203 protein-coding genes, 6 tRNA genes, 3 rRNA genes, 8 pseudogenes and 1 riboswitch (2 of these 221 running past the window's edge) are annotated in these 226086 nt (G+C 58.4%); of the genes and pseudogenes, 122 read left to right on the forward strand and 98 right to left on the reverse strand.

Annotated elements, in window-relative coordinates:
* The 8 genes from gcvP to arcD (ACNYC6_RS19835) all read right to left on the reverse strand — a co-directional run.
* Nucleotides 1-1354: the beginning of an aminomethyl-transferring glycine dehydrogenase gene (gene gcvP, locus ACNYC6_RS19800; protein WP_419708798.1), read on the reverse strand. Its footprint begins 1499 nt before the window's first position; 1354 of the gene's 2853 nt are visible here — the first part of the coding sequence; it begins with the start codon at nucleotides 1352-1354; the stop codon falls past the left edge of the window.
* An 11-nt stretch (nucleotides 1355-1365) separates the two neighbouring features.
* On the reverse strand, nucleotides 1366-1749 hold the full coding sequence (gcvH, locus tag ACNYC6_RS19805; protein ID WP_150703051.1) for a glycine cleavage system protein GcvH: 384 nt from the start codon (nucleotides 1747-1749) through the stop codon (nucleotides 1366-1368).
* 428 nt (nucleotides 1750-2177) lie between these two features.
* On the reverse strand, nucleotides 2178-3686 hold the full coding sequence (locus tag ACNYC6_RS19810; RefSeq protein ID WP_419708799.1) for a sigma-54-dependent transcriptional regulator: 1509 nt from the start codon (nucleotides 3684-3686) through the stop codon (nucleotides 2178-2180).
* Nucleotides 3687-3886: 200 nt separating this feature from the next.
* The gene (locus ACNYC6_RS19815) at nucleotides 3887-4249 is read right to left on the reverse strand and encodes a DUF5064 family protein (protein ID WP_419708800.1); all 363 of its coding nucleotides are present in this window, start codon (nucleotides 4247-4249) and stop codon (nucleotides 3887-3889) included.
* A gap of 12 nt (nucleotides 4250-4261) precedes the next feature.
* The gene (arcC, locus tag ACNYC6_RS19820) at nucleotides 4262-5191 is read right to left on the reverse strand and encodes a carbamate kinase (protein WP_419708801.1); all 930 of its coding nucleotides are present in this window, start codon (nucleotides 5189-5191) and stop codon (nucleotides 4262-4264) included.
* 152 nt (nucleotides 5192-5343) lie between these two features.
* Nucleotides 5344-6354 carry an ornithine carbamoyltransferase gene (locus ACNYC6_RS19825; protein ID WP_338582610.1) on the reverse strand — a complete coding sequence of 337 codons (1011 nt, stop codon included), beginning with the start codon at nucleotides 6352-6354 and terminating at the stop codon, nucleotides 5344-5346.
* Between the two features lie 69 nt (nucleotides 6355-6423).
* Entirely contained in the window at nucleotides 6424-7680 is a 1257-nt protein-coding gene (gene arcA, locus ACNYC6_RS19830) for an arginine deiminase (RefSeq protein WP_419708802.1), read from the reverse strand.
* 33 nt (nucleotides 7681-7713) lie between these two features.
* Complete coding sequence (arcD, locus tag ACNYC6_RS19835) at nucleotides 7714-9141, reverse strand: arginine-ornithine antiporter (RefSeq protein ID WP_419708803.1); 1428 nt, start codon at nucleotides 9139-9141, stop codon at nucleotides 7714-7716.
* A 426-nt stretch (nucleotides 9142-9567) separates the two neighbouring features.
* Between arcD (ACNYC6_RS19835) and arcD (ACNYC6_RS19840) the strand changes: the two genes are divergently transcribed.
* Together arcD (ACNYC6_RS19840) and ACNYC6_RS19845 are read left to right on the forward strand one after the other, a co-directional pair.
* Nucleotides 9568-10995, forward strand: a complete 1428-nt coding sequence (gene arcD / locus ACNYC6_RS19840; protein ID WP_419708804.1) for an arginine-ornithine antiporter — start codon at nucleotides 9568-9570, stop codon at nucleotides 10993-10995.
* On the forward strand, nucleotides 10992-11855 hold the full coding sequence (locus ACNYC6_RS19845) for a DNA-3-methyladenine glycosylase family protein (RefSeq protein WP_419708805.1): 864 nt from the start codon (nucleotides 10992-10994) through the stop codon (nucleotides 11853-11855). The genes arcD (ACNYC6_RS19840) and ACNYC6_RS19845 overlap by 4 nt, the downstream gene beginning before the upstream one ends.
* Nucleotides 11856-11946: 91 nt before the next feature.
* On the opposite strand, the gene ACNYC6_RS19850 is transcribed toward ACNYC6_RS19845, so the two are convergent.
* The 10 genes and pseudogenes from ACNYC6_RS19850 to gap form a co-directional block, all read right to left on the reverse strand.
* Nucleotides 11947-13296, reverse strand: a complete 1350-nt coding sequence (locus ACNYC6_RS19850) for a CoA transferase (protein WP_419708806.1) — start codon at nucleotides 13294-13296, stop codon at nucleotides 11947-11949.
* Between the two features lie 83 nt (nucleotides 13297-13379).
* Nucleotides 13380-14135, reverse strand: coding sequence for a methyl-accepting chemotaxis protein (locus tag ACNYC6_RS19855; protein ID WP_419712988.1), 756 nt, complete (start codon nucleotides 14133-14135; stop codon nucleotides 13380-13382).
* Nucleotides 14136-14285: 150 nt separating this feature from the next.
* Nucleotides 14286-15584 (reverse strand): annotated as a pseudogene (locus tag ACNYC6_RS19860) (chemotaxis protein); the annotation flags it as partial.
* Nucleotides 15585-15719: 135 nt separating this feature from the next.
* Complete coding sequence (locus ACNYC6_RS19865) at nucleotides 15720-16109, reverse strand: YbaN family protein (protein WP_419708807.1); 390 nt, start codon at nucleotides 16107-16109, stop codon at nucleotides 15720-15722.
* A 150-nt stretch (nucleotides 16110-16259) separates the two neighbouring features.
* Nucleotides 16260-16868 carry a biliverdin-producing heme oxygenase gene (locus ACNYC6_RS19870; protein ID WP_419708808.1) on the reverse strand — a complete coding sequence of 203 codons (609 nt, stop codon included), beginning with the start codon at nucleotides 16866-16868 and terminating at the stop codon, nucleotides 16260-16262.
* 115 nt (nucleotides 16869-16983) lie between these two features.
* A complete protein-coding gene (locus ACNYC6_RS19875) occupies nucleotides 16984-19572 on the reverse strand; it encodes a TonB-dependent receptor (RefSeq protein ID WP_419708809.1) in 2589 nt (862 codons plus the stop codon).
* A 122-nt stretch (nucleotides 19573-19694) separates the two neighbouring features.
* Entirely contained in the window at nucleotides 19695-20660 is a 966-nt protein-coding gene (locus ACNYC6_RS19880; RefSeq protein WP_419708810.1) for a FecR family protein, read from the reverse strand.
* 103 nt (nucleotides 20661-20763) lie between these two features.
* A complete protein-coding gene (locus ACNYC6_RS19885; protein WP_419708811.1) occupies nucleotides 20764-21282 on the reverse strand; it encodes an RNA polymerase sigma factor in 519 nt (172 codons plus the stop codon).
* A gap of 77 nt (nucleotides 21283-21359) precedes the next feature.
* Nucleotides 21360-21824, reverse strand: coding sequence for a methylglyoxal synthase (locus ACNYC6_RS19890; RefSeq protein ID WP_419708812.1), 465 nt, complete (start codon nucleotides 21822-21824; stop codon nucleotides 21360-21362).
* A gap of 17 nt (nucleotides 21825-21841) precedes the next feature.
* Nucleotides 21842-22843, reverse strand: a complete 1002-nt coding sequence (gene gap, locus ACNYC6_RS19895) for a type I glyceraldehyde-3-phosphate dehydrogenase (protein WP_419708813.1) — start codon at nucleotides 22841-22843, stop codon at nucleotides 21842-21844.
* Nucleotides 22844-23063: 220 nt separating this feature from the next.
* Here gap and edd point away from each other — a divergent pair, with 220 nt between their 5' ends.
* From edd to ACNYC6_RS19950, 11 genes are all read left to right on the forward strand, one after another.
* On the forward strand, nucleotides 23064-24890 hold the full coding sequence (gene edd, locus ACNYC6_RS19900) for a phosphogluconate dehydratase (RefSeq protein WP_419708814.1): 1827 nt from the start codon (nucleotides 23064-23066) through the stop codon (nucleotides 24888-24890).
* Nucleotides 24887-25846 (forward strand): glucokinase, encoded by a 960-nt coding sequence (locus ACNYC6_RS19905; RefSeq protein WP_419708815.1) that lies wholly within the window; start codon nucleotides 24887-24889, stop codon nucleotides 25844-25846. The genes edd and ACNYC6_RS19905 overlap by 4 nt, the downstream gene beginning before the upstream one ends.
* A gap of 114 nt (nucleotides 25847-25960) precedes the next feature.
* Entirely contained in the window at nucleotides 25961-26692 is a 732-nt protein-coding gene (locus tag ACNYC6_RS19910) for a response regulator (protein ID WP_419708816.1), read from the forward strand.
* A gap of 31 nt (nucleotides 26693-26723) precedes the next feature.
* On the forward strand, nucleotides 26724-28151 hold the full coding sequence (locus ACNYC6_RS19915) for an ATP-binding protein (RefSeq protein ID WP_419712989.1): 1428 nt from the start codon (nucleotides 26724-26726) through the stop codon (nucleotides 28149-28151).
* Nucleotides 28152-28375: 224 nt separating this feature from the next.
* The gene (locus tag ACNYC6_RS19920; RefSeq protein ID WP_419708817.1) at nucleotides 28376-29635 is read left to right on the forward strand and encodes an AGE family epimerase/isomerase; all 1260 of its coding nucleotides are present in this window, start codon (nucleotides 28376-28378) and stop codon (nucleotides 29633-29635) included.
* A gap of 117 nt (nucleotides 29636-29752) precedes the next feature.
* Complete coding sequence (locus ACNYC6_RS19925) at nucleotides 29753-31045, forward strand: ABC transporter substrate-binding protein (RefSeq protein ID WP_419708818.1); 1293 nt, start codon at nucleotides 29753-29755, stop codon at nucleotides 31043-31045.
* A gap of 144 nt (nucleotides 31046-31189) precedes the next feature.
* Nucleotides 31190-32098: a sugar ABC transporter permease gene (locus ACNYC6_RS19930; RefSeq protein WP_338582590.1), complete on the forward strand. Its 909-nt coding sequence runs from the start codon at nucleotides 31190-31192 to the stop codon at nucleotides 32096-32098.
* Nucleotides 32091-32936 carry a carbohydrate ABC transporter permease gene (locus ACNYC6_RS19935; RefSeq protein WP_419708819.1) on the forward strand — a complete coding sequence of 282 codons (846 nt, stop codon included), beginning with the start codon at nucleotides 32091-32093 and terminating at the stop codon, nucleotides 32934-32936. The genes ACNYC6_RS19930 and ACNYC6_RS19935 overlap by 8 nt, the downstream gene beginning before the upstream one ends.
* Before the next feature lie 2 nt (nucleotides 32937-32938).
* The gene (locus ACNYC6_RS19940; RefSeq protein ID WP_419708820.1) at nucleotides 32939-34099 is read left to right on the forward strand and encodes an ABC transporter ATP-binding protein; all 1161 of its coding nucleotides are present in this window, start codon (nucleotides 32939-32941) and stop codon (nucleotides 34097-34099) included.
* A 132-nt stretch (nucleotides 34100-34231) separates the two neighbouring features.
* The gene (locus ACNYC6_RS19945) at nucleotides 34232-35578 is read left to right on the forward strand and encodes a carbohydrate porin (RefSeq protein ID WP_419708821.1); all 1347 of its coding nucleotides are present in this window, start codon (nucleotides 34232-34234) and stop codon (nucleotides 35576-35578) included.
* 115 nt (nucleotides 35579-35693) lie between these two features.
* The gene (locus tag ACNYC6_RS19950; RefSeq protein WP_419708822.1) at nucleotides 35694-36548 is read left to right on the forward strand and encodes a D-hexose-6-phosphate mutarotase; all 855 of its coding nucleotides are present in this window, start codon (nucleotides 35694-35696) and stop codon (nucleotides 36546-36548) included.
* 144 nt (nucleotides 36549-36692) lie between these two features.
* Here ACNYC6_RS19950 and ACNYC6_RS19955 read toward each other — a convergent pair whose 3' ends face one another.
* Nucleotides 36693-37553 (reverse strand): MurR/RpiR family transcriptional regulator, encoded by an 861-nt coding sequence (locus ACNYC6_RS19955; RefSeq protein ID WP_173668879.1) that lies wholly within the window; start codon nucleotides 37551-37553, stop codon nucleotides 36693-36695.
* Nucleotides 37554-37781: 228 nt separating this feature from the next.
* Here ACNYC6_RS19955 and zwf point away from each other — a divergent pair, with 228 nt between their 5' ends.
* The 4 genes from zwf (at nucleotide 37782) to ACNYC6_RS19975 (ending at nucleotide 41639) form a co-directional block, all read left to right on the forward strand.
* A complete protein-coding gene (zwf, locus tag ACNYC6_RS19960) occupies nucleotides 37782-39251 on the forward strand; it encodes a glucose-6-phosphate dehydrogenase (RefSeq protein WP_419708823.1) in 1470 nt (489 codons plus the stop codon).
* A complete protein-coding gene (gene pgl, locus ACNYC6_RS19965; RefSeq protein WP_419708824.1) occupies nucleotides 39238-39951 on the forward strand; it encodes a 6-phosphogluconolactonase in 714 nt (237 codons plus the stop codon). Before zwf ends, pgl begins: the two co-directional genes overlap by 14 nt.
* A gap of 17 nt (nucleotides 39952-39968) precedes the next feature.
* Entirely contained in the window at nucleotides 39969-40634 is a 666-nt protein-coding gene (locus ACNYC6_RS19970) for a bifunctional 4-hydroxy-2-oxoglutarate aldolase/2-dehydro-3-deoxy-phosphogluconate aldolase (RefSeq protein WP_034150098.1), read from the forward strand.
* A 288-nt stretch (nucleotides 40635-40922) separates the two neighbouring features.
* Nucleotides 40923-41639: an intradiol ring-cleavage dioxygenase gene (locus tag ACNYC6_RS19975; RefSeq protein WP_419708825.1), complete on the forward strand. Its 717-nt coding sequence runs from the start codon at nucleotides 40923-40925 to the stop codon at nucleotides 41637-41639.
* A gap of 2 nt (nucleotides 41640-41641) precedes the next feature.
* Here ACNYC6_RS19975 and ACNYC6_RS19980 read toward each other — a convergent pair whose 3' ends face one another.
* Entirely contained in the window at nucleotides 41642-42823 is a 1182-nt protein-coding gene (locus tag ACNYC6_RS19980; protein ID WP_419708826.1) for an aminotransferase class V-fold PLP-dependent enzyme, read from the reverse strand.
* 32 nt (nucleotides 42824-42855) lie between these two features.
* Complete coding sequence (locus ACNYC6_RS19985) at nucleotides 42856-43092, reverse strand: DUF3820 family protein (protein ID WP_003213031.1); 237 nt, start codon at nucleotides 43090-43092, stop codon at nucleotides 42856-42858.
* A gap of 203 nt (nucleotides 43093-43295) precedes the next feature.
* Between ACNYC6_RS19985 and ACNYC6_RS19990 the strand changes: the two genes are divergently transcribed.
* Complete coding sequence (locus tag ACNYC6_RS19990; RefSeq protein ID WP_338582579.1) at nucleotides 43296-43763, forward strand: PA2169 family four-helix-bundle protein; 468 nt, start codon at nucleotides 43296-43298, stop codon at nucleotides 43761-43763.
* Nucleotides 43764-43881: 118 nt separating this feature from the next.
* Here ACNYC6_RS19990 and ACNYC6_RS19995 read toward each other — a convergent pair whose 3' ends face one another.
* Both ACNYC6_RS19995 and ACNYC6_RS20000 read right to left on the reverse strand, forming a co-directional pair.
* Nucleotides 43882-44352: a MaoC family dehydratase gene (locus ACNYC6_RS19995; RefSeq protein WP_419708827.1), complete on the reverse strand. Its 471-nt coding sequence runs from the start codon at nucleotides 44350-44352 to the stop codon at nucleotides 43882-43884.
* Between the two features lie 41 nt (nucleotides 44353-44393).
* Nucleotides 44394-45338 (reverse strand): alpha/beta hydrolase, encoded by a 945-nt coding sequence (locus ACNYC6_RS20000; RefSeq protein ID WP_419708828.1) that lies wholly within the window; start codon nucleotides 45336-45338, stop codon nucleotides 44394-44396.
* A 224-nt stretch (nucleotides 45339-45562) separates the two neighbouring features.
* Between ACNYC6_RS20000 and fadD2 the strand changes: the two genes are divergently transcribed.
* Together fadD2 and fadD1 are read left to right on the forward strand one after the other, a co-directional pair.
* Nucleotides 45563-47251, forward strand: coding sequence for a long-chain-fatty-acid--CoA ligase FadD2 (gene fadD2, locus ACNYC6_RS20005; RefSeq protein ID WP_419708829.1), 1689 nt, complete (start codon nucleotides 45563-45565; stop codon nucleotides 47249-47251).
* Between the two features lie 357 nt (nucleotides 47252-47608).
* The gene (gene fadD1 / locus ACNYC6_RS20010) at nucleotides 47609-49309 is read left to right on the forward strand and encodes a long-chain-fatty-acid--CoA ligase FadD1 (RefSeq protein ID WP_419708830.1); all 1701 of its coding nucleotides are present in this window, start codon (nucleotides 47609-47611) and stop codon (nucleotides 49307-49309) included.
* Nucleotides 49310-49514: 205 nt separating this feature from the next.
* Here fadD1 and ACNYC6_RS20015 read toward each other — a convergent pair whose 3' ends face one another.
* Nucleotides 49515-49892 carry a hypothetical protein gene (locus ACNYC6_RS20015; protein ID WP_007990351.1) on the reverse strand — a complete coding sequence of 126 codons (378 nt, stop codon included), beginning with the start codon at nucleotides 49890-49892 and terminating at the stop codon, nucleotides 49515-49517.
* 203 nt (nucleotides 49893-50095) lie between these two features.
* Between ACNYC6_RS20015 and ACNYC6_RS20020 the strand changes: the two genes are divergently transcribed.
* The 3 genes from ACNYC6_RS20020 (at nucleotide 50096) to def (ending at nucleotide 51966) form a co-directional block, all read left to right on the forward strand.
* Nucleotides 50096-50287, forward strand: a complete 192-nt coding sequence (locus tag ACNYC6_RS20020; protein WP_419708831.1) for a CsbD family protein — start codon at nucleotides 50096-50098, stop codon at nucleotides 50285-50287.
* A 177-nt stretch (nucleotides 50288-50464) separates the two neighbouring features.
* The gene (locus ACNYC6_RS20025; RefSeq protein ID WP_419708832.1) at nucleotides 50465-51424 is read left to right on the forward strand and encodes a YihY/virulence factor BrkB family protein; all 960 of its coding nucleotides are present in this window, start codon (nucleotides 50465-50467) and stop codon (nucleotides 51422-51424) included.
* 2 nt (nucleotides 51425-51426) lie between these two features.
* On the forward strand, nucleotides 51427-51966 hold the full coding sequence (gene def / locus ACNYC6_RS20030; protein WP_419708833.1) for a peptide deformylase: 540 nt from the start codon (nucleotides 51427-51429) through the stop codon (nucleotides 51964-51966).
* A 45-nt stretch (nucleotides 51967-52011) separates the two neighbouring features.
* On the opposite strand, the gene ACNYC6_RS20035 is transcribed toward def, so the two are convergent.
* Nucleotides 52012-52422, reverse strand: a complete 411-nt coding sequence (locus tag ACNYC6_RS20035) for a GNAT family N-acetyltransferase (RefSeq protein WP_419708834.1) — start codon at nucleotides 52420-52422, stop codon at nucleotides 52012-52014.
* Between the two features lie 475 nt (nucleotides 52423-52897).
* On the opposite strand from ACNYC6_RS20035, the pseudogene ACNYC6_RS20040 reads away from it, so the two are divergent.
* The 3 pseudogenes from ACNYC6_RS20040 to ACNYC6_RS20050 all read left to right on the forward strand — a co-directional run.
* Nucleotides 52898-53206, forward strand: a pseudogene (locus ACNYC6_RS20040) (fatty acid desaturase); the annotation flags it as partial.
* Nucleotides 53207-53800: 594 nt separating this feature from the next.
* Nucleotides 53801-54469 (forward strand): annotated as a pseudogene (locus ACNYC6_RS20045) (PAS domain-containing protein); the annotation flags it as partial.
* Between the two features lie 129 nt (nucleotides 54470-54598).
* Nucleotides 54599-55015: pseudogene (locus ACNYC6_RS20050) on the forward strand (methyl-accepting chemotaxis protein); the annotation flags it as partial.
* Between the two features lie 47 nt (nucleotides 55016-55062).
* On the opposite strand, the gene ACNYC6_RS20055 reads toward ACNYC6_RS20050, so the two are convergent.
* The 3 genes from ACNYC6_RS20055 to ACNYC6_RS20065 all read right to left on the reverse strand — a co-directional run bounded on the left by ACNYC6_RS20055 (nucleotide 55063) and on the right by ACNYC6_RS20065 (nucleotide 57546).
* Nucleotides 55063-55626 (reverse strand): hypothetical protein, encoded by a 564-nt coding sequence (locus ACNYC6_RS20055; RefSeq protein ID WP_419708835.1) that lies wholly within the window; start codon nucleotides 55624-55626, stop codon nucleotides 55063-55065.
* Between the two features lie 170 nt (nucleotides 55627-55796).
* Nucleotides 55797-56432, reverse strand: coding sequence for a glutathione S-transferase family protein (locus ACNYC6_RS20060; protein WP_419708836.1), 636 nt, complete (start codon nucleotides 56430-56432; stop codon nucleotides 55797-55799).
* An 82-nt stretch (nucleotides 56433-56514) separates the two neighbouring features.
* The gene (locus ACNYC6_RS20065; protein WP_419708837.1) at nucleotides 56515-57546 is read right to left on the reverse strand and encodes a LacI family DNA-binding transcriptional regulator; all 1032 of its coding nucleotides are present in this window, start codon (nucleotides 57544-57546) and stop codon (nucleotides 56515-56517) included.
* 215 nt (nucleotides 57547-57761) lie between these two features.
* On the opposite strand from ACNYC6_RS20065, the gene ACNYC6_RS20070 reads away from it, so the two are divergent.
* Both ACNYC6_RS20070 and ACNYC6_RS20075 read left to right on the forward strand, forming a co-directional pair.
* On the forward strand, nucleotides 57762-58295 hold the full coding sequence (locus ACNYC6_RS20070; RefSeq protein ID WP_419708838.1) for a gluconokinase: 534 nt from the start codon (nucleotides 57762-57764) through the stop codon (nucleotides 58293-58295).
* Nucleotides 58296-58376: 81 nt separating this feature from the next.
* A complete protein-coding gene (locus ACNYC6_RS20075) occupies nucleotides 58377-59729 on the forward strand; it encodes a GntP family permease (protein ID WP_419708839.1) in 1353 nt (450 codons plus the stop codon).
* A gap of 233 nt (nucleotides 59730-59962) precedes the next feature.
* Here the strand turns inward: ACNYC6_RS20075 and alaC are convergent, their stop codons facing one another.
* The gene (gene alaC / locus ACNYC6_RS20080; protein WP_419708840.1) at nucleotides 59963-61180 is read right to left on the reverse strand and encodes an alanine transaminase; all 1218 of its coding nucleotides are present in this window, start codon (nucleotides 61178-61180) and stop codon (nucleotides 59963-59965) included.
* A 139-nt stretch (nucleotides 61181-61319) separates the two neighbouring features.
* Between alaC and ACNYC6_RS20085 the strand changes: the two genes are divergently transcribed.
* From ACNYC6_RS20085 to ACNYC6_RS20095, 3 genes are all read left to right on the forward strand, one after another.
* Nucleotides 61320-61982 (forward strand): LysE family translocator, encoded by a 663-nt coding sequence (locus ACNYC6_RS20085; RefSeq protein WP_419708841.1) that lies wholly within the window; start codon nucleotides 61320-61322, stop codon nucleotides 61980-61982.
* A gap of 67 nt (nucleotides 61983-62049) precedes the next feature.
* Nucleotides 62050-62535, forward strand: coding sequence for a GyrI-like domain-containing protein (locus ACNYC6_RS20090; RefSeq protein WP_419708842.1), 486 nt, complete (start codon nucleotides 62050-62052; stop codon nucleotides 62533-62535).
* Nucleotides 62536-62633: 98 nt separating this feature from the next.
* On the forward strand, nucleotides 62634-63122 hold the full coding sequence (locus ACNYC6_RS20095; protein ID WP_419708843.1) for a GNAT family N-acetyltransferase: 489 nt from the start codon (nucleotides 62634-62636) through the stop codon (nucleotides 63120-63122).
* A gap of 68 nt (nucleotides 63123-63190) precedes the next feature.
* Here the strand turns inward: ACNYC6_RS20095 and ACNYC6_RS20100 are convergent, their stop codons facing one another.
* Nucleotides 63191-63676 (reverse strand): GNAT family N-acetyltransferase, encoded by a 486-nt coding sequence (locus ACNYC6_RS20100; protein WP_419708844.1) that lies wholly within the window; start codon nucleotides 63674-63676, stop codon nucleotides 63191-63193.
* Nucleotides 63677-63817: 141 nt separating this feature from the next.
* Here ACNYC6_RS20100 and ACNYC6_RS20105 point away from each other — a divergent pair, with 141 nt between their 5' ends.
* The 3 genes from ACNYC6_RS20105 (at nucleotide 63818) to ACNYC6_RS20115 (ending at nucleotide 65899) form a co-directional block, all read left to right on the forward strand.
* On the forward strand, nucleotides 63818-64243 hold the full coding sequence (locus tag ACNYC6_RS20105; protein ID WP_419708845.1) for a YybH family protein: 426 nt from the start codon (nucleotides 63818-63820) through the stop codon (nucleotides 64241-64243).
* A 72-nt stretch (nucleotides 64244-64315) separates the two neighbouring features.
* Entirely contained in the window at nucleotides 64316-64660 is a 345-nt protein-coding gene (locus tag ACNYC6_RS20110; protein ID WP_075945375.1) for a YciI family protein, read from the forward strand.
* A gap of 3 nt (nucleotides 64661-64663) precedes the next feature.
* Complete coding sequence (locus ACNYC6_RS20115) at nucleotides 64664-65899, forward strand: RNA polymerase sigma factor (RefSeq protein ID WP_419712990.1); 1236 nt, start codon at nucleotides 64664-64666, stop codon at nucleotides 65897-65899.
* Nucleotides 65900-66008: 109 nt separating this feature from the next.
* On the opposite strand, the gene ACNYC6_RS20120 is transcribed toward ACNYC6_RS20115, so the two are convergent.
* The gene (locus ACNYC6_RS20120; RefSeq protein ID WP_419708846.1) at nucleotides 66009-66863 is read right to left on the reverse strand and encodes a LysR family transcriptional regulator; all 855 of its coding nucleotides are present in this window, start codon (nucleotides 66861-66863) and stop codon (nucleotides 66009-66011) included.
* 89 nt (nucleotides 66864-66952) lie between these two features.
* Here ACNYC6_RS20120 and ACNYC6_RS20125 point away from each other — a divergent pair, with 89 nt between their 5' ends.
* A complete protein-coding gene (locus tag ACNYC6_RS20125) occupies nucleotides 66953-67390 on the forward strand; it encodes a multidrug/biocide efflux PACE transporter (protein ID WP_419708847.1) in 438 nt (145 codons plus the stop codon).
* Between the two features lie 102 nt (nucleotides 67391-67492).
* Here ACNYC6_RS20125 and ACNYC6_RS20130 read toward each other — a convergent pair whose 3' ends face one another.
* Together ACNYC6_RS20130 and ACNYC6_RS20135 are read right to left on the reverse strand one after the other, a co-directional pair.
* The gene (locus ACNYC6_RS20130) at nucleotides 67493-69106 is read right to left on the reverse strand and encodes an inorganic phosphate transporter (protein WP_419708848.1); all 1614 of its coding nucleotides are present in this window, start codon (nucleotides 69104-69106) and stop codon (nucleotides 67493-67495) included.
* A 174-nt stretch (nucleotides 69107-69280) separates the two neighbouring features.
* Complete coding sequence (locus tag ACNYC6_RS20135; protein WP_419708849.1) at nucleotides 69281-70303, reverse strand: transporter; 1023 nt, start codon at nucleotides 70301-70303, stop codon at nucleotides 69281-69283.
* A gap of 191 nt (nucleotides 70304-70494) precedes the next feature.
* Between ACNYC6_RS20135 and ACNYC6_RS20140 the strand changes: the two are divergent.
* Both ACNYC6_RS20140 and ACNYC6_RS20145 read left to right on the forward strand, forming a co-directional pair.
* Nucleotides 70495-70716: pseudogene (locus ACNYC6_RS20140) on the forward strand (methyl-accepting chemotaxis protein); the annotation flags it as partial.
* A 211-nt stretch (nucleotides 70717-70927) separates the two neighbouring features.
* A complete protein-coding gene (locus tag ACNYC6_RS20145; protein WP_419708850.1) occupies nucleotides 70928-71365 on the forward strand; it encodes a hypothetical protein in 438 nt (145 codons plus the stop codon).
* Nucleotides 71366-71428: 63 nt separating this feature from the next.
* Here ACNYC6_RS20145 and ACNYC6_RS20150 read toward each other — a convergent pair whose 3' ends face one another.
* Nucleotides 71429-71737 carry a PepSY domain-containing protein gene (locus ACNYC6_RS20150; protein WP_419708851.1) on the reverse strand — a complete coding sequence of 103 codons (309 nt, stop codon included), beginning with the start codon at nucleotides 71735-71737 and terminating at the stop codon, nucleotides 71429-71431.
* Between the two features lie 133 nt (nucleotides 71738-71870).
* A complete protein-coding gene (locus tag ACNYC6_RS20155; protein ID WP_419708852.1) occupies nucleotides 71871-72998 on the reverse strand; it encodes a glycerophosphodiester phosphodiesterase in 1128 nt (375 codons plus the stop codon).
* A 219-nt stretch (nucleotides 72999-73217) separates the two neighbouring features.
* Between ACNYC6_RS20155 and ACNYC6_RS20160 the strand changes: the two genes are divergently transcribed.
* Nucleotides 73218-73544, forward strand: a complete 327-nt coding sequence (locus tag ACNYC6_RS20160) for a DUF2025 family protein (RefSeq protein ID WP_419708853.1) — start codon at nucleotides 73218-73220, stop codon at nucleotides 73542-73544.
* A gap of 120 nt (nucleotides 73545-73664) precedes the next feature.
* On the opposite strand, the gene ACNYC6_RS20165 is transcribed toward ACNYC6_RS20160, so the two are convergent.
* The 3 genes from ACNYC6_RS20165 to ACNYC6_RS20175 all read right to left on the reverse strand — a co-directional run bounded on the left by ACNYC6_RS20165 (nucleotide 73665) and on the right by ACNYC6_RS20175 (nucleotide 75714).
* Entirely contained in the window at nucleotides 73665-74387 is a 723-nt protein-coding gene (locus ACNYC6_RS20165; RefSeq protein WP_419708854.1) for a CTP synthase, read from the reverse strand.
* Nucleotides 74388-74443: 56 nt separating this feature from the next.
* Nucleotides 74444-74977, reverse strand: coding sequence for a DUF1003 domain-containing protein (locus ACNYC6_RS20170; RefSeq protein WP_419708855.1), 534 nt, complete (start codon nucleotides 74975-74977; stop codon nucleotides 74444-74446).
* A gap of 125 nt (nucleotides 74978-75102) precedes the next feature.
* Complete coding sequence (locus ACNYC6_RS20175; protein ID WP_419708856.1) at nucleotides 75103-75714, reverse strand: TetR/AcrR family transcriptional regulator; 612 nt, start codon at nucleotides 75712-75714, stop codon at nucleotides 75103-75105.
* A gap of 212 nt (nucleotides 75715-75926) precedes the next feature.
* Between ACNYC6_RS20175 and ACNYC6_RS20180 the strand changes: the two genes are divergently transcribed.
* On the forward strand, nucleotides 75927-76985 hold the full coding sequence (locus tag ACNYC6_RS20180) for an MBL fold metallo-hydrolase (RefSeq protein WP_419708857.1): 1059 nt from the start codon (nucleotides 75927-75929) through the stop codon (nucleotides 76983-76985).
* 47 nt (nucleotides 76986-77032) lie between these two features.
* On the opposite strand, the gene ACNYC6_RS20185 is transcribed toward ACNYC6_RS20180, so the two are convergent.
* The 8 genes and pseudogenes from ACNYC6_RS20185 to ACNYC6_RS20220 form a co-directional block, all read right to left on the reverse strand.
* The gene (locus ACNYC6_RS20185; protein WP_419708858.1) at nucleotides 77033-77350 is read right to left on the reverse strand and encodes an XRE family transcriptional regulator; all 318 of its coding nucleotides are present in this window, start codon (nucleotides 77348-77350) and stop codon (nucleotides 77033-77035) included.
* A gap of 119 nt (nucleotides 77351-77469) precedes the next feature.
* Nucleotides 77470-78441, reverse strand: a complete 972-nt coding sequence (locus tag ACNYC6_RS20190) for a hypothetical protein (RefSeq protein ID WP_419708859.1) — start codon at nucleotides 78439-78441, stop codon at nucleotides 77470-77472.
* 128 nt (nucleotides 78442-78569) lie between these two features.
* Nucleotides 78570-78824, reverse strand: coding sequence for a colicin E3-like toxin immunity protein (locus ACNYC6_RS20195; RefSeq protein ID WP_419708860.1), 255 nt, complete (start codon nucleotides 78822-78824; stop codon nucleotides 78570-78572).
* Nucleotides 78825-78831: 7 nt separating this feature from the next.
* Nucleotides 78832-79524: pseudogene (locus ACNYC6_RS20200) on the reverse strand (colicin E3/pyocin S6 family cytotoxin); the annotation flags it as partial.
* Between the two features lie 260 nt (nucleotides 79525-79784).
* Nucleotides 79785-80966: a colicin E3/pyocin S6 family cytotoxin gene (locus ACNYC6_RS20205; RefSeq protein WP_419708861.1), complete on the reverse strand. Its 1182-nt coding sequence runs from the start codon at nucleotides 80964-80966 to the stop codon at nucleotides 79785-79787.
* Between the two features lie 176 nt (nucleotides 80967-81142).
* Nucleotides 81143-81856 (reverse strand): HNH endonuclease, encoded by a 714-nt coding sequence (locus ACNYC6_RS20210; RefSeq protein WP_419708862.1) that lies wholly within the window; start codon nucleotides 81854-81856, stop codon nucleotides 81143-81145.
* 360 nt (nucleotides 81857-82216) lie between these two features.
* Nucleotides 82217-83464 (reverse strand): ribonucleotide-diphosphate reductase subunit beta, encoded by a 1248-nt coding sequence (locus tag ACNYC6_RS20215; RefSeq protein ID WP_007978181.1) that lies wholly within the window; start codon nucleotides 83462-83464, stop codon nucleotides 82217-82219.
* Between the two features lie 540 nt (nucleotides 83465-84004).
* Nucleotides 84005-84268 (reverse strand): DUF2790 domain-containing protein, encoded by a 264-nt coding sequence (locus ACNYC6_RS20220; protein WP_419708863.1) that lies wholly within the window; start codon nucleotides 84266-84268, stop codon nucleotides 84005-84007.
* A gap of 475 nt (nucleotides 84269-84743) precedes the next feature.
* Here ACNYC6_RS20220 and acs point away from each other — a divergent pair, with 475 nt between their 5' ends.
* From acs to argR, 7 genes are all read left to right on the forward strand, one after another.
* Nucleotides 84744-86699 carry an acetate--CoA ligase gene (acs, locus tag ACNYC6_RS20225; protein ID WP_419708864.1) on the forward strand — a complete coding sequence of 652 codons (1956 nt, stop codon included), beginning with the start codon at nucleotides 84744-84746 and terminating at the stop codon, nucleotides 86697-86699.
* 704 nt (nucleotides 86700-87403) lie between these two features.
* Nucleotides 87404-88180, forward strand: coding sequence for an ABC transporter substrate-binding protein (locus ACNYC6_RS20230; protein ID WP_419708865.1), 777 nt, complete (start codon nucleotides 87404-87406; stop codon nucleotides 88178-88180).
* A 91-nt stretch (nucleotides 88181-88271) separates the two neighbouring features.
* Nucleotides 88272-88961, forward strand: a complete 690-nt coding sequence (locus tag ACNYC6_RS20235; protein ID WP_416126069.1) for an ABC transporter permease — start codon at nucleotides 88272-88274, stop codon at nucleotides 88959-88961.
* The gene (locus ACNYC6_RS20240) at nucleotides 88958-89656 is read left to right on the forward strand and encodes an ABC transporter permease (RefSeq protein WP_419708866.1); all 699 of its coding nucleotides are present in this window, start codon (nucleotides 88958-88960) and stop codon (nucleotides 89654-89656) included. Before ACNYC6_RS20235 ends, ACNYC6_RS20240 begins: the two co-directional genes overlap by 4 nt.
* Nucleotide 89657: 1 nt before the next feature.
* Nucleotides 89658-90770 carry a M14 family metallopeptidase gene (locus tag ACNYC6_RS20245; protein ID WP_419708867.1) on the forward strand — a complete coding sequence of 371 codons (1113 nt, stop codon included), beginning with the start codon at nucleotides 89658-89660 and terminating at the stop codon, nucleotides 90768-90770.
* 27 nt (nucleotides 90771-90797) lie between these two features.
* Nucleotides 90798-91562 (forward strand): ABC transporter ATP-binding protein, encoded by a 765-nt coding sequence (locus ACNYC6_RS20250; RefSeq protein ID WP_338582527.1) that lies wholly within the window; start codon nucleotides 90798-90800, stop codon nucleotides 91560-91562.
* Between the two features lie 113 nt (nucleotides 91563-91675).
* A complete protein-coding gene (gene argR / locus ACNYC6_RS20255; RefSeq protein ID WP_419708868.1) occupies nucleotides 91676-92656 on the forward strand; it encodes a transcriptional regulator ArgR in 981 nt (326 codons plus the stop codon).
* A gap of 6 nt (nucleotides 92657-92662) precedes the next feature.
* Here the strand turns inward: argR and ACNYC6_RS20260 are convergent, their stop codons facing one another.
* A complete protein-coding gene (locus tag ACNYC6_RS20260) occupies nucleotides 92663-97690 on the reverse strand; it encodes a dermonecrotic toxin domain-containing protein (RefSeq protein ID WP_419708869.1) in 5028 nt (1675 codons plus the stop codon).
* 313 nt (nucleotides 97691-98003) lie between these two features.
* Here ACNYC6_RS20260 and ACNYC6_RS20265 point away from each other — a divergent pair, with 313 nt between their 5' ends.
* From ACNYC6_RS20265 to astE, 7 genes are all read left to right on the forward strand, one after another.
* Entirely contained in the window at nucleotides 98004-99224 is a 1221-nt protein-coding gene (locus ACNYC6_RS20265; protein ID WP_419708870.1) for an aspartate aminotransferase family protein, read from the forward strand.
* Between the two features lie 226 nt (nucleotides 99225-99450).
* The gene (gene aruF / locus ACNYC6_RS20270) at nucleotides 99451-100470 is read left to right on the forward strand and encodes an arginine/ornithine succinyltransferase subunit alpha (protein ID WP_419708871.1); all 1020 of its coding nucleotides are present in this window, start codon (nucleotides 99451-99453) and stop codon (nucleotides 100468-100470) included.
* 79 nt (nucleotides 100471-100549) lie between these two features.
* On the forward strand, nucleotides 100550-101575 hold the full coding sequence (astA, locus tag ACNYC6_RS20275; RefSeq protein ID WP_419708872.1) for an arginine N-succinyltransferase: 1026 nt from the start codon (nucleotides 100550-100552) through the stop codon (nucleotides 101573-101575).
* Complete coding sequence (gene astD / locus ACNYC6_RS20280; RefSeq protein ID WP_419712991.1) at nucleotides 101572-103041, forward strand: succinylglutamate-semialdehyde dehydrogenase; 1470 nt, start codon at nucleotides 101572-101574, stop codon at nucleotides 103039-103041. Before astA ends, astD begins: the two co-directional genes overlap by 4 nt.
* Nucleotides 103042-103204: 163 nt before the next feature.
* Nucleotides 103205-104551 carry an N-succinylarginine dihydrolase gene (astB, locus tag ACNYC6_RS20285; RefSeq protein WP_419708873.1) on the forward strand — a complete coding sequence of 449 codons (1347 nt, stop codon included), beginning with the start codon at nucleotides 103205-103207 and terminating at the stop codon, nucleotides 104549-104551.
* A 61-nt stretch (nucleotides 104552-104612) separates the two neighbouring features.
* Nucleotides 104613-104903: a hypothetical protein gene (locus tag ACNYC6_RS20290; RefSeq protein WP_018926388.1), complete on the forward strand. Its 291-nt coding sequence runs from the start codon at nucleotides 104613-104615 to the stop codon at nucleotides 104901-104903.
* A 12-nt stretch (nucleotides 104904-104915) separates the two neighbouring features.
* Nucleotides 104916-105926 (forward strand): succinylglutamate desuccinylase, encoded by a 1011-nt coding sequence (gene astE, locus ACNYC6_RS20295; protein ID WP_419708874.1) that lies wholly within the window; start codon nucleotides 104916-104918, stop codon nucleotides 105924-105926.
* A gap of 50 nt (nucleotides 105927-105976) precedes the next feature.
* Here astE and ACNYC6_RS20300 read toward each other — a convergent pair whose 3' ends face one another.
* A complete protein-coding gene (locus ACNYC6_RS20300) occupies nucleotides 105977-106486 on the reverse strand; it encodes a 6,7-dimethyl-8-ribityllumazine synthase (protein WP_419708875.1) in 510 nt (169 codons plus the stop codon).
* Nucleotides 106487-106589: 103 nt separating this feature from the next.
* A riboswitch (FMN riboswitch) is annotated at nucleotides 106590-106760 on the reverse strand.
* A 199-nt stretch (nucleotides 106761-106959) separates the two neighbouring features.
* On the opposite strand from ACNYC6_RS20300, the gene ltaE reads away from it, so the two are divergent.
* From ltaE to ACNYC6_RS20335, 7 genes are all read left to right on the forward strand, one after another.
* The gene (gene ltaE, locus ACNYC6_RS20305) at nucleotides 106960-107964 is read left to right on the forward strand and encodes a low-specificity L-threonine aldolase (protein ID WP_419708876.1); all 1005 of its coding nucleotides are present in this window, start codon (nucleotides 106960-106962) and stop codon (nucleotides 107962-107964) included.
* A gap of 146 nt (nucleotides 107965-108110) precedes the next feature.
* A complete protein-coding gene (gene alaS, locus ACNYC6_RS20310; RefSeq protein WP_419708877.1) occupies nucleotides 108111-110729 on the forward strand; it encodes an alanine--tRNA ligase in 2619 nt (872 codons plus the stop codon).
* Between the two features lie 91 nt (nucleotides 110730-110820).
* Nucleotides 110821-112062, forward strand: coding sequence for an aspartate kinase (locus tag ACNYC6_RS20315; RefSeq protein ID WP_419708878.1), 1242 nt, complete (start codon nucleotides 110821-110823; stop codon nucleotides 112060-112062).
* A gap of 187 nt (nucleotides 112063-112249) precedes the next feature.
* Nucleotides 112250-112438, forward strand: coding sequence for a carbon storage regulator CsrA (gene csrA / locus ACNYC6_RS20320; RefSeq protein ID WP_002554426.1), 189 nt, complete (start codon nucleotides 112250-112252; stop codon nucleotides 112436-112438).
* 62 nt (nucleotides 112439-112500) lie between these two features.
* Nucleotides 112501-112591, forward strand: a tRNA-Ser gene (locus tag ACNYC6_RS20325).
* Nucleotides 112592-112698: 107 nt separating this feature from the next.
* Nucleotides 112699-112775 (forward strand) — tRNA-Arg (locus ACNYC6_RS20330).
* A gap of 72 nt (nucleotides 112776-112847) precedes the next feature.
* Nucleotides 112848-112924, forward strand: a tRNA-Arg gene (locus tag ACNYC6_RS20335).
* Nucleotides 112925-112943: 19 nt separating this feature from the next.
* Here the strand turns inward: ACNYC6_RS20335 and ACNYC6_RS20340 are convergent.
* Entirely contained in the window at nucleotides 112944-113462 is a 519-nt protein-coding gene (locus ACNYC6_RS20340) for a cell envelope protein SmpA (protein ID WP_419708879.1), read from the reverse strand.
* Between the two features lie 320 nt (nucleotides 113463-113782).
* On the opposite strand from ACNYC6_RS20340, the gene mgtE reads away from it, so the two are divergent.
* A complete protein-coding gene (gene mgtE, locus ACNYC6_RS20345; RefSeq protein WP_416126056.1) occupies nucleotides 113783-115225 on the forward strand; it encodes a magnesium transporter in 1443 nt (480 codons plus the stop codon).
* 101 nt (nucleotides 115226-115326) lie between these two features.
* Here the strand turns inward: mgtE and ACNYC6_RS20350 are convergent, their stop codons facing one another.
* Entirely contained in the window at nucleotides 115327-115653 is a 327-nt protein-coding gene (locus tag ACNYC6_RS20350; protein ID WP_003178899.1) for an Arc family DNA-binding protein, read from the reverse strand.
* A gap of 567 nt (nucleotides 115654-116220) precedes the next feature.
* On the opposite strand from ACNYC6_RS20350, the gene ACNYC6_RS20355 reads away from it, so the two are divergent.
* Both ACNYC6_RS20355 and ACNYC6_RS20360 read left to right on the forward strand, forming a co-directional pair.
* Nucleotides 116221-116297, forward strand: a tRNA-Arg gene (locus ACNYC6_RS20355).
* Between the two features lie 125 nt (nucleotides 116298-116422).
* Nucleotides 116423-117208: a hypothetical protein gene (locus ACNYC6_RS20360; protein ID WP_419708880.1), complete on the forward strand. Its 786-nt coding sequence runs from the start codon at nucleotides 116423-116425 to the stop codon at nucleotides 117206-117208.
* Here ACNYC6_RS20360 and ACNYC6_RS20365 read toward each other — a convergent pair.
* Nucleotides 117205-117534 (reverse strand): annotated as a pseudogene (locus ACNYC6_RS20365) (serine recombinase); the annotation flags it as partial. The gene ACNYC6_RS20360 and the pseudogene ACNYC6_RS20365 sit on opposite strands and share 4 nt — an antisense overlap.
* 1314 nt (nucleotides 117535-118848) lie before the next feature.
* Between ACNYC6_RS20365 and ACNYC6_RS20370 the strand changes: the two are divergent.
* The 4 genes and pseudogenes from ACNYC6_RS20370 to ACNYC6_RS20385 all read left to right on the forward strand — a co-directional run.
* Nucleotides 118849-119382, forward strand: a pseudogene (locus tag ACNYC6_RS20370) (hypothetical protein); the annotation flags it as partial.
* Nucleotides 119383-119470: 88 nt separating this feature from the next.
* Complete coding sequence (locus ACNYC6_RS20375; protein ID WP_419708881.1) at nucleotides 119471-120619, forward strand: DUF262 domain-containing protein; 1149 nt, start codon at nucleotides 119471-119473, stop codon at nucleotides 120617-120619.
* Nucleotides 120620-120621: 2 nt separating this feature from the next.
* Nucleotides 120622-121239 carry a hypothetical protein gene (locus ACNYC6_RS20380; protein WP_419708882.1) on the forward strand — a complete coding sequence of 206 codons (618 nt, stop codon included), beginning with the start codon at nucleotides 120622-120624 and terminating at the stop codon, nucleotides 121237-121239.
* A 288-nt stretch (nucleotides 121240-121527) separates the two neighbouring features.
* Entirely contained in the window at nucleotides 121528-122568 is a 1041-nt protein-coding gene (locus tag ACNYC6_RS20385) for a DUF4238 domain-containing protein (RefSeq protein ID WP_419708883.1), read from the forward strand.
* 325 nt (nucleotides 122569-122893) lie between these two features.
* Here the strand turns inward: ACNYC6_RS20385 and ACNYC6_RS20390 are convergent, their stop codons facing one another.
* The gene (locus ACNYC6_RS20390; RefSeq protein ID WP_419708884.1) at nucleotides 122894-124015 is read right to left on the reverse strand and encodes a hypothetical protein; all 1122 of its coding nucleotides are present in this window, start codon (nucleotides 124013-124015) and stop codon (nucleotides 122894-122896) included.
* A gap of 263 nt (nucleotides 124016-124278) precedes the next feature.
* Between ACNYC6_RS20390 and ACNYC6_RS20395 the strand changes: the two genes are divergently transcribed.
* The gene (locus tag ACNYC6_RS20395; protein ID WP_419708885.1) at nucleotides 124279-124869 is read left to right on the forward strand and encodes a hypothetical protein; all 591 of its coding nucleotides are present in this window, start codon (nucleotides 124279-124281) and stop codon (nucleotides 124867-124869) included.
* Nucleotides 124870-125211: 342 nt separating this feature from the next.
* On the opposite strand, the gene ACNYC6_RS20400 is transcribed toward ACNYC6_RS20395, so the two are convergent.
* The 7 genes from ACNYC6_RS20400 to ACNYC6_RS20430 all read right to left on the reverse strand — a co-directional run bounded on the left by ACNYC6_RS20400 (nucleotide 125212) and on the right by ACNYC6_RS20430 (nucleotide 131362).
* A complete protein-coding gene (locus ACNYC6_RS20400) occupies nucleotides 125212-125856 on the reverse strand; it encodes a hypothetical protein (RefSeq protein WP_419708886.1) in 645 nt (214 codons plus the stop codon).
* Between the two features lie 271 nt (nucleotides 125857-126127).
* A complete protein-coding gene (locus ACNYC6_RS20405) occupies nucleotides 126128-126313 on the reverse strand; it encodes a hypothetical protein (protein WP_419708887.1) in 186 nt (61 codons plus the stop codon).
* 64 nt (nucleotides 126314-126377) lie between these two features.
* Nucleotides 126378-127220, reverse strand: a complete 843-nt coding sequence (locus ACNYC6_RS20410; RefSeq protein ID WP_419708888.1) for a chromosome segregation protein SMC — start codon at nucleotides 127218-127220, stop codon at nucleotides 126378-126380.
* A gap of 93 nt (nucleotides 127221-127313) precedes the next feature.
* Nucleotides 127314-130220, reverse strand: coding sequence for a DUF927 domain-containing protein (locus ACNYC6_RS20415; protein WP_419708889.1), 2907 nt, complete (start codon nucleotides 130218-130220; stop codon nucleotides 127314-127316).
* Entirely contained in the window at nucleotides 130217-130489 is a 273-nt protein-coding gene (locus tag ACNYC6_RS20420; protein ID WP_419708890.1) for a DUF3077 domain-containing protein, read from the reverse strand. The genes ACNYC6_RS20415 and ACNYC6_RS20420 overlap by 4 nt, the downstream gene beginning before the upstream one ends.
* Complete coding sequence (locus ACNYC6_RS20425; RefSeq protein WP_419708891.1) at nucleotides 130486-130776, reverse strand: hypothetical protein; 291 nt, start codon at nucleotides 130774-130776, stop codon at nucleotides 130486-130488. The genes ACNYC6_RS20420 and ACNYC6_RS20425 overlap by 4 nt, the downstream gene beginning before the upstream one ends.
* Before the next feature lie 385 nt (nucleotides 130777-131161).
* A complete protein-coding gene (locus ACNYC6_RS20430) occupies nucleotides 131162-131362 on the reverse strand; it encodes a helix-turn-helix domain-containing protein (RefSeq protein WP_172791477.1) in 201 nt (66 codons plus the stop codon).
* 116 nt (nucleotides 131363-131478) lie between these two features.
* On the opposite strand from ACNYC6_RS20430, the gene ACNYC6_RS20435 reads away from it, so the two are divergent.
* Nucleotides 131479-132018, forward strand: coding sequence for a hypothetical protein (locus tag ACNYC6_RS20435; RefSeq protein WP_419708892.1), 540 nt, complete (start codon nucleotides 131479-131481; stop codon nucleotides 132016-132018).
* On the opposite strand, the gene ACNYC6_RS20440 is transcribed toward ACNYC6_RS20435, so the two are convergent.
* Nucleotides 132011-133222 carry a phage integrase gene (locus tag ACNYC6_RS20440; RefSeq protein ID WP_419708893.1) on the reverse strand — a complete coding sequence of 404 codons (1212 nt, stop codon included), beginning with the start codon at nucleotides 133220-133222 and terminating at the stop codon, nucleotides 132011-132013. The two genes, ACNYC6_RS20435 and ACNYC6_RS20440, sit on opposite strands and share 8 nt — an antisense overlap.
* Nucleotides 133223-134034: 812 nt before the next feature.
* Between ACNYC6_RS20440 and ACNYC6_RS20445 the strand changes: the two genes are divergently transcribed.
* The 9 genes from ACNYC6_RS20445 to ACNYC6_RS20485 all read left to right on the forward strand — a co-directional run bounded on the left by ACNYC6_RS20445 (nucleotide 134035) and on the right by ACNYC6_RS20485 (nucleotide 144770).
* Nucleotides 134035-135571: ribosomal RNA gene (locus ACNYC6_RS20445) — 16S ribosomal RNA — on the forward strand.
* 80 nt (nucleotides 135572-135651) lie between these two features.
* A tRNA-Ile gene (locus tag ACNYC6_RS20450) sits at nucleotides 135652-135728 on the forward strand.
* Nucleotides 135729-135758: 30 nt separating this feature from the next.
* Nucleotides 135759-135834, forward strand: a tRNA-Ala gene (locus ACNYC6_RS20455).
* A gap of 246 nt (nucleotides 135835-136080) precedes the next feature.
* A 23S ribosomal RNA gene (locus tag ACNYC6_RS20460) occupies nucleotides 136081-138972 on the forward strand.
* A gap of 167 nt (nucleotides 138973-139139) precedes the next feature.
* A 5S ribosomal RNA gene (gene rrf / locus ACNYC6_RS20465) occupies nucleotides 139140-139255 on the forward strand.
* Together the 16S, 23S and 5S rRNA genes with 2 tRNA genes alongside form the textbook arrangement of a ribosomal RNA operon.
* A gap of 333 nt (nucleotides 139256-139588) precedes the next feature.
* Nucleotides 139589-141193 (forward strand): response regulator, encoded by a 1605-nt coding sequence (locus ACNYC6_RS20470; RefSeq protein ID WP_419708894.1) that lies wholly within the window; start codon nucleotides 139589-139591, stop codon nucleotides 141191-141193.
* Nucleotides 141190-141882, forward strand: coding sequence for a sensor histidine kinase (locus tag ACNYC6_RS20475; RefSeq protein ID WP_419708895.1), 693 nt, complete (start codon nucleotides 141190-141192; stop codon nucleotides 141880-141882). Before ACNYC6_RS20470 ends, ACNYC6_RS20475 begins: the two co-directional genes overlap by 4 nt.
* 212 nt (nucleotides 141883-142094) lie before the next feature.
* On the forward strand, nucleotides 142095-143336 hold the full coding sequence (locus ACNYC6_RS20480; protein ID WP_419712992.1) for a glutamine synthetase family protein: 1242 nt from the start codon (nucleotides 142095-142097) through the stop codon (nucleotides 143334-143336).
* A gap of 69 nt (nucleotides 143337-143405) precedes the next feature.
* On the forward strand, nucleotides 143406-144770 hold the full coding sequence (locus ACNYC6_RS20485) for an MFS transporter (protein WP_338582513.1): 1365 nt from the start codon (nucleotides 143406-143408) through the stop codon (nucleotides 144768-144770).
* Between the two features lie 66 nt (nucleotides 144771-144836).
* On the opposite strand, the gene ACNYC6_RS20490 is transcribed toward ACNYC6_RS20485, so the two are convergent.
* The 4 genes from ACNYC6_RS20490 to flgA all read right to left on the reverse strand — a co-directional run bounded on the left by ACNYC6_RS20490 (nucleotide 144837) and on the right by flgA (nucleotide 147440).
* The gene (locus ACNYC6_RS20490) at nucleotides 144837-145583 is read right to left on the reverse strand and encodes a flagellar brake protein (RefSeq protein ID WP_419708896.1); all 747 of its coding nucleotides are present in this window, start codon (nucleotides 145581-145583) and stop codon (nucleotides 144837-144839) included.
* Between the two features lie 92 nt (nucleotides 145584-145675).
* Nucleotides 145676-146143 (reverse strand): flagella synthesis protein FlgN, encoded by a 468-nt coding sequence (locus ACNYC6_RS20495; RefSeq protein ID WP_419708897.1) that lies wholly within the window; start codon nucleotides 146141-146143, stop codon nucleotides 145676-145678.
* A 49-nt stretch (nucleotides 146144-146192) separates the two neighbouring features.
* On the reverse strand, nucleotides 146193-146519 hold the full coding sequence (gene flgM / locus ACNYC6_RS20500) for a flagellar biosynthesis anti-sigma factor FlgM (RefSeq protein ID WP_419708898.1): 327 nt from the start codon (nucleotides 146517-146519) through the stop codon (nucleotides 146193-146195).
* A gap of 159 nt (nucleotides 146520-146678) precedes the next feature.
* Complete coding sequence (gene flgA / locus ACNYC6_RS20505; RefSeq protein WP_419708899.1) at nucleotides 146679-147440, reverse strand: flagellar basal body P-ring formation chaperone FlgA; 762 nt, start codon at nucleotides 147438-147440, stop codon at nucleotides 146679-146681.
* An 83-nt stretch (nucleotides 147441-147523) separates the two neighbouring features.
* Between flgA and ACNYC6_RS20510 the strand changes: the two genes are divergently transcribed.
* The 6 genes from ACNYC6_RS20510 to flgE all read left to right on the forward strand — a co-directional run bounded on the left by ACNYC6_RS20510 (nucleotide 147524) and on the right by flgE (nucleotide 152619).
* Nucleotides 147524-148456: a chemotaxis protein CheV gene (locus ACNYC6_RS20510; protein WP_419708900.1), complete on the forward strand. Its 933-nt coding sequence runs from the start codon at nucleotides 147524-147526 to the stop codon at nucleotides 148454-148456.
* A gap of 46 nt (nucleotides 148457-148502) precedes the next feature.
* Nucleotides 148503-149330, forward strand: a complete 828-nt coding sequence (gene cheR / locus ACNYC6_RS20515; RefSeq protein ID WP_095195801.1) for a protein-glutamate O-methyltransferase CheR — start codon at nucleotides 148503-148505, stop codon at nucleotides 149328-149330.
* Between the two features lie 360 nt (nucleotides 149331-149690).
* Nucleotides 149691-150098, forward strand: coding sequence for a flagellar basal body rod protein FlgB (gene flgB / locus ACNYC6_RS20520; RefSeq protein ID WP_056853151.1), 408 nt, complete (start codon nucleotides 149691-149693; stop codon nucleotides 150096-150098).
* A 3-nt stretch (nucleotides 150099-150101) separates the two neighbouring features.
* On the forward strand, nucleotides 150102-150545 hold the full coding sequence (gene flgC / locus ACNYC6_RS20525; protein ID WP_007937507.1) for a flagellar basal body rod protein FlgC: 444 nt from the start codon (nucleotides 150102-150104) through the stop codon (nucleotides 150543-150545).
* A 15-nt stretch (nucleotides 150546-150560) separates the two neighbouring features.
* Nucleotides 150561-151283 carry a flagellar hook assembly protein FlgD gene (gene flgD, locus ACNYC6_RS20530; RefSeq protein WP_419708901.1) on the forward strand — a complete coding sequence of 241 codons (723 nt, stop codon included), beginning with the start codon at nucleotides 150561-150563 and terminating at the stop codon, nucleotides 151281-151283.
* Between the two features lie 31 nt (nucleotides 151284-151314).
* The gene (gene flgE / locus ACNYC6_RS20535; protein ID WP_419708902.1) at nucleotides 151315-152619 is read left to right on the forward strand and encodes a flagellar hook protein FlgE; all 1305 of its coding nucleotides are present in this window, start codon (nucleotides 151315-151317) and stop codon (nucleotides 152617-152619) included.
* Nucleotides 152620-152784: 165 nt separating this feature from the next.
* On the opposite strand, the gene ACNYC6_RS20540 is transcribed toward flgE, so the two are convergent.
* Nucleotides 152785-155679 carry a ribonucleoside-diphosphate reductase subunit alpha gene (locus ACNYC6_RS20540; protein WP_419708903.1) on the reverse strand — a complete coding sequence of 965 codons (2895 nt, stop codon included), beginning with the start codon at nucleotides 155677-155679 and terminating at the stop codon, nucleotides 152785-152787.
* A 738-nt stretch (nucleotides 155680-156417) separates the two neighbouring features.
* Here ACNYC6_RS20540 and ACNYC6_RS20545 point away from each other — a divergent pair.
* Entirely contained in the window at nucleotides 156418-157140 is a 723-nt protein-coding gene (locus ACNYC6_RS20545) for a response regulator (protein ID WP_419708904.1), read from the forward strand.
* A complete protein-coding gene (locus tag ACNYC6_RS20550) occupies nucleotides 157137-158747 on the forward strand; it encodes an ATP-binding protein (protein ID WP_419708905.1) in 1611 nt (536 codons plus the stop codon). The genes ACNYC6_RS20545 and ACNYC6_RS20550 overlap by 4 nt, the downstream gene beginning before the upstream one ends.
* A 111-nt stretch (nucleotides 158748-158858) precedes the next feature.
* On the opposite strand, the gene ACNYC6_RS20555 is transcribed toward ACNYC6_RS20550, so the two are convergent.
* Nucleotides 158859-159584: a 4'-phosphopantetheinyl transferase family protein gene (locus ACNYC6_RS20555; RefSeq protein WP_419708906.1), complete on the reverse strand. Its 726-nt coding sequence runs from the start codon at nucleotides 159582-159584 to the stop codon at nucleotides 158859-158861.
* A gap of 93 nt (nucleotides 159585-159677) precedes the next feature.
* Nucleotides 159678-160469 carry a dienelactone hydrolase family protein gene (locus ACNYC6_RS20560; protein ID WP_419708907.1) on the reverse strand — a complete coding sequence of 264 codons (792 nt, stop codon included), beginning with the start codon at nucleotides 160467-160469 and terminating at the stop codon, nucleotides 159678-159680.
* Between the two features lie 146 nt (nucleotides 160470-160615).
* Here ACNYC6_RS20560 and ACNYC6_RS20565 point away from each other — a divergent pair, with 146 nt between their 5' ends.
* From ACNYC6_RS20565 to ACNYC6_RS20575, 3 genes are all read left to right on the forward strand, one after another.
* Complete coding sequence (locus ACNYC6_RS20565) at nucleotides 160616-161215, forward strand: hypothetical protein (RefSeq protein ID WP_419708908.1); 600 nt, start codon at nucleotides 160616-160618, stop codon at nucleotides 161213-161215.
* 150 nt (nucleotides 161216-161365) lie between these two features.
* Nucleotides 161366-162043, forward strand: a complete 678-nt coding sequence (locus ACNYC6_RS20570) for a response regulator (RefSeq protein ID WP_419708909.1) — start codon at nucleotides 161366-161368, stop codon at nucleotides 162041-162043.
* On the forward strand, nucleotides 162040-163386 hold the full coding sequence (locus ACNYC6_RS20575) for an ATP-binding protein (protein WP_419708910.1): 1347 nt from the start codon (nucleotides 162040-162042) through the stop codon (nucleotides 163384-163386). Before ACNYC6_RS20570 ends, ACNYC6_RS20575 begins: the two co-directional genes overlap by 4 nt.
* A 17-nt stretch (nucleotides 163387-163403) precedes the next feature.
* Here the strand turns inward: ACNYC6_RS20575 and ACNYC6_RS20580 are convergent, their stop codons facing one another.
* Nucleotides 163404-164402 carry an AraC family transcriptional regulator gene (locus ACNYC6_RS20580; RefSeq protein WP_419708911.1) on the reverse strand — a complete coding sequence of 333 codons (999 nt, stop codon included), beginning with the start codon at nucleotides 164400-164402 and terminating at the stop codon, nucleotides 163404-163406.
* A 339-nt stretch (nucleotides 164403-164741) separates the two neighbouring features.
* On the opposite strand from ACNYC6_RS20580, the gene ACNYC6_RS20585 reads away from it, so the two are divergent.
* Nucleotides 164742-166076, forward strand: coding sequence for a dicarboxylate/amino acid:cation symporter (locus ACNYC6_RS20585; protein WP_419708912.1), 1335 nt, complete (start codon nucleotides 164742-164744; stop codon nucleotides 166074-166076).
* 143 nt (nucleotides 166077-166219) lie between these two features.
* Nucleotides 166220-167401: a CaiB/BaiF CoA transferase family protein gene (locus tag ACNYC6_RS20590; protein WP_419708913.1), complete on the forward strand. Its 1182-nt coding sequence runs from the start codon at nucleotides 166220-166222 to the stop codon at nucleotides 167399-167401.
* A gap of 113 nt (nucleotides 167402-167514) precedes the next feature.
* Here the strand turns inward: ACNYC6_RS20590 and ACNYC6_RS20595 are convergent, their stop codons facing one another.
* Together ACNYC6_RS20595 and ACNYC6_RS20600 are read right to left on the reverse strand one after the other, a co-directional pair.
* The gene (locus ACNYC6_RS20595) at nucleotides 167515-168009 is read right to left on the reverse strand and encodes a SprT family zinc-dependent metalloprotease (protein ID WP_008074985.1); all 495 of its coding nucleotides are present in this window, start codon (nucleotides 168007-168009) and stop codon (nucleotides 167515-167517) included.
* A gap of 154 nt (nucleotides 168010-168163) precedes the next feature.
* A complete protein-coding gene (locus tag ACNYC6_RS20600; RefSeq protein WP_419708914.1) occupies nucleotides 168164-168766 on the reverse strand; it encodes a Yip1 family protein in 603 nt (200 codons plus the stop codon).
* Between the two features lie 270 nt (nucleotides 168767-169036).
* Between ACNYC6_RS20600 and ttcA the strand changes: the two genes are divergently transcribed.
* Together ttcA and ACNYC6_RS20610 are read left to right on the forward strand one after the other, a co-directional pair.
* Nucleotides 169037-169861: a tRNA 2-thiocytidine(32) synthetase TtcA gene (ttcA, locus tag ACNYC6_RS20605; protein ID WP_075948844.1), complete on the forward strand. Its 825-nt coding sequence runs from the start codon at nucleotides 169037-169039 to the stop codon at nucleotides 169859-169861.
* Nucleotides 169862-169990: 129 nt separating this feature from the next.
* Complete coding sequence (locus ACNYC6_RS20610; protein ID WP_419708915.1) at nucleotides 169991-170665, forward strand: DNA-3-methyladenine glycosylase I; 675 nt, start codon at nucleotides 169991-169993, stop codon at nucleotides 170663-170665.
* 100 nt (nucleotides 170666-170765) lie between these two features.
* On the opposite strand, the gene ACNYC6_RS20615 is transcribed toward ACNYC6_RS20610, so the two are convergent.
* Genes ACNYC6_RS20615 through arsC form a run of 3 tightly spaced genes read right to left on the reverse strand, consistent with a single transcriptional unit; the run spans nucleotide 170766 to nucleotide 172140 of the window.
* A complete protein-coding gene (locus ACNYC6_RS20615) occupies nucleotides 170766-171191 on the reverse strand; it encodes a DUF2069 domain-containing protein (RefSeq protein WP_419708916.1) in 426 nt (141 codons plus the stop codon).
* A 2-nt stretch (nucleotides 171192-171193) separates the two neighbouring features.
* A complete protein-coding gene (gene wrbA, locus ACNYC6_RS20620; protein ID WP_008054817.1) occupies nucleotides 171194-171790 on the reverse strand; it encodes an NAD(P)H:quinone oxidoreductase in 597 nt (198 codons plus the stop codon).
* Complete coding sequence (gene arsC / locus ACNYC6_RS20625) at nucleotides 171787-172140, reverse strand: arsenate reductase (glutaredoxin) (RefSeq protein ID WP_419708917.1); 354 nt, start codon at nucleotides 172138-172140, stop codon at nucleotides 171787-171789. The genes wrbA and arsC overlap by 4 nt, the downstream gene beginning before the upstream one ends.
* Nucleotides 172141-172254: 114 nt before the next feature.
* Here arsC and ACNYC6_RS20630 point away from each other — a divergent pair, with 114 nt between their 5' ends.
* Entirely contained in the window at nucleotides 172255-172722 is a 468-nt protein-coding gene (locus ACNYC6_RS20630; protein WP_419708918.1) for a TlpA disulfide reductase family protein, read from the forward strand.
* 73 nt (nucleotides 172723-172795) lie between these two features.
* On the opposite strand, the gene ACNYC6_RS20635 is transcribed toward ACNYC6_RS20630, so the two are convergent.
* The 4 genes from ACNYC6_RS20635 to ACNYC6_RS20650 all read right to left on the reverse strand — a co-directional run bounded on the left by ACNYC6_RS20635 (nucleotide 172796) and on the right by ACNYC6_RS20650 (nucleotide 177774).
* Nucleotides 172796-173200, reverse strand: coding sequence for an META domain-containing protein (locus ACNYC6_RS20635; RefSeq protein WP_338582487.1), 405 nt, complete (start codon nucleotides 173198-173200; stop codon nucleotides 172796-172798).
* On the reverse strand, nucleotides 173200-173634 hold the full coding sequence (locus ACNYC6_RS20640; protein ID WP_007988765.1) for a hypothetical protein: 435 nt from the start codon (nucleotides 173632-173634) through the stop codon (nucleotides 173200-173202). Before ACNYC6_RS20640 ends, ACNYC6_RS20635 begins: the two co-directional genes overlap by 1 nt.
* Nucleotides 173635-173970: 336 nt before the next feature.
* Nucleotides 173971-174960: a 2-hydroxyacid dehydrogenase gene (locus ACNYC6_RS20645; RefSeq protein ID WP_419708919.1), complete on the reverse strand. Its 990-nt coding sequence runs from the start codon at nucleotides 174958-174960 to the stop codon at nucleotides 173971-173973.
* Between the two features lie 60 nt (nucleotides 174961-175020).
* Nucleotides 175021-177774 (reverse strand): response regulator, encoded by a 2754-nt coding sequence (locus ACNYC6_RS20650; RefSeq protein WP_419708920.1) that lies wholly within the window; start codon nucleotides 177772-177774, stop codon nucleotides 175021-175023.
* Nucleotides 177775-177989: 215 nt separating this feature from the next.
* Between ACNYC6_RS20650 and ACNYC6_RS20655 the strand changes: the two genes are divergently transcribed.
* From ACNYC6_RS20655 to ACNYC6_RS20690, 8 genes are all read left to right on the forward strand, one after another.
* Nucleotides 177990-178709 (forward strand): response regulator transcription factor, encoded by a 720-nt coding sequence (locus tag ACNYC6_RS20655; RefSeq protein WP_419708921.1) that lies wholly within the window; start codon nucleotides 177990-177992, stop codon nucleotides 178707-178709.
* Nucleotides 178699-180120, forward strand: coding sequence for a histidine kinase sensor domain-containing protein (locus tag ACNYC6_RS20660; protein WP_419708922.1), 1422 nt, complete (start codon nucleotides 178699-178701; stop codon nucleotides 180118-180120). Before ACNYC6_RS20655 ends, ACNYC6_RS20660 begins: the two co-directional genes overlap by 11 nt.
* A 148-nt stretch (nucleotides 180121-180268) precedes the next feature.
* Nucleotides 180269-181171: a cysteine synthase CysM gene (cysM, locus tag ACNYC6_RS20665; protein WP_419708923.1), complete on the forward strand. Its 903-nt coding sequence runs from the start codon at nucleotides 180269-180271 to the stop codon at nucleotides 181169-181171.
* On the forward strand, nucleotides 181171-182523 hold the full coding sequence (gene rlmD / locus ACNYC6_RS20670) for a 23S rRNA (uracil(1939)-C(5))-methyltransferase RlmD (protein ID WP_419708924.1): 1353 nt from the start codon (nucleotides 181171-181173) through the stop codon (nucleotides 182521-182523). The genes cysM and rlmD overlap by 1 nt, the downstream gene beginning before the upstream one ends.
* Nucleotides 182524-182644: 121 nt before the next feature.
* Nucleotides 182645-184888, forward strand: coding sequence for a GTP diphosphokinase (gene relA / locus ACNYC6_RS20675; RefSeq protein ID WP_419708925.1), 2244 nt, complete (start codon nucleotides 182645-182647; stop codon nucleotides 184886-184888).
* 125 nt (nucleotides 184889-185013) lie between these two features.
* The gene (mazG, locus tag ACNYC6_RS20680) at nucleotides 185014-185847 is read left to right on the forward strand and encodes a nucleoside triphosphate pyrophosphohydrolase (RefSeq protein WP_419708926.1); all 834 of its coding nucleotides are present in this window, start codon (nucleotides 185014-185016) and stop codon (nucleotides 185845-185847) included.
* 28 nt (nucleotides 185848-185875) lie between these two features.
* Complete coding sequence (locus ACNYC6_RS20685; RefSeq protein ID WP_419708927.1) at nucleotides 185876-186418, forward strand: DUF2058 domain-containing protein; 543 nt, start codon at nucleotides 185876-185878, stop codon at nucleotides 186416-186418.
* A gap of 176 nt (nucleotides 186419-186594) precedes the next feature.
* Entirely contained in the window at nucleotides 186595-187542 is a 948-nt protein-coding gene (locus ACNYC6_RS20690; protein ID WP_419708928.1) for a hypothetical protein, read from the forward strand.
* Between the two features lie 59 nt (nucleotides 187543-187601).
* Here ACNYC6_RS20690 and ACNYC6_RS20695 read toward each other — a convergent pair whose 3' ends face one another.
* From ACNYC6_RS20695 to ACNYC6_RS20720, 6 genes are all read right to left on the reverse strand, one after another.
* Nucleotides 187602-187790, reverse strand: a complete 189-nt coding sequence (locus ACNYC6_RS20695; protein ID WP_419708929.1) for a hypothetical protein — start codon at nucleotides 187788-187790, stop codon at nucleotides 187602-187604.
* A 318-nt stretch (nucleotides 187791-188108) separates the two neighbouring features.
* A complete protein-coding gene (gene fabB, locus ACNYC6_RS20700; RefSeq protein ID WP_015096439.1) occupies nucleotides 188109-189329 on the reverse strand; it encodes a beta-ketoacyl-ACP synthase I in 1221 nt (406 codons plus the stop codon).
* 11 nt (nucleotides 189330-189340) lie between these two features.
* On the reverse strand, nucleotides 189341-189856 hold the full coding sequence (fabA, locus tag ACNYC6_RS20705; RefSeq protein WP_003179264.1) for a 3-hydroxyacyl-[acyl-carrier-protein] dehydratase FabA: 516 nt from the start codon (nucleotides 189854-189856) through the stop codon (nucleotides 189341-189343).
* 247 nt (nucleotides 189857-190103) lie between these two features.
* Nucleotides 190104-192005 carry an ATP-binding protein gene (locus ACNYC6_RS20710; RefSeq protein ID WP_419708930.1) on the reverse strand — a complete coding sequence of 634 codons (1902 nt, stop codon included), beginning with the start codon at nucleotides 192003-192005 and terminating at the stop codon, nucleotides 190104-190106.
* Complete coding sequence (locus tag ACNYC6_RS20715) at nucleotides 192002-192934, reverse strand: ABC transporter substrate-binding protein (RefSeq protein ID WP_419708931.1); 933 nt, start codon at nucleotides 192932-192934, stop codon at nucleotides 192002-192004. The genes ACNYC6_RS20710 and ACNYC6_RS20715 overlap by 4 nt, the downstream gene beginning before the upstream one ends.
* A 1-nt stretch (nucleotide 192935) precedes the next feature.
* The gene (locus ACNYC6_RS20720) at nucleotides 192936-195059 is read right to left on the reverse strand and encodes a TonB-dependent receptor plug domain-containing protein (protein WP_419708932.1); all 2124 of its coding nucleotides are present in this window, start codon (nucleotides 195057-195059) and stop codon (nucleotides 192936-192938) included.
* A gap of 195 nt (nucleotides 195060-195254) precedes the next feature.
* Here ACNYC6_RS20720 and ACNYC6_RS20725 point away from each other — a divergent pair, with 195 nt between their 5' ends.
* The 10 genes from ACNYC6_RS20725 (at nucleotide 195255) to ACNYC6_RS20770 (ending at nucleotide 203772) form a co-directional block, all read left to right on the forward strand.
* A complete protein-coding gene (locus tag ACNYC6_RS20725; protein ID WP_419708933.1) occupies nucleotides 195255-196280 on the forward strand; it encodes an NAD(P)H-dependent glycerol-3-phosphate dehydrogenase in 1026 nt (341 codons plus the stop codon).
* 30 nt (nucleotides 196281-196310) lie between these two features.
* Nucleotides 196311-196658, forward strand: coding sequence for a DUF4389 domain-containing protein (locus ACNYC6_RS20730; protein ID WP_419708934.1), 348 nt, complete (start codon nucleotides 196311-196313; stop codon nucleotides 196656-196658).
* Complete coding sequence (sixA, locus tag ACNYC6_RS20735) at nucleotides 196655-197110, forward strand: phosphohistidine phosphatase SixA (RefSeq protein WP_419708935.1); 456 nt, start codon at nucleotides 196655-196657, stop codon at nucleotides 197108-197110. The genes ACNYC6_RS20730 and sixA overlap by 4 nt, the downstream gene beginning before the upstream one ends.
* A 115-nt stretch (nucleotides 197111-197225) precedes the next feature.
* Nucleotides 197226-198881, forward strand: a complete 1656-nt coding sequence (locus tag ACNYC6_RS20740; RefSeq protein ID WP_419708936.1) for an AMP-binding protein — start codon at nucleotides 197226-197228, stop codon at nucleotides 198879-198881.
* A gap of 32 nt (nucleotides 198882-198913) precedes the next feature.
* On the forward strand, nucleotides 198914-199357 hold the full coding sequence (locus ACNYC6_RS20745; protein ID WP_419708937.1) for a hotdog fold thioesterase: 444 nt from the start codon (nucleotides 198914-198916) through the stop codon (nucleotides 199355-199357).
* A 113-nt stretch (nucleotides 199358-199470) separates the two neighbouring features.
* On the forward strand, nucleotides 199471-200274 hold the full coding sequence (locus tag ACNYC6_RS20750; RefSeq protein ID WP_419708938.1) for an alpha/beta fold hydrolase: 804 nt from the start codon (nucleotides 199471-199473) through the stop codon (nucleotides 200272-200274).
* Complete coding sequence (locus tag ACNYC6_RS20755; protein WP_419708939.1) at nucleotides 200271-201125, forward strand: alpha/beta hydrolase; 855 nt, start codon at nucleotides 200271-200273, stop codon at nucleotides 201123-201125. The genes ACNYC6_RS20750 and ACNYC6_RS20755 overlap by 4 nt, the downstream gene beginning before the upstream one ends.
* Nucleotides 201126-201175: 50 nt before the next feature.
* On the forward strand, nucleotides 201176-201835 hold the full coding sequence (locus ACNYC6_RS20760) for a glutathione S-transferase family protein (RefSeq protein ID WP_419708940.1): 660 nt from the start codon (nucleotides 201176-201178) through the stop codon (nucleotides 201833-201835).
* 8 nt (nucleotides 201836-201843) lie between these two features.
* Nucleotides 201844-202650: a DUF4892 domain-containing protein gene (locus ACNYC6_RS20765; protein WP_419708941.1), complete on the forward strand. Its 807-nt coding sequence runs from the start codon at nucleotides 201844-201846 to the stop codon at nucleotides 202648-202650.
* 69 nt (nucleotides 202651-202719) lie between these two features.
* Nucleotides 202720-203772, forward strand: coding sequence for an AI-2E family transporter (locus ACNYC6_RS20770; RefSeq protein ID WP_419708942.1), 1053 nt, complete (start codon nucleotides 202720-202722; stop codon nucleotides 203770-203772).
* A 138-nt stretch (nucleotides 203773-203910) separates the two neighbouring features.
* Here the strand turns inward: ACNYC6_RS20770 and ACNYC6_RS20775 are convergent, their stop codons facing one another.
* The gene (locus tag ACNYC6_RS20775; protein WP_419708943.1) at nucleotides 203911-205227 is read right to left on the reverse strand and encodes a putative porin; all 1317 of its coding nucleotides are present in this window, start codon (nucleotides 205225-205227) and stop codon (nucleotides 203911-203913) included.
* A 282-nt stretch (nucleotides 205228-205509) separates the two neighbouring features.
* On the opposite strand from ACNYC6_RS20775, the gene ACNYC6_RS20780 reads away from it, so the two are divergent.
* A complete protein-coding gene (locus ACNYC6_RS20780) occupies nucleotides 205510-206634 on the forward strand; it encodes a GNAT family N-acetyltransferase (RefSeq protein ID WP_419708944.1) in 1125 nt (374 codons plus the stop codon).
* Nucleotides 206635-206649: 15 nt separating this feature from the next.
* Here ACNYC6_RS20780 and ACNYC6_RS20785 read toward each other — a convergent pair whose 3' ends face one another.
* The 4 genes from ACNYC6_RS20785 to ACNYC6_RS20800 form a co-directional block, all read right to left on the reverse strand.
* Nucleotides 206650-208482, reverse strand: coding sequence for an ABC transporter ATP-binding protein (locus ACNYC6_RS20785; RefSeq protein WP_419708945.1), 1833 nt, complete (start codon nucleotides 208480-208482; stop codon nucleotides 206650-206652).
* A 93-nt stretch (nucleotides 208483-208575) separates the two neighbouring features.
* A complete protein-coding gene (locus ACNYC6_RS20790) occupies nucleotides 208576-209133 on the reverse strand; it encodes a peptidylprolyl isomerase (protein WP_419708946.1) in 558 nt (185 codons plus the stop codon).
* 3 nt (nucleotides 209134-209136) lie between these two features.
* Entirely contained in the window at nucleotides 209137-209940 is an 804-nt protein-coding gene (locus tag ACNYC6_RS20795) for an alpha/beta fold hydrolase (protein WP_419708947.1), read from the reverse strand.
* A gap of 14 nt (nucleotides 209941-209954) precedes the next feature.
* A complete protein-coding gene (locus tag ACNYC6_RS20800; protein WP_416129744.1) occupies nucleotides 209955-210878 on the reverse strand; it encodes a LysR family transcriptional regulator in 924 nt (307 codons plus the stop codon).
* A 50-nt stretch (nucleotides 210879-210928) separates the two neighbouring features.
* Here ACNYC6_RS20800 and ACNYC6_RS20805 point away from each other — a divergent pair, with 50 nt between their 5' ends.
* From ACNYC6_RS20805 to ACNYC6_RS20815, 3 genes are all read left to right on the forward strand, one after another.
* Entirely contained in the window at nucleotides 210929-211258 is a 330-nt protein-coding gene (locus ACNYC6_RS20805) for a 3-phosphoglycerate kinase (protein ID WP_419708948.1), read from the forward strand.
* A gap of 149 nt (nucleotides 211259-211407) precedes the next feature.
* A complete protein-coding gene (locus ACNYC6_RS20810) occupies nucleotides 211408-212007 on the forward strand; it encodes an FMN-dependent NADH-azoreductase (protein WP_419708949.1) in 600 nt (199 codons plus the stop codon).
* A 335-nt stretch (nucleotides 212008-212342) separates the two neighbouring features.
* Nucleotides 212343-213209: a carboxylate/amino acid/amine transporter gene (locus ACNYC6_RS20815; protein ID WP_419708950.1), complete on the forward strand. Its 867-nt coding sequence runs from the start codon at nucleotides 212343-212345 to the stop codon at nucleotides 213207-213209.
* Nucleotides 213210-213255: 46 nt separating this feature from the next.
* On the opposite strand, the gene ACNYC6_RS20820 is transcribed toward ACNYC6_RS20815, so the two are convergent.
* On the reverse strand, nucleotides 213256-214554 hold the full coding sequence (locus tag ACNYC6_RS20820) for a mechanosensitive ion channel family protein (protein WP_419708951.1): 1299 nt from the start codon (nucleotides 214552-214554) through the stop codon (nucleotides 213256-213258).
* Between the two features lie 191 nt (nucleotides 214555-214745).
* Between ACNYC6_RS20820 and ACNYC6_RS20825 the strand changes: the two genes are divergently transcribed.
* Nucleotides 214746-216086, forward strand: a complete 1341-nt coding sequence (locus tag ACNYC6_RS20825; RefSeq protein WP_419708952.1) for a DEAD/DEAH box helicase — start codon at nucleotides 214746-214748, stop codon at nucleotides 216084-216086.
* A 63-nt stretch (nucleotides 216087-216149) separates the two neighbouring features.
* Here ACNYC6_RS20825 and ACNYC6_RS20830 read toward each other — a convergent pair whose 3' ends face one another.
* Nucleotides 216150-216425, reverse strand: coding sequence for a hypothetical protein (locus ACNYC6_RS20830; RefSeq protein WP_419708953.1), 276 nt, complete (start codon nucleotides 216423-216425; stop codon nucleotides 216150-216152).
* 75 nt (nucleotides 216426-216500) lie between these two features.
* The gene (locus ACNYC6_RS20835) at nucleotides 216501-217235 is read right to left on the reverse strand and encodes a DUF899 domain-containing protein (RefSeq protein WP_419708954.1); all 735 of its coding nucleotides are present in this window, start codon (nucleotides 217233-217235) and stop codon (nucleotides 216501-216503) included.
* Between the two features lie 173 nt (nucleotides 217236-217408).
* On the opposite strand from ACNYC6_RS20835, the gene ACNYC6_RS20840 reads away from it, so the two are divergent.
* Nucleotides 217409-217798, forward strand: coding sequence for a transcriptional regulator (locus ACNYC6_RS20840; RefSeq protein ID WP_419708955.1), 390 nt, complete (start codon nucleotides 217409-217411; stop codon nucleotides 217796-217798).
* 61 nt (nucleotides 217799-217859) lie between these two features.
* Here ACNYC6_RS20840 and ACNYC6_RS20845 read toward each other — a convergent pair whose 3' ends face one another.
* The 3 genes from ACNYC6_RS20845 to ACNYC6_RS20855 all read right to left on the reverse strand — a co-directional run bounded on the left by ACNYC6_RS20845 (nucleotide 217860) and on the right by ACNYC6_RS20855 (nucleotide 219926).
* On the reverse strand, nucleotides 217860-218729 hold the full coding sequence (locus ACNYC6_RS20845) for a DUF6279 family lipoprotein (protein ID WP_419708956.1): 870 nt from the start codon (nucleotides 218727-218729) through the stop codon (nucleotides 217860-217862).
* A gap of 77 nt (nucleotides 218730-218806) precedes the next feature.
* Nucleotides 218807-219529, reverse strand: coding sequence for a TorF family putative porin (locus ACNYC6_RS20850; protein WP_419708957.1), 723 nt, complete (start codon nucleotides 219527-219529; stop codon nucleotides 218807-218809).
* A gap of 208 nt (nucleotides 219530-219737) precedes the next feature.
* The gene (locus ACNYC6_RS20855; RefSeq protein WP_015096330.1) at nucleotides 219738-219926 is read right to left on the reverse strand and encodes a hypothetical protein; all 189 of its coding nucleotides are present in this window, start codon (nucleotides 219924-219926) and stop codon (nucleotides 219738-219740) included.
* A gap of 349 nt (nucleotides 219927-220275) precedes the next feature.
* Here ACNYC6_RS20855 and ACNYC6_RS20860 point away from each other — a divergent pair, with 349 nt between their 5' ends.
* Nucleotides 220276-221112 (forward strand): S1 RNA-binding domain-containing protein, encoded by an 837-nt coding sequence (locus ACNYC6_RS20860; protein WP_419708958.1) that lies wholly within the window; start codon nucleotides 220276-220278, stop codon nucleotides 221110-221112.
* Between the two features lie 91 nt (nucleotides 221113-221203).
* Complete coding sequence (locus ACNYC6_RS20865) at nucleotides 221204-222136, forward strand: DMT family transporter (protein ID WP_419708959.1); 933 nt, start codon at nucleotides 221204-221206, stop codon at nucleotides 222134-222136.
* Here ACNYC6_RS20865 and ACNYC6_RS20870 read toward each other — a convergent pair.
* Nucleotides 222081-223262: an MFS transporter gene (locus tag ACNYC6_RS20870; RefSeq protein WP_419708960.1), complete on the reverse strand. Its 1182-nt coding sequence runs from the start codon at nucleotides 223260-223262 to the stop codon at nucleotides 222081-222083. The two genes, ACNYC6_RS20865 and ACNYC6_RS20870, sit on opposite strands and share 56 nt — an antisense overlap.
* Nucleotides 223263-223365: 103 nt before the next feature.
* On the opposite strand from ACNYC6_RS20870, the gene ptrR reads away from it, so the two are divergent.
* Both ptrR and ACNYC6_RS20880 read left to right on the forward strand, forming a co-directional pair.
* Nucleotides 223366-224259 (forward strand): putrescine utilization regulator PtrR, encoded by an 894-nt coding sequence (ptrR, locus tag ACNYC6_RS20875; protein WP_419708961.1) that lies wholly within the window; start codon nucleotides 223366-223368, stop codon nucleotides 224257-224259.
* 139 nt (nucleotides 224260-224398) lie between these two features.
* Nucleotides 224399-224527, forward strand: coding sequence for a PA1414 family protein (locus ACNYC6_RS20880; RefSeq protein WP_007914492.1), 129 nt, complete (start codon nucleotides 224399-224401; stop codon nucleotides 224525-224527).
* A gap of 190 nt (nucleotides 224528-224717) precedes the next feature.
* Here the strand turns inward: ACNYC6_RS20880 and ACNYC6_RS20885 are convergent, their stop codons facing one another.
* The 3 genes from ACNYC6_RS20885 to ACNYC6_RS20895 all read right to left on the reverse strand — a co-directional run.
* Nucleotides 224718-224969 (reverse strand): acyl carrier protein, encoded by a 252-nt coding sequence (locus ACNYC6_RS20885; protein ID WP_419708962.1) that lies wholly within the window; start codon nucleotides 224967-224969, stop codon nucleotides 224718-224720.
* Nucleotides 224970-225024: 55 nt separating this feature from the next.
* Nucleotides 225025-225750: an MBL fold metallo-hydrolase gene (locus tag ACNYC6_RS20890; RefSeq protein ID WP_419708963.1), complete on the reverse strand. Its 726-nt coding sequence runs from the start codon at nucleotides 225748-225750 to the stop codon at nucleotides 225025-225027.
* Nucleotides 225751-225835: 85 nt separating this feature from the next.
* Nucleotides 225836-226086, reverse strand: partial view of a sodium:solute symporter gene (locus tag ACNYC6_RS20895; protein WP_419708964.1) — the end only. It continues 1129 nt past the right edge of the window; 251 of the gene's 1380 nt are visible here — the last part of the coding sequence; its start codon lies off the right edge, out of view — the gene reads right to left on this strand; its stop codon occupies nucleotides 225836-225838.

Consider the following 226086-nt stretch of genomic DNA (forward strand, 5'->3'; position numbering starts at 1 on the left):
CCAGCGCTGCGAAGTCCGGCAGGGTCTTGCCATTGGACAGCAGGGCCCACAGGGTTTCTATGTCGGCCTGGGTGCTGGTTTCGTCGAGGGACAGGCCCAGACGCTCAGCGTCCACGACGCGCAGGTTGATCTGCTGGGCGCGTGCCTGGTCGTGCAGTTTGGCGGTGTCGGCACCGGTGGCCACGGTCAGGGTGTCGAAGAAGTTTTCCTGTTCGACGTTCAGGCCCAGAGCGGTCAAGCCCTTGGCGAGGATCGCGGTCAGGTGATGCACGCGGTTGGCAATCTGCGTCAGGCCTTTAGGGCCGTGGTACACGGCGTACATGCTGGCGATGTTGGCCAGCAATACCTGCGCGGTGCAGATGTTGGACGTGGCTTTCTCGCGGCGGATGTGTTGCTCGCGGGTCTGCATGGCCAGGCGCAGGGCCGGCTTGCCGAAACGGTCCACGGAAACGCCGACCAGACGGCCCGGCATGTCACGCTTGAACGCATCCTTGGTGGAGAAGTAAGCGGCGTGCGGGCCACCGAAGCCCAGCGGCACACCGAAGCGTTGTGCACTGCCGATGGCCACGTCGGCACCGAACTCGCCCGGCGGGGTCAGCACGGTCAGGGCCAGCAGGTCGGCGGCCACGGCGACCAACGCGTTGGCAGCGTGGAAGCGCTCGGTCAGTTCGCGGTAGTCGAACACGTCACCGTTGCTGGCCGGGTATTGCAGCAGGGCGCCGAAGAACGGCGTCACATCGCTCAATTCGCGTTCGTCGCCCACAACAACGTCAATGCCCAAAGGCTCGGCACGGGTGCGCAGTACGTCGAGGGTCTGCGGGTGGCAGTGCACGGAAGCGAAGAACTGGTGGCTGCCTTTGTTCTTGCTCAGGCGTTTGCAGAAGGTCATGGCTTCGGCAGCGGCGGTGGCTTCGTCCAGCAGCGAGGCGTTGGCGATCGGCAGGCCGGTGAGGTCGCTGATCAGGGTCTGGAAGTTCAGCAGCGCTTCGAGACGGCCCTGGGAAATTTCTGGCTGGTACGGGGTGTAAGCGGTGTACCAGGCCGGGTTTTCCAGCAGGTTGCGCAGGATCGGCGACGGCGTGTGGGTGCCGTAGTAACCCTGGCCGATGAAGGTCTTGAACAGCTGGTTCTTGCCGGCGATGGACTTGATCAATGCCAGGGCGTCGGCTTCGCTCAGGCCGTCTTCCAGGCCCAGTACGCTGGTGCCCTTGATGCTGTCCGGAATCACGCTGGCGCTCAGGGCTTCCAGGGAATCGAAGCCGAGGCTGTTGAGCATGGCTTGCTCGTCACCGGCGCGCGGGCCGATGTGACGGGCGATGAATTCGTTGGCAGTGGTCAAATTGATTTGAGTCATGTCAGTGCTCCTCAGGCTTCGGCTTGGGCTTTGATCAGGCGGTCGTAGGCGTCTTGATCCAGCAGTTGGCCGACAGCGGCAGCGTCGGCAGGCTGGAAGCGGAAGAACCAGCCTTCGCCCAGCGGATCTTCGTTGACCAGTTCAGGGCTGCTGTCCAGTGCAGGGTTCACTTCCAGCACTTCGCCGTCGAGCGGCATGTACACGCCGCTGGCGGCTTTTACCGATTCCACGGTGGCGGCTTCGGCGCCTTTGTCGTAGGACTGCAGCTCTGGCAGTTGTACGAAAACCACGTCGCCCAAGGCGTTCTGTGCGAAAGCGGTGATGCCGACTGTAACGCTGCCGTCAGCTTCGGTGCGCAGCCATTCGTGATCTTCAGTAAAACGCAACTCGCTCATGGAAACTCCTAAGGGGGCCAGACTCGTCTGGTGGACGCGATTGAATGCTTGGGCAATGCCCTGGTTATGACGGATTACTTAGCAATATCGCGGCCAATGTTGTTTTTACTATATAAATCAATGAGTTGGGTGGCTGTGGAGAGCGCAGGAATTTGATGGGTGTAGCGAAATCGATACGGCGGGTGGCAGGGATAAAAGCTGAGGTGGATCAAAGCCTTGTGCAGCCGTGATCGGAGAGAGGTGTATCGATATCGTTCCGCTGTAGCGCTTTCAGTACAGGTGGAGGTCGTTTTTGGAGCGGAATTTTCGGCTCAGACTCAAAACCTGTGGGAGCCAGCCTGCTGGCGATTGCGGTGTGACAGGCAGCAAGAATGTCGACTGATAGGCCCCCATCGCCAGTAGGCCGGCTCCCACAGGTCTATTTTGTGTCAGGCCTTGCCGGGGATTCCGTACTTGCGCAACCGATGGGCAATTGCCGTGTGTGAGGTTTGCAGGCGGCTCGCCAGTTGGCGGGTCGAGGGGTAGCTGACGTAGAGTTTTTCCAGCAGGGTTTTCTCGAACTCGTCCATGGCTTGCTCCAGGCTGTCGACGTCGTGATCGCTCTGGCGCGCCACCGAGGTGCCGGCGATGTCGAGGTCGCCGATGTCCACCAGGCTGCTTTCGCAGATGGCGGCGGCGCGGAAGATCACGTTTTGCAATTGACGCACATTGCCCGGCCAGCGGTTGCCCAGCAGGGCCGGATAAGTGCCCGGTGCCAGACGACAGACCGGTCGCTGGATCTGCGCGCAGGCTTGCTGCATGAAGTAGCGGGCCAGCAGCAGGATGTCCTGGCCGCGTTCGCGCAGCGGCGGCACTTCGACGTTGAGTACGTTGAGGCGATAGAACAGGTCCTCACGGAACTGACCCTCGCTGACCATTTTTTCCAGGTCGCGGTGGGTCGCACTGAGAATCCGCACGTTGACCTTCACCTCGCGATCACCGCCCACGCGACGGAAGCTGCCGTCGTTGAGAAAGCGCAGCAACTTGGCCTGCAAGTACGGCGACATCTCGCCGATTTCGTCAAGAAACACCGTGCCTTGGTTGGCCAGTTCCATCAGCCCCGGTTTGCCACCGCGTTGTGCGCCGGTGAAGGCGCCAGGGGCGTAGCCGAACAGTTCGCTTTCGGCGAGGTTCTCCGGCAATGCCGCACAGTTCAGCGCTAGAAACGGTGAATTGTGCCGCGCGCTGATGGCGTGGCAAGCCCGGGCAACCAGTTCCTTGCCGGTGCCGGTTTCGCCCTGGATCAACAGCGGTGCATCGAGGGCCGCCACCCGTTGCGCACGAACCTTGAGCGTGCGGATCACCGGCGACTCGCCGAGCAGCGCATCGAATCCTTCGGCGTGATCGTGATGCAGTGCCGACAGGCGTTCACCGATACGGTTTGGTTGATAGAGCGTGAGCAGGGCGCCGGCGTCGGTGATCGGCGTGGCGTCCAGCAACAAGGTCTGGCCGTTGACCGTGATTTCCCGCAACGGCAAGCGAAAGCCGTGTTCGAGCAAGGCATCGAGCAACGCCGGGTCGGCAAACAGCTCGGCGATACTTTCGCCGGCCGGTTCGCGACCGTACAGGGCGATCAATGCCGGGTTGGCCAGCAACACCTTGCCATCACTGTCCAGCGCCAGCACCGGGTCGGTCATGGCCGCGAGCAACGCATCAAGCTGCAAGTGCCGGCGCTGGCCGGGAAGAATGTCGACCACCGTCACCGCCTGCACACCGCGCACGCTGAACAGCGCATCACGCAGCTCTTCGAGGACTTCCGGGCTCAGGGTCGGGGCGTCGATATAGACGTTGGGCGGGACCATTTCCACCGCATCCAGATTGAGATTGCGCCCACCGAGCAGGGCCAGGACTTCCTGGGTAATGCCGACGCGGTCGATGAAGCTGACGTGGATACGCATGGGGCGCTTTCGGGTTCTGGATTGCGGAGGGTGGCAAGTATGCCTTGGGGCGGGCGAATGGTGAAATGTTGCACGGACTTCAATGGCGCCAAGTTCCCCTGTAGGAGCGAGCCTGCTCGCGATGGCGTCCTGTCAGGCAACATCGACCGTGACTGATACACCGCTATCGCGAGCAGGCTCGCGCCTACTGAGGGAAGGTATTATTCAAAGTGTTCGAGGTTTACCGGGTCGCCCGATTTCATATTCAACTGTTTTCGGATGTCTTCAAACATCAAGTCGTAATGCTTGTGGACCGAGCCGATCTGGCTGTGTGACTTCGGAATCCCATACTTCTCGGCGATTTTCGTCACATTGCTGGCGAAGTTGTAGGCCTCCTCTTTGGGCAGGAAGAAGGGCTCGGACATGTCCTTGCCCTGAATGCTGCCATGCAAGGTGAACTGGATGCCTTTTTCACCTTTGTCATTCTTGCTGACTTCATAGTCGAGGTGCACGTTGTAGCTGACATCATCCGGGGTCAGCGCATGACGTTCGATGTGCAAGTGACCTGGCTCAAACTGTGCCATAGACGTCTCTCCTTACGAGTAAGTAATGCCCGGAGTCGCCGTGCTGATGCGGGTGCCCGCCTTGCCCTGGACGATCGCTTCGATGTCCGCGAGCGAGCCGATCACCGCGACTTTTCCAGTATGGCGCGCAAACTCGCAGGCCGCCTGCACCTTCGGTCCCATGGAGCCGGCGGCGAAGCCGAGTTTTTCCATTTCGTCGGGGTGCGCCTGGGCGATGGATTTCTGCGTGGGTTTGCCGAAGTCGATGAACGCGGCGTTGACGTCGGTGGCGATCACCAGCAGATCGGCTTCAAGTTGTTCGGCCAGCAGCGCCGAACACAGGTCCTTGTCGATGACTGCCTCGACACCTTCCAGCTTGCCGGGCGCGGTGTACATGGTCGGAATGCCGCCGCCACCGGCGCAGATCACGATGCTGCTTTTTTCCAGCAGCCACTTGATCGGGCGGATTTCGAAGATGCGTTTCGGTTTGGGGCTGGCGACCACGCGACGGTATTTGTCGCCGTCCGGGGCGATGGCCCAACCTTTTTCGGCAGCGAGTTTTTCCGCCTCGGCCTTGGTGTACACCGGGCCGATGGGTTTGGTGGGGTTCTGAAACGCCGGGTCCTTGGCATCGACTTCGACCTGGGTCAGCAGGGTCGCGAACGGCACTTCGAAGTCCAGCAGGTTGCCCAGTTCCTGTTCGATGATGTAGCCGATCATGCCTTCGGTTTCGGCGCCGAGTACGTCCAGCGGATAAGGCGAAACCGAGGTGTACGCCGCTGCTTGCAGCGACAGCAGGCCGACTTGCGGGCCATTGCCGTGGGCGATGACCAGTTGGTTACCGGGATGGATCTTGGCGATCTGTTCGGTGGCGATCCGGATGTTGGCGCGCTGGTTGTCAGCGGTCATCGGTTCACCCCGGCGAAGCAGGGCGTTACCACCCAGAGCTACGACGATACGCATGGTGCATGTCCTTCTAAACAGAGGAAAGGCAAACGACTCGGTCAATTGTAGGCGTGAGCCTGGTCGCGATTGCGCAGCATCAGTCCACACTTATGTTGAACGTCAGGCCGCTATCGCGAACAGGCTCGCTCCTACATTGACCGGCGCGGGTCTTACAAGTCAGCCAGCGTCGACACCAGAATCGCCTTGATGGTGTGCATGCGGTTTTCCGCTTGCTCGAAGGCGATGCAGGCCGGCGACTCGAAGACGTCATCGGTCACTTCGATGCCGTTCTTCAGGTGCGGGTACTGCTCGGCAATCTGCTTACCGACCTTGGTGTCGCTGTTGTGGAAGGCCGGCAGGCAGTGCATGAACTTGGTGCGCGGGTTGCCGGTGGCTTTCATCAGCTCGGCGTTGACTTGATACGGCAGCAATTGCTGGATGCGTTCGGCCCAGGCTTCCACCGGTTCGCCCATGGAAACCCAAACGTCGGTGTGGATGAAGTCCACGCCTTTGACGGCGGCTTTCGGGTCTTCGGTGAGGGTGATGCGGGCACCGCTGTCTTCAGCGTATTGTTTGCAGCGGCCGACCAGATCATCCGCTGGCCACAGCGCTTTCGGCGCGCAGATGCGCACGTCCATACCGAGCTTGGCGCCGATCAGCAGCAGTGAATTGCCCATGTTGTTGCGGGCATCACCGAGGTAGGCGTAGCTGATTTCGTGGATCGGTTTGTCGGCGTGCTCGCGCATGGTCAGCACGTCGGCGATCATTTGCGTCGGGTGATATTCATCGGTCAAACCGTTGAACACCGGTACGCCGGCAAACTTGGCCAGTTCCTCGACGATTTCCTGTTTGAAGCCCCGATACTCGATCGCGTCGTACATGCGCCCCAATACGCGGGCGGTGTCCTTCATGCTTTCCTTGTGGCCGATTTGCGACGAATTGGGATCGATGTAGGTGACGTTGGCACCTTGGTCATAGGCCGCGACTTCGAACGCACAGCGGGTGCGGGTCGAGGTTTTTTCGAAGATCAGCGCGATGTTGTTGCCTTTGAGGTGTTGCTGTTCGGTGCCGGTGTATTTGGCGCGCTTGAGGTCGCGCGACAGGTCGAGCAAATAGCGTAATTCGCGAGGGGTGTGGTGTTCCAGGCTCAGCAGATTGCGGTTATGGATATTGAACGCCATTTTGGATCTCCTAAGGTGTCGGTTATCCCTTCGGCCCGCACTGGGTAAGTGCGGGCCGAAGCTAATAGGTTAGTAGTCGATCGGATCGCGGATGATCGGGCAGGTCATGCAGTGGCCGCCGCCGCGCCCGCGTCCGAGTTCGCCGGCGCTGATGGTGATGACTTCCACCCCGGCCTTGCGTAGCAACGTGTTGGTGTAGGTATTGCGGTCGTAGCCGATGACCACCCCTGGCTCCACGGCGACCACGTTGTTGCCGTCGTCCCATTGCTCGCGCTCGGCGGCGAAGCTGTTGCCGCCGGTTTCGACGACGCGCAGCGCCTTGAGGTTGAGGGCCTGGGCCACGGTGTCGAGGAAGTTGGTTTCCTCGCGTCGGATGTCGATACCGCCCGGTTTGCTTTCATCGGGGCGCAGGGTGAAGGCGACGATCTGGTTCACCACTTCCGGGAAGATCGTCACGACATCGCGGTCGCAGAAGCTGAACACGGTGTCCAGGTGCATCGCTGCACGGGATTTCGGCAGGCCCGCGACGATGACTTTTTCCACCGCTTTGTTCTTGAACAGGTTAACTGCCAGCTGGCCGATGGCCTGGCGGGACGAACGTTCGCCCATGCCGATCAACACCACGCCGTTGCCGATCGGCATCACGTCACCGCCCTCCAGGGTGGAGTTGCCGTGGTCCTTGTCCGGGTCGCCGTACCAGATCTGGAAGTCGGCGTTGGTGAATTCGGGGTGGAATTTGTAGATGGCAGTGGTCAGCAGGGTTTCCTGACGGCGTGCCGGCCAGTACATCGGGTTGAGTGTTACGCCACCGTAGATCCAGCAGGTGGTGTCGCGGGTGAATTGAGTGTTGGGCAGCGGCGGCAGGATGAAGCTGGTTTTGCCGAGGAAGTCGCGGAACATCTCGATGGCCTTGCCGCCGAAACTGCTCGGCAGGTCGTCGCCGGAAACGCCGCCAATGAGGAACTCGGCGATATGCCGTGGTTCCAGGCTGCGCAGCCACGAGCTTGTTTCATTGATCAGGCCGAGGCCAACCGAGTCGGCCGTGATTTTGCGCTCCAGGATCCAGTCGAGCGCTTCGGGGATGGCGACGATGTCGGTCAGCAGGTTGTGCATTTCCAGCACGTCGACGTTGCGTTCGCGCATCTTGGTGACGAAATCGAAATGGTCGCGCTTGGCCTGGGCCACCCACAGCACGTCATCAAACAGCAGTTCGTCGCAGTTGTTCGGGGTCAGCCGCTGATGGGCCAGGCCGGGGGAGCAAACCATGACTTTGCGCAGTTTGCCGGCTTCGGAATGGACGCCGTACTTAACTTTTTCCGTGGTCATTTCAGTGATCCTCCAGGTGACAAAACGATCGAATTACAGGGTCAGGAAACCGTCATAGAGACCGTAGGCCGCCACTAGCGCACCCACGACCACCCCAGCGAAAATCAGCTTCTCGACGTTGGTGAAAACCGGTTTGTTGATTTCCATCTTGGCCTTGGCGAACAGGATGGCGCCGGGGGCGTAGAGCAGGGCGGAGAGCAGCAGGTATTTGGTGCCGCCGGCATACAACAGCCAGATCGCGTAGATCAGGGCGATGGCGCCGATGATGAGATCCTTCTGCCGTTCACCCGGCGCGGCTTCGTAGCTTTCGCCGCGTACCGCCAATAGCAGGGCGTAGGCCGCCGACCACAGGTAAGGCACCAGAATCATCGAGGTGGCGAGGTAGATCAGCGACAGATAGGTGCTAGCCGAAAACAGCGTGATGATCAGGAATATCTGCACCATGGCATTGGTCAGCCAGAGCGCATTGACCGGCACCTGGTTGGCGTTTTCCTTGCGCAGGAAGGCTGGCATGGTGTGGTCCTTGGCGGCGGCGAACATAATCTCCGCGCACAGCAGCACCCACGATAACAGCGCGCCGAGCAGCGAGATTACCAGGCCGACACTGATCAGTACCGCCCCCCATTTACCCACCACATGTTCCAGCACGGCGGCCATCGACGGGTTCTGCAGCTTGGCCAGTTCCGGTTGGGTCAGGATGCCCAGCGACAGCACGTTCACCAGCACCAGAATGAGCAGCACGGAGACAAAACCGATCACCGTGGCTTTACCCACATCACTGCGTTTTTCCGCACGGGCCGAGAAAATGCTCGCGCCTTCGATGCCGATGAACACCCACACGGTGACCAGCATCATGTTGCGTACCTGGTTCATCACGCTGCCCAGGTCGGGGTTTTTCGTGCCCCAGATGTCGGCGGTGAAGATGTCCAGTTTGAAGGCGAACACGGCAATCAGGATGAACAGCACCAGCGGCACAATCTTCGCCACGGTGGTCACCAGGTTGATGAACGCGGCTTCCTTGATCCCGCGCAGCACCAGCATGTGCACGGCCCAGAGCAGCACGGACGCACCGATCACCGCCGCCACCGTGTTGCCTTCACCGAAAATCGGGAAGAAGTAACCCAGGGTGCTGAACAGCAACACGAAGTAACCGACGTTGCCCAGCCACGCGCTGATCCAGTAACCCCAGGCAGAAGAAAAACCCATGTAGTCGCCGAAACCGGCCTTGGCGTAGGCGTAAACCCCGCCATCGAGGTCGGGTTTGCGGTTGGCGAGGGTCTGGAAGACAAAAGCGAGGGTGAGCATACCGACGGCGGTGATGGCCCAGCCAATCAGAATGGCGCCGACGTCAGCACTGGCGGCCATGTTCTGCGGCAAAGAAAAAATCCCTCCACCGATCATCGAGCCGACTACCAGGGCAACCAATGCGCCGAGTCGAAGTTTTCCGGGGGCTTCAGACATTGCATGACTCCATTGCAGGTGAAGAGGGTTCACAGCGTAGTTCTGTTTACAACTCAATCAGCTGACTTGGATCAGTGCATGCCCACCTTCAAAAAACGGTTTGCGGGCTGTTTGCAGGCGCCAGTCGAATTCCTGAAAGGCCCGTCCTAGAGGCTTTCTGTTTTAATTCTGGAACGGATCGTATTGCTTGGACTTATGACGCTAGTTCGTTTTCCTTGATACGCAAATTTTCAAGGTGGCTTTTCAGTAAGCAATTGTTTTATGAATGTGCGTCTATAAAGCTATTGATTATATGAAGGGCCAGGAATTATCGAGCGTTTATAAAGGGCCATAAATTGGCGTTAACGAATAAACGTAATTACGCTTTACCCATTTAGTTAATCCGTAATAAGTCCCGATATTTGCCAAGCCATTGGAGGCGCAACCATGTCGCAAACCCCACACAAGCTTCGCCTGAGCGCGCTAATCGCGCTGGTCGTGGGTTCGATGATTGGCGGCGGGATTTTTTCCCTGCCGCAGAACATGGCGGCCCAGGCCGATGCCGGTGCGATTTTGATCGGCTGGGCGATCACGGCCGTGGGGATGCTGACCCTGGCTTTCGTGTTCCAGACCCTGGCTAATCGCAAACCGGAACTCGACTCGGGGGTGTACGCCTACGCCAAGGCCGGCTTCGGCGATTACATGGGGTTTTCCTCGGCGTGGGGTTACTGGATCAGCGCGTGGCTGGGCAACGTCGGTTACTTCGTGCTGCTGTTCAGCACCTTGGGTTTTTTCTTTCCGGTGTTTGGCGAGGGCAATACGCCAGTCGCCATTGCCTGTGCGTCGGTGTTGTTGTGGACGGTGCATTTCGTGGTGATGCGCGGGATCAAGGAGGCGGCGTTCATCAATCTGCTGACCACCGTGGCCAAGGTGGTGCCGCTGCTCATGTTCATCGTGATCGCTGCGGTGGCGTTCCAGGCCGACGTGTTTACCCGTGACATCTGGGGGCGCAGCAACCCGAGTTTCGGCAGCGTGATGGATCAGGTGCGCAACATGATGCTGGTCACGGTGTTTGTGTTCATCGGCATCGAGGGCGCCAGTGTTTATTCGGCGCGAGCAGAGAAACGTTCGGACGTCGGCCGGGCCACGGTGATCGGTTTTCTCGGGGTGCTGGCGCTGCTGGTGCTGGTCAATGTGTTGTCGCTGGGGATCATGAGCCAACCGGAACTGGCCACCTTGCAGAACCCGTCGCTGGCGTCGGTGCTGGAGCATATCGTCGGACCCTGGGGCGCGCTGCTGATCAGCGTCGGCCTGGCGATTTCACTGTTGGGCGCCTTGCTCTCGTGGGCGTTGCTGTGTGCCGAAATCCTCTTTGCCACGGCCAAGGACAAAACCATGCCGGCGTTCCTGACCAAGGAAAACGCCAACCACGTGCCAATCAACGCGTTGTGGATGACCAACGTGATGATTCAGCTTTTCCTGCTGATCATCCTGTTCGCCGCCAGCACCTACACCAGCCTGATCTACCTCGCGTCGTCGATGATTCTGGTGCCGTACCTGTGGTCGGCGGCTTACGCGGTGTTGTTGAGCGGACGCGGTGAAACCTATGAACACGCGTCCGCAGAACGGACCAAGGATCTGCTGATCGGTGGCGTTGCCCTGAGCTATGCCGTGTGGTTGTTGTACGCCGGCGGCCTGAAGTATCTGCTGCTTTCGGCGCTGTTGTACGCGCCGGGCGTGATCCTGTTTGCCAAGGCCCGGCATGAACAGGGCAAGCCTGTCTTCACCACCATCGAAAAAGGCATCTTTACCTGTGTTCTCAGTGGTGCCGGGTTAGCGGCTTATGGGCTGTACAGCGGATTGCTCAGTCTGTGAGGTTGTTGCTCGCGTTTGAACCACCCTACGACTGGCCGGCGATGCTGGGGTTTTTATCGGCACGGGCGATTGTTGGACTGGAAACAGTGGCTGACGGTGTTTACTCGCGCAGCATTGGCCTGAACGGCGCAAGGGGCGCCTTGTCGATCCAGCCTGCGACAACGGACTCACTGGAATTGACACTCGACTTTCCTGATCCGACGGCCGTGCCCGAGATCGTCGCGCGGGTACGGCGGATGTTCGATCTGGATGCCGGACTGGCCACGATCCATCGTCATTTGGCGGTTGATCCATTGCTCGCTCGCTTGATCGATGCGCGTCCGGGGCTGCGCGTGCCGGGGACGTGGGACGGACTGGAGCTGGCGATTCGTGCCGTGTTGGGGCAGCAGATTACCGTCGGTGCGGCGATCAAACTGGCGGGGAAATTGGTGGCGCAGTATGGCGTCCCTTTGGCTTCGCCACGGGAGGGCCTGACCCATGTATTCCCTGAGGCCGCTGTTCTTGCGGTGGCGGATCTGGCCACGCTGGGGATGCCGAAAAGCCGTGGGCGAACCCTGTCTGGCGTGGCTCAAGCGCTGCTGGATGATCCGTTGTTGTTCGAACCTCGACGTGAGGGTGGCGTGGCGCGGTTGCTCGCGTTGCACGGGATTGGTGACTGGACGGCGCAGTACATTGCCTTGCGACAGTTGCGGGATATGGACGGGTTTCCGAACGGGGACGTGGGGTTGATCAATGCGTTGGCGGCGCTGGAGGGTGGGCCGGTGACGGCGAAGCAGATGTTGATGCGGGCTGAAGCTTGGCGGCCGTATCGTGGGTATGCGGCGCAGTTATTGTGGACATCACTGAGTCGACAGGATTGATCCGCTTTTTGTGTTGCCTGTGCCAGCTCACTCCTGCAGGTTGTGCGCGATTCCTGTGGGAGTGAGCCGGCTCGCGATTGCTATTTTCCAATCACCACCACTGCGCGCGATGAGAACCCAACTCGGAGGCCGCAAGCGCCCACTGCACCGGCGTCCCGGTGATCTTTAGCGGTACGCGCAAGCGATGCGCCGGCCCCCACGGTGTTTGCTCAACCAGCATTCCCTGATCGTGTTCATCCTCCGCCCGCAATAACTCATCACTGCCGCGACCCTGCTCAATCAACAACTTCGCCGTACGCGCCAACGATAATCGTGCCGATCCACCCTGGCCGCTGCTCAAGCGTTCTGCCAACAACCTGATCGCACTGGCCGCCATCAAGTATCCGGTGGCGTGGTCGAGCGCTTGCACCGGTAACGGCGTCGGTTTGTCCGTGTGTTTGCACTGCATGCCGGCGTCAGCAATACCACTGCTCATCTGCACCAGGCTGTCGAAGCCGCGACGGTTTTGCCACGGGCCGTTCCAGCCGTAGGCATTGAGGCAAACGTCGATCAGGCCGGGGGCCAGTCGTTGTCGTTCACTGACTCCGTAACCCAATCGCTCCAAGGCATCGGCGCGGTAACCATGAAGCACGATGTCGGCGTCCTTGAGCAGGCTGTCGAACAGTGCGCGGTCGGCCTTTTCGTGCAGGTCCAGGCGCGCGCAGCGTTTGCCCAGGGTCATTTCCGGCACCACACCCGGTTCGTTCCAGGTGGGCGGGTCGATGCGTAAAACGTCGGCGCCAAGTCCGGCGAGAAAACGGCTGGCGACGGGGCCAGCGAGCACACGGGTCAAATCCAGCACCTTGATCCCGGCCAGCGGTTGCGCGACCGAACCTTGCCACAGCGTGCCGTTATGGCTGCCGTGATGACCGAATTGAATCAGCGGTTCGGCATTGACTGCCCGACCTTGCGGATGTGCCTGCCACTGTTCCCAAGTGCGCATTTCGGCGGCACAACCACCGGCATCGACCACGGCTTGCTCAAGATCGCTCTTGGCCCATTGCGCGACTTTGCTGGCCATCGCGGCACGGTCGGCGCAGGCGCCAAGCACGGATTCAGCGGCGGCACGGTGATGAGGGGCGTTGGTGTGCAGGCGGATCCAGCCATCCCTGGCGGCGTAGTCACCGGCGACCGGGTCCCACAGCGGCGGCACGTTCCAGCCCACCGGGCGGATCGAACTGGAGAACCAGAACGAGGCCAGGCGTCGATCGACTTCAAGGGTGGGCAAGCGCCCTGTTTGTTGATTCAACAATTCGCCGACGGCCTGACCGGCAGCGGCAATGCTGGCGCACGCAAGGTCCGTGACGGCAAACGCCGAGGGCAGGGCACCCGTGGCGGTAAACGGGATTGGCGAGTGTGGCAAGCCGAGTGCGGCTTGAATGGACGTGAGTAAATCAGTCATCGAAGGCCCTCCGGAGCGAGAGGGCAGCATAGATCATAAGAACAAAAGATCGCAGCCTGCGGCAGGCTGCGATCTTTTAAACGCTACACGCGGAACTGGTCCATCAGTTTCATCTGCTGGGTCGTCAGGGAGTTGAGCTGGCTGCTGATCTGCGCCGACTCAGTGGCCTGGCCCGTCAGCGTTTCGGTGACGGTACGAATCGCCGAGACATTGCGGTTGACCTCTTCGGCCACGGCGCTTTGCTGTTCGGCGGCACTGGCGATTTGCAGGTTCATGTCGCTGATCACGGTGACCGCGTCGCTGATTTTGCTCAAGGCCTGGACCGCTTGCTGGATCTGCCCGGCGTTGCTGTGGGCCTGGGTCTGGCTCGAATGCATGGTCGCGACCACGCCGCGAGTGCCGCTCTGGATGCGTTCGATCACTTGGCGAATTTCTTCCACCGAATCCTGAGTGCGTTTGGCCAGGTTGCGCACTTCATCGGCCACCACCGCAAACCCACGACCGCTTTCACCGGCGCGAGCGGCCTCGATCGCTGCGTTGAGCGCCAGCAGGTTGGTTTGTTCAGCGATGCTGCGGATCACTTCCAGCACCGAACCGATCTGCTCGCTGTTCACCGCGAGAGCCTCAACTTCAGTCACGGCCTTGCTGACTTCGTCGGCCAGTTGATTGATGTCGCGGGTGCTGCGCTCAATGATCTGCATGCCATCGCGCGCCGATTGGTCGGCGCCTTTCGCCGCGCTGGCCGCGTTCGATGCGCTGTTGGCGACGTCGTGGGCGGTGGCGCTCATTTCGTTGGACGCGGTGGCGACCTGGTCGATTTCGCGGAACTGCACTTGCATGCCTTCACTGGTCTGGCGGGCGATTTCCGAAGACTGGTCAGCGGTGCCGCGTGCGTCGGTGATGCTTTGCTTGATCTGCGCAATGGTCGGTTGCAGCTTGTCGAGGAAACGGTTGAACCAGCTGACCAGTTCGCCCAATTCATCTTTCTTGCTGTAGTGCAGGCGTTGGGTCAGGTCGCCGTCGCCGCTGGCAATCGCCTTGAGCATGTCGGCCACGCTGTTGATCGGCCGGGTCACACCCGAAGCGGTGAGCCAGATCAGCAGCAAACCGATCAGGCCGGCAATGATTGCCACGACCACCGCTTTGATCGTGCCGCTTTGCTGGGCGTCATCGAGCACCGCTTGCAGCTTGACCGAGTCCGCCAGCAACACTTGCTTGGGCAAGTCGATCACCACGCCCCAAGCCTTGGAATCGGCAATCGGACTGACCGGGTACACCGCACGAATCAAGTCGCCCTGTTGCAGAATCTTCGGTGCGCCACTGCCGAGCAGTTGCAGGACGTCCTTGCCGTCGGCGCCCAGTGTGTCGCCGATGTTCTTGCCGACTTTGCTGGCGTCGACGCTGTAGGCGGCCACCACGCCAGTGCCGGAGACAATCAGCATGTGCCCGGCGCTGTTGAACAGTTCACGCTGGGAGTCGACCGCCGTCGCTTGCAGTGCGTCGAGGGCAATGTCGACGCCGACCACGCCGATGGACTTGCCATCCACCAGCAGTGGTACGGAAATGGTGGTCATCAACACTTCCTTGCCGCCGACCGTATCGGCGTACGGGTCGAGCAAGCAGGTGCGCTTGCTGTCCCGGGGGCAGGTGTACCAGATGTTGTAAGGCGTACCGCTCAAGTTCAGCGTGGTTTTGGTCATGTCCTCTTCGACCATGATCGTGTTGAGTGCTTCACCCCCGGCACGGCTCCAGTAGGTGGCGAAACGACCGCTTTCGTTGGACTGGCGGGCGGCGTCATTGGCGAACTCGCTGTCCTTGCCGTCCAGGCCATTGGGTTCGAAGGCCAGCCAGATGCCCAGCACTTTGCTGTTGCGCTCGAAGGCGGTTTTCAAACTCAGGTTCAACTCTTCACGCAATGCGCCGGCCTCAAGCGAACGCTTGGCGGCCATGTTGCGCATGTCCTTGATCTGATCCGCCAGGGCGGTCACCACCGTCAAGGTTTCACCAAATGTCTTCTGTACTCGCACCGCTTGCTCGGCAGCTTTGGCCTGGAGCAGGTTCTGCACTCTGTCGGTGAGCATTCTGCTGCTGGAATCGCCCACCAGCTCATCGTTCTGATTGGTCTGGTAGAAGTTCATGCCCACGATCAACATGACCACGCCTAACAGGCACAGACCGGAGAGCAGGACGATTTTCAGGCGGATGGACAGTGAGTCGAACATAGGGCGAGCTCGCGAATGGATGATGGGTTGGCTGTGAGCCGCTGTGGCTCCACTCGCCAAATCCATTTAGCGCCATTCAATGCACATCGGCGTGGGGGCCAGATTGCATGAGGGGCATGCCGACGAACGGTAATGGTTGAACGTTTGCGCGGGAAAATGTGCCGAAAAGTGGATTAAAAACGGGAAAAAACACGGTAAGAATTACGGATGTTGCGGCAGTGATTCCGGTCGAGACCAGATCCACACGTTACCCAGACTCATCCCGACAATCGCCAGATAAATCGGCCAGCCATGGTCGAGCATCACCAGCATGAGACCTGCACATAACAGCATGCTGACCGTCGCGCTGATTTTTGCCCGGCGCGCGATGATCTTGCCGTTGCGCCAGTTGTTGAGGATGGGGCCGAACAGTCGATGGTTTTCCAGCCAGGCACTCAAGCGTGGCGAACTTTTGGTGGCGGCCCAGGCGGCCAGCAGAATGAATTCGGTGGTCGGCAGGCCGGGAATGACAATGGCAATCAGGCCGATGCCGAGGCTGATGTAGGCCAGCAGGCCGAAGAGAAGGCGGGCGAGTTTTGAAGAGGCGGGCATGGGCTTGGGCGGTGAGAGAGGATCTGCAGACTTGCTTGAATCCTGGTAGAAGTGAGCCTGCTCGCGACAGCGGTCTTGCAGTCGACATCCCTTTTGAATGTCAGTCCGTCATCGCGAGCAGGCTCGCTCCTGCAGGGGGGCGGGGTTGAATCAGGCCGGTTCGGCAGCTGTCGAGTAAGCCTGCTCCAGCAACACCGTAAACCGGTTGAACGCATCGATCGCGCCCTTATCCAGCTCGGCTTCTTCCTCTGCGCTGAGTTCCAGCTCGTCGAGGGTCTTGACGAAGTTTTTCCAGCCTTGCGCACGACCACCGGCCGGTTCGCCGAGGTGGCGGGCACCGAAGGTTTCGCTCAGGCCCAGGCCTACGGCGCGCTTGATCAGAAACGCGGCGCCGAGCTTGGAACCCTCGGAGACGAAGAGCCAGCCCAGTGCTTCGGCCTTGCTCGGGTTGTTCACCGCACCGGCGACCGCTGCCGGTACTTCGGTGTCCAGGTCTGCCAGGTCAGCCTTGGCCGCTTCGGCACGGCAGCGAGCGGGCAGGTCCGGGACGATGGCGGTCAGTTCGGCATCGTTGTACAGCGCCACCAGTTCCGACTGGAACAGGTACTGCGCCACCACGAAACGGGCGAAGTTGGCCTGGGTTTCAAACGGCGCGTGAGCTTTGACCAGCGCATCGAGTTTGGTGTGGGGCTCGTTGGTGATCTGATTCAAGCGTTGTGAACGCAGGCTTGGGCGTTGAGCGGTGTCCTGAGTAGTCATGAGAGATCCTTGGGGGAAAAAGAGGCGCTTGGTAACGAGACGAATAAGCACAGGCCTGACAGTAAAAAAACCTCACTGCGCAGCGATGGAAAACCGCCCAGTGAGGTGAGTCAGGTCAGATATCCCAGATCAGGTTGACCGCGAAATTACGGCCCGGTTGAGTCAGGCGATCGAGGTTGGCCGGCTGCGTTACCGAGGCTTCGCCGACGTTGTCGTAGCCGCGCACGTCATCCCACAGCCAGTACTTCTTGTCGGTCAGGTTGTAGATACCGCCGCTGACGGTCACGTCGTTGGTGACCTTGTAATACGCACTCAGGTCCAGAATGCCGAAGCCCGGGGTCTTGAACTGGCTGCTGACGCCGTCCGGCGACTTGAAGTTGCTGTCGTCGACGCGATCCTTGCGCTTGACCACGGTCCAGCTGAGCAGGCCGCCGTAGTTGTCCTGGTCGTAACCGAGGCCGAACACGCCGGTTAGCGGGTTGACGCTGTTGATCGGCTCGCCATTGTCGTTGTTGCGACCGTAGGCGTAAGCCACCGAGCCCTGGGTATAGAGACCCTGTGGTGCGCCAAAGGCGTCGAGGTTCAGGCGGCCCTTGATCTCTGCACCCTTGATGGTGGCGTGCTTGATGTTGGCGCTCTGGAAGGTCGGTTCGTCATAGCCTGGGGTGACGGCGTCTTCGTTGATGAAGTCGCGGTACTTGTTGTAGAACACTGCCACATCGAACGAGCCCTGCTCGAAGTTACCGCGCAGACCGGTCTCGTAGCCTTGGCTTTTTTCCGGTTCCAGGTCCGGATTCGGTTCCACACGGTAGCCGGCAACTGTGTTGTCGAAACGCCCGTACAGTGCCTTCGCGGTCGGGGTGCGGAAGCCTTCGGCGTACTGGCCGTACCAGGTGTAATGGTCGTTGAAGGCATAGGTCAGGCCGAATTTTGGCGAGACTTTGTGCCAGGTCTTGTTGTCGTCGCTGACGGTACCGCGACCGTCAGCCGAAACGGTGTTGAGGAATTCCTGGGTGATGTCCGGCTTAAGCTCGGTGTAGTCGTAGCGCACACCCGGCAGGAAGGTCCAGTTGTTCCAGCTGATCTGATCCTGGGCGAACACGCTATAGGTGTTGATGGTCGGGTCCGGGAAGTCGCTGGACTTTTTCAGCACATCGGCAGCGCTGGTGGCGCCGATGGCGGTGCAGCCGCGACCGATTGTCAGGCACGTACCGTTGCCGCTGCGCGAGCCGGTGACTTTCTGTTGCTTGAGGGTGGTGCCGTAAGTCAGCAGGTGCTCGGTGTCGGCGATGCTGAAGCTTTTATCCAGTTGTGCGTCGAAGACCCACTGCTTTTCTTCGTAGAGCGTGTCGCGGGTACGCAGCACCTTGCGGGTGATCGGGAAGTAGACCTCGTCGGTGCTCTGGTCGGTCTTGGCGATCTGGTGGTTCAGGCTCCACTTGACGTTGTCCACTAACAGGCTGTCGAGGGCGAAGCTGTGTTCCAGGCCAAAGCGTTCACGGGTAATGGTGTCGTTACCGGTGCGCGACTGGTACATGCCGCCGGGCAGAACGCTGTTGGGAATGGTCGGCGCGCCGGCAAAGTAAGGACCGCCGTAGGCGCTTTTCTGATCGGTGTCACGATCGTCCTTGTACTTCTCGTAGGTCAGGCCCAGGCGTGCGTCGTCCTTGTAGTTCCAGCCGATCTTGGCCAGCACGTTGGTGGCGCGCACGTCTTCCGGGTTGGCGGCGGTGCGGGTCAGGCCGGTGCTGTTGTTGCTGCCGTAGGATTCGGTTTCATGACCATCGCGCTGGCTGTAGTGCAACAGGCCGTCGAACTGATCGGCGCGACCGGCCACGGTGGCGGACTTGAGCCAGCTCTCGTCAGCGGAGCTGTAACCGGTCTTCAGGCGTGCCCCGACGTCCTGACCAGGCTTGATGATGTCGTCCGGGTCGAGGGTGAAGTAGCTGACCGCGCCGCCGATGGCGTTGCTGCCATACAGCACCGACGCCGGACCACGGAGGATTTCGACGCGTTTGATGATTTCCGGGTCGACGTAGTTGCGCTGGGTCTTGGCGTAAGGACCGTTGAAGAAACCGTTGGGGATTTCCACGCCATCGATCTGCGTCAGGACCCGGTTACCGTCGATGCCGCGGATGTTGTAGCCGCTGATCCCGCCGCGCGTACCGGCACCGCCCACCGAAACGCCCGGCTCGTAGCGCACCAGGTCCTTGATGGTGTTGACGTTGTTGCGGTCCAGCTCATCGCGAGTGTGGACGGTGACGGTGCTGGGTACGCTGTTCACGTCCTGCTCGTTTCGCGTGGCACTGATGGTTACCTGTTGCAGGTTCAGGGTGCCGGCGGAGGTGCGGCGTTCGAGCACGATGTTGTTGTTGCCCAGTTTGCGGTAGCTCAGGTTGGTCCCCACCAACAGGCGATCCAGGGCTTTTTCCGGCGGCAACGAGCCGCGCACGCCCGGCGACGCCACGCCTTCAGCCAGCTCTGCCGGCAAGCCCACCTGCCAGCCTGTCACGGCGGTAAAGGCGTTGAGCGCCGAGACCAGCGGTTGCGGCGAGATGGCGAACGAGTAATCGCCCATGTTGCGGCTAGGCTGCTCGGCGCTGGCGGCCATGACTGGCGCAGTGCCGGCCATCAGGATGGCGGCGGTCAGCAGCGACAGCACGCGGGACGGTGAAGAGGACTGGCGGGTAAGGCGAGAGGACATCGATAGCGCTCCGTGTCGCACGAATCTTTATAGGTGCTGATTGGCATGGTGAGATGCGAATCAATTGCATTGGCTATAACGAGACGTACGGGGAATGACTATCGAGTAAAAATAATTCTCATTCAGTTCAAAATCACCAGCGCGGGTAATTCCTTCAGCTGTGCCGAGGTGATGTGGGCCAGGGAACGGACCACGTCCAGTGGCTGGTCTAGACGGTAATTACCGGTGACGGCGACATTGGCCAACTGTTCGTTGTTGTTGATGATCCAGCCCGGATAGTAGCGACGCAGCTCTGCGAGCACTTGGCTCAGCGGGCAGTTTTCGAACACCAGTCGACCCTGGACCCAGGCCAGGTCGGTGGCGGCATCGAGTTTGGCCGGGCGATCGAAACCGTTGGGGCCGATGCGGATGCTTTCCCCGGCGGTCAGGCGAATCCGCGCGTCGTCTCGGGTGGCGCGCAGGTCGACATCGCCGCGCTGCACGCGAACCTGCGTCACGCCGTCGAGGTAACGCACGGCAAAAGCCGTATCGCGAACGCTGGCGGTCACCAGACCGGCATCGAGTTCCAGCGGTTGGCCGCGATGGGGTTGCACCTCGAAAAACGCCTCGCCCTGATACAGCCGGGCCACGCGCTTTTGATCGTTGATGGTGCTGGAAAACGCCGAGTTGGTGTTGAGCAGGACTTTCGAGCCGTCCTCCAGTTGCAGGCGCTGGCGTTCACCGACCACGGTCAGGTGATCGGCCTGAAGACGCATGGGCAGATTGCTGAAGCTGAACAGACCGAGGATCAGCACGGCGGCAGTGGCCAAGGGTTTCCAGTGCGGACGCAGGCGCGACAGTACGGTGACTTTGGCCGGTCGTGCAGCGAGGCTTTGCGCGCATTGGGTGACTTGCGGACCGTTCCAGATCGCCTGCGCCTGGGCGAACGCAGCGGCATGCACCGGGTCGGCCGCGAGCCATGCGTGGAACTGACGAGTCTGTTCTTCGCTCGGGCTGTCCAGCACGATCAGCCAGTCCAAAGCCTGGTCCATCGCGTCTGCAGTGGCCTGCGCCGGTGAGGGCGAAGGGGAGCGGTGGGTGTCCGTCACGGTGTTTCCTCGGCAGTGTCTGTGCACGGCTGTTTTTTTTAGTGAAGCGCAAAAGAGGGCCAAGGGTAGCCCTGATGAATAAAACCGTCGAGCAGCGGGCGACTCAGTGGCCGTTTGCGCGTTCGGCAACGCCAATGCAGATGGTCATGATCAGTTTCAGCTCCTTCTGCACCGTGCTGAGCGACACGCCGAGTTTTTCGGCGATCTCCAGATAGCTGTGACCGTGCAGTCGGCTGAGGATGAAAATCTGCTGTTGGCGGGCGCTGAGTTGACTGAGACGCACGTTCAGACGCTCGAGCAATTGTTCGGCATGGGCGGCGTCCTCGGCACTGCTGGCGGGGGCGGCGACGCTTTCCACCACGTCCGGCGGCACGTCGTCGACCATGGTGCGCGAATGGATGCGTCGCGCACGCAAATGGTCCAGCGCCAGGTTGCGGGCGGTCTGGAAAACAAAGGGTTCAAGGTGATCGATGGCCCGCTCGCTGAGCGCACGGGTCACGCGCAGGTAGGTCTCCTGCAGCAGGTCTTCGGCGGTGCTGTGATTGTTGACCATCCGCTCCAGCGTACGCAGCAGAGAGACTCGCTGTGTGATGAAGACGTCATTGAAGCGCGATTGACTCACGGGAAGACCTGATCCATTTCGAGCGAATGATAATGCTTATCATCCACTCGAATGGTCAAGTATTGATTTGTGAAGGTTTATGCGCGGCCCTGTAAATAGGTGGCGTAATCCGGGATCCGGTGCGTGTGCGCCTGATCCATCATCGGGCTGCTGAGCAAGTAATCAGCGCTGCACTCGTTGCACGCCACCGGAATGTTCCAGACCGCCGCGACCCGCAGCAACGCTTTGATGTCCGGGTCGTGTGGCTGCGGTTCGAACGGGTCCCAGAAGAACACCAGCATGTCGACCCGTTGCTCGGCGATGCGCGCGCCGAGCTGTTGGTCACCGCCCAGTGGGCCACTGATCATGCTCTCCACGGGCAGGTCGAGACGTTGTTGTAACAACAACCCCGTGGTGCCGGTGGCGACCAGTTTATGTTGCGCCAGCCTGTCTTTTTGTCGCTCGGCCCAGTCCAGCAAATACACTTTGCAGTGGTCATGGGCAACCAGAGCGATGCGCTTGCGCACCGCCAGGGTCTTTTGCGTAAAGCTAATACCGATCATCGGTGACTGCTCCGGGCTTATTCAGCGTTGCACAGCGCCAGGCAGTTATCGAGCATGCGGTTGGAGAAGCCCCATTCGTTGTCGTACCAGGCCAATACCTTGAGCAGCTTGCCACTGACCTTGGTGTGGTTGGCGTCGAAGATCGACGACAGCGGGTTGTGGTTGAAGTCGCTCGAGACCAGCGGCAGGGTGTTGTAGCCGAGAATCTTCGAGTGCTGGCTGGCTTGCTTGAGCAGGGCGTTGACTTCTTCGGCGCTGGCTTCTTTTTTCAGCTGTACGGTCAGGTCGACCAGCGATACGTTAATTACCGGAACACGTACTGCCATGCCGGTCAGTTTGCCCGCCAGTTCCGGCAATACCAGGCCCACCGCTTCAGCGGCGCCGGTCTTGCTCGGGATCATGTTCTGGGTGGCCGAACGGGCGCGGTACGGGTCGGTGTGGTAAACGTCGGTCAGGTTCTGGTCGTTGGTGTAGGCGTGGATCGTGGTCATCAGACCGCTTTCGATGCCCAGCTCGCGGTGCAGCACCTGGGCCACCGGGGCCAGGCAGTTGGTGGTGCACGACGCGTTGGAAATAATCTGGTGCGACTGGCGCAGAATGTCGTGGTTGACCCCGTAGACCACCGTGGCGTCAGCACCTTTGGCCGGGGCCGAGATGATCACTTTGCGTGCGCCGGCCGTAATATGCGCGGCGGCCTTGGCGCGGTCGGTGAACAGACCGGTGCATTCGAACACCACATCAATTTTTTCAGCGGCCCAGGGCAGGTCGGCCGGATTGCGAATGGCACTGACCGCGATACGGTCGCCGTTGACGGTCAGGCTTTCCTCATTGTGCTGGACATCGGCGTCGAACGTGCCGTGAACAGTGTCGTACTTGAGCAAGTGCGCGTTGATTGCGCTGTCCCCCAGATCGTTGATGGCAACGATCTGCAGATCCTGACGGTAGCCCTGTGTATAGAGTGCGCGCAGAACATTACGGCCGATGCGGCCAAAGCCATTGATTGCGATTCGAAGAGTCATATGTCTGCGCTACCGTCGTTTTGTTGTTGGAATTACAAGATTATTCGCAAAAAAATAGAAAACAAGCCTTTTTGATGGCAATATTTTGTTCAATCTACAACGAGTGACCTGAATCAACTGGTCCAACCGATCAAGAAAACCGTCTGTCATCCCATCGACACCGGCCTTTGATCAGCATAGACAATCAGGTCGCCACATCCGTTAGCCTGGAGTTCTACACATGCATCCCCGCGTCCTTGAGGTCACCGAACGGCTTATCGCCCGCAGTCGCGCCACGCGTGAGGCTTACCTTGCACTGATTCGCGGTGCGGCCAGCGACGGTCCGATGCGCGGCAAGCTGCAATGCGCCAACTTCGCCCACGGCGTGGCCGGTTGCGGCAGCGACGACAAGAACAGCTTGCGGATGATGAACTCCGCGAACATCGCGATTGTTTCGTCATATAACGACATGCTCTCGGCGCACCAGCCGTACGAAGTCTTCCCTGAACTGATCAAGAAAGCCCTGCGCGAAATCGGCTCTGTCGGCCAGTTCGCCGGTGGTACCCCGGCCATGTGCGATGGCGTGACCCAGGGCGAGCCGGGCATGGAGCTGAGCCTGCCGAGCCGCGAAGTGATCGCGCTGTCCACCGCCGTGGCGCTGTCCCACAACATGTTCGATGGCGCGCTGATGCTCGGCATCTGCGACAAGATCGTCCCGGGCTTGATGATGGGCGCGCTGCGTTTCGGTCATCTGCCGATGATCTTCGTGCCGGGCGGGCCGATGGTCTCGGGCATTTCCAACAAACAGAAAGCCGACGTGCGCCAGCGTTATGCCGAAGGCAAGGCCAGTCGCGAAGAGCTGTTGGAGTCGGAAATGAATTCCTACCACAGCCCGGGCACCTGCACGTTCTACGGCACCGCCAACACCAACCAGTTGCTGATGGAAGTCATGGGCCTGCACTTGCCGGGCGCTTCTTTCGTCAACCCGAACACGCCATTGCGCGACGCCCTGACCCGCGAAGCGGCGCATCAAGTGACGCGCCTGACCAAGCAGAACGGCGACTTCATGCCGATCGGCGAAATCGTTGACGAGCGTTCGCTGGTCAACTCGATTGTCGCGCTCAACGCCACCGGCGGCTCGACCAACCACACCCTGCACATGCCCGCCATCGCCATGGCGGCGGGCATTCAACTGACCTGGCAGGACATGGCCGACCTCTCCGAGGTGGTGCCGACCCTGAGCCACGTCTACCCGAACGGCAAGGCCGACATCAACCACTTCCAGGCTGCGGGCGGCATGTCGTTCCTGATCCGCGAACTGCTGGACGCCGGGTTGCTCCACGAAAACGTCAACACCGTCATGGGCCACGGCCTGAGCCGCTACACCCAGGAGCCGTTCCTCGACAACGGCGAGTTGGTCTGGCGTGAAGGCATCACCGAAAGCCTCGATGAAAGCATCCTGCGCCCGGTCGCTCGTGCGTTCTCGCCAGAGGGCGGCTTGCGGGTGATGGAAGGTAATCTCGGTCGCGGCGTGATGAAGGTTTCCGCCGTGGCGCTGGAGAACCAGATCGTCGAAGCGCCGGCCATGGTGTTCCAGGATCAGCAGGATTTGGCCGATGCGTTCAAGGCCGGTTTGCTGGAGAAAGATTTTGTCGCGGTAATGCGCTTCCAGGGCCCACGTTCCAACGGCATGCCGGAACTGCACAAGATGACGCCGTTCCTCGGTGTCTTGCAGGATCGCGGCTTCAAGGTAGCGCTGGTGACTGACGGGCGCATGTCCGGCGCGTCGGGGAAAATCCCGGCGGCGATTCACGTCAGCCCCGAAGCTTATGTCGGAGGCGCTTTGGCGCGGGTGCAAGAGGGCGATATCATCCGCGTCGATGGCGTCAAAGGCACCCTGGAGCTTAAGGTGGACGCCGAAGAATTCGCAGCGCGCACGCCGGCCAAGGGCCTGTTGGGCAACAACATCGGCACCGGTCGCGAGCTGTTTGGTTTCATGCGCATGGCCTTCAGCTCCGCAGAGCAGGGGGCCAGCGCCTTCACTTCTGCCCTGGAGACGCTTAATTGAAACTGGCTTTGGTCGGTGACATCGGTGGGACCAACGCACGGTTCGCGTTGTGGAAAAACCAGCAACTGGAAAGCGTCCAGGTGCTGGCGACGGCCGACCACGCCAGCCCGGAAGAGGCGATCAGCCTGTACCTGAGCGGGCTGGGTCTGGCGCCGGGTTCGATCGGCTCGGTGTGCCTGTCAGTGGCCGGCCCTGTGAGCGGAGACGAATTCAAGTTCACCAACAATCACTGGCGTTTGAGCCGCAAGGGTTTCTGCCAGATCTTGCAGGTCGATCAGCTGTTGCTGGTCAACGACTTCTCGGCCATGGCGTTGGGCATGACCCGTTTGCAGCCCGGCGAATTCCGCGTGGTTTGCGAAGGCACATCGGAGCCATTGCGCCCGGCGGTGGTGATTGGCCCTGGCACCGGTTTGGGCGTTGGCACGTTGCTCGATCTGGGCGAAGGCCGGTTTGCCGCGTTGCCGGGGGAGGGCGGTCACGTCGACTTGCCGCTGAGCAGTCCGCGCGAAACCCAGTTGTGGCAGCACATCTTCAATGAAATTGGCCACGTCAGCGCGGAAACGGCGTTGAGTGGCGGCGGGTTGCCACGGGTCTACCGGGCGATCTGCGCGGTGGACGGGCATGAACCTGTGCTTGATACGCCGGAAGCGATCACGGCTGCCGGGTTGGCGGGTGATCCGATTGCCCTGGAAGTGCTCGAACAATTTTGCTGCTGGCTCGGTCGCGTGGCCGGCAACAACGTGCTGACCACGGGTGGGCGTGGTGGCGTGTACATCGTCGGCGGGGTGATTCCACGGTTTGCCGATTTCTTCCTCGAAAGCGGTTTCGCCCGATGCTTCGCCGACAAGGGCTGCATGAGCGATTACTTCAAGGGGATTCCGGTGTGGCTGGTGACGGCGCCGTATTCGGGGTTGATGGGCGCGGGTGTGGCGCTGGAGCAATCAATCCCCGCTTGAACCCCGATTACCTGTAGGAGCGAGCAGGCTCGTTCCTACAGTAGTTTTGTGGTGTTTGTAGATTCAGCGCTTAAGGCATAATCCGCCCAATTCAAACAACAAGGACGCCGCCCAGTGAGCTCAGTCAACAAGTCGATTTTGTTGGTCGATGACGATCAAGAGATACGCGAGTTGCTGGACACCTACCTGACCCGGGCCGGGTTTCAGGTGCGTACCACGCCCGATGGCGCCGGTTTCCGCCAGGCCCTGAACGACGAGCCCAGTGATCTGGTGATCCTTGATGTGATGCTGCCGGACGAAGACGGTTTCAGTCTGTGCCGCTGGATTCGCCAGCACCCGCGACGGGCGCAGGTGCCAATCATCATGCTCACGGCCAGTTCCGATGAGGCCGACCGGGTCATCGGTCTGGAACTGGGCGCCGACGACTATCTCGGTAAACCGTTCAGCCCCCGTGAATTGCAGGCGCGCATCAAGGCCTTGTTGCGCCGTGCGCAATTCGGCCAGGAACGCAACGGCGGTGAAGTGCTGGCCTTCGATGACTGGCGGCTGGACATGGTCAGCCATCGCCTGTTTCACATCGATGGCGAAGAGGTGATTTTGTCCGGAGCGGATTTCGCCTTGTTGAAGCTGTTCCTTGACCACCCTCAGGAAATCCTCGACCGCGACACCATTGGCAACGCCACCCGTGGCCGTGATTTGATGCCGCTCGATCGCATCGTCGACATGGCGGTCAGTCGTCTGCGCCAACGTCTGCGCGATACGGAAAAACCGCCACGGCTGATTCGCACCGTACGCGGCAGCGGCTATCAATTGGCAGCCAATGTGATTGCCGGCAATGGTCACTGAGTCCCTGCGCAAACTCGCAGCACGGGTGCCGGTGCCGCGCTCGCTGCTCGGCCGCATGTTGCTGCTGACCTTGCTCGCGGTACTGTTCGCCCAGACGTTGTCGAGTGTGATCTGGGTGTCGCAATTGCGTGCGACACAGCTCGAAGGACTGGTCACCAGTGCTCGCAGTCTGGCGCATTCGATGACGGCCAGCGTCAGTTACTTTCGTTCGTTGCCAGTGGCCTATCGACCGCTGGTACTCGACCAGTTACGCAGCATGGGCGGCACGCGGTTCGTGGTGACGCTCAACGACAAACCCCTGGGCATGGAAGTCCTGCCGATCACCCCGCGCAAGGCCGCGGTGATGAAGGCGGTGGATGAAGTGCTGCGACAGTCCCTGGGTCACGACACTGATATCTCGGTGTCCTTCGTCAGCCCCGAGGATCTGCGGATTTTCAATGCCGGCCTGAAACTCGATGAGCTGCCACGGTCCTGGGCGCACTACGCGCTGACCCTGGAACCGGTGAACCCGCCCGTGCTGGTCACGCAGATTCAAATGGCGCCGGGCGAATGGCTGTACATCGCCTCGCTGCTGCCAGAGCCGTACACCAGTCTTGAAGAGCAAGGCCTGCCGGCGCAGCAGGTATGGTTCATTGTGCTCACCAGCGGTTTCTTGCTGTTGTTTATCGGCTTGCTGGTGCACTGGCAGAGCCGACCGCTCAAGCGTTTGGCGCGGGCGGCACGGGATCTGTCGTTGGGCGCCGACGTCGAGCCGGTGGCGGAGGGTGGCGGCAGTGAAGTGGTTGAAGTGGGGCGCGCGTTCAACACCATGCGCGAACGCATCAGCCGCTATCTGACTGAACGTAGCCAGTTGTTCAGCGCGATTTCCCACGACCTTCGCACGCCGATTACCCGGCTGCGGCTGCGCGTTGAATTGCTCGAAGACGAACAACTGCAAGCCAAGTTCGGCCGTGATCTGGATGAACTGGAGCTGCTGGTCAAAGGCGCGCTGCAATGCGTGAAGGACACCGATATTCACGAGAACATTGAGCCCGTGGATCTCAATCACGTCCTCGATTGTCTGGTGGAGCCCTATCTGGCGCCGAACGGCAATGGCCGCGTGACCCAGCAAGGGCGGGCCCTCGCGGCGTATCCGGGCAAACCGCTGGCGCTCAAGCGCTGCATCGGCAACCTGATCGACAACGCCCTGAAGTACGGGCAGAACGCGCACCTGCACATCGACGACGATGACAGCGCATTTGTCCTGCATGTCGACGACGAAGGGCCGGGGGTTCCGGAACAGCGGCTTGAACAAGTCTTTGAACCGCACTTTCGTCTGTCCGGGCAGCAGCAGGGGTATGGGTTGGGGTTGGGGATCGCGCGCAATATTGCCCATAGTCATGGTGGTGAAGTCAGCCTACAAAACCTGCGTGAAGGCGGGTTGCGGGTGACGTTGCAGTTACCCCGATCACTGGATTGACAGCACCTCTGTGGCGAGGGAGCTTGCTCCCGTTGGACTGCGCAGCAGTCCCACATTGGGGGGGGGCGCTTCGCACCCCAGCGGGAGCAAGCTCCCTCGCCCCAAAACATTCCTCACTCCAGTAATGTCACAGCTTGGTGACATAACTCGCCCCCTTCGTTACAAGCCCGCCATCGCCCGTTGTTTAGACTGCCCCTCAGTCATAACAACAAAAAAGGTCTCCCATGCACACCTTCCAACCTGCTTTCAGCAGTTGGCTGAACGCACCTGCACACCATCAATGGCTCGCCGCCGAAGGCTTGCGAATGCTGGCGTTCGCCAAGGCTTCGAAGTTGCCTGAAGGTTTCGGCAATCTCGATGAGCGCGGTCATTTGCCGGCCGACGCGCAAGCCGAAACCATGAACACCGCGCGCATGACCCACAGCTTCGCCATGGCCCACATTCAAGGCCTGCCCGGATTTGCCGAATGGGTTGATCACGGTGTCGAGGCCCTGCGCGGGCCGCTGCGTGATGCCGTGCACGGTGGCTGGTTCGCGGTCGCTGAGCACCGCAACGGCAACACCGGCAAGAACGCCTATCTGCATGCCTTCGTCGCGCTGGCCGCGAGTTCCGCGGTGGTCGCGCAACGTCCCGGCGCGCAAGCGTTGCTCGATGATGCGATCGACATTATCGACACGTATTTCTGGAGCGAGGAGGAGGGCGCGATGCGCGAATCCTTCAACCGCGACTGGAGCGAAGAAGAGGCCTATCGCGGTGCCAACAGCAACATGCACGCCACCGAAGCGTTTCTGGCGTTGGCCGATGTCACCGATGACAACCGCTGGCTGTGCCGTGCGCAGCGCATTGTTGAGCGGGTGATTCATGGTCATGCCGCCGCCAACGATTACCTTGTGGTCGAGCATTTCGATCGCGACTGGCAGCCGCTGCGCGAGTACAACCACGACAACCCGGCGGACGGTTTCCGCCCCTACGGCACCACGCCGGGCCACGGCTTTGAATGGGCGCGGCTGTTGTTGCACCTCGAAGCGGCGCGGGTGCAGGCCGGGATGTTGACGCCGGGTTGGCTGGCCACTGATGCGCAAAAACTCTTCGAGCAAAATTGCCTTCATGGCTGGGACGTCGACGGCGCGCCGGGCATTGTCTACACCCTCGACTGGGACAACAAAGCGGTGGTTCGTCATCGCTTGCACTGGACGCATTGCGAAGCCAGCGCTGCCGCCAGTGCCTTGCTCAAGCGCACCGGCGATGAGCAATTCGAGCGCTGGTACCGACTGTTCTGGGAGTTTTGTGACAGTCATTTCATCGACCGCTGCAACGGCAGTTGGCACCACGAACTCGACCCGTTGAACCGCCCAAGTGCCGATATCTGGGCCGGAAAACCGGACCTTTATCACGCCTGGCAAGCCTTGTTGATCCCGCGACTGCCGTTGGCGCCGAGCATGGCCAGTGCGCTGGCAAAGGTGTCCCAGAGCGGTTTTATGTAACCATGCAGTGACATTCGCACGTCCCTTCGTTACCTGCGAAGGGACTTCCCCTGTTTAAAATCCTATGCAGCGCAAGCACCAGACTTGCATGCATAACAACAAGAAAGGTACTACTAGATGAATGCGATTTCTCGCCTCGCTACTGTCATTTCTCTCGCTTCCCTGTCTGCGCTCCCCCTCAGTGTTCTTGCCGCCGAATCCAAAGGTTCCGTGGAAGTCGTGCATTGGTGGACGTCGGGTGGCGAAAAGGCAGCGGTCGATGTTCTCAAGGCCCAAGTCGAGAAAGACGGCTTCACCTGGAAGGACGGCGCAGTCGCCGGTGGTGGCGGTGCGACTGCCATGACCGTGCTGAAAAGCCGTGCCGTCGCGGGTAACCCGCCAGGCGTGGCCCAGATCAAGGGGCCGGACATTCAGGAGTGGGCGTCTACCGGCCTGCTCGACACCGATGTCCTGAAAGACGTTGCCAAGTCGGAGAAGTGGGACAGCCTGCTCGACAAGAAAGTCTCCGATACCGTGAAGTACGAAGGTGATTACGTGGCCGTGCCGGTGAACATCCACCGCGTCAACTGGCTGTGGATCAACCCGGAAGTCTTCAAGAAGGCCGGCATCGAAAAACCACCCACCACCCTCGAAGAATTCTACGCCGCCGGTGACAAGCTCAAGGCATCGGGTTTCATTCCTCTGGCCCACGGCGGTCAGCCTTGGCAGGACAGCACCGTGTTCGAAGCCGTTGTGCTCTCGGTGATGGGCGTTGATGGTTACAAGAAAGCCCTGGTCGATCTCGACAACAAAGCACTGACTGGCCCGGAAATGGTCAAGGCGCTGACCGAACTGAAGAAAGTCGCGACCTACATGGACGCCGACGGCAAAGGCCAGGACTGGAACCTGGAAGCGGCCAAGGTCATCAACGGCAAGGCCGGCATGCAGATCATGGGTGACTGGGCCAAGTCCGAATGGACCGCCGCCAAGAAAGTCGCCGGCAAGGACTACGAGTGCGTAGCGTTCCCGGGCACCGACAAGGCGTTCACTTACAACATCGATTCCCTGGCGGTGTTCAAACAGAAAGACGCGGGCACGGCTGCCGGTCAGCAGGACATCGCCAAAATCGTGCTGGGTGAGAACTTCCAGAAAATCTTCAGCATCAACAAGGGCTCGATCCCGGTGCGTAACGACATGCTGGCGGACATGGGCAAGTACGGTTTCGACTCCTGCGCCCAGACTGCCGCCAAGGACTTCCTGGCGGACGCCAAGTCCGGCGGCCTGCAGCCGAGCATGGCGCACAACATGGCAACCACGCTGGCGGTACAGGGCGCATTCTTCGATGTGGTGACCAACTACATCAACGACCCGAAAGCCGACCCGGCTGACGCCGCCAAGAAACTGGGCGCGGCGGTTCAGTCGGCCAAGTAATGCTTGGCCCCTGTAGGGGCGAGCCTGCTCGCGATAGCGAATTGTCAGACACAGGATGCATCAACTGACACACCGCAATCGCCAGCAGGCTGGCTCACACAGGGAACCTGTTTGTAATCCCAATTCCCTGTACTGGATTTTCCCATGAGTTCTGTTGCTGTGTTCAGCAAGGCCTCGCCGTTCGATGCATTGCAACGCTGGCTTCCAAAACTGGTGCTGGCGCCGAGCATGTTCATCGTTCTGGTGGGCTTTTATGGCTACATCCTGTGGACGTTCGTGCTGTCGTTCACGACCTCGACATTCCTGCCGAACTACAAGTGGGCGGGCCTGGCGCAATACGCACGGTTGTTCGACAACGATCGCTGGTGGGTGGCGAGCAAGAACCTGGCGCTGTTCGGCGGCATGTTCATCGGCATCACGCTGGTCATCGGCGTGACACTGGCGATTTTCCTGGACCAGAAAATCCGCCGCGAAGGCTTCATCCGCACCATTTACCTGTACCCGATGGCGCTCTCGATGATCGTCACCGGTACGGCCTGGAAATGGTTGCTCAACCCGGGCATGGGCCTGGACAAATTGCTCCGGGACTGGGGCTGGGAAGGCTTCCGCCTGGACTGGCTGATCGACCCGGATCGCGTGGTGTATTGCCTGGTGATCGCAGCGGTCTGGCAAGCCTCGGGCTTCATCATGGCGATGTTCCTGGCCGGCCTGCGCGGTGTGGATCAATCGATCATCCGTGCCGCGCAAATCGATGGCGCAAGCATGCCGACGATTTACTGGAAAGTGGTATTGCCGAGCCTGCGCCCGGTGTTCTTCAGTGCTGTGATGATTCTGGCGCACATCGCGATCAAGAGTTTTGACCTGGTGGCGGCGATGACGGCCGGTGGCCCGGGTTATTCCTCCGACCTGCCGGCAATGTTCATGTACTCCTTCACGTTCAGTCGTGGCCAGATGGGCATGGGCTCGGCCAGTGCGATTCTGATGCTCGGTGCGATTCTCGCAATCATCGTGCCTTACCTGTACTCCGAGCTGAGGACCAAGCGTCATGACTAGTCTCGCTGCCAAACCTTCCATCAGCCTGAGTCGCATCGCGATCTACGCGGTGCTGATCCTCGCCGTAGTGCTTTACCTGATTCCATTGATGGTCATGCTGTTGACCAGCTTCAAAACCCCGGAAGACATCAGCACCGGCAACCTGCTGAGCTGGCCGACCGTGGTCACCGGCATCGGCTGGGTCAAGGCCTGGGCCACGGTCGACGGTTACTTCTGGAACTCGATCAAGATCACTGTTCCGGCCGTCATCATCTCCACCGCGATCGGTGCTTTGAACGGTTATGTGTTGTCGATGTGGCGCTTCCGGGGTTCGCAATTGTTCTTCGGTCTGCTGCTGTTCGGTTGCTTCCTGCCGTTCCAGACCGTGCTGCTGCCGGCGTCATTCACCCTCGGCAAGATGGGCCTGGCGAGCACCACCACCGGACTGGTGTTCGTACACGTGGTGTACGGCCTGGCCTTCACCACACTGTTCTTCCGCAACTACTACGTGAGCATTCCGGATGCGCTGGTGAAGGCTGCCCGCCTCGACGGCGCAGGTTTCTTCACGATTTTCCGCCAGATCATTCTGCCGATGTCGACGCCGATCATCATGGTCTGCCTGATCTGGCAGTTCACCCAGATCTGGAACGACTTCCTGTTCGGCGTGGTGTTCTCCAGCGGTGATTCGCAACCGATCACGGTCGCGCTGAACAACCTGGTCAACACCAGCACCGGCGCCAAGGAATACAACGTTGATATGGCAGCGGCGATGATCGCCGGGCTGCCGACCCTGCTGGTCTATGTGGTCGCAGGCAAGTATTTCGTGCGCGGCCTCACGGCCGGCGCAGTCAAGGGGTAATCATGGCAACGCTCGAACTTCGCAATGTAAACAAGACCTATGGTGCCGGCCTGCCGGACACCCTGAAGAACATCGAACTGTCGATCAAGGACGGTGAGTTCCTGATCCTGGTCGGGCCTTCGGGTTGCGGCAAGTCGACCCTGATGAACTGCATCGCCGGCCTGGAAACCATCACTGGCGGCGCGATCATGATCGGCGATCAGGACGTCAGCGGCATGAGCCCCAAGGATCGCGACATCGCCATGGTGTTCCAGTCCTACGCGCTGTACCCGACCATGAGCGTGCGTGAGAACATCGAATTCGGTCTGAAAATCCGCAAGATGAATCAATCGGCCATCGACGAGGAAGTCGCCCGGGTGGCCAAGCTGTTGCAGATCGAACACCTGCTCAATCGCAAACCTGGCCAACTCTCTGGCGGCCAGCAACAGCGCGTGGCCATGGGCCGTGCCCTGGCGCGTCGGCCGAAGATTTATCTGTTCGACGAACCGCTGTCCAACCTCGACGCCAAACTCCGGGTCGAGATGCGCACCGAAATGAAACTGATGCACCAGCGCCTGAAAACCACCACGGTCTACGTGACCCACGACCAGATCGAAGCCATGACGCTGGGCGACAAAGTGGCGGTAATGAAGGACGGGATCATCCAGCAGTTCGGTACGCCAAAAGACATCTACAACAACCCGGCCAACCTGTTCGTGGCGAGCTTCATCGGTTCGCCGCCGATGAACTTCATCCCCCTGCGTTTGCAGCGCAAGGACGGTCGACTGGTTGCGTTGCTCGACAGTGGTCAGGCTCGTTGCGAGCTGCCGATGAGCATGCAGGATGCCGGGCTGGAAGATCGCGAAGTGATCCTCGGCCTGCGTCCTGAGCAGATCATGCTGGCGAACGGCGATGCCAACGGATTGCCGACCATTCGCGCCGAAGTCCAGGTCACCGAACCGACCGGTCCCGACACGCTGGTGTTCGTCAATCTCAACGACACCAAGGTCTGCTGCCGCTTGGCCCCCGACGTTGCACCGGCCGTGGGCGAGACCCTGACCCTGCAATTCGATCCGGCGAAAGTGCTGCTGTTCGATGCCAAGACCGGCGAGCGTCTGGGGGTTGCCGGCTTGTCGAAAAACGAAGGGCATACAGCCAACGTCGCCCAATTCAAAGGTCGCTGAAGATCAAAACTGTAGGAGCGAGCAGGCTCGCTCCTACAGGGGGGAATCCGTGATGCGTGGCCTGTCACGCGTTGCAACTGATGTAACCACGTTAGAAAAAAAAGTTAATAACAATAAAACGAGGATGTAGGGATGAAGAAGAAGAACAGCGCTCAGCTTATCTGCCAATTGTCTGCCATTGCAGCAATGACACTGGCCGGTAGCGTCCACGCGGCTGACGCGTTTAGCGCCGATTCAGAATGGATGACCGGGGATTGGGGTGGCGAACGAACCAAGCTGATCGAGCAAGGCATCGACATCAAAATGGATTACGTCGGTGAAGTCGGCGGCAACCTCCACGGCGGTTTCAACGATGACAAAACCGCACGCTACAGCGACCAGTTCGGCCTGGGTGCGGCGCTGGACCTGGAGAAGCTGTTCGGCTGGGACAACACCCAGGCCAAGATCCAGCTGACCAACCGTAACGGTGAAAACATCTCCAACGACCGTATCGGCGATCCACGTGCCGGCACCTTGAGTTCCTCGCAGGAAGTCTACGGCCGTGGCCACATGGTCCGGCTGACCCAGTTGTGGATCAAGCATCAGTTCTTCGACAACAAACTCGACGTCAAGGCCGGTTACTTCGGTGAGGGCGAAGACTTCAACACCTTCCCGTGCGAATTCCAGAACCTGGCGTTCTGCGGTTCCCAGGTGGGTAACTGGGCGACCAACATCTGGTACAACTGGCCGGTCAGCCAAGCGGCGATCCGCGTGAAGTACAACATCTCGCCTGAGTGGTATGCGCAGATCGGTGCGTACAACCAGAACCCGTCGCAGCTCGAACACGGTAACGGCTTCAAGCTCAGCGGTAGCGGTACCGCAGGCACCGTCTTGCCGGTTGAGCTGGTGTGGCTGCCTAACCCGGGCAACCTGCCGGGCGAATACCGTGTCGGTTACTACAAAAGCACCGCCAGCGCCGACGACGTTCGTGAAGACGAAAACGGCGATGACGCGGCCACCAGCGGCAACGCCTATCGCAGCCACAGCAGCAAGCATGGCTACTGGTTCGTTGCACAACAGCAACTCACCAGCCATAACGGCGACGCCAGCCGCGGTTTGAACATCGCGGCCAACGCCACGTTCCACGACAAGGACACCAACGTCGTCGACAACTATCAGTCGCTGATGTTCGTGTACAAAGGCCCGTTCGATGCACGTCCGAAAGATGACCTGGGCATCGGTTTCGCCCGTATCCATGTCAACGACGACGTGAAGAAAAACGCCGAGCTGACCAACGCCGCCAATGGTGTATCCGACTATCAGGATCCATTGTTTTCGCCGCTGCGTGAGACCGAATACAACTACGAGCTCAACTACGGTTTCCACGTGACCAACTGGCTGACCGTGCGTCCCAACCTGCAATACATCACTCACCCAGGTGGTGTGGATGAAGTCGACAACGCTCTGGTCGCCGGCCTGAAAATTCAGTCGGTGTTCTAACGCGACTGCGATAAGCTCCTCTCTATGTGCGCATGTTTGCGGACAGCCAAGGCTGTCCGCTTTTTTTTGAGGGGTAGCGCACCCCGCCGACAGATGATTTTCAGGACCGTGGCACATGCTTGAGCATCCGCTACAACGCTTCTTCAAATCCTTGCGCGAACGTCCGGTGTTCGGGTGGGAGCGCTATCAGAAGCGCGACGTGTTGGTGATTGATCACCCGCTATGTCAGGCGGTGTTCAGTCGTCAGGGCGCGCAGTTGCTGCACTTCCAGCCCAAGGGCCAAAAGCCATGGCTGTGGTGCGCGGCGAAGTGGCCGCAGGTCGGCGCGATTCGCGGTGGCGTGCCGGTGTGCTGGCCGTGGTATGGCCGACATCCGAGCGAAAACGCGTGGCCGTCCCATGGTTGGGCGCGCTTGCTCGACTGGAAACTGATCGACAGCAGTAGCGATGACGATGGCGTGCGTTTGCATTGGCAGCTGGAGTTGTGCGACTGGCAAGTGGACCTGCATGCGCACTTGGGCGAACGCATGGATTTGCGCCTGAGTACCGAGCATCAGGACGACATGCCGTGCCAGTTGAGTCAGGCTTTGCACGCTTACTGGCGTATTGGTGATGTCGGTGAGGTAGCGCTGTCTGGGCTCGAAGGCGCGCAGGGTTACGACCAGTTGAACCGGCAGGTTTGCCAGCAGGAAGGCGAGTTGCGTGTGGACGGTGGTTGTCAGCGGGTGTTCCAGCATGACGGCGAATTGCAGCTCAATGACCATGCCTGGGATCGGGCGTTGTGCATCGATACTGGCGATACGGCTGACACGGTGGTCTGGCATCCGGGCTCACGGCCGCTGCTGGGGGTGAGCTGGAACGAGATATCCGAATTCGTATGCGTGGAGGCTGCCAGTGGTGGCACCGACAGCCTGTGCCTGAAGCCGGGGGAGCGGGCGCATTTGAGTTTGCAGGCGCGGGTAGGCGCTTAATTTTGTTGTGTTGCGGGTATCGCCATCGCGGGCAAGCCTTGCTCCTACAAAGTTGAGGTTGCCCGCCGAATTCGCGGACGACTTAAAACTGTAGGAGCAAGGCTTGCCCGCGATGGGGCAGGATCAGTCAGCGGAGATTTCGGATCAATTGAACTCGTCGCCCACCGGATACCGGCTCGCATTCAAACTCTCTTTGATCTTGCGTAAATGCGGCTGGAAATCCACCCCGCGGCGCAAGGTCATGCCGGTGGCGAGCACATCGAGCACGGTCAATTGAATGATCCGCGAAGTCATCGGCATGTAGATGTCGGTGTCTTCCGGCAGCGGAATGTTCAGGCTCAACGTACTGGCCTTGGCCAACGGTGAATTCTCTGCGGTCAAGCCGAGTACCGAAGCACCGTTCTCCCGGGCGATGCGTGCCACTTCCACCAGTTCGCGGGTGCGACCGGTGTAGGAGATGATCACGAACAGCTCGCCGGTATGCGCCACCGAGGCAATCATGCGCTGCATCAGTACATCGGCATGGGCGGTGACGGCCAGGTTGAACCGGAAGAACTTGTGCTGCGCATCCAGCGCCACCGGGGCCGAGGCACCGAGGCCGAAGAAGTGGATTTGCCGGGCCTGGATCAACAGGTCGACGGCGCGGCTGATCAGGTTCGGGTCCAGAGCCTGCAAGGCGCTGTCCAGGGACGCGATGGCGCTGCCGAAAATTTTCTTGGTATACGCTTCTGGATTGTCGTCAGCTTCAACCGCCCGGCTGACATACGCAGCGCCGCTGGCCAGGCTCTGGGCCAACTGCAGCTTCAGCTCGGGGTAGCCACTGACACCGAACGAACGGCAGAAACGATTGACCGTCGGTTCGCTGACCGAAGCGGCCTGGGCGAGGGCGGCAATGCTGAAACGAGTGGCCTGCTGCGGGTTGAGCAGGATCACCTCGGCGACTTTGCGTTCGGCCTTGTTCAGCTCTTCAAGGCGACTCTGGATCTGTTCCAGTAAATTTCGCACGCGGTCCATATGAGTATCCTTGATTCACCTGCGCCGATAAGCGCGCGGCTAATGCAAAAAGGGCCTTTGGTGAGGCCCGTAACGGTGGCCTATCCTACTGATGGCTCCGACCGACCACCACTCGGAATCTGTATTTTGCGGAAATGTTGTGTTTATTACTACATTTTCCCTTGAGTGATGCCTTGAAAAAAGGTATTTGTAGCTTAACTTGATAAAAGAACAAACATCATGCTCTCGATTACGGTTGAACCGTGCACCTTTGCCTTGTTCGGCGCCCTTGGCGATCTGGCCTTGCGCAAGCTGTTTCCCGCTCTGTATCAACTCGACGGCGCCGGCCTCTTGCATGAGGACACGCGGATCATCGCGCTGGCCCGCGAGCCTGGCAGCGAGCAGGAGCACCTGACGTTCATCGCCTCCGAACTGCGCCGCTACGTCGGTGCCAAAGAGCTGGACGAAGCTGTGGTCGAACGCTTCCTCGCGCGCCTGACTTACTTGCACGTCGATTTCCTCAAGTCCGAAGACTATGTCGCCTTGGCCGAAATGGCCGGCAGCTCGCAGCGGGTCATCGCCTACTTTGCGACCCCGGCTGCCGTTTACGGTGCGATCTGCGAGAACCTGGCGAAGGTCGGCCTGGCGGAAAACACCCGCGTAGTGCTGGAAAAACCCATCGGTTCGGACCTGGAATCCTCGCGCAAGGTGAACGACGCCGTTGCCCAGTTCTTTCCGGAAAACCGCACCTACCGTATCGACCACTACCTGGGCAAAGAGACGGTGCAAAACCTGATCGCCCTGCGTTTCGCCAACAGCCTGTTCGAAACCCAGTGGAACCAGAACTACATCTCCCACGTGGAAATCACCGTGGCCGAGAAGGTCGGGATCGAAGGCCGCTGGGGTTACTTCGACAAGGCCGGTCAGCTGCGGGACATGATCCAGAATCACCTGCTGCAATTGCTCTGCCTGATCGCCATGGACCCGCCGGCCGACCTGTCCGCCGACAGTATTCGCGACGAGAAGGTCAAAGTACTCAAGGCGCTGGCGCCGATCAGCCCGGAAGGCCTGACCACCCAAGTGGTGCGCGGCCAGTACATCGCCGGTTATAGCGAAGGCAAAGCGGTGCCGGGCTACCTGGAAGAACCGAATTCCAACACCCAGAGCGACACCGAAACCTTCGTCGCCCTGCGTGCCGACATCCGCAACTGGCGCTGGGCGGGCGTGCCGTTCTACCTGCGCACCGGCAAGCGCATGCCGCAAAAACTGTCGCAGATCGTCATCCACTTCAAGGAACCGTCGCACTACATCTTCGCCCCTGAGCAGCGCCTGCAAATCAGCAACAAGCTGATTATCCGCCTGCAACCGGACGAAGGCATTTCCTTGCGTGTGATGACTAAAGACCAAGGCCTGGACAAAGGCATGCAGCTGCGCAGCGGTCCGTTGCAGCTGAATTTTTCCGACACCTGGAGCAGCGCACGGATTCCCGATGCCTACGAGCGGTTGTTGCTGGAAGTGATGCGCGGCAATCAGAACCTGTTTGTCCGTAAAGATGAAATCGAAGCCGCGTGGAAGTGGTGTGACCAGTTGATCGCCGGATGGAAAAAATCCGGTGATGCGCCCAAGCCGTACGCGGCCGGGTCCTGGGGGCCGATGAGCTCCATTGCACTGATCACGCGGGATGGGAGGTCGTGGTATGGCGATATCTGATTTGAAACTGCCTCAGGGTGTCAGCGCCCATGAGTTCAAGAGCCCGACGCTGCTGGCCGAAGGCCTGGCACTGAAGGTGGCCAAGCAATTGAGCGATGCGATCGACGTCCAGGGCACTGCGACCCTGGTGGTGTCCGGTGGCCGCAGCCCCGTGGCGTTTTTCCAGCATTTGGCCAAGCAGGCGCTGGACTGGTCGAACGTGGTCGTCAGCCTGGCTGACGAACGCTGGGTGCCGGTTGAGCACGCCGATAGCAATGCCGGCCTGATCAAGAAGTATTTGTTGCAAGGCCCGGCGGCCAAGGCGCAGTTTTTGAGCCTGTACAGCGCCGCCGCCAATCTCGATCAAGCCGCCGATCACGCCGACCGTTTGCTCTCCGAGCTGCCGGTGATCGACGTGCTGGTGCTGGGCATGGGCGATGACGGTCACACCGCGTCGTTGTTCCCTAACAGTCCCAACCTTGCCGAAGCCTTGCAGGCCGACGGCATTCGTCGCTGCTATCCAATGCTGGCGCCGACTGTGCCGCATCAGCGCCTGACCATGAGCCGCGCGCTGCTGGCCTCGGCCAAGCACAAGGTTCTATCGATTTCCGGTCAGTCCAAGCTGACCACACTGAATACCGCACTGGCCGGTGACGATGTCGCCGCAATGCCGATTCGCGCTTTTCTGCAACCCACGTTAGAGATTTACTGGTGCCCATGAGCCAAGGAACAGCCGCTATGACAAACCCATCCCCGACCGTTTCCATGGCGGATAAAGTTGCCCTGATCGACAGCCTCTGCGCCAAGGCGCGGATCCTGCCGGTGATCACCATCGCCCGCGAGCAGGACGTTCTGCCGCTGGCCGATGCTCTCGCCGCCGGTGGCCTGACCGCCCTGGAAGTGACCCTGCGTTCGCAGTTCGGCCTCAAGGCCATCCAGATCCTGCGCGAGCAGCGTCCGGAACTGATGACCGGTGCCGGCACCGTGCTCGACCGCAACATGCTGGCCGCCGCCGAAGCGGCGGGCTCGCAGTTCATCGTCACGCCGGGCATCACCCGTGACCTGCTGGAAGCCAGCGTCGCCAGCCCGATTCCTCTGTTGCCAGGCATCAGCAATGCCTCGGGCATCATGGAAGGCTATGGCCTGGGCTATCGCCGCTTCAAGTTGTTCCCGGCGGAAGTCAGTGGCGGCGTCGCAGCCATCAAGGCCCTGGGCGGTCCGTTCGGCGAAGTGAAGTTCTGCCCGACAGGCGGCGTAGGTCCGGCCAATATCAAGAGTTACATGGCGCTGAAAAACGTCATGTGCGTGGGCGGTAGCTGGATGCTTGATCCGGAGTGGATCAAGAACGGCGACTGGGCCCGCATTCAGGAGTGCACCGCCGAGGCATTGGCGCTGCTGGACTGATCGCTTCACCCGACACTTCGTTGTGTGTTCTACGGCTTTACGGTGCGCTTGGTCGGTGCACCGTTTTTTTTGCCTTGAATAAAGTGAGAGGGATTGTGGACCCGTCCCATATCCATGTGGGAGCGAGCCTGCTCGCGATAGCGGACTGTCAGTCACATCAATGCTGGATGTGCCATCGTTATCGCGAGCAGGCTCGCTCCTACAAGGGACATCATGCGATACATAGTTACCGCATCCCGGGAATCGACCAGTGCTAGCCTGCGTTCATCTTATGGAAGAGAGAACGTCATGGACGCCTACACCTCAGCAACACCCGTTTGCCTGCTTTCCCCGGAACAAATCGCCGGGCCGTATTTCCGCAATCCGAAACTGATCCGTCGCAACATCAGCGAAGGCGCCGATGGCATTCCGTTGATCCTGCGTTTGAACATCGTCGATGCCATGACCGGTCAACCGGTCACCGATGCGCTGGTGGACATCTGGCACTGCAACGCACGGGGGGCTTACTCGGGCTGGAGCAAAATCAATCCGGACCTGGAAGTCGACACGGGTGATATCGGCGCGATCCCGCGAACCGACGACGACACGTACTTGCGTGGCGGGCAGTTCACCGACAAATCGGGCAACGTGCGCTTTACCAGCATCTTTCCGGGCTTCTATGCCGGGCGCACGCTGCATATACATGTCGCCGTGCGAATCACCTCGGGCAACAACTATCTCCAAGAGCGGCACGTGGCCTGGGTGGGGCAACTGTACTTTCCCGAAGTGGCCTCGCGTTCGGTGCTCGGCAGCCGCCAATACAGTGGCCGGGCTACGACAGCATTAACCAATGAACAGGATTACTTTTACACCACCATGGGCGGAGAAGACTCGACCCTGAAGGTCCACACGCTGGGTCGAGACTCCAGTGAGGACGGACTGTTCGGGCAGATGACCATCGGTATCGACACCTTTGCGGTGTCGACGCAAATCAGGCCCGAGGACTTCGACAAATACACCGTGTGACGTCAGCTCAGTTCGATCAATGCCGTGGTCAAGCGCTTCATGTCGTCAGCAGTGGTGGTCAGCCCCGGTGTAATACGGATGCACGGGCCACACGCCGCGCCGCTGCGTACCACGGTGAACAGGTTGTATTCGTTGAGCAGTCGCTCGACCATCACGTGTTGATCGGCATGCGCGGTAAAACGCATCGCCGTGATGCCGCAATACAGCCGTGGATCGTCCGGGGTCAGGACTTCGATGCCCGGCACTTCGCGCACGGCTCCGACCCACAGGTTACGCAGGTAGTTGAGACGCGTGCCTTTAGCGGGCGAGCCACCCATGGCCCAATGCTCTTCGAGCACCAGTGGCAGGGTCAGCAGGGCGGGGATGTTCGGTGTGCTGTATGGCGTGCGGGCGCGGATGTCGGTGATCGGGAAATGCATTTCGCCCATGTCCGGGTCGATGTCCGCCAGGCGCTCGGGGGCGATGTAGAGAAAGCCCAGGGTCAGTGGCGCACCGATCCACTTGTGCAGGTTGTAGGCGGCAAAAGAGATGCCCAGTTCATCAAGGTTGAATTCGAACTGGCCGAGAGCATGGGCGCCGTCCAGTATCACGTCGATGCCGTGTTCCTTGGCCGCGGCGGCAATCGCCTGCACCGGCATCACCAGGCCGGTGCGGTGGGTGACGTGGGTCAGCGTCATCAGCTTGAGTCGCGGATAACGTGCGAAGGTCTCGCGATAGGTGGTCAGCAAACTGTCGAAACTGGCGGGATGCGTGTGATCGATCTCGATCACTTCGACATCGCGATGACGTGCCAACCAGCGCATGGCACCCTTTACCGTGTCGTATTCCAGATCGCAGATCAGCACCTGGTCGCCCGATTGCAGGCGGTTGTAGTTGCGGATCAGCGATTGCAAACCGTCCGTCGCGTTGCTCGTGAGGGCGACGCTCTCGGCGGGCACACCGATCAGCCCGGCCAAACGCGCGCGGATCTTCAAGTTGTCGCCTTGTTCGAAGCGCTGGCGCACATACACCGAATTACCGCGATTGATCAGCTCGATGTTGCGCTGATATTCCTCGACCACCGTGCGCGACATGCGCCCGAAGTAACCGTTCTCCAGATTGATCGGACCCGGTTGCTGGTCGTAGCGGTCGGCAAAGGTCCGCCAAAAGGCTTCATCACGGGCGCGGCGAGTGTTATCGGGCATGGGCTTACTCAATCAGGGGCGGGATGAGTGAATCAGTGGCGAGGTGCCGGTTTGCCATGCTTGGCCCGTAGCGGTTCGAGCAGTTCCGACAAGCCGTTGTGATCGATTTCCTGCATCAGGGCCAGCAAGCCACCGAGTTCACCGTGGGGAAAACCTTCCCGTGCGAACCAGTTCAGGTAGGGGCCGGGCAGGTCGGCAATGATCCGTCCCTTGTATTTGCCGAAGGGCATTTCTCGGGTGATCAGCAGTTCGAGCTTTTCAGGGTTCATCACTCAGTCGTCTTGAATCGTTGAGTCTGGAAAATACAGGCATTCTGCATGCAGGCCAATTGACAGATCATGCAAAAAAAACGGATACAGATTTTTTGAATGACATCAAGTATTTGAAAAATATAAGAAAATTAGTCGTCCTCAGTCTGGCATGCGCTCTGCAATAACTAAGTCATCTTTCATCCACCGCAAGGAATTGAAAAATGACCGACATGAATAAAGAAGCGATCTCTGTACTCAACGACCTGATTGAAACCAGCAAGGACGGTCAGGAAGGGTTCAAGACTTGCGCTGAAGACATCAAACACCCTGAACTCAAAACCCTGTTCGTGCAACGTTCCGCTGACTGTGCAGCCGCTGCTTCGGAATTGCAGAGTGCCGTGCGTTCGATGGGTGGCGATCCGGAAACTTCAACCAGTGTCAGTGGTGACTTGCACCGTCGCTGGGTCGATGTGAAGTCGATGTTTACCGGCAAGGACGAAGAGGCGGTGCTCAATGAAGCCGAGCGTGGTGAAGACCATGCGCTGAAGGCGTATCGCGACGCCATGGAGAAAATCAACAAGCACAACCTGGTAGGCATTCGTGACATCGTTGAGCGTCAGTACCACGGCGTGCAACGCAATCACGATCAGGTGAAAGCCCTGCGTAACCAGGCTCGCGCTCGTTCGTAAGCTTCACCGAAAACTTTGGGAGTGAGCCTGCTCGTGATGAAGGCCTGGCATTCAACATTGATGTTGAGTGAACTGGCGCTATCGCGAGCAGGCTCCCACATTGATTTTGGCAGGTCGTTTAACCGATGCTGATTTCCGGCAACTCGGTCAGCGTCACGCTCTGCTGTTTGCGCGGTGCCAGAATTTCCGCCTCACCATCCACCACCAATTCATCGCGCTGGTTGAATACGCGAGTGGCAATGCGCACGCGGAACTTCGGCAGTTTTTCGAGGATTTCCAAGCGCACTGTCAGGGTGTCGCCAATCTTCACCGGCTTCTGAAAACTCATCTGCTGACCGATGTAGATGGTGCCCGGCCCAGGCAACTCGCAGGCAACCGCAGCGCTGATCAGCGCACCGCTGAACATGCCGTGGGCGATGCGTTCCTTGAACATGGTGCTGGCGGCGTATTCGGCATCCAGGTGCACCGGGTTGTGGTCGCCCGACATCGCGGCGAACAACTGAATGTCACGCTCTTCGACCGTCTTGCTGAAGCTGGCGGTCTGGCCGACTTCGAGGGCTTCGTATGGGGTGTTGGTAACCTGGGTCATCTGTCTCAATTCCTGTGACGAATAAAAAATTTCACAAAAAACTATTCGGTTCGGTGTGGCCGGGGATTGCTCAGCGTCTGGTTGATCCAGGCCAGCACATCGGCGGTCACTTCATCGCGGTTGGTTTCGTTGAACAGTTCGTGCCGCGCCTGTGGGTAAATGGTCAGTTGCAGGCTCTGGCTGCCGGCCTCGCGCAAGGCGTGGGCCAGATCTTTCAGACGTTTGCCTTCGCTCACCGGATCACATTCGCCGCCAATCACCAGCAACGGCAGGCCGGGATCGATCTGAGCGAGATTGGACGCTTTGCTGATTTGCTGCAACCCGCCGAGTAAATCGATCCACAGTTGATTGGTGCAGCGATAGCCGCAGAGCGGGTCGTTGGCGTACAGATCGACTTCCGCCGGGTCGCGGCTGAGCCAGTCGAAACGCGTGCGCGCCGGTTTGAACTGTTTGTTGAATGAGCCAAACGACAGCCATTCGATCAGCGCACTGCGCCCCTTAGGCCCCTGGCGCAAACGTTCGAAACGGGCAATTTGCCGTGCCGCTCGATAAAGCGCCACAGGCTGGAAATTCGAACCGCTGAGAATGGCGCCGTGCAGGCTGGCGCTGTGATGCAGCAGATAAGCCTGGGCGATGTAGCTGCCCATGCTGTGGCCGAGCAACACGATCGGCACGCCCGGGTGCTGCTGGCCGATGTGCTGGTTGAGGCACGCCAGGTCGCCCACCACCTTGGCCCAACCGTCGGTGTCGGCGAAATGCCCCCGCGTCCCGTTTTCGGCAGTTTTGCCATGTCCGCGCTGATCCGGCGCATAGACACCGTAACCCTGATCGCAGAGTTTCTCTGCCAGACGCGCGTAGCGGCCGCTGTGTTCCGCCATGCCGTGAGCCAGCAGGATCACGGCCTTGAGAGTGCCTGCGGGCAGCCACTGGTTGACGAAGAGACGGCTGCGGTCACTGGTGGTCAGCCAGAAGGTGTCGTGGATCATGGCGATTCCTTTCCATGCAGGGGCGCGAGTTGGTTGCATTGTATAGCTCATTAAGTGACGGGCATCAGCCCACGCCACGGCAGGAAGATTCACGCGGTCAATGACGCCGTTACCCATATTTGCCTGATTCGCCATAGCTGCTAGTGTCCGTGAAGCTCCGCTTTCTGTTTTTGAAATGACAGATAAGCGGCCCCGGATAGGTTCAGGTAAAGAGGACAAGAACAATGCAACCTGATTTCTGGAATGACAAACGCCCGGCCGGCGTGCCCCTGGACATTGACGTCGCTGAGTACAAATCGGTCATTGAGGTGTTCGAGCGTTCCTGCAAGAAATTTGCTGACCGCCCGGCGTTCAGCAACATGGGTGTCACCCTGACCTACGCCGAACTGGAACGCTACAGCGCAGCGTTCGCCGGTTACCTGCAAGCCCACACCGACCTGGTGCCCGGGGATCGCATCGCGGTACAGATGCCCAACGTCCTGCAATACCCGATTGCCGTGTTCGGCGCTTTGCGCGCCGGGCTGATCGTGGTTAACACCAACCCGCTGTACACCGCGCGGGAGATGCGTCACCAGTTCAAGGATTCCGGCGCCCGGGCACTGGTGTACCTGAACATGTTCGGGCAGAAAGTCCAGGAAGTGCTGGCCGATACCGACATCCAGTACCTGATCGAAGCGAAGATGGGCGACCTGATGCCCGCCGCCAAAGGCTGGCTGGTCAATACAATGGTGAGCAAGGTCAAGAAAATGGTCCCGGCCTATTCCTTGCCCCAGGCCATGTCCTTCAAAAGTGCGCTGAGCATGGGCCGAGGTCTCGGGATCAAGCCGCTGAGCGCCGGCCTCAATGACATCGCCGTGCTGCAATACACCGGCGGCACCACCGGCCTGGCCAAGGGCGCGATGCTGACCCACGGCAACCTGGTGGCGAACATGCAGCAGGCGCGCGCGTGCCTGAGTCAGTTTGCGGCCGACGGTCAACCGCTGCTGCGCGAAGGCAAGGAGGTGATGATCGCGCCGCTGCCGCTGTACCACATCTATGCCTTCACGGCGAATTGCATGTGCATGATGGTGACCGGCAACCACAACGTGCTGATCACCAATCCGCGCGACATCGGCGGCTTCATCAAGGAACTGAAAAACTGGCGCTTCTCGGCGTTGCTGGGGTTGAACACGCTGTTTGTCGCGCTGATGGATCATCCCGACTTCAAGACCCTGGATTTCTCCAGCCTCAAGCTCACCAACTCCGGCGGCACCGCGCTGGTCAAGGCCACCGCCGAACGCTGGGAGCAATTGACCGGTTGCCGCATCACCGAAGGCTACGGCCTGACCGAAACCTCGCCGGTGGCCTGCACCAACCCGTACGGCGACCAGTCGCGCATCGGCACGGTCGGCCTGCCGGTGCCGGGGACCACGCTGAAAGTGATCAACGATGACGGCGTCGAGCAGCCGTTGGGCGAGCGGGGCGAGTTGTGCATCAAGGGCCCGCAGATCATGAAGGGCTACTGGCAGAAACCTGAAGCGACCAACGAAGTGCTGGATGCCGAGGGTTGGTTCAAGTCCGGCGACATCGCGGTGATCGATCCGGACGGTTTTGTGCGTATCGTCGATCGCAAGAAAGACATGATCATCGTCTCGGGTTTCAACGTGTACCCGAACGAAATCGAAGACGTGGTCATGGCCCACCCGAAAGTCGCCAACTGCGCGGTCATCGGCGTACCGGACGAGCGTTCGGGCGAGGCGGTGAAGTTGTTCGTGGTGGCCCGTGAGGCGGGAGTCAGCCTTGAAGAGCTGAAAGCTTACTGCAAGGAAAACTTCACGGCGTACAAAGTGCCCAAGCACATCGTGTTGCGTGAGTCGTTGCCGATGACGCCGGTGGGCAAGATTCTGCGGCGGGAGTTGCGTGATATTGCGTAGCAGGGCATAGCGTTCGAGGCGACATCAAAAGATCGCAGCCTACGGCAGCGCCTACACGGATCGCATTTCCTTGTAGGCGCTGCCGAAGGCTGTGATCTTTTGCTTTGAGCCCCCGGTTTCTGCGGGCTACAAGTATTTATAGGGTATTTGCTCTAAAATGACCGCTTGTCATTCTTGAGTCATAAATGTGACTGTAGAGGCTGCTTTTGGCTCTAGTCGACCCTTGGCAAAGCTGCTACTCTCGGCGCGCTTTGTGACTTCTCGGCCTTCTGTCAGCCAGATTCACCAATGACCAAACACCAATAATAATCGCATCAAATGCGGTGCTGAATTCGCGTTGCTGAGGAGTGGGCTTCCATGAACGAAGACTTTTGGAAGGATAAGTACCCAGCTGGAATTGCTGCAGACATCAATCCAGACGAGTACCCGAATATTCAGGCAGTGTTGAAGCAATCCTGCCAACGCTTCGCCAACAAACCGGCATTCAGCAACCTGGGCAAGACAATCACCTACGGTGAACTGTACGAATTGTCCGGTGCCTTTGCCGCGTATTTGCAACAGCATACCGATTTGCAGCCGGGCGATCGAATCGCCGTGCAATTGCCCAACGTGTTGCAGTACCCGGTTGCCGTCTTCGGTGCCATCCGCGCCGGGCTGATCGTGGTCAACACCAACCCGCTGTACACCGCGCGGGAAATGGAACACCAATTCAACGACTCTGGCGCGAAGGCCCTGGTCTGCCTGGCCAACATGGCACACCTGGCGGAAGCCGTGGTGCCGAAGACCGGCGTCAAGCACGTGATCGTCACCGAAGTCGCCGACCTGCTGCCGCCGCTCAAGCGCCTGCTGATCAACAGCGTCATCAAGTACGTGAAGAAGATGGTGCCGGCGTATCACTTGCCAAAAGCCATCAAGTTCAACGACGTGCTGAGCAAGGGCCATGGCCAGCCAGTGGCTGAAGCCAGCCCGGCCAGCAGCGATGTGGCGGTGTTGCAATACACCGGCGGCACCACCGGCGTGGCCAAGGGCGCGATGCTGACCCACCGCAACCTGGTGGCGAACATGTTGCAGTGCAAGGCGCTGATGGGCTCCAACCTCAATGAAGGTTGCGAAGTGCTGATCACGCCGCTGCCGCTGTACCACATCTATGCCTTTACCTTTCATTGCATGGCGATGATGCTGATCGGCAACCACAACATCCTGATCAGCAACCCGCGCGACCTGCCGGCGATGGTCAAGGAACTGTCGAAGTGGAAGTTCAGCGGCTTCGTTGGTCTGAACACCCTGTTTGTGGCGCTGTGCAACAACGAAGGCTTCCGCAAGCTGGATTTCTCGGCACTGAAAGTCACCCTGTCCGGCGGTATGGCCCTGCAACTGGCCGCGGCCGAACGCTGGAAAGCGGTCACCGGTTGCGCCATCTGCGAAGGTTACGGCATGACCGAAACCAGCCCGGTGGCCACGGTCAACCCGATCCAGCACATCCAGATCGGCACCATCGGCATTCCAGTGCCGTCGACCCTGTGTAAAGTCATCAACGATGCCGGTGTCGAGCAGCCGATGGGCGAAATCGGTGAACTGTGTGTGAAAGGCCCGCAAGTGATGAAGGGCTACTGGCAGCGTCAGGACGCCACCGACGAAATGCTCGACAGCGAAGGCTGGTTGAAGACCGGCGACATCGCACTGATTCAGCCGGATGGCTACATGCGTATTGTCGATCGCAAGAAAGACATGATCCTGGTGTCCGGTTTCAACGTGTACCCGAACGAGTTGGAAGACGTGCTGGCGACCCTGCCAGGCGTGCTGCAATGCGCGGCCATCGGTGTGCCGGACGAGAAGTCGGGCGAGGCGATCAAGATTTTCATCGTCGCCAAACCGGGCGTGACCCTGACCAAGGAAACGGTGATGGAGCACATGCGCGCCAACGTCACCGGCTACAAGGTCCCGCGCTCCGTGGAGTTCCGCGATGCACTGCCGACCACCAACGTCGGCAAGATCCTGCGCCGTGAACTGCGTGATGAAGAGCTGAAGAAGATCAACGCGAAGAAAGCCACCGCGTAAAACAAGAAGCCCCGCAGATGCGGGGCTTTTTGTTGGGTGATGCTTTGATTGAACGGCTTTTGTGGCGAGGGAGCTTGCTCCCGCTGGGCAGCGAAGCGGCCCCCAAACCTGCAACCGCGTTTCGTCAGGTACACGCCATTCGCTGGGCCTACGACTGCTGCGCAGCCGAACGGGAGCAAGCTCCCTCGCCACAGTGGAGCGGGGTTTACTGGCGGAACGGGGCGAAGTTGACGTTGGTGCCCGCCGGACGCATGTCCTGCAAATACGAATCCTTGTCGGCACTCAGTTCCAGGCTCAGGGCCGCTTTACGCTTGCCCTGGTTGCGAACCACCAGGCCTTCGAGCTTCTCGCGCAGGAACACCGTTGGCACTTTCAGGTGCAACAGTTCGTCGGTATCCGGGGTGTGCATCAGCAGGTGAATCCACTCGTACTGACCAACGGCCAGGCGCGCCACCGGAATATCGAACCACCAGATATTGCGGTTGCGGTTCAGTTCGGTGAAGTGGCAGTTGTTGACGCCAAGCACAGCACCACCAAGTTCCTGGTTTCTGCGGGCAATGGCCTGCTTTTTATCGAGTTTCATAACATTCCTGCGGGGATTGGATCTTCAGCGCCATGGCGCCAATACGTGGCGCATTCTCAAGGGTAGCCGGGCAAACATAAAGCTCAACCTGCACCGAACGATGAAATGTCCTGGCGAAAATAAATGAAACTCCGCGCAAACGCCCTCGGTCAACCTTGTGTAACGACTTTTCCTCACATTGAAATGTACGCAGGAGAATCACCATGGGCAGCACCAGCGATAAAGTCAAAGGCATGGCCAACGAAGCCGCCGGCAACGTCAAGCAAGGCGTCGGCAAGGCCACCGGTAATGACAAGATGCGCGCCGAAGGCGTGATGCAGGAAAAGAAAGGCGAAGCGCAACAAGCGGTCGGCAAAGCCAAGGATGCCCTCAAAAAAGGCATCGACAAGGCTTGAAATGGGCTTTGATGAAAACCAGAAGCGGCCATCCCCGGATGGCCGTTTTTGTGTCAGCCTGAACTTGAGCGATGAAATTGTTTCAAAGTCGCCAGGTAGGCTACTTTGATGAAAGAAAACGGCCCCTGAGTCGCCACGACTTCAACCCCATCCTGTTAGCGGCGAATGGAGACGCGAATGATTTTCCCGGACATGAGAGGCCTGCCCCTGCACCGTGTGATGGTGCGCACGGTCACCGAGTTCGTCGACGACGAGATGTCGACCTATGCCTCGGCGCTGGCCTATCAAATGCTGTTTTCGCTGTTTCCCTTCATCCTGTTCCTGATTGCCCTGATCGGTTTCCTGCACCTGCCCGACTTTTTCTCGTGGTTGCGCCTGCAATCGGAGCTGGTGCTGCCGCCCCAGGCCCTGGAACAGGTGAACCCGGTGATCGACCAACTCCAGCAGTCCAAGGGCGGATTGCTCTCGGTGGGTATCGTGATTGCCCTGTGGACGGCGTCCGCCGGTGTGCGGTTGATGATGAGCGCGATGAACGCCGCTTACGATGTGGTTGAAGGCCGTCCGGCGTGGAAGCGTTTTCCGCTGTCAATTATCTACACCGTCGGCATCGCCGGCATGCTGTTGATCGCCGCGGCGCTGATGGTGCTCGGGCCGCAGGTAATGAGCTGGATCGCCGCGCAAGTCGGCCTCGAATTCTTCATCGTCACGCTCTGGACCATCGCACGCTGGCCGGTGATCGTGATTTTGCTGATGGTCGCAGTGGCGCTGATCTACTACGTCATGCCCGACGTCAAACAAGAGTTTCGCTTCATCACCCCGGGCTCGGTGCTGGCGGTGGTGGTGTGGATCATCGCGTCGCTGGGTTTTGGTTTGTACGTCAAGGAGTTCGCCAACTACAACGCCATGTATGGCAGTATCGGCGCGATCATCGTGTTGCTGTTGTACTTCTACATTTCTGCCGCCGTGCTGTTACTGGGCGCGGAGATGAATGCGGTGATCGAGCACATGTCGCGAGAGGGCAAAGACCCGGGCGAAAAAGTTGCCGGCGAGCAGGGTCCCGTCCATGAGGAAAAACACCACGTGTCTGGACTGGGCCGTGATCATTCGCACCCCAAACCAACCATTGACGAAACCTGACCATGATTCGTGAAATCCTGAAAATGGGCGATGAACGCCTGCTGCGCATCGCCCCGCCAGTGCCCGCCGAAATGTTCGACAGCCCGGAGTTGTGGCAGCTGATCGACGACATGTTCCAGACCATGGAAAGCGTCGGCGGTGTCGGCCTGGCCGCACCGCAGATCGGCGTGGATTTGCAACTGGTGATCTTCGGTTTCGAGCACAGCGAGCGTTACCCGGACGCCGAAGCGGTGCCGCAGACGATCCTGATCAACCCGTTGATCACACCGCTGAGCCCGACGCTGGAAGAAGGTTTCGAAGGCTGCCTGTCGGTGCCCGGTCTGCGTGGTGCGGTGGAGCGTTATCAACACATTCGCTATGAAGGTTTTGATCCCAAGGGCGAGCCGATCGTGCGCGTCGCCTCGGGGTTCCATGCGCGGGTGGTGCAGCATGAATGCGATCACCTGATCGGCCGTTTATACCCGTCGCGCATAAGCGATTTCAGCAAGTTCGGCTTTACCGAAGTGATGTTCCCGGACCTTGATCCCAACGCCGACGATTGAATCCACCACAAGCCACGGTGGGAGCAAGTTCGCTCCCACCGTTGTTCAGGGCTCCAGCCCCATCGCAATCATTGGCTTGCTTCGCGCATAACGACTCAAACGCTCAACCATCGCGTAAGGCATGGGCGGATCAAACGTAAAACCGCGCCGCTCATAAAAATCCCGCAAGTCCGGATGGCAGAACAGCCACACCGGCAGTTCGCAATCCTTCACCGCCGCCGTGATCAACGCGGCGGCAATCCCTTGATCGCGACAGGACGGATCGACAAACAGTCCGGTCAGCCAATGCCCGCCGGAGACCGGACGCAAACACAACGCGCCGACGATTTCATTGCGCCGGGCAACCCACAATTGCGCATCGCGAACCGCTTTCATTGACGATTGATGCGCGCGGTAAAACTTGTTCATCAATGGCCAAAGTGGCTCATCGAGTCGGGTGAATTGCGTGTCGGGCATGGTCTCGGACTGTCGGTGCACGAAACGGGCGATTATAAAAGAACGCGTGCTCAAGGATAGGTGTATACCTGATCTCACATCCCCTATGAGTGGAGTGCGCATCATGTCCAAAGGTATGGATTCAAAGAAAGCCGACAAGAAAAAACCGGCCAAAACCGCCATTGAAAAGCGCGCCGACAAGAAAGCCAAGAAGCTGAATGTGTTCGGCCATTGAGTCACCCGGACCCTGTAGGAACTGCCGAAAGCTGCGATCCTTTGATGTTGTGAAATATCAAGATCAAAGGATCGCAGCTTTTGGCAACGCCTGCAGATTGAGATATTCAAGCCATCAAATAATCTGCAAGAAATCCCGGCGCCGTTGCACAGAAGGGGAATGGTCCCCGATCCGAGCAACGCCATGCCCCATTACTTCGATAGTGCCCATCAAGAAGAAATCGAAACCCTGCGCCAACGCCTGACCGCCCGCACCGAGTGGCCGACCTGGCTGTTGTTGATCGGCATGCCGGCGCTGTCGATTGCGATGATTCGCTCCTACTATGAACACCGACCGCACGCGGCAGCAGAGCAACGAAGCGTGCTCAACGAAGCGGCGTGGCCGTGGCGCGGGCTGTTCCTCAACCTCAATTTTCATCTGGTGCATCACGACTTACCGGGCCTGCCCTGGTACGACTTACCCCGTGCTTATCGCGCACGCCGCGAGCAATGGCTGGCGCGCAGCGGCGGATTTCTGGTGCGAGGGTATGGCCAGTTGTGGCGTGAGCATGGGCGGCATCCGTTTCAGTGATTTTCATGATCCACACCCAACCCTGTAGGAGTGAGCCTGCTCGCGATTGATCCAAAGCCCTTCGCCAATACCGTGGCCATAGCGGCTCCCTCCAAGCTGAACCGATTTTGTCCTCGATACTGGCCGACTAGTGGCCTTGCAAGCCCAACGTGTCTGTCTATGCTCACGTGTAACTATCTATGTCGACCGCAATGTCACGGTTAGTCCCAGAGTGCGCAATCCAAGGCACCGACACACTTGAATGGAGCTGTCCTGAAAGGGAGTTTTGCTTATGAGCACGTTAGGGTTGGCCCGCCACCGGGCTATCAAGAGAAGGATGTCTTGATGAGAGTGTCGCAATAGGGACCCCTCCGATCGAACATCATCAATCACCTGACTGGTCCTTCCTTTTTGGAGGGGCGCGTGTGCCTGTTCTGCTGAACGTAGTGGTGGATTTGAAAGACCAGCAACTTTCATAAATCAAAACAACGCGCTTAGGGTGATACGACCATGTTTAACCTTCATCACAAGGCTGACCTGCTTGAGATCGAACGCTTTAGCTGCGCGCTGACCGAGGCTAATGCCAAGTTGGCGGCGGTCAGCCGTTCGATGGCGATGATCGAGTTCACGCCGGATGGCATCGTGCTCGATGCCAACGAAAATTTTTGCGTCGTCATGGGGTACGGCGTCGACGAGGTCCGCGGCAAACATCATCGGATATTCTGCGAAGAGGTGTTTTATCGCAGCGAGCAATACGCCAAATTGTGGCGTGACCTGGCCCGTGGCGAACCGGTCAGCGGCACTTTTTCGCGTTTGAACAAGAGTGGCAAGGAAATCTGGCTTGAGGCCAGTTACATGCCGGTATTCGGCCCCGACCGGCAGGTGCGCAGTGTGATTAAGGTCGCCACCGACATCACGGCAAGGGTCAACAAGGAACACGAAAACGAAAGCATGCTCGCGGCCATTGGCCGCTCCATGGCCGTGATCGAGTTCAGCCCGGATGGCCGGGTAATTACCGCCAACGAAAATTTCCTGAAGACCATGCAGTATTCGCTCAACGAAGTCGTCGGCCAGCATCACAGTATGTTTTGTCACCGCGCTGAAGCCGAGTCCCAGGCCTACCGGAATTTCTGGGCCTCGCTCAATCGTGGCGAATATCACTCGCACCGTTTCGAGCGCAAGAACAAGCAGGGTCAGACAGTCTTCCTCGAAGCCTCCTACAACCCGTTGTTCGACGCCAAGGGCCGACTGTATAAAGTGGTGAAATTCGCCAGTGATATCACCCAGCAGATGACCACTCTGCAAACGGCCGCTGAATCGGCCCACAGCACCTCGGTGCAAAACGACGTCTGTGCACGCAAGGGGTCGGAGGTGGTGCAGCAGACGGTGCAGATCATCCAGGACATTTCCAAAGACCTGAACGAAGCGGCGCTGAGCATTGATGCCGTAAGCAAGCAGTCCGACATCATCGGCACCATCGTTCAGACCATCCGCGGCATTGCCGATCAGACCAACCTGCTGGCGCTCAACGCCGCGATCGAAGCCGCCCGCGCCGGTGAGCATGGACGAGGTTTCGCGGTCGTTGCTGACGAAGTGCGCAGCTTGGCCGCGCGGACCAGCCAGGCGACGCTGGAGATCGTCGACGTGGTGCGCAAGAACCATGATTTGTCATTGAGTGCGGTGTCGAGCATGCAGTCGAGCTTGAGCCGGACGGGGCTTGGGGTAGAACTGGCGAACGAGGCGGGGGAGGTGATCCTGGAGATTCAGCAAGGCTCGCGGCATGTGGTGGATGCGATCAGCCAGTTCAACTCGACGTTGCAGTTGAATTAAAACGCAGGAGCTGCCGCAGCCTGCGGCAGCTCCTGCGCGTCCACCTGTTAAAGCGCAGCGAGGAACTGGTCGACCGCCGGTAGTGTGTTCTGGTCGCCACTTTCCTGCTCTTTTTCAGCCTTGGCGATTTCGGCCTTGTCCTGCATACGCTGAGCGATTTCTTCGCCGATCGCTTTCTGCTTCTCTGGCGGCATTTGGTCGATCTCTTCCTGGGTCAGGCCCATTTCATCCAGGATCGCATCGCGCATGCGTTCTTCCGGCGTTTTACTCATGTAGTCCTTGAACTGGTCCGTGGCTGAGCCTTTGTTCCCGACCGAGTCCTTGACGCCCTCAGGCAGTGGCGCATAGACCGCTTGCAGGTTCACGCGGGTTTTGGCGAACGCCTCATCGACATTGTCGCTGACCTTGGCGGCCTCGCTGACCTGTTGCGTGGCCGATTGGGTTGCCGATTCCTGGACCTGCGTCGTGGCTTGCGTGGTTTGCGCCTGCACGTTGTTTTGCAGGGCCTGGGCCATGACGCTTTGAAGACCGGCGGCGGCTTCGGCGGTCGGATCTTCACCTGGGCGTTTGGGGAGAGGGGTTAAAAGGTTTGGTTTTGCACTGACCAACATGATGAGTGACCTTGCAGGTTTTTGTGGTGCAGTACCTTGAGCAAAGAGTATGCCTAAAGAAAAAACATTAAATAAATCAGTTGGTTGATGATTCTATTGGGAGGGGTTAGCCAGATTCGCGGTCAAGCTTTGCCGCTGGACGGCAAACGTTTGCTGCATGGCTCGACGGCTCAGGGCAGGCCATTGCAGCAATGCTTCAGGAAGCCGGGATGCTGCGCCAGACGTTTGAAATACTCGTCGATGGCAGGGAAGTCCGGGCGCTCGATTGGTGTCATCAACCAGCGATTGACCGACAGACCGATCACAATGTCAGCCAGGGTAAATCTGGCCCCGGCAACATAGGCCTTGGTGGTCGCCAGTTGATGTTCGAGGATGGCCATTTTCTGATTCCAGCCCCGCACGCCGACGTCGATGCGATGCGCGTCCTGATACTCCGGATCCTTGCGCACCAATGCCATGAACGCGTAGCTCCACGAGGCATTCAGATCGGTGGCCTGCCAGTCCATCCATTGTTCCACCCGGGCGCGCGCCGCCGGATCGCCGGGCAGCAACTCGTGGTGGTGTTGATGTTTGCCGGCCAGATAGCGGCAGATGGTATTGGACTCCCACAACACCCCGGCTTCATCAATGATTACCGGCACCTGGGCGTTGGGATTGAACCTGAGGAACTCGGGGCTGTGGGTCGAGGCAAAACCGCTGCCCCAATCCTCGCGCTCAAAGGACAGGCCCAGCTCCTCGCACGCCCACAGGACTTTGCGGACGTTGATCGACGAGGCTTTACCGAGAATTTTCAGTGTGTGTTCCATTGAGCGACTCCACCGGGAATGGCGTATAGGCAATTGTAGGTGCTAACGAAGGTAACCCCACACAAAGCCTGTGCGACGTGGACTATGTACTCTCGCGCACCTTCAACTCAAACCCCATGTCCTGCACCGGTTTGGCCACGGTGTTGCCGGCCATCAGCGTCAGCATCTGCTCCGCCGCCCGGCGACCAATGGCTTCACGTGGGGTGCTGATGCTGCTCAGGCGCGGCACCATGTGGGCTGAGGCCGGCAGGTCGTTGAAACCAAGGATCGCCACCTGCTCGGGGATTTTGATCCCATGGCGCATCGCTTCCAGCAACGCGCCCTGGGCCAGGTCGTCGTTGCCGAAGAAGATTGCATCCACGTCGGTATGGCTGGCGATCATCTGCAAGAACAATTCACCGCCCAGGCCGACGGAAGACGGGCGAGGGGTCAGCACTTCCAGAGCCGGGTCATACAGTCCGGCCTTCTGCAGCGCGCGGCGGAAGCCTTCGCCACGCAGCAACGTGCGTTGATCCAGTTGTGCGCCGATGTAGGCCAGACGTTTGCGACCTCGGGACAGCAAATGTTCGGCGGCGGTTTCGCCAGCGGCCAATTGCGAGAACCCGACGCAATTGAGCCCGGCGGCGCTGTCCAGTTCCATCATGTACACGCACGGAATGTTGCTGGCCTCGATCATCCGCCGCGAGCTTTCGGTGCGGTCGAAACCGGTGAGCAGCAAGCCGCGCGGCTGATAGGCCATGTAATTGCGCAGCAGGTTTTCTTCTTCGTCACGCGAATAGTGGAAGTTGCCGATCAGCACTTCGAAGCCCTTGGGGCGAAGAACCTGATGAATGGCTTCCAGGGTATCGATGAACAAAAGGTTGGACAGCGACGGCACCAACACCACCACCGAATGGCTCTGGGCCGAGGCCAAGGCGCGGGCAGCAGGGTTGACCACGTAGTTGAGCTCAAGCGCCGCTTTCTGCACCTTTTCCACCAGTTCGGTGGCCACGGTGCTGACGCCGCGCAGGGCGCGAGAGGCGGTAATCGGGCTGACACCGGCCAGGCGGGCAACTTCGTTCAGGGTAGGGCGGCCAGTGGTGCGGGTATTTTTATCGTTCTTAGTGGGATTCATCGACGGCTTGCCAAACAAAATTCAAGGCACTAAGGTAGCGCTGTCTCGATGCAGCTGCAAATGCGTGAGCGGGGGTTCGCCTGATCCTCGCTTTTTGGCGTTGGGAACGAACATGCTGCAACCCATAAAATGACAAGAAAGGCGTCGGCAACTTCTGCTTTTGGTCTAGTGTCATAACTGGCAAAGGTAGCGCTGTCTGCGCGCTGAGGTGTTACATGAATCATCCCATCACCGCCCTGGTCATCATGGGCGTTGCCGGTTGCGGCAAGACGTGCGTCAGCGAAGCTCTGTGCCAACTGAGCGGCGCCACTGCCATTGAAGGCGACTCTTTTCACCCTGCCGCCAATATCGAAAAGATGAGCGCGGGTATCCCCCTGAACGATGAAGACCGTGCCGGCTGGCTCGACAGCCTGTGCGATGAACTGCGCCGTATCGACGCCACGGGCCAGCGCCCGGTGCTGACATGCTCGGCGCTCAAGCACATTTATCGCGAACGCTTGCGCAGTGCCTTGCCGGGCCTGGGTTTCGTGTTCCTGAAACTGACCCCCGAAGTCGCCGCCGACCGCGTTTCGCACCGGCCGGGCCACTTCATGCCGTCGACCTTGATCGACAGTCAGTTCGCCACCCTCGAATCCCCCGTCGGCGAGCCGTTGACCCTGGCCCTTGATGCTTCGATCCACAGCGTCGATGAACTGGCCGTTCAAGCGCACCACTGGTGGCTTGAGCACGGCCTGAATCGCGCCGGTTAATTTTGCTTGCAGAGATAGCGCTGTCCTTATGGCTTTCGAATTACCCGCTTTAATAACAACAACAACCAGGAGACACCCCTAATGTTTGGCATGTCCCACGAAACGTTCCTGCTGCTTGATGCAGTGGTCACGGTGATCGGGCTTATTGTCCTGATCACCAAATTCAAGTTGCACCCCTTTCTTGCCCTGATCATCGCCGCCGCCTTCCTCGGGCTGACGTCCGGCATGCCGATCGGCACCATCATCAAGGCGTTCCAGGACGGCTTCGGTGGCGTGCTCGGTTTCGTCGGCATCATCCTGGCGTTGGGCACCATGCTCGGCAAAATGATGGCCGAGTCGGGCGGTGCGGATCAGATTGCGCAGACGTTGATCCGCGCTTTCGGCAAGGACAAGGTGCAGTGGGCGATGATGTTCGCCGCGTTCCTGGTCGGCATTCCGCTGTTCTTCGAAATCGGTTTCGTGCTGCTGATTCCGTTGGTGTTCATCGTTGCCCGCCGCACTGGCGTGTCGATCATCAAGATCGGTATCCCGCTGCTGGCCGGCCTGTCCGCAGTCCACGGCCTGGTGCCGCCGCACCCGGGACCGCTGCTGGCCATCGGCGTGTTCGGTGCCGACATCGGCAAAACCATTCTTTATGGTCTGATCGTGGCGCTGCCAACGGCGATCATTGCGGGTCCGATCTTCGGTACATTCATCGCCAAGCACATCCCGGGTCATCCGAACCAGGAGCTGGTGGATCAACTGGCCCGCGAATCGGATTCGGCCGATCTGCCGAGCTTCGGCATCACTTTGGTGACCGTGCTGCTGCCGGTATTCCTGATGCTGCTCAAGACTTTTGCCGACGTGGTGCTGCCGGATGGCAACATCTTCCGCGCCTTCATGGACCTGATCGGTCACCCGATTTCGGCGTTGCTGCTGGCGTTGCTGCTGTCGCTGTACACCTTTGGCTACAAGCAGGGCATCGGTTCCAGCCAAATGATGAAATGGCTGGACGCGAGCCTCGCGCCGACTGCCGCGATCATCCTGATCATCGGTGCCGGTGGTGGCTTCAAGCAGATGCTGGTGACCAGCGGCGTGGGTGACGTGATCGGCCACATGGCGGTGAACGCACAGATCTCGCCGATCCTGCTGGCCTGGCTGGTGGCGGCGGTGATTCGTATCGCCACCGGTTCGGCGACCGTGGCAACCATCACGGGCGCCGGCATCGTGGTGCCGGTGGTGGGGATGATTCCGGGTGTGAACCGTGAGCTGCTGGTACTGGCGACCGGTGCCGGTTCGTTGATCCTGTCTCACGTGAACGACGCCGGTTTCTGGCTGGTGAAGCAGTACTTCAACATGACCGTGGCTGAAACCTTCAAGACCTGGACCGCGATGGAAACCATCCTGTCGGTGGTGGGTTTGGGCTTTATTATGTTGTTGTCGCTGTTCGTTTAAGCGATCCGCCAGACACAAAAAAACCGCAGCGATGCGGTTTTTTTTGTGGGTGAGAATCTGTGGGAGTGCATATCTTGTGGCGAGGGAGCTTGCTCCCGCTCGACTGCGAAGCAGTCGTAAACCCGGTAAACGCGTACGACCTGAAGAACTGCGGTGTGCGATTTGGGCCGCTTCGCAGCCCAGCGGGAGCAAGCTCCCTCGCCACAGTAGTGTGATTCCTACAGTTTCTTGTATCAGGCATTGGATTTGGTGACGAGTCCATCCGCCCGAAACATCCCGCGAATCCCGCGCACGGCCTGACGAATCCGGTCCTGGTTTTCTATCAGCGCGAAACGCACGTGATCGTCCCCGTACTCGCCAAAACCGACACCCGGCGAGACGCAAACCTTGGCCTCCGCCAGCAGCTTCTTGGCGAATTCCAGTGAACCCAGGTGTGCATAGGCGTCAGGAATCTTGGCCCAGACGTACATCGACGCTTTCGGGTTTTCCACCATCCAGCCCAGTTCATGCAGGCCTTTGACCAGCACGTTGCGCCGTTGCCGGTACTGCTCGGCGATGTCGCGCACGCATTGCTGATCGCCTTCCAGTGCTGCAATCGCCGCGACTTGCAGCGGGGTAAAGGTGCCGTAGTCGTGGTAACTCTTGATCCGCGCCAGGGCGTTGACCAGTTCCGGGTTGCCGACCATGAAGCCAATGCGCCAGCCGGCCATGTTGTAGCTCTTGGACAGGGTGAAGAACTCCACCGCAATGTCCTTGGCCCCGGGCACCTGCATGATCGACGGGGCTTTCCAGCCGTCGTAGACGATGTCGGCATAAGCCAGGTCATGCACCACCAGCACGTCGTACTGCTTGGCGAGGGCGATCACGCGCTCGAAGAAATCCAGCTCCACGCACTGCGCGGTGGGGTTGGACGGGAAGCCGAGGATCATCATTTTCGGTTTCGGGATCGAACCGCGAATGGCCCGTTCCAGTTCGGCGAAGAAATCCACACCCGGCACCAGCGGTACCGACCGCACTTGGGCGCCGGCAATCACGGCACCGTAGATGTGAATCGGGTAGCTCGGGTTCGGCACCAGCACCGTGTCGCCCTGGTCGAGGGTCGCCAGCATCAAGTGCGCCAGGCCTTCCTTGGAACCGATGGTGACAATGGCTTCGCTCTCCGGGTCGATATCGACCTCGTAGCGTTCCTTGTACCAGTTGGAAATCGCCCGGCGCAGGCGCGGAATGCCTTTGGACGTCGAATAACCGTGGGTGTCTTCGCGTTGAGCAACTTGTACGAGTTTTTCGACGATGTGCGGCGGCGTGGCGCCGTCGGGGTTGCCCATGCTCAAGTCGATGATGTCTTCGCCACGACGACGGGCGGCCATCTTCAGCTCGGCAGTGATGTTGAAAACGTAAGGGGGGAGTCGATCTATGCGCGCAAAGCGGCGCGGCGAACCTTGTTCGGCCATTGTTGCCTCGGATAACGTAAGCGCCCGGAACCGTCCGAGCGACGCTGGTCACTGCGGTGACCTGTGGCGGAATGTACGGTCAGCTGTGGCAGACTGTCCAGCCTCAATGTAAACAAATTTGTCCGAAGGAAAGGGTTCGATGGAATTTACCAGTGGCTTTTTGCTGAGCCTTTCGCTGTGCCTGGATATCGGCGTGGCCAACATTGCGATGATCACCCTGGCGATGCAGCGCGGCTATTTTCAAGGCTTTGCGCTGGGCTTGGGCACCTGCGTCGGCGACCTGGTCTACGCCGTGCTGGCGCTGGCGGGTATGACCGTTTTGCTGCAATACGAAACCGTGCGCTGGGTGCTGTGGATCGGCGGCTCGGCGCTGCTGGTGTATTTCGCGGCGAAGATGATTTATTCGGCGATCCACCACGAAGCATTGCTGGCCGAGACTGCCGAGGTTGGCCACAACTCCCATCGCAAGGAATTCTTCCGTGGGATTTTTCTCGCCATGTCCTCGCCCAGCGCGATTCTCTGGTTCGCCGCCGTGGGCGGCACGCTGATCGCTCGTTCCGGTGGCGGCGGCGCGCTGAGTTCGGCGCTGTTCCTCGGTGGTTTCCTCTGTGCCGGGCTGTTGTGGTCCGCAGGCCTGTGCTTCGCCGCGAGCCACGGCGGCAAATTGCTGGGCGATAAGCTACTGCGCTATTCCTACATGGCATCGGCGGCGATCTTCTGCTATTTCGCGGTCTACGTGATCCTATCGGGTTACAACGAGTTTGTCGGCGCCGGTGCCGTCGAGCAGTTGCACGCCCTATAAGTGGGCGAATCGGGTTTGGCTTCTATACTCCCAGCCGAACCCACTTTTAAGCTCCAGGAGTCGAGTCATGGATGAGCAAACACGCGTCGAAGTGTCCGAGCCACGCATTGAGCACGGGCACTTCCTGCTGATTGCAGGGCTTGGCGGAAAATTTACCCAGCAAACCGTAAAAGGCATTCCCGAACTCTGGGAAAAATTCATTCCCCACATCGGCAACGTCCCGGGGCAAAAAGACGAAGTGACCTACGGCGTCTGCTGCAATTTCGACGGCCAGGGCGGCTTCGATTACATCGCCGGGGTCGAGATCAGCAAGCTCGACGATTTGCCGGACACGTACCGCTGGGTAGAAGTTCAGCCCCAGCAATACGTGGTGTTTGAACACAAAGGGCCGCTGGAATCGCTGCCGCAGACTTTCCAGTACATCCATGGCACGTGGCTGCCGAAGTCCGGCCATCAAACGGTGGACGCCCCGGAATTCGAACGCTACAGCGAAGACTTCAACCCGAAGCTCAACACCGGCAAGCTGGAAATCTGGCTACCGATCAAGGCGTGACACCGGCGTCGAGAGGCGGATCAACCGATTCGTCTCTCGATGTCGTGCCAAGGCTGATTTATCATCCCCAGCCTTTCCCCCGCTGATTCCGAGCCGCCATGAACACCGTCATCCGCAATGTCACGCCTGCTGACCTGGATCGCTGCTACGCCATCGAAACCGTTGCCTACGAAGGTGACGAAGCCGCGACCCGCGACAAAATCGCCACCCGCATCGCCACTTGGCCCGAGGGTTTCATCGTTGCCGAAGTGGACAGCGTCGTAGCCGGTTTCATCAACTCCGGTGCGGCGTTTCAGGTGGAAATGTCAGACGAAGCGTTCAAGGAACTGATCGGCCACGACCCGGACGGGCCGCACGTGGTGATCATGTCGGTGGTGGTGCATCCGGACTATCAGGGGCAGGGCCTGGCGAAGCGTTTGATGGGCGAGTTCATCGAGCGCATGCGCACGATGGGCAAAGTCACTATCAACCTGATGTGCAAAGAACAGCACATTCCGCTCTACGCCGGGTTCGGTTTTGCCTACATCAAGCCGTCGGCATCCGACCATGGCGGCATGGCGTGGCATGAGATGGTGCTCACCCTGTAAAAGATACTCCCTGTAGAAGCTGCCGCAGCATGCGGCAGCTTCTACAGGGTTTGGACGTTGTGTCAGGATCAGAACCTCAACCCCATCCGCCGCTCATACCCAATCCGCCCCCTGTACGCCTCGCCGCTGTCGACAAAACCATACTTGGCATACAGACCAATCGCCGATTCGTTATCCGCATCCACCGACAACTCCAGCCCTTTGATCTCCGGCCACGCCAAGCGCGCAGCCTCGGGCAGCGCTTGCAGGCAAGCCTTGCCATAACCTTTGCCCTGAGAGCGTTGATCGACTTGCAGCGCATGCAGCGTCGCGCTGTGTTCATCGGCCCAGGCCGGTAATACGGGCGGGCGTTTGAGCAGCAGGAAGGCCACGGGGATGTCCTCGACCAACAGGGCAAATCCTTTGACCCCGGGGCCTGGCTTGGACAACAAGCTGTGCAGTGCACCGTGAATGTCGCCAGAGAACTTGATCTGGTCCGGGTGTACTTCGATGGCCTCGACCTGCTGGCGCTGCAGCGCATCCAGGCTTTCGTAAGGCACGAGTCGGGCTGTCACGGGAGTGTCCTTTTTCCATCATGAATAGAGCCACCGATTCTAGCGATTCTCGTCGTTTGGATTATTTTTATTTCACCTGTCGATTCGTCGGATCGCCAGACGACTAAGGGTGTCTTCCAATAAAAACCACGGAGAACCACCATGAACTCGCACACCCAGATCCAGAACCTGATCGAAAACTATCGCCAGGCCGTCATGACCAAGGACATTGAGAAAGTCATGGCGTTGTATGCCGATGACATCGTCTCCTTCGACGCGGTCAAGGCTTTGCAATTCAAAGGCAAGCCTGCCTACCGCGCGCATTGGCAGGAATGCATGCAGATGTGCCCCGGCCCGCACATTTTCGAATTCAACGAAATCACTATCGAACCGTCCCAGGAAATCGCTTTCGCGCATTGGCTGGCCCATTGCGGCGGCACCAACGAGAAGGGTGAAACCCAGGCCTGCTGGATGCGTGTCTCGCAGTGCTATCGGCAGGAAGCGGGGTTGTGGCAAATCGTCCATGAACACTGGTCGGCACCGTTCGACATGCAGACCGGCGCGACGCTGTTCGATCTCAAACCCTGAGATTTTTTAGCGAACGCAGCGCCAAAGTGCCGATTCGCGGCCATAGTTGATCCGTTCGAGAAGGAGAGCGTGATGAAGTACTTATGCCTGGTCTACAGCGATGAGCAGCTGCTGCATTCGCTGCCGGAGAGCCCGCACGATTCCGAGTGCATGGCGTATGCCGAGTCGATCCAGGGCAGTGGCCGCATGGTCGCCGCCGAGGCGCTGGAGTCGGTGCAGACGGCCACCACCGTGCGCATGCGCAACGGCAAAATGTCGATCACCGACGGTCCGTTCGCCGAGACCAAGGAGCAGTTGGCCGGGTTTTACCTGATTGATGCCAAGGACCTCAACGAAGCCATTCAGGTGGCCGGGAACATTCCGGCGGCGCGGGTCGGCAGTGTTGAAGTGCGCCCCGTGCGCCAGTTGAATCCTTGAGTGATGGTGCACGCAGAGGTCAAGGCGCAGGTCGAGCAGGTCTATCGCGAGGATTCGCGGCGAATCCTCGCGACCTTGATCCGCTTGCTCGGCGATTTTGACCTCGCCGAAGAAGCCTTGCACGAGGCGTTTTTCGTCGCGGTCGAGCGCTGGCAGCAGGACGGCGTGCCCGAGAACCCGCGCACCTGGCTGGTATCGACCGGGCGGTTCAAAGCCATCGACGTGTTGCGCCGACGCGCCCGTTTCGCCGCTTCGCGACCGTTGTTGATCGCGCAACTGGAGGCGCTGGAGCAAGCCGACTGGAGTGACGAAGACGTGGAAGACGATCGCTTGCGCCTGATCTTCACCTGTTGTCACCCGGCGTTGGCGGCGGACGCTCAAGTGCCGTTGACGTTGCGTGAAGTCTGCGACCTGACCACGGAAGAAATCGCCCGGGCCTTCCTCTCGGCACCCGCCACCATCGCCCAGCGCATCGTGCGTGCCAAGGCGAAAATCCGCGACGCAAACATCCCTTATCAAGTGCCGTCGCTGGCGGAATTACCCGAGCGCCTCGACAGCGTTTTGCGCGTGATTTACCTGGTGTTCAACGAGGGTTATTCGGCGTCCATCGGTGCGCAAGTGACCCGCGAGGATCTGACCCGCGAAGCGATTCGCCTCGGTCGATTATTGATGGAGTTGCTGCCGGAACCGGAAGTCATGGGCTTGCTGGCCATGATGCTGTTGCACGAGTCGCGACGCGTGGCTCGAACCTCCGCCAGCGGTGAATTGATTTTGCTGGATGAACAGGACCGCCGCTTATGGAATAGCGAGATGATCGCTGAAGGTTGCATGCTCGTGGAGCGGGCGCTGAGCAGCCGTCGCTTCGGGCCGTATTGCCTGCAAGCGGCGATTGCCGCGGTGCATGCTGAAGCGTCGTCGGTGGAGCAAACCGATTGGGAACAGATCGTCGGGCTGTATGACGTGCTGCTGCGGGCAGTGCCATCGCCGGTGATTGAGTTGAACCGCGCGGCGGCGATCTCCAAGCGGGATGGCCCGTTGGCGGGGTTGATCTTGGTCGAGGCGATTTTGCAGCGTGGTGACCTGCTGGATTATCACTTGGCGCATTCGGCGCGGGCGGAGTTTTGTCGGCAGCTGGGGCGGGTGGAGCAGGCTCGGGCTGCATATCAGCGGGCGTTGGAGTTGACGCAGCAAACGCCGGAACGGCGGTTTATTGAGGGGCGGCTCAAGGCTTTGGAGTAGTGTGATTTTTGCTGGCCCCCACAGTGGTCGGTGGTGAACCCAATGTTTGTGACCTACAAATTTCCTGTGGGAGCGGGCTTGCCCGCGATGAGGCCAATAGCTTCACCACTCATTCCAACATCTTCGCCAACAACCAGCTTCCCGCCGGCCCCGGCGGATTCTGCCGCGACCACAGCGCATCCACCGACACCGTTTTCGGCCAGCCGCGCACTTGCAGTTCCTGCAACGTGCCCGGACCAAAGCGCGCCACGAGCCAGCGCGGCAAGGGCGCCCAGCCAAAACCACCCTGGGCCATTTCCAGCAGCATCAAATAACTCGGTGCCGACCAGACGCGCCCCTTCGCGCGGCTCTCATACGGATTGACGATGGTCGCCAGGCGCAATTCGCGGTGCTGTTGCAGCACGTCCTGATCGATGTGATCGAGCGATGCCAACGGATGTACCGGCGACACGAACAAGGCGATTTCCGTGCGTTCGTCCACTGTCGAGTTGACCAGGTCCGGTGGATAGCTGTCCTGCATTTCGGCAAAGGCAATCTGCGCCCGACCGCTTTGCACCAGGTTCACCAGATCGTCGCATTCGGCGATCAGGCATTCGAGTTCCAGGTCCGGGTAACGCTGCTCAAAGGCGCTGAGCGACGCTTCGAAACGGTCGGATTGATAGGTGTCGGAAAGCGCCACGGTGAGCTTCGCCTCCACACCTTGCGACAGTTGGCTGGCGGTCATTTCCAGGCGGCTGGTGGCCGCCAGAATTTCTTCGGCCCGTTGCAGCACCACGCGTCCGGCCGGAGTCAGGCCGGGTTTGCGGCTGCTGCGGTCGAACAGCGTCAGGTTCAGGTCAATTTCCAGGCTGGCTACCGCCGCGCTGATGGTCGACTGGCTGCGGCCCAATTTGCGCGCCGCCGCGGAAAACGAACCCTGGGTGGCGGCTTCGACAAACGCCAGCAGCACTTCATGAGAGGCCATAAACTATCGCTCTGATCGATGGTTATTGGTTATGAAGTATCGGCCTGGTGACGGATCATGGCAACCACAGTCACTCAGGAAGTCAGGCCATGAGCGCCAACAAATCCATCACTGAACGTATTTACCAGGCCATCGGTTTCGAATTGCTGGCCATTCTGATCTGTACGCCGTTGCTGGCCTGGATCATGGACAAGCCGATGCTGGAAATGGGCGTCGTCACCGTGGTGATTGCCGTATTGGCGCTGGCCTGGAACGTGGTCTTCAACGGCCTCTTCGACCGTGTGCTCAAACGGTTCGCCATTGCGCACAACGCCTGGGTCCGAGTGGTGCACGCGCTGTTGTTCGAAGGTGGACTGGTCGCCCTCGGCGTGCCGTTGATTGCGTGGTGGTTGAACGTCAGCCTGTGGCAGGCATTCCTGCTGGATATCGGGGTGCTGCTGTTTTTCCTGCCGTACACCTACATTTATCACTGGGTGTATGACGTGGTGCGCGAGCGAGTGGTGATGCGTCAGACCTGCGCGCAGTAATACAAAAACATCCCGCGTTCATGGATGGGTTGGGGCGGGATTCGCTTGGCCAATACCCTGTAGGAGCTGGCAGGCTCGCTCCTACAGGTGGGGCTTGGTGCATCAGAATATTTGGGTAAACACCCAATACAAACTGCCCGACAACAAAATCGCCGCCGGCAAGGTCAGCACCCAGGCCATCAGCAGATTGCGGATAGTCTTCATCTGCAAGCCGCCACCATTGGCGACCATGGTCCCGGCCACGCCTGATGACAGCACATGCGTGGTCGACACCGGCAACCCGAACATGTCGGCGGCGCCGATGGTCAGCATGGCCACGGTTTCCGCCGAAGCACCTTGTGCGTAAGTCAGGTGAGTCTTGCCGATCTTCTCGCCGACCGTCACCACAATGCGCTTCCAGCCGACCATGGTGCCCAGCCCCAACGCAATCGCCACCGCGATCTTCACCCACAGCGGAATGAACCGCGTGGAGTTGTCGATTTGCTGCTTGAACAGTTGCAGCTTGCTGCTGGTGTCGGCGTCGAAATTGCCGACCTTGTTCTTGTCCATCAGGCGAATGGTTTCGCTGGTCAGGTACATGTCGTTACGCACGTTGCCCACGGCTTCGGCCGGGACTTTCGACAGCGATCCATAACCTTTTACCTCGGCACCGATGCTGCCGGTCAGCGCGGCCAGTGCTGGCACCAGTTGCGGCGTCGCTTCCTTGCTGCGCACGTATTCGGACAGGATCGGACGTGGATCGGCCGGGGCCGGTTGCGGTGCGGCTTTGACCAGCGCTTGCTGGGTGACTTCGGCCACGGCGGCGAACTGCAACGCCTGATCGGCCGGCATCGTACGGTTCAGCGCGTAGGCCATCGGCAGGGTGCCGACCAGAATCAACATGATCAGGCCCATGCCTTTCTGCCCGTCGTTGGAACCGTGGGCAAACGACACGCCGGTGCAGGTCAGGATCAACAGACCGCGAATCCACCACGGCGGCGGCGTGTTGCCTTTCGGTTCTTTGTACAGCGCACGGTTCTTCACGAACGCACGCAGGGCCAGCAGCAGCAGCGCGGCGCAACCGAAACCCACCAGCGGCGAAAGCAGCAGCGCATAACCAATCTTGGTGGCCTGCGCCCAGTCCACGCCGCTGGTGCCGTCGCGGCCGTGCATCAATGCGTTGGCCACGCCAACACCAATGATCGAACCGATCAAGGTGTGCGACGAAGACGCCGGCAACCCCAGCCACCAAGTGCCGAGGTTCCACAGGATCGCGGCGATCAGCAGGGCGAAAATCATCGCGAAACCGGCGGATGAACCGACTTGCAGAATCAGCTCCACCGGCAGCAGCGCGATAATACCGAACGCCACCGCGCCACTGGACAGCAGCACCCCGAGGAAGTTGAAGAACCCGGACCAGACCACCGCGAAATTCGGCGGCAGCGAGTGGGTGTAAATCACCGTGGCCACGGCGTTGGCGGTGTCGTGGAAACCGTTGACGAACTCAAAGCCCAGGGCGATCAACAACGCCACACCCAGCAGCAGAAACGGCGTCCAGGTGGTCACCACCGTGCCGAGTTCGTTCATGTCGTGCATCAGGCTGTAGGCGGTGAACAACAAACCGGTGGCCAGCACGGCAAAGAACACCACAAGGGTGATCAGGCCGGGTTTTTTATCGAATTGCGGTTTGGCGCTACTGGCGGGCGCCGGGGCGGCGGTGAAAGAGGGGGTAGCCATACCGGACATTCCTGAGGAGGGAAGGAGTGTCGGTCATGATCGTTGCCAAATGTTACAGAGAGACTGCCCTGGATCAGGGTTTAGGTTTTTTGCAAACCGTTGATCCGAATAACCCCCGGATCCCGTAGCAGCCGAACGCAGGCTGCGCCAGCTGCTACAGGTGGGTAGCAGTGCTCAGTAATCCTGCCGCTTGCGAAACGCCCAACGCCCGGCAATCACGGTAAAGGTCGCGACCAGCGCCACCAGAATCCAGAACCCTTCCGGGTCCTGGGAAAGCGGCACCCCACCGACGTTCATGCCGAAGAAACCGGCGATGATGTTGATCGGCAACGCCAGCACCGTTACCACGGTCAGGGTGAACAGCGTGCGGTTGCTCTGTTCATTGAGGTTGGCGGCGATTTCTTCCTGCAACAGTTTTATCCGTTCACCGAGCGCCGTCAGGTCGTTGATGATCAGCGCAAATTCCTCGGTGGATTTGCGCAGCTCCTTGACGTCTTCCTTCTGCAGCCACGGTGGCGGGCGGTTGAGCAGCCGCAGCAACGACCCCGGCTCCAGCGCCAGCAAGCGTTGCAGGCGCACCAGCACTCGACGGTTGGTCCCCAGCTCGGCGCGGTTGGTCGACAGGCGCGAAGAGAGCAGTTCATCTTCGATCTGATCCACGCTGAGGCTGGTCTTACGCACAATCTGCGTCAGCACTTCGCCCTGATCGCGCAGCAAATGCACCAACAGTTCCAGCGGCGAACGGAAGCACTCGCCGGCCTTCACCGAGGAACGCAACTTGTCCACCGAGTGCAGCGGTTGCAGACGCGCGCTGATGATCAGCCGACTGCGGGCGCACACCCACAGCGTCGAGACATCCGACGAAACCATGCTGCTGAGGTTGAACACCACGTCGTTGACGACCGCCAGCAACGCCGAATCGACATGCTCGATACGCGTCGACCGCGAGCCTTCATGCAGGGCTTCGAAGAACTCGTCGGGTAATTCCAGATGGCTTTTCATCCAGCGCTCGCACGCGGCGTGGGCGAGGTTCAGGTGCAGCCAGAGAAATTGCTCGTCATCTTCCGGTTGCTGCAAACAGCGCAATGCCCGGGCCGAATCGATTTCCTGACCGCGCTCACCGGGGCGAAAGCTGAAACCGTAAAGCAGGCCGAACAGATCCGGATCGCGATGGCTTTGATCGATGCTGTGGTTCATGAGAGCTCGCAAAGAGGGGCGCCTGTCGCGGGTTTTACAGGTTCACGTGAGCCGCATCATTGCAAGCCAGCATGACGTTTTTGTGACAGTTGCAGCGCGCAATCGATGGCTGTGCCAGTGGTCGGATTTAACTCAAGAACCGCTCTGGCACGCCGATCACGCTTGGGTTAAGTTGCGCGCCTTCGGCCGCGATGCTGTTGATCGCTTTGGCCTGTTTTCACTTTCTCTCCAGCGGTGTTCAGCGCTACGCCAACCTGATCGAAGGGCCGCTGCACACTTCGCAATTGATCGATGAGGCCAACCTGCAATTCAAGGTGCAGGTGCAGCAGTGGAAAAGCGTCCTATTGCGCGGCAAACAACCGGCTGACCTGAACAAGTACTGGTCGCAACTCGAAGACCGTCAGCGCGATGTGTAGAACATTCTCGGTGAGCTGGCGGGACAAGCGGCAAGCACCAACCTGCATGGCTTGTCGGGCGAGTTGAACGAGGTGACGGCGCGGCTAAGCGCCTGACGAAAACGGCTGTGTACCGGTTTGCTTACCGAGTCGATACACAGTCGATCTCAAATCCGTGGCGGCGATGTCGATGAGGGCGTTACCCCTCATCAACATTGGATAACGTCCCATGGTCAGCCTCACCAATATCTCGATCCCACAGCCACTTTCGACCACGACCGTCAGCACCGTCACCAGCAACGAGAGCACTGAAACCACTACGGCCACGGCCGCTGCGGCACCTGCCGACAGTGCCAAAGTCGCTGCCGGTGGCGCGCCGGCGTCAGGCGACAGTAGTTCAAGCAGCAGTGAAGAATCCGACTCGGTGAAAGAGCTGCGCAAGCAGATCGCCGAACTGCAAAAACAAATGCAGGAGCAACTTCAACAACTGCAAGCGGCTCAGGCCAAGCAAGAAGGCAATGACGCCAAAGCGGCTGCTGTCGCCGCCGCACAATCGCAAATCGCGGCCACGTCGGCCTCCTTGCAGACGGCTACAGCGGCGTTGTTGCAAGCATTGCAGGAATCCGGCTCCGGCACTTCGGGGACACTGGTCAGTACCTCGGCCTGATTAAACCTCCAGACGCAAAAAAGCCGCACGATCGTCAAATCGTGCGGCTTTTTTGCTGTGTGCTTAGTCGTCCTTTTTGTTCTTCAGGACTTCGCCGGTCGCGGCGTTCACATCCACGTCCCATTCAACGCCTTGAGCGTCTTTGAGTTCGACTTCGTATTCGTAGAGGGTGGTGTGGTTGTCCAGGTCGCTGTCGGTAATGGTGGCGCCCGGGTGCAGCTTCATCACGATCTGGTTCAGCTCTTCCAGCGGCTTGATCTTGCCGTCCTTGACCAACTGAGGAATCTGGTCGACGGGCACGTCTTTAGCCTGGGCCAAACCCGCGGTGAGGGTCAGGGCAGCAGCGGTGAACAGGGCAGTCAGCGTCTTCATGAGTTCTTTCCTTGGGTGAGCTGTTTAAGTGAGATCAGGTTAGCTTGTGTAACTTAATCCACCCTTAAATTGGCCATCATGGCGACCTCTTCCACGTAGCAGCTGACGAAACCTGCTGCTACAAAGAGCGTTCTCAGTAGCTGTTGTTCTTTAACACCTGGTCAACACTCGCCGCCGCCGGGCGTTTATAGAACTTCAACAACTCGCTGGCACGGTTGGTAAAGATGCCGTCGACGCCGGCATCCATGACCTTCTGATAATCCACGGCATCGTCGATGGTGTAGACGTGCACCAGCAAGCCCTGATCGTGGGTGTACTGGTTCATCCACGGTTGCACCAGGTCCGAGTAACTCTGATCGCCACCCTTGGTCAGCGCAGCGGAAGGGCCGGTGCCGATCGCGCCCTGAGCCTTGGCGTAGTCGACCCAACGCTGGAATTCGGCTTTGTCCTTCGGCTGCTGCTTGGCGTAGTAAGCGGCTTTATCCTTCTCGCCGGATTCGGCAAAGGTCACTTTGGATTTCGGCTCAATGCTGCCTTCGCCGACCCACAACAGCAGGATCTTCGGCACCTGCGGCATTTCCTTTTCCAGCAGTTCGAGACTGCTTTTTTCGAAGGTTTGCAAGATCACCTTGCCTTTTCCCTGACCAACCGCCAGCTCGCTTTTCGCCAGTTTCGAACCCACGGGGCTCAGCCAGCCACGGCCCTGAAGTTTGTCCTTGAGATCGCGTTCGATGCCGGGAAACTGCTTAGGCTCCTTGGTTTCGATGTACAGGCCGGGCTTGTGTAGCGGGTTGCCTTGGGCGATATCGATGATTTCATCGAGGGTCAGAATGTTCAGGCCCGCGTAGGAGGGGCGCGCGCGATCCGGGTAAGCGGTGTTGAACCAGCTGCCGGCATCCAGGGTTTTCAGCTCCGCCATGGTGAACGCGTTGGCCGGACTGTCCTTGCGCTCGGGGAACTTGCTGGCGACGTCGGTGGTGCGTTGCAGATTGTTGTCGTGCAGGGCGAACAGCACGCCATCCTTGCTGCGTTGCAGGTCCAGCTCCAGATAATCGGCACCCAGGTCTCGGGCCAGTTTGTATGCGGCGGTGGTCGATTCCGGCGCATCGAAAGAGGCGCCACGGTGGGCGATCACTGCCGGGTGCGCAATGCCCTGGCGCGCGGCCAATGCCGTGGGGCTTGGCTCGCTGGCGGCGTTTACCTGGCCGAGGCCGAGCAGCAGACTCAGCAGCAGGGTGCTTTTGGTGAAGGTTGCAGACATGGTCGAAATCCTTTCGCGATGATTTTCAAAGACGTCCCTTTTAACAACTGAGCGTTACCAGCGCTATCGCGAGACCGACATAAACCTGCGTAAAGCTGATGTTCGTCAGCGCTTTTGTGCGTTTGTTTGCAGTACGCTTGCCCTCGGTAATCCCCGCAAGAGGGAACGCCATTCGCTCGCCCGGCGTGTAAACCAACGATCACCACTGTGAGGTTTACCATGCGCATCACGTCCCAGCTCATCTGCCAGGCCGCCGACCAACTCAAAGGCTTCGTCGGCCTCAACCGCAAGACCGGTCACTACATCGTGCGCTTCAGCGAAGACGCCTTCGGCATGGACGTGGCTGACGATGGCATCATCCCCACCCGCGAGTTCGTCTGGGCGCCCGGCCCTGAACAGGCCATGACCCTCAAGCGTGAGCTGATTCAGTTGTTGCTGGACCAGAATATCGACGACCGGATCAACATCACCGAACCGCTGCAGGTGTATATGACTCGACGGGAAGTGCCGGAGATTTCGGCGGTGCGGAGTTTGGTGCGGGGGTGATGGTTTTGTGTTGACGGATCTGGCTTCATCGCGAGCAGGCTCGCACACATTTGTGAACGACACTGATCCACTGTAGGCGCGAGCCTGCTCGCGATGACGGCCTGAAGAACACCACATCATTTACCGACTAAACCCATAATCCCGCTGTTCCACGCAAGCTTTGACCAGCGCCCGCACCAGCGGCGGCAGGGTGCCATTGAGCGCCGCGCGTTCCGGTTGGAACAGCGTGGCCACAAAGAACGGATGACCGCTGAGTTCAACCGCACGCAAGCCTTGCTCTGCATCATGACCGACGGCGTGAAGTGCATGCTTCACCAGCGCTTGTTCGAAGTCGGGATTCACGCCGTAGCGACAGCGATAGCCTTCACGAATCTCGGACATTTCATACGCTTTGGCGATCAACGAGCCTTCAAGCAAATGAATGTTGTCGATCGCCTCCACCAGTGAACACGTCAGCGGCGTGAGCAATGCCCGGGTTGCATCCGGTGAAGTTTCGCCGTGTTCGGCATCCGACCAGTCGAGCACGTTGCGCGCATATTCCAGCACCGCGTGTTGAAAACCGCCGCAGGTCCCGAGGAAAGGTCGCTGTTGCTCGCGGGCAAAGCGAATCGCCCGCAGCGCACCGTCCATGCTGCGATAAGGGCTGGCGGGCACACACCAGAAACCGTCGAACTCATCCAGAGACGTTTCAGTTTCGATGCTATCGGTGGCAAGCCATTGCCCCTTTACATCGAGGTCGCAATGCTCGGCAGCCAGGCGCAGGGCAACGGGGATCGCTTGGTGGGCGGTGACCAGCGGGTCGTAATCACCGATCAGGGCGATGCGAATGACGCGATTTTCCATGAGTGATCTCTACGCTTGTTGAATTCTTGTCATCGCTGAATCTACCGTGAAACCGTTCAGGTCTTTGGCTCATCCTTGCGCACAAAGTGCTGATGCATTTCCGTGGTCAGGTTTTCGATGCGTTCGGTGAGAGCCTTGGTCATTTCCGTGAGGTGGGTGTTTTGCTCGAGCAACGCCAGCAGTTGCGCGGAGTTTTGCGCCGCTTGCGCCTGACGTTCGCTGTTGGCTACGGCCAAAGCTTCGCGATGCTGCGCATCGGCATCGGACTGGGCCTTGTCGCGAGCGGCTTGTCGGGTCTGGGCCAATAAAATCAACGGCGCGGCATACGCCGATTGCAGGCTGAAAGCCAGGTTGAGCAGGATGAACGGGTACGCATCGAAGTGGGTGAAACCGGACAGGTTGAGGCAAACCCAGGCCACCACGATCAGCGTTTGTGCGCCGAGAAACGTAGGTGTGCCGAAGAATCGCGCAAACGCTTCGGCGCGCAGGGCAAACTTGTCATTGCCAAATGTCGGCGCCAGATGGGCATGATGGCGATGGAAGCGCAGGTGATCGACAGGGGCGGCGGTTTCGTTGCTCGTGGTGCTCATGATGCTCTCTGCAAGGCGCTGGGACTGGGGATCACTATAGCCTCAGCGCAAGTTTCATTCTGAAACACATTGCGTCGTTCAAATCAGAGTCATCGGTCGTTGGTCGCCGCCGTCGACCTTGTCATTTATTGCAACTGATAACTGGCCAAAAACATGTTCAGCGCCGACTCCACCACAGTGTTCTGCAATTCGGCCGTCAAGCCTGGCTGCCCCATGGAAATCTGCGGCCAAAAGGCGAAGGATTTAAGCAAGCCCTGAATCTGTTGCGCGGCAAATTCAGGGGCGACCGCTTTCAAACGACCATCGGCCTGGGCGGCGCGAATCCACGCTGTCAGGCCTTCTTCACGCTCACCCATGCGGGCCACCATACTCTGCGCACGTTCGGGAGAGTGGATGGCGGCGGCGATAGCCACCCGCGCCAGGTCTAGAAAATTGTCATCGCCCATCATGTCCAGCTTGGCTGACAGAATTCGCTTCATCTGTTCACGCAGCGGCAGGTCAGGGCTGTAGGGTGTCTCCTGTTCTGCCGTCACCCTGATCCATAACTGATTGAGAATCTCGGCGAACAACTCTTCCTTGCTGGGAAAATGGTTGTACACCGTGCGCTTCGACACGCCGGCGGTGGCGGCAATCTTGTCCATGCTGGTGATCTCGAAACCGTTGGCACGGAACTCGGCAATCGCCGCCTGAATGATGGCTTCGCGTTTACGGTCGGTGAGGCGCTGTGGAGCTGTCATAAATACGCTTCGGCAGGAAAAAAGGAAATTACACTCAGCAGTTTACTTGTGATCGGCTTTGATGCAACCTTGAAACTACACTGTGCAGTGTAATGTTTTGTTAATCCTGCCCAGTCAAAAATAGAGTGTTCGGCTGATGCGTGCGTGCCTTGGCCATTTATCGTCCCAAGCGGAAAATCGTAAGCGTGCGGTTTTTCTGGAGTCATTCAGATATGGCCAATTCAGTTTCCCCGGCGAATAACGCGTCCACGCCTGAAGCCTCGCTGCAGGCACAAGGGCAGTTCCAAAACCACACGCCGATACAGCGTTTAAGCGTTGGTAAAACCCTGCGCATCTTGTGGAACGCGATGTTCCACAAACCGCGCGACACCCGCCCGACAGCGCCCGTCCCGGTACAGCCGCTGACCCAAGCGGCGTTGATGGCTGCGCCGAATCACAGCGTTTATCGCCTCGGCCATTCCACGTTGTTGCTCAAATTGCGGGACAAATTCTGGATCACCGACCCGGTTTTCGCCGAACGCGCCTCACCGGTGCAATGGGCCGGCCCGAAACGATTCCACCAACCGCCAATCAGCATCGACGAGTTGCCGCCGATTGAAGCGGTCATCCTTTCCCACAACCATTACGACCACCTCGATTACGAGGCCGTGCTCAAACTGGCCGACAAGACCAATGTTTTCCTGGCCCCGCTGGGTGTCGGCGACACCCTGATCAAATGGGGCATCGACGCTAGCAAAGTCCGCCAACTGGACTGGTGGCAAGGCACTGAAGTCGACGGCATCCAGTTCGTCGCCACCCCGTCGCAACACTTCTCCGGTCGCGGCCTGTTCGACGGCAACAGCACCCTGTGGGCCTCGTGGGTGATGATCGACGGCGATACTCGCATCTTCTTCAGCGGTGACAGCGGCTACTTCGATGGCTTCAAACGTATCGGCGAACTATACGGCCCGTTCGACCTGACCCTGATGGAAACCGGTGCTTACAACGTCGACTGGCCGCACGTGCACATGCAACCCGAACAAACTCTGCAAGCCCACATCGACCTCAAGGGTCGCTGGCTGCTACCCATCCACAACGGCACCTTCGACCTGTCGACCCACGCCTGGTACGAACCCTTCGACCGCATCCTGGCGTTGGCCTGGGAACGCAGCGTTTCGATTACCACGCCGCAAATGGGCGAAGCGTTCAACCTGATGCACCCGCAGCGTGGGGAGGCGTGGTGGTTGGCGGTGGAAGGGGAGAGTGAGCGAGCGACTGTGCAGAGCGCGTGACGCACTTTAACCGGGCCGCTTACTGTTAAGCGGCCCGAGCAAAGCGCTCACTCCACCATCGCAAAATCCGCCCGCCCAACCGGGTTCGGCGTAGACCCTCTCAAGTTCATCCCTCTACCCGGCGCAAACCCGGGGAAAAACACCAACCCTTCCGATTCAAACCGATACGCCAGCGCCAACCGAGTGACATCCAGCACATCCTCCTGCGCCTCGAACCGCTCAATTGCTTCAACAGAAACCGAAGCCTCTCGCGACAACTCTTCCACGCTCCAACCCAGCATCGCTCGGGCCTGGGCGCAGTGGGCCGGGGTGAATTGGAAAATGGCGATACGTTCCAGGGTGATTTTCATCGCTTGAGAGGCCATGGTGTTCTCCGGCTCGAGAGTGTTGATTCAAAATATACTGTGTTTTTGTACAGTTGTTTTGAGCCGGGATCAAATGCAATTTTTGATTTGTGTTTTTGGCCAGACGAACGGCATCGAGCTTATTTACCCGCCAGCCCCGGCGCTTCCCGCACGATAAAGTGATCCAGATTCTCGATGTTGACGCTGAACACCCCGAACGTCTGCTCGGGGTTTTTCTTGCTTGGCACCTGCTTCAACTCCGGCGTCACGCCATAAAAGAAGCAGTACAGATCCCGCCCACTCTCGATGGCGTGCTTGATCTCCTCCAGGAACGCCTTGCGCTTGCGGTAGCTGTCGATCAGCTTTTTGCTGAGGTAAACATTGACCGAATACGGCTTCTTCTCGAACCAGACCTTCTTCTCGAAATCGATGCGAAAGCTCTGGGTGTAATCCTTGATCTCTTTGATCTTGCCCCAGTAAATCAGCCCCTTGTTGTCCTGCAGGTACTCGATCTTTTTGAAGAAGGATCCATAAGGCGCAGTGTGCTCGCCAATCTTCAGCGGCATGCGCTTGAGCAGGTCCTTGTCGTCGAAGTTCGACACGAAGCATTCAACGGGGTGGGCGAAGACGCTGGTTTTGTCGGGTGCAGAATCGCGGCTTGGCGGCTCGACGCTGCTGGTCACCGATGGCGTTAATGGCTCATCCCGCTGAGTGTCTGCACCCACCGCCGGGCTGGACGGCTTACGCACATATTCACGCCGAGTCAGCAACAATTCCGACGGGAAATGCTCCTCACGACTGTCATCCGTTTCCGCACCTTCCGCCTCCACACCCGATGCCGGCGTCTTCAGGCTGACATAAGGACAACCCTCGACATGCCGCGTACTCGGCAGATTCTTGAAGTGCGGCGTGCGCACGTAGTTGACGTTCTTGGCGTTGAACGTGCCCAACTCATTCACTGCGTCGAACGCCAAACGACAGGCATCGTTGGGGCACTGGAAATGCTCTTTCGCGGAATCGAACGCCATGGTTTCGTCGAAATTGAGATCGCGCACGTCATAGATCGACAGCTTGTCGTCGAGGCTTAGGCAGTAGGCGAAGTCGAATTTCATGGCGGGGCTCGGGTCCGTGAGGGGGAAGGTATTAATAGCGGGAGGCGCCGTGCGTTGCACCTACTGTTTTCAATACACCTGAATCCTTTAAACCAAACACCAAACCTGTAGGCGCGAGCAATCAGAACTCACCAGGTATCACGATAATCAAATGAAATTTGGTAGTCATAGGCGTTCAAGGCGATAGCGTGTTGAAAATGAGGTTGAATGACATCGACCCAATCTTCACCAACATTAAAGCCACCATTATTAATAGTGTTGTCCACGGGCCGGCCGAGGGCTTCAAGTATTGACGCGTCATCTCCTAAATCCGAAGAGTATTCCTCACCTTGAAAAACCTCGGTTTGTTTGTCATACCAATCCAGCGTTAGCTTGAGTCCCATCGTCGTCTCACAAGTATTTTTTGGGGATGTTTCGTTCAGTTTTGGGGGCGTCCCGTCGTTCACCTGTTATGTGATCAAATTCCCCCAAGTGGCCTCCGTCACTGGCGCGGTACACCTCTAGTTCGCCATGCATCGAGTCCCATTCGTAGATCTTTTTGCCCTTTGCATCCATCCAGCGTTTCCGAAGGCCACCGCCTCCCACAATAGGGTTCTTTTTCTTTCCTTTTATCAATCCAGGAAACGCAACGATCTCTTCAGTTTTTGGAGCAGGATGATAACGGTGACCTGATGTTGGTAATCCTTTACGAATTGTGCTGAGCACAATGTAAACCGGCCTAACCCCCGACCCCACCGGAAACACAAGAATGAAATCCTTGTACTCAGGCGGATAAACCGGATTCACGATGATGCTGTCAGCCTGTTTCGTCGGCGGGTAAACCCAGATGTGCGGCGCTTGCGGGGCGGCTTCCAGTTTGGGGATGCCGAGAATGTCGGAGCCGTCTTCAGCCGGGGTCCAAATCAGCTCGATGCCTTCTCCCAGGTCTGCGACGTATTGGCTGTCGCGCAAACCGATCTGCACGACATCGACCAATTCCCGATCGCGGTTCTTGCCAGTGTAGAAACCGTAACCCTTGAGGGTGCCGTCGGTTTGTTGGTCAACGCTGAGGCGAACGCGGGTGCGGGCATGATTGAGGGCGCGGCTTGGAGAATTCGCCTTGTAATTTAAAGTTGAGTTTCAATTATCACTACAGGTCAAAAACAGAGTCAGGTTGTGTGGGAGTGATATTGCGCAAATTCTCTCGATTTCGTTGATTTGTTTTTTTGTCAGTTTGTAGTCGTACACGTAATCTTCTTCAGTTTTCCAGTCCATTAATGCAGCTAGCTCACCGCTGAGAATTGGGAGTGTTTTTTCATATGACGCGAAATCATCCCCATCGCGTACGCCCATTACTGTGTGCTTCAAGGTTCTATTCTCCGTATCGGATCTGCTGGTTTGGTCTGAGCCCCTGAGTTATGGTCAAACTCACCCAAGTGTTTCCCTCGCTTGTTGTATTTCTCCAATGCACCATGCTGAAAATCCCATTCATATATCGTACCGGAGCCATCCTTCCAGCGAGGGCGTAAACCGCCACCCTTCATACGTGTTTTGGGTGGTGCCCATTTTGCACTTGGGAATGCGGGTAGTACGCTCGGTTTTGAGTGGTATTTATGAGCAACACTCACCACAATATAAACCGGCTTCACCAACGACCCTGCCGGAAACACAAGAATGAAATCCTTGTACTCAGGCGGATAAATCGGATTGACGATGATGCCGTCAGCCTGTTTCGTCGGTGGGTAAACCCAGATGTGTGGCGCTTGCGGGGCGGCTTCCAGTTTGGGGATGCCGAGAATGTCGGAGCCGTCTTCAGCCGGGGTCCAAATCAGTTCGATGCCTTCTCCCAGGTCAGCGACGTATTGGCTGTCGCGCAAACCGATCTGCACGACATCGACCATTTCCCAATCGCGGTTCTTGCCGGTGTAGAAGCCGTAACCCTTGAGGCTGCCGTCTGCCTGTTGTTCGATTTGCAGGCGCACGCGAGTGCGAGCCTGATTGAGGGCGCGGAGTTGGTCTTCGCTGTAGAGGGCGCTGTCGCCGAGACTGGGTGTCCAGAACACGGCGACCACGGCGGCTAAAGCGGTCGAGCCGGCCGCGCTGATTGCGCCCAAGACTGGGGCCGCGACAGTCGGTGCGCGAAGTGCAAGTCGGCCGATGCCAAGGGAAAGGGTAGAGCCGCTGACCGTCTGCAGATTCAGCAGGCCGGCATCGTCCACCTCCCGAGCGCCGAGCCAGGCGATCTCGCCATAGTCCTGAAGGCTGTCGGTGGGCACCATCCCCGAGGGATTGGAATAATTGATGACCGCATCCGGCAACTTGCAGGATTTGGCGAATACGCATCCGACTTGAACCTGTTTCTGTTCGACCTCGGCAACCTGGCGCTTGCGCATGTAGTCGTCTTGCCTGGCGAGCATGGCCTCGTAGGCATTTTGCCGAGCTTCGCGCTCGGCCAGTTCGCTGGGCGTCATGAAGCGGTAGGTGACGTGATGGCCGTCACCGGAAGGTGGGTTTCTAACCTTGGGAATGTCTTTGTTGCCAGCCACTGACTGTCCTTGTGTGTTCGTCCATCGGCGACCCTGGTAAACGGGCTGCGCGACGTTAGCGAACGGGACAGCGTGTGGCAGTAGGATGGTTCTTGAATGACGTTAGGAATTGTCTTTGTTTTTCAGGATTGTGGAGAGGAAGTTTTTTCCGTCACCACGGATTTTACGGTGCACGCTTATTCGGGTTTCAAGCGTTTCACCTTTGTATAAAGCGAAGCGGTGAACTCTTCCCGATCACTCGAATGGTGACAACGCCGATGGCAATTCGGGCATAGCGCCACAGCATTGCTCGGACGATCCGAACCGTCCTGTGCCAAATGCTTAACGTGATGAACTTCAAGAAACGGACTGCCCGACTTTTCAAACGGAGCTGGGTTGCCACAGCCTTCGCATTTACCTTCAGCCTGTTGGCGAACCCATGCTCTCACTTCCGGATCACGAACATACGACTTTCCCCCGGACTGAGTTTGCTCTGGTTTCTCAATCCCCTTCGGCTCGACTTTAATCGATTGTCGCTCAAGCTTTGCAGCTCGCCGCTCCAGTGTCGCTTCGTCGGCTGTCGGGGCGAAGTCTTCAGGAGTTAAAGGACCTGGAGCATTGAGTGCTTCGCGAATGCTCTTCGCAACATTGGCGCCGACATTCTTGGCGGGTTTGTAGCCCACGATGGGCTTACGCCCGAGTTCGACCAGTACGGTAGAAATGTTCTGCATCCGAAACTCAACCGAACCTTTTGTCCGACCGGCCAAAGCACCCTCGCGCAGGACGCGGTTTTCATGAGCTTTATTGATCGCCTGACCGTTCTGCTCACGAGAAAGCATGCTGAGATAGGCATCGACCGCAGCCTGAATCTCTACCTCATTCCAATCGCCGTTGCTCTTTTCCGTATCCATACAATCGCCGAGGGTTAAATATCCTCGGACGTTACTGACTGGTCACTACGACTGTCTACGAAAATTCCTACACAAAGCGGAGACGAATCTCGCAAGCGATCCTACAAACAGGTCGCCTACCCACTCAATCGGGATGTTTTGGGTGAAGGTGCTCAGGTCGCAAAAGTTGAAAAGGTCGCCGAGGTCGAGCAGGTCCTGTTGAACAGACATAAAAAATCCGATGCCAGAGGTCTGGCATCGGATTTTCGGGGAAGCCCGACTCTGACTCAAATGCTTAAGTGAACAGCATTACGATCAAATCGGGGCTTTTTGATTTTCGATTTGCCGGTTCTAGTCGTCAAATCGCAGCGAACTCAGGAATCAATCCCAGCTCAAAGCCCCACCCGTCTGATACTCAATAACCCGCGTCTCAAAGAAGTTCTTCTCTTTCTTCAAGTCCATGATCTCGCTCATCCAAGGGAACGGATTGGTCGTCCCTGGGTACTCTTCTTTCAAACCGATCTGCGACAGGCGACGGTTAGCGATGAACTTGAGGTAGTCCTCCATCATCGCCGCGTTCATGCCCAACACGCCGCGAGGCATGGTGTCGCGGGCGTATTCGATTTCCAGTTGAGTGCCTTGCAGGATCATTTGCGAGGCTTCTTCCTTCATTTCGGCATCCCACAGGTGTGGGTTTTCGATTTTGATCTGGTTGATCACGTCGATGCCGAAGTTCAGGTGCATGGATTCATCGCGCAGGATGTATTGGAACTGCTCGGCGACGCCGGTCATTTTGTTGCGGCGGCCCATGGAGAGGATCTGGGTGAAGCCGCAGTAGAAGAAGATGCCTTCCAGAACGCAGTAGTAGGCGATCAGGTTGCGCAGCAGTTCTTTGTCGGTTTCGACGGTGCCGGTTTCGAACTTCGGATCGGAGATCGAACGGGTGTATTTCAGGCCCCAGGTGGCTTTTTTCGCGACCGATGGGATCTCGTGGTACATGTTGAAGATTTCGCCTTCATCCATGGCGAGCGATTCGATGCAGTACTGGTAGGCGTGGGTGTGGATTGCCTCTTCGAAAGCCTGGCGCAGGATGTACTGGCGGCACTCCGGGTTGGTGATCAGGCGGTACACGGCCAGGACCAGGTTGTTGGCAACCAGGGAGTCGGCGGTGGAGAAGAAGCCGAGGTTGCGCATCACGATGCGGCGCTCGTCGTCGGTCAGGCCTTCCGGGTTTTTCCAGAGGGCGATGTCGGCGGTCATGTTGACTTCTTGCGGCATCCAGTGGTTTGCGCAGCCGTCCAGGTACTTCTGCCAAGCCCAGTCGTACTTGAAGGGTACGAGTTGATTGAGGTCGGCGCGGCAGTTGATCATGCGCTTTTCGTCAACGGCGACACGGGCGGAGGCGCCTTCGAGTTCGGCGAGGCCTTCGGCGACGTCGAGCGAATCCAGGGCAGCTTTGGCGCGGGCAACGGCGGCGGAGTCAGCAGCGGTCACGGCGCGGGCTTCCAGGGCGGCGGCACCGCCAGCGCTGTCGAGACGGTCCATGTTGGCTTCGGTGGCGTGGCCAGCGTTGGCGCTCTTGACTGCTACTTCCGTGTCTTCTTTGTCGAATTCGTCCCAGCTCAGCATGACGTGTCGTCTCCTGCGTGAGGGCCAGTGTGCCCGTGTGAAAATTGGTCGGTTGGTTTTTCACACGGCCGTACTGGCCGCGTTGGATATCGTTTTTTTGCGGTGCTACGCAGGCAAATAAACATAAATATGTACGGGGTTCCGAGAGCCTCTGATGGGCGCAATCAGCATCGAATGCCGTTGCGGGGCTTCAGACTGGCTATTGATCCCTGTAAGGGGATATTGCAGGCCCGTTTAAGGCCGCATTATAGGGAAATTTTTACGGTCGTGGTGGGGCGAATCCGCGCATGGAGCGGACGAGAGGGCGGGTTTTTCGGTCGGAGCGAGGGTTTACAGGGCTTTGGCGGGTGAAGATTTTTTTTCGTAAATTTTGCTTGAATTCGGTTTTGTTCAAAAAGTAGTCAAAAAATGCCGTTTTTCACTACATCTTGTGTTTGGTGACGCTTTTCGACGACTGCAAACACAACTGAGCCCGACCGAAGCCGGGCTGGAATCGACACTCAGCAAGCGCTGAATTGATCCGATTCGGTGCAGTTTGAATCAGCCACTGGAGCAGCCGTTGCCCATCACGCTGTAACGCAGAATATGGCGCTGACCTTTTGAGTCGTCGTATTCCATTTTCATCGGGACAACTTCACACACATTGGGCACTTCGCTCATGGAAACAACTTTGGCGATGTCCAGGTGCATCGAGTAAGTGTATTCCTCGACCGGGGGTTGTTGCTGCGCGACATCAGTCCGGACCTCGTCTGCCATGGCGGTTACGCACAGACTGCTGAGGGCCAGTACCAATAAAGCTTTCATTTAAGTTTTACCTTTCTTGAGGCGAGAGGGGGCACGCAATCTTTTTGGGATTGCGTGTGGAGCTTGAGTACTTGCTTGTTTGATTAACTGCCTTCGTGGGGGCTGTGACTTGGTTAATCAGGGTTTGCCTGGTTGGCGGGGCAGATTTTAGGCGCAGGCGCTTTGTCCATATAGCCGTGGTTTTGATAAACACCTTTGACAGATCCTGTAACAATCCCTCATTAGCCTGTTCTTTGTGGCAGCGAGTTGGCTCACGATGAGTCAGAGGGCACGGCGGTGTGCCAGATTGGGCGCGTTATCGATGACGACCATCGCGAGCAGGTTCGCTCCTGCACGAACCGCGGTGGTATTGGGCTTGCGGGGTTTTCACGACAATTTGTAGGGGCTTGTTACTACCATCGTCGAATGGTTCTATAGCCCCGGCCCGGCTAAAACGGGGTCATACAAAAACAACTATTCCACCGAGGTAAGAAAGATGAGTGCGGCTTCCCTGTATCCCGTTCGTCCCGAGGTTCTGGCCAATACGCTGACCGACGAGGCGACCTACAAGGCCATGTACCAGCAGTCCGTCGTCAACCCCGACGGTTTCTGGCGCGAGCAAGCCAAGCGCCTCGACTGGATCAAGCCTTTCAACACGGTGAAGCAGACTTCCTTCGACGATCACCATGTCGACATCAAATGGTTCGCCGACGGCACCCTGAACGTTTCCTACAACTGCCTCGACCGTCATCTGGCCGAGCGCGGCGATCAAGTCGCGATCATCTGGGAGGGCGATGACCCTTCCGAAAGCCGCAACATCACCTACCGCGAACTGCACGAACAAGTCTGCAAGTTCGCCAACGCCCTGCGTGGCCAGGATGTGCATCGCGGCGACGTGGTGACTATCTATATGCCGATGATCCCCGAAGCCGTGGTCGCCATGCTGGCCTGTACCCGGATCGGCGCGATTCACTCGGTGGTGTTCGGTGGTTTCTCGCCGGAAGCCCTGGCCGGTCGCATCATCGACTGCCGCTCGAAAGTGGTGATCACTGCCGACGAAGGTATTCGTGCCGGCAAGAAGATCTCGCTCAAGGCCAACGTCGACGACGCGCTGACCAACCCTGAAACCAACAGCATCCAGAAAGTCATCGTGTGCAAGCGCACCGGTGGCGACATCAAGTGGAACCAGCATCGCGACATCTGGTTCGAGGACCTGATGAAAGTGGCGGGCACCGTTTGCGCGCCAAAAGAGATGGGCGCCGAAGAAGCACTGTTCATCCTGTACACCTCCGGTTCCACCGGCAAGCCGAAGGGCGTGCAGCACACCACCGGCGGCTATCTGTTGTACGCGGCCATGACCCACGAGCGCGTGTTCGACTACCGTCCGGGCGAAATCTACTGGTGCACCGCTGACGTCGGCTGGGTCACCGGTCACAGTTACATCGTCTACGGCCCGCTGGCCAATGGCGCGACCACGCTGCTGTTCGAAGGCGTACCGAACTATCCGGACATCACCCGGGTGGCGAAGATCGTCGACAAGCACAAGGTCAACATCCTCTACACCGCACCGACCGCGATCCGCGCGATGATGGCCGCGGGCACCGCCGCTGTTGAAGGCGCCGATGGCAGCAGCCTGCGTCTGTTGGGTTCGGTGGGCGAGCCGATCAACCCGGAAGCCTGGGACTGGTACTACAAGAATGTCGGCAAGTCCCGTTGCCCGATCGTCGACACCTGGTGGCAGACCGAGACTGGCGGCAACATGATGAGCCCGCTGCCGGGCGCGCACGGCCTGAAGCCGGGTTCCGCGGCACGTCCGTTCTTCGGTGTGGTACCGGCCCTGGTGGACAACCTGGGCAACATCATCGAAGGCGAGGCCGAGGGTAACCTGGTGATTCTTGATTCGTGGCCAGGCCAGGCGCGTACGCTGTACGGCGATCACGACCGCTTCGTCGACACCTACTTCAAGACGTTCCGTGGCATGTACTTCACCGGTGACGGCGCCCGTCGTGATGCCGATGGTTACTACTGGATCACCGGTCGCGTGGACGACGTGCTCAACGTCTCCGGCCACCGCATGGGCACCGCTGAAATCGAGAGCGCGATGGTTGCGCACCCGAAAGTCGCCGAAGCCGCTGTGGTTGGCGTGCCGCACGACATCAAGGGGCAGGGCATTTATGTGTATGTCACCCTGAAAAATGGTGAAGAGCCGAACGAGCAGCTGCGTCTGGAGCTGAAAAACTGGGTGCGCAAAGAGATCGGCCCGATTGCTTCGCCGGATGTCATCCAGTGGGCGCCGGGCCTGCCGAAGACCCGTTCGGGCAAGATCATGCGGCGGATTCTGCGCAAGATCGCGACGGCTGAATACGATGGGTTGGGCGATATTTCCACCCTGGCCGATCCGGGTGTGGTGCAGCATTTGATTGATACGCACAAGACGATGAATGTGGCGTAAGCGCTGGTTCTGAGTCGCTGAAAGCCCCATCAGGTGTTGAGCCTGGCGGGGCTTTTTTGTGCCTGAGGTTTTTGTGTTGGCTGGGCTGGCCTCATCGCTAGCAGGCTAGCTCCCACAGGGAATTTGAGGTGGGTGAGCGTTAATGGCACGACACAAAACCATTGTGGGAGCTAGCCTGCTAGCGATAGCAATCAGTCAGGCACCACTTAAACACGGGCCAATAATTATCGGCTTCCATCCTCGGAACATTCCTACTGTTACCCGCGATCTTTCAGGTTACTGAATGTGTAACCGCCTCGCGCCGATTCGGGGCGTTGGGAAACGCCGAGCCCCAAATCGGGGCCAAAAACCTTCGTTAGAAAAATAAGACCCTACGCTGCGCTTGCCGGATTAGAAGGCTTTGCCAATAATAGGCCCGCAATTTGCAGTATTGACCGGTTCACTGTCTTTTGCTCTTGCATGATTTTGCAGGGGTGTCAACGTGCTTGGGCGGCTTTCTCGGTGCTTCTGTAATTAGTTGTCGCATTGAAGAAATATCGGCTTCGGGCCTGTCGTTAGAATGCCGATCACTCGCTCGTCGTTGCTCGTGTTGAATATCAACACCCGCTTCCCAGGACGCAGCAACCGCTTTGCGGTCCCACTCATTCGCATAATGGGCTGTCGCTCACTCTGCCGTTTTAGCCCTTTACCGATGGAGTTCCAAGATGAAGAAACTCGTGCTGCTTGGCGCCCTGGCACTTGCCTCCGCGCTGTCCCTGCCAACCTTCGCCGATGAAAAACCTCTGAAAATCGGTATCGAAGCGGCTTACCCTCCGTTCGCCTCGAAAGCCCCGGATGGCAGCATCGTTGGTTTCGACTACGACATCGGCAACGCCCTGTGCGAAGAGATGAAGGTCAAGTGCGTGTGGGTCGAGCAAGAATTCGACGGTCTGATCCCGGCACTCAAAGTGCGCAAGATCGACGCGATCCTGTCGTCCATGTCGATCACAGAAGACCGCAAGAAGTCCGTCGACTTCACCAACAAGTACTACAACACCCCGGCTCGCCTTGTGATGAAGGCCGGCACTCAGGTCAGCGAAGGCCTGACCGAGCTCAAGGGCAAGAACATCGGCGTGCAACGTGGTTCGATCCACGAGCGTTTCGCCCGTGAAGTCCTGGCCCCGCTGGGTGCCGAGATCAAGCCATACGGTTCGCAGAACGAAATTTACCTCGACGTGGCCGCCGGTCGCCTCGACGGCACCGTGGCAGACGCTACGCTGCTGGATGACGGTTTCCTGAAGACCGACGCCGGTAAAGGTTTCGCGTTCGTCGGTCCTGCGTTCACCGACGTCAAGTACTTCGGTGACGGTGTAGGTATCGCGGTTCGCAAGGGTGACGCGCTGAAAGACAAGATCAACACCGCGATCGCTGCCATTCGCGAGAACGGCAAATACAAGCAAATCCAGGACAAGTACTTCGCCTTCGATATCTACGGCAAGTAACACGTCCCGGCGACAAGTCCGAAATGGCGCAAGCAACAGGATCTCTGAGGTTTGCGCCATTTTTTCATCCCAACTTTCGAGGACCTGAATCATGTTGAAAGGCTACGGGGCTGTCATCCTCGATGGCGTTTGGCTGACGCTTCAGCTCGCCTTGTCGTCCATGGCCCTGGCCATCGTTCTGGGCCTGATTGGCGTGTCACTGCGGCTGTCGCCGGTGCGCTGGCTGGCCTGGCTGGGCGATCTGTACTCCACCGTGATTCGCGGCATTCCCGACCTGGTGCTGATCCTGCTGATTTTCTACGGCGGCCAGGACCTGCTCAACCGCGTCGCACCGATGCTCGGTTATGACGACTACATCGACCTGAATCCGTTGGTTGCCGGTATCGGCACGCTGGGTTTCATCTTCGGTGCGTACCTGTCGGAAACCTTTCGTGGCGCGTTCATGGCGATCCCCAAAGGTCAGGCTGAAGCGGGCATGGCCTACGGCATGAGCAGTTTTCAGGTGTTCTTCCGGGTGTTGGTGCCGCAGATGATTCGCCTGGCGATTCCGGGCTTCACCAACAACTGGCTGGTTCTGACCAAGGCCACCGCGCTGATTTCGGTGGTGGGTCTGCAAGACATGATGTTCAAGGCCAAGCAGGCGGCCGACGCCACCCGCGAACCTTTCACCTTCTTCCTCGCAGTGGCGGCGCTGTACCTGGTGATCACCAGTGTCTCGTTGCTGGCATTGCGTCAACTTGAGAAGCGCTACTCGGTAGGCGTAAGGGCGGCTGATCTATGATCTTCGACTACAACGTCATTTGGGAGTCTTTGCCGCTGTACCTCGGCGGCTTGCTGACTACCCTCAAGTTGCTCGGGCTGTCGCTGTTTTTCGGCCTGCTGTGTGCGTTGCCGCTGGGCTTGATGCGCGTCTCGAAAAACGCCGTCGTCAACATGTCGGCCTGGCTCTACACCTACGTCATCCGCGGCACGCCGATGCTGGTGCAGCTGTTCCTGATCTACTACGGTCTGGCACAGTTCGAAGCGGTACGCGAAAGCTTCCTCTGGCCGTGGCTGTCCAGCGCCACATTCTGTGCGTGCCTGGCGTTCGCCATCAACACCAGTGCCTACACCGCCGAAATCATTGCCGGCAGCCTGCGCGCCACGCCGAACGGCGAAATCGAAGCGGCCAAGGCCATGGGCATGTCGCGCTTCAAGATGTACCAGCGCATCCTGCTGCCGTCGGCCCTGCGCCGGGCGCTGCCGCAGTACAGCAACGAAGTGATCATGATGCTGCAGACCACCAGTCTGGCCTCCATCGTGACCCTGATTGACATCACCGGTGCCGCGCGCACGGTCAACGCCCAGTTCTACCTGCCGTTCGAGGCTTACATCACGGCCGGCGTGTTCTACCTGTGCCTGACCTTCATTCTGGTGAAGCTGTTCAAACTGGCCGAGCGCCGCTGGTTGGGCTACCTGGCCCCGCGGAAGCACTGATATGGAACGCATCGATCATTCACTGCCGTGGAGCCATTTGGGCAGCGAGCGCAAGATTTCGGTATTCCGTTTCGGCAGTGGCGAGCGCAAGGCCTACATTCAGGCCAGCCTCCACGCCGATGAACTGCCGGGCATGCGCACCGCCTGGGCGTTGAAAAAACGGCTGGCCGAACTCCAAGCCCAAGGCTTGCTCAACGGCGTGATCGAACTGGTGCCGGTGGCCAATCCACTGGGCCTCGGTCAACTGCTGCAAGGCAATCATCAAGGGCGTTTCGAGGCGGGCAGCGGCAAGAACTTCAACCGCGATTTTGTCGAGCTGAGCGCGCCTGTAGCCCTAGAGCTCGATGGACATCTCGGTGATGATCCGCACGCCAACATTCGTTTGATCCGTCAGTCCATGAGCGATCATCTGGCCGCATTGCCACCGGCCAGCAGCCAGTTGCAGGGCATGCAGCGCATCTTGCTCAGTCATGCCTGCACCGCTGATGTCGTGCTGGATTTGCATTGCGATGCCGAAGCGGCGCTGCACATGTACGCCTTGCCGCAGCACTGGCCGCAATGGCGTTCACTGGCCGCGCACCTGAACGTGCGGGTCGGTCTGCTGGCGGAAGATTCCGGCGGCAGTTCGTTCGACGAAGCCTGTTCGCTGCCGTGGTTGCGCTTGTCCCGTCTGTTCCCGGACGCGCAGATTCCACTGGCGTGCCTGGCGACGACCATTGAATTGGGTGGTCAGGCCGACACCGGTCGCGCCGAAACCGAGGCGTACGCCGAAGGCATCCTGGCGTTCCTCGCCGAGCAGGGTTTGATTAGCGGCGAGTGGCCGAAGCCAGCGCAGGACGCTTGCGAAGGCATGCCGTTCGAAGGCACCGAATTGCTGTTTGCGCCGCATCCCGGCGTGGTGAGTTTCCTGCGTCAACCCGGCGAATGGGTTGAAGCCGGCGATGAGATTTTCGAAGTGATCGATCCGCTCGCGGATCGGGTCAGCACGGTGTGTGCTGGTACGTCCGGGGTGCTGTTTGCCATTGAGCGGCTGCGTTATGCCCAACCCGGTTTCTGGCTGGCCAAGGTGGCGGGGCGCGAAGCGCTGCGTCACGGGCGCTTGCTCAACGACTGACTGACTGTTTTTGTGAGAACCGACCGCATGTACAAACTTGAAGTCCAAGACCTGCATAAACGCTATGGCAGTCACGAAGTGCTCAAGGGCGTGTCCCTGAAGGCGGCGGCTGGCGATGTGATCAGCATCATCGGCTCCAGTGGCTCCGGCAAAAGTACTTTCCTGCGCTGCATCAACCTGCTGGAGCAGCCGCACGCGGGCAAGATCCTGCTCAACAATGAAGAGTTGAAGCTGGTGGCGAACAAGGACGGCGCGCTGAAGGCCGCCGACCCTAAGCAACTGCAACGCATGCGTTCGCGCCTGTCGATGGTGTTCCAGCATTTCAACCTGTGGTCGCACATGACTGCGCTGGAAAACATCATGGAAGCGCCGGTGCATGTACTCGGCGTATCGAAAGCCGAAGCACGCGACAAGGCTGAGCACTACCTGAACAAGGTGGGCGTGGCCCATCGCAAAGACGCCTACCCGGGCCACATGTCCGGCGGCGAACAGCAGCGCGTAGCGATTGCCCGTGCGCTGGCGATGGAACCGGAAGTGATGCTGTTCGACGAACCGACGTCGGCCCTCGACCCGGAACTGGTGGGCGACGTGCTGAAGGTCATGCAGGCCCTGGCCCAGGAAGGCCGGACCATGGTGGTGGTGACCCACGAAATGGGCTTCGCCCGTGAAGTGTCGAACCAGTTGGTGTTCCTGCACAAAGGTGTGGTCGAGGAAAGCGGCAACCCACGCGAAGTGCTGGTTAATCCGCAATCGGAACGTTTGCAACAATTCCTCTCGGGCAGCCTGAAGTAATCGCTCCCGTTACGCACCAAATTAGGTCATGCTGCGCAGCGCGCGCCAGATGGTCTAATTTGGTTGCAGCCGCTTTTGGCTTCTAACACTGTTTTCGTTTCGGATTGCCCGCCATGACTGCCCATCGAATTGGTTTCCTGATTTGGCCCAGCACTAAAGCACTGACGCTTGCGCTGGCTGAGGAGGCCTTGCGCGTAGCTCAGCGTGTGCATCCGGACGTTGTCTACGAACTGTCGTTCCTGCAAGCCGAACCGCCGGCCGAAGGTCAATGGCAATTGCCCGGCGAAGCCTGGGCCGGCAAGCTCGAAAATTTCCAGAAACTGTTCCTGCTCGCAGACGAGCCGCCGACCACATTGGCGCCCGCACTCAGCAGCGCGCTCAAGCAATTGGTGCGTGCCGGTTGCGTGATCGGCGGTCTGTCGGCCGGTGTGTATCCGTTGGCGCAACTGGGTTTGCTCGACGGTTATCGCGCTGCCGTGCACTGGCGCTGGCAGGACGATTTCGCCGAGCGCTTCCCGAAAGTCATCGCCACCAGTCATCTGTTCGACTGGGATCGCGATCGCCTGACCGCGTGTGGCGGTATGTCGGTACTCGACCTGCTGCTGGCGGTGCTGGCCCGAGATCACGGTGCCGAACTGGCCGGTGCGGTCTCGGAAGAACTGGTGGTCGAGCGCATTCGCGAAGGCGGCGAGCGCCAGCGCATTCCGTTGCAGAACCGTCTCGGCTCCAGCCATCCAAAGCTCACCCAGGCGGTGTTGCTGATGGAGGCCAACATCGAAGAGCCGCTGACTACCGACGAAATCGCCCAGCATGTGTGCGTGTCCCGCCGGCAACTGGAGCGAATCTTCAAGCAATACCTCAACCGCGTGCCGAGCCAGTACTACCTGGAGCTGCGCCTGAACAAGGCCCGGCAGATGTTGATGCAAACTAGCAAGTCGATCATCCAGATCGGCCTGTCCTGCGGCTTCTCCTCGGGGCCGCACTTCTCCAGCGCCTATCGCAATTTCTTCGGTGCCACGCCGCGGGAAGATCGTAACCAGCGGCGCAGCAGCAGTCCGTTCGAGCTGTCATCGGTGTCCCCGGAACGCGGTTGATCCCGATTAATTTTCCGGTTCGGACGTCTCGGAACTCGACACCTCCAGTTCTGCTCGTTCGATGACTGCCTGAACGCCGAAGTCGACGCTGGTCAGCCTGAAGTACTCAAGCAGGATTTGCAGGCTTTCTTCAGACAACGGATTACCCCGAAGGCTGATGCTTTCGGCGACTTCCAGCGGCAGTTCGATGAGGTCGGCGGGTATCTGGCTGATCGCGTTGTCACTCAGGTCTACGGTTTCCAGGCTCTTGAGCTGCATCAGTCCGGCGGGTAATTCGGTGAGCTCGCAGTTATCCAGTTGCAGGGTCGCCAGGTCTGTTATCTGGCTGATGTCCGGAGCCAGTCCCAGCGGATTGTTTCTCAAGTCGATGAATTCCAGGCGGGCCATCTCGGCCAGGTTCAGGACAGACTGCGGGGTCAGGGTGATGTTGCAGTCAGGAAGATTGAGCGATCTCAAAGCGCTCATCCGGAAGATCGCATCCGGGATATCACCCAGGCTGAAGTCGTTGATGACGAGGGTCTCGAGTTTGGGGAAACATTCCAGGAACCCAGTGACGTCTGTGGTCAGGCCACTCTCGCTACTCAGGTAAACCAGAGAAACATGGCTGAAGTCTGCGCTCAGTGTCGGCAGGCTACCGGTAATCCGTGTGTCCAGACTCAGGTCATAAGTAATCGCTTGCAGCGAATCGTTGAAATCATCCGGTTCGATTTCCCGGCGCCAGCAGCGCAGTATGGACTCTCTGAATGCGTCCCGCGTCGAATGTTCGATCAGCAGTTGCTGGGCAGTGAACGGTTGATGGGTGTGAGGGTGGACGGCAGGGATATCGGCGGTCCAGGCGGACAGATCGTTCTCCAGGGTTGCCAGTTCTGCCTCTCGGCGTGTCAGTTCGGCTCGACCTTCACCCAGGGTCCCGGGCAGTTGGTAGATGAATTTGCTGGCGTCTTCCTGGTCCATCCAGGGGTACAGCGCTTGCGCGCGGCGGGTATCTGTTTCTTCGGCAAAGATACCGAAGTCCTGTCGGGTCTGGAGGAAGTGTTGCTTGAGGCGTTCGCGGGCGGCCGTCGAAAGCGGGTTGTTGCCCAGATCAAAACCTTCCTGGGTACTGCGCTGCAATGTGAACAGGGTGTCGGGTAACGCCTTGACCTGGTTGCCATTGAGCAGGGCACTGCGCAGATGTGGACGCGTCATTAAGTCGCGCGGCAGTTCGGTGAGGCCTGTCTGCGATAAATCGATGTAGTTCAAATCGGGCATGCCGCCGATATCGGGCACCAGGCCCAGGGGGTTGTTGTACAAGTCCAGAATGCTCAACTGATGCAGACCGGCAAGCCCGGCCTGGCTCTCGGGGCTGAGGGTGATCGCGCAATTGCTGAGAATCAGTTCTTTGAGTTGCAGCGATGGAAGGGTGTCCGGCAAGCGGCCAAGGTTGACGTCGGAGAGTTTCAGAATACGCAAACCGGTAAAGCAGCGCAGAAACTCGTGCATGCCCCGCGTGGCGCTACTGCCATTCAGACTCAGCATCGTGACGCCGCTGAAGTCGGTGCTCAGTGTTGGCAACTCGCCGATGATGGGTTGGAAGAAGTTGAAGCCGGCCGTTTCAACGCCGCTTTCGGGGAGGGTCCATTGCTGTCGCCAGCAGTCCATCAGATCGAAGGTGAATTGTTGGCGGAGCTGCTTTTGTACGGCGAACTGCTCGGGAGTGACCCTGATTTGTGTGTCTGGAATAAATAGCGGAATTTCGTCGCGCCAGGAAGAAAGCGTTTCATGAAGCTGCGTGTGTTGAGCCATGAGCCGGCTCAGTTCTGCCCGCGGTCCGCTTGGGTGCCGTTGCAAGCGTTCGACAAACGTGTCGAGTTGTTCGACGGATAGATGGGGGAACAATGTCTGAGCCCGGGTTTGCAAGGTGGGTGTATTGGTTGGCATTCGACGATACCCGTTACTGCCGCCGAGCAAACGCATCACCTTTGGGTCGTAGGTGGGCTTGAGGTCAGGGTGTTGAATCAGCCGTGCGCGCAATGCATCACGACTCAAGGCGTACTGGCGAATCAACTGCTTGAGCCGCTCACCTTCACCGATATGAAGATTCAGGGCGGTGCGTTCACTGTCCGGCATAGCCTGTAACAGGCAGGTGTATAGCGAGCCCATTGCGCTGAGTTCTTCGCCGTCATGATCGAACGCCTGATACGAGCCTTCTTCGCCGAGCACCAGTATTTTACGCAGGGGCGCGTCGACGCTTCCAAGGCTGTCGAAGAGTGGACCTTGAGGGCTGTATCGGCGGATTTCCAGGCGTAGCTGTCCCGTCCAGCCCGGTAGTTTTTCCAGGGTGTGCAAGGCCAGCCGGTGAGTGTCGAGATTGTTCTCGGTCGATGGCAAATCAAGCCCCTCGTAGCTGCGTGTCACTCGTACTTGCAAGCCGGCCTCCAGGCTCAGTTCGGTCAAGCGAGGGGCAACGGTTACTTTTTTCAGCTGTTGCAGTTCCAGATCGCTTGCGGTGTTCACAATCGCGTCTGCAACGCTGTTTGGCAGTCCGGGCTGGGCATCCTTGACGATTTGTACCGCTGAGCGAGCGCCACGTTCGAGTCTGCGGTAACGCTGCTCGAACAGGCTTTGCCGTTTTTGTCTGGCAAGCCGCGCGAGTATCTGACGCAATCGATGCGCCCGGCTTTCCGGGGTTGGGAAGGGGTGGCCGGGTTCTTCGCCCAACAGCGTTCTGGCTTCGCTGTCCGGCAGGCTCAGGAGAAAGGTTTTCAACAGGTCGCCGTCGGTGAGGCGGGCTGTATCGATTTGCACGACGGGCACATCGGGCGACGGGCTTTGCCAAAGGGTTTGCGCATTTTCGTCGATCAATCGCAGGCCTTTGTTTTCCGGCCAATAGCCGTATTCATTGAGCAGTTCCATCTGAGTGACCGGATCCGCCTTGAGGAAGCGCTCCGGCTGGTCACTGCCGATCTGATCGATAAAGGTTTGTATGTCCTGATCGATCGTGAAGCGTTTGAGTGTGTCGGCCAATAATGGCGGCACCTGCCCGGCATTCACATGCATCTTGCGCAGGGCATCTTCGTGGCAGCCGCTGATGCTGAGGATGCGTTCGCGAGTGCTGGCCGCAAATCGCTGCATGTCCGGGCCGACACGCTGCAGCACGGTGGCCTGGTCCCAGCTCAGGGGCTGGTCGAGCTCGGTTTGCCAGGCACCGGCGCCGTAGTGCTTGAGCTGAGGTTTATAGACCTCAGGGCGGGAGGGGTGGTCGATACGATGCTCGCCGCTGACAGAATCCTCGCTGACGGCGTAGTTTTTGCCTTCCAGGGGTAACAGGGTTTTTCCTTGATACCTGTGCAGTCCGAGTGAATCCGGTGTTGAGTCCGCCGGGAGCGTGGCGGGGTGCTCGTAGGTGGTCAGGTCGGGTTTCCAATAGCGGGTTTCGCCATTGGGGCGCTTCACGGAATTGAAACGGTCGATGTACTGCACAATTTCCTTGGGCAGGATCGCGCGAAATTCTCTCGCCACGATTCCGCCACCCACCGCAAAGCTGCCCAGTTGTACGGCGGATTCAACAACGCCCATGAAATGCCCGAAGGCTTCGGTGGTGTGGCCCTCGGCCCAGTCAACAATGCTTTCGAAGGTTTCGTCGAGCAACTGGTAGGCGATGTAGGCCAGCATCAACTCGCCAAGGAAGGGTACGAACGGCAGGGCAATAAAGGCCGCGATGTTCAGCAGGGTCGACGCTATTTCCGTGAAGGAATCCCATAACGCCCAGCGGGCTCTCTGGTCGACTGTTGCGGTGGACACCGCGATCACTCGCGCATCGTTGAGGATCTTGTTGAGCTTGCTCTGATAGAGGTGAGTCCACAGATCGTTTTTCACCAGCGTGCCCGTCATGTGCAAGTCGGGATGTTGGTTGGGACGCTCTCGCCAGGTCGGGCGCGGATCGCCCGACGGAACAGGCTGCCAGGTTACAGGTGATAGTTCGTTGTTCAGCTGCGCGAAAAAGTGCCCGCGATCCTCATGATCGATGAATCGACTGAAAAACTGTTGGTATTCGGAGTCACGCAAGCGCTGACCAAGTTCTTCGGCGAATGCGGCGGTTGAACTGTATTCCTTGATCGGGTGCTGGGGGGCGTCAGGAATGTAGGCCACCACCCTGACCACGTCTGTTGCGCGCTCCAGATCCGGTGCAAACAAAACGATGCCGGTCAGGCGAGCGTTCATGATGGTCAGTTCATGGCAGCCCCAGGGCTGACCATGCAAACGTAAATGCGGCAGGTTGTCGAGCAAGCCAAGCATCAGTCGGTGGGCGTCACTGCCCAGCAATTTTTGCATCTGCGCCATGTGCAGGGCGGCGGTGAGGGCGGTTTTCTGGCTGTCGTGAATTCTCGATTTCAGTCTGGCCGCGGCCACAAGATTGCTGAGGCCAAGGTTGTCGTCCAGATACTCTTTATAGCGCTGGCCAATGTCCAGTTCCCGGCAGAGGCGGGTAAACGCCGTGATGGACATTTTTTCCAGCATCTGCGGCAAGGTATTGAAGTGCCCGGTGGCAGAGGGTGGCGTGATGTAAGTCGAGGCGGGCTCGAAGGCGTCTGCTTCGGTTTCGGCGCTTTCAAAATTATGCAGCGCGGCATCCAGCAGCGACACCGTCCAGATGCGCGCAGCGCCGGATTTCAGCCGCAGCCACGGGATATGAGCCGGGATGTAAAGCTGAAGGAAGGTTCTGCGAGCGTCCAGTTCCAGGCCGAATTGGCTCTTGAGCGCCTTTTCGAGCAGTGGCTCGGCGAAGTCGGCGGGGCTCTGCAGCTTTGCCATCATCTGATCAACCTGATTCTGGCTGGTGACATGGCGGACGATGAGTTTGCCCAGTTCCGCATGCTGATGTGGGGGCGCATTCTTGAGCCCGGCCGCAATGCCGGGCGTGCTGTTGCGCAGCGCCTCACGCCGTTGGGGCGTTGCCTGGTGGAGCCAGGAGGGGATCGCATTGATCAGATGTTGATAATGAGCGTCTGGCCTGAATGAACCGGTAGCAATGTCGGTCTGTTGGATATTCATGCGGTTAAAGTGACCATCGAAGTTGGATGAGGTCCTTAGGAAACCGCGCGAACGCGCACGACGTGCGGTACATATGTAACGCACTCATCGAGTCGGCATGCGTTACAACACAGCAAGCCTGCCGCAAACGCCCGCCGCCAGTTAAACTGCGCCTTTGCGACCCTATATGTCGCATTGCCGTAAACCCGGAAAAATCCGGGGTTTGCGCTATAAGAAGTTGTCGCTTGGCGACAAGGCCGGGCTGAAAACTGTCCTTACAATCCTCACCAAGCTCGCCAGTTTCAGGCGAGTGTTTTCTCTTCAGGAGACTCCGATGTCCGTTGAGCACGCTGCGGTACAACGCGCCGATTTCGATCAGGTAATGGTTCCCAACTATGCGCCTGCCGCATTCATTCCTGTGCGTGGCGCCGGTTCCCGCGTCTGGGACCAGTCCGGTCGCGAGCTGATCGACTTCGCCGGCGGGATTGCCGTAAACGTACTGGGCCACGCGCATCCGGCGCTGGTCGGTGCCTTGACCGAGCAGGCCAACAAGCTGTGGCACGTGTCCAACGTGTTCACCAACGAGCCGGCCCTGCGCCTGGCACACAAGCTGGTCGATGCCACCTTTGCCGACCGTGCCTTCTTCTGCAACTCCGGAGCCGAAGCCAACGAGGCCGCCTTCAAGCTGGCCCGTCGTGTCGGTTTCGACCGTTTCGGCAGCGAGAAGTACGAAATCATCGCCGCGCTCAACAGCTTCCACGGCCGTACCTTGTTCACTGTGAACGTGGGTGGCCAGTCGAAGTACTCCGACGGTTTCGGTCCGAAAATCACGGGCATCAGTCACGTGCCGTACAACGATCTGGCCGCGCTGAAAGCCGCCATTTCCGACAAAACCTGCGCTGTGGTGCTGGAGCCGATCCAGGGCGAAAGCGGTGTGATCCCGGCTGAACTCGAATACCTGCAAGGCGCCCGCGACCTCTGCACCGCCAACAACGCACTGCTGATCTTCGACGAAGTGCAAACCGGCATGGGCCGTACCGGCCATCTGTTCGCCTACCAGCACTACGGCGTGATCCCGGACATCCTGACCAGCGCCAAGAGCCTGGGCGGCGGTTTCCCGATTGCAGCCATGCTGACCACCGAAGACCTGGCCAAACACCTGGTCGTCGGCACTCACGGCACCACCTACGGCGGTAACCCGCTGGCGTGCGCTGTTGCGGAAGCCGTGATTGACGTGATCAACACCCCTGAAGTGCTGGCCGGCGTCAACGCCAAGCACGACAAGTTCAAGGCGCGCCTTGAGCAGATCGGTGAGAAGTACGGCCTGTTCACCCAGGTGCGTGGCATGGGCCTGTTGATCGGCTGCGTGCTGAGCGATGCCTGGAAAGGCAAGGCCAAGGACATCTTCAACGCCGCTGAGCAGGAAGGTTTGATGGTCCTGCAAGCCGGCCCGGACGTGGTGCGTTTCGCCCCGAGCCTGGTGGTGGAAGACGCCGATATCGATGCCGGTCTGGACCGCTTCGAACGTGCCGCTGCAAAACTGACCCAAGCCTGATAGACCCTTCGACGCCTGCACGTCAGGCGTCGAACTCAATTTTGTTCCGGGCTGGATCAAAACTGTGGGAGCCAGCCTGCTGGCGATGAGGGCCTGACAGCCAACATCATTGTTGCCTGACAGGTCGATATCGCCAGCAGGCTGGCTCCCACAGTTGACTCTGAGTTGTCTCAGGGATGGCCCGGGATTTTTTCTTCTGTAAGTTTTGAGATTAAGGAGTGACACCATGCTGGTGATGCGCCCTGCGCAAATGGCTGATCTGGGCGAGGTACAGCGTCTGGCTGCGGACAGCCCGATTGGTGTCACTTCCTTGCCGGATGACGTTGAACGCCTGAGCGACAAGATCGCCGCGAGCGAAGCCTCGTTCGCCGCCGAAGTGAGCTTCAACGGTGAAGAGAGTTACTTCTTCGTCCTCGAAGACAGCACCACCGGGAAACTGGTCGGTTGCTCGGCGATCGTCGCATCGGCCGGGTATTCCGAGCCGTTCTACAGCTTCCGTAACGAAACCTTCGTGCACGCCTCCCGCGAGCTGAAGATTCACAACAAGATCCACGTGCTCTCGCAGTGCCACGACCTGACCGGCAACAGTTTGCTGACCAGTTTCTACGTACAGCGTGATCTGGTGGGGTCGCCGTGGTCTGAGCTCAACTCCCGCGGACGCTTGCTATTCGTCGCCAGCCACCCGGAGCGCTTTGCCGATTCCGTGGTGACCGAGATCGTCGGTTACAGCGATGAAAATGGCGACTCGCCATTCTGGGATGCCATCGGTCGCAACTTCTTCGACCTCAACTACGCCGAGGCCGAGCGTTTGTGCGGACTGAAGAGCCGTACGTTCCTCGCCGAACTGATGCCGCATTACCCGATCTACGTGCCACTGCTGCCGGACTCCGCGCAAGAAGCGATGGGCCAGGTGCATCCACGGGCGCAGATCACCTTCGACATCCTGATGCGCGAAGGCTTCGAGACCGATCACTACATCGACATTTTCGACGGTGGCCCGACCCTGCATGCCCGCGTCTCGGGGATCCGTTCGATCGCCCAGAGCCGTGTGGTGCCGGTGAAAATCGGCGAGGCGGTCAAAGGTGTCGGTCGTCAGTACCTGGTGGCCAATGCGCAGTTGCAGGATTACCGCGCGGTCATGCTTGAGCTCGATTACGCGCCGGGCAAACCGGTGACCCTGGATCTGGAAGCGGCCGAAGCCCTGGGCGTCGGCGAAGGTGCCAGCGTGCGCCTGGTAGCGGTTTAACGCCTGCCTGGCCTGATTGCTTGTATAGAAAGCAGCGAAGTTTCACGGGTGGCGCAAGCGGCCCGTTTGAGGAGATAGCATGATCGTTCGTCCCGTACGCAGCAGCGATTTACCCGCTCTGATCGACCTGGCCCGCAGCACCGGCACCGGCCTGACCACTTTGCCGGCCAATGAAGCACGGCTGGCCCATCGGGTTGGCTGGGCCGAGAAGACCTTTCGCGGCGAAGCCGGGCGGGGCGATGCGGACTACCTGTTCGTGCTCGAAGATGACGACGGTCGCGTGGTGGGCATTTCCGCCATCGCCGGCGCTGTCGGTCTGCGCGAGCCCTGGTACAACTTCCGCGTCGGTTTGACGGTCAGCGCCTCGCAAGAGCTGAACATCTACCGCGAAATCCCCACGCTGTTTTTGGCCAACGACCTGACCGGTAACTCCGAGCTGTGCTCGCTGTTCCTCCATGCCGACTACCGCAGTGGCCTCAACGGCCGCATGTTGTCCAAGGCGCGGATGCTGTTCATCGCCGAATTCCCGCAACTGTTCGGCAACAAGATCATTGCCGAGATGCGCGGCGTGTCCGATGACGCCGGGCGTTCGCCGTTCTGGGAAAGCCTGGGTCGACACTTCTTTAAAATGGAATTCAGCCAGGCCGACTACCTGACGGGTGTGGGCAACAAAGCGTTCATCGCCGAATTGATGCCGAAATTCCCGCTGTACACCTGCTTCCTGTCGCCGGATGCGCGCAACGTCATCGGTCAGGTGCACCCGGACACCGAGCCGGCGCTGTCGATGCTCAAGAGTGAAGGTTTCAGCTATCAAGGCTACGTCGACATTTTCGACGCCGGCCCGGCAATCGAGTGCGAAACCGGCAAGATCCGCGCGGTGCGTGACAGCCAGGCGCTGGTGTTGGCCATCGGCACACCGGGTGACGACGCCACGCCGTTCATCATTCACAACCGCAAGCGCGAAGACTGCCGGATCACCGCCGCACCCGCACGCTTCGCCGCCGGCACGCTGGTGGTCGACCCGCAGACTGCCAAACGTCTTCAACTCAACGCCGGCGATCAGGTGCGCGCCGTTCCGTTGTCCGTTGCTCGGGAGTCGAAATAATGAACTCGCTATACATTGCTGGTGAATGGCTGGCTGGTCAGGGCGAAGCCTTTGAATCGTTGAACCCGGTGACCCAGCAAGTGCTGTGGTCCGGGACCAGCGCCACCACTGATCAGGTCGAGTCGGCCGTGCAAGCAGCACGTCAGGCGTTTCCGGGCTGGGCTCGCCGTACGCTGGAAGCGCGTATTTCGGTACTGGAGGCCTTCGCCGCCGCGTTGAAAAACAACGCCGACGAACTGGCTCGCACCATCGGTGAAGAAACCGGCAAGCCGCTGTGGGAAGCCGCGACTGAAGTCACCAGCATGGTCAACAAGATCGCGATCTCGGAGCAGAGCTACCGCGAACGCACCGGCGAGAAGAGCGGCCCTCTGGGTGACGCCACCGCTGTACTGCGCCACAAACCACACGGTGTGGTGGCGGTGTTTGGCCCTTACAATTTCCCCGGCCACTTGCCGAACGGTCACATCGTGCCGGCGTTGCTGGCCGGTAACAGTGTGCTGTTCAAGCCAAGTGAGTTGACGCCGAAAGTCGCCGAGCTGACGGTCAAGTGCTGGATCGAAGCCGGCCTGCCAGCGGGCGTGTTGAACCTGCTGCAAGGCGCTCGTGAAACCGGTATCGCCTTGGCGGCGAATCCGGGCATCGACGGTCTGTTCTTCACCGGGTCCAGCCGCACCGGCAATCACCTGCACCAGCAATTCGCCGGTCGCCCGGACAAAATCCTCGCGCTGGAAATGGGCGGCAACAATCCACTGGTGGTCGATCAGGTCGCCGATCTGGACGCCGCCGTGTACACCATCATTCAGTCAGCCTTCATTTCTGCCGGTCAGCGTTGCACCTGTGCCCGCCGCTTGCTGGTGCCGCAAGGCGCCTGGGGCGACGCGTTGCTGGCGCGTCTGGTGGCGGTCAGCTCGACCATTGACGTCGGTGCTTTCGATCAGCAGCCGGCGCCGTTCATGGGCTCGGTAGTTTCCCTCGGTGCTGCGAAAGCGTTGATGGATGCGCAGGAACATCTGCTGGCCAACGGCGCTGTGGCGCTGTTGGAAATGACTCAGCCGCAAGTTCAGTCGGCGTTGCTGACGCCAGGCATTCTGGACGTGACCGCTGTGGCCGATCGTCCTGACGAAGAGCTGTTCGGCCCGTTGCTGCAAGTGATCCGCTACGCTGATTTTGAAGCGGCGATCGCAGAAGCCAACAACACCGCCTACGGCCTGGCGGCTGGCCTGCTGTCTGATTCCGAAGCGCGTTACCAGCAATTCTGGCTGGAAAGCCGCGCCGGTATCGTTAACTGGAACAAGCAACTGACCGGTGCCGCGAGCAGCGCGCCATTCGGCGGCGTCGGCGCTTCGGGTAACCATCGCGCCAGCGCCTACTACGCGGCGGATTACTGCGCGTACCCGGTGGCCTCGCTGGAAACGCCGAGCCTGGTGTTGCCTGTCGCTCTGACACCTGGCGTGAAGATGGCGTGATGCCCATCGCCAGCAGGCTGGCTCCCACAGGTTCGGTGGTGTTTACACATAGTGTGTACGACGCAACCACTGTGGGAGCCAGCCTGCTGGCGATGGCCGCGCCCCGGCCCGACTGAACAGTTACTGAAGCCTATAACAACAGAATTCTCGTGGAGCCTCGCTGATGAAATCCTATGAAGTCAATTTTGACGGTCTAGTGGGGCCGACCCATAACTACGGTGGCCTGTCCTACGGCAACGTCGCGTCGCAGAGCAACAGCCAGCAATCTTCGAACCCGAAGGAAGCTGCGCTGCAAGGCCTGGCGAAGATGAAAGCGCTGATGGAAATGGGCTTCCAGCAAGGCGTGCTGGCGCCGCAAGAGCGCCCGGATGTGGCTGCATTGCGTCGCCTGGGCTTCAGCGGCACCGACGCTCAAGTGATCGAGCGCGCTGCCAAGGAAGCGATGCCATTGCTGGTCGCCAGTTGCTCGGCGTCGAGCATGTGGGTGGCCAACGCCGCCACCGTCAGCCCGAGCGCCGACACGGCGGACGGCCGCGTGCATTTCACTGCCGCCAACCTCAACTGCAAATATCACCGCAGTATCGAACACCCGACCACCAGTCGCGTGTTGGGGGCGATGTTCGCCGACCAGAAACACTTCGCTCACCACGCCGCCTTGCCGGCCGTGGCGCAGTTCGGTGACGAAGGCGCGGCCAACCACACCCGTTTCTGCCGTGAATACGGTGAAGCCGGGGTTGAGTTCTTCGTGTTCGGTCGCAGTGCGTTCGACACCCGCTACCCGGCACCTCAGAAGTACCCTGCACGCCAAACCCTAGAAGCGTCCCAGGCCGTTGCCCGTCTGCACGGCCTGAGCGACGACGGCGTGGTCTACGCTCAGCAGAACCCGTCGGTGATCGACCAGGGCGTGTTCCACAATGACGTGATCGCGGTCGGCAACGGTGAAGTGCTGTTCTATCACGAGGACGCCTTCCTCGACACCGAGCAGATGCTGGCTGAGCTGCAAAGCAAACTCGCCAAAGTCGGTGGGAAATTTCAGTCCGTGTGCGTACCGCGTTCCGCGGTAACCGTGGAGGACGCGGTTCGGTCCTACCTGTTCAATAGCCAACTGCTGTCGCGTCCTGACGGCAGCATGCTGTTGATCGTGCCGGAAGAATGCCGTGGCAACGAGCGCGTCTGGCAATACCTGCAGGGTTTGACCAGCTCTGGCGGCCTGATCCGCGAAGTGAAAGTCTTCGATTTGAAGCAGAGCATGCAGAACGGTGGTGGCCCGGCTTGCCTGCGACTGCGTGTCGCGCTCAACGAAACCGAACTGGCGGCGGTCAACCAAGGGGTTATCATGACCGCACCGTTGTACGGCACTCTGACCGAATGGGTCGAGAAGCACTACCGCGACCGCATGACCGAAAACGATCTCGCGGACCCGCAATTGCTGCTTGAGTGCCGGACGGCACTGGATGAACTGACGCAAATCCTTAAACTGGGCGCGGTTTATCCATTCCAGATCAATTGATCGACGGCGCGTTGCCTCGCACGACAGCGCGCCGCTTCATCTCAACCGAGAGCGTAAACACATGAGCGATACCCTGCAGCTGATCCTTGAAGACACCGACGGCACGCAACTGGAAACTTCCTGCACCCGCGTCGCGGTCATGTGGCAAGGCAAAGAGCTGTGGATCCAGCAGGACGGCCGTGGCCAGTTGCTGATCGGCGTGGACGTCGAAGAAGGCGACGCCGAATACGCCAACCTGCTGCTGCGCCCATTGGCGACTAATCTGGTAAGTCTGCAACTGGAGATGGAACCGGCTGACCTCGGCGACGACGAGGATCACGTTCACGGCCCGGATTGCAATCACGACCACTAAGGAAACCGCTCTATGCTCGCCCTCGGCAAACTGCTTGAACTGACCCTCGCCGGCCGTGAACCGGCGGAGAAGACTCAACTGACTGTCGAAGGCGTGCGGATGCGCTGGTTGAGCGAAGGTGCGCTGGAAGTCCGGCCACCTGAAGCTCGCGACAACGGCCTGGACCTGCTGCTGTCGGCAGGGATCCACGGCAATGAAACAGCGCCGATTGAATTGCTCGATCGCCTGTTGCACGACATCGCCCGCGGCGACCTCAAGCCGCGCGCACGTATTCTGTTCCTGTTCGGCAACCCCGAGGCGATTCGCAAAGGTGAGCGTTTCCTCGAGCAGGACGTCAATCGGCTTTTCAATGGCCGTCACGAACAAAGCAGTGGCTCCGAAGCCCTGCGCGCTTGCGAACTTGAGCGGCTGGCGGCGAGTTTCTTCAGTCTGCCGGATCGTCAGCGCCTGCACTACGACCTGCACACCGCGATTCGCGGCTCGAAAATCGAGCAATTCGCCTTGTATCCGTGGAAAGAAGGTCGCCAGCACTCACGCCAGGAGCTGGCTCGTCTGCGCGCGGCCGGCATGGAAGCGGTGTTGTTGCAGAACAAACCGTCCATCGTTTTCAGTTCCTACACCTACGACAAGCTCGGCGCCGAGGCCTTCACCCTGGAATTGGGCAAGGCACGGCCGTTCGGGCAGAACGCCGGGGTGAACGTTTCGCTGCTGGAAAACCGCCTCAAACAGATTATCGAAGGCACCGAGCCGGAGCTGACCGACGCGGCGCTGGACGGTTTGCAGCTGTTCAGCGTGGCACGGGAAATCATCAAGCACAGCGATAGCTTCCGCCTCAACCTGCCGGCGGATATCGAAAACTTTTCTGAGTTGGAAGTGGGTTACTTGCTGGCGGAAGATATCGCCAATACCCGCTGGATCATCGAAGAAGCGGGCGCCCGGATCATCTTCCCGAACCCCAAGGTGAAGAACGGCCTGCGCGCCGGCATCCTGATCGTGCCGACTACCGACGAAAACCTCGCCTGATCTGATAACCCCTGTAGGAGCGAGCTTGCTCCTACAGGGTTTTGCGGTGTTTAGACTGCTACCGCACGCGGCTCGGTGCGACGCAGCGAGCGGATCTTGTGCAACGTATCCGCACACGTCTTCGCCGCTTCCTGACCTTTATGCAGGAAATGTTCGAAGAAAAACTTCTGGTGCTCTTCGCCGGCATGGAAGTGGTGCGGAGTCAGCGACACTGAGAACACCGGCACTTCGGTTTCCAGCTGAACCTGCATCAGGCCGCTGACCACGGTCTGGGCGACGAACTCGTGACGGTAGATTCCGCCGTCCACCACCAAGGCGGCCGCGACGATGCCGGCATATCGACCGGTCTTGGCCAGCAACTTGGCGTGCAAAGGCATTTCAAAGGCGCCGCCGACTTCGAAGAAATCGATGTCGGATTCCTGATAACCCTGGGCAATCATTTCGGCGACGAAGCCTTTACGGCTCTGGTCGACAATATCCTTGTGCCAGCAGGCCTGAATGAACGCGACGCGCTCGCCCTGATGGTTTTTGCTTTTGCTGTCGATTGCGGTGGGTTGCATGTTCTGACTCCTGTTTGTGTGAAAAACAGGGCGTTATGAATCGAATGGGATTTGAGGGTATGCACGCCGGCATGAATGCCTGCGAACGGCCCTCTGGCGATAATCCCGTTCTCTCTTCATCCGGACTATGACCGTCGGCCCCGGGATCACACCGGGTCTGCTGACCTTGCCACCAATCACCGCCGAAGCCGTGCTATTGTCAAGCGCTCGCGGGCTATGCGCATTGCGCGCAATTACCGCCGGTGGGGAGTTGCACCCCGCCCTGAGAACGTTTTTGCCGCCGGAATGTTTGGCGGCGCAGCGTTTTTAACACATATTTCCTACATGCGCATTGATGCTTTCAGATGATTGCCATCGACTTTTTCGTTGAATCAACTCGTCTTTTCCTCGATCAAGGGTTGATTATTCGTCGGCATGACCGCAGTAACTCCTTCCTGAAAGGGATTTCTCCCCTGTTTACCGAGGCCAGATTCATGAGCGTTATCGATCTTCGCAGCGACACAGTTACCCAACCGACCCCCGGCATGCTCAACGCGATGGCCACAGCGGCCACCGGGGACGACGTTTATGGCGAAGATCCGACGGTCAATCGTCTGGAAGCTGAATTGGCAAAACGGTTGGGTTTTGCTGCGGCGCTGTTTGTTCCGAGCGGCACCATGAGCAATTTGCTGGGGTTGATGGCGCATTGCGAACGCGGTGACGAATACATCGTCGGCCAACAGGCGCACACCTACAAGTACGAAGGGGGTGGGGCGGCGGTGCTCGGTTCCATCCAGCCGCAGCCGCTGGAAGTGCAGGCCGATGGCTCGCTGGACCTGGATCAGGTCGCGGCAGCAATCAAACCCGATGATTTCCACTTCGCCCGGACCCGCCTTCTGGCGCTGGAAAACACCATGCAGGGCAAGGTCCTGCCGCTGGAATATCTCGCCCGCGCCCGCAGCTTTACCCGCGAACACGGCTTGCAACTGCATCTGGACGGCGCGCGGCTGTACAACGCGGCGGTCAAGCTGGGCGTCGATGCACGGGAGATCACCCAACATTTCGATTCCGTGTCTGTGTGCCTGTCCAAAGGTTTGGGTGCTCCGGTGGGTTCGGTGTTGTGCGGCTCGGTTGAATTGATCGCCAAGGCACGGCGCTTGCGCAAAATGGTCGGTGGCGGCATGCGTCAGGCCGGGATTCTGGCGGCGGCGGGCCTGTATGCGCTGGATAACAACGTCCAGCGTTTGGCCGACGATCATTCCAACGCACAATTACTGGCCGAAGCCCTGCGCGTGGCGGGTTACGAAGTCGAGCCGGTACAGACCAACATGGTCTACGTGGCGATGGGCGACAAGGCCGAGGCGTTCAAGGCGTTTGCCGCCGAACGTGGGGTCAAGCTCAGTGCCGCCGCACGTCTGCGCATGGTCACGCACATGGACATCAGCCGTTCTCAAATCGAGCAGGTCGTCGCGACATTCGTCGACTTTTCTCGCAAGTGATAGCGTTAGCGGTCCAATTGACCGTTTCTATCGTATAAACACGCTGTACCCCGCGCGCAGGGCCGATATAATGCGGCCCTTTGCCGTCGCTTCGTCTGTTGACGTTTCGAACAGGCCTTTGGCCGCAGCCTCCGTGGAAGAACCTAATGAAAAGCGCAGAAATCCGTGAAGCCTTCCTTCGCTTCTTCGAAGAGCAAGGCCACACCCGTGTAGCCTCCAGCTCTTTGATTCCGGGCAACGACCCGACCCTGCTGTTCACCAACGCGGGGATGAACCAGTTCAAGGACTGCTTCCTGGGCCAGGAAAAGCGCGCGTACACCCGCGCCACCAGCAGCCAGAAATGCGTGCGTGCCGGCGGCAAGAACAGTGACCTGGAAAACGTCGGTTATACCGCTCGTCACCACACGTTCTTCGAAATGCTCGGTAACTTCAGCTTCGGTGACTATTTCAAGCACGATGCGATTACCTTTGCCTGGACCTTCCTGACCGGTGTTCTGAAACTGCCGAAGGAAAAACTCTGGGTCACCGTCTACGCCTCCGACGACGAAGCGTATGACATCTGGACCAAAGAAATCGGCGTGCCGGTCGAGCGCATGATCCGCATCGGCGACAACAAGGGCGCGCCATACGCCTCCGACAACTTCTGGACCATGGGCGATACCGGTCCGTGCGGCCCATGCACCGAGATTTTCTACGATCACGGCGACCACATTTGGGGTGGCCCACCGGGCTCGCCTGAAGAAGACGGCGACCGCTATATCGAGATCTGGAACAACGTATTCATGCAGTTCAACCGCACCGCCGATGGCGTGTTGCATCCGTTGCCAGCGCCGTCCGTCGACACCGGCATGGGCCTGGAGCGGATCAGTGCGGTGATGCAGCACGTCAATTCCAACTACGAAATCGACCTGTTCAAGAACCTGCTGAGCGCGTCGGCCGAGGCGATCGGTTGCGAAAATGGCGATCAGTCTTCGCTGAAAGTTGTTTCCGACCATATCCGTTCGTGCGGTTTCCTGATCGCCGACGGCGTACTGCCGTCCAACGAAGGCCGTGGCTACGTCCTGCGCCGGATCATTCGTCGTGCCTGCCGTCACGGTAACAAGCTGGGCGCCACCGGCAGCTTCTTCTACAAGATCGTCGCCGCGCTGGTCGCCGAGATGGGCGAAGCCTTCCCGGAACTGAAGAAGCAGCAGAGCAACATCGAGCGCGTGCTCAAGGCCGAAGAAGAGCAGTTCTCCAAAACTTTGGAGCACGGCCTGAAGATTCTCGAGCAGGACCTGGCCGAACTCAAAGGCACCGTGGTGCCGGGCGATGTGGTGTTCAAGCTGTATGACACCTACGGTTTCCCGATGGACCTGACCGCCGACATCGCCCGTGAGCGCGAGCTGACCATCGACGAAGCCGGTTTCGAACGTGAGATGGAAGCCCAGCGTGTTCGTGCGCGTTCGGCCAGCTCGTTCGGCCTGGACTACAACACCCTGGTAAAGGTTGATGTGGCCACCGAGTTCACCGGCTACACGGATACCAGCGGTTCGGCAAAAATCGTTGCCCTGTACAAAGATGGCCAGTCGGTTGACGTATTGAGCGAAGGCGATGAGGGCGTGATCGTTCTCGACAAAACGCCGTTCTACGCCGAATCTGGTGGTCAGGTGGGTGACTGCGGTTACCTGCAGGCTGGCAATGCTCGCTTCGACGTGCGCGACACCACCAAGACCGGCGGTGCATTCCTGCACCACGGCGTGCTGGCGTCGGGCAGTCTGATCGTTGGCGCACCGGTGGAAACCCACGTCGAAGCTGACGTGCGTCACGCCACTTCGCTGAACCACTCGGCTACCCACTTGCTGCACGCTGCGTTGCGTAAAGTGTTGGGCGACCACGTGCAGCAGAAAGGTTCGTTGGTCGACAGTCAGCGCCTGCGCTTCGACTTCAGCCACTTCGAAGCGATCAAGCCTGAGCAGATCAAGGCACTGGAAGACATCGTCAACGCCGAGATTCGCAAGAACTCCGCCGTTGAAACCGAAGAAACCGACATCGAAACCGCCAAGCAGAAAGGCGCCATGGCGCTGTTCGGCGAGAAGTACGGCGACAACGTGCGCGTGCTGAGCATGGGCGGCGATTTCTCCGTCGAACTGTGCGGCGGTATCCACGCCAAGCGTACTGGCGACATCGGCCTGCTGAAAATCATCAGCGAAGGCGGTGTGGCGTCGGGTGTGCGTCGTATCGAGGCAGTCACCGGTGCTGCGGCACTGGCCTACTTGAATGCGGCGGAAGAACAACTCAAGGAAGCGGCCAACCTGGTCAAGGGCAGTCGCGACAACCTGATCGACAAGCTGTCGGCTGTGCTGGAGCGCAATCGTCTGCTGGAGAAGCAACTCGAGCAGTTGCAAGCCAAGGCAGCCAGTGCGGCGGGCGACGATCTGTCGGCCCAGGCACTGGACGTCAAGGATGTGAAAGTGCTGGCCGTGCGTCTGGACGGTCAGGATGGCAAGGCGCTGCTGGCGCTGGTCGATCAACTGAAAAACAAACTCGGCCGCGCAGTGATCCTGCTCGGCAGTGTCCATGAGGAAAAGGTCGTTCTGGTTGCAGGCGTAACCAAAGACCTGACCGGCCAACTCAAGGCCGGTGATTTGATGAAGCAAGCCGCTGCGGCAGTGGGCGGGAAGGGCGGTGGTCGTCCAGACATGGCGCAAGGCGGCGGTACCGACGCTGGCGCACTGGATGCCGCATTGGCCCTGACCGTTCCATTTGTAGAGCAGGGTTTATAAGGCAGCGCCTCCGGCCCGCAGTCTAGTGGCGGGTCGGAACGCTGTTTGAGTGATTATTTGGGCGCCCTTCATGGGCAGAGGCGGCTTTGAAATGGCTTTGATCGTACAGAAATTTGGAGGCACCTCGGTCGGCACCGTCGAGAGAATCGAGCAGGTTGCCGACAAGGTTAAGAAATTCCGCGAAGCCGGCGATGACCTGGTGGTTGTGCTGTCTGCAATGAGCGGCGAAACCAACCGTCTGATCGATCTGGCCAAGCAAATCAGTGGCGATGGTCAGCCGGTTCCGCGTGAACTCGATGTGATCGTTTCCACTGGTGAGCAGGTGACGATTGCGCTGTTGGCCATGGCGTTGATGAAACGCGGTGTGCCAGCGGTGTCCTACACCGGTAACCAGGTGCGGATTCTGACGGATAGCGCGCACAATAAAGCGCGTATCTTGCAGATTGATGACCAGAAGATTCGCGGTGATTTGAAGGCAGGTCGCGTGGTAGTTGTCGCCGGTTTCCAGGGCGTCGACGAGCACGGCAACATCACCACCCTCGGTCGTGGCGGTTCCGATACCACTGGCGTGGCTCTGGCTGCAGCCTTGAAGGCTGACGAGTGCCAGATCTACACCGACGTCGATGGTGTCTACACCACCGACCCGCGTGTGGTGTCCTTGGCTCAGCGCCTGGACAAGATCACCTTCGAAGAGATGCTGGAAATGGCCAGCCTCGGTTCCAAGGTGTTGCAGATCCGTGCGGTGGAATTCGCCGGCAAGTACAACGTTCCGCTGCGCGTACTGCACAGCTTCAAGGAGGGTCCGGGCACCCTCATTACTATTGATGAAGAGGAAACCATGGAACAGCCGATCATTTCCGGTATCGCTTTCAACCGCGATGAAGCCAAGCTGACCATCCGTGGCGTGCCAGACATCCCGGGCGTTGCATTCAAGATCCTCGGCCCGATCAGCGCCGCGAACATCGAAGTCGACATGATCGTGCAGAACGTCGCGCACGATAACACCACCGACTTTACCTTCACCGTGCACCGCAACGACTACCAGGCGGCACAAGCCGTGCTGGAAAAAACCGCTGCCGAGCTGGGTGCCCGTGAAGTCGTGGGCGATACCAAAATCGCCAAGGTATCGATCGTCGGCGTTGGCATGCGCTCTCACGCAGGCGTGGCCAGCCGCATGTTCGAATCCTTGGCCAAGGAAAGCATCAACATCCAGATGATCTCGACTTCGGAAATCAAAGTCTCCGTAGTGATCGAAGAGAAGTACCTGGAACTGGCTGTGCGCGCCCTGCACACGGCTTTCGAACTGGACGCACCGGCCCGCCAGGGCGAGTGATGCGTTTGCCAGAAGGCGCGGTCTGACCGCGCCTTTTGTTTTTTTGAAAGGCGCGACCCCGAGGCTGTTCTTTTGCTCGCGCTAGTCAATACTCAGGCATGTAGGCCATGACCGCTTTTGGTTGTAGGTCGAGTGCCTTTTTTTTGCAGACTGTTGTCCCTGAAATGTAAGGCGTGAGGAGAAAGGTATGTTGATTCTGACTCGTCGGTGCGCAGAAAGCCTGATTATTGGTGATGGCGAAATCACCGTGACCGTGCTCGGCGTCAAAGGAAATCAAGTGCGTATCGGGGTCAACGCCCCGAAAGAGGTGGCCGTCCACCGTGAGGAAATCTACCTGCGCATCAAGAAAGAGAAGGACGAAGAACCAAGCCATTAATTTTTATCGTTTTTTATGTTTGCAAACGGGGAAGAAGCTGGTTAATATACGCCCCGTGTTGCGGAGAGCTGGCCGAGTGGCCGAAGGCGCTCCCCTGCTAAGGGAGTACACCTCAAAAGGGTGTCGGGGGTTCGAATCCCCCGTTCTCCGCCATTATTTGCGTAGTACGTTGTAATCTGGCTTCTTCGGTAAGTTGTTGAAATTACTAGAAAAAGTGTTTGACATAGAGATTAGACGGCCTATAATGCGCGGCAACAAATGCACTCGTAGCTCAGCTGGATAGAGTACTCGGCTACGAACCGAGCGGTCACAGGTTCGAATCCTGTCGAGTGCACCATTTAAGAGTCATCTGCAGCAATGTGAATGACTTAGCTTCAACCAGTTGTGATCTGGTATAAAAACACAAATTGCACTCGTAGCTCAGCTGGATAGAGTACTCGGCTACGAACCGAGCGGTCACAGGTTCGAATCCTGTCGAGTGCACCATACAACAGAAAGCCCGCATTTAATGCGGGCTTTTTGCCGTCTGGGATTTGGCTTTTCCTTTCGTGCATCCTCTTTCATCAAACTCAATGTGTGCACTGCGACCTCGCTTGGTGTCGTAGCGGTAACTTGTACTCGAGTTTCGAATGCTGATCTTGTCCGGCTTGCCAAGTGCGCTTTCGACATCTTGCTGGCTCATGCCTGCGACAATCCGCTGATTGATGATTGCTTCGCGCCGCTCCCTGGCGTTGGTCAGGTTTGCGCATTTGTCCTCGACCTTTCCAACGACAGTTGGATCTCTTCTTTTGTTTTTCGCGCCTGATGGTTCGCGAGTGTCCGCCTCAGGCATGAGAGCGGTCACTGTGCTGCCCGGAGTAAAGGTTTTGATTTCGTGTGGCGAACGACTTTCGCCGGTCGTGCAGCTCAGTGTAGTGAAGGTGACACGTCCGTTGGGCGCTTCGCATCGGTGAATGGTCGTGGCAAGTGCCCAGGGCGGGGAGAGCAGGGCGATAAGAAAAAAATGCTTCATGTTCGATGGCATCTAGCGTCCTCCTTGGCGGTTCTCCTGAAGCTTAGCTGTCGCATTTTTTCGCTGTGGTGTGTTTTCTTTTCAGGATGAGTCGTCGGAGATTGAAGGATCAGGACTGCGCTCAAGTTTGTCTTGCAAGCGCTTGTTTCAGCCGCGATTTTTTAACATTTAAAACCGTCAGGCGGTGTATCATTGCGCCCGTCAGCCCCGCCGGGGCTTGTGGAATACCTCCATGGACTTACCCAGTAGTTACTCAATACCCCGTTTTTCCAATCATGAATTGACTGATTGATCCTTCCGGCGTGCCCCGCTGCTGGGAGTGGAGTTCGCCTATGTCTGAAGTTGAAGTAAAGAAAACGCAGGAAAGCTTGCAGGACCGCCTGGCTCAAGTTGTTGAGCTGTTGCAGCGTCAGCGAGTGGTTGAAGACCTGACTCACCGCCAGGAAGGCCCGCATCATGACCGGGTCGAGAACCTGGTTCACCGGCAGAACCTCGTCGAGTTGCAGCGTAAGCTCGATGATCTGCACTCCGCCGACGTCGCCTACATCCTTGAAGCCTTGCCGCTGGACGATCGTCTGACGCTCTGGCAGTTGGTCAAGGCTGATCGCGACGGCGACATCCTTCTTGAAGTATCCGACTCGGTCCGTGAAACCCTGATCGCCGACATGGACGATCACGAGCTCCTGGCTGCGGCCAAGGACATGGATGCCGACGAACTTGCTGACCTGGCTTCCGAGCTGCCGCGAGACGTCGTCCATGAGCTGATGGAGACCCTGGACAACCAGCAGCGCGAGCGTGTGCGGTCGGCCCTTTCCTATGATGAGGAGCAGGTCGGTGCGCTGATGGACTTCGAGATGGTGACGATCCGTGAGGATGTGAGTCTCGAAGTGGTTCTCCGTTATTTGCGTCGTCTCAAGGAGCTGCCCGGTCATACCGACAAGCTGTTTGTGGTCGATTACGACGGCGTCCTCAAGGGGGTGTTGCCGATCAAGCGTTTGCTGGTCAATGATCCCGAGAAGCAAGTCTCCGAGGTCATGGCCAGCGATCCGGTGAGTTTTCATCCGGATGAAGACGCTTACGATGCCGCTCAGGCGTTTGAACGTTACGACTTGATTTCGGCGCCGGTTGTCGACAAGAACGGCAAGCTTATTGGTCGTTTGACGATCGATGAGATGGTCGACCTGATTCGTGAAGAGAGCGAAAGCGAAGTTCTCAACATGGCGGGTCTGCGTGAAGAAGAAGACATTTTTGCGTCGGTCTGGAAGTCTTTGCGTAACCGTTGGGCTTGGCTGGCTGTGAACTTGATCACTGCATTCGTCGCGTCTCGGGTGATTGGGTTGTTCGAAGGCTCCATTGAGAAGCTGGTGGCATTGGCGGCATTGATGCCGATCGTGGCGGGTATTGGCGGCAACTCCGGTAACCAGACGATCACCATGATCGTTCGGGCGATGGCGCTGGATCAGGTGAGTACTGGCAATACTTCGCGTCTGATGCGCAAGGAGTTGGCAGTTGCGTTGATCAACGGCGTGATATGGGGCGGAGTGATTGGGGTTGTTGCCTACTTGCTCTATGGCAGTTGGTCGTTGGGCGTGGTGATGACCGCTGCGATGACGCTCAACTTGCTGTTGGCGGCGTTGATGGGGGTTTTGATTCCGATGACCCTGGCGAAGATGGGGCGCGATCCGGCAATGGGGGCTAGTGTGATGATTACTGCCATGACCGACAGCGGTGGCTTTTTCATCTTCCTGGGGTTGGCGACAATCTTCCTGCTCTGACGTCCTGATCATCTAAAACCCGCCCTTCGGCGGGTTTTTTGTGCCCGGATTTCAGGCAAAAAAAAGCCAGCGATCAGGCTGGCTTGGGCTTTCTGGCTGAATCAGGACGCGTCGGCGGCCATTTCAGCGTCATGAGCGATCAGCGAAACCAGAGCGTTCTGCTGTCGATGGGAGAGTTGGCGGAAGCGCTGTAATAGCTCTCGTTCGTGCAAGGAAAGCTCAGGGCTGTCCAGGCGCATGCTCAACTCTTCTCCCAGTGCACCTTCCTGAATAAGACTCTGCTCAAGGCGCGCAATGATTTCGGAATTCATGCTGCGATGATGATTGCGAGCCACCTCGGCAATGCGTTCACGCATTCCGTCTGGCAGACGTACGACGAACTTGTCAGCCGTACGGCTGGAATAAATTGCCTGTTTCAATGGGCGCATATATTTAACCGGTTAGTTCAGGGGAGCGGTTTTCGGGATTGGCCGCAGGATGTCTGGTAAGACAAGCCGTCTGGCCAAATGTTCAACCTGAATTGATAGAGGTGCGAATCATGCCTCAAAATAGCCAGATCCTTGGCGTCAATTCTGTGACAAATATTGAACTGAATAAAGGCTTTCTGCCAGCACCAATTATCAGAAATGCGGACTGGTTTGGAAAGCTGTTCGGGTCCGTAGCACCAGCCGGGTCCTCTGCCAGCAGTCGATATCAAAATCTCTGAAGGGTGGATCATGCGAAGTCGATCAATGTTCCTTACCTTTACAGGATAGTGGCAAATGGCCGATTTACTAGAGGAAGGTTTATCTTGTGGGCTATTTAGGATGGATGGCGGATGCTTCTGTCGGGTGGGGCGCTGTGGTCGAGGTGGGGGCAATTGATCGGAGAATCTTCGCAGGTTCGTGAGGCATCTTGCCTACACTTAAAAAGCACACGGATGACATGACAAAGCCAGGCGTGCCCGTTAACATGCACGCCGTCTATCGCTCTGCGTATTCTCGCGGGCAATTTGTGTCTCAGTAGCTCAATTGGATAGAGCATCCCCCTCCTAAGGGGAAGGTTGGCAGTTCGAACCTGCCCTGGGACACCATATAATTCGGGCCTTTCAGGTCATCGCCTATGCAGCATGAAATTGGCGTGACAGCAGGGTGACAGCAGAGGGGTAGAAATACACCCATCTACCTCTGTTTTGAAGCGAATACGAAGGATCGTACGATGATTGATTTCTTTACCAACAACTGGATATCGATCGCTTCAATCATTATCGGTTTTGTCGTCTCATACGTTTTTTACCGGCTGCAGCAAAGAGACTCAGTTTCGGCTGCCTCGGAGAGGACGAAGCACGCGACCGTTGAGCTTCTAGATGTCGTTGAGAGTTACATCATCAACAAACAGGTTTTATCTCGATTTCTCATCGATAACCTGATCCAGGCTTCTGAGCGCCTCCATTCAGTTTTGTTGCGCCCATCCTGTACTCCCATCACGCTTCTTCAAGACGTTGCATTGCGACTTCAGAGAAGTCGTCATCTTAATATTCCTCAGAAGACTGAATATTCAGTAAAAATTGATGACCTGATCGCTGAGGTTAAAGAAGAGCTTGAGCCACTGACTTGGGAGAGAATGAAGGCTGACAGCGCTTCGTGCATAGCCCGTGTGCTTGAACTCGTGCCGGACGAGCACAAAGAGCAAGCGGAAAAGGACCTTCATTTCCTTGGCCTGATCGGTGAAATTGCTAAAAATGAAGGACTTCTAAAAGGCATGAGAGAAACGGATGGGAGATCCAGTTGGGTGTCGGTGGCTACAGCGGGGATCGCCGCAGCACTCGCAGCATCTACTATAGGAAGTCGTATATTTTTTGATGCCAACCAAGGAATGAACTGGGAAGAAGGGCGTCTTATTTCAATTCTCTCAATCGCGGCCATTGGCGTTCTTTCGCTTGCTCTTGGTACCTACGCACTCCGTAGCTATCTACGATACCGCGATATAAGTAAGGCACTTTAGAGACCATTTCTTATCTGGAGAGCGATAGAGGTAGTAAAGAAGGCGTGTCGAGCTGTTGCGCGATTGGCCAGGCCAGCGCTCAGCAGCTCTTCCCTTTTGTGCAGATCCTTCTCACCATGACGGCCTTTGTGCTTGGCGACAGCCCTAGCCTTCGCGATGCCTTGAGCCTGTCACTCGCGGGTCTACTTCAAATCCTTGCGCGCAATGGCGGCCATCACTTCTACCGGTATCGTGTTGATTGCTCCCAGCATCCGACCGGTGAACTCGTCGCCCTTGGAGTCTTGCATTCCCTGGTGACTGGTTGGAAGCTCCAGTGCAACGATGCGCCGGTGCGTCCCCTTGCCCCATGTAGCAACGCATCCTCCAGCGAGTGAGAACATCCCTGGTGATCATTGAATGCCTCGCTGAGTGGTAGCTCCGATGTCGCCACCCGGTTATGCCTGGATGTAACACCTATCAATCCTGTAACACTACTTTTCGATAGCACCGTATGAACGTGTAACACCGTAAAAAATCTTGAATTACATGTGGTTAGCATGATTCGTAACGTGCGTAACATAAGTAACACGGTTTTGAATGCGCGTACCCTTACCCCTACAGCAACACCTCCTCCAGCAAGTGAGAACATCTCTGTTGATTGTTAGCACTGGTGGCAGCTAGCTCCGACGTCGCTACCCGGCTATTCGAGCGCGGAACCGCCAAGTCGTTGGGCGTGTGTGATTGACATCGGCAACGATCAGACGTGATTTTTTGTATATGTAATGCAATACGTGGTCTGAAGCGATGCTGCATCAAAATGGTACGCAAACAATCGCAGGGGACCCTGGAGCATTAAGACACACACGGGGTCGGAAACCCGCGAGATCTTGGTAGCGACAGTTCCACCAGCTTACTGAAATTTCAACGTTGAAATTGAAAGGATATTGAAGAGAAAAGGGCATCGTTACCGCAACGGTAAAGGTGAGCCATTATGTTGTTGATAGCGAACGGTTGAGCCCGGTCAACCTTGGGGCTGGTGTCAACCACGTCAACCTGTCAACCAACGTAGAAAACTCAGCGGCTAACAAGATGCTGCGGGTTCTTTGCCCCGTTCCCATCCGAAATGCCCAGGGTCCCCGGCGAGCTACCAAGCGATAGGGCAAATGCACAAGGTGAACAGCAGTTCACCAGGTTCACCTGTTCACTAAGCTGTGCACTTTTCCGCTAACACGATCACGCGGGTTTCCGACCCCGTACCCACCGAATATCCCCAGGGTCCCAGACGATGTCGATGCCCCGGTCGATGCATCTCCCCTTGTTCGTTGTTGGCAGACGGCACCTCCCAAGCGTCTGGCGTTCGGCGACTCAACGTTCGAATTCTGCATTAGTCGATACCAAGCCAGTATTCCATTCGCTGGCGGCCCTATCACTGATGGGGTGTGGGGCTCGAAAAGACGTGTTACAGGTGTTTCCGGTGTTACGAGCTATATTAACTAATTGAATTTATTGGGATTTATTGGTGTTACACACCGTTCATCTTTCACGTGCGTTGTGTGTTACAAGCCAAATAGGTGTTACAGCAGCGTTTACAAAATTGGGTAAACCGTAGGCTGCAGTCGGTCATTAGGAGACACCCGATAATGTTCCCGCCTCACTTTAGTAATTGGTTGCGCCAGACTGATGACAAAATCTAGGACGGGGCGATCAAGCGCGAGATTGAGCTTTGGACAGCCGTGAGCAGTTCCAAAGTTATACACAGACGATTCATGACCATTCGACCGAGACGGTGGGAGGGGGGGGAAGATCGAGGCGCTGGGGGCGCTCAAGTTGTTGTCGGGTGGATCCGCGTGGACGATCTGCACCAGGCAAATGGTCGTGATCTGAACCTGGTGGAAGGGCAGAGGCTTAATTCCACTGTGGGTGGTGAAATACAGGAAAGGATCCAGGGCATGCGCTAAAGCGTTGCAGGCATCAGCCAGCAATTGGCGGCGCCAAAGAACTGGATCGGGTCGGAGTCTTTCAACCTATTCTAGGTGGTGTGCGACGCGCTTGATCTGTTGCACCAGATGAACGCGCAGTTGGCGACGCACACACATCTACCGGAACCAACCCCCGTACTAAGTGATGCTTCGGCTTTCAACGCGAAGGCTGCCCAGGCTTTGGTGCTAGCAGCAAAATTAAATGCTGTGACTCTCTCGCAACCTCGACCACCTTTTTCTTCTACTCCGAGTTCCCGGTGTGACATCATCGGAGTCACCTCTTACTCAATCATGGATGGACATAATGCAAGCCCCGAATGTAGATCTGTTGGACGAGCTAATTCCTGATGATCAGCAGGAAGACGAAAGTGATTTAAACGATAAGGACATATCTTTTAAAGACGCTGTCGTAATGAATGCGGACTGGACTATTGAGACCATTAACGGCCAAGTTAACAAGGGGAATATAGACCTTGATCCTGGTTTTCAACGACGATCTGCTTGGGATAATGTTAGACAAAGCAGGCTTATAGAGTCATTAATTGTTAGCTTGCCTATTCCCAATATTGTGTTGGCAGAAAACAAAACCAGCCGTGGACGTTTTCTAGTTATTGATGGCAAACAGCGCCTCTTAACGCTCAATAGCTTTATGGCTGACAAGCTCGTGCTTAAAGGGCTTGATATTCGAAAGGATCTGAATGGGCGGACTTACTCTACACTAGATGTCGAGGATCGGGAATTTCTTGAAAATAGCACGCTTCGCTCCACAGTAATCAAGAACTGGAGTGATGAAAATTTTCTCTTCATCATGTTTTTTAGGTTGAATAGCGGAAGTTTGCCTCTTTCACCTCAAGAGCTTCGAAAGGCACTTATCGGTGGCAAGGTTCTGAATGCCATTGAAGAGTACATCAGCCAAAGTAGGAGCTTTCATAGAATCTTTGGAGAGGTGCCCGACAAAAGAATGCGAGACTCCGAGTTGGTTTTACGCTTCATTGCTTTTGATATGTCGTTTGAAACCTATAATGGTAACTTAAAAGATTTTCTCGATAATACAACTAAGTTGTTCGAGGGGGATTGGGATAATCAACAAGCTGTTTTGAATAACGCATTAAGCCGCTTGGATTTAGCTTTAGATACTAGCTTCGAAATTTTCGGATCGAACTCTTTTAAGAAATGGCTTGGCGATAACTACGAGCGCCGTATCAATCGCGCAATTTTTGATTGTATAACTCGATACTTTGCAGATAAGGATGTTTCAAGGGCGGCGCTGAACGATCCGGCAGCGGTTACACAAGCATTTCAGGACATTTGTCTTGATACTCGATTTAAAGAATCGATTGAGAAAACAACCAAAAGCGTTGGGGCGACAAATACTAGACTATCTATATGGGGTCAGGAGCTTGCCGGTAGATTGAATTTGAAGTTTGATGATGCCAGCTTCAGGGTGGTATGAACATGAGCCAGCCGAGTCCTCTATTCATAAATTTGCAAGAGAGATTTAAGAGGCTTGAGTCTACTTTTCTCGGGGCTCAACTAGAGGCCGAGTCAAGAGACCCTCTGACGTTTGCAGTTGACCCAGATCAACTTGCTGCATTCAGAGTTTTGGTTCATGCTGAAATTGAGGATTATCTCGAGCGTAAAGCTCGCGAATCTATTATGCAGCTGAAAGCAAAAGTTTCGCCGCAAACATTTACGATTAAATCTAATATAGAGCTTTTTTTACTGGCTAGTGTTTTTGGTGTGGATTTGCAAATAAAGTTGCCATACGATGCTGGCAGTTTGCACACTTCGGTGCAGAAACTTATTAGAGATATAGAGGGCTTTATTAGCGACAACAACGGAATCAAGGAAGGTTCTTTTGTTAAGTTGTCTTTGGTCTGCGGAAAAATGGCAGATGAGATTGATATAAATCTTATCAACATGCTGAATGTATACGGTAAAGAAAGAGGCGACGTGGCGCACCAAAGTGCTTCACGTGTCAAGACGCTTCAAGCTCCATCGACAGAACGCACGAATGCTTTAGTTCTGATAAAAGCCCTCGGGGATTTCTTTTATCCAGCTAACCAGCAATAAATAAAAGCAGGTTCAGCTTGTGAGCCTGCTTTTTATCCGTTAGTAATTCTACGCTTGACTTGGGGGGCACACCAAAAAAACGCGTTTTTCTGAGTGTTCAAATTTGTAATTGCTTGCTACAGAGACGGAATCGGATTCCATGCTCGGAGGCGTTCAAACTGATATCGCCATAGCAGCCGGACTCATCAAGGCATTCACCCACTTGCACGATTTGTCAAAAAAAGCCATTGCACGTGCCTTTTTTGACCTATCTTAGTGTTCCCGCTAAGCAGAACGGCTGTTTGCTCCATGGACAAGTTCGAAAAGCTCACATCCAAACAGCACCTTGAGGGTCCGAAACAGCAGCATTACGTCCCAAAATTTTATTTAAAGGGATTTACCTCAAATCAGGTGCTTTGCGTTTTTGATCGGGTTAAGGGAGAGATCAGGCACCGGCAGTCTCCGCAGGCTGTAGCAACCGTCCGTCACCTGTATACCTTTGAGGACAACCAAGATCGCAAGCGGTTTGATCTGGAGGTGCTTTTCGGTCTCGTAGAAGATGCTGCTGCTCCAATCTTGAATTTGCTTGCACGGGGAGTCCGCATAAGTCAGGAGGAGCGAGAGTCTTTTGCGCTCTTTCTTGGTCTCGCTGCCGTACGGACGCCCGCCGCCATTGCTGAGGCGAAAGCGGCTTACGCTGGAATGGTAAAGCTTCAGGCAGGGCAGATTTTCGCCGATGAGAATAGGGTCTTAGAGCTTCTCAAAAAAATGAATGGTTCTAAAGTGGATGAGATGTTGCTGCGTGATCAAGCCAGAGACGTCGCGGAGATGGCTCGAAGTGATTCGTATGACATTGAAGTGGATCAGCAGTTTGCACTTCACCGTTCATTGAACGTCTGGCATATCGTTGCTGAGGAGCTGTACAAACGAGACTGGAGAATCCTGCACGTTCCCAGCAACGAACACAGTTTCTTGACGTCTGACTCACCGATTGTTGTGCAGTCTATGTCCTCGTCACTCCGACATGAGCCGATTGGTTATGGCTCGCCACATGCACAGATTTTGTTTCCCCTTACCTCGAAGTGTGCGCTTGTCGCGAGTGGGTCATTGGGGCGAACAGGTCGAAGCGTTATAACGGTTGAGAATCTGCAACGGTTCAATCGAACGATCGCCCAGGATTGTCATAGATACGTCATGGGTAATGACGCGGATCTCGTGCAAAGAATTACCACGGAATTAGGGCTAGCCAAAACAAAATGGAAGCCTAAATCGAGCGTCGAGGTTGGATATCGGATGAAGGCGGACGGTAAATTGTCTGTCGTCGGCTTAATGAAACGCAAGGGGCCTTAGGAAGCATCTTATGCCGTGAGCGTTGGCGCCATTGCTAGGGGGTGAGGGCATCTAAAGAGTGAAGGGTTCGCTCCGGCGTGGACTGGATATGCATGTATAGGAAACGACCACGTGAGCTTTCGGAAAAAGAATGTAAGTATGGCTGGGGTGGCTTGCTAATCATGAGTTGTGTCAATGGGTGCTGGTGAGCAAAGTTGATAGGAAATCAACTCAACGGTATGTGCCTGAGGCTGAGCAGGCTAGTAGAAAAGTTGAGCAAGCACTTTTAGGTCTACTCGATTTTACCGGTCGTTTAGCGACGACTAAAGGCAAAATCGCGAACCATTTAAAAGGGAATCCCTATGTCAAATGAGAAGTCTCCTTCGTAATGAAAAATACTTGCCACTGCCTTTGTTATCTCTTTTTTAAACTGATTATCTTGGTTTAACTTGTCAATCATATCAAGATCTATATCATCGGCATCAATGTCAATTGATAGTTTTTCTTGCTTCTCATTCCAGCTTAAAGAAAGATCTGATACCTTGGAGAATTTGCCAGTGTGTCGATAAAGTGCCAATCTTAGGGCGGGTTTAGCTAAAACATTAAATTCGGGTAACAAAATCTGAGTTTTTGACCAGTCTTTGTATGCGTCTCGATAGAACTTGTCATAGCTTTCTTGGATGAATTCGCAATTGCTAGCGTGTAGTTTACCGTATTGCTGCAATACTTCAGGAAAAGCATTTGAAGTGATGAACTTAATTCTGGCAATCTCTTCTTTTTGGTTCAATATATATCGACACAGATAGTCCTCAGAGCTTACTGATTTCGCCGATACGTCCTTGTCTTCAAATAAAATCCTCACCAGCTCGCTTTCAATAATTGAGGCTAGATTGAACTGATAAACCCTTTTTTTGTTTTTCTGACGTTCCTTCAGAATACTCATCTCATAAGACTGAGCCTTCATCAGTGACGTAATTGAGGCGAATATATTTTTGTCGTTTTGAGGGGAGGAGTTTGCCTTGCTCATTTCTTGGAATGCAAATACATCTACATCTGGCGCAGAAAATAGCACTGGGCATTCTTTTGATAGTTTTTCATGGTATGAAGGAGACCATGTCATCTTTGACATGTAATGATTTATAGCGGGATGATTAGTCCATCCTTTGAAAGGGCGCCAGTTATAGTTAGGGTCTTTGTCGTCCACCGGGCGAGAAAGAAGCGCCCATGAATTAGCCTCGCTTTTTTTGCAGCTTACAATTATCACAGTGTAAACACTTATGTCTTTTAGATTTGTGACCTTGTAAGCTAAAAGATCAATCTCCCTTACGGTTCCCTCAAGATCATCAATATAACAGCGATTGCTAATTAGGTGCCAGCCGTTTTTTCGTAAAACCTCTCCGATCTCATACTCCAGCTTGAAGCCAGTCTTCGAAATTGATTGAGCAAGCTTTTCCAAGTCAATTGCCATAACATTCCTTGTAAATCACGGTTTAACAACGCCGAAAAAAGTACCAGTGCATCTGAATATTTATTAGGGTTTTAGGAGTTGCCGCAGGTGGCTCTGAAGGTAAAAGCTACGGGCACCAACCCAAGATCAGAATAAGCAGATTCCGAACAAAAGCAATTATTCAGTCAGATAATTCGCCCTCAGGAAAGACTCATTAGCGCATTGATGCACCGCAAATGGCGTGCGATTCTTGATCAAACACATGAAAGGATCGAGCGAAACCGATGGACGAGAGTTTTGATTACCAAGACTGGCTTGCCTCAAGACCTACGCTAACAGAAGACCGCAGCCACCCGAACCACTGGCACAACCGTGCAGCCGATTTGCACGCATCAGCAGGTGCACTGTGGCACGCCATGGGTTCAGAGGACGCTGCGATTGCATCCGAGCTGGGATACGCGCCTGGTTTCCGATTGGGTGTGGCTTGCTGGCCCGTCTATCACATGCTATGCGGCCTCTCACTCGAACTGATTATGAAGGCAGTCCTCGCACAAAAAGGCTTTACCCCTGCTCAGTTCAAAGGGCACTCGTTCAAGAAGCTACATCAGCTCCTAGAGCTTCCAATGGATGCCACTCGCACGAGGCTCATGGCTTTTTACGAGGCGTCTCTATTGTGGGCGGGTCGATACCCTACACCGCTGAATGCCACGGATGACAAGCTCCTAGATTACTATGATCTTGCCGATGATATTCTGACCAAGCCTATTCAGATGAGCGAGCCATGCGTGCTGAACTTTAAGACTTCGAGCGGCGCCACGGACTGGGGTCGATATACAGAGCTTTGGCGCGAATATTCAAATTTGTTCGAACTCTAACCTTCATTCGTAGGCCCCACTGTAAGTCCGCTTCCTTCCGTAGCGGCCGATCATGAATGACCGGATGATTCCACAACACAAAGCGGTCATTCGCATTGGTAAGAAGGTCAAAGATGAGTTCGGGCAGGGCTTATCTTCGCCCCCAATCATCCGTTGCTGCGTCACTCCGCCATACTTTCTACACCAGAGCGATAGGGGAAACTGTACTTCGTTGATGCTTTCTCCAATGTCGTCACCTATTTCAGCGGGGCAGGTTGTGCTCTCGCCAATCTCGACGTGTTGGACAAGTGAAGGAGCTCCTGCGACAGCGGGCTTAGCTTTTCAGTTATTGCTACCCCCTGCTTAAGACCGAGTTTGGAGGCCCAGCATGCTGCGCATATCGTCCTGGTATTTTTCAACACTCCGCCATTCTATGAGGGCTGTTACATTGCTCGCGTAGCTTGTGAGACTCGGGTTGTCTAAGTCGAAAGCTGGGTCAAGTGCGGAGGAACTATAGCCATGTGCTGCGGCCAGACTCGTGAAAACGCTTGCGCTGGCGTTTCGAAGTTGGGGGTCATTGAAGTGAGTGTGCTGATTTCGAGCCGCGTATACGATGAGCCCTAGAGGAGTGCTTCGTACTACACGTCCCACACAGAACTTCGCTAAAGACGAGGGAATATTGGCTTTCCAAGCGTCCGACACTTGAGTGTTTTCTGAATAAATTTCTAAACCCTTTTCGGCGATTTGCAGTATCGCGCCGCATATGGTGTCGAGGGCAAATGTCTCGGCGCGAAAAGCTAGCCGGGCAGCCTTCGCCTCCTCTAGCGCATCTGCATTCTCTATACACCACGCAGAGTACTGGGCGTCTTGCTCTGGCCCGTAGGGCAATCCAGAGACAAAAATGGGCTTTATGCCGGCTCTTAAAGGTTCGAGATAACCGTCCACAGCTTTGAATAAATGCCGTACGGCGCTTTCTGTTCTCTCGAGATAATCTTCTGCGTTTTTCATTCATCAACCAATGCTTGGATGAAATTTCGTTAAGGTGTTTCTGCGGTCAAAGTGTACTGGATGCCGGCCGCTGTCTGAATGAGGTTTAGGAATTTGGGCGCGACGCAACGAATTTTCCTGCTTGGCTCAGTGGGGTAGGCGACGCGTTGGATCCGCTTGGTGCCCGCGCTGACATCTCTGGACACTGAGAGTTGGGGCTCAGCTATTGGCCGGAAGCTGCCTGCGGAATTTGAATGCAACGAAAGCTTTCGCGAGCTTCCGCTTATCCTCATCACCGTTTTTTCAGTTTATGCTCGATTAGCCCCATTTCTGCCTTGATCGCAGTGATGGTGAGCTTCTGCATCGCTGTGCATTTTCCGATTTTGGTATCCACGATCTTGAGTAGGACGGTCAGGTGGGCTTTTCTCGCTTTAAGCGTTTCGGATATGGATGAGTTGTTTTGTGTCGCTGCGTTCATGGTTTCGATCCTTGGAGTGATTTAAACAGCCCGCGAAAGCAGGCTGTTTCAGGGGAGTTGGTAGTTACATCGCTAGCACGTCTTGCACAGTGTGTTGGCGTGCACGCTCTGACAGTTCATTCCAATTCCAGCTACCGAAGTTTTCGCCTTCTTCCGGAATGACCAGTTTGAAAAGCATGACCTGATCGCGGTCAATTAGGCGGTAGGCTGCCCATAGCTTGCCCCCAGCGTCCAGTAACGCTTGAGCCGCTTCGTTCCAGTTCTCTTCCAGTGCCATGTGCGCGAGCAGTAGGGCAGTCCTTTCGATTTTCTTGTGCTCCTCCTGCGCTTCGGTGATGTGTCGGTCGACGGTCACCAATTCCTGTTCCAGTGCCGTGATGATCAGATGTTGACGGCGGTGATGCTCGGTCGCCGTGTTGAGGTTTTTCGCGGCCTTTTGCGCGTCGGCGTTTGCAGTCTTCTCGCCTTCCGTATCACCCCAGGCAACAGCCTGTGCGTAGGCCGTTGCCGCCTCCGTCTCGGCCTGTCGTGCCTTTGTGATGTCTTCCTGTGCCTGCTGCCGGATCTGATCCAAACGGGTGCTGAGGCTCTGTCGCTTTTCGTGAAGCTCCTGCTCGTCTACTTTCCAATTTGCCATGGCCTCGACGTAGCCCGCCATCAAGGCTTCACGATTGGCAAGGTTCTCACGACGATGAATCTTCCGATTCAGCGTGTGGATCTCCAGGTCCAGCGAGTCAAACTTTCGCTTCCGCTCGTTGTACTGATCTCGCACTTCGCGTTCCCGACCCTGTTCGATGACTTCGGGAGTTTCCAGTGCTGCCTCGAGGGGGAGCAGTTCATTTCGGACACTTTCCATCTCGATGGTCAGTCGTTCGCGGCGGTCTTTCAATTCTTGGATCTCGTTCATCTGTCTTGTCTCTGTGCAATTCGATTGTGGGTTGGTTGAGTGGCTGGCTAGGCCGGGAGTGAGCCGGCACTACCTTGATTAATAGGGATGCCGTCAGGCAGCCTGAGCCTCGCTCTCATCCGTTCCCGGAATCGTCTTTACGATGTAGCAGCGTTGCGGGCCGAGGCCGGGCAAACGGACCAAGCTCGATGCTTTGCCATCTGTTCCGGGCTCCAGTACACCTCGACATAGAAGCTCCTTGTTCACCGCACTGATATTCATGCCCTTGAACACCTCGGAACGCCATGCCTCAGGCAGCACGTAGTAGGTGTTGGTGGTGTGCAACGCATCACCCAGGCCATGTTCCAGCGTCTTGCGAAAACCCAACCGGTCGATGGTGCGTGGACCGTGCTCATCGATCTTCGCGGCCGCCGATTCCCAGCGGGTGAAACGGCTCTCACCGAAGCGCTCGATGACCTGGCGCAACCGCACCAAGATGGCGTCCCCTTCAAGGTTCCCGGCGCCACCGCGCTCATTCATCCAGGCACTGAGGCAGACTCGGGCCGCGGTGGTGGCGGTGCCGTCTGGCCAGCCGGTAATTCCCATTGCGGTTGCCAGTTCGCCGGCAGCGGCGGCCAGACCGAAACGGGCTGCTGCGCGGTGCGCTTGGCCACTCGCTGACGCGGGCAATGCCTTGGCGATAAATCTCTCCAAGGTGTGGCGCAGGATCGCCGACCAACCATGCCGCTTGCCGGGCTCACAGAGGGCCGACAGGAAAGCGGTGAGCGGTGTACCGTAGTACTTGGCCACCCGTGCCTTGAGTGCATCGGAGAGGGCGGCTGCATCATCGAAGCCGTTCAGCGCATCGAACATGCCGAGGCCTTTGCTGGCATCGGCAGGGACGGCGAGCATGCGCACCTCCATGCCTGCTTTCAGCTCTTTGTTGGCTTCGGCCATATGTTGGGCCAAGGTCTTCTCGCCGGTGGAGAGGAAGAGCAGACGCCACTCCTGTACCTGTCGGCCTGCTTGGCCCCGGTCATTGGCGCGTGCCTTGCCGGTGCCGTTGCCGAGCATGTACACCGTTTCGCCGATGATGCGTGGATCGCACATGCCGATCTCGTCGAGTACCAGGAGGCCGTCGGAATGAGCAGCGGCGATGGATTCGAGTGCGTTGTCGGTCGAGCGCCACGAGCGCACCAGACGCGGGCCGCCGTAGATCGAGGTGGCGACTTGCAGGTGTGTGGTCTTTCCTCCGGAGCTGTCGCCGTACAGGTGAAAGCCGCCCGACTCATGGCCGAGCATGTGCAGCAGCGGGCCAGCGAACGCTACGCCGACGACAAAAGCCAAGCGATGGTTGCCAACACACAGCGAGCCTATCTGCTGCTGCCATTGCTCCAGCGTGCCCGCTTCGCTGATTGGTGGAAGCTGCGCACCGGCCTCGTAGAAGTGCAGGTGTTCGCTGTGCGCGCCGACCTGCTGCTCGGGCAGTAGAAAGGCGCTGTCGTGCCAACCCAAGCGGGTGACCAGCCGCGCCCGTTGCGCACTGTCGAAGCCGCCGAGATAACTCTGCAGATCGTTGCGCGCATTGCGTCCCGAGCGGCTACCGGCGAGGCGTAGGCCCATGTCCACCAGCGGGCCGAGAACGTCCTTGCCGAAGTCGCCGGTCATGGTGCGCGCCGGGATGTTCCAGCGCTTCTTGGTGCCGTCTGGATCGTCGAACTCGACCAGTAGGCCCCAGTTGTGGCCCTTGTCGTCACGGGTCCGGGCGAGGATTTCCAGAGGCGAACACACCGGGCGCGCCTCGCCATCGTCACCGGCATAAAACACACCTTCGGGCGTCAAGCGAAAGCCGCCAGGCATCAGGTCATTTTTCGATTTTGCGGGACGCTTCGCTGCTGTTTTTGTCTTCGGTTCCGGTTTGGTCTCGACCTGTTCAGGCTCCGGCTTTTCTACAACCACACCGAACAGTTCACCGCTGCTTTCCAGCTCGGCGAAGTGGACCGCTCTCCAGCCTTTGGCGAGTGCATCGGCCGCGTCGTCGCCTTCGTCCCATTGACCATCTTTGGCGAAGGTTGCGCGGTCGTTCTTCAACGTTGGCTTGCGTTTGAATATATCAAGCGACATGACCCGGACCGAGGCGGCGCCGATCTCGCGTAGCTTCTTGGCGATGGCTTCCATGCACGCTTTGCCGCTGTCGTCGTTGTCTGGCCACAACAGCACGTCGCGGCCCTTGAGCGGTGTCAGGTCAGATTTGTGCCAGGAATTGGAGCCGTTCGGCCAGCAAGTGGCTACGTAGCCAGCCAGCAACTCGGCGGCGGCATCAGCGGCTTTCTCGCCTTCGCACAGAACAACCGGTGCGTCTCCGCGTTGTGTCAGTTCATCAAGGCGCAGCAGTGGACGCGGCTCTGGCAGACCCTGCCAGCGCCATTGCGTGGTTTGGCCGTCCGATCGCTGACACCACGTCAACGGTGCAAAAACCTTCTTCGGTTTGCCATCGTCGTCGGGGCCGAGATCGAAGCGGTAAAGCGCCATGAGCGACTGGCCATGTGCGTCCCGATAGATCCACACTTTGGATGGCGCGCCGTGCTGCCGATGCTTGGCCGGGCACTTGTTCATGGCCTCGGTCGGGATCGGCTGAATGGCGATCCATTCAGGTGCTTTTGTCTTGGCTGGCGCTGGCTTCGCCAGGGCGGCGCCGGGCGAGACGTTCAGCAGCTCTGCCAGCTTGTTGCAGGCCTCGACGTCGGTGCCGCCATCCAGGTAGCGCACCAGATCAATCAGATCGCCGCCCTTGTCATCGGTGGCGAAGTCGGCCCAGGTGCCCTTGCTCAGATTGACCTTGAGCGAACCGGCGCGCTTGTCGCTGCGGGTCGGATTTGGTGCGGTGTATTCCTTGCCACCATCCACGCGCTTGCCGTTCGGCAGCCAGTACGATAGGACACGTTCAATGTCTTTCAGCGAGGCGGCTTTCACGTCGGCAAAGCTTGGACGTTTTGCGGTGCTATTCGGACGTTGGCTCATGTGTCGGCCCTCGACAAAAACAGCGCATCGTTAATGTCATCGAGCAGGGCCTTGGCCATTTCACCAAGATACAAGGCGGGCCAACTGAAGCACTCGCCTTGGTCGCTCATGGCCGCTTCAAAAGAGAGTTGATTTGCGTGCTGCTGGAATTGCGAAGCCATCTCCAGCGCATCTTCGACCGGTATACCTGCGTTGACTCGAAACAGCTTCTGATCAGTAGCGTTCACGCGTGTAAACGCAGCTCGGCCTAGCGTGGTGGGCGGCGTCATAGCGCACCGCCTTTCTGCTCAATAGGAACAGAGGATGCGTCACCATGCAGTGTGAGGGTTTTGATGAGACCTAAGGTGCCGCGCACGTCCCAAATAACCGCTGCCAGTACGTGATTGGCTAAGCGAGGTCTGTCGCCTTCGCTTTCAAAGTGGTCTTCGAGCAGGGTCAGCACCGAGTCGGCGCGAGCAATTGCGCAGGTGATAGCGTCGATCGGCACACCGGCTTCGACTCCTTTGTCTACGCAGAGCAGATCTTCGGGCAGGGTGAAACTCAGGGCGTTGTTCATTGACGCTCCCCTGCGATTCCAAAGTCTTCATTTTTGTTTTTCTGAGCGCTGTAGCCTGCCCATTCAGCGGAGTACATATCTTGCTTAATGGGGATAGTACGCGGTACTTCCACTCTAGAGACGCCACGACAGCGGAGTGCCTCAAGGTCAATCAAACGTGTCGTTTTCGACAAGGTGTGCCTATCAAGGATCGCGCCCTTATGGTCTATCAAATGGATGGTGATATGCTTTGGCGGTTGCATTGCGGTCTGCTCAGATTTGCTGTGCGACAGTCGAGTCAGTGGTACGAACACTGGCTCGACACTTCTTTCTACTAAAGCCAGTCCTAGGGCCAGTCTTCTAGGGAGCATCCCAGCCAATTTTGCTCCCTCGACCGCTACCGCGTTCACCGGGCGCCTGCCTTTGCTGCGCGTTCAATCCAAGCCTTGAGCTCAGTCATCAAAATCAGACGTCGCCGTCCGAGTTTGAAAGCCTTAAGGTCGCCAGAAGCGATGAGCTCATAAACTCCTGACCTTGAATAGCCAACCACGCGGGCAGCGTCTTCCACGCTAACTGCAAGAGGTGCGATGTGTTCGGGGTTGTTCATTAGCTTGTCCTTGATCGGTGGGGCGGACTGTACGATACTGGTCCGGACGTAAACATCCTATTTGTAAGTAACATCATCTGCAAGCAAAAATTTTGTAGACATTGCGAGGCGAGTAAATGGCAAATCGTTCGAAGAAGGTTGTTCTATCGGCGAGGGTCGACCCCTACCTTAAAGCTGCGCTTGAACTGCTGGCGGCATCTAGCAACGAGAAAATCGTGAAGATCCTAGAGTCATGCCTTGAGAATGGGATGAATGACCGAACCATCACGAACCCGTTTAAAGCTCCGCAAAAGGATCTGGGAAAAATCAGTTTCATGGTCGCATTCACTGCGATCTGGTCGGAGAATGAAACTCTCTACAAGCTACGCGCAGGAACGCTCGGGCCTGATTTCGCCGGAGAGGAGTTATCGATGGTCGCTATGTTTATCAATGGCGATAAGTATTTCGATGGGGAGTTCGATGTTTTCGGGGATTTGAACGGTTCGACAGAGAAGTTTGGGTTCAAGCCGCGAATGCAGCCTCGGGTGAACCTTGCCTTGGTAGAGAAGGAGTGGCCAATTGTTGAGGAATATGTGAGGTTTCTGGCAAACAACAAGCCGCTTCAGCCGGGTTATGCCGATTACAAAAGTATGCGGGCTCAATCTCTGGCTAAATGAGTTCAACCGCCGCGGCTTTTGTTTCCGGCGCCAAGTGGGCATACCGGAGTGTCATCTTGATATCGGCGTGCCCCAGCAGATCGCGTACCGTGTTGAGCGGTACGCCGGCCATTACCAGGCGTGACGCGAAGTCGTGACGCATATCGTGCCAGCGGAAGCCTCCGATCTTGGCGCGCTCCAGCAGATTGAGCCAGGCACTTTTAACATCCTCCAGGCGGCCACCGGCCTGACTCGGGAAAACGTATCGAGACTTTCCTACCTGCTTTTTCCAATTATCCAGCACGCCGAAGGTTTCCTTGTTCATCGGGATATGCCGCGTGTCGCTCGTTTTGGTGGTGGAACCGGCAACGGTGATCGTCTTAGTGGGGAAGTTCACCTCTGACCATTTCAGGTCGAACAGCTCGCCGCGCCTCATTCCGGTATTCAGCGACACCAGCACCATGGGCTTCAGGTGATCGGTGAAGGGCAGTTCCAGCAAGCTCGGCATCAATTCTTTGTCGCGGTCTGCCCGCCACTTGTTCGCAGTCTCGCGCTCGGCCCGCGCTTCGTCTTGGCGCGCGTCCAGCGCTTCGCGCAGGCGCTTGGTCTCATCGGCATCCAGATAGCGGACCAGCCCCATGGAGTCGACCTTGAGCTGTTTCAGCTTGGTCAGCGGATGCGCGGAGATGTACTCCCATTCAACGGCCCGGCTGTACACGCCGCTGATCGAGCCCATTTTGCGGTTGACCGTTGATGGCTTATTGCCTGACAGCATCCATCCGGTGCGGATCTGCTCAAGATCGCGACCAGTGATAGAGTCGAGACGCTGAGACATGATCGCCTCGAAGTTGTTGTCGAGCGTGTGCAGGGTTTTCTCATGCCCTTTGTGGTGCGTTTTGAACCAAGGCATATAAGTGTCGTCGATGAACTGGCGCAAGGAGGGCAGGGCGGCACCTTTCCGCCCCTGAGCGATGGCCAACGGCTCGCCATGGGCGTGCGCATCGGCAAGATACTGGGCGGCTTCGGTGCGCACCTGATCGAGCGTCACTACGCCGACGCGGCCGAGGGTGGCATTCTTGTTGCGGCCCCAGGTGACCATGTACGATTTATGCCCACTCGGCAGCACGCGGATGAATAAGCCGGGCTGTACAGTGTCATGTACGCGGTAAGCCTTCGGCTCAGTGGCCAAGCTGTTGATGAGTTTCTGGGTGATCTTCGTTTTCAAGCAATACAGCTCCGTGACAGCACCGTGGCAGCAAAAAGAACTATACGGCGCCGTTTTTACGGACGCAACCGGACGAAAAGCCCTGTAATAGCTGGGCTGTCTCAAGCCTGCTAGGTTATAAATTGACCCTCCTAAGGGGAAGGTTGGCAGTTCGAACCTGCCCTGGGACACCACGATTTCCTTGCTATTCACTCTTCGTTTCTCATGGTCATCAGAAGTGGCCACTCCAGTCGCACCCCCTGATTTTCGTAGGTCTCCCTCCTCTATATATAGAGGGAAATAGGCCGCTCCATGCTTTTTGCGCGTTTATGATAAAAAACCAAAATCAGTGCTTGACGGCAGATCTCAGGTGTCTATAATTCGCCCCACTTCCGGCGCAGTCGAAACGGAAAACTCCTTGGTAAACAACGAGTTACGCAGTTTTCGGCAGCAGGTTGCTTCAGTTCATCGAAGCCAAAAGGAAGTTGAAAAAGAGGTGTTGACAGCAGCGTGTAACGCTGTAGAATTCGCCTCCCGCTGATGAGAGATCTGAGGCGCAAGTGGTTGAAGTTGTTGAGGAATTCCTCGAAAGCTTCTGAAAATAATCACTTGACAGCAAATGAGGCTGCTGTAGAATGCGCGCCTCGGTTGAGACGAAAGATCTTAACCAACCGCTCTTTAACAACTGAATCAAGCAATTCGTGTGGGTGCTTGTGGGGTCAGACTGCTAGTCAACAGATTATCAGCATCACAAGTTACTCCGCGAGAAATCAAAGATGTAACCAACGATTGCTGAGCCAAGTTTAGGGTTTTCTCAAAACCCAAAGATGTTTGAACTGAAGAGTTTGATCATGGCTCAGATTGAACGCTGGCGGCAGGCCTAACACATGCAAGTCGAGCGGATGAAGAGAGCTTGCTCTCTGATTCAGCGGCGGACGGGTGAGTAATGCCTAGGAATCTGCCTGGTAGTGGGGGACAACGTTTCGAAAGGAACGCTAATACCGCATACGTCCTACGGGAGAAAGCAGGGGACCTTCGGGCCTTGCGCTATCAGATGAGCCTAGGTCGGATTAGCTAGTTGGTGAGGTAATGGCTCACCAAGGCGACGATCCGTAACTGGTCTGAGAGGATGATCAGTCACACTGGAACTGAGACACGGTCCAGACTCCTACGGGAGGCAGCAGTGGGGAATATTGGACAATGGGCGAAAGCCTGATCCAGCCATGCCGCGTGTGTGAAGAAGGTCTTCGGATTGTAAAGCACTTTAAGTTGGGAGGAAGGGTTGTAGATTAATACTCTGCAATTTTGACGTTACCGACAGAATAAGCACCGGCTAACTCTGTGCCAGCAGCCGCGGTAATACAGAGGGTGCAAGCGTTAATCGGAATTACTGGGCGTAAAGCGCGCGTAGGTGGTTCGTTAAGTTGGATGTGAAAGCCCCGGGCTCAACCTGGGAACTGCATTCAAAACTGACGAGCTAGAGTATGGTAGAGGGTGGTGGAATTTCCTGTGTAGCGGTGAAATGCGTAGATATAGGAAGGAACACCAGTGGCGAAGGCGACCACCTGGACTGATACTGACACTGAGGTGCGAAAGCGTGGGGAGCAAACAGGATTAGATACCCTGGTAGTCCACGCCGTAAACGATGTCAACTAGCCGTTGGGAGCCTTGAGCTCTTAGTGGCGCAGCTAACGCATTAAGTTGACCGCCTGGGGAGTACGGCCGCAAGGTTAAAACTCAAATGAATTGACGGGGGCCCGCACAAGCGGTGGAGCATGTGGTTTAATTCGAAGCAACGCGAAGAACCTTACCAGGCCTTGACATCCAATGAACTTTCCAGAGATGGATTGGTGCCTTCGGGAACATTGAGACAGGTGCTGCATGGCTGTCGTCAGCTCGTGTCGTGAGATGTTGGGTTAAGTCCCGTAACGAGCGCAACCCTTGTCCTTAGTTACCAGCACGTTATGGTGGGCACTCTAAGGAGACTGCCGGTGACAAACCGGAGGAAGGTGGGGATGACGTCAAGTCATCATGGCCCTTACGGCCTGGGCTACACACGTGCTACAATGGTCGGTACAGAGGGTTGCCAAGCCGCGAGGTGGAGCTAATCCCATAAAACCGATCGTAGTCCGGATCGCAGTCTGCAACTCGACTGCGTGAAGTCGGAATCGCTAGTAATCGCGAATCAGAATGTCGCGGTGAATACGTTCCCGGGCCTTGTACACACCGCCCGTCACACCATGGGAGTGGGTTGCACCAGAAGTAGCTAGTCTAACCTTCGGGAGGACGGTTACCACGGTGTGATTCATGACTGGGGTGAAGTCGTAACAAGGTAGCCGTAGGGGAACCTGCGGCTGGATCACCTCCTTAATCGACGACTCAGCTGCTCCATAAGCTCCCACACGAATTGCTTGATTCATTGAAGAAGACGAAAGAAGCAGCCCGAAATTGGGTCTGTAGCTCAGTTGGTTAGAGCGCACCCCTGATAAGGGTGAGGTCGGCAGTTCGAATCTGCCCAGACCCACCAATTTTGTGTGGGAAACGCCTGTAGAAATACGGGGCCATAGCTCAGCTGGGAGAGCGCCTGCCTTGCACGCAGGAGGTCAGCGGTTCGATCCCGCTTGGCTCCACCACTACTGCTTCTCTTGTATAAAGCTTAGAAATGAGCATTCCATCGGTAAGATGGTGAATGTTGATTTCTAGTCTTTGACTAGATCGTTCTTTAAAAATTTGGGTATGTGATAGAAAGATAGACTGAACGTTACTTTCACTGGTAACGGATCAGGCTAAGGTAAAATTTGTGAGTTCTCTTAGTTGAGAAATTCGAATTTTCGGCGAATGTCGTCTTCACAGTATAACCAGATTGCTTGGGGTTATATGGTCAAGTGAAGAAGCGCATACGGTGGATGCCTTGGCAGTCAGAGGCGATGAAAGACGTGGTAGCCTGCGAAAAGCTTCGGGGAGTCGGCAAACAGACTTTGATCCGGAGATGTCTGAATGGGGGAACCCAGCCATCATAAGATGGTTATCTTGTACTGAATACATAGGTGCAAGAGGCGAACCAGGGGAACTGAAACATCTAAGTACCCTGAGGAAAAGAAATCAACCGAGATTCCCTTAGTAGTGGCGAGCGAACGGGGACTAGCCCTTAAGTGGCTTTGAGATTAGCGGAACGCTCTGGAAAGTGCGGCCATAGTGGGTGATAGCCCTGTACGCGAAAATCTCTTGGTCATGAAATCGAGTAGGACGGAGCACGAGAAACTTTGTCTGAATATGGGGGGACCATCCTCCAAGGCTAAATACTACTGACTGACCGATAGTGAACTAGTACCGTGAGGGAAAGGCGAAAAGAACCCCGGAGAGGGGAGTGAAATAGATCCTGAAACCGTATGCGTACAAGCAGTGGGAGCCCACTTTGTTGGGTGACTGCGTACCTTTTGTATAATGGGTCAGCGACTTATTTTCAGTGGCGAGCTTAACCGAATAGGGGAGGCGTAGCGAAAGCGAGTCTTAATAGGGCGTCTAGTCGCTGGGAATAGACCCGAAACCGGGCGATCTATCCATGGGCAGGTTGAAGGTTAGGTAACACTGACTGGAGGACCGAACCGACTACCGTTGAAAAGTTAGCGGATGACCTGTGGATCGGAGTGAAAGGCTAATCAAGCTCGGAGATAGCTGGTTCTCCTCGAAAGCTATTTAGGTAGCGCCTCATGTATCACTGTAGGGGGTAGAGCACTGTTTCGGCTAGGGGGTCATCCCGACTTACCAAACCGATGCAAACTCCGAATACCTACAAGTGCCGAGCATGGGAGACACACGGCGGGTGCTAACGTCCGTCGTGAAAAGGGAAACAACCCAGACCGTCAGCTAAGGTCCCAAAGTTATGGTTAAGTGGGAAACGATGTGGGAAGGCTTAGACAGCTAGGAGGTTGGCTTAGAAGCAGCCACCCTTTAAAGAAAGCGTAATAGCTCACTAGTCGAGTCGGCCTGCGCGGAAGATGTAACGGGGCTCAAACCATACACCGAAGCTACGGGTATCACTTAGGTGATGCGGTAGAGGAGCGTTCTGTAAGCCTGTGAAGGTGAGTTGAGAAGCTTGCTGGAGGTATCAGAAGTGCGAATGCTGACATGAGTAACGACAATGGGTGTGAAAAACACCCACGCCGAAAGACCAAGGTTTCCTGCGCAACGTTAATCGACGCAGGGTTAGTCGGTCCCTAAGGCGAGGCTGAAAAGCGTAGTCGATGGAAAACAGGTTAATATTCCTGTACTTCTGGTTATTGCGATGGAGGGACGGAGAAGGCTAGGCCAGCTTGGCGTTGGTTGTCCAAGTTTAAGGTGGTAGGCTGGAATCTTAGGTAAATCCGGGATTCTAAGGCCGAGAGCTGATGACGAGTGTTCTTTTAGAACACGAAGTGGTTGATGCCATGCTTCCAAGAAAAGCTTCTAAGCTTCAGGTAACCAGGAACCGTACCCCAAACCGACACAGGTGGTTGGGTAGAGAATACCAAGGCGCTTGAGAGAACTCGGGTGAAGGAACTAGGCAAAATGGCACCGTAACTTCGGGAGAAGGTGCGCCGGTGAGGGTGAAGGACTTGCTCCGTAAGCCCACGCCGGTCGAAGATACCAGGCCGCTGCGACTGTTTATTAAAAACACAGCACTCTGCAAACACGAAAGTGGACGTATAGGGTGTGACGCCTGCCCGGTGCCGGAAGGTTAATTGATGGGGTTAGCTAACGCGAAGCTCTTGATCGAAGCCCCGGTAAACGGCGGCCGTAACTATAACGGTCCTAAGGTAGCGAAATTCCTTGTCGGGTAAGTTCCGACCTGCACGAATGGCGTAACGATGGCGGCGCTGTCTCCACCCGAGACTCAGTGAAATTGAAATCGCTGTGAAGATGCAGTGTATCCGCGGCTAGACGGAAAGACCCCGTGAACCTTTACTATAGCTTTGCACTGGACTTTGAATTTGCTTGTGTAGGATAGGTGGGAGGCTTTGAAGCGTGGACGCCAGTTCGCGTGGAGCCATCCTTGAAATACCACCCTGGCAACTTTGAGGTTCTAACTCAGGTCCGTTATCCGGATCGAGGACAGTGTATGGTGGGTAGTTTGACTGGGGCGGTCTCCTCCTAAAGAGTAACGGAGGAGTACGAAGGTGCGCTCAGACCGGTCGGAAATCGGTCGTAGAGTATAAAGGCAAAAGCGCGCTTGACTGCGAGACAGACACGTCGAGCAGGTACGAAAGTAGGTCTTAGTGATCCGGTGGTTCTGTATGGAAGGGCCATCGCTCAACGGATAAAAGGTACTCCGGGGATAACAGGCTGATACCGCCCAAGAGTTCATATCGACGGCGGTGTTTGGCACCTCGATGTCGGCTCATCACATCCTGGGGCTGAAGCCGGTCCCAAGGGTATGGCTGTTCGCCATTTAAAGTGGTACGCGAGCTGGGTTTAGAACGTCGTGAGACAGTTCGGTCCCTATCTGCCGTGGACGTTTGAGATTTGAGAGGGGCTGCTCCTAGTACGAGAGGACCGGAGTGGACGAACCTCTGGTGTTCCGGTTGTCACGCCAGTGGCATTGCCGGGTAGCTATGTTCGGAATAGATAACCGCTGAAAGCATCTAAGCGGGAAACTAGCCTCAAGATGAGATCTCACTGGAACCTTGAGTTCCCTGAAGGGCCGTCGAAGACTACGACGTTGATAGGTTGGGTGTGTAAGCGCTGTGAGGCGTTGAGCTAACCAATACTAATTGCCCGTGAGGCTTGACCATATAACACCCAAGCAATTTGACGCTCCTCGTTGAAGAAACGAGAGAGACCAGATTGCGGTGTGTGAAGACGCAATGAACCGAAAGTTCGATGCTCACAAAACACCAAGCTATCACATAGCCAATTTGCTGAAGCGAGACCATCTGGTCACGAGTCAGTACCCGAATTTCTTGACGACCATAGAGCGTTGGAACCACCTGATCCCATCCCGAACTCAGAAGTGAAACGATGCATCGCCGATGGTAGTGTGGGGTTTCCCCATGTGAGAGTAGGTCATCGTCAAGATTAAATTCCGAAACCCCAATTGCGAAAGCAGTTGGGGTTTTGTTTTGGGCGAAAGAAAAGTGGCATGGCGGAAGGCCCTGTCTTTGCGCCAACAACCATCCAGGTTTTTTCGCTGAGCAAAGGCCTGTTGCTTCAAGAGAACGCTACCACTGGCCGATAACCATAGGGTCATAGCGATCTTCACTTCTCGCCGTCTCCATTCGTTATTGCAGTTCTAGAGAAATCGCTTGATAGCCTATGGCTACTAGCTATTATCTGCGCGCCCGTAAAGGGGTGATGAAGCTGACTTTCATGCCATTCGGTTCTTCCTCTTAAATTGCCTGGAAATCTTCGATGCTGTCGTATCACCAAAAGAGTTTTCTCATCGTCGATGATTTTTCGGACTTCCGCAGTTCGGTCAGGTCGATGCTGCGAGAGCTGGGCGTCAAGGATGTGGATACCGCCGACACTGGCGAACAGGCGCTGAAGATGTGTTCGCAGAAATCCTACGATTTCATCCTCCAGGATTTCCACCTCGGCGATGGCAAGAAGAACGGTCAGCAGGTACTCGAAGACCTGATGATCGAGAAGCTGATCAGTCATGAAAGTGTGTTCGTCATGGTCACCGCTGAAACCAGCCAGGCCATGGTGCTCAGCGCATTGGAGCATGAGCCGGACGCGTATCTGACCAAGCCCTTCAACCGGTCCGGCCTGGCCCAGCGCCTTGAGCGCCTGGAGCAGCGCAAGACTTTGCTCAAGCCGATCCTGCAGGCCCTCGACCGGGGAAAACCGGTTGAAGTGCTCAACGCCTGCATCGCACTGTGCAAACAAGACATTCGCTATTCGCCGCTGTGCCTGCGTTACCGCGCCGATGCACTGCGCGACTTGAATCAGAACGAAGCACTGGAGCGTCTCTACGACAGCATCATTGCTGACCGTCCCTTGCCTTGGGCCTTCGCCGGGCTCGGCAAGTTGCTGTTCAAGCGCGGTCAGGTTGCGCAGGCTAAAGGCATCTATGAGAAAGCGCTGAAAGTATTCCCGATGATGCCGGCGCTCTACGACGGCATGGCGGATGTATTGGTGTCCGAAGGGGACACCAGGAACGCCCAGAAGGTATTGGAAGAAGCGATTCGCCTGTCGCCACTGGCCGTGCGTCGCCAGGCGCAGCTCGGGAAGCTGGCGATGGCTAACGAAGATTTCGACACCGCCTCCAAAGCCTACCGCCAGGCTGTTGCCCAAGGTGCGCAATCACGTTTCAAGGATGCGGAAAGTAACCTTGGACTGGCCCATGCCTTGATCAGCAAAGGTAGTGAAAAAGGCCTGGATACCCGGACCCGACTGGAAATCAATACAACGCTGAGTGCCGTGGCAAAGGAGAACCCATCCGACCCCGGTCTGCAAATCCGTGCGCGGTTGATGAAGGCCACCAGTCTGTTGCTCAACGACGCGGAGACCGCCGAAAAGCTTACCGAGCAAGCGATGATGCGCCTCGATGGCATGGAGCAGTTCATGAGTGCCGAAGCGGCGTTGTTGGTAGCGAAGCAATTGCAGATGCTCGGGCAGGCCGACGCGGGCGTCTCGATGTTGAAGAACTGCGCAGAAATCTACGGCGATGATCCGACGGTCATGAAGGGCATTGCCAAATTGACCGATGACCCAAGCATTCTTAATTCGGGCAACGATGCTGCCGAGCTCAATCGTCAGGGCGTGCGCGTGTACAAGACCGGCAATCTGGTGGAAGCCCGGCAGGTGTTCCGCAAGGCCCTGGCGCTGCAACCGAAGAACATCAGTATCGCGTTGAACATGGCCCAGGCACTGCTGCACGGCACGGATACCAATGTGGCATCGGCCGAACTCGAAGAATGTCGGACCTGCCTGAAAATGGTCGGTCTGATGCCGGATTCCGATGCACGTTATCCGCGTTATCAGAAGCTCAAGAGCAAGGCGTTTGCCGAATGAACGATGACCAGCAAGCCCTGGATTTTTCCACGGTGATTGCATCCACCGTGCACGATATGAAGAACTCGTTGGCCATGCTGATGCAGGCCCACAGCCAATGGTTGGCGAACCTGCCTAAACCGGAACGACATGCACCGGAACAAGGGGTGATCGAGTTCGAGTTCGCTCATCTCAACGGCATGCTTGTGCAGTTGCTGGGCTTGTACAAGCTAGGCGTCAATCAGATGCCACTGCAACCGGCCTATCACGAGCTCGATGACTTCCTCGAAGCGCAACTGGCCTGTCACCAGGATGTGTTCGCCAGCCGTGGCATTGCAGCGACCTTTGAAGTCGACCCTTTGATCCCGCTAGGATTCTTCGATCGAGAGTTGATCGCTTCGGTGTTGGCCAACAGCATCAATAATGCGATTCGTTATGCCCGTCATGCGGTTTTGATCAGTGTCAGTGATGAAGCCGGGCAACTGATGCTGACCGTCAACGACGATGGCGAAGGCTATCCCGCCGAGATGATCGAGCGTCAGGCGGACTACGTACAAGGCATCAATCACAGCAGTGGCAGTACCGGCCTGGGTCTGTACTTTGCCGGACGGATTGCGGCATTGCATCAACGCAATGGCGTTGGCGGCCGCACTGAGATCAGCAATGGCGGTCCATTGGGTGGTGGGGTCTTCAGTCTCTATCTGCCCTGATCTTTTTTCTTGTAAAGCTTTTTGCTTGACGCTGCTTGATATTCCGAACACGCGGAGCCTATTTTGTACGGGTCGCCGTTCGCGGCTCGCACAATAACAAGGATTGCGTCATGACGACCGATGGACTGAGTTCACTCGCGCAGCGATTGACGGGCATTGATGAGATTGAATGTGTCACGCCGGATTTGAATGGCGTGCCACGGGGCAAAGTTATGACCGCCGAGGGTTTCCTCGAGGGGCGACGTTTGCAGATGGCGCGGGGTGTGCTGTTGCAATGCATCATGGGCGGATATCCGCCAGCGCGATTTTATGGAAGCGATGACAGCGACCTCGCACTGGTGCCGGATCCCGTACAGATCCACCGCTTGCCCTGGAGCAAGCAACCGCGAGCGTTCGCCATTTGCGATGCTGACGAGCTGACGGGCGAGAGCTCCAACCTGTCGACTCGAGGCCAGCTCAAGGCCGTGATCAAGCGCTATGCGGCACTTGGCCTGTCGCCGGTGGTGGCGACCGAGCTGGAGTTTTTTGTCTTCGCGCCCAATGCCGACCCGACTCAGCCATTCCAGCCGCCGCTTGGCCTGGACGGTCGTCGTGAAGACGGTCATTCGGCGTTCAGCGTCAGTTCCAACAACGGCTTGCGGCCGTTCTTCAGTGAAGTCTATGAGTATATGGTCGCGCTGGGTTTGCCTCGCGATACCTTCATGCACGAAATGGGCGTCAGCCAGTTCGAGATCAATCTGTTGCATGGTGATCCGCTATTGCTCGCCGATCAGACATTCCTGTTCAAGCATCTGCTCAAGGAAGTCGCGCTCAAGCACGGCCTGACGGTGGTGTGCATGGCCAAGCCATTGGCGCATACGCCGGGCAGTTCAATGCACATTCATCAGAGCATCGTCGAGATCGGCAGCGGGCGTAACGTGTTCAGTGACGATACCGGGCAGGAGACTGCAACCTTCCGGCATTTCATTGCCGGGCAGCAGGCTGCAATGGCGGACTTCACTGCGCTGTTTGCGCCGAACGTGAACTCGTATCAGCGCTTATGTCATCCCTTTGCGTCACCGAATAATGCCTGCTGGTCCCATGACAACCGGGCGGCGGGCTTGCGCATTCCGGCCAGTTCGCCGGTCGCTCGTCGGGTCGAGAATCGTTTGCCGGGGGCCGATGCCAACCCTTATCTGGCCATTGCCGCTAGCCTGGCTGCCGGGTTGTATGGCATAGAGCACAAACTGGAGCCGAGTGAGCCGATCCAGGGTGAGTTTGAAGTGCCGGACAATCTTTCATTGCCGTGTACCTTGCATGCGGCTCTTGAGCGTCTGAAACGTAGCCGATTGGCGAAGGAACTGTTTGGCCAAGAGTTCATCGAAGGCTACATCGCTTCGAAGACCCTGGAGTTGACCAGTTTCTATGATGAAATTACTCCCTGGGAACGGCGTGTTCTAGCAGCCCAGGCCTGACGAAATGTCGACATCGGGCTATCGTTTTCATAGCCCGTTACTCACTGCAAGGAGCCGCTCGGAACGCCGATGCGCCAAATCTGGAAATCCTTTCGAGCGCTTTATTTCGCCTCGCTGATGATGTTGATCGGCTCAGGCCTGTTGAGTACTTACCTGGCGTTGCGCCTGGCTGCCGATCACGTCGATAGCCTGTGGGTCGGTGCGTTGATGGCCGCCAACTATTTCGGCCTGGTGCTGGGCGGCAAGATCGGCCATCGGCTGATTGCGCGGGTCGGGCATATTCGAGCGTATTCCGCTTGTGCCGGGATCGTCGGTGCGGCGGTACTGGGGCATGGTTTGGTCGATTGGCTGCCTGCGTGGCTGTTCCTGCGGGTGATCGTCGGCCTGGGCATGATGTGCCAGTACATGGTCATCGAGAGCTGGCTCAACGAGCAGGCGGATGCCAAGCAGCGCGGACTGGTGTTCAGCGGCTACATGATCGCTTCCTACCTGGGCTTGGTATTGGGGCAACTGATTCTCGTCATGCATCCGAGTCTGGGCCTTGAACTGCTGATGCTGGTAGCGCTGTGCTTCACCCTGTGTCTGGTGCCGGTGGCGCTGACGCGACGCATTCACCCGGCGCCGCTGCATCCGGCGCCGATGGAGCCGCGCTTTTTTATCAAGCGAGTGCCGCAATCGTTGAGTACGGTGTTGGGAGCCGGGCTGATCGTTGGCTCGTTCTACGGTTTGGCGCCGCTGTATGCCTCTCAGCAAGGCTTGTCCACGGAGCAGGTCGGTCTGTTCATGGGTAGCTGTATTTTTGCCGGGCTGTTGGTGCAGTGGCCATTGGGCTGGTTGTCCGATCGCTATGACCGGGCGCTGTTGATTCGCTGTTTCGCGTTCAGCCTGGCGCTGGCCGCCATGCCGCTGGCGATCATGAAGCAGGTGCCGCTGGAAGTGTTGTTCGTCGCCGGGTTCCTCTGCTCATTAGTGCAGTTCTGCCTGTACCCGTTGGCGGTCGCATTTTCCAACGACCACGTCGAAGGCGATCGACGGGTTTCGCTGACAGCGATGCTGCTGGTGACCTACGGTGTTGGCGCGAGCATTGGGCCGTTGGTGGCTGGCGTGCTGATGAAGTTGTTCGGCAGCCAGATGCTCTATGCGTTCTTCAGTTTTTTTGCGCTGGTGCTGGTGTGGCGAATTCGTCCGAAAGCGGTAACCAACCTGCATCAGGTGGACGATGCGCCTCTGCATCACGTTGCCATGCCGGACAGCATGTCGAGTTCGCCATTGGTGGCGGCACTTGATCCGCGTGTGGATGAGCAAGTGGTGCAGGATCAGATGCAGAATCCGATTCCTCCCGAGCCAGCGCCGGAACCGGAGCCGCCAACCGACACGCCGCCAGAGGATCCGGATTCGGGCCGGGAACAGAGCTTTACCGAAGCCAGGCCTTAACACTCAGGCATAAAAAAACGGGCAGTCACCGCAAGGGACTGCCCGTTTTTTATTGAAGCGTTGCTATCAGAGATCGTCTTTGTCGAAACGACGCGCTTCGCGTTGCAGCTGGTAGACGAACCGCTCGACCTGCCGTTGCACCAGTCCGCTCATGTTGTGGAAGCGTACACCGGCGAAGGTGGTGGAGATTCTTTCTTCGAAGTGCAGGTAGCGCAGTTCGACCGGAGCCGTCATCTTGCCGAAGGGCAGGGCGGCTGAGAAGCGGTCATAGACCTGGCCCAGTTGCAGGCTGGCGGTGATATCGCCGTCGAAGCGCAACTTGCAACCGGTGGCGGAAATATCCAGCAGTTTGCCGCTAATCGGTGCCTTGAGCTTCTCGCCATCCAGGTCGACGTTGACCAGTTGAGCCAGTTTCAATGCTGCGCGGAATGCATTGCGGCGCTGGTGGTAGACCACCTCGTCAGGCAGCGTGCCACGGTAGCAACGAGCACCGCCGGATTCGTCGATGGTCAGCGGGCCATTGCTTTCCCAGGCAATACGCACGCCTTCATGGAAACCTTCAACCTTGAACGGTTCGCCGGCCAGCAGGTAGCGTTCGCCGTCACGGGGAATCATTTCGTCGAGGGCGATCAAGTTGCGGTCACGGTCTATGTCCACCAGATAGCTCTGGAAGCGCTGACTGCGCTCGTGGAACGTGATGATCAGCGGGTCATGGCTTTCTTGCAGCTGGCGAAGGTTGCCGGAGATTTCCAGGGGCGTGCTGAGCACCTTGGGTGGCTGCGGAGAATCATCCGCATTTAAGGCATTGGACACGGTTAATCAATCTCCAGGCAAATTTTGACTACGGCTGGCCATCATTTTGCCAGCAAGTTTCGCGTCTTGATAGAGTGGGCTCGTCGGCGGGCTCAAGCCTGACTGAGTGGGCGCGGTTTCACAAGCTTGGAAAATGTTCCGCTGGCATCATAGAGCGCTGGAGGCTCGCCGCCGGTAATAATTTTCAGCTGGGTGGCCGTGGCGACCTGCTGTACCACGATCGACTGACCGTTGTTGGCATTGACGGCCTGGCATTGGGTCAGGAGGTCGGTCAGCACATCGCTTTGCGCCAGCAACGCTTCACCAACGCTGGACTGGCTGGCCAGTTGCTCCAGACCGCTGCGGTTGGTGGGCAGGTTGAGGCTGGCGAGGATTTCACTGCGCTTGCGGCCATGCTGTTCGAGCAAAATGACCAATGCCTGCTTCTGCGCCAGAATGTTTTCGAGCAGGTACATGTCGCGACCATGCAAGGCGATCGATTCAGTACGCAGTAACTCCAGCAGTTGTTGCGCTGGAGCAAAATCATCGGTGATCAGTTGCAGTAGATTAGTGTCGTGCATGGCTGGCCTTGGGTTTTAAGCGTCCAAAAGCCTGGCGCGGGCGGTGGCCCTAGCGCTGGGCTTCGAAGTTGAGGAGTTTGCTGGCTACACGGTTGCTGTCGACTTTATAGCTGCCATCGGCAATCGCTGCTTTCAGCTCGGCCACGCGGGCTTTGTCGACGGCAGGCTGATCGCGCAGCGTATCAGTGACCTTTTGCAACTGTTGAGCCTCATTGCTGAGATGTACCGATTCCCCGCTCGTGACGGTGCTGGCCTGTTCGGCCGGGGTATTCAGCGGCGCGGATTTGCCGGCATCGGCGGTTTCCTTGGCAGCGCTGGTACGTGTATTGCCCGTAAGTGACGAGGAGCTGTTCAAACGGCTGAAATCGATGACCATGATAGAAACCTCTGGGAATTTGGACGCTTGCCATGTTTTCGGCCATACCCGGAAAAACTTTAGGCTCATTTATCAATGAGCTTGCGCGCGCCAACGCTTGTCCTGCATGGGACACAGTTTAGGGAACACCCTCGTTCGGCGCCACTCTCCAGAGAACGCTTACATGGACACTTCCACCTGGCCGGGCGCGGTGACTTGCGCCTTGATGACCCGTTGGGAGTTGAGGTTTTTCACCCGGATCTGTTCGCTCATGCCGCCGTTTGCCAGTGCTTCGCCGGGCATTTTCACGCTGAGCGTACCACTGCGGGCGGTAATGACTACCTGATCGCCCTTGCGGATGACTTCCGCTTGTTCGAGGTGCACCAGGGTAATCACCTGATCGGCGACCATTGGTCGGGTAAGTCGTTGTCCGATCGCCTGGTCCAGGGAAGTCAGGTAGCCCTGGGTGATTACGCTGATATCGCGCTCGCGCAACGTGACATCTTCAGGCTCGACAATGCCGGTGCGCCGCAGCGGTCGGGTGGTGGTCACGACGTCGCGAAACAGGCGGACTTGAGCGGGTACGAAGACGGTCCAGGGCGATGTTCCTTCGCAGCGAACCTTGACCGTGACCCGGCCCAGCGGCTTGGCCGGACTCTCCAGCGTGGCTGTCAATTCCTTGTCGCACATCGGCATGCGCAGGCGGGGATCGAGCTGGTTGACCTGGATTTCGTAGCGACCTTCCGTTTGACTGGTGGCCAGATAGTCTTCTACGGTGAATTCAAGAAAGCCCTGAGTGACGCCGATAAGCATGTCAGGCAAGGTAACTGCGTCAGCAAGGGCAGGGCTGCCAGCGTTGAACAGGCACACAGCGGCCAACGCACCAAGCCATTTGCGGTAGGGTGTGGTCAAGCGTCGAAAAAATGTCGGTTCTGTGTTCATAGAAATATAAAAAGCAAGCGCCGTGCCGTTTAGAGATGAATGTGCGTCGCAACAACACTTAGCGTTGGTGTAGGAGTCTGGGCATGGCTGGTGTAATGGATTCGGTGAACCAGCGCACGCAACTGGTGGGGCAGAATCGCCTTGAGCTGTTGTTGTTCCGTCTCGACGGGCAGCAGTTGTATGGGATCAACGTGTTCAAGGTTCGGGAGGTGCTGCAATGCCCCCAACTGACGCTGATGCCCAAGTCCAGTCCTGTCGTGTGCGGCGTGGCGAATATCCGGGGGGCGACCATTCCGATCCTTGATCTGGCAATGGCGACCGGCTCCGGTGCTTTGAAGGACAAGAACAATCCCTTCGTGATCATCACGGAGTACAACACCAAGACCCAGGGTTTCCTGGTGCGCTCGGTGGAACGCATCGTCAACATGAACTGGGAGGAGATTCATCCGCCACCCAAGGGCACCGGTCGCGATCACTACCTGACGGCGGTGACGCGGGTCGACAATCAGTTGGTTGAAATCATCGACGTCGAGAAGGTGCTCGCGGAAGTGGCACCGACGCCTGAAGCGATTTCGGCCGGCGTGGTGGATGTCGAAACCCAGCACAAGGCGCTCTCGTTGCGCGTGCTGACGGTCGACGACTCGTCGGTGGCGCGCAAGCAGGTCACGCGTTGCCTGCAGACGGTGGGTGTTGAAGTGGTGGCGTTGAACGACGGGCGGCAAGCGCTGGATTACCTGCGCAAACTGGTCGACGAGGGCAAGAGGCCGGAAGAAGAGTTCCTGATGATGATCTCCGACATCGAGATGCCGGAGATGGACGGGTACACGCTGACGGCCGAGATCCGCAACGACCCTCGCATGCAAAAGCTTCATATCATCCTGCATACTTCGTTGTCCGGTGTGTTCAATCAGGCGATGGTCAAGAAAGTCGGTGCCGATGACTTCCTGGCCAAATTCCGCCCTGATGACCTGGCATCCCGGGTAGTCGACCGGATCAAAGCAGCAGACATCAGCTAGGGGCGTTCGGCCCCTGGCAGTCAACACGATTTAAGAGGCGGCAGCATTGTCTACGGGTAATTTGGATTTCGAACAGTTCCGGGTGTTCCTGGAAAAAGCCTGTGGCATTTTGCTCGGTGAAAACAAGCAGTATCTGGTCTCAAGCCGTCTCAACAAGCTGATGGAACAGCAAGGCATCAAGTCCCTGGGTGAGCTGGTCCAGCGCATCCAGACCCAGCCGCGCAGCGGGTTGCGCGAGATGGTGGTGGATGCGATGACAACCAACGAAACCCTGTGGTTTCGTGACACTTATCCGTTTGAGGTCTTGAAGAACAAGGTACTGCCTGAAGCGATCAAAGCCAGTCCTGGTCAACGTCTGCGGATCTGGTCGGCGGCGTGTTCGTCGGGTCAGGAACCGTACTCGCTGTCGATGTCCATCGACGAGTTCGAGCGGACCAACGTTGGGCAATTGAAGATGGGCGTGCAGATTGTGGCCACCGATTTGTCCGGCACCATGCTCACCAACTGCAAGACCGGCGAGTACGACAGCCTGGCCATCGGTCGCGGTTTGTCGCCCGAGCGATTGCAGCGCTATTTCGACCCAAAAGGGCCGGGACGCTGGGCCATCAAGGCGCCGATCAAGAGCCGTGTGGAGTTCCGCTCCTTTAACCTGCTGGACAGCTACGCGAGTCTCGGCAAGTTCGACATCGTGTTCTGCCGCAACGTGCTGATCTACTTCTCCGCGGAAGTGAAGAAGGACATCCTGCTGCGCATTCACAGCACTTTGAAACCGGGTGGTTATCTGTTCCTCGGTGCGTCCGAAGCGCTGAACGGATTACCGGATCATTACCAGATGGTCCAGTGCAGCCCAGGGATCATTTACCAGGCGAAGTGATTTTGTCGGTGTCTCGAAAGCGGGAGTCCTTTGTGGCTCCCGTTTTTTATGCCCGCCGATTTTCTCTCCGACACCACCCCTGTGTGCGAGCCTGCTCGCGATGGCGTCCTGACAGTCTATTTCAACTTTACCTGATGCACCGCAATCGCGAGCAGGCTCGCTCCTGCAGTGGCCGGCGGAGTTCTGAAAAGAGAGTGGCGGCGGCAGAAAAGCGGCATCCAGCGGAAACCGGTTGCCGCTTTTCTGGCATTGCCGCATTGCCACTGCCCGCAAAGCCCCGGTTTACGGGCTTTTTTGAATTGGCATGACGCTTGCTATGTTCATCGTACGAAAAATCAGGTCACCCGAAGGTTTCCCGACATGAGCATCAGCTTCGATAAAGCGCTCGGCATTCACGAAAAGGCTCTGGGCTTCCGCGCCCAGCGTGCCGAAGTCCTGGCCAACAACATCGCCAACGCCGACACCCCGAACTACAAGGCGCGGGATCTGGAGTTCTCGAAAGTGCTCGAGGCGCAGAACGATAAAGCCAAGAACGGCACGTTCGCCTTGAACATGACCAACAGCCGTCACATCGAAGCCGAAGGCTTGGGCAATGGCGACGAGTCGCTGATGTACCGCACGCCGATGCAACCTTCGATCGACCAGAACACCGTGGACGCCCAACTGGAACAGTCGAACTACGCGGAAAACTCCGTCAACTTCCAGGCCAGCTTCACCCTGCTCAACAGCAAATTCAAAGGGCTGGTGTCAGCCCTGCGCGGAGAGTAAGTCATGTCTCTATCCAGTGTTTTCAACATTGCCGGTAGCGGCATGAGTGCGCAGACCACTCGCTTGAACACCGTCGCTTCGAACATCGCCAACGCCGAGACGGTCTCGTCGAGCATCGACCAGACCTACCGCGCGCGTCATCCGGTATTCGCCACCATGTTCCAGGGCGGCCAGAGCGGCGGCAGCGATTCGCTGTTCCAGAACCAGGATGCCGCCGGCCAAGGCGTGCAGGTGCTGGGCGTGGTCGAAGACCAGAGCAACCTTGAGGCGCGCTACGAGCCGAACCATCCGGCGGCCGATGCCAAGGGTTACGTCTACTACCCGAACGTCAACGTGGTGGAAGAAATGGCCGACATGATTTCCGCGAGCCGTTCGTTCCAGACCAACGCCGAAATGATGAACACCGCCAAAACCATGATGCAGAAAGTCCTGACCCTCGGTCAGTGATAAGGGGCGACTCAAATGAGTGTTACTGATACCACCAGCAGTTTGAGCCTCAACGACATCCTGGCCAACTCCTCGGTCAAGACCAGCACCACGACCGACGGCCTGGCTGCGGCTGCCGGCAGCGCCACGGGCAATAAAGCCCTGGGTAAGGATGCGTTTCTGCAATTGCTGGTGACCCAGCTGAAAAACCAGAATCCGCTGGAGCCCCAGGACAACGGCGAGTTCGTGGCCCAGTTGGCACAGTTCAGCAGCCTGGAAGGCATTACCACGCTCAACGACACTGTTTCCGGCCTGGCCAGCAACTACAACTCGTCCCAGGCCCTGCAGGCGTCTTCGCTGGTCGGCCGCTCGGTCATCGCCCCGGGCGACAAGGCCGTGGTCGATACCACCAAGAGCCTCAGCGGCACGGTGGTCATCCCGGCATCGGTGTCCGCTGCCACGCTGAAGATCACCGACTCCGAAGGCAAAACCGTACGGACCATCGATCTGGGCTCTCAGAATGCCGGCAACACGAGCTTCATTTGGGACGGCAAGAACGATGCGGGAGAGACTGTGCCTGCCGGAACTTACACGTTCGGGGCGACGACCAGTATCGATGACCAGGCCGTGGCGCTGATCACCAACCTGCCGGCCACCGTCAACAGCGTGACCATCAGCCAGACCGGCGGTGAGTTGATGCTCAATCTGGCCGGGCTGGGCAGCGTTGCCCTGTCCCAAGTACAAACCATTGGTATGTAGAGCCGACTAACACGGCACAAAGGAGTGGATTATGTCTTTCAATATCGGCCTTAGCGGTCTCTATGCCGCCAACAAACAACTGGACGTGACCGGCAACAACATCGCCAACGTCGCGACCACCGGTTTCAAATCATCCCGCACTGAATTCGAAGACGTTTACTCGGCCACCAAGCTGGGTAGCGGCAGCAAGACCGTAGGTAACGGCGTGCGCCTGGCCAGCGTTTCCCAGCAGTTCACCCAGGGCGACATCAATAACACCGGCAACGTGCTGGACATGGGCATCAATGGCTCGGGCTTCTTCGTGCTCAACAACAGCGGCTCGCTGTCCTATACCCGTGCCGGTACGTTCAAGGTCGACAAGGAAGGTTACGTCACCAACTCCGACGGCACTGCGCGCCTGCAAGGTTACGGTGTGGATGCCAATGGCAAGATCCAGAACGGCGTATTGACCGACCTGCGCATCGATACCTCGAACCTGTCGCCCAAAGCCACCAACCTGGTGTCGTCGACGATCAACCTCAACTCCACTGCCGATGTGATCGATGACACCGTACTCACGTTCGATCCTACGAAGTCGGAAACTTTCACCAAGCAATTCAGTACGCCGATTTTCGACACTCAGGGCAACCAGCACACCATGGACCAGTTCATGGTCAAGACCGGTGCGAACACCTGGAAGACCTACACCCTGATCGATGGTCGCAACCCGGATGGCAGTGACCCTGCGCTTGCCGCCTCGCCGCCAGTCGCTTCGACCATGGCCTTCGACACGTCGGGCAAGCTGGTTTCCGTGACCACGGGTGGTGTCGTCAGCCCTGACCTGAAGGTGACCGGCTGGGTTCCAGGTGATGTGACTGATGGCGTATGGAAGGCCAACGGCGCCGCTGCAGACCCGGCAGGTGTGACCATCTCCATGGCCAACACCACGCAGTTCAACGCTGATACCGCCCGTTCGATTCCTACCCAGAACGGGTACGCCACCGGCCAGATCACCAACCTGACCATCGACGGCAGCGGTGTGTTGCTGGCCAACTTCAGCAACAACCAGACCAAGCCGATCGGTCAGATCTCGCTGGCCAGCTTCACCAATGAACAAGGTCTGCAGCCTGTGGGCGGCACCAGCTGGAAAGAAACCTACGCCTCGGGTATCCCGGGCTACGATGCGCCGGAAACCGGTAGCCTGGGTTCGATCCAGTCCAACTCGCTGGAAGAGTCCAACGTAAACCTGACCAACGAACTGGTTGACCTGATCAAGGCGCAGAGCAACTACCAGGCGAACGCCAAGACCATCTCCACCCAGAGCACCATCATGCAGACCATCATTCAGATGACTTGATGCTGGTTGGTTGAAATCGCAGTACAAGGAGCCCCTCGGAAGAGGGGCTTTTTTGTGGCTGGCAAAAGGTCTCTTGATTCGAAATGGGCAAAAGAAAACCCCCGACAATCCAGAGGACCGATCGGGGGTTTCAGATAAGCGCCTTGCGGCGCCTATCAGCTCAGCTTATTGGCAAGCTTCGCAATCCGGCTCGTCGATGGCGCAAGCCTTCGGCACTGGAGCTGGACCGGCAGGCGCTGCCAGAACCGAGTCGTCACCGTGGTTGCCGCCGCTGGAAACAGCGTTCAGCTTACCGGTGTTGATGGTCGACTTCTCGGTGCTGGTCGCGGCCAGGGCACGGAGGTAATAAGTGGTTTTCAGGCCACGGTACCAAGCCATGCGGTAGGTCACGTCCAGTTTCTTGCCCGAAGCGCCAGCGATGTACAGGTTCAGCGATTGGGCCTGGTCGATCCACTTCTGACGACGGCTGGCCGCGTCAACGATCCACTTGGTGTCCACTTCGAAGGCCGTCGCGTAGAGCTCTTTGAGTTCTTGCGGGATGCGCTCGATCTGCTGCACCGATCCGTCGTAGTACTTCAGGTCGTTGATCATGACCGAGTCCCACAGACCGCGAGCCTTCAGGTCGCGAACCAGGTACGGGTTGATCACGGTGAATTCGCCCGACAGGTTCGATTTCACATAGAGGTTCTGGTAGGTCGGTTCGATCGACTGCGAGACGCCAGTGATGTTGGCGATGGTCGCGGTCGGTGCGATGGCCATGATGTTGGAGTTACGGATGCCTTTCTGCACACGGGCGCGAACCGGTGCCCAGTCCAGGGTTTCCTTCAGGTCAACATCGATGTACTTCTGGCCACGGGCTTCGATCAGGATCTGTTGCGAATCCAGCGGCAGGATGCCTTTGGACCACAGCGAACCCTGGAACGTCTCGTAGGCGCCACGCTCGTCAGCCAGGTCGCAGGACGCCTGGATTGCGAAGTAGCTGACCGCTTCCATGGAAGTGTCGGCGAACTGCACGGCAGCATCGGAACCGTAAGGAATGTGCTGCAGGTACAGCGCGTCCTGGAAGCCCATGATGCCCAGACCGACAGGACGGTGCTTGAAGTTGGAGTTCTTCGCTTGCGGCACCGAGTAGTAGTTGATGTCGATCACGTTGTCGAGCATGCGCACGGCGGTGTTCACGGTGCGTTCCAGCTTGGCGGTGTCCAGCTTGCCGTTGACGATGTGGTTCGGCAGGTTGATCGAGCCCAGGTTGCAAACGGCGATCTCGTCCTTGTTGGTGTTCAAGGTGATCTCGGTGCACAGGTTCGAGCTGTGGACCACACCGACGTGCTGCTGCGGGCTGCGCAGGTTGCACGGGTCTTTGAAGGTCAGCCATGGGTGGCCGGTTTCAAACAGCATAGACAGCATTTTGCGCCACAGGTCTTTGGCCTGGATGGTCTTGAACAGCTTGACCTTGCCCGGGTACTCGGTCAGGGCTTCGTAGTACTCGTAACGTTCTTCGAATGCCTTGCCGGTCAGGTCGTGCAGGTCCGGAACCTCGGATGGCGAAAACAGGGTCCACTTGCCGTCATCGAAGACACGCTTCATGAACAGGTCAGGGATCCAGTTGGCGGTGTTCATGTCGTGGGTACGACGACGATCATCACCGGTGTTCTTGCGCAGCTCGATGAACTCTTCGATGTCCATGTGCCAAGTTTCCAGGTAGGCACAGACAGCGCCCTTGCGCTTGCCACCCTGGTTAACGGCTACGGCGGTGTCGTTCACGACTTTCAGGAACGGTACGACGCCCTGGGACTTGCCGTTGGTGCCCTTGATGTACGAACCCAGTGCACGAACCGGCGTCCAGTCGTTGCCCAGACCGCCGGCGAATTTCGACAGCATGGCGTTGTCGTGGATCGCGTGGTAGATGCCCGACAGGTCATCCGGCACGGTGGTCAGGTAGCAGCTCGACAGCTGTGGACGCAGGGTACCGGCGTTGAACAGGGTCGGGGTCGACGACATGTAGTCGAAGGACGACAGCAGGTTGTAGAACTCGATCGCACGGTCTTCTTTTTGCTTCTCTTCGATCGCCAGGCCCATGGCCACGCGCATGAAGAAGATCTGCGGCAGTTCGAAGCGCACGCCATCCTTGTGGATGAAGTAACGGTCGTACAGGGTTTGCAGGCCCAGGTAAGTGAACTGCTGGTCACGCTCGTGGTTGATCGCCTTGCCCAGTTTTTCCAGGTCGAAGGAGGCCAGCACAGGGTTCAGCAATTCGAACTCGATACCCTTGGCGATGTAGGCCGGCAGGGCCTTGGCGTAGAGGTCGACCATTTCGTGGTGGGTAGCGCTTTCGGCCACGCCGAGGAAGCCCAGGCCTTCGGCGCGCAGGGTGTCCATCAGCAGGCGGGCGGTCACGAACGAGTAGTTCGGCTCGCGTTCAACCAGGGTACGGGCGGTCATCACCAGAGCGGTGTTGACGTCGGTCAGAGCCACGCCGTCGTACAGGTTTTTCAGGGTTTCGCGCTGGATCAGGTCGCCGTCGACTTCTTCCAGACCTTCGCACGCTTCGGTGACGATGGTGTTCAGGCGGCCCATGTCCAGAGGCGCAAAGCTGCCGTCGGCGCGGGTGATGCGGATCGACGGGTGAGCGTTGACCGCTTCTTCGGCCGGTGCGTGGGCGGCGCGTTCTTTCGAACGACCGTCACGGTAGATCACGTAATCGCGAGCGACTTTCTGCTCGCCGGCGCGCATCAGGGCCAGTTCGACCTGGTCTTGGATTTCTTCGATGTGGATGGTGCCGCCCGATGGCATGCGACGCTTGAACGTGGCAGTGACCTGTTCGGTCAGGCGGGCCACGGTGTCGTGGATTCGCGACGAAGCGGCAGCGGTGCCGCCTTCAACTGCGAGGAACGCTTTGGTGATGGCGACGGTGATCTTGTCATCGGTGTAAGGAACGACAGTGCCGTTACGCTTGATCACGCGCAGTTGGCCAGGCGCTGTGGCGGACAGATCCGAATTCGAATCGGTAGCCTGCGGCAAGGTGCCCTGCGGGTTCTCGCGAGTTGTGTCGGTTTGCATGGGGGGTTGTCTCCACATTCTCTATGTTTGTTTGGGCACCATCACAGTGCCCACCGTTCCGTCCTGAAGCACTACAACCGGCGAGGGCCGGGCATACCAACTTCGGGACAGATCAGGAAGGGGGCTATAGGGCGCCGCTTCCATGCCGAAGTCTTTGGTCTCACGCCTTGGGCGCAAGACCGGGGTCCTTTGAGGTGACAGTTCAGGACTGCAACACCCGTACCGTTTTCACCACGTTGGGCCGAAATACAGTAGCCATCCGCACGCGCGGTTTGGACTTTCGAAAATACGTTTGAATCAACCGGACAGAGGCAAGAAAAGCGCTTGAAATTGGTGTCCGGTTTGTGTTTGGTTTTTTGCGCTAAACCCTACATCTAGGGTTTTTTTCGCGCTGGGGTACAAGATAATGCGTTTTGGGGGATGAATGCAACGTACTACCTGTGGATAAACCTGTGCGTAAATTGTGTGTGAAAGAGGCAATCGGCGTGTAGGCCGCGATGCTGCTGGACCGGACCTTTTTTCAGCATTTTTCAGCGATCGAAAACGGCCGGGCGGATTTTTAAGGGCGCGAACCCTATCACAAAAAACCGTGTTGTCCGAACGCATTTACCGGCTTGTGTTCTGTGCGGGCGACGTTCTATACAATCGGTCAGCGTGTATGCAATTTATCCCCCGAATCATTACAAAAAGACGGGCGGATCCTTCCTTATAAGCGTCATTGGCAAGCAGAGGTCATCCGTGGAGCAAGAAGCCTGGCAGGTATTGATTGTGGAGGACGACCAGCGTCTGGCCGAACTGACCCGCGACTACCTGGAAGCCAATGGCTTGCGCGTGTCGATCGAGGGCAACGGCGCCCTGGCGGCGGCGCGCATCATCAAGGAACAACCGGACCTGGTGATCCTCGACCTGATGCTTCCCGGTGAAGACGGCCTGAGCATTTGCCGTAAGGTTCGCGGCCGTTATGACGGCCCGATCCTGATGCTCACCGCGCGCAGCGACGATACCGACCAGATTCTCGGCCTCGACCTGGGCGCCGACGACTACGTGTGCAAACCGGTGCGCCCGCGCTTGCTGCTGGCGCGCATCCAGGCGTTGCAGCGACGCAGCGAGGCGCCGGAACCGGTGCCGGAAAAGCTACGGCGCCTGCAATTCGGTCCGCTGGTGGTGGACAACGCCTTGCGCGAAGCCTGGCTACACGACAACGGCATTGAACTGACCAGCGCCGAGTTCGACTTGCTGTGGCTACTGGTGGCCAATGCCGGGCGCATTCTGTCCCGGGAAGAGATCTTCACCGCGCTGCGCGGCATCGGTTATGACGGCCAGGACCGCTCCATCGACGTGCGCATTTCGCGCATCCGTCCGAAAATCGGCGACGACCCGGATCATCCGCGGCTGATCAAGACCGTGCGCAGCAAAGGCTACCTGTTCGTTCCCGAGGCCTGCGTAGACCAAACCCTGTGAACTCGATCTTCCTGCGTATTTATGGCGGCATGTGCGCCGCGCTAATTCTGGTGGCGGTGCTTGGCGTGCTGGCCTTGCAGATGCTCAACCAGGTGCGCAGCGAGCAATACCGCGAACGTCTGGCCCACGGCACGTTTTCGCTGATGGCCGACAACCTGCAACCGATGAACCAGACCGAGCGCCACCGGGCGTTGCTAGTGTGGGAGCGGTTGCTGGGGATTCCGCTGGCGCTGAAAACCTTCAACGAGACCGACCTCGACATCAGGCAGCGCACCCGTGTGTTGCATGGCGAGGCACTGGTGGAGCAGACCGGGCCGCATGCGGCGAAGGTTTATCGGCTGGTCAGTGACAAGGAGCAACTGGTCCTCACGGGGGAAGTGCAGCAGATCAGCGAGCAACTGGCCCGTGCGACCATTTACCTGTTGGTTGACGAACTGGTGCGCTACCCGGTGGGCGAGCAGCCAGTGCGACTGGCGCAATTGAAGCAAGACAAGGGTTTTGGTTTCGACTTGCGCCTGGTCACGGTCGAAGACGCCGACATGGACGAAGACCAGAGCCGTCGCGTGTCCGAAGGCGACACGGTAATGGCGCTGGGCAAGGGCGGCGATTCGATCCGGGTGTTCGCCGGGATGGTCGGCACGCCGTGGGTGCTGGAAATCGGTCCGTTGTATCAGATGAATCCTTATCCGCCGGAATGGCTGGTGCTGATTGCCGCACTGGGCCTGACCCTGATTGGATTGATCGTCTATTTATTGGTGCGGCAACTCGAACGGCGCTTGCGCGGCCTGGAAGCGGCGGCCACGCGCATCGCCAAAGGCAGTCTTGAGACCCGTGTACCGGCGCGCGGTGCGGACTCGGTCGGGCGACTGGCGTCGGCGTTCAACGGCATGGCCGAGCACTTGCAGCAACTGCTGGCAATCCAGCGTGAACTGGTGCGTGCGGTGTCCCACGAATTGCGCACTCCGGTGGCGCGTTTGCGCTTTGGCCTGGAAATGATCGGCTCGGCCACCACCCCGCAAGCGCTGGAAAAATACTGCGAAGGCATGGACCACGACATCGAGGATCTCGATCGACTGGTGGACGAGATGCTGACCTATGCACGTCTGGAGCAAGGTTCACCGGCGCTGAATTTCCAGCGCATCGATCTGGATGCGCTGGTCAATCAGGTGATCGAAGAGTTGGCGCCGTTGCGTGCCGACGTCACGGTGCAACGCGGTTTGTGCCTATCGGCGGCCGATAACGACGATGCTTGGGTCGAAGCCGAGCCGCGTTACCTGCACCGGGCGATCCAGAACCTGGTGAGCAATGCCATGCGCCACGCGCAGTCACGGGTGACCATCAGCTATCAGGTGGGGCAGCAGCGCTGTCGGGTGGATGTCGAGGATGACGGGCCGGGCGTGCCGGAAGTCGCCTGGGAGAAAATCTTCACCCCGTTCCTGCGCCTCGACGACAGTCGTACCCGTGCGTCAGGTGGGCATGGATTGGGGCTGTCGATCGTGCGGCGGATCATTCATTGGCATGACGGGCGGGCGTTGATCGGCAAGAGCAAGAGTCTGGGCGGGGCGTGTTTCAGTCTGAGTTGGCCGAGGAATCAGGAGAAGCGTTGAGATTCTGTGTTTTCTTTGAGGGCCCCATCGCGAGCAGGCTCACACATTGAAATGCATTCTCCTGTGGGAGCGAGCCTGCTCGCGATGGGGCCAGTAAATTTGCTACACAACTCAGGTCTTGATACTGACCAGACTCAACAACTGCCCATCCCGCAACCCGAACTGCGCATCCAGCTCGGTGCCGTTACGCCATTCGCTGGACAGGTCCGTCAGCAACCGCAATCGCACTTCACCCGCCTCAGTCCATTCCAGCACTTCGGCGTGTTCAAAATAGAAGCGCTGCTGAACGATCGGGTAGAGCGCCTTGAACAGGCTTTCCTTCACCGAGAAGGTCAGCGTCACCAGCAGCGCCAATTGTTCGCGCGGGCCGGCGGCCATGCGCTGTAGTTCGGCTGGGGTGAGGATTTCCCCGGCCAGGCGTTCGGCGCGTTCGACGTTGAGCAGGTTTTCCAGGTCCATGCCCAAACCGCGCCAATGGCTTTTGTTCGCGACGATCGCTGCGGCCCGGCCGGTGCTGTGGGTGATCGAACCGGTGATATGCGCCGGCCAGACAGGCGCCCGGTCTTCACCGATGGCCGGGCTGAAACTCAGGCCTTCGAGTTGTTGCAGCGCGGCGCGGGCGCAAATCCGACCGGCGAGAAACTCTGCCTGCCGCTTGGCGACGGAGCGCTGGATGCTCGCCGGGGCCTCGATGGCGCTGCGCTGGAAGTCATCGCCAAGCAGCTGCGAGGGATTGAAGTGGGTGCTCAGCAGCACCGCATCGGGCAGCACAAACGGCAGCGGCCATTGGGCATCGAGGGGCGTGCAGCAGGAGGGCAGGGCGGGGACGGGATTCATGCTGGGCATTTTGCCGGGTTGGGTTGCGGCTGTGTAGTGCAAAAGGGTTTTTGTGGCGAGTGAGCAAGCTCCCACGCCACAGGGTTTACTGTGTCAGCCAAAGATTTTCTTGAAAAACGCCTGCATGTCCGCCCACGATTTTTCATCCGCCACTTTGCTGTAGCCAATGTCCGGCCCGCCGTGATCGCCATGGCTCAAGCGATCGGCATCCGGATTGCTGAATCCGTGCTTGGCACCGTCAAGGCTGACGAACGTATAGTCGGCGCCGGCCTTGTCCATTTCGGCTTTGAAAGCTGCGACGTTATCCGGTGTGACCATGCTGTCCAGCGCACCGTGCTCGACGAGGACTTTCGCTTTCACGCTGCCAGGCGTGGCGGGGGTGTTCGTCGCCAACGCACCGTGGAAGCTCACCACTCCGGCCAGCTGCACACCTTGGCGGGCGGCGTTGAGCACCACCGCGCCGCCGAAGCAGTAACCGATGGCAGCGATTTTCTGCGGATCGGTTTGTGGCTGTTTCTTCAGCAAATCGAGCCCGGCCTGGAACCGAGCGCTCGATGCTGCGCTGTCCTTCAACGCCGCTTGCATGAACGCCATGGCGTCCTTGGGATGCTCGGTGTTCTTGCCATCGCCATACATGTCGATGGCCAGCGCGCTATAGCCCAGCCCTGCGAGATCGCGGGCGCGGCGCTTGGTGTAGTCGTTGAGTCCCCACCATTCATGCACCACCACGACACCCGGGCGCTGGCCTTTGATCGCGTCGTCGTAGGCGTAATAGCCGACCAGTTTCGTGCCGTCGGCGCTTTGATAGGGAATTTCCTGGGTCTTGATGGCGGCTTGACTGAGCCCGCTCAAGGTCAGCAAGAGGACAGCGAGGAACATGCGCATGGTCGAATCTCCTGTTGAAACGTGTCGAGGCAGTCGGATCGAGTTGGTTCAGCTCAGGTTCAGAGTGCGTTCAGGGGGAGTTCAGGGCCAGGTCAGTAACCTTGCGCCATACCCGAAAAGCAAATAGCGCATGAGGAATCTCCCCAATGACTGCATTCAAAAAACTGCTTCTGGCTTTCACCGTGATGGGCGCCAGCGTCGCTGCCCATGCTGATGACAATTTCGCCAGCCTTACTTTTGGACAGACCAGCGACAAGGTTAAAAAGTCCAACGCGCTGGACACCAACCTCAACAATCCTAACGCCGATGGTGTGATCGGCAAGGACAATACCTGGGGCGTACGCCTGGGTCAGCAAAACAATCAGGGCCGCTACTACGCAACCTACGACAATGTGTCGGGCTCGCACAATGGGATTAAACTGCGTCAGGAAAACCTCCTGGGCAGCTACGACCTGTTTTATCCGGTGGGCGGCAGCACCCAGTTGTTCGGTGGCGCCACGGCGGGTTTGACCAAATTGACCCAGGACTCGCCAGGCTACAGCCGCGACAGCGACATCGGTTACGCCGTCGGCGGGCAGATGGGGGTGCTGCAACAGGTTTCGCAAAACACCTCGGTTGAACTGGGGTACCGTTACCTGCGCAGCAACGCCAGCACCGAGATGAAAGAAAGCGGTGGCAGCAAGCAAGGTTCACTGGATTTGACCAGCAGCGCCCAGACTTACCTTTCCGCCAACTACGCTTTCTAAAGCGGTTCGCCTTTGTACCTTGTGGGAGCTAGCCTGCTAGCGATAGCGTCCTGACATTCGACAATATTGTCGGCTGCCAAATCGCAATCGCTAGCAGGCTAGCTCCCACAGAGGGTTGTCTGGAGATTTTGATTTGCCCGGGAGAGCGTTATGAAACTGCTGGTCGTCGAAGATGAAGCGCTGCTGCGCCATCACCTGCAAACCCGCCTGACGGAGAGCGGCCATGTGGTCGAGTCCGTGGCCAATGCCGAGGAAGCGTTGTATCAAACCGAGCAGTTCAACCATGACCTGGCGGTGATCGATCTCGGTCTGCCGGGCATGAGCGGCCTCGACCTGATTCGTCAACTGCGCTCGCGGGGCAAGACCTTTCCGGTCCTGATCCTCACCGCGCGCGGCAACTGGCAAGACAAGGTCGAAGGCCTGGCCGCCGGGGCCGACGACTATGTGGTCAAGCCGTTCCAGTTCGAAGAACTCGACGCCCGTCTCAATGCGTTGTTGCGTCGCTCCAGCGGTTTCACCCAGTCGACCATCGTTGCCGGGCCGTTGGTGCTGGACCTCAATCGCAAACAGGCGACCCTCGATGAGCAGCCGCTGGCGCTGACGGCCTACGAATATCGCATCCTCGAATACCTGATGCGCCATCATCAGCAAGTGGTGGCCAAGGACCGTTTGATGGAACAGCTGTACCCGGATGACGACGAGCGCGATCCGAACGTGATCGAAGTGCTGGTTGGTCGCCTGCGGCGCAAACTCGAAGGGCCGGAGGGGTTCAAGCCGATCGACACCGTGCGTGGCCTCGGCTACCTGTTCAATGAGCGTTGCACTTGATTCGTTCGCTTCGTGTCCGCTTGATGCTCGCCGCCACACTGCTGGCGGTGTTGTTCATGCTGGCGCTGCTGCCGGCGATGCAGGGTGCGTTCAGCCTCGCGTTGCAGGACTCCATCGAGCAGCGCCTGGCGTCCGACGTCACGACGCTGATCTCTGCTGCCCGGGTCGAAAACAACCACTTGCAGATGCCGGCGCAACTGCCCGACGAGCGTTTCAACCTCACCGACAGCCGATTGCTCGGCTACATCTATGACCGCGAGGGGCGTCTGGTCTGGCGCTCCAAGGCCACCCAGGAAGAGAAGATCAACTACAAGCCGCGCTACGACGGGCGCGGTAACGAGTTCGCCAGGATCAGTGAAGCCAGCGGCGAGGAATTCTTCGTCTATGACGTCGAGGTCAAGTTGCTGGGCGGCAAAAGTGCGGCGTTCAGCATCGTTGCGCTGCAGCCGGTTCGCGAATACGAAATCACCCTCAAGGGCCTGCGGGAAAACCTCTATCTGGGCTTCGGCGCCGCGTTGCTGGTGCTGCTGGCGCTGCTGTGGATCGGACTGACCTGGGGCTTGCAGGCGCTGCGTCGGCTCAGTCAGGAACTGGATGAAATCGAAAGCGGCGACCGCGAAAGCCTCAGCGAGCAACACCCGCGCGAACTGCTGCGCCTGACCGGTTCCCTGAACCGTTTGCTGCACAGCGAACGCGAACAGCGCAGCCGTTACCGTGATTCCCTCGATGATCTGGCGCATAGCCTGAAAACTCCGTTGGCGGTGCTGCAAGGCGTCAGCGAGGACATGGCGCAACGCCCCGAGGATCGCGACCAGGCCTGGGTGCTGCAAACCCAGATCGAGCGCATGAGCCAGCAGATCAGCTATCAGTTGCAGCGCGCCAGCCTGCGCAAAAGCGGTCTGGTGCGTCATCAAGTGCGCCTGCGCCCGGTGCTGCAAAGCCTGTGCGACACGCTGGACAAGGTTTATCGCGACAAACGCGTGCGGGTGGCGCTGGATTTGCCGGACGAGTGTTACGTGCCGATCGAGCAGGGCGCCTTGCTGGAAATGATGGGCAATCTGTTGGAAAACGCCTATCGCCTGTGCCTGAGCGAAGTGCGCATCAGCGTGCGGCAGACCCTCAGCGGCATCGAGTTGTGTGTCGAGGACGACGGCCCCGGCGTACCGCCTGACCAACGCGCGCGAATCCTGCAACGCGGCGAACGCCTGGATCGCCAGCACCCGGGGCAGGGCATCGGCCTGGCGGTGGTCAAGGACATCATCGAAAGCTACAGCGCCAAACTGACTTTGGGTGATTCACCGATGGGTGGGGCGGCGTTCAGGATTCAGTTTCCGGTGGTTTGACTGAAAAGATCGCAGCCTTAATTTTCCTGAGCCCGGTACGCCCCCGGTGTCAGCCCCGTCCATTTCTTGAACGCCCGATGAAACGCCGAAGGCTCGGAGAATCCCAGCTGTTCGGCGATTTGCTGCAAGGGCAGATCGTTGCGGCTCAGGTGATAGATCGCAATGTCGCGGCGCAACTGATCTTTCAACGCCTGAAAACTGGTGCCTTCCTCGCGCAGATGCCGGCGCAGCGTCTGCGGACTGATATGCAGGTGAGCAGCGACGGCTTCCAGGTCCGGCCAGCGTGAACTGTCGGTGCTGAGCAAGCGCCGCAACTGACTGCTCAGGCTATTGCCGTCATCCGGCCGCGACAACAGATTGGCCGGTGAGTGTTCGAGAAAATGCTTGAGGGTGCGTTCGTCCTGCAACAGCGGCATGTTCAGGTAGCGGCTGTGAAACAGCAGGCTGCTCTGGGAGGTGGAAAACGTCAGAGGACAAGAGAACAGCAAGTCGTACTCGGCACCGTGTTCCGGTCGCGGATAACTGAACGTGGCTTGCTCCAGGCGAATGCGCTGGCCGATCAGCCAACTGCCGAAGCGGTGCCATATCACCAACAGACTCTCGCTGAGAAAGTGGTCCGGGTCCCAGAGCTGCGAATCGTCGAGGCTCAGGCGGATCATGTCGTCTTCGCGCGTCAGGGTCAGGCGCGGGGCGTCGGGGAACAGACTGTAAAACAGTAAGCCGCGGTTCAGCGCCTTATCCAGATTACGGCAGTGGATCACGGCATGGCACATCATCGCGAAGCTGCCCGGCTTGCTGGGGCCGTGCCCGAAACCCAGGTATTCGTCGTCCAGCGCCAGCCACAGTTGCTGAATCAGTCGGGTGAACTGTTCTGGCGCAATACGCGCCCTTGGCTCTTCAAGCAATTCGGGGCTGATCCCCAATTGTTGCAACAGGCTCGAATAGTCCAGGCCACGACGTTGCGCGCCACCGAGGACGGCGCGGGCGAAGTGACTGGCGATGGTGCGTTCGCGCATAGCAGGCAAATCCGTCCATTGAGCGACGGATGGTAGCTGCGGTTCCAATCGATGAACAAGGCGGATATCCGCCAAATTGCAGGACGCGATTTGTTTGAAGGGCGGAAATCCGCCATTGCACATCACCCGGGCAGCGCCAAGGAAATACCTGCAACCCCCTGATATCAAAAGGCTTGCGGGTGTTTCGCCGCAGGTGGCACGGGCTTTGCGATACAACGAGTAGATGCTTGCCGTCGCGCAGCTCGAAAAAACAAATCCCTCCAGTGCAGGAGGGTTCGCAATTGAGGTGTCCCGGGCAACAGATGGATGTTGCAGCGCGCACTCTTGAGGAACTTTGCAATGACGACTCGTCAGCCACTGTACAAATCCCTGTATTTCCAGGTGATCGTTGCAATTGTCATCGGTATTTTGCTCGGTCATTACTATCCCCAGGTCGGTGTGGCCGTTAAGCCACTGGGTGACGGGTTCATCAAACTGATCAAAATGATCATCGCGCCGATCATCTTCTGTACCGTTGTCAGCGGTATCGCCGGCATGCAAAACATGAAGTCGGTCGGCAAGACCGGTGGTTACGCACTGCTTTATTTCGAAATCGTGTCGACCATCGCACTGCTGGTGGGCCTGGTCGTGGTCAACATCGTGCAGCCAGGCAATGGCATGCACATCGATGTCAGCACGCTGGACGCCTCCAAAGTCGCTGCCTATGTGTCGGCCGGTGCTGATCAAAGCGTCGTCGGCTTCCTCCTCAACGTGATCCCGTCCACCATCGTCGGCGCATTCGCCACCGGTGACATCCTGCAAGTGCTGATGTTCTCGGTGATCTTCGGTTTCGCCCTGCATCGCCTGGGTGCCTACGGCAAGCCGCTGCTGGACTTCATCGATCGCTTCGCTCACGTGATGTTCAACATCATCAACATGATCATGAAGCTCGCGCCCATCGGTGCCTTCGGTGCGATGGCCTTCACCATCGGTGCCTACGGTGTCGGCTCGCTGGTGCAGTTGGGTCAGCTGATGATCTGCTTCTACATCACCTGCCTGCTGTTCATCCTGATCGTGCTGGGCGGTATCGCTCGCGCTCACGGCTTCAGCGTTCTGAAAATGATCCGTTACATCCGTGAGGAACTGCTGATCGTGCTGGGTACTTCCTCCTCGGAGTCGGTACTGCCGCGCATGCTGATCAAGATGGAGCGTCTGGGCGCGAAGAAATCCGTGGTAGGCCTGGTGATCCCGACCGGCTACTCGTTCAACCTTGACGGTACGGCGATCTACCTGACCATGGCGGCCGTGTTCATTGCCCAGGCAACTGACACCCACATGGACATCACGCACCAGATCACCCTGCTGGTGGTGTTGCTGCTGTCCTCCAAAGGCGCCGCGGGTGTGACCGGTTCGGGCTTCATCGTACTGGCCGCTACCCTGTCCGCCGTGGGCCACTTGCCGGTTGCCGGTTTGGCGTTGATCCTCGGTATCGACCGCTTCATGTCCGAAGCCCGTGCCCTGACCAACCTGGTCGGCAACGCGGTGGCGACCATCGTCGTGGCCAAGTGGGTCAAGGAACTGGACACCGACGTGCTGCAATCCGAGCTGGCCTCGGGCGGTCGCGGCATTGCCGACGAGCCTAAAGACGACGTTCTGGGCCACGCCGATGAAGTAGCCACGGCTGGCACCAAGTAAGTCTGCTGCAATGAAAAACCCGCTTCGGCGGGTTTTTTTCTGCCTGCGACCTGAGCGCAACGGTCAGCGTCACTGGCACATAAGGTGATTGCCCCTGAGCGTCCGGCTGCCTAGTCTGAAGGCATCATTCAGGGGGAACATTCATGCTCGGTCCACTGGCATCACTCAAGGTTCTGGATTTCTCGACTCTGCTGCCGGGGCCGTTCGCCTCGTTATTGCTGGCGGACATGGGCGCCGAAGTGCTGCGCATCGAATCACCGACGCGCATGGATCTTGTGCGTGTACTGCCGCCCCACGACCAGGGCGTATCGGCCAGCCACGCCTACCTCAATCGAAACAAGCGCAGCCTGGCGCTGGACCTCAAGCAACCTGACGCGCTGGAGGTGGTCAAGCAGTTGCTCAAGGACCACGACATCCTGCTGGAACAGTTCCGCCCCGGCGTCATGGAGCGCCTGGGGCTGGGCTATGAAGCCTTGAAGGCGATCAACCCGAAGCTGATTTATGTGTCGATCACCGGTTACGGCCAGACCGGGCCTTACAAGGATCGCGCCGGCCATGACATCAATTACCTGGCGCTGGCGGGGCTGTCGAGCTACACCGGTCGCGCCGACAGTGGGCCGTTGCCCTTGGGGCCGCAAGTGGCGGATGTGGCCGGTGGTTCACTGCACGGCGTGATTGGCCTGTTGGCGGCGGTGATCGCCCGGCAGCAAACCGGGCAGGGCCAACATCTGGACGTGAGCATGACCGACTGTGCCTTCAGCCTGAACGCCATGGCCGGCGCCGGGTATCTGGCCTGTGGCGTCGAGCCGGGGCGGGAGGATCAGGTACTCAATGGCGGCAGTTTCTACGATTACTACCGTTCGCGGGATGGGCGCTGGTTGTCAGTGGGCAGCCTGGAACCAGCATTCATGAAGCAGTTGTGCGTGGCGTTGGGGCTGGAGGAGCTGGCGAGTCTGGGCCTGTCGCCACAACCGGCGCAGCAGAAGAAGCTCAAGGATGCGCTGAAAGTCGAATTCGAGAAGCATGACTTTGCCGAACTCAGCGCGCTGTTTGCCGAGCTGGATGCCTGCGTCGAGCCGGTATTGAGTCTCGGGGAAGCCGTGCTGCATCCGCAATTGCAGGCGCGGGAGCTGGTGACGCAAGTGCCGCGTGGGGACGGTTCGAGTCAGGCGCAGATGGCGTGTCCGCTGAAGTTTTCGGATGGCTTGCCGCAGCCCCGGCATATTGGCGCGGCGTTGGGGGAGCATACAGATCAGGTGTTGGGGGAGTTGGGGTTCAGTTCGCAGCGGATAGAAGCGTTACGGCGGGCCAAGGTGGTTCTTTAGTGCCTGATAAACCTCCATCGCCATCAGGCTGGCTCCCACAAGGGTTCATCGGTACTCCATTGTGGGAGCCAGCCGCTGGCGATGAGGCCAGTGCAGCCACTGCAAAAGCCCAATTACTCGACCCGCATCTCCCCGCTAAACACCAACGTGCTGCGACACCGCCGACACAAATACCGCCGCCCCTGCCGCACCAGGCCATGACGCTGCGCCGAAAACGGAAAATCACTGTCGGGGCACGGGCACTTATAGATGTAGCGGGTCACGCTGCGGCGTTTGACGTCGTAGGTGTGGCAACGATTGGGCGGCAGTTCGTACACGCCGCGCATGATCAGTTGCCACTCTTCACCGTGGGGCTGGATGCGGTCGCCGAACAGTTGATGGGCGATCAGGTGCGCGACTTCGTGGGCCACGGTCTGTTTGAGGAAGTCTTCGGTGTTTTCCCGGTACAGCTGCGGGTTGAAGCGCAGCAGGTTCTCGTGCAAATGCGCGACACCGGCTTTTTGCCCGCGCAGCTTGAGGCTCACCACGGGGCGTTTGAAAGGTCGTTTGAAAAAGGATTCGGCTTGTTGGAAACAGTCTTCGACGCGGGTATTGAGTTGCTCGGGCATGCTTGATGGATCTCCAGAGACGTCGAGTATGCCGCAACCCCGGGGCCTTGCGAATCGCCAAGGCGCCGAATGGTCGCGGCCGTTTCTGTTGCTCAAGCAGTAAAAGGCCGCCTTGCGGCGGCCTGTGTCGGCAGACTCTAGTTATTTTTTGCAGTCAGTTCGTATAGACCGGCCCCACGCCGAGTCCCCAGACAATCACCGTGAACGCCATGATGGCCACCAGTACCACCAGGCCTACGGCAAGCACTGAGCTGGAAAACAGGAATCCCTCGTCAGATGGAATGTTCATGAAAGTCGGTAGCCCGACATACAGCAGGTAGACGGTGTAGCAGATTGCCGCGGTGCCGATGATCATCCCCAGCCACAAGTGTGGATACAGTGCCGCCAGGCCGCCAATGAACAGCGGAGTCGCGGTATAGGTCGCAAACGCCACGCAACGGGCCAGGCTCGGGTTGGCATCATAGGTGCGGGCCATCCAGTGGATGAATGCCCCCATCACTGCCACTCCGCCGAGCATCGCCAGGTACGACATGATCGACATCCAAAGCGCACTTTCCATCGTCAGCATCACCGGCGCGCGATTGCCGATGACCCAACCAACCTGCGTGGTGCCGATAAACGCCGACACAGCAGGGATCGCCGCCAGAATCAGCGTGTGAGTCAGGTACATGTGGCTGATGCTTTCCTCCTGGTCGCCACGGATGTCTTTCCATTCTTGGTCAGGGTGGGTGAAGAGCCCCACTACGTGATGGATCATGCCAGTCACTCCTCTTGTTTTTACCGTCGCCCCCCAGTGGAGCGCCTACGGGCCAATGCGGCCAAGTAAGTAATAGGTCTGGAATTCGAATGCGACCTTATGTCGCAGTATAGGAAGGTCTTAACCGCACAAGGAGCAGGGGCTTAGAGCAAATTGCGCTGTAAAGCACCGGGGTAATCGCTGAAGGGTCTGTAGACCACAGACGCTTCGCCCTTTGGGTGTTTTTGCGTAAAATGCCCGCCTTTCGTCACACCTCACGGATTTCGCGTCATGGGCACTCTTACGGTCAACCAGAACAAACTGCAAAAGCGCCTTCGCCGTCAGGCCGGTGAGGCGGTTGCCGACTTCAACATGATTGAAGACGGCGACAAGGTCATGGTCTGCCTGTCCGGCGGCAAGGACAGCTACACCATGCTCGATGTGCTGATGCACTTGCAGAAGGTCGCGCCGATCAAGTTCGAGATCGTGGCCGTGAACATGGACCAGAAACAGCCGGGCTTCCCGGAGCATGTGCTGCCGGCCTACCTCAAAGAGCTGGGCATCGAGTACCACATCGTCGAGAAAGACACTTATTCGGTGGTCAAGGAACTGATCCCGGAAGGCAAGACCACCTGCTCGCTGTGCTCGCGCCTGCGTCGCGGTACGCTCTACACCTTCGCCGACGAAATCGGCGCGACCAAAATGGCCCTCGGTCATCATCGCGACGATATCGTCGAGACGTTCTTCCTGAACATGTTCTTTAACGGTTCGCTCAAGGCCATGCCGCCGAAGCTGCGGGCGGATGACGGGCGCAATGTGGTGATTCGTCCGTTGGCCTACTGCAACGAGAAAGACATCCAGGCCTACTCGGACCTCAAGCAATTCCCGATCATCCCGTGCAACCTGTGTGGTTCCCAGGAAAACCTGCAACGTCAGGTGGTCAAGGAAATGCTCCAGGAGTGGGATCGCAAGACGCCGGGCCGCACCGAGAGCATTTTCCGCAGCCTGCAGAACGTGATCCCGTCGCAACTGGCGGACCGCAACCTGTTCGACTTTACCAACCTCAAGATCGACGAGACGGCGGCTTCACGCTTCGTCAATGTGGTCAACCTCTAAACACGATTACTGTGGGAGCCAGCCTGCTGGCGATGGCGGTGTGTCAGACACATCATTGTTGACTGACACTCCTTCATCGCCAGCAGGCTGGCTCCCACAGATTTTTCGTTTCTATCCTCAGGAGAGGGCATGCGCGACTACAAGTGGCTGAACGAATACTGCTTGAACCGTTTCGGTTCGGCAGCTGAACTGGAAGCCCATCTGCCCGTTCCCAAAACCCCGGCGCAACTGCGCGATATCACCGACGATCGTTACCTCTCGACCATGGCACTGCGTGTGTTCCGCGCTGGGCTCAAGCACAGCCTGGTGGATGCCAAGTGGCCGGCCTTCGAAGAAGTGTTCTTCAAGTTCGACCCGGAAAAAGTCGTGCTGATGAGCGCCGAACACCTCGAACGCCTGATGCAGGACGCGCGGATCATTCGCCACTTGGGCAAGCTCAAGAGCGTGCCGCGCAATGCGCAGTTCGTGCTGGACGTGGCCCATGACAAGGGCAGCTTCGGCGCGATGATCGCCGAATGGCCGGTGACCGATATCGTCGGTCTCTGGACCTTCCTGAAAAAGCGCGGTCATCAATTGGGCGGTCTGTCGGCGCCGCGGTTCCTGCGCATGGTCGGCAAGGACACTTTTGTACCGAGCTATGACGTGGTGGCGGCGTTGAACGCACAGAACATCATCGACAAAGTGCCGAGCAGCCTGCGTGACCTTGCGTTGGTGCAGGATGTGTTCAACCAGTGGTATGAAGAAAGTGGCGGGCGGCCGATGAGCCAGATTTCGATGATGCTGGCTTATACCGTCAATCACTGACACTGAGTTGTGATCAATCGCCAGCAGGCTGGCTCCCACATTGGATCTGTGCCGAACACAAGTCCCCTGTGGCAGCTAGCCTGCTAGCGATTGCAATCTGTCAGGCGACGGAGATTTCGCCTTCGCCGGCCAACTTGCGGCTCAACTGATACCGCCACCGCACATACAACAGCGCCGAACAGAACACCGCCAGACTGGCGCCCATCTCCAACAAGCCGAAAATCTGTCGGTTCGGGTCATACGCGGCCAGTGCGCCCTTGATGAAATACAGGTTCACCACAAAGCACATCCACGAATGCCCGCGCGGGCTGCCGATAATCATCCCCGGCGCCAGTATCAGCAGCGGCACCAGTTCGATCAGCAAGATCACCCATGGCCGGGCGCCATGCAGATCGGCGACCAGCAGGTAGTAGACGCACAGCAACCCCACCAGCCCGAAAAAGCACAGCAGGCTGATGACGCGCATCGCCTTGACGCGCGGTTCGAGCCAATCGATGGCGGGGAGGATCTTCGGCTTCTTGGCCACTCTCAGCCCTCCAGCTTCTGTGCAGTCTTGGCCAGGCGCATGCCGAGCGCGCGGCACAGCGCGACTTCATGGGCATCCAGGCCGCTTTTGCCATCGGCCCCGGCGTGGTGGCTGGCGCCATAAGGCGTACCGCCGCCCTGGGTTTCCAGCAATGCCGATTCGCTGTAGGGCAGGCCGGTGATCAGCATGCCGTGGTGCAGCAACGGCAGCATCATCGACAGCAGGGTGGTTTCCTGACCGCCATGCAGGCTCGCCGTAGAGGTGAACACGCCGGCCGGTTTGCCCACCAGCGCGCCGGTCAGCCACAGGTTGCTGGTGCCGTCGAGGAAATACTTGAGCGGCGCCGCCATGTTGCCGAAGCGGGTCGGGCTGCCGAGGGCAAGGCCAGCGCAGTTTTTCAGGTCGTCGAGGCTGGCGTAGAGCGCGCCTTCGTCCGGAATGTCCGGCGCCACGGCTTCGCACTCGGTGGAAATCGCCGGCACCGTGCGCAATCGTGCTTCAAGGCCGGCCTGTTCGACGCCACGGGCAATCTGCCTGGCCATTTCGTTGGTCGAGCCGCTGCGGCTGTAATACAGAACCAGAATGTACGGCGCACTCATGGCAACAATTCCAGGATCTGCTCCGGCGGACGGCCGATGACGGCTTTATCGCCGACTTCGAGAATCGGTCGCTCCATGAGTTTCGGGTGGGCGGCGATGGCGGCGATCAATTGCGCCTCGCTCAGATTGCTGTCGGCCAGGTTGAGGGTTTTGTACTCGTCCTCACCGGTGCGCAGCAATTGCCGGGCGCTGATCCCGAGTTTGCCCAGCAGGCTCTGGATCTGCGTGGCGTCCAGAGGGGTTTCAAGGTAGCGGACCACGGTCGGGGCCAGGCCACGGGCTTCGAGCAATTCGAGCGCACCGCGGGATTTCGAGCAGCGCGGGTTGTGATAAAGCGTCAGATCGGTCATGAGCGGGTCGCATCTTGCGTAAGGTGGCGGCTATTCTAACCGTGCAGCGCGCAATCCAGAACCGCGAGAGGCGATGGGTCGCAGGCGCATTCAATTTTTGACAAGGAATACGACATGGCAAGGCGACTGGCAGCGGCATTGACGATCATCGGGGCGTTGATGCTGGGGGGTTGCGGTAACGACTACGGGATTGATCAGAATGGGCAGAAGGTCGCCGCGGAGCGTCTGGACGGTAAATGGCTGGTGCTCAACTACTGGGCCGAATGGTGTGGCCCGTGCCGTACCGAGATTCCGGAGTTGAACACCTTGGCCGAGCAGCTCAAGGACAAGAAAATCGGTGTGTTCGGCGTTAACTTCGACAATGTGCAGGGCGAAGAGCTGAAAGGCGCGAGCGAGAAACTCGGGATCAAATTCACCGTGCTGGCGCAGGACCCTTCCGAGGTGTTCGAGCTGCCGCGCAGTGAAGCGCTGCCGGTGACCTACATCATCGACAACAAGGGCAAAGTGCGCGAACAGTTGATGGGCGAGCAGACGGCGACGGGGGTAATGGAGAAACTGGAGGCGTTGCAGGCCAGGAATTAAAGCAAAGGATCGCAGCCTGTGGCAGCTCCAACTGGGAGTTAGCTGCCGCGGGCTGCGATCTTTTCAAAGGGAATCAACCCTCTTCAAGCCACCAGCGCAGCGGCTTGCCTTCGGCCGGCCAGAAGCGCATCTGCTCGATCGACGAGACGTCCCAACGTTGCACGCCTTCCAGCGCCTGAAGGAAGCGTTTTTCCTGCTCCATCAGCGCTGGCGCGCAGAGTTTGCGTGTACTGCCGATCTTGCCGAAGCTCAGCTTGTTGCCTTCCAGGGTGTACGGCGCGAACCAGTGGTTGCAGCCGCCGTTGCCGTAGGCGCGACCGTCCTCACCGAGGGTGATGGTCAGGTGGCTGTAATCCATCAACGGCCGCTCGCCGATCCACTCCAGGATGTAGCTGCGGTTTTGTTGCAATTGCACAGGCTCGGCGGCGCAACCCAGCAGGCTTGCACCGACCATACCGGCCAGGGCGAGGCGTTTCATCACGCGGGCTCCTGACATTTCGGGCACAGGTGTTTTTCGCCGACGGTGGTCCAGCCCAACTCGGCAATCCGGGCGGTGGCGGCAGGCTTTTCGGCCTTGTTGCCCAGTTTGGCGTCGACCGCGAACTCGAAGCTCAGCTCTTTTGCACAGCTGTCGCAGTTCACTTGCCAGGTATGAATCGCCAGCTCGCCGAACACCGGACCGCTGGCCACCGCGACCCATTGACCGGGCGGGTTGATCAAGTGGCGAACCGTTTCGACGGTCAGGCGCATGGACAAGTCCTTGGCGCCCTTGAGGGTCACTACCAACACGTCGTTATTACGAATCGAGCCGCCGTTACCGGTGACTTGATAACGCCCCGGCACCAGGGCGCGGCATTCGGTGAGGGTGTGTTGCGGGTTCATCAGGCTGTAGCGGAAATCGTGTTCGACCATGGGTCCTCCAAATATGCGCGATATGCTAGCACGGGCTTGCGCGCAGCATGGCGTGGGCATATGACCTTCGATCAGGTTCAATTTACCGGTCGAGTCATGGCACACTGCCGCTTTTGCATCCCGAAGGAATGGACATGGCGTTAACCGAGTGTTTTGAATGCAAGCAACGCATCCGTTCAACGGCGCCTGCTTGTATTCATTGCGATGCGCTAGGAGGCAGTGATTTCGTTCGGGCGGTTACCTTCCGATGAGCGCGTGCCCCGGGTAACACCCGCGGCGTTTGATCGGCTTCGGTTGGCTGGGATTGATGATTCTCTTGTCGAAGGCCTGAGCCGATCAGCCCTCGACCTGATTCTGTAGCGTACCGGCCGCCCACGCCGCGATGTTCTGCAAGGTGGTCGCGGCAATCGCGCCCAGGGCTTCGCGGGTCAGGAAGGCTTGGTGCGCGGTGACGATCACGTTGGGGAACGTCAGCAGCCGCGCCAGGACATCGTCCTGCAAGGGCAGGTCGGAACGGTCTTCGAAAAACAGCTGCGCCTCCTCTTCATAGACGTCCAGCCCGAGATAACCCAACTGACCGTTCTTTAACGCGTCGATCAGCGCTGGCGTGTCCACCAGGCCGCCGCGACCGGTGTTGATCAGCATCGCGCCCGGTTGCATGTGCGCCAGTGATTCGCGGTTGATCAAGTGCTTGCTCTGTTCACTGAGCGGGCAGTGCAGGCTGATGATCTGCGATTCGGCCAGCAGTTGCGGCAAGTTCAGATAACGGGCGCCCAGCGCTTCGACCTCTGGATTCGGGTAGGGGTCATACGCCAGCAACTGGCAGCCGAAGCCGTTCATGATTTTGGCGAAGGTCGCGCCGATCTGCCCGGTGCCGACCACGCCCACCGTCTTGCCCACCAGATCGAAACCGGTCAGCCCATGCAGGCTGAAATCGCCCTCGCGTGTGCGGTTGTAGGCGCGGTGCAAACGGCGGTTAAGCGCCAGGATCAGCGCCACTGCGTGCTCGGCCACGGCATGGGGCGAGTAGGCCGGAACGCGCACGATCGCCAATCTCAGGCGTTTGGCCGCTGTCAGATCGACATGGTTGTAACCGGCCGAGCGCAGTGCGATCAAGCGTGTGCCGCCGGCGGCCAGGCGTTCGAGCACCGGCGCGCTGAGGTCATCGTTGATGAAGGCGCAGACCACGTCGTGATGCTCGGCCAACGGTGCTGTATCGAGGCTCAGTCGTGCCGCTTGAAAGTGCAACTCGATGCCGGACGGCAAGTCGGCGGCAAGAAAACTGTCGTGGTCATAGGTCTGGCTGCTGAAAAGAATCGTGCGCATGAGTCCTCCCGGGAATTTCGCTACGTTAATCCGTGTGGCGGCCTGCAACCTTGCTTTGCATCAAGCATTGATCCGCGCCTGAGCGGCCAGTCGATTGATCGCGCGGTCGAGCTCTTCAAGCGCGCCGAAGGCTTTCGGGTCCTGTTGCTTGAGCAGGGTTTCGCTGCGTTGGCAGGCGGCGCGCAGTTGCGGCACGCCGCAATAGCGAGTCGCGCCATGCAAGCGATGGACTCGTTCGATCAAGGCATTGTGATCATGGCTTTCCTGTGCCTGGCGAATCGCTTCGCGGTCGGCTTCCAGCGAGGCCAGCAGCATCGCCAGCATGTCCGCGGCCAGATCGGCCTTGCCGGCGGCCAGGCGCAAACCTTCTTCGTGATCCAGCACCAGCAATTCATAGGCGCTGCCATGGCTGTCGCCGGAACGCTCCGGGACCTGATTGCGCAGCGCCAGGCCACTCCACTTCAACACCACTTGTGCCAGTTGCCGTTCGCTGATCGGTTTGGTCAGGTAGTCATCCATGCCGCTTTGTAGCAATGCACGTTTTTCGTTGGCCATGGCGTGGGCGGTGAGGGCGACGATCGGCAGCGGCGTGCAATGCCGTTCGCTTTCCCACTGGCGGATCGCTTCGGTGCTCTGGCGTCCGTCCATGCCAGGCATCTGCACGTCCATCAGCACCAGATCGAAGGTCTCGCTCTGCACCGCTTTGATGGCAGCGTAACCGCTCTCCACAGCCAGCACTTTGGCGCCCATGTCCTCGAGCAGGGTTTGCACCAACAGCAGGTTGGCCGGATTGTCGTCGACGCAAAGCACTTTCGGCGCGCGGCTGGAAACCGGCTCGCCGGGTTCGCTGCGGGGCAGGCGCGGGTTGACCAGATCGGACAGCGCACGCCGCAGTTTGCGGGTACAGGCCGGTTTGGCCTGGAGCTGGCTGTGGGGGTTGGGCACCGAGAGGTGGAACAGCGTCTGTTCAGTGGTCGGGCACAGCACCAGCACTTTGCAGCCCAAGTGTTCGAGGTCCCAGATGTGCTGGTTGAGGCGCTCGGGCGGCATGTCGTTACTGGTGACACCCAGCACGGCCAGGTCTATCGCCTGATCAGTCTGATGCGCACCGGTCACCCCGTTGGTCAGGCTCTCCAGCGTATTGAAAGGCGTGACGGCGAGGCCGCAATCCTCCAGTTGATGCTGCAATGCCTGACGGGCCAGTTCGTGGTTTTCCAGTACCGCCACGCGCCGGCCGAATAGCGGCGGACCGGGCAGGTCTTCGGCGTCGTCGCGGGTTTTCGGCAGGTTCAGGCTGATCCAGAACTCCGAACCTTCGCCCGGTGTGCTGTCGACGCCGATCTCGCCGCCCATCTGTTCGATCAGGCGCTTGGAAATCACCAGTCCCAGGCCAGTGCCGCCGGGTTGTCGCGACAGCGAGTTGTCAGCCTGACTGAACGCCTGGAACAGCGCGCGCACATCCTGGTTCGACAGGCCGATGCCGGTGTCCTGGATGCTGATGCGCAGTTGCACGCTGTCTTCGTATTCTTCTTCAAGCATGGCGCGAGCGACGATGGTGCCTTCGCGGGTGAACTTGATCGCGTTGCTGACCAGGTTGGTGAGGATCTGCTTGAGCCGCAGCGGATCGCCCACCAGCGACAATGGCGTGTCGCGGTAAACCAGGCTCACCAATTCCAGCTGCTTGGCGTGGGCGGCCGGGGCGAGGATGGTCAGGGTGTCCTGCAGCAAGTCGCGCAGGTTGAACGGAATATGGTCGAGCACCAGTTTGCCAGCCTCGATCTTCGAGAAGTCGAGGATCTCGTTGATGATCCCCAGCAGGCTGTCGGCGGATTTTTCGATGGTGCCCAGGTAGTCGAGCTGGCGCGGGGTCAGCTCGCTTTTTTGCAGCAGGTGCGTGAAGCCGAGAATGCCGTTGAGCGGCGTGCGGATTTCGTGGCTCATGTTGGCCAGGAACTCGGACTTGATCCGGCTCGCTTCCAGGGCTTCCTTGCGCGCCAGGTCGAGTTCGATGTTCTGGATTTCGATGGTTTCCAGATTCTGGCGCACGTCTTCGGTGGCCTGGTCGATGCTGTGCTGCAATTCTTCCTGGGCATTTTGCAGGGTGCCGGCCATGCGGTTGATACCGGACGCCAGTTCATCCAGCTCCTGGCTGCCGAGGGGCGGCAAGCGGGTTTCCAGGTGACCGTCCTTGAGTTGGGCCACGGCTTGCTTGATCTGGCTTAACGGGCCATTGATCGTGCGCCCCATGCGCAATGCCAGCAGCGCTGCCCCGCAAAGACCGGCGGCGATCATCATCAGGCTGGCAAACAGGCTGCGGTAACCGCGCAGCAACATGCCGTTGTGAGACAGTTCGAGTTCGACCCAGCCCAGCAGGCGGTCGGACTCATCGGGAATCACCTCTCCGGCGAGGTTGCGGTGTTTGCCGAACACCGGCAGTAAATAACGGGTCGCGTCATTGCCGCTGCGGCGCCGCATTTGCGAGCCGTCGCCCAGGGGTGCCTGATTGAGCATGGTGGGCCCGGCGTGGGCCAGAAGCGTGCGGTCCGGCGCGAGAAAAGTCACGGCACGCACGTCCGGTTGTTCCAGGGACTGCGTGGCGATGCGTTCCAGCAGCTCATTATTGTGGTGACCCATGGCCGGCGCCACCAAGGGCGCCAGTTGCTCGGCGATCATTTCACCGCGTTGCATCAGTTGGGTTTGCAGGTCCGATTGCTGCATCCAGGTAAAATAACCGCCCAGGACCAACGCCATCAGGCTGGTCGGCAACAGGGTCAGCAACAGCACGCGGCCTTTAATTCCCAGTTTCTTGAGCACGCATCTCTCCTGCATCCAGCTATCGATAGAACTGCGCATACTTCCGGCACGCGCCACCTGCGCAGTGTAGCGATTTGCAGGCGGGCAATCTTCGTAAAGTTGATGTGGTCATTCGTCGGTTGGCTCGAGACTTTTACAGGCAAGGCGAAGCCTTGGGTTGCCCTGTGCGGTGCAATCTTGAATAATTGTCAACTGAGAATTATTTGCAGATACTCATGACTCCCATTGCTACCGGCCATCCCCGCATCCTTTCCATCGAAGACGACCTCGTGCTCGGTGCCTATGTCCACGAGCATTTGGGCCGTGGCGGCTTTCAGGTGACCTGGTGCCAGAATGGCCAGGAAGGTCTGGACGCTGCCCGCGATCAAGCCTTCGATGTGGTGCTGATGGACATCCTGCTGCCAGGCCTGGACGGGCTGTCGGTGCTGACCCAATTACGCCAGAGCCATTCCACGCCGGTATTGCTGATGTCGGCGCTCGGTGCCGAGGCGGATCGCATCAGCGGCTTCCGCCTGGGCGCCGACGATTACCTGCCTAAACCCTTCAGCATGGTCGAGTTGTGCGTGCGCATCGAAGCGATTCTGCGCCGGGTTGCGCTTGATCGCCGGCCGACAACGGCGGCGATTGCCCCGGCCGAGGACAACTTGCGTTTCGACGATGAGCTGTTCGAGGTTTTCTACGGTGAGCAGGCGGCCGGCCTGACCCGCAGCGAGTACCGCTTGCTGGAAACCCTGAACCGCAACGGCGATGAAGTGCTGAGCAAAGCCTTCCTTTATCAACATGTGCTGCAACGTGGTTATGCAGCCCATGACCGCAGCCTGGACATGCACATCAGCCAGATTCGCCGCAAGCTCAAGGTCATCGGTTTTACCGAGCGTGAAGTCCGTACGGTCTGGGGCAAGGGTTATATCCTGAGTGCCGGCGATGAAATGTAAATTGCCGGGGCGGCACTCGCTATTCTGGAAACTCGCCTGTCTGCTGGTGGCATTCTGTCTGTTGATGGTCTGGCTCAGTTGGTCCTGGGGCCGCTACATGGAGGAGCGCAACCAGTTCCTCTCGGACGAGGCTCGAGGCACCCTGACGCGCCATGCCGCCGAAGCCGAGCAGGCGTGGCGTCAGGGCAAGCGCGAGGGCGTCGACCGCTGGCTGCAAAGCATGCAACGCCGGGAAAAGAGCTGGGTGGGCGTCATCGGCGGTGATTTGCAGTCCTTGGGCAGCCAGCCATTGACCGACAAGGACATCGAGCGCCTGACCTTTCTGCGCGGCCTTGATTGGCCCATCCACAAGAAAGGTCGGCCGTGGATGCGCGTGCCGTTTCCCGGCGATCCATCCGCCGGCAGCCTGGTGATCGAACTGCCCAAACGATTCGTGCCCGGGCATTACCGGGTGTTCTGGCGTGTGATCACCAACGGCGTGATTCCGGGGCTGTTCACCTTGCTTCTTTGCGTCGGGCTGTACCGCTTGCTGGTGGTGCCGCTCAATCACCTTCGCGCACAGGCCAATGCCTGGCGCGCCGATCAGTTGAACGTGCGGTTATCGAGCCGGACCACCAATCGCTCCGACGAGTTGGGTGAGCTGGGCAGGGCGTTCGATCACATGTCAGAACGCCTGCAAAGTACCGTGGCACTGCAACAGCAATTGCTGCGCGACTTGTCCCACGAACTGCGCACGCCTCTAAGTCGCCTGCGGGTGGCCAGCGAAAGCGAGCAGGGGCTGGAAGCCCTGCGCGAGCGTATTGGCCGCGAAGTCGATGGCATGCAGCGGTTGGTGGAAGACACGCTGCAACTGGCCTGGCTCGACACCGAACGCACGCGATTGTCCGATGAAGCGATCCAGGTCCAGGCCTTGTGGGAAATGCTCACGGAAAACGCCTGCTATGAAAGCTGCTGGTCGCCCGCTCAATTGCGCTGCGAGGTCGATGCTTCCTGCTGGGTGCGCGGTAACCTCAACACCCTGGCCCAGGCGCTGGAAAACATGTTGCGCAACGCCATTCGGCATTCTCCGGCCGGCGGCATCGTCGCCCTCGGTGGCCGCCGTGAGGGCAAGTTCTGGCATCTGTGGCTGGAGGATCAGGGCGGCGGTGTAGCGGAAACCGATCTGGAACGGATCTTCCTGCCTTTTACGCGCCTCGACGGATCGCGACCGGGTGACGGCGGGTTTGGCCTGGGGCTGAGCATCGCCAGGAACGCCGTGCAGCGTCAGGGTGGACAACTTTGGGCGCAGAACACCGCGGTGGGTTTGCGGATGAATATGCGGTTGTTGGCGGATGTCGAGAGTGCTCCTGAGAATGCCATCGCGAGCAGGCTCACGCCTACAGTGACCGTGTTTGAGCCGCGAAATGTGTGAACTCCCTCAACTCACTGTAGATGTGGGGTTGCCCTGCCGCGCCGGCCCCTTATTCCCATAAACCATAAGCACCACACTTTGCGTGATATGGCCTTGCGAGGTTTGCCGGTATGATAGGCGCCCCCGCAGTCTGGATTGCGAATACGCCATGACCTTGCAGTACCCAACCATCGCCGATTGCGTCGGCAACACTCCGCTGGTCCGTTTGCAGCGCCTGCCCGGCGCCACCAGCAACACCCTTTTGCTCAAGCTCGAAGGGAACAACCCGGCGGGTTCGGTCAAGGACCGTCCGGCGCTGTCGATGATCACCCGCGCCGAACTGCGCGGGCAGATCCATGCCGGCGATACGCTGATCGAAGCGACCTCGGGTAATACCGGCATCGCGTTGGCCATGGCCGCGGCGATTAAGGGTTACAAGATGATCCTGATCATGCCGGACAACTCCAGCGCCGAGCGCAAGGCCGCCATGACCGCTTATGGCGCCGAGCTGATTCTGGTCAGCCAGGAGCAAGGTATGGAAGGCGCCCGCGACCTCGCGCAGAAGATGGAAGCCGAAGGCCGAGGCAAGGTGCTGGATCAGTTCGCCAACGGTGACAACCCCGAAGCGCACTACACCACCACCGGCCCGGAAATCTGGCGTCAGACCGAAGGCTCCATCACCCATTTCGTCAGCTCAATGGGCACCACCGGCACCATCATGGGCGTTTCGCGTTACTTGAAAGAGCAGAACGAAAACGTCGAGATCATCGGTCTGCAACCAATGGAAGGTTCGGCGATCCCGGGTATCCGTCGCTGGCCCCAGGAATACCTGCCAAAGATTTACCAGGCCGATCGCGTGGACCGGATCGTCGACATGGCGCAAAGCGAAGCCGAAGACGTGACCCGTCGACTGGCCCGCGAAGAAGGCATCTTCTGTGGCGTCTCTTCGGGTGGTGCCGTGGCGGCGATGCTGCGCCTGTCCAAAGAAGTTGAAAACGCGGTGATCGTCGCGATCATCTGCGACCGTGGCGACCGTTACCTGTCGACCGGCATTTTTGACGCACCCAACTGATGGCCAAGCATGAGAGAGGCCTGCGCTTCCAGCCCACCGGCGGCAGCAAGGCCCCGCAAGTCCCGACCGGCAAAAAGCAGCGCCTGACCATCGAGCGCCTGGCCAATGACGGTCGCGGTATCGCGTTTTTCGAAGGTCGCACCTGGTTCGTCATCGGCGCATTGGCCGGTGAAGAGATCGAGGCACGCGTACTCGGTGCCCACGGCAAAGTGGTCGAGGCGCGTACCGAACGGGTATTCAAGGCCAGCGAGTTGCGTCGCCCGGCACCGTGCGCCCATGCCGGTCGCTGCGGCGGTTGCAGCGTGCAGCATCTGCCTCATAACGAACAGCTCGCCCTGAAACAGCGCATGCTCGCCGAACAATTGTCCAAGGTTGCCGGTGTCGAGCCTGAAGAGTGGGCAATGCCCTTGAGTGGTCCGGAATTCGGTTACCGTCGCCGCGCCCGCGTAGCCGTGCGCTGGGACATGAAGGCGAAGAAACTCGACGTCGGTTTCCGCGCCGCTGGCAGCCAGGACATTGTTGGTATCAATGACTGCCCGGTGCTGGTACAGCCCTTGCAACCGATCATGACCCGTTTGCCGGAGATGCTCCGCCGCTTGAGCAAACCCCAGGCACTCGGGCATGTGGAATTGTTCAGCGGATCATCGCTGGCGGTATTGCTGCGGCACATGGCGCCGTTGTCCGACGCCGACCTGACGATCCTCAAGGAATTCTGCGCGTTCCATGAAGCCCAGTTGTGGCTGCATGGCGACGGCGAGCCGCAACCGGTCGAGGCCGATCAATCGTTGGGCTATCGTCTGGAACAGTGGAATCTGGAGCTCGCTTACCGGCCCGGGGATTTCGTGCAGGTCAACGCCGGGGTCAACGAAGCGATGGTTGCCCAGGCGCTGGACTGGTTGAAACCGACCGCGGATGAGCGCGTGCTCGATCTGTTCTGCGGCCTGGGCAATTTTGCCTTGCCGCTGGCCAAAGCCACTCGCGAAGTGGTGGCGGTGGAAGGCGTGCAGACGATGGTGGATCGGGCAGCCGAGAACGCCGCTAGCAATAATCTGCATAACGCGAAGTTTTTTCAGGCCGATTTATCCCAGCCTTTGACCGACGCCGAATGGGCGCGCGAAGGCTTTTGTGCGGTACTCTTGGACCCACCGCGTGACGGTGCTTTCGAGGTCGTGCGCAAGCTCAAGACCTTGGGTGCCGAACGGTTGGTGTATGTGTCGTGCAACCCTGCAACTCTGGCGCGCGACACGGTCGAATTGATCAAGCAGGGCTACCGGTTAAAACGTGCCGGGATTCTCGATATGTTTCCTCAGACGGCACATGTCGAGGCCATGGCGTTATTTGAAGCGAGCTAGGATGCTCGTCTGGTCCGACTGGCCCGCCCTTGCAGCCGCGCACCAGCCCGACGTGGGTGCACCGGCAACGAAGGTCAGCGATTTGACGCATTGAATCTGCGTCGTAGGGAAGGTAAGCAAGATGGTACAGGTGAGAGCACACCAGCCGATCAACACCGACGGCAGTATCAATCTCGAGGCTTGGCTCGATCATGCGGTCAGTGTCGATCTGGCACTGGATCGCGAAGCCTTGAAAGAGGCCTGCGAGTTCGCTCGCGAGTCTGAGCAACAGGCCAATGCGGCCAAGAATCTGTGGTCGGAAGGAAACTCGAGTTTTCGCACCGGCCTTGAGATCGCCGAGATTCTCGCCGACCTCAAACTCGATCAGGACTCGCTGGTCGCCGCGGTCCTGTACCGTGGCGTGCGCGAAGGCCAGATCCAGCTTCCGGCGGTCAGCCAGCGCTTCGGTCCTGTAGTTGCCAAACTCATCGACGGCGTGCAGCGCATGGCCGCGATCAGCGACAGCTTGAGCCCGCGTAAATCCCTGGTGCTCGGCACTCAGGGTCAGGTTGAAAACCTGCGCAAAATGTTGGTGGCCATGGTGGACGACGTTCGCGTCGCCCTGATCAAACTGGCCGAGCGCACCTGCGCGATCCGTGCGGTAAAAACCGCCGACGACGAAAAACGCAACCGCGTGGCCCGTGAAGTCTTCGACATCTATGCGCCGCTTGCCCATCGCCTGGGTATCGGTCATATCAAGTGGGAACTGGAGGATTTGTCCTTCCGTTACCTTGAGCCCGATCAGTACAAGCAGATCGCCAAGTTGCTTCACGAGCGGCGGCTGGATCGCGAGCGCTTCATCAGCGACGTGATGAGCCAGCTGAAAAATGAACTGCAGGCCACCGGCGTCGATGCCGACATCAGCGGCCGGGCCAAACACATCTATTCGATCTGGCGCAAAATGCAGCGCAAGGGTCTGGAGTTCAGCCAGATCTACGACGTGCGCGCCGTTCGCGTGCTGGTGCCGGAAATGCGCGATTGCTACACCGCGCTCGGCATCGTCCACACCCTCTGGCGGCACATCCCGAAAGAGTTCGACGACTACATCGCCAATCCGAAAGAAAACGGCTATCGCTCACTTCATACCGCGGTAATCGGGCCTGAGGGCAAGGTGCTGGAAGTGCAGATCCGCACCCACGCCATGCACGAAGAGGCCGAGCTGGGGGTTTGCGCGCACTGGAAGTACAAAGGCACTGACGTCAAATCCGGCTCTAATCACTACGAAGAGAAAATCTCCTGGCTGCGTCAGGTGCTCGAGTGGCATGAAGAGCTGGGCGACATCGGCGGTCTGGCGGAACAGTTGCGGGTCGATATCGAACCTGACCGTGTCTACATCTTCACCCCGGACGGTCACGCCATTGACCTGCCGAAGGGCGCGACGCCACTGGACTTCGCCTACCGTGTGCACACCGAAATCGGTCACAACTGCCGCGGTGCCAAGATCAACGGGCGCATCGTGCCGCTCAACTACAGCCTGCAGACCGGTGAACAGGTCGAGATCATCACCAGCAAACACGGCACCCCGAGCCGTGACTGGCTGAACCCGAACCTGGGTTACGTCACCACCTCGCGGGCGCGGGCGAAGATTGTTCACTGGTTCAAACTGCAAGCCCGTGACCAGAACGTCGCGGCCGGTAAAACCCTGCTTGAGCGCGAGCTCAATCGCCTCGGCCTGCCAGCGGTGGATTTCGACAAGCTGGCCGACAAGGCCAACATGAAAACCGCCGAAGACCTGTTCGCCGCCCTCGGTGCCGGCGATTTGCGCCTGGCGCAACTGGTCAACCTGGCGCAGCAACTGGTCGAGCCGGAGCGCGGCAACGAACAACTGGAGCTGATTCCACGCAAGGCCACCGGCTACAAACCGGGCAAGCGTGGCGACATCCAGATCCAGGGCGTCGGCAACCTGATGACCCAGATGGCCGGCTGCTGCCAGCCGTTGCCGGGGGATGCGATCGTCGGTTACATCACCCAGGGGCGCGGCGTGAGCATTCACCGCCAGGACTGCGCCTCGGTGCTGCAACTGGGTGGGCGCGAGCCGGAGCGGATCATCCAGGTCAGCTGGGGGCCGGTGCCGGTGCTCACCTACCCGGTGGACATCGTCATTCGCGCCTACGACCGTTCTGGTTTGCTGCGTGATGTCTCGCAAGTGCTGCTCAACGAGCGGATCAACGTGCTGGCGGTCAACACCCGCTCGAACAAGGAGGACAACACGGCGCTGATGTCCTTGACCATCGAGATTCCGGGGCTGGATGCGTTGGGGCGGTTGCTCGGGCGGATTTCGCAGTTGCCGAACATCATCGAAACCCGGCGTAACCGTACGCCTTGATGGTGACCTCGATCCAATGTGGGAGCTGGCCTGCCAGCGATGCTGACAACTCGGTCCTTCAGTGGAGTCGAGGTGATGCCATCGCTGGCAGGCCAGCTCCCACAGGTTCTTGCAGAGTTAGATAAATGTATTCACTCGAAGACCTGCTTCACCTCATGAACCGCCTGCGCGACCCGCAGTACGGTTGTCCGTGGGACATCAAGCAAACCTACGCCACCATCGTCCCGCACACCCTTGAAGAAGCTTACGAAGTCGCCGATGCCATCGAGCGCGGGGACTTCGATCACTTGCAGGGTGAGTTAGGCGATTTGCTGTTCCAGGTGGTTTATTACAGTCAGTTGGCCCGGGAAGAAGGACGCTTCGAGTTTGCTGGCGTGGTTGATAGCATCACCCGCAAGCTGATCCGTCGTCATCCCCACGTATTCCCCACAGGTGATCTGTACGCGTCGCTGGATGTGCCGCGTCTGAATGAAGAACAGGTCAAGCAGCGCTGGGAAGAGATCAAGGCTGAAGAGCGCGCGGAGAATTCCTCGGCGCCTGAACAGTTGTCGTTGCTCGATGATGTGCCTGGCGCGTTGCCTGCACTGTCGCGCTCGGCGAAATTGCAGAAACGCGCAGGGCAGGTCGGTTTCGACTGGCCGGACGCCTTGCCGGTGCTCGATAAAGTTCGTGAAGAGCTTGATGAAGTGCTCGAAGCCATGTCGGAAAACGATCCGGTGGCCGTGGCGGACGAGATCGGCGACCTGCTGTTTTCCGTGGTCAACCTGGCGCGACACCTCAAGGTCGATCCGGAAACCGCGCTGCGGGGTGCCAACAGCAAGTTCGAACGACGCTTCCGTTTTATCGAACAGGCATTGCGCGACACCCACCGTCCCATGGAAGATTGCACCCTCGAAGAGTTGGACGCCTTATGGGGCGAAGCCAAACGTCAGGAAAAGAATTTGCCCAGCTGCGGTTGAGCAGTTGCCTAAGTGAGTAATAAGCACCATGAGCATTTCCCTTCGCGACCAGTTGCTCAAAGCAGGGCTGGTCAACCAGAAGCAGGCCAAGCAGGTCAGCAAAGACAAGCAGAAGCAGCAGCGACTGGCCCACAAAGGCCAGATCGAACTCGATGACTCCCAGCAGCGTGCGGCTCAGGAAGCCATGGCCGAGAAGGTCAAGCGCGATCAGGAGCTCAATCGCCAGCAGAAGGAAAAAGCCGAGGCCAAGGCCCGTGTTGCGCAGATCAAGCAATTGATCGAAGCCACGCGCCTGCCAAAGCTGACGACCGAGGACTACTACAACTTCGTCGACGACAAGAAGGTCAAGCGCCTCTCGGTCAACGCGCTGATGCGCAACAAGCTCAGCAACGGTTCGTTGGCCATCGTCCATCACGGCGGCGGCTACGAAGTCATTCCTCGTGAAGCGGCGCTGAAGATCCAGGAACGCGATCCGCAGCGCATCGTGCAGATGAACGTCAAGACTGAAGAAGTCAGCGTTGAGGACGATCCGTACGCGGCCTATCAGATTCCGGATGACCTGATGTGGTAATCGATTCAATGTTCTAGCGGGCTTAAATGTTTGCTAGTACTTTGCATGATTTATACATTGAGCCCGAAAGATTGTATCGATACGATCTTTCGGGTTTTCTTTTTTTCAAAAAAATATAGTTTTAATGATCTGGAGAAAACAAATGGAATGAACTTCAATACATAAGGATTCAATCAATGTTTGTCAGTATCGCTTCGTTACGCCAACCAACTTTCAAGTCGCAGTTTTCAAAGCAGCGGTCTTCCTATCAATCCATCCGCGACTATCTGGCGAGTGAGCTGGATGCGCGGGTTGACCATGTGCTCTGGAAAATAAAAATGGCCGCGAAGGCCGCCCGAGAGGACCATGACGGGGCCGTCTGTCTTTTCTTCACACTGCCTGAATTCTTCTGGAACATCCCATGGCACCAGGTCCGCAGCGAAGAGGAGCTCCATGAGCTGAACTCTGCCTATCTGGAGAAGGTGCCCGAGTGTATAGCGTCATTGATGACCGAACTGCCCGTTGAGCGGTACGGCAAAATCGTATTGCTGGCGGGGAGTTGTGCGACGCTCATCAAAGTTGGAGAAGGCGAATCGAGTTATTACGATGTTATTAATTACTTGCTGGCGGTCAGCAATAAAGAATATGAAGTTGATAGGCCGTTGATGTCGATGTGGCCAAAACGCCATGTTTCGGGTATCGATTTTGGCAAGCACCTGAGTATGGATGGGGGTTTTTGGTTGTTCAGGCTTTCCGAAGAGATCGTCGTCAGGGTGAAGAAGCTCAGCAGCGTACGGGCCGAGCATAGTTACTTTGGTGGTTATGAAGGGAAGTTCATCAATAGCCTCGTCAATGGCTGCCCCTTCGGTATCAATCTGTGCCTGGATTACTACAATCTGGAGGAGGGCGAGCGCGACAGTCAGGTTGAGCTGACCGAGGCGAAAATCGATTTCCTGATCGCTTGCGGCATGGATTTCGATGATGGGAAGCGTCACCCCTCATCGCTGCAGTTTTCGATCCGCAATGACGGAATGGGCGATGGCGAAGTTGAAGTGGTCAGGCTTGAAGCGGGCTGGATTGTTGAGCGAGTCCGGTCGGTGCCGATCGAGGGCGACCTGTATTTGACGTTGCTTGAGGTTGTCTGAAACAGATCGCAGCCTGCCCGGCAGAGAAGGGGCAGGCTGCATCGTGATGGAAGCGTTTTTCAACCGGTCGCGAGTTCGCGTTTGTGCTCCAGCGATTCCAGTTCAGCCTTGTAGTTGTGGGCGTCGATCTCGTTGTGGAACATCCCGACCAGCAAACCTTGTTGATGCACATCCCAGATGCGGATACCGGCGGCTACGCCTTCGTGGGATTTATGTGAATCGTCGCGTTCAGTCACTTTTACAGTCATCTGCTAGCTCCAATTTCTGTTATCTGCAGCAAGGCGTGTGCAGGACTCTGTTATAGGGTTTGGTAGCTTGCTAAGTAAACAACAGAGTTTGGAAAGGGACTGTTGCAGAATCGGAGAAAATCCCGCAGGCCTTGAAGTGCGCGACATTCAGTCGCAGGGCCTTAAGTTTCATGACAAAAGCTTCATATTCGACGGCAAAAAGGACCGGCGTTTTTTCAGCTGCTACAAAGAGGGGGGCGGTTGAGCTACGTATTTAACGCGAAAAAAAACGCCCCGAACCAGTCGGGGCGTTTTCATGTGCGGCTCAGCCGCGGGGAATTACTTGCCTTCCCAGCGCTTCAGCACCAGCGTGGCGTTGGTGCCGCCGAAACCGAAGCTGTTGCTCATCACGGTGTTGATGGTGGCGTTTTCGCGGGTCTTGGTCAGCACCGGCAGATCGGCCACTTCAGGGTCCAGCTCGTCGATGTTGGCGGAGCCGGCAATGAAGTTGCCTTCCATCATCAGCATGCAGTAGATCGCTTCGTGAACGCCGGCGGCGCCCAGGGAGTGACCCGACAGGCTCTTGGTGGAGCTGATGGCTGGAGCCTTGTCGCCGAACACTTCACGCACACCTTTCATTTCCGCGACGTCGCCGACCGGGGTCGAAGTGCCGTGGGTGTTCAGGTAGTCGATCGGGGTGTCGACGGTGGACAGCGCCTGCTGCATGCAGCGGATCGCGCCTTCGCCACTCGGGGCAACCATATCGTAGCCGTCGGACGTCGCGCCGTAGCCAACGATTTCCGCGTAGATCTTCGCGCCGCGGGCCAGAGCGTGTTCCAGCTCTTCAACCACGACCATGCCACCACCGCCGGCGATGACGAAACCGTCACGGTCAGCATCGTAGGCACGGGAAGCTTGTTCCGGTGTGTCGTTGCGCTTGCTGGACAATGCGCCCATGGCGTCGAACAGGAACGACTGGCTCCAGTGCTCTTCTTCACCGCCACCGGCGAAAACGATGTCCTGCTTGCCCATCTGGATCTGTTCCATGGCGGTACCGATGCAGTGAGCACTGGTGGCGCAGGCAGAAGCGATGGAGTAGTTCAGGCCCTTGATCTTGAACGGGGTGGCCAGGCAAGCGGAAACGGTGCTGCTCATGGTCCGCGTTACACGGTATGGGCCGACGCGCTTGACGCCTTTCTCGCGCAGGATGTCCAGCGCTTCCATCTGGTTCAGGGTCGATGCGCCACCGGAACCGGCGATCAGGCCGGTACGCGGGTTGGACACCTGCTCTTCGGTCAGGCCGGAGTCGGTGATGGCGTCTTTCATGGCCAGGTACGCATAAGCTGCCGCGTGGCCGACGAAGCGATAGATCTTGCGATCGATCAGCTCTTCAAGGTTGAGGTCGATGGAGCCGGAAACCTGGCTACGCAGACCCATTTCGGCATATTCCGGGTTGAACCGGATGCCAGGGCGGCTTGCACGCAGGTTAGCGGAGACGGTCTCTTTGTCATTGCCCAGGCACGAAACAATGCCCAGACCAGTGATAACGACGCGGCGCATGCGGATAACCCTTAGAAGTTGTCAGTGGAGGTGAACACGCCGACCCGGAGGCCTTCGGCGGTGTAGATTTCGCGACCGTCGACAGTGACCGAACCGTCGGCGATGGCCAGGTTCAGCTTGCCCTTGAGGACGCGCTTGATATGAATGTTATAGGTGACTTTCTTGGCGGTCGGCAGAACCTGGCCGAAGAATTTCACTTCGCCCGAACCCAGGGCGCGACCGCGGCCCGGCAGGCCTTGCCAGCCGAGGAAGAATCCGACCAGTTGCCACATGGCGTCGAGGCCCAGGCAGCCCGGCATCACCGGATCGCCTTCGAAGTGGCAGGCGAAGAACCAGAGGTCCGGAGTGATATCCAACTCGGCGACCAATTCACCTTTGCCGTACTTGCCACCTTCTTCGCTGATCAGGGTGATGCGATCAACCATCAGCATGTTCGGGGCGGGCAGTTGCGCGTTACCTGGGCCGAACAGCTCACCGCGACTGCAGCGCAGCAGGTCTTCCCGGGTAAAGGCGTTTTGTTTGGTCATGCGAGCTCCTCAATAGTCCCATGCGGCAGGTGGGGCAAATCTTCCCGGCCGATCGAAGCGTTCATGCCTCGAACCGGCAGCCTACTCATAGACTATTGCGTTGTGGTGAAAGTCACAGCACCAAGGACATGAATGTACACTTGTGCACTGAAATTTTTATTCAAGCCCCTTTTCGGGCCTGTTCGGGTGCCTAAGACTGCCGCACTTTCGCCTTTCACGCCAGTCGCAGATGCTCGAAAGGCCTGTACTACTGCACCCAGCGCTGCAGAATTTGCTGAAGATCAGTACGTTTGAAGGGCTTGGCCAGATAATCGTTCATCCCCGCCGACAGACAGGCTTCACGATCGCCCTGCAAGGCATTGGCGGTCAAGGCGATGATCGGCAGGTCGGTGCAACCGGGCAGTTGGCGAATCTGTCGGGTGGCCTCATAGCCGTCGAGGACAGGCAATCGACAGTCCATCAGGATCGCTTCGAAAATCAGGCTCTCGGCACTGCGCACCGCCTGCGCGCCATCGGCAGCGACGCTGACCGTGAAGCCCAGACTGCGCAACATGGCTTCGATGACCGTCTGGTTGACCGGGTTGTCCTCAACCAGCAACACATTGCGCCCTTCACCGTCGCCTTTGCCTGTCGGCGACCGGGGCGCCAGTACCGGCAAAGGCTGTTGATACAGCGCCAGCGGGATTTCCAGGGTGAACACCGAGCCGCGACCTTCTTCGCTCTGGGCGCGCAAGGTGCCGCCCATGCGTTCGGCGAGCGTGCGCGCAATCGGCAGACCCAGCCCGGTGCCGCCGTAACGTCTTGAAATGGAACTGTCGGCCTGCTGAAACGCGTTGAACATCAGTTCCAGGCTCTCGGCCGCGATGCCGATTCCGCTGTCGCGCACCGTGCAGGTAAACCACAGCAATTCGTGATCCAGTGACTGCCACTGCGGTTCGATGGACACGCGACCCTGCTCGGTGAACTTCAGCGCATTGCCGATCAGGTTCACCAGAATCTGCCGGATTCGCGTCGGATCACCCTGGACCTGCAACGCGCGCATGTCTTCGGGGATCAGCAATTGCAAGTCGAGCCCGCGTTGTGCAGCGCTGTGGTGGAACGCCTGGGCGCAGCTGCCAATCAGGTCGGCGAGGTTGAACGGAATATGTTCCAGCTCCAGTTCCGAACGCTCGATGCGCGAGAAATCCAGAATGTCGTTGATGACCTTGAGCAGGTGTTCGGTGGACTCCGAAGCCAGCGCCGCGTATTCGACCTGCTCGTCGGTCATCTGCGTGGTTTCCAACAACTGCAGCATGCCCAGCACGCCATTCATCGGCGTGCGCAGTTCGTGGCTCATCATCGCGAGGAAATCGGACTTGGCGTTGTTGGCCTTTTCCGCTTCCTCGCGCGTCTGGATCAGTTGCGCCATGGCTTGATGCTGTTCATGGCTGGCCTGTTCGAGACCGCTGGCCAGGTTGTTGATGTGTTGCGACAAGGCGCCCAGCTCGGTGTCGTCGACGATGGGCAGCGGCGTCTTGTAGTCGCCGTCCTGGATCGCCTTGACCGCGTTGCCGATGTCGCGGATCGGTTGCGACAGGCTCCCCGCCAGGCGCCGGGCGAGCACGAAGGTAAAAAGCAGCGCGAACAGCGCCAGGATCGCAGCCTTGAGCAGGATCTCCTGCTGGCGTTGACTGAATGCATCGTTGGACAGACCGACGATCACCCGCCCCAGATAGTCTTCGGCGGGCGCATTGCTGGCGACTTTGTTGTTCTGGAAAAAATCATCGTGCAGCGGCACCCGTTGCAGGCGCACCGGCGCCTGGAACACTTCGACTTGATGCGGGCTGCTGTGGCTGGTCGACGGTTGCTCGACATACACCAGAATCCGGTTGGTGCTGTCCTGCACTTCAAGGAAGCGCACGTTGGGCGTGGCCAGCGTGGCCTTGAGCAGACTCTCCAGCACCTCGTTGTTGCCGGAAATCACCCCGTATTCCGTGGCCGGGGCCAGCTGATTAGCGATGAGTTGGCCGGTGTGGTTGAGTTCTTGGCGCAGGTCCTGGATCCGCACGAAGGTAAAGAAACTGATCAACAACAAGGTCAGCAACAGGGCAGGGCCGAGGCTAATGAGCTGGGTCCGGGTGTTGATGTCCCAACGGCGACGGAAGGTCATGGGCGGCGTTCTCTTTCGGCCAACAGTGTTGCGACAGACGCTTCGTTTATCTGTTCCATACCTAATGAACGAGCCACCTGCGGGTTGCTTGCGACTTTGAAGCGAAGCGGGTAGAGCGTGCGCGGCCACGTCGCGGGTGGCTGATCGAGCAATTGATCGAGTATCACCAGCCAGTCACCCTGATCGGTGTAAGTGCTGGCCAGGCTTCCGGCCCTGACGAATCCTGCGTTGGGGCCGATCAGCGCCAGTTGTCGCGAGTAACTGCTGAGCAGCAGGTTTTTTGCGGTTTTCTGGTTGAACAGATCGGGGTCATCGAGGCCCAGCAGTACGTCGCTGTTGTTGAGCAAGGTTTGCAATGGACGACTGTCGTGGGTGTTGTCCCAGCGCTCGGTGACCACCTCAAGCCCAAGGGTGTGAGCGGCCCGGCGCAGTTCCTTCAACAGAAACTCGCTGTGATCGTCGTACAACACACCGACCCGTTTGACCTGAGGCAACAGGAGTCGGGTCAGGCGCAATTGGCGCTCCAGCGGCGGATCGCTCCAGAGCAGGCTGAGGTACGGCGGCAGTCTGTCCCCCAAATGTTGGCGCGCTTGCAGTCGGCTGATGCGCATCACCAACGTCGCCGGGCCTTGCGGGTCTTGTAGGCGCCAGTCGAGGCTCGGCAAGTCGAGCAGAATCAAACGCGTGTCGTCGGCCAGTTTTTCTGGCGTCGGCAGCTCGGCCAGTGGGCGGAAACGCACCTGATCGCCAGGGCGCAATTCACGCAGGGCCTGAATGAAAGATTGCACGCCGGGGCTGTCCTCGGCGCCGGTCAACAAAATGTCCGCGGCGTTGGCCGACAGGCTGCTCAGCCAGCCACCGATCACCAGGCACAGCATGGCCAACAGGTGCCCCACACCTGGCGACTTGCGTGACGGACAATGCGCCATCTTAAAACGCCAACTCCGCGCTGAAGTACATCACCCGGCGTTCGTCATAGTTGTTGTCGACGAAAGTGGCGGGTTGATTGTCGAGGCGTTGCTGGAGCACGGCGGCCAGTTCCAGGTTGGCCTTGCCGAGGCGAATGTGCTTGGCGATGCGTGTGTCGATGCGCTCGAAGCGATAACCGTTGAGCGCATCGTCGCCATAGTAGAAGAGTGCGCTGTTCCAGCCCTGACCCCAATCGCGCAGCCAGCCGATGGAGCCGCTGTTGCGTGCGGTCTGAAGCGCATCCTGCGGGTTGCTGGCATCCGAATCGACGTAGGCGTAGGTCAGGCGCAGTCGGTCGGCATTGCCGACTCTCCAGTCGAGCTGGGTTTCGGTCCCCGAAAAGCGCGAGGTGTTCGAGTTGCTTGCAATGTACTGGTTGTTGCGCAGCGGCTCGCTGATCATGCCGGTGATTTCGTCGTAGAACAGCTTCACATCGACCGCCAGCCCCCAGTCGGCAAAGTAGCCGTTGTAGCCCAGTTCGCGGGAGCGCATGTGTTCCTGATCGAGGTCGCCGGGGCCGCGTGTCTTGACGAAGTAACGGGCGCTGGACTGGCCGTAGGCCCCTGGCTGGATGTTGGTGACGCGGTAACTCCAGTTGACACTGTTCTCGAACATGTCCGGTGAGCGAATGGCTTCGGAATACACCGCACGCAACCCATGGCGCGGGTTGATCAGGTAATTGACCGCCACTCGCGGGGTCAGCGAACTGCCAATCAACCGCGTGTCCTCGAACATCGCGCCGCCCTGCAGCAACCAATGTTCACTGGCGCGCCACTCAAGTTGGCCGAATGCCCGCCACGTCGTGTCATCGAGGGTGCCATTGAAGTAGGTCTCGGATTTCGCCCGGTCGTAACGATAGTTCACGCCACTGACCAGCCGCAGGCTATCGGACAGGCTCAGGGTGTCCTGCAATTCAAGATCGTAGCGTGTTTCCCGGGCGCTCTGGTCGATGTCGCCGCAGACGGTCTGGCGGGCGCCGTTGCGCCATTGATCGAGGACTTGATTGGCCAGCGCCTGCTCGGCAGGCGTGCCCGCTGGGGCACCGGTACCGGTGAAGCGCGTGATATTGCGGGCCAGGCGCTCGGTGAAGTTCGGGTTGAGTTGCCAGAGTTCGGTCAGTTGCGGGCTGAACGATACTTCGGCATCACAGGCGCGCCAGGTTTGCTGGCGATCCCAGTGCTGGGCCGAACCCTGGATATACAGGCTGTGATCGGGATTGATGTCGAGATTCCAGCGCAGCGAGCCGGCGTAGTCTTTGGCCGTGACGTCGGAATCGTCCCCGGCGCGGGTAATCCCCGAGAACACCGGACGGTAGGTGTAGGGCCGCTGGTTGTTGCCTTCTTTGGCGTTCAATTGCCAATCGATGCTTTGTCGTTCGTTGAGTGTCTGACTGACCGCCAGGTTGAAGCGATTCAAGCGGCGACTGTCGTGGTAATCGTCGCCCCGACGGTCGCTGTCGAAGCCATCGTCCTGCTGGCCGGACAGGGACAAACGCAAGTCGCCATCCTCCCAACCCACGCTCTGGCTGGCATAAAAGTCGTTGATGCCGCGCTGGCCACGGGTGACTTTCATTCGCGTGCCGTGGCTGTCGGCCGGGTTGCGGGTGATGATGTTGACCACTGCCATCAGCGCATTGGCGCCGTAGCTGACGGTGTTCGGACCTCGGAAAACCTCGATGCGCTCGATGTCCTCCATGGCCACCGGGATGTCGCTCCAGTCCACCGTGGCCAGGCCCGCGCGGTACACCGAGCGACCGTCGATCAATACCTGCATGCGTCGCGCTTCGCCGGCGCTGGTGCCGTGATAGTTCACGGTGGCCTGATTACCGCTGATGTTGCCGACCATCATGCCCGGCACCAGCCGTAGCACCTCACTGATGTCCCGGGCGCCGCTGGCGGTGATCAAGGCATTGTCGAGCACCGTCATGCTCCCCGGCACGGCTGCGGGCGACTGCTTCAGACGCGTGGCCGTGAGCACTTGCGGCAGCGGTTCGCTGTCGAGGAACAAATCGTCAGCCAGCAATGGCGAGCTGAAAGCCAGCGCCAGCACCAACGGCGAGTGGGGAGATGGAGAGCCCAGCGACACAACACATCCTTGTTATTAATTGTTTGCGCGCATGGTAACCGAGCCCGATGACTTTTCCAGTCACGATGTCAGCATTTTCCGCGGCTTTATCGGACTTCTTTCCATCTGCGCGGGTAATTGACGCGGGGGCTGGCCGCGACTGGGGCGCTCCGTATAATGCCGACATCGCCACTGGTATGGATTAACGGATTGCATATGACTGAACAGCGCCCGATTGCGGTCCTGGGAGGCGGAAGTTTTGGTACCGCCGTGGCAAATCTGCTGGCCGAGAACGGCCATCAGGTCCTGCAGTGGATGCGTGATCCCGAACAGGCCGAGGCCATTCGGGTCAATCGCGAAAACCCGCGTTACCTCAAAGGCATCAAGATTCTGCCCGGCGTAACCCCGGTCACCGACCTGCAAGCGACCCTGCAAGCCTGCGACCTGAGTTTCGTCGCACTGCCGTCCAGCGCGTTGCGTTCTGTGTTGGCCCCGCACGCCGAATTGCTGTGCGGCAAAATGCTGGTGAGCCTGACCAAAGGCATCGAAGCCCAGACCTTCAAACTGATGAGCCAGATCCTCGAAGAGATCGCCCCGCAAGCGCGCATTGGCGTGCTGTCCGGGCCGAACCTGGCCCGTGAGATCGCCGAACATGCGCTGACCGCCACGGTGGTCGCCAGTGAAGACGAAGAACTCTGCGAACGTGTCCAGGCCGTTCTGCATGGTCGCACCTTTCGCGTTTATGCCAGCGCCGATCGTTTCGGCGTGGAGTTGGGCGGCGCATTGAAAAACGTCTACGCGATCATTGCCGGCATGGCGGTGGCGCTGGACATGGGCGAGAACACCAAGAGCATGCTGATCACCCGGGCGCTGGCGGAAATGACCCGCTTCGCGGTGAATCAGGGCGCCAACCCGATGACCTTCCTGGGCCTGGCGGGCGTGGGCGATTTGATCGTGACTTGCTCGTCGCCGAAAAGCCGCAACTATCAGGTCGGGTTTGCCCTCGGCCAGGGTTTGAGCCTGGACGAGGCGGTCAATCGTCTGGGCGAAGTGGCCGAAGGCGTGAACACCCTCAAGGTGCTCAAAGCCAAGTCCCAGGAGGTCGGTGTGTACATGCCGCTGGTCGCCGGGCTGCACGCGATCCTGTTTGAAGGGCGCACGCTTGAGCAGGTGATCGGGCTGTTGATGCGCGGCGAGCCGAAGACCGACGTCGACTTTATTTCCACCAGCGGTTTCAACTGAGCCCACGACTTAACTGGAACGGAGCGAGACATGAACGATCAGAAAGTAGAAGCCAAGTACGAATCCATTTTGCTGCGGGTGCTGTGGATGAGCGTCTTTGTGCTGGTCTGGCAAGTGGCGCAATTCATCCTGGGCGCCGTGGTGCTGGTGCAGTTGATCTATCGTTTGATTTATGGCGCTCCGAGCGCCAGCCTGATGAACTTCGGCGACAGTCTGAGCCAGTTCCTGGCGCAGATCGGTCGTTTCGGCAGTTTTCACAGCGACCAGAAACCCTGGCCGTTTGCCGATTGGCCAACGCCGCGTACGCCGGAAGGTGAAGTGCCGCACGCTGTGGCGCCAGCGCCGCATCCGGCCCGAGATGAGGAACCCAAGCTATGAAAATCTGGGTATTGCGTCATGGTGAAGCGGTGCCACACGGATCTCGCCCTCACGATTCGGAGCGGGAACTGACAGACCACGGTCGCAAGGAAGTGCTCAGTAGCGCGGCGCAGTTGATGGGGCAGCCACTGACGGCGATCTACGCCAGCCCCTACTTACGTGCGCAGCAGACGGCGCAACTGGTGCGCGAGACGTTGGGTTTCGAGCCGGAAATCCGCACCGTCGAATGGCTGACGCCGGACACCGAGCCGGACAAGGTGGCCGAACAGATGGTGGCGGTGAGCGACGTGCTGCTGGTCAGCCACAACCCGCTGGTGGGGAATCTGCTGAGCTACCTGCAACATGGCGCCGGGCACCCGCCGGAAAGGGTCAGCACTGCCGGGCTGGCGGAGCTCAAGGGTGATGAATTGCTGGTCGGCTCAATGAAGCTCGACAGCATCAAACATCCCTAACCCGAATACGCCCCCGATCAACCGTGGGGTTTGAAAAAATCGTACAAAATAGCTAACCAAGCACTTGCTTGGTTAGCTACGCTTGCTCCAGACCAAAAACAAAGGAGCGAGTCGCATGTCTGCTGCTTTTCGTTTGCCGCTGGACGTTTTCTACGAGCGTGAGGCCCGCCATCCGCGCCAGCGCTTTTTGGTTCAGCCCATCGGCGGTGGGCACGTCGAGACCCTGACCTGGGCCGACGTCGGTCATCAGGCTCGCTGTGCCGCGCATTGGTTGCGGGCGCGGGAATTGCCCCAAGGCAGTCACATCGCCCTCATCTCGAAAAACTGTGCGCACTGGATCATCGCCGACCTGGCGATCTGGATGGCCGGGCATGTTTCGGTGCCGCTGTACCCCAATCTCACGGCCGAATCCGTGGCCCAGGTGCTGGAACATTCGGAAGCGGCGCTGGCGTTTATCGGCAAGCTCGACGATTGGCCCGGCATGTCTCGCGGGGTCAATCCCGATCTGCCGACGATCAGCCTGCCGCTGCATCCGCCGGGCACCTTCAATTTCAGCTGGGATAATCTGCAACGCAGTTCGCCGATCCAGGACGACCCCAAGCCCGGCGCCGATCAACTGGCAACCATCATCTACACCTCCGGCACCACCGGCATGCCCAAAGGCGTGATGCACAGCTTCGGCAATCTGGGTTTCGCCACCACGCGCGGCACGCAGTTGTTCGGCCTCAATGAGTCGGATCGATTGCTCTCGTATCTGCCGCTGTGTCACGTGGCCGAGCGGATGTTCGTTGAACTGGCGTCGATCTATACCGGGCAAACCGTATTTTTTGCTGAAAGCCTCGACACCTTCCTGGACGATTTGCGGCGAGCCCGGCCCACGGCACTGTTTGGCGTGCCGCGTATCTGGACCAAGTTTCAGATGGGCGTGTACGGCAAGATCCCGGCAAAACGTCTCGACTTCCTGCTGGGCCTGCCGATTGTCGGCAAGCGGGTTGGGCATAAAGTTCTCGCCGGGCTGGGGCTCGATGCCTTGCGCGTGGCGCTGTCGGGAGCCGCGCCGGTGCCGCTGAGCTTGCTGCTGTGGTACCGCAAGCTCGGGCTGGACGTGCTGGAGGTCTACGGCATGACCGAAAGTTGCGGCTATTCGCACATTTGCCTGCCGGGGCAGAACAAACCCGGCTGGATCGGCAAGCCTTGCCCGGAAGTCGAGGTCCGCATCGATGAGTCGGGCGAGGTCATGGTGCGCAGCGGCGCGACCATGCTTGGCTACTTCAAGGAACCGCAGAAAACCGCTGACACCATCACCGAGGACGGTTTCCTGCGGACCGGCGACAAGGGCGAAGAAGACGCCGAAGGCAACCTGCGCCTGACCGGGCGCCTGAAGGAAATCTTCAAGACCAGCAAAGGCAAATATGTGGCGCCGGCACCGATTGAGAATCGCCTGGCGGTGCACTCGCGTATCGAACAGGTGTGCGTGGTCGGCGACGGCTTGAGTGCGCCGCTGGGGTTGTGCGTACTGTCTGCCGTTGGGCAACAGGAGGCGAGGGCAGGGTTGCATTCCAGCCTGGAAAAGCTGCTGGAGGAGGTCAACAGCGCCCTCGACAAGCACGAGCGCCTGCGGCGTCTGGTGGTGGTCAAGGACAGCTGGGCCGTGGATAACGGCTTCCTCACGCCGACCTTGAAGATCAAGCGCAACGTGATCGAAGCGGCCTACGGCGCCCGCTTCGAAGAATGGAGCGAGCGCAACGAAGCGGTGCTGTGGCAGGATTGAGGCACGAATAAAACCAACAAGGAACATCTGCGATGAGTCTGTGGCGCACCACTCCCAACATCGAACAGTTGAACGCAATCCAGAAAAACACCATCGGTGAAGTCCTGGATATTCGCTTCGAAGCCTTCGATGAAGAATCCCTGACCGCGAGCATGGTCATCGACCACCGTACCCACCAGCCTTACGGCTTGTTGCACGGCGGTGCGTCGGTGGTGCTGGCCGAAAGCGTCGGCTCCATGGCCAGTTACCTGTGCATCGATGCCAGCAAATTTTACTGCGTAGGGCTGGAAATCAACGCCAACCACTTGCGCGGCCTGCGCAGCGGCCGGGTGACAGCCGTGGCCAAGCCGATTCACATCGGGCGCACGACCCATGTCTGGGACATCCGTCTGACCAGCGATGAAGGCAAGGCCAGTTGCGTATCGCGGCTGACCATGGCGGTGGTGCCGCTGGGTGAGACGCCGCCGGCACGCTGAAGGCGGCCCATAGCTTTGACCGGACTGTCATCATTCCTGTCAGTTACGGTCATTGCTGCAGGACGCGGTCTTACGGACAATCAACGCCTGTTCTCGCTCATGGATTTGCCGGTATGTCGCAACAGATATTTTTCGCCCACGCCAATGGTTTCCCTTCGGGCACCTACGGCAAATTGTTCGCGGCGCTGGCGCCCGAGTATCAGGTGACGCATCTGGAGCAGCACGCTCATGACCCGCGTTTCCCGGCGGACGACAACTGGTACAACCTGGTGGACGAGCTGATCCATCATCTCAGGCAGCAACCCGAGCCGGTGTGGGGTGTCGGCCATTCCTTCGGCGGCGTCCTGCACCTGCACGCAGCGTTGCGTTGCCCCGAGCTGTATCGCGGGGTGGTCATGCTCGATTCGCCGGTGTTGACCCGTGCCGATCAATGGGTGATCCGCGCAGCCAAGCGTTTTGGTTTCATCGATAGATTGACGCCTGCTGGCCGTACCCTGGGGCGGCGGGAAGAGTTCGCCGATCTCGAAAGCGCCCGTCGCTATTTCGCCGGCAAAACCCTGTTTCGCGGTTTCGATCCGGAATGCTTCGACGCCTACCTGCAATACGGTTTGCACAAGGTAGGCGACAAACTTCGCCTGCGCTTCGACCCCGCCACGGAGATCAGCATTTACCGTGGCGTGCCGCACACCAGCCCTGGCCGCGCCCGTCAGTTGAAAGTACCGCTGGCGGTGGTGCGTGGGCACCAGAGTCGGGTGGTGATGCGCCATCACGCCAGTTCCGTCGGGCGCATGCCGTTGGGCGAGGCCCTGACCATACCCGGCGGCCACATGTTTCCCCTGGAACGTCCGCAGGACACTGCCGCAATGCTGAAAAACCTGTTCAGCCGCTGGGACGGTCATCAACAGGATTGCGCATGAGCAACGTTGTCGAAGAAGTGCGCCTGAGCCTGCCGCACATTGAGTTGGCGGCGCATCTGTTCGGTCCCGAAGACGGTTTGCCGGTAATTGCCCTGCATGGCTGGCTCGACAACGCCAACAGCTTCGTCCGGCTGGCGCCAAAGCTCAAAGGCCTGCGCATCATCGCGCTGGACATGGCCGGGCACGGTCATTCCGGGCATCGCCCGCCCGGCGCGGGTTACGCCATGTGGGACTATGCCCATGATGTGCTGCAAGTCGCCGAACAGCTTGGATTGCAGCGATTTGCGCTGTTGGGGCACTCCATGGGCGCGATCGCTTCGCTGATCATCGCCGGCTCGCTGCCGGAGCGTGTCACCCATCTGGCGTTGATCGATGGGGTGATTCCTCCTACAGACAAAGGCGAAAATGCTGCCGAGCGAATGGGCATGGCCCTTCAGGCGCAGCTGGATCTGCGGGAAAAACGCAAACCGGTTTACCCCACCCTCGACCGAGCCATTGAAGCGCGCATGAAAGGTTTGGTGGCCGTCAGTCGCGAAGCCGCCGAACTGCTGGCTCAACGAGGCTTGATGCCGGTGCCGGGCGGTTACACCTGGCGCACCGACAATCGCCTGACATTGCCGTCGCCGCTGCGTCTTACCGCCGAACAGGCGATGGCCTTCGTGCAACGCATCAGTTGTCCGGCAAAACTGGTGGTTGCCGCCGACGGCATGCTCGCCAAACATCCTGAATTGCTGGAGCGTCTACCCTTTAGCCGTGAACAGCTGCCAGGCGGCCATCATTTGCACCTGAATGACGAGTCCGGTGCCGACCTTGTCGCAGACTGTTTCAATCGGTTTTTCGCCATTCCTTGACTTGCACCGGGCAACTGTCGAGGCTGGGCGGGTTGAAATGGGAGACAACCATGATAGATCTGTACACTGCTGCGACCCCGAATGGCCACAAGGTCTCTATCGTGCTCGAGGAACTCGGCTTGCCCTACACGGTGCATGCCTTGAGTTTCGACAATAAGGAACAGAAGTCCGAGGACTTCCTCAAGATCAACCCCAATGGCCGGATTCCGGCGATTGTCGACCGCGCCAATGGCGATTTTGCCGTGTTCGAGTCCGGCGCCATCCTGATTTATCTCGCTGAAATGACCGGCAAGTTGATGCCAACCGATCCCAAGGGGCGCTCGGTGGTCTTGCAGTGGCTGATGTTCCAGATGGGCGGCATCGGCCCGATGCAGGGCCAGGCCAACGTGTTTTTCCGTTACTTCCCTGAAAAACTCCAGGGCGCCATCGACCGTTACCAGCATGAAACCCGTCGCCTCTACGAAGTGCTCGACACGCGCCTGCAAACCGTCGAGTTTCTGGCCGGTGAGTACAGCATCGCCGACATCGCGACCTTCCCGTGGGTGCGTGGTCATGAGTGGTCCGGAGTGTCGGTGGAAGGCCTGACGGCGTTGCAACGCTGGATGGCGACCATGGAGGCCCGGCCTGCTGTGCAGCGTGGTTTACAGGTGCCGCAACGCGCCGATGAAGCCAGTGTCGTCAAGGGTGCCCAGGCCATGCTGATCCGATGAGTCTATCGATGCGTTCCCTCAGTCTGCTGGCACTGTGCAGTTTCAGTCCCTTGTTGTTCGCCGCTGATATTCCAGGCAGCCAGGACCTGCCGATCGTGCCGCGCATGGTCGATGCGCAGATCGTCGACTATCGTCCGGCGGTCGAACTCGAGCGGATTTACCCGCTGGGTTCGATCCGCAAAATCAGCGGCCAGTTGCGCTTTGATGGCCAGGTCAGCGCCCGTGGCACTGCGACGTCGGTGACGTACGAACTGCCGCCGGAGCAATCGGCAACCCAGGCCTTCACCTCTGCGCGCGAAGCCTTGCAAAAGCAGGACGCGCAGTTGCTGTTCTGGTGCCAGGCCCGGGATTGTGGCGAGAGCAGCCTGTGGGCCAACGAAGTATTCGGCAACGCCAAACTCTACGGCTCCGACAATGAGCAGGCGTACCTGCTATTGCGCCTGGCGGCACCGAAAGACAACACGCTGGTGGCGCTTTACAGCATCACCCGCGGGAATCGCAAAGCTTACCTGCACGTCGAACAGTTCGAGGCGGCCGCACCGCTGGGCGATTTGCTGCCGACCTCCGCGACCTTGCTGCGCGAACTCAAAAGCACCGGCGAGCTCGACTTCCCCAAATTGACTGAGGCGCCGGATGAGACCTGGCTGCGCTTGATCTCCCGTGGCCTGAACCTGGACACCACGTTGCGGGTCAGCATTTCCGGGCCGAATGCCGAAGCCTGGCGTCAGGCGCTGATCGACCAGGGTGTGCGTGCGGCGCGGATGGAAACCGGTAGCGTCGAAGGCTCTGGCCTGCACATCGAGCTGTTGCGCTAGGCTGTATCCGGCGAACGTGCGCGTTGCGTTCGCCTATTCTTTTGACGACTGATTTTTTCGAGACCTTGGATGATCAATAACGATCGGCTGTTGGTGCAGATCCTGCTCCTGGTGCTGTTTGGCGCGAGCTTTTGGGTGATGGCGCCGTTCTGGTCGGCGTTGTTCTGGGGCGCGGTGCTGGCGTTCGCCAGTTGGCCGTTGATGCGCCTGCTGACCCGCTGGCTCAATGGCCGCGAATCGCTGGCGGCAGCCCTGTTGACCGTGGGCTGGATGGTATTGGTGGCCGCGCCGCTGGTGTGGCTGGGATTCAACCTGGCGGACCATGTACGTGACGCCACGGCGTTCATCAAGGATGTGCAGGTCGATGGCCTGCCGGAAGCACCGGACTGGCTGGGCGGCATTCCATTGGTGGGCGGTCGCTTGGTGGGGATCTGGAACAGCGTCGATCAGCAGGGCGCGGCGATGATGGTGTCGCTCAAGCCTTATTTCGGCCAGGTCGGCAACTGGCTGCTGGCGCGCAGTGCGCAGATTGGCGGCGGTATTCTCGAGCTCACGTTGAGCATCGTCTTCGTGTTCTTTTTCTATCGTGACGGGCCACGGCTGGCGGCGTTTGTCCATGCCTTGCTCGAACGCCTGATCGGCAAGCGTGCCGGCTACTACATTGAATTGGTGGCGGGCACGGTGCAGCGAGTAGTGAACGGGGTGATCGGCACGGCGGCGGCTCAGGCCGTGCTCGCGCTGATCGGTTTCCTGATTGCCGGTGTACCGGGGGCCCTGGTGCTCGGCATCGTCACGTTCCTGCTCAGCCTCATTCCCATGGGGCCCCCTCTGGTTTGGGTTCCGGCCACGGCCTGGCTGGCCTGGAAAGGTGAGTACGGGATGGCGATATTCCTCGGCATCTGGGGCACCTTCATCATCAGTGGCGTGGACAACGTGCTCAAGCCGTACCTGATTAGTCGCGGCGGCAACTTGCCGTTGGTCATCGTGCTGCTAGGGGTGTTTGGCGGGTTGATTGCGTTCGGCTTTATCGGCCTGTTTATCGGTCCGACGTTACTGGCGGTGGCATACAGCCTGTTGACCGACTGGAGCAAGAGTCAGGCTCGGGTCGAAGACCGTCGCTGAATGTAGAGGGGAATTATGCGGTAGCGCTGGAAAACAGACTCGCGTTGATCCGGCGGACGGATGATGGGGACCGTCAGACCAACGCCAGGTTGTAAAAGCGCCCCGGGCCTCCTTGCCCGGGTCGTGTAGCAGGGTAAATCAGAACTTCGCTTCAGCATCCAGTTGCAGGGTGTTGATGTCGGAGTCCTTGAGGGTGGCGTTGGTGTAGTCAGAGTTAGCCATGAAGTACGTCGCGCCGAGGTTGAAGTTCTTGTCCAGCTCGTAGCTCACTTTCAACTTGCTGCCGCGCGAACCGGTGAAACCGTTGGCGAAGTCGGAGTCGGTGAATGCGCCAACCACGGCGTTACGCTGCACGTCGCGGTAGTTGTAGTCGATCGCGAAGCCGTAGACCTTGGTCTTCACACCGGCCAGCCAGGCAGTGTCCTGATCGTTGCTGGCATCGTCGTTGTTGACGTACTGACCGTACAGCGAGAGCGGCATTGGCAGGCCGCCGATGTCGAGTTGACCAAAGCCTTCGAACAGCTTGAACTGTTCATTCGGGCTGTTGCCGTTAACCGCCAGTGCGGCAGGAATGGTGGTGCCGCCCGGGGCGATGTCGTTGTCGTTGTCGTAACCGTAGACGCTGCCGCCCAGAGTCAGTTTCAGATTGTCGGTGATGCCAAAGCGCGCGCCCAATTGACCGGCGTACAGACGCAGGTCGTGCTTGAACTGCACGCCGTCGCCGTCGACGTTGTCCTTGAGGGTGTAGTGACCAGCGCTACCGAACAGCTCGGTGCTGCCGCTCAGCGGGTACTTGTACGAGAGGGACAGACCTTCCGGGCTGATGTCGCTATCCCAGATCACGTCGCCCATGCTCACCCATTGCTGAGGCATCTTGCCGCCAACAATGTGCAGGTTCTTGATGGCGTCCGGGTGGTAGTCGACGTAACCCTGGTCCAGCCAAATCTGCTTCTTGTCGAAGTAGTTGTCCAGGCTCTGGTTGGTGGAGCGCGCGTCGTCGTTGTTGCCGGTGGCGATACGGATACCGGTGTCGACCTGCGGGTTGATTTCGGTGTAGGCACCCAGGCGGGCACGAATGCGCTGACGATCCTGGTCTTTGTTGTTCGAAACGCCATCGTTGTGGACGTTTTCCTGACGGAAGCGCACGTCACCCTTGAACTGGGTCTTGGCAGCCCACGCCAGTTTTTGGTCGAAGGTGCTCAGTTCGTTGGTTTTCTTCGCAGTTGCGGCGATTTGCTCGTTGGTCTCTTGTTGAGCCTGACGGGCAATTTGCTGGTCTTTCTGATCCCTGGCCAGCTCGGCTTGCAGTTCGCTGTACTGCGCGTTGGTAATCGAGCCGTTAGCTTTGAGCATGTCGAGCAGTTTGGCGTCGACTGCGGCGCTGGCTGGAACACTCATGGCCAGCAGCAGGCCACCACACAGGGCCGCCGCAGTTTTCGTGGAAGCAAGACGCATATCAATCTCCGAAGATGAGAGTGGATGGCTGAGCCATCCAGGGCACAACCGACCAGTGATGGACGGAAAACAGTGGCCGAGTTAGAACTCGACGCTCTAAAAACAGGCGCCAGTATCGCGATGGTTTATTACAGTGCAGTGGCAATGTGATGGCATGTCGGTGACGATACAAAGTCGTCGCGAACTATTGAGTTAGAGCGCTGTCGTCGAATTGATCGTGTGCATCCGGGAGCAATCGGCGATACTCGCGGGGCTTTCACGCCAAGAAGAGTGAGGACGGTGATGCCGTTGCAACGCCTGCAAAGTCTGTCTGAAATCGCCCCGCAAACGTGGGACGCGCTGGTGCCCGAGAATCAGCCGTTTCTGAGCCACGCCTTTCTGAGTGCACTGGAAGACAGCGGCAGTGTCGGGCCGCATTCGGGCTGGCAACCCGAGCATTTGCTGCACGTCGAAGGGGATCGCTTGATCGCCGCATTGCCCAGCTATCGCAAGTGGCATTCCTACGGCGAATACGTGTTCGACCACGGTTGGGCCGATGCCTGCGAACGTGCCGGAATCGATTATTACCCCAAGCTCCTGACTGCCGTACCGTTCAGTCCGGTCAGCGGTCCGCGATTGCTGGCAAACAGGGTCGAGGACGGTTTCGAGTTACTGAAAAGTCTGCCGGGTTATCTGGAAATCGAACAACTCTCCAGTGCCCACATCAACTTCACTGACCCGTTCACAGATGCCGCATTGGCCGAACAACCGGGCTGGTTGCAACGCATCGGTTGCCAGTATCACTGGCAAAATCGCGGCTATCGCGACTTTCAGGATTTCCTCGATGTACTGAGTTCGCGCAAGCGCAAACAGATGCGCAAGGAACGTGAGCAGGTGGCGGGGCAGGGCTTCGAGTTCGAATGGCTGGAAGGGCAGGCGCTGACCCAGGCACAGTGGGATTTTGTCTATGCCTGCTACGCCAATACCTACGCCGTGCGTAGGCAAACACCTTATCTGACGCGCGAATTTTTCAGCCTGCTGGCCGAACGCATGCCGCAGTCGATTCGCGTGGTGTTGGCCAAACAAGGCTCACGGCCGGTGGCGATGGCCTTCAGTCTGGTGGGCGGCGACAGCTTTTACGGGCGCTACTGGGGATGCCTGGCGGAGTTCGATCGTCTGCATTTCGAGACGTGTTTCTACCAGGGAATGGACTATGCGATTGCCAATGGTTTGCAGCGTTTCGATGCCGGCGCCCAGGGTGAGCACAAGTTGATTCGCGGGTTCGAGCCGGTAATCACTCATTCTTGGCATTACCTGCGCCATCCCGGCCTGAAAGCGGCGGTCAAAGACTTCCTTCAGCAGGAACGATCGGGTGTGCTGGCGTATGCCGAGGAAGCGAGGACCGTGCTGCCTTATCGGCAGCAATAAAGCAAAGACCGCGGTTCAATCTATCCCGACAAACCCACCCGTCTGATGCAGCCACAACCGCGCATACAAGCCGCCGAGGGCCAACAATTCGGCATGACTACCGGTTTCGGCGATCTTGCCGTTCTCCAGCACCACCAGCCGGTCCATCCGGGCAATGGTCGAGAGTCGGTGGGCGATGGCGATCACGGTTTTGCCCTGCATCAGGGTTTCCAGGCTTTCCTGAATTGCCGCTTCGACTTCCGAGTCCAGTGCCGACGTGGCTTCGTCCATGATCAGGATCGGTGCATCCTTGAGCAGCACGCGGGCGATGGCGATCCGCTGACGCTGGCCGCCGGAGAGTTTCACCCCGCGCTCCCCAACGTGAGCATCGAAACCGATGCGACCTTCAGCGTCCGAAAGCGTTGGAATGAACCCGTCGGCCCGAGCCTTGTGCACCGCCTCCCAGAGTTCGGTGTCGGTGGCGTCGGGTTTGCCGTAAAGCAGGTTGTCGCGGATCGAGCGATGCAGCAGGGACGTGTCCTGAGTAATCATGCCGATGCGTTCACGCAGGCTTTCCTGGCCGACGTCGGCGATGTTCTGGCCGTCGATGAGAATCTTCCCGCCCTCCACGTCGTAGAGGCGTAGCAGCAGATTGACCAAAGTCGATTTGCCGGCACCGGACGGGCCGATCAGGCCGATCTTCTCACCCGGTTTGATCGTCAGGTTAAGCCCGCCGATGATCCCGCTGCGCTTGCCGTAGTGAAAGTCCACGTTCTCGAAACGCACTTCGCCACGGGCCACGGTCAACGGTTTGGCCTGGTCACGGTCGGTCACGCTGACCGGCTGCGAAATGCTCTGCAAACCGTCCTGCACCATGCCGATGTTTTCGAAGATGCCGGTGACCACCCACATGATCCAGCCGGACATGTTGACGATGCGGATCACCAGCCCGGTGGCCAGCGCAATGGCGCCCACGCTGATCAGCGATTGCGTCCACAGCCACAGGGCCAGGCCGGTGGTGCCGACGATCAGCAAACCGTTCATGCTGGTGATGACCACGTCCATGCTGGTGACGACACGGCCGGCCAGTTGGGCTTTTTCGGTTTGTTCCTTGATCGCTTCGCGGGCGTATTGTTGTTCGAAATTGGTGTGGGCGAACAGCTTCAGGGTGGTGATGTTGGTGTAGCCATCGACGATCCGCCCCATGAGTTTTGAGCGTGCATCGGAAGCAACCACCGAGCGATCCTTGACCCGTGGTACGAAGTAATAGAGGGCGCTGATGAAGGCGACGATCCAGGTCAGCAGCGGAATCATCAGGCGCCAGTCGGCTTCGGCGAACAGCACCAGCGAACTGATCGCGTAGATCAGCACGTGCCATAACGCATCCACCGCTTGCACGGCTGAATCGCGTAGGGAGTTGCCGGTTTGCATGATGCGTTGGGCGATACGACCGGCGAAGTCGTTCTGGAAAAAATTCAGGCTCTGCTTGAGCACGTAACTGTGGTTTTGCCAGCGGATCAGGCTGGTCATGCTCGGGCTGAGGGTCTGGTGCACCAGCAGGTCATGCAGGCCGACGAACACCGGACGCAGGATCAACGCGACGACCACCATCCAGGCCAGTTCGATGCCGTGTTCCTTGAAGAAATCGGCGTTGGGCGTGCCTTGGGCCAGGTCGATGATGCGGCTCAGGTAGCTGAACAGCGCCACTTCGATCAGTGCGCCGAACAGGCCGACGATCAGCAGGGCGACAAAACTCGGCCAGACCTGCTTGAGGTAATAGGTGTAGAAGGGCAGGACGCGGTCCGGTGGAGCGGCTGTCGGGGCGTCGCGGAAGATGTCGATCAGTTTTTCAAAACGGCGATAAAGCATTGTTTTTTCGCCCGGGACCGGGCTCTCCTTTAAACGGTTTGAGCGTTGCCGGCAGCACCTGCAACGGCTCGGACATCCCTGTCCAGCTTAGTCTCAGTCGATGCGCTTGGCCGACTTGATGAACACCGGGTCAGCCGGCACGTCTTTCATGCCGCTGCGAACGGTGGTTGGCGAATTGACGATGATGTCGACCACGTCCATGCCTTTGACCACTTTTCCGAACACTGCGTAGCCGTCACCTTGGTCGAGGAAGTCGTTGTCCTTGACGTTGATGAAGAACTGGCTGGTGGCCGAGTCAGGTACCGAGGTGCGGGCCATGGACAAGGTGCCACGGACGTTGACCAGACCGTTTTTGTGCTCGTTCTTGATCGGCGCCTTGGTGTCCTTTTGCTGCATTTGTTGGGTGAAGCCGCCGCCCTGGACCATGAAACCCGGGATTACGCGGTGGAAAATCGTGTTGTTGTAGAAGCCGCTGTCGACGTACTCAAGGAAGTTCTTGGTACTGATCGGGGCCTTGACTGGGTCCAGTTCGATTTCGATCTGGCCGTTGGTGGTTTCCAGCAATACATGAGGCGCCTTGGCAGGCGTTGCAGCCATCAGGTTGGCGGCAAACAGAACGGAACCAGCGGCGAGGGCGATTTTTTTCAGCATGGGTCAGTGATCCTGAGTGGTGGTGTCGACTGCGGTGAGGAACTCGAGCAGTGTTTGGTTGAAAGTTTCGGGCTGGTCCAGCGGGGTGGCATGACGCGAATCGGCGATCACTGCCAGCCGCGCATTGGGCAGCAGTCTTACGTAGTTTTCCTTCAGCGAGACCGGCGTGTAGTCACGGTCGGCGCTGACGATGAGGGTTGGACAGGTGACCTTCGAAAGTCGTTCCTGAACGCCCCAGCCGACAATGGCATCGAAGCTGGCGAGATAAGCATGTTTGTCGTTTTTTGCCCAGCGCTCGGCCATCTTTTGTCGCAAATCCGCCTGTTCGGGTTTGGGAAACAATTTGCCGCCCAGAGCTTTGCCGATGGTGCGAAGACTGAGTGCGCGCATCAGGCTCCAGCGTTTGAACCACTGCCAGTAGTCGTCCCGGCTGCGTAATTTGACCTCGGGCGCGCTGTTGACGATGCACAGGCTCTTCAGCAGGTCGGGCTGATCGACACCGAGTTGAAACCCGATCATGCCCCCCATGGAAAGTCCTACGTAATGTGTCGGGCCAAGGTTCAGATGCTCCATGAGCGCGATCAGGTCGGCGCTGAAACCGGCGATGCTGTAGCGCTCGCGGGGTTTGTCGGAGCGGCCGTGACCGCGCACATCCGGGACGATGACCCGGTAACGCGCCGCCAGCGTGGGGATCTGTTTTTCCCAGTCCAGTGTGCTTGAGCCTAAGCCGTGGACCAGCAGCAACGGCGCCCCGTGGCCATATTCCTCATAGTGCAGGTTGCAACCTTCGTGTTCGAAATAGGCCATGCATTCACTCCGTGTCAGGCTTGTTCAGGGGCGGCGAACGGTGCGTCCAGTGGGGCGGTGTCGAAGGTGCGCAGCAGTTCGACGAGAATCTGCGTTGCCGGACCGAGCGGTTTGTCCTTGTTCGAATACAGGTAAAAACTCGGGTTGCGGCTGCCGCCCTGATCCAAAGGTAGCAGCTTGAGCGTGCCTTCCTTGAGTTCCCGCTCGATCATGTGCCTTGGCAGCCAGGCGAACCCCAGACCGCTGCCGACGAACGTCGCAGCGGTGGCCAGGCTGCCGACGGTCCAGCGTTGTTCAGCACCGAGCCAGCCGACGTCCCGTGGTTGCTGGCGCCCGGAGTCACGGATGACCACTTGCAGTTGGCTTTCCAGGTCCTGGAAATTCAATTCGCGGTTGAGGCGATGCAGGGGATGTTCCGGGTGAGCGACCGCGACAAACTCGACGTCGCTCAACTCCGCCCCCAGATATCCGGGAATACTGAAACCGCTGATGGCCAGGTCGGCGACGCCTTCGAGCAATACTTCTTCCACGCCCGACAACACCTCTTCGCGCAGACGCACGCGACAGCCTCGACTTTGCGGCATGAACGCGGTCAGGGCGCGGACGAGGCGGGCGTTCGGGTAAGCGGCGTCGACCACCAGGCGCACTTCGGCTTCCCAGCCTTGTTCCATGTGGTGGGCCAGGTCTTCCAGCTGACTGGCCTGTTTGACTAATTGCCGAGACCTGCGCAGTAGCACACCCCCAGCTTCGGTCAGCACCGCTTTACGGCCGTCGATACGCAGCAACGGCACGCCGAGCTGGTCTTGCATGCGCGCCACGGTGTAGCTGACCGACGATTGCGAGCGGTGCAGCGCCTCGGCGGCCTGGGCGAAACCACCGTGGTCAACCACGGCCTGAAGCGTTCGCCATTGATCAAGGGTCACGCGGGGCGCTTTCATGATGAGCTCCTGTTGTCCTAAGCTGCGCAGTTCTTATTGGAGACTGCTGAATGAAAAATCTGTTTTATTCAAGATCGGCTGTTGTACTGCTGGCGATGTTGCCACTGACGGCGTTTGCTTATCCGATCGACGTACAAAAAGAGCTCAATGGCCTGAAGATCGACTACACGACCTACGCTTCCGATTACGACATGGGTTCCATCACCGTGAACAACTACGGCGACACCGCTGCCGAGTGCTCGGTGGTGTTTCGCAATGGTCCTGAGTCGCCGAAGACTCGCAGGATCAACCTCGACGCCGGCAAAAGCGCGGATCTTTCAGCCAAGTTCAACCGCAAAATCATCAAGCTGTACATCAGCATGACCTGCAAGCCGAAATGACATCCAGCGGAGCAGGCAACTGACCATGCTCCGCTTATAAACGAAATTATTGATCGGTTATAGCAGTTATTTGCGCTTTTTCATCGATATGACACTGTTTAACCTTCACTCCATCGACTTACAGCATTCTCAGATGGAGGCTACATCCCATGTCCCGCGTTCTGATCATCGAAAGCAGTGCCCGTCAGCAAGACTCGGTTTCCCGTCAACTGACCCAGACCTTCATCAACCAGTGGAAAGCCGCACACCCGAAAGACGAGATCAGCGTTCGTGACCTCGCCGTCAACCCGGTGCCGCACCTGGACATCAACCTGCTGGGCGGCTGGATGAAACCTGCCGAGCAGCGCAGCGACATCGAACAGCTTTCCCTGGAACGCTCCAATCAGTTGACCGACGAGCTACTGGCCGCCGACGTACTGGTGATGGCCGCGCCGATGTACAACTTCGCGATTCCAAGCACACTCAAAGCCTGGCTTGACCATGTGCTGCGTGCCGGTGTCACCTTCAAGTACACCGAAACCGGTCCTCAAGGTCTGCTGAGCGGCAAGCGCGCCTACGTGCTGACGGCCCGCGGCGGGATCTACGCCGGTAGCACTGCGGATCACCAGGAACCGTACCTGCGTCAGGTCATGGGCTTCATCGGTATCCACGACGTGACGTTCATTCACGCCGAAGGCATGAACCTGGGTGGCGACTTCCAAGAGAAAGGCCTGAACCAGGCGAACGCCAAGCTTTCCCAAGTGGCCTGACCCGTTAATCGCCAGATAATCACCGGATGTTCTAGTGACTTGGCGCAACCCTTCAAGCCTGTACGCGCATCGAACCTCCCTTTGCACTTATTGCTCCTGAGTGCTGCCGCCCGATTGAACGCTTTAGCGAGATCGGGCTTTTTTTTGTCTGCGATTTGGCGAACACCGGCAAAACCTGCGAGCCTGCTCGCGATGGCGAAGTGACAGTCGACGCTGATGTTGGCTGATCCACCGCTATCGCGAGCAGGCTCGCTCCTACAGGGATTTGCGTGTTTCAGAGATCGCGATAAGGGACAAAACCCGCTATCGTCGCCGCCATTCAAAACGAGGCGAGCATGGGCTATCTACTTTTTGTCACGCTGATCCAGGCGTTTTCCTTCAGTCTGATCGGCGAATATCTGGCCGGTCATGTCGACAGTTACTTCGCGGTGCTGGTGCGTGTGCTGCTGGCGGGGCTGGTGTTCATTCCGCTGACGCGCTGGCGTTCCGTGGAGCCGGCGTTCATGCGCGGCATGTTGCTCATTGGTGCGCTGCAGTTCGGCGTGACCTACGTCTGCCTGTACCTGAGCTTTCGCGTGTTGACGGTGCCGGAAGTGCTGTTGTTCACCATCCTTACGCCGCTGCACGTGACCCTGATCGAAGATGCGCTGAACCGCCGCTTCAATCCCTGGGCCTTGATCGCGGCATTGGTGGCGGTTGCAGGCGCGGCAGTGATTCGCTATGACCGGATCAATCCCGACTTCTTCATGGGTTTCCTGCTGCTGCAACTGGCCAACTTCACCTATGCCGCCGGGCAGGTACTCTATAAGCATCTGGTCGCACGGCATCCGAGCGACCTGCCGCATTACCGGCGCTTCGGCTATTTCTATCTGGGGGCATTGGCAGTGGCGTTGCCGGCGTTCCTGCTGTTCGGCAAGCAAAATTTCCTGCCCGAAGCGCCGCTGCAATGGGGGGTTCTGCTGTTCCTCGGCCTGGTCTCGACCGCGTTGGGGTTGTACTGGTGGAACAAAGGCGCGTGCCTGGTCAATGGCGGGACACTGGCGGTGATGAACAACCTGCATGTGCCGGTGGGGTTGCTGATCAATCTGCTGATCTGGAATCAGCATGAGGAACTGGGGCGGTTGTTCCTTGGCGGGAGTGTGATTCTGGCGGCGGTGTGGATCAGCCGACTGGGCATCCGCAAATCCCCAGCCACCGCATAACCACTGTAGGAGCCAGCAGGCTGGCTCCTACAGTGGTTATGCGGTGTTACATCACGTGTTTATCGGGCGCAGGAATATGGCTCGCGCCCAGCACCGCCGGCAGCAACCCGGCGCGTAAATCCGTACCACTGGGCTGCTGGTACAGGCTCAAGCCAAACTCCGGCAGCACCGCCAGCAAGTAATCGAAAATATCCCCCTGGATCCGCTCGTAATCGGCCCACGCCGTGGTGCGGGTGAAGCAATAGATTTCCAGCGGAATGCCCTGCGCGGTGGTCTGCATCTGCCGAACCATGCAGGTCATGTTCGGCTGGATATCCGGGTGGCTCTTCAAGTACGCCAGCGCATAGGCGCGGAACGTGCCGAGATTGGTCATGCGTCGGCGATTGGCCGACATGGCCGCGACGTTACCCTGGGCCTCGTTCCACGCCTTCAGTTCGGCCTGTTTGCGGGACATGTAGTCCGTCAGCAAATGAACCTGAGCCAGCTTTAGCTCTTCTTCATCGCGCAGAAAACGCACGCCGCTGGCGTCGATGAACAGGCTGCGTTTGATCCGGCGACCACCGGAAGCCTGCATGCCACGCCAGTTCTTGAATGACTCGGACATCAGGCGCCAGGTCGGGATCGACACGATGGTCTTGTCGAAATTCTGCACTTTGACCGTGTGCAGCGTGATGTCCACCACATCACCATCGGCACCGACTTGCGGCATCTCGATCCAGTCGCCGACCCGCAGCATGTCGTTGCTGGTCAACTGCACGCTGGCGACGAACGACAGCAGGGTGTCTTTGTAGACCAACAGAATCACCGCCGACATGGCGCCCAGACCCGACAGCAGCAACAGCGGCGAACGGTCGATCAGCGTGGCGACGATGATGATCGCGCCAAACACGTACAAAACCATTTTCGTCAGTTGCACATAGCCTTTGATCGAGCGGGTGCGGGCGTGTTCGGTGCGGGCGTAGATGTCCAGCAGCGCATTGAGCAGGGCGCTGACCGCCAGCAGCAGAAACAGGAAGGTGAAGGCCAGCGCCACATTGCCGAGAAAATTCAGACTGGTTTTGCTCAGGTCCGGCACCAGGTTGAGGCCGAACTGGATCACCAGGGAGGGGGTTATCTGCGCCAGGCGATGAAACACCTTGTTGTGCAGAAAGTCGTTGATCCAGTGCAGCGCCGGCTGACGGCTGAGCATCTTGGCCGCATGCAGTATGAGATAGCGCGCCACCCGTCCGAGGACCAGCGCAATCGCCAGCAGCAGCAACAGCGACAGGCTGGAGTGCACGAGCGGATGCTGGTCGAGGGCACCCCAAAGGTCCAGGATGTTGATCCAGAGCTGTTTGATATCCATGGCTAAAACGATTCTTCTGTAGGACGCGAGAGGCGATTAGAGCATTTAAGACGCTTTGTATTACGTTCGGGGACAAATCAGGCAACAAAAAAGCCACTGTTTACTGTCGTTTGCATAAAGAAACTCGGCCTCGGCGCTCGAAACCGTTACCCTATGCAGCTGATTTTTTGTATTTCTTCGAGGTAGCACCCGTGTTTTCCCAATTCGCCCTGCACGAACGCCTGCTCAAAGCCGTGGACGAGCTTAAATTTGTCGAGCCTACGCCTGTGCAAGCCGCGGCCATTCCGCTGGCGCTCCAAGGGCGTGACCTGCGGGTGACAGCGCAAACCGGTAGCGGCAAAACCGCTGCATTCGTTTTGCCGATCCTCAATCGCCTGATCGGCCCGGCCAAGATCCGCGTCAGCATCAAGACCCTGATCCTGCTGCCGACCCGTGAGCTGGCCCAGCAGACCTTGAAAGAAGTTGAACGCTTTTCACAGTTCACCTTCATCAAGTCCGGCCTGATCACCGGCGGTGAAGACTTCAAGGTCCAGGCAGCCATGCTGCGCAAGGTGCCGGACATCCTGATCGGTACGCCGGGCCGGATGATCGAGCAGCTAAACGCCGGCAACCTCGACCTGAAAGAAGTCGAAGTGCTGGTACTCGACGAAGCCGACCGCATGCTCGACATGGGTTTTGCCGAGGACGTACAGCGTTTGGTGGACGAGTGCACCAACCGTCAGCAGACCATGCTGTTCTCCGCCACCACCGGTGGTTCGGGCCTGCGCGAGATGGTCGCCAAGGTGTTGAACAACCCCGAGCACTTGCAGCTCAACGCGGTCAGCCAGCTGAACGAAACCACCCGTCAGCAAATCATCACCGCTGACCACAACCAGCACAAAGAACAGATCGTTAACTGGTTGCTGGCCAACGAGACCTACCAGAAGGCCATCGTGTTCACCAACACCCGGGCCATGGCTGACCGTATCTACGGTCGTCTGGTGGCGCAGGAATACAAGGCGTTCGTGCTGCACGGTGACAAGGACCAGAAAGATCGCAAACTGGCGATCGACCGCCTGAAGCAGGGCGGGGTGAAAATCCTCGTCGCGACCGATGTCGCTGCTCGCGGCCTGGACGTGGACGGCCTCGACCTGGTGATCAACTTCGACATGCCGCGCAGCGGCGACGAGTACGTGCACCGCATCGGTCGTACCGGCCGCGCCGGTAACGATGGTTTGGCCATCTCGCTGATCTGCCACGGCGACTGGAACCTGATGTCGAGCATCGAGCGCTACCTCAAGCAGAGCTTCGAGCGACGCACCATCAAGGAAGTCAAAGGTGCCTACGGCGGACCGAAAAAGGTCAAGGCCTCGGGCAAAGCTGTCGGCGTGAAGAAGAAAAAGACCGACGCCAAGGGCGACAAGAAAAAAACTGCCGCCAAGACCCCGACCAAGCGCAAGAGCGTCAATCGCCCGAAAAGCGATTCGCTGGTGAGCAAGGACGGCATGGCCCCGCTGAAGCGCCGCAAGCCGGAAGCACCGGCTGCTGAATAAAGAAAGCACCGTAGATTCAAGAAAAACCCGGACACTGTCCGGGTTTTTTGTGCCTGGTGTTTATCAGCTATCGGCTTTTTTCTCGGCCGTTCCCAGCTCTTTCAAGCGCTGATTGATCAACTGGCACTTGTCCGGCAGATCTTTTGCGGCTGTTCCCAGATCCATCTTTTGCAACTCTTCGTTGATTTCCTTGGCCTTCGCCGGGTTCTGTTCAGTCAGCCTAGTCACTTCCTTGGCCAATTGCTCGCGCTTGGCGGTGGCCTCTTCCGGTGTACAGGCCCAGGCGGGCAGAGCGCAGGCGAGGGTGGCGGCGAGGGTGAGTTTGAGCAGGGTTTTCATGGGGCAGGCCTCAGTTCCGGTTAAGGCGGGTTAATCGGTTGAGGCCTGAAGGATGCAAAAAGTTCAGGCGCATTTTCACCCGCTGTGGCAGCAACTGGCAGGAGCAGCGTCGTCATACTTGTCGTGATGTTTTACCCACTCCATGATCTCCTCTTCATTGCGCCCCTTGGGCGTCAAATCCAGGTAGTTATAGGCGCCTACCAGCATGTCCAAGCCTCGGGCATAGGTCGAGTAGGTGTGAAAAATGTCGCCCTTTTCGTTGCGATAAAACACGCTCAAGCCTGGGAGTTCTTCCTCTGAGCCGTCAGTTTTTTCGTAGTTGTAGGTCGCCTTTCCCGCAGCGACATCTTCGGCCCGGGCCGAGACGCCAAAGTCGTAGTTGAAATCGCAGCCTTCTGACGATACCCAATCAAAGTCCCAGCCCATACGCCGCTTGAACGCCTGGAATTCGGCGAATGGTGCGTGGGACACCGCCACCACGGCCACGTCATGGTGGGCCAGATGCTGATTGGCACCGTCGATATGGTCGGAAAGGAACGAGCAACCAGGGCAGCCTTCGTCCCAGCCATCGGCAAACATGAAGTGATAGATGACCAGTTGGCTGCGGCCGCCGAACAGGTCGGCGAGCTTCAGTTCGCCGCTGGGGCCTTGGAAGTGATAGTCCTTGTCGATTTTCAGCCAGGGCAAGGCGCGGCGTTCGGCGCTGAGCTTGTCCCGTTCTTTGGTGAAGGCTTTTTCGTGGGCCAGGTGTAGTTTGCGAGCGGCGAGCCATTCTTCCCGGGACACGACGGGATGATTCTGAATGTTCATGGTGATTTCTCCTGCGTGGGGCTGGGAGGTGACTTACACAGCCTAGTCGTTTGGCTTGCCGGGAATTCGACATACCGCCGGTCGGTAGAGGCAAAAAAACGGGCTGAACGGCTGTAGTCCATGCCGGTCACAACTGATGTAGCCCCTCACTCACGGGCACCGGAGGTTGCAGGATGACGACTTATAACTGGGATTTGATTGAGCGCTTGCTGCATGAAGTGCAGCGCGGTGAAGCCAGCTTCACGCCACGACCTTATGCCGAGCAGTACGCAGCGGAAAAGGCGTCGGACGGTGAGCAGACAGAGAACCTCGACCATCTGAAAGCGGTGGCGGGTGAGTACGAAAAGTTACTGCTGGAGCGGGGTTACATCGAGCCTCGGCCGGAGGAGCAGGGTGGCACTGGGTCCAATTACATTTTGACGCCTCGGGGTTCCAGTTTACTGAGCCTGATCGACAGCAGCATTCCGGGCAATGATCATCCGCGGCAGGTGCTTGATGAGCAGGAAGATGCGCTGGATGAAGTGACGTTTGAAGAGGTGGCGTCGAAGGCGCAGATTGCCTGACCTGTCTTTGATTTCCCTGTAGGAGCGAGCCTGCTCGCTCCTACAATGTGTTGTGTTGAACTCAACTCTGGCGTGCAGCCTTCAGGCATTTCAAATCACTAAAGTCCTTCTTCACCCCCTCGATTTTCGTCAGCAACCGCTGACGCTGCTCCGGCGTGCTTTCAGCCATCAAATCGACGAACAGCGAGCGTGCCTGCGCTTCCGTAGCGGCGAAAGCCTGGCGATAAGCAGGCGTCCATAAACGCTCGCGTTCAACCAGAAGCGTCTCGATTCGTTGTGGGAATTCTGGGCTGTGGCGCTGCGCTACGGCCGCACTGAATTGTTTCTGCCAGTGGACGCGATTGGCGATCCACTGCGTGTTCTGGTCGCCCAAGGCATTCGACCATGCCACGACGCGCTGTTGCTGAGTGGCGTTCAAGGGGCCAAGCCAGTCACCCAGGCGTTTTTCCATGCGCTCGCCACGTTCCTTGATCTGCTGGTCGAGGGACGGCTTCAGGTATTGCACCTGGCGTTTGCGCTGGTCTTTGGCGAAGGCCTCGTTCATTTCGGCGACCTGCGTGTCATCCAGCCCTTGCAGTAGTTCGACCGCAGAGGGGGTGATTTCCCGGGCGGTTTCGGCGATGGCCTGTTTCGCTTCCAAGGCGCGTGCTTGCAGGGCGGCATCGGTGACCTGATTGGTGGCGACCATGGTTTGCAGTCGATCCAGCCAGTCAAGGTAGCCCGGCATTTGCGTGGTGCAATGCCAGCTCAAGTGTTCCTTGAGGCGCTCGTTGAACCAGCCTTTTTGCTCACCGTTCATGTCCAGGTAGTCGCCGAGCGTCCAGGGAATGATCACGTCGAGGTTGCGGTAGGCCAGGCCCATGCGGCTGCACGCGCAGAGGGCGAGGCTGAACATGAGCACGAAGGCGATCTTTTTTAACCAGCGAGACATGGGCGAGTCCTTGCGAAAGCCTGGCTTTGGGGGCTGATTCTCATGTGAACGCAGGATGAGCCCGGCAGTTCAGCCAATCAATAGAAGGCGCGTTCAGCCTTGAGGGTAACGAGCCCGTCACACTGACTGTTATGCCCGGAATAGGCTGAACAATAGCTGCCGCTGAGGCTGGAGTCGCTGTAAATCAGGTTGAGGTCGATGCCCATGAACGGTCGGGACAGTTTCACTGACCAATCGGTGAAACTTCCTACGTAACCACCGTCCACCGCCACGGGCGTGTTCAATTGGTGAGTGGTGTATTTCATGCTGAGCCCGATACCGAAGGGCTGATTGCCGCTGAGGTCGGCGAACAGGGTGCTGTTCTGTTTGTCCGGGTCGTTGCTCAACGCGATGCCGAAACGACTACCGAGCAAGGTCAGGCCACCGAACAGCTCCTGGCTGTCGAGCGTATCCACTTCGGGATAGCTGTAATGGATCATGCCCACTTCGTAGCCGAAGGTTTGGTCGAAGGGCTGTTTAAAGCCTGCGTAGGAATCGATTTCGAGATTCTTCCCCTGGCTGATGCCCATGCTGGGCGACCATTGACCAAAGTAGAAACCGCTGCTGTGCGTCAGGTCCAGACCGCCATGGAATGAGCCGATGGCCGAGGGTTTGACCAGGCCTTGGGCCATGCTGCGGCTGGGACTGGTGCCGAGCTTGAGATCGAAATCCCCCAGCTCGCGTTGAAAGATTTGCCCATGGGCGATCGAACACGCCAGAAGGCTGGCCAGCAGGATGGGTAAGCAGGAGGGTTTGAACATGCGTCGCTCCATGAACAGCGAGGGCGGGCGGGAGAGCCTGCTGAAACGCTTGATCTAGACGCGTGCAAGGATACCGACGAATGACAGGCTTCGAGGGCCGTTCGTCGATTTTTACAAGATTGATTGTTTGCGGGGGAGTTATTGCGAGGGTTCCAGTCCAGGCGCTTCGAAGCTCAAAGCGCCCAGGGACCAGGTGAAGCGAAGGGTGTTACTTTTTGCCCAAGGTGATCTGCTTGGACGGGCCGAACGTCTGGCCGCTGACGCCTTTGGCAATTTGCTGGATTTCACCGCCGGATTTGAGGAATGCAGCGATCTGGCTGTTGATCGATTCGCTGGTTTCAACGGCTGGAGCTGGCTTTGCTTTGCTGGTGGATGCTTTTACACGCATGGCGGCCATTAACCTGTAGAAAATTAACTTGGCCACACATCGTACAGGAATTACCTGCAATTTGCTTGGCAAATATCCCTTGGGCGTTTCAGGTGGCGGACAAAACAGGCTGCGAATTGTTGTGGGTCTATTTTCCCTAAGTCGCTGTTTTAAATAAAAACATGTCTCGAAAAATCGCTTTTCGTGCCTGGCAGGCAGTGAGGAAAGTCGTCGGGACGGTCAGACGAGCGGCCAGCTGCCCATGGCAAAAGCCAGGAAAATTAAGGCCTTCGCAGGATTTTCTTACGCCACCGGGCCGGCCACCGAACGCGGCCTGTAAAACCGGGTAGAATGCCGCCACGTAATGAGGGTATTGGACATGGCTTTAGTCGGACGTTACAACAGTTTGCAAGTGGTTAAACACACTAACTTCGGTTTGTATCTGGACGGTGGCGCGGATGGCGAAATTCTTTTGCCTAATCGTTATATTCCAAAAGATATTCCCAGCGAAGATGAAGACTGGTTAAACGTTTTTGTTTATCTGGATAGCGATGACAAACTTATCGCAACCACTGAAAAGCCAAAAGTTCAGGTGGGTGAATTCGCCAGTTTGAAAGTTGTTGAAGTCAACAGCATCGGCGTGTTCCTGGATTGGGGGCTGCCGAAGGATCTGTTGCTGCCGTATTCCGAAGAAAAACGTCAGATGACAGCCGGCGAGTACACCGTGGTGCATGTCTACCTCGACAAGCACACCCGCCGCATCACCGCGACGGCGCGTCTGGACCGCTACCTGGACAAGACGCCAGCCAACTACACCCCGGGCCAGGAAGTTGACTTGCTGGTTGCCGAAGCCACCGATATGGGTTTCAAGGCAATCATCAATAACAAGCACTGGGGTCTGATTCACAAGAATGAAATTTTCAAGTTTATGCGCGCCGGTAAAGAAGAGAAGGGCTTCATCAAGGAAGTTCGTGCCGATGGCAAGATCAGCCTGAGCCTGCAACCGGTCGGCCAGGAAGCGGCCACCAGCCTGAACTCGAAGATCCTCTCCAAGTTGCGTGAGAACAACGGCAGTCTGCCGGTCAGCGACAAGAGCGATCCGACGGTGATCAGCAGTATGTTCGGCGTCAGCAAAGGCAACTTCAAGAAGGCCATCGGTGCGTTGTACAAGAATGGCCAGATTGTCATTCATGCCGATCGCATTGAGCTGAGCTGACACTTGAAACACCCTGCGGCAGCGCCTGCAGGGCAGCGTTTTGCTTTTACTGCCGAGTCTGGGTCATGGATTGTGCAATCGAGGTGTTCCGGTGAGCGTCACCCGGCGTAGCGCCGATGGTTTTGCCCTGCAAGTGATGCTGGGTTTGTGCCTGGTCTGGGGCGTCCAGCAGGTGATGATCAAATGGGCGGCGCCCGACATTGCGCCGGTCATGCAGGCGGCCGGGCGCTCGGGCATGTCCGCGTTGCTCGTGGGTTTGGTGATTTGCTGGAAGGGCGGCTGGGATCAGGTCGGTGCTACGTGGCGCGGCGGGCTGTTGGCCGGCGCCTTGTTTGGCCTGGAGTTTTTCTTCATTTCCGAAGGCCTGCAACTGACCACTGCCGCTCACATGTCGGTGTTCCTCTACACCGCGCCGATTTTTACCGCGCTGGGCGTGCACTGGTTGTTGCCCAGTGAGCGGTTGCGGCCGGTGCAATGGCTGGGGATCATTCTGGCTTTTGTCGGGATCGGCATCGCGTTTGCCGGCGGGGTGTCCTGGGATAACCTCGATCGCCGCATGTTGCTGGGCGATGCCTTGGGCGTACTGGCGGGTGCCGCATGGGGCGCGACCACAGTGGTGGTGCGCGCTTCGCGTTTGTCAGAGGCGCCGGTGACCCTGACGCTGTTCTATCAGTTGATCGTTGGTTTCGTCGGTTTGCTGTTGATCGCGCTGCTCAGCGGCCAGATCACCCACGTCAGCCTGACCACCGTGGCGGTGGCCAGTGTGTTGTTTCAAGGTGTGGTGGTGTCGTTTTTCAGTTACCTGATCTGGTTCTGGCTGTTGCGCCGTTATCTGGCGGCGAACCTGGCGGTGTTTTCGTTCATGACGCCGCTGTTCGGCGTCACGTTCGGTGTGGTGTTGCTGGGCGAAGAGCTGAGCCTCAACTTTGTGATCGGCGCAGTGCTGGTGTTGCTGGGCATCACCTTTGTCAGCGCTGAGCAGTGGGTGCGCCGCCGTTTGCGCAAAGCGCTTGGACAGTCCTGAGCGGACTGAACAGCAAACTCCCGGCGACCACCAGACCAATGCCCGCGACCACCAGCGCGGGCTGCAAGCCACCGCTGAAGTGGCTGCTCAAAGCCGCCAGCAACGGTCCGCTGAGTTGGCCCACGGCAAAACAGGCGGTCAGCAGGCCTGCATTGCGTTGCGTCGCGTGGGGCGCCAGTTCACGCGAGCATTGCATCACCAGTTGCATGCAGGCCAGGAACGGCGTGCCACACAGAATTACCCCGAGCGCGAGGCCGGGACCATTGCTCAGCAGACAAGCGAATACACCCGCCGCCTGCAGCCACAGTGTGGCGATCAACCAGTGCCGTGTCGTTCCCGATGTTGGCCGACGCATACTCACCAACACCACGCCGATCGCCGCCGCCAAGCCGAAGCACGGCCAGAACAGATCGGCCTGCCATTGGCCATGGAACTGAGCGCTGGCCATTTGTGACAGGAACGTGGCCGGGATGATGTAGCCCACGCCGTACAAGGCATAGACCAGTCCCAGCCGGCCGATACCACGATTATCTGAATCCGCGACGCTCGCGACAGTGGCCACGCTTGCCTGAGGCTGCGGCAGGATTCGCACGATGCCCAGCAACATCAGCAGGCCGACGGCGGCGTACACCAACCATAACGTGGCGGACGTCTGACCCAGCAGGTTCGAGACCAAGGCCAGTAAGCCTGTCAGAAAAATCCCCAAACCCGGTCCGGCAAATACCAGGGCGCCGAGTCGCGGGCGTCCTGCGGCGGCAGCTAGCGGCTGACTCAGCGCGGTGATCATCACCAGTACCCAGGCGCTGGCCACGCCAGTACCGAAGCGCAGGATCAGATGCGGCCAGAAGCCGTTCGCCCAGAACGAGGCGAGGGTCAGCAGCACACACAGCCACAAGCCACCCAGCAGACGGCAGCGGACTTGCGAGGGGCGCCGGGAAAACATCGCGTCCACGGCACCGAGGAAGTAACCGAGGTAATTGGCGGCGGCAATCAGGCCGGCGGCGGTCAGGTCGATCTGACCTTCACTGAGCAGGTGCGGCAGTTGCGGGGTCAGGGCGAAACGGCCGATGCCCATGGCCATCATCAGGGCGATAAAACTGGCGGACAATCGAATCAAGGGCGACATGGTCAGAGTTCCAGCGGAGGTTCAATGACCGTCAGGCTAGGATCGATTGACTTTCTTTAAAAATGAATAATAGTGAGTAAGTTGTTCTTTTTTGGAGAAATGCGTGGAATTCAGTCAATTGCGGATCTTCCAGGCGGTGGCGGAGGAAGCCTCCATCACCCGTGCTGCCGAACGCCTGCACCGGGTGCCGTCCAACCTGTCGACCCGGCTCAAGCAACTGGAAGAGCAGTTGGGCGTAGAACTGTTCGTTCGCGAGCGTCAGCGTTTGCTGTTATCGCCTGCGGGAAAAGTTCTGCTGGATTACACCGACAAGTTATTCGCCTTGCACGACGAAGCGCATGCGGCGGTGCAAGGTGGCCAACCGGCCGGCGACTTCGTGCTCGGCACCATGTACAGCACCGCCGCCATTCACCTTCCGGCGCTGTTGGCGCGCTATCACCGGCGTTACCCGTCGGTGAATCTGCAAGTGCAATCCGGGCCCAGCGGTGAGCTGCTGGAAGGTTTGCTCACAGGCCGCCTCGATGCGGCGCTGGTGGACGGTCCGCCGGAATTGTCCGGGCTCGATGGGGTGTTGTTGTGCGAGGAGCGGCTGGTGCTGATCAGTGAGGCTGATCACCCACCGGTGCTCAGCGCTCGGGATGTGGAAGGGCGTTCGGTTTTCACTTTTCGTCCGGGTTGCTCCTATCGGACCCGTTTGGAGTCCTGGTTCTCCTACGATCACGCCGCCATGGGCCGGGCAATGGAGATCGAATCCTATCCGGGGATGCTCGCGTGCGTGATTGCCGGCTCCGGTGTGGCACTGATGTCGGAGTCGATGCTCGCCAGTCTGCCGGGCCGTGAAAGTGTGGCGGTCCACCCGCTGTCTGAGCCGTTTGCCACGGCAACCACCTGGCTGATGTGGCGCAAGGGCATGGTCGGGGCCAATCTGAATGCGTGGATCGAGGAGCAGCAAGCGGTCTATCCGTCGGCGCAAAGCCAGGCCCGAGCAATTGCATGATTTAATGCTGGCCGATTGTGATCGATTCAGTAACAGATCATTGCCACTTTGGGCGAGCATTGCTCAGGACTTCGGACTATTATCAGTGCGAAGGGGCTACAGAATTTTGGCCGCTCGGCACTACCCTGAAGGGGGCATCATGAAAGAGAAAATCCAAAACTGGCTGCACGACCTGGGTGTCGCACTCGGTTTGATCGAACCGCCTCTGCAACCTGTGCCTATTCGTACTGACGACGAACAGCGCCGACGCCAGCAGCGTCGCCGCTGAACGGATACATCGTCGGTGGAGAGGATGGTTTTGTGGCGAGGGAGCTTGCTCCCGCTGAGCCGCGAAGCGGTCCCTCTTGACTGCACTGTTGCAATTGTTGCGCTTCGACATATTTTGCGAGGGCTTCGCACTCGAGCGGGAGCAAGCTCCCTCGCCACAAAGGGTGTATTCGCTGTGATGACGCTTGTTGTCAATGCCGCCCGATTTCCATCAAAAACCGGCTCAAGTCATTGGCTGTCCTGGCCGTATTGAGCATCCGGTCTTCTTCGGCGGTGAATGCCGTCAAGCCGAGTTCGTCTTCCAGATGGAAGATCAACTCTTCGATATCCGATTTATCCAATCCCAACTGCGCCAGACTGGCGTTGTCGTCGAAGTCATCCCGGCCCTCCAGCAAGCGGCTGATGTATTGATGAACGGCAGCACGAACGGCGGCTCTTTTCATGAGAGTTCTTCAGGGACGTCAAGGTAGTTCGCCCTGAGGATCAGTACAGCAGGCTTCAGCCGTGCGAGCGCTGCCACTGGTCAATCATGTGGTGCAGATGCTCCCCGGAAAAACTGCCGAAATGCCCGCCATGCACCGTGCGGACCGGCAGGGCGCTCAGGCGCTGCAGGCTGCGTGCGTAGTCGTCGAGATTGGAATGGTAGGCGTCTTCGATCAGCGGCCCATCATAGATGATGTCGCCGCTGAACAGCGTCTTGGTCGCTGCTTCATACAGGCTGATGCCGCCAGGCGAATGCCCCGGCGTGTGCAGCACTTGCAGCACACGGTTACCCAGGTCCAGTACATCCCCATCTTCGACAAACCCCGTGGCCGGAGCCGCTTTGACCTTGTATTCGGCGTAGCACAACGGGCAATCAGGGTGTGCCTCGAACATGTCGTCGGCGACGAAGGCTTTGCTCAAGTCATTCTCGCCGTCCGGTGCGGCGAGGATGTCGGACTCGGCGGGGTGCACCAGTCGCTCAGGGAATTCATGGTGCCCGGCGATGTGGTCGAAATGGCAATGGCTGGCCACCGCCACCAGCGGCCGCTCGGTAATCCACGGCAACTGCTCGCGCAGGCTGACCAGCCCGGAACCGCTGTCCAGCAACAGATCCTTGTCTCGGCCTTGGATATGCCAAAGGTTGCAGCGATAGAAGGGGCGAATGTAGGGCTCGTGAATCAGCCGAACACCCTCGCAGAGCTGTTTCACCTCGAACCACTGGTCGCGGCTGACAATCTTCATGAGCACTTTCCTTCAGACGAAAAAAAACGGGTGTGGCAACCGACGCCACACCCGTCGAAGAAAGCATCAAGTCGTTATGATCAGCTTAGGCGGCGCTCGCCAGTGTTGCCGGGCGACGGGAGATCAGGCTGACGAGCACGAAGCTCACGAGGCTGACACCGAGGCTGTAATAGATCGGCGAGTTGGCATCCATTCCGTCCTTGAACATGAAGACCAGGGCGGTAACAAAGCCCAATGTCATGGCCGCGATTGCGCCGGCGGTGGTGGCGCGTTTCCAGAAGATCGCACCCATCAGCGGAATCAGCATGCCGCCTACCAGCAGGTTGTAGGCGAGGG

The organism is Pseudomonas sp. NFX224 (assembly GCF_048565165.1).
Taxonomy (GTDB): Bacteria; Pseudomonadota; Gammaproteobacteria; order Pseudomonadales; family Pseudomonadaceae; genus Aquipseudomonas.

What these genes read in the sequence shown, in the direction of transcription:
- gcvH (WP_150703051.1), bottom strand. Translation starts at nt 1,749, where the DNA reads ATGAGCGAGTTGCGTTTTACTGAAGATCACGAATGGCTGCGCACCGAA.
- ACNYC6_RS19810 (WP_419708799.1), bottom strand. Translation starts at nt 3,686, where the DNA reads ATGCGTATCCACGTCAGCTTCATCGACCGCGTCGGCATTACCCAGGAA.
- ACNYC6_RS19815 (WP_419708800.1), bottom strand. Translation starts at nt 4,249, where the DNA reads ATGGCACAGTTTGAGCCAGGTCACTTGCACATCGAACGTCATGCGCTG.
- arcC (WP_419708801.1), bottom strand. Translation starts at nt 5,191, where the DNA reads ATGCGTATCGTCGTAGCTCTGGGTGGTAACGCCCTGCTTCGCCGGGGT.
- ACNYC6_RS19825 (WP_338582610.1), bottom strand. Translation starts at nt 6,354, where the DNA reads ATGGCGTTCAATATCCATAACCGCAATCTGCTGAGCCTGGAACACCAC.
- arcA (WP_419708802.1), bottom strand. Translation starts at nt 7,680, where the DNA reads ATGACCACGGAAAAAGTTAAGTACGGCGTCCATTCCGAAGCCGGCAAA.
- arcD (WP_419708803.1), bottom strand. Translation starts at nt 9,141, where the DNA reads ATGTCTGAAGCCCCCGGAAAACTTCGACTCGGCGCATTGGTTGCCCTG.
- arcD (WP_419708804.1), top strand. Translation starts at nt 9,568, where the DNA reads ATGTCGCAAACCCCACACAAGCTTCGCCTGAGCGCGCTAATCGCGCTG.
- ACNYC6_RS19850 (WP_419708806.1), bottom strand. Translation starts at nt 13,296, where the DNA reads ATGACTGATTTACTCACGTCCATTCAAGCCGCACTCGGCTTGCCACAC.
- ACNYC6_RS19855 (WP_419712988.1), bottom strand. Translation starts at nt 14,135, where the DNA reads ATGCAAGTGCAGTTCCGCGAAATCGACCAGGTCGCCACCGCGTCCAAC.
- ACNYC6_RS19865 (WP_419708807.1), bottom strand. Translation starts at nt 16,109, where the DNA reads ATGCCCGCCTCTTCAAAACTCGCCCGCCTTCTCTTCGGCCTGCTGGCC.
- ACNYC6_RS19870 (WP_419708808.1), bottom strand. Translation starts at nt 16,868, where the DNA reads ATGACTACTCAGGACACCGCTCAACGCCCAAGCCTGCGTTCACAACGC.
- ACNYC6_RS19875 (WP_419708809.1), bottom strand. Translation starts at nt 19,572, where the DNA reads ATGTCCTCTCGCCTTACCCGCCAGTCCTCTTCACCGTCCCGCGTGCTG.
- ACNYC6_RS19890 (WP_419708812.1), bottom strand. Translation starts at nt 21,824, where the DNA reads ATGATCGGTATTAGCTTTACGCAAAAGACCCTGGCGGTGCGCAAGCGC.
- gap (WP_419708813.1), bottom strand. Translation starts at nt 22,843, where the DNA reads ATGACTCTTCGAATCGCAATCAATGGCTTTGGCCGCATCGGCCGTAAT.
- edd (WP_419708814.1), top strand. Translation starts at nt 23,064, where the DNA reads ATGCATCCCCGCGTCCTTGAGGTCACCGAACGGCTTATCGCCCGCAGT.
- ACNYC6_RS19920 (WP_419708817.1), top strand. Translation starts at nt 28,376, where the DNA reads ATGCACACCTTCCAACCTGCTTTCAGCAGTTGGCTGAACGCACCTGCA.
- ACNYC6_RS19925 (WP_419708818.1), top strand. Translation starts at nt 29,753, where the DNA reads ATGAATGCGATTTCTCGCCTCGCTACTGTCATTTCTCTCGCTTCCCTG.
- ACNYC6_RS19930 (WP_338582590.1), top strand. Translation starts at nt 31,190, where the DNA reads ATGAGTTCTGTTGCTGTGTTCAGCAAGGCCTCGCCGTTCGATGCATTG.
- ACNYC6_RS19935 (WP_419708819.1), top strand. Translation starts at nt 32,091, where the DNA reads ATGACTAGTCTCGCTGCCAAACCTTCCATCAGCCTGAGTCGCATCGCG.
- ACNYC6_RS19940 (WP_419708820.1), top strand. Translation starts at nt 32,939, where the DNA reads ATGGCAACGCTCGAACTTCGCAATGTAAACAAGACCTATGGTGCCGGC.
- ACNYC6_RS19945 (WP_419708821.1), top strand. Translation starts at nt 34,232, where the DNA reads ATGAAGAAGAAGAACAGCGCTCAGCTTATCTGCCAATTGTCTGCCATT.
- ACNYC6_RS19950 (WP_419708822.1), top strand. Translation starts at nt 35,694, where the DNA reads ATGCTTGAGCATCCGCTACAACGCTTCTTCAAATCCTTGCGCGAACGT.
- zwf (WP_419708823.1), top strand. Translation starts at nt 37,782, where the DNA reads ATGCTCTCGATTACGGTTGAACCGTGCACCTTTGCCTTGTTCGGCGCC.
- pgl (WP_419708824.1), top strand. Translation starts at nt 39,238, where the DNA reads ATGGCGATATCTGATTTGAAACTGCCTCAGGGTGTCAGCGCCCATGAG.
- ACNYC6_RS19970 (WP_034150098.1), top strand. Translation starts at nt 39,969, where the DNA reads ATGACAAACCCATCCCCGACCGTTTCCATGGCGGATAAAGTTGCCCTG.
- ACNYC6_RS19975 (WP_419708825.1), top strand. Translation starts at nt 40,923, where the DNA reads ATGGACGCCTACACCTCAGCAACACCCGTTTGCCTGCTTTCCCCGGAA.
- ACNYC6_RS19980 (WP_419708826.1), bottom strand. Translation starts at nt 42,823, where the DNA reads ATGCCCGATAACACTCGCCGCGCCCGTGATGAAGCCTTTTGGCGGACC.
- ACNYC6_RS19985 (WP_003213031.1), bottom strand. Translation starts at nt 43,092, where the DNA reads ATGAACCCTGAAAAGCTCGAACTGCTGATCACCCGAGAAATGCCCTTC.
- ACNYC6_RS19990 (WP_338582579.1), top strand. Translation starts at nt 43,296, where the DNA reads ATGACCGACATGAATAAAGAAGCGATCTCTGTACTCAACGACCTGATT.
- ACNYC6_RS19995 (WP_419708827.1), bottom strand. Translation starts at nt 44,352, where the DNA reads ATGACCCAGGTTACCAACACCCCATACGAAGCCCTCGAAGTCGGCCAG.
- ACNYC6_RS20000 (WP_419708828.1), bottom strand. Translation starts at nt 45,338, where the DNA reads ATGATCCACGACACCTTCTGGCTGACCACCAGTGACCGCAGCCGTCTC.
- fadD2 (WP_419708829.1), top strand. Translation starts at nt 45,563, where the DNA reads ATGCAACCTGATTTCTGGAATGACAAACGCCCGGCCGGCGTGCCCCTG.
- fadD1 (WP_419708830.1), top strand. Translation starts at nt 47,609, where the DNA reads ATGAACGAAGACTTTTGGAAGGATAAGTACCCAGCTGGAATTGCTGCA.
- ACNYC6_RS20015 (WP_007990351.1), bottom strand. Translation starts at nt 49,892, where the DNA reads ATGAAACTCGATAAAAAGCAGGCCATTGCCCGCAGAAACCAGGAACTT.
- ACNYC6_RS20020 (WP_419708831.1), top strand. Translation starts at nt 50,096, where the DNA reads ATGGGCAGCACCAGCGATAAAGTCAAAGGCATGGCCAACGAAGCCGCC.
- ACNYC6_RS20025 (WP_419708832.1), top strand. Translation starts at nt 50,465, where the DNA reads ATGATTTTCCCGGACATGAGAGGCCTGCCCCTGCACCGTGTGATGGTG.
- def (WP_419708833.1), top strand. Translation starts at nt 51,427, where the DNA reads ATGATTCGTGAAATCCTGAAAATGGGCGATGAACGCCTGCTGCGCATC.
- ACNYC6_RS20035 (WP_419708834.1), bottom strand. Translation starts at nt 52,422, where the DNA reads ATGCCCGACACGCAATTCACCCGACTCGATGAGCCACTTTGGCCATTG.
- ACNYC6_RS20055 (WP_419708835.1), bottom strand. Translation starts at nt 55,626, where the DNA reads ATGTTGGTCAGTGCAAAACCAAACCTTTTAACCCCTCTCCCCAAACGC.
- ACNYC6_RS20060 (WP_419708836.1), bottom strand. Translation starts at nt 56,432, where the DNA reads ATGGAACACACACTGAAAATTCTCGGTAAAGCCTCGTCGATCAACGTC.
- ACNYC6_RS20065 (WP_419708837.1), bottom strand. Translation starts at nt 57,546, where the DNA reads ATGAATCCCACTAAGAACGATAAAAATACCCGCACCACTGGCCGCCCT.
- ACNYC6_RS20070 (WP_419708838.1), top strand. Translation starts at nt 57,762, where the DNA reads ATGAATCATCCCATCACCGCCCTGGTCATCATGGGCGTTGCCGGTTGC.
- ACNYC6_RS20075 (WP_419708839.1), top strand. Translation starts at nt 58,377, where the DNA reads ATGTTTGGCATGTCCCACGAAACGTTCCTGCTGCTTGATGCAGTGGTC.
- alaC (WP_419708840.1), bottom strand. Translation starts at nt 61,180, where the DNA reads ATGGCCGAACAAGGTTCGCCGCGCCGCTTTGCGCGCATAGATCGACTC.
- ACNYC6_RS20085 (WP_419708841.1), top strand. Translation starts at nt 61,320, where the DNA reads ATGGAATTTACCAGTGGCTTTTTGCTGAGCCTTTCGCTGTGCCTGGAT.
- ACNYC6_RS20090 (WP_419708842.1), top strand. Translation starts at nt 62,050, where the DNA reads ATGGATGAGCAAACACGCGTCGAAGTGTCCGAGCCACGCATTGAGCAC.
- ACNYC6_RS20095 (WP_419708843.1), top strand. Translation starts at nt 62,634, where the DNA reads ATGAACACCGTCATCCGCAATGTCACGCCTGCTGACCTGGATCGCTGC.
- ACNYC6_RS20105 (WP_419708845.1), top strand. Translation starts at nt 63,818, where the DNA reads ATGAACTCGCACACCCAGATCCAGAACCTGATCGAAAACTATCGCCAG.
- ACNYC6_RS20110 (WP_075945375.1), top strand. Translation starts at nt 64,316, where the DNA reads ATGAAGTACTTATGCCTGGTCTACAGCGATGAGCAGCTGCTGCATTCG.
- ACNYC6_RS20115 (WP_419712990.1), top strand. Translation starts at nt 64,664, where the DNA reads ATGGTGCACGCAGAGGTCAAGGCGCAGGTCGAGCAGGTCTATCGCGAG.
- ACNYC6_RS20120 (WP_419708846.1), bottom strand. Translation starts at nt 66,863, where the DNA reads ATGGCCTCTCATGAAGTGCTGCTGGCGTTTGTCGAAGCCGCCACCCAG.
- ACNYC6_RS20125 (WP_419708847.1), top strand. Translation starts at nt 66,953, where the DNA reads ATGAGCGCCAACAAATCCATCACTGAACGTATTTACCAGGCCATCGGT.
- ACNYC6_RS20130 (WP_419708848.1), bottom strand. Translation starts at nt 69,106, where the DNA reads ATGGCTACCCCCTCTTTCACCGCCGCCCCGGCGCCCGCCAGTAGCGCC.
- ACNYC6_RS20135 (WP_419708849.1), bottom strand. Translation starts at nt 70,303, where the DNA reads ATGAACCACAGCATCGATCAAAGCCATCGCGATCCGGATCTGTTCGGC.
- ACNYC6_RS20145 (WP_419708850.1), top strand. Translation starts at nt 70,928, where the DNA reads ATGGTCAGCCTCACCAATATCTCGATCCCACAGCCACTTTCGACCACG.
- ACNYC6_RS20150 (WP_419708851.1), bottom strand. Translation starts at nt 71,737, where the DNA reads ATGAAGACGCTGACTGCCCTGTTCACCGCTGCTGCCCTGACCCTCACC.
- ACNYC6_RS20155 (WP_419708852.1), bottom strand. Translation starts at nt 72,998, where the DNA reads ATGTCTGCAACCTTCACCAAAAGCACCCTGCTGCTGAGTCTGCTGCTC.
- ACNYC6_RS20160 (WP_419708853.1), top strand. Translation starts at nt 73,218, where the DNA reads ATGCGCATCACGTCCCAGCTCATCTGCCAGGCCGCCGACCAACTCAAA.
- ACNYC6_RS20165 (WP_419708854.1), bottom strand. Translation starts at nt 74,387, where the DNA reads ATGGAAAATCGCGTCATTCGCATCGCCCTGATCGGTGATTACGACCCG.
- ACNYC6_RS20170 (WP_419708855.1), bottom strand. Translation starts at nt 74,977, where the DNA reads ATGAGCACCACGAGCAACGAAACCGCCGCCCCTGTCGATCACCTGCGC.
- ACNYC6_RS20175 (WP_419708856.1), bottom strand. Translation starts at nt 75,714, where the DNA reads ATGACAGCTCCACAGCGCCTCACCGACCGTAAACGCGAAGCCATCATT.
- ACNYC6_RS20180 (WP_419708857.1), top strand. Translation starts at nt 75,927, where the DNA reads ATGGCCAATTCAGTTTCCCCGGCGAATAACGCGTCCACGCCTGAAGCC.
- ACNYC6_RS20185 (WP_419708858.1), bottom strand. Translation starts at nt 77,350, where the DNA reads ATGGCCTCTCAAGCGATGAAAATCACCCTGGAACGTATCGCCATTTTC.
- ACNYC6_RS20190 (WP_419708859.1), bottom strand. Translation starts at nt 78,441, where the DNA reads ATGAAATTCGACTTCGCCTACTGCCTAAGCCTCGACGACAAGCTGTCG.
- ACNYC6_RS20195 (WP_419708860.1), bottom strand. Translation starts at nt 78,824, where the DNA reads ATGGGACTCAAGCTAACGCTGGATTGGTATGACAAACAAACCGAGGTT.
- ACNYC6_RS20210 (WP_419708862.1), bottom strand. Translation starts at nt 81,856, where the DNA reads ATGGATACGGAAAAGAGCAACGGCGATTGGAATGAGGTAGAGATTCAG.
- ACNYC6_RS20215 (WP_007978181.1), bottom strand. Translation starts at nt 83,464, where the DNA reads ATGCTGAGCTGGGACGAATTCGACAAAGAAGACACGGAAGTAGCAGTC.
- ACNYC6_RS20220 (WP_419708863.1), bottom strand. Translation starts at nt 84,268, where the DNA reads ATGAAAGCTTTATTGGTACTGGCCCTCAGCAGTCTGTGCGTAACCGCC.
- acs (WP_419708864.1), top strand. Translation starts at nt 84,744, where the DNA reads ATGAGTGCGGCTTCCCTGTATCCCGTTCGTCCCGAGGTTCTGGCCAAT.
- ACNYC6_RS20230 (WP_419708865.1), top strand. Translation starts at nt 87,404, where the DNA reads ATGAAGAAACTCGTGCTGCTTGGCGCCCTGGCACTTGCCTCCGCGCTG.
- ACNYC6_RS20235 (WP_416126069.1), top strand. Translation starts at nt 88,272, where the DNA reads ATGTTGAAAGGCTACGGGGCTGTCATCCTCGATGGCGTTTGGCTGACG.
- ACNYC6_RS20240 (WP_419708866.1), top strand. Translation starts at nt 88,958, where the DNA reads ATGATCTTCGACTACAACGTCATTTGGGAGTCTTTGCCGCTGTACCTC.
- ACNYC6_RS20245 (WP_419708867.1), top strand. Translation starts at nt 89,658, where the DNA reads ATGGAACGCATCGATCATTCACTGCCGTGGAGCCATTTGGGCAGCGAG.
- ACNYC6_RS20250 (WP_338582527.1), top strand. Translation starts at nt 90,798, where the DNA reads ATGTACAAACTTGAAGTCCAAGACCTGCATAAACGCTATGGCAGTCAC.
- argR (WP_419708868.1), top strand. Translation starts at nt 91,676, where the DNA reads ATGACTGCCCATCGAATTGGTTTCCTGATTTGGCCCAGCACTAAAGCA.
- ACNYC6_RS20260 (WP_419708869.1), bottom strand. Translation starts at nt 97,690, where the DNA reads ATGAATATCCAACAGACCGACATTGCTACCGGTTCATTCAGGCCAGAC.
- ACNYC6_RS20265 (WP_419708870.1), top strand. Translation starts at nt 98,004, where the DNA reads ATGTCCGTTGAGCACGCTGCGGTACAACGCGCCGATTTCGATCAGGTA.
- aruF (WP_419708871.1), top strand. Translation starts at nt 99,451, where the DNA reads ATGCTGGTGATGCGCCCTGCGCAAATGGCTGATCTGGGCGAGGTACAG.
- astA (WP_419708872.1), top strand. Translation starts at nt 100,550, where the DNA reads ATGATCGTTCGTCCCGTACGCAGCAGCGATTTACCCGCTCTGATCGAC.
- astB (WP_419708873.1), top strand. Translation starts at nt 103,205, where the DNA reads ATGAAATCCTATGAAGTCAATTTTGACGGTCTAGTGGGGCCGACCCAT.
- ACNYC6_RS20290 (WP_018926388.1), top strand. Translation starts at nt 104,613, where the DNA reads ATGAGCGATACCCTGCAGCTGATCCTTGAAGACACCGACGGCACGCAA.
- astE (WP_419708874.1), top strand. Translation starts at nt 104,916, where the DNA reads ATGCTCGCCCTCGGCAAACTGCTTGAACTGACCCTCGCCGGCCGTGAA.
- ACNYC6_RS20300 (WP_419708875.1), bottom strand. Translation starts at nt 106,486, where the DNA reads ATGCAACCCACCGCAATCGACAGCAAAAGCAAAAACCATCAGGGCGAG.
- ltaE (WP_419708876.1), top strand. Translation starts at nt 106,960, where the DNA reads ATGAGCGTTATCGATCTTCGCAGCGACACAGTTACCCAACCGACCCCC.
- alaS (WP_419708877.1), top strand. Translation starts at nt 108,111, where the DNA reads ATGAAAAGCGCAGAAATCCGTGAAGCCTTCCTTCGCTTCTTCGAAGAG.
- ACNYC6_RS20315 (WP_419708878.1), top strand. Translation starts at nt 110,821, where the DNA reads ATGGCTTTGATCGTACAGAAATTTGGAGGCACCTCGGTCGGCACCGTC.
- csrA (WP_002554426.1), top strand. Translation starts at nt 112,250, where the DNA reads ATGTTGATTCTGACTCGTCGGTGCGCAGAAAGCCTGATTATTGGTGAT.
- ACNYC6_RS20340 (WP_419708879.1), bottom strand. Translation starts at nt 113,462, where the DNA reads ATGCCATCGAACATGAAGCATTTTTTTCTTATCGCCCTGCTCTCCCCG.
- mgtE (WP_416126056.1), top strand. Translation starts at nt 113,783, where the DNA reads ATGTCTGAAGTTGAAGTAAAGAAAACGCAGGAAAGCTTGCAGGACCGC.
- ACNYC6_RS20350 (WP_003178899.1), bottom strand. Translation starts at nt 115,653, where the DNA reads ATGCGCCCATTGAAACAGGCAATTTATTCCAGCCGTACGGCTGACAAG.
- ACNYC6_RS20360 (WP_419708880.1), top strand. Translation starts at nt 116,423, where the DNA reads ATGATTGATTTCTTTACCAACAACTGGATATCGATCGCTTCAATCATT.
- ACNYC6_RS20375 (WP_419708881.1), top strand. Translation starts at nt 119,471, where the DNA reads ATGCAAGCCCCGAATGTAGATCTGTTGGACGAGCTAATTCCTGATGAT.
- ACNYC6_RS20380 (WP_419708882.1), top strand. Translation starts at nt 120,622, where the DNA reads ATGAGCCAGCCGAGTCCTCTATTCATAAATTTGCAAGAGAGATTTAAG.
- ACNYC6_RS20385 (WP_419708883.1), top strand. Translation starts at nt 121,528, where the DNA reads ATGGACAAGTTCGAAAAGCTCACATCCAAACAGCACCTTGAGGGTCCG.
- ACNYC6_RS20390 (WP_419708884.1), bottom strand. Translation starts at nt 124,015, where the DNA reads ATGGCAATTGACTTGGAAAAGCTTGCTCAATCAATTTCGAAGACTGGC.
- ACNYC6_RS20395 (WP_419708885.1), top strand. Translation starts at nt 124,279, where the DNA reads ATGGACGAGAGTTTTGATTACCAAGACTGGCTTGCCTCAAGACCTACG.
- ACNYC6_RS20400 (WP_419708886.1), bottom strand. Translation starts at nt 125,856, where the DNA reads ATGAAAAACGCAGAAGATTATCTCGAGAGAACAGAAAGCGCCGTACGG.
- ACNYC6_RS20405 (WP_419708887.1), bottom strand. Translation starts at nt 126,313, where the DNA reads ATGAACGCAGCGACACAAAACAACTCATCCATATCCGAAACGCTTAAA.
- ACNYC6_RS20410 (WP_419708888.1), bottom strand. Translation starts at nt 127,220, where the DNA reads ATGAACGAGATCCAAGAATTGAAAGACCGCCGCGAACGACTGACCATC.
- ACNYC6_RS20415 (WP_419708889.1), bottom strand. Translation starts at nt 130,220, where the DNA reads ATGAGCCAACGTCCGAATAGCACCGCAAAACGTCCAAGCTTTGCCGAC.
- ACNYC6_RS20420 (WP_419708890.1), bottom strand. Translation starts at nt 130,489, where the DNA reads ATGACGCCGCCCACCACGCTAGGCCGAGCTGCGTTTACACGCGTGAAC.
- ACNYC6_RS20425 (WP_419708891.1), bottom strand. Translation starts at nt 130,776, where the DNA reads ATGAACAACGCCCTGAGTTTCACCCTGCCCGAAGATCTGCTCTGCGTA.
- ACNYC6_RS20430 (WP_172791477.1), bottom strand. Translation starts at nt 131,362, where the DNA reads ATGAACAACCCCGAACACATCGCACCTCTTGCAGTTAGCGTGGAAGAC.
- ACNYC6_RS20435 (WP_419708892.1), top strand. Translation starts at nt 131,479, where the DNA reads ATGGCAAATCGTTCGAAGAAGGTTGTTCTATCGGCGAGGGTCGACCCC.
- ACNYC6_RS20470 (WP_419708894.1), top strand. Translation starts at nt 139,589, where the DNA reads ATGCTGTCGTATCACCAAAAGAGTTTTCTCATCGTCGATGATTTTTCG.
- ACNYC6_RS20475 (WP_419708895.1), top strand. Translation starts at nt 141,190, where the DNA reads ATGAACGATGACCAGCAAGCCCTGGATTTTTCCACGGTGATTGCATCC.
- ACNYC6_RS20480 (WP_419712992.1), top strand. Translation starts at nt 142,095, where the DNA reads ATGACCGCCGAGGGTTTCCTCGAGGGGCGACGTTTGCAGATGGCGCGG.
- ACNYC6_RS20485 (WP_338582513.1), top strand. Translation starts at nt 143,406, where the DNA reads ATGCGCCAAATCTGGAAATCCTTTCGAGCGCTTTATTTCGCCTCGCTG.
- ACNYC6_RS20495 (WP_419708897.1), bottom strand. Translation starts at nt 146,143, where the DNA reads ATGCACGACACTAATCTACTGCAACTGATCACCGATGATTTTGCTCCA.
- flgM (WP_419708898.1), bottom strand. Translation starts at nt 146,519, where the DNA reads ATGGTCATCGATTTCAGCCGTTTGAACAGCTCCTCGTCACTTACGGGC.
- flgA (WP_419708899.1), bottom strand. Translation starts at nt 147,440, where the DNA reads ATGAACACAGAACCGACATTTTTTCGACGCTTGACCACACCCTACCGC.
- ACNYC6_RS20510 (WP_419708900.1), top strand. Translation starts at nt 147,524, where the DNA reads ATGGCTGGTGTAATGGATTCGGTGAACCAGCGCACGCAACTGGTGGGG.
- flgB (WP_056853151.1), top strand. Translation starts at nt 149,691, where the DNA reads ATGAGCATCAGCTTCGATAAAGCGCTCGGCATTCACGAAAAGGCTCTG.
- flgC (WP_007937507.1), top strand. Translation starts at nt 150,102, where the DNA reads ATGTCTCTATCCAGTGTTTTCAACATTGCCGGTAGCGGCATGAGTGCG.
- flgD (WP_419708901.1), top strand. Translation starts at nt 150,561, where the DNA reads ATGAGTGTTACTGATACCACCAGCAGTTTGAGCCTCAACGACATCCTG.
- flgE (WP_419708902.1), top strand. Translation starts at nt 151,315, where the DNA reads ATGTCTTTCAATATCGGCCTTAGCGGTCTCTATGCCGCCAACAAACAA.
- ACNYC6_RS20540 (WP_419708903.1), bottom strand. Translation starts at nt 155,679, where the DNA reads ATGCAAACCGACACAACTCGCGAGAACCCGCAGGGCACCTTGCCGCAG.
- ACNYC6_RS20555 (WP_419708906.1), bottom strand. Translation starts at nt 159,584, where the DNA reads ATGAATCCCGTCCCCGCCCTGCCCTCCTGCTGCACGCCCCTCGATGCC.
- ACNYC6_RS20560 (WP_419708907.1), bottom strand. Translation starts at nt 160,469, where the DNA reads ATGCGCATGTTCCTCGCTGTCCTCTTGCTGACCTTGAGCGGGCTCAGT.
- ACNYC6_RS20565 (WP_419708908.1), top strand. Translation starts at nt 160,616, where the DNA reads ATGACTGCATTCAAAAAACTGCTTCTGGCTTTCACCGTGATGGGCGCC.
- ACNYC6_RS20570 (WP_419708909.1), top strand. Translation starts at nt 161,366, where the DNA reads ATGAAACTGCTGGTCGTCGAAGATGAAGCGCTGCTGCGCCATCACCTG.
- ACNYC6_RS20580 (WP_419708911.1), bottom strand. Translation starts at nt 164,402, where the DNA reads ATGCGCGAACGCACCATCGCCAGTCACTTCGCCCGCGCCGTCCTCGGT.
- ACNYC6_RS20585 (WP_419708912.1), top strand. Translation starts at nt 164,742, where the DNA reads ATGACGACTCGTCAGCCACTGTACAAATCCCTGTATTTCCAGGTGATC.
- ACNYC6_RS20590 (WP_419708913.1), top strand. Translation starts at nt 166,220, where the DNA reads ATGCTCGGTCCACTGGCATCACTCAAGGTTCTGGATTTCTCGACTCTG.
- ACNYC6_RS20595 (WP_008074985.1), bottom strand. Translation starts at nt 168,009, where the DNA reads ATGCCCGAGCAACTCAATACCCGCGTCGAAGACTGTTTCCAACAAGCC.
- ACNYC6_RS20600 (WP_419708914.1), bottom strand. Translation starts at nt 168,766, where the DNA reads ATGATCCATCACGTAGTGGGGCTCTTCACCCACCCTGACCAAGAATGG.
- ttcA (WP_075948844.1), top strand. Translation starts at nt 169,037, where the DNA reads ATGGGCACTCTTACGGTCAACCAGAACAAACTGCAAAAGCGCCTTCGC.
- ACNYC6_RS20610 (WP_419708915.1), top strand. Translation starts at nt 169,991, where the DNA reads ATGCGCGACTACAAGTGGCTGAACGAATACTGCTTGAACCGTTTCGGT.
- wrbA (WP_008054817.1), bottom strand. Translation starts at nt 171,790, where the DNA reads ATGAGTGCGCCGTACATTCTGGTTCTGTATTACAGCCGCAGCGGCTCG.
- arsC (WP_419708917.1), bottom strand. Translation starts at nt 172,140, where the DNA reads ATGACCGATCTGACGCTTTATCACAACCCGCGCTGCTCGAAATCCCGC.
- ACNYC6_RS20630 (WP_419708918.1), top strand. Translation starts at nt 172,255, where the DNA reads ATGGCAAGGCGACTGGCAGCGGCATTGACGATCATCGGGGCGTTGATG.
- ACNYC6_RS20635 (WP_338582487.1), bottom strand. Translation starts at nt 173,200, where the DNA reads ATGAAACGCCTCGCCCTGGCCGGTATGGTCGGTGCAAGCCTGCTGGGT.
- ACNYC6_RS20640 (WP_007988765.1), bottom strand. Translation starts at nt 173,634, where the DNA reads ATGGTCGAACACGATTTCCGCTACAGCCTGATGAACCCGCAACACACC.
- ACNYC6_RS20645 (WP_419708919.1), bottom strand. Translation starts at nt 174,960, where the DNA reads ATGCGCACGATTCTTTTCAGCAGCCAGACCTATGACCACGACAGTTTT.
- ACNYC6_RS20655 (WP_419708921.1), top strand. Translation starts at nt 177,990, where the DNA reads ATGACTCCCATTGCTACCGGCCATCCCCGCATCCTTTCCATCGAAGAC.
- ACNYC6_RS20660 (WP_419708922.1), top strand. Translation starts at nt 178,699, where the DNA reads ATGAAATGTAAATTGCCGGGGCGGCACTCGCTATTCTGGAAACTCGCC.
- cysM (WP_419708923.1), top strand. Translation starts at nt 180,269, where the DNA reads ATGACCTTGCAGTACCCAACCATCGCCGATTGCGTCGGCAACACTCCG.
- rlmD (WP_419708924.1), top strand. Translation starts at nt 181,171, where the DNA reads ATGGCCAAGCATGAGAGAGGCCTGCGCTTCCAGCCCACCGGCGGCAGC.
- relA (WP_419708925.1), top strand. Translation starts at nt 182,645, where the DNA reads ATGGTACAGGTGAGAGCACACCAGCCGATCAACACCGACGGCAGTATC.
- mazG (WP_419708926.1), top strand. Translation starts at nt 185,014, where the DNA reads ATGTATTCACTCGAAGACCTGCTTCACCTCATGAACCGCCTGCGCGAC.
- ACNYC6_RS20685 (WP_419708927.1), top strand. Translation starts at nt 185,876, where the DNA reads ATGAGCATTTCCCTTCGCGACCAGTTGCTCAAAGCAGGGCTGGTCAAC.
- ACNYC6_RS20690 (WP_419708928.1), top strand. Translation starts at nt 186,595, where the DNA reads ATGTTTGTCAGTATCGCTTCGTTACGCCAACCAACTTTCAAGTCGCAG.
- ACNYC6_RS20695 (WP_419708929.1), bottom strand. Translation starts at nt 187,790, where the DNA reads ATGACTGTAAAAGTGACTGAACGCGACGATTCACATAAATCCCACGAA.
- fabB (WP_015096439.1), bottom strand. Translation starts at nt 189,329, where the DNA reads ATGCGCCGCGTCGTTATCACTGGTCTGGGCATTGTTTCGTGCCTGGGC.
- fabA (WP_003179264.1), bottom strand. Translation starts at nt 189,856, where the DNA reads ATGACCAAACAAAACGCCTTTACCCGGGAAGACCTGCTGCGCTGCAGT.
- ACNYC6_RS20710 (WP_419708930.1), bottom strand. Translation starts at nt 192,005, where the DNA reads ATGACCTTCCGTCGCCGTTGGGACATCAACACCCGGACCCAGCTCATT.
- ACNYC6_RS20715 (WP_419708931.1), bottom strand. Translation starts at nt 192,934, where the DNA reads ATGGCGCATTGTCCGTCACGCAAGTCGCCAGGTGTGGGGCACCTGTTG.
- ACNYC6_RS20725 (WP_419708933.1), top strand. Translation starts at nt 195,255, where the DNA reads ATGACTGAACAGCGCCCGATTGCGGTCCTGGGAGGCGGAAGTTTTGGT.
- ACNYC6_RS20730 (WP_419708934.1), top strand. Translation starts at nt 196,311, where the DNA reads ATGAACGATCAGAAAGTAGAAGCCAAGTACGAATCCATTTTGCTGCGG.
- sixA (WP_419708935.1), top strand. Translation starts at nt 196,655, where the DNA reads ATGAAAATCTGGGTATTGCGTCATGGTGAAGCGGTGCCACACGGATCT.
- ACNYC6_RS20740 (WP_419708936.1), top strand. Translation starts at nt 197,226, where the DNA reads ATGTCTGCTGCTTTTCGTTTGCCGCTGGACGTTTTCTACGAGCGTGAG.
- ACNYC6_RS20745 (WP_419708937.1), top strand. Translation starts at nt 198,914, where the DNA reads ATGAGTCTGTGGCGCACCACTCCCAACATCGAACAGTTGAACGCAATC.
- ACNYC6_RS20750 (WP_419708938.1), top strand. Translation starts at nt 199,471, where the DNA reads ATGTCGCAACAGATATTTTTCGCCCACGCCAATGGTTTCCCTTCGGGC.
- ACNYC6_RS20755 (WP_419708939.1), top strand. Translation starts at nt 200,271, where the DNA reads ATGAGCAACGTTGTCGAAGAAGTGCGCCTGAGCCTGCCGCACATTGAG.
- ACNYC6_RS20760 (WP_419708940.1), top strand. Translation starts at nt 201,176, where the DNA reads ATGATAGATCTGTACACTGCTGCGACCCCGAATGGCCACAAGGTCTCT.
- ACNYC6_RS20765 (WP_419708941.1), top strand. Translation starts at nt 201,844, where the DNA reads ATGCGTTCCCTCAGTCTGCTGGCACTGTGCAGTTTCAGTCCCTTGTTG.
- ACNYC6_RS20770 (WP_419708942.1), top strand. Translation starts at nt 202,720, where the DNA reads ATGATCAATAACGATCGGCTGTTGGTGCAGATCCTGCTCCTGGTGCTG.
- ACNYC6_RS20775 (WP_419708943.1), bottom strand. Translation starts at nt 205,227, where the DNA reads ATGCGTCTTGCTTCCACGAAAACTGCGGCGGCCCTGTGTGGTGGCCTG.
- ACNYC6_RS20780 (WP_419708944.1), top strand. Translation starts at nt 205,510, where the DNA reads ATGCCGTTGCAACGCCTGCAAAGTCTGTCTGAAATCGCCCCGCAAACG.
- ACNYC6_RS20785 (WP_419708945.1), bottom strand. Translation starts at nt 208,482, where the DNA reads ATGCTTTATCGCCGTTTTGAAAAACTGATCGACATCTTCCGCGACGCC.
- ACNYC6_RS20790 (WP_419708946.1), bottom strand. Translation starts at nt 209,133, where the DNA reads ATGCTGAAAAAAATCGCCCTCGCCGCTGGTTCCGTTCTGTTTGCCGCC.
- ACNYC6_RS20795 (WP_419708947.1), bottom strand. Translation starts at nt 209,940, where the DNA reads ATGGCCTATTTCGAACACGAAGGTTGCAACCTGCACTATGAGGAATAT.
- ACNYC6_RS20800 (WP_416129744.1), bottom strand. Translation starts at nt 210,878, where the DNA reads ATGAAAGCGCCCCGCGTGACCCTTGATCAATGGCGAACGCTTCAGGCC.
- ACNYC6_RS20805 (WP_419708948.1), top strand. Translation starts at nt 210,929, where the DNA reads ATGAAAAATCTGTTTTATTCAAGATCGGCTGTTGTACTGCTGGCGATG.
- ACNYC6_RS20810 (WP_419708949.1), top strand. Translation starts at nt 211,408, where the DNA reads ATGTCCCGCGTTCTGATCATCGAAAGCAGTGCCCGTCAGCAAGACTCG.
- ACNYC6_RS20815 (WP_419708950.1), top strand. Translation starts at nt 212,343, where the DNA reads ATGGGCTATCTACTTTTTGTCACGCTGATCCAGGCGTTTTCCTTCAGT.
- ACNYC6_RS20820 (WP_419708951.1), bottom strand. Translation starts at nt 214,554, where the DNA reads ATGGATATCAAACAGCTCTGGATCAACATCCTGGACCTTTGGGGTGCC.
- ACNYC6_RS20830 (WP_419708953.1), bottom strand. Translation starts at nt 216,425, where the DNA reads ATGAAAACCCTGCTCAAACTCACCCTCGCCGCCACCCTCGCCTGCGCT.
- ACNYC6_RS20835 (WP_419708954.1), bottom strand. Translation starts at nt 217,235, where the DNA reads ATGAACATTCAGAATCATCCCGTCGTGTCCCGGGAAGAATGGCTCGCC.
- ACNYC6_RS20840 (WP_419708955.1), top strand. Translation starts at nt 217,409, where the DNA reads ATGACGACTTATAACTGGGATTTGATTGAGCGCTTGCTGCATGAAGTG.
- ACNYC6_RS20845 (WP_419708956.1), bottom strand. Translation starts at nt 218,729, where the DNA reads ATGTCTCGCTGGTTAAAAAAGATCGCCTTCGTGCTCATGTTCAGCCTC.
- ACNYC6_RS20850 (WP_419708957.1), bottom strand. Translation starts at nt 219,529, where the DNA reads ATGTTCAAACCCTCCTGCTTACCCATCCTGCTGGCCAGCCTTCTGGCG.
- ACNYC6_RS20855 (WP_015096330.1), bottom strand. Translation starts at nt 219,926, where the DNA reads ATGGCCGCCATGCGTGTAAAAGCATCCACCAGCAAAGCAAAGCCAGCT.
- ACNYC6_RS20860 (WP_419708958.1), top strand. Translation starts at nt 220,276, where the DNA reads ATGGCTTTAGTCGGACGTTACAACAGTTTGCAAGTGGTTAAACACACT.
- ACNYC6_RS20870 (WP_419708960.1), bottom strand. Translation starts at nt 223,262, where the DNA reads ATGTCGCCCTTGATTCGATTGTCCGCCAGTTTTATCGCCCTGATGATG.
- ACNYC6_RS20880 (WP_007914492.1), top strand. Translation starts at nt 224,399, where the DNA reads ATGAAAGAGAAAATCCAAAACTGGCTGCACGACCTGGGTGTCGCACTC.
- ACNYC6_RS20885 (WP_419708962.1), bottom strand. Translation starts at nt 224,969, where the DNA reads ATGAAAAGAGCCGCCGTTCGTGCTGCCGTTCATCAATACATCAGCCGC.
- ACNYC6_RS20890 (WP_419708963.1), bottom strand. Translation starts at nt 225,750, where the DNA reads ATGAAGATTGTCAGCCGCGACCAGTGGTTCGAGGTGAAACAGCTCTGC.